The organism is Agrobacterium sp. S7/73 (assembly GCF_019355535.1).
GTDB classification, from domain to species: Bacteria; Pseudomonadota; Alphaproteobacteria; order Rhizobiales; family Rhizobiaceae; genus Agrobacterium; species Agrobacterium tumefaciens.
In genome coordinates this window covers 493,015-722,247 of record NZ_CP072136.1, presented here as the reverse complement: position 1 = coordinate 722,247, position 229,233 = coordinate 493,015, and the positions used below count along the sequence as shown (strand labels likewise).

Sequence of the window (229,233 nt, the reverse complement as noted above, 5' to 3'; positions counted from 1 at the left end):
CCTTCACCTTCCCGCACATCGGCAATGTCGGCACCAATGAGGAAGACATCGAAGACCTGACGCCAGCCGCCCGCCGGGGCGCAGTCGGCGTCATCTTCAAGGCCGACATCACCGACCCTTCGAACTTCCGCGCCGCCAAGCATCTGGATGCCTGGCTGAAAGCCCGCGGCGTCATCGGCCTTTGCGGCATCGACACGCGCGCGCTGACGGCATGGATACGCGAAAACGGTGCACCGAACGCGGTGATCGCCCATGATCCCAACGGCGTGTTCGACATCGAGGCGCTGAAGGCGGAAGCCAAGGCATGGAGCGGTCTCGTCGGCCTCGACCTCGCCATCGAAGCCACATCCGGCCAATCCTCCACCTGGACGGAAACGCCTTGGGTTTGGAACGAGGGTTACGGCACGCTGAGTGAAGCCGATGCGAAGTACCATGTCGTCTGCGTGGATTTCGGCGTCAAGCGCAACATCCTGCGCCTCTTCGCCGGTCTCGATTGCAAGGTCACGGTGGTTCCGGCCCAGACATCCGCCGAAGACATTCTGGCATTGAAGCCGGATGGCGTTTTCCTTTCCAACGGTCCGGGAGATCCGGCCGCGACAGGCGAATATGCCGTACCGGTCATTCAGAACCTCATCAACAGCGACCTGCCGATCTTCGGCATCTGCCTCGGCCACCAGATGCTTGGCCTGGCCGTCGGCGCCAAGACTGAAAAGATGCACCAGGGCCACCACGGCGCCAACCATCCGGTCAAGGACTTCACCACCGGCAAGGTGGAAATCGTTTCCATGAACCATGGTTTTGCGGTTGACGCCAAGTCGCTGCCTGATGGCGTCGAAGAAACCCACACGTCGCTGTTCGACGGCACCAATTGCGGCCTGCGCATCGTCGGCAAGCCGGTCTTCTCCGTCCAGCACCATCCGGAAGCATCGCCCGGCCCGCAGGACAGCCACTATCTCTTCCGCCGCTTCGTCAACCTGCTGCGCGAGAGACAAGGTGAGGCAGCGCTCGCCGAGCGCTGAGACATCTTCGGAAAATCAGGAAAAATATACGGCCCGCTTTCAGCGGGCCGTTTTCATTTCACGCTTCACCAGAATGACGAAACGTATAGTCAGGAGAACGGCCGCCGTCGAAAGGCCGATCACGAAACCGAACCAGACGCCGCGTCCGCCAAAGCCGAGCGGAAAGGCCATGGTCCAGGCCAGCGCCAGCCCGATCGGCCAATAGGAAATCAGCGCCAGCATCGCCGGAATGCGCGCATCCTTCAATCCGCGCAGCAAACCTGCTGTCACGGCCTGGATACCATCGACCAGCTGGAAGATGCCGGCGATCACCACGAGGCTGCTTGCGTAGGCAAGCACTTCCGCCGCTTCCGGCAACTTCGCGTCAAGAAACCACTTCGCCAGAAATTCCGGAACAGCCGCAAACAGGATGCCGCCGCAAACGGCAATGCCGCAGGCAATCGCGTAGACCATGATGGCGGCGCGCACGAGGTTCCTGAAATCACCCTGACCGAACGCGACACCGACCCTCACGGTCGCCGCCTGCGACAGGCCGAGCGGGATCATGAAAGCGATGGAGGCAAGCTGCAGAGCGATGCCATGCGCCGCAAGCTGCACGGTGCCAATCTGTCCCATCAGGATCGAAGCCGCCGCAAACAGCGTCACTTCGGCAAGGATGGTGATGCTGATCGGCAGGCCAAGGCGCAGCACTTCGAACAGCGCATGCCAGTCCGGCCGCCAGAAGCGCACGAACAGCTCGTATTTCCTGGTTTCCTCACGCGTCTGCACATAAGCGACGATGAAGATGAAGCTGAAGGCATTGACGATGACGGCAACGACAGCCGCGCCGTTCATGCCCATCACCGGCAATCCGAAATGGCCGAAGACCAGCGCATAGGCCATCAAACCGTTCATCACCAACATGATGATGGTGACATACAGAATGATACCAGCACGGCCGATGGCACTGACAAGCCCGCGCAGCACGTAAAAAAGCAGCGCCGGCAAAAGGCCGAACTTGGCGATGGCGAGATAATGGCCGGTCAACGCCGCAACTTCGGGGTTTTGCCCGAGATAGACCAGAATGCGCTCGGCGTTGAAGAATATCGGCAAGGCCAGAATCCAGTAGGCGATTGCCACCCACATGCCCATGCGCAGCGAGCGGCGGGCAGCCGTCGCATCGCCCTGCCCGTAAGCCTGCGCTACCATTGGCACCACGGCCACGGAAAATCCCGAGCCGAAAATGAAGACAACGAAGAAGAACTGCCCGGCCAGCACCATGGCCGCCAGCTTCTCAGCTCCGAGCTGACCGACGATGACCATATCTGTAGTGTGGATGCCAAGCTGCGCGAGCTGCGCACCGACAAGCGGGATTCCAAGCGCAAGCGTAGCCTTGAAATGCGAAAGCCACGACCCCGATCCAGAGGGAACGGTTTCTGCAACAACCGACGAAGACATTGTAATTCACCTGAATTTTGGCCATTGCCCGCGAATTGCGCAATGGCAGCAGGTGATGAATAAAATATTCCCTTCCTGCACGCAACCTTTGCGGATCAATGATCAAAATTTACGCAGAACGGCAATTTTACGTCCACTTGGGCCGAAACGGCCTGACATATAACAAATTTAGCCGAATTTTACCATTTCGCTTTACGCATTAGAATATCGCGAAGTTCTTTCAAACCATAAGCTGCATGACGCAGAATATTCCCGCCATTGAGGCATGTCTTTCCATTATTTTCCGAGATGAGCCGAATGGGCACATCTGGTTCCAAGGACGTGTAGCTTGCCCAAAAAAACCAATCTCATGACGCGCATTCTGTTTGCGGCGTCATCGCTTGTCGTCGCCGCTTTTGCCGGCTTTTCCTTCTATATAGACAGTCTTCAACACCAGGTGACAACGCAAGCCGTGGCGGAAAATATCGATTCGTCCGGCAAGCAGGCAGCGCAAAGCATCGCCAACTGGCTGAACGGCCGCATCATGCTGACCGAAACGGTTGCGAAGACGCTCGCCAAGCTCCCAGATGACGACGCCAAGCTGCAGTTCCTCCAGAACGACGTGCTGACGGCTCAGTTCATGTCCACCTATTTCGGCAATGCTGAAAGCGGCAGTTTCACGACTTTCCCGAAATTGCCATTGCCGGAAGGCTACGACCCGCGCAAGCGTCCCTGGTATCTGGACGCCGTCAAGGCCGGCAAGCCAGTACTGACCGAGCCCTATAGCGATGCGTCGACCGGCGGCCTTATCATCACTGCCGCCATTCCCGTGTCCATCGACGGCAAGCTGGCCGGCGTGACGGGTAGCGACTTCTCGCTGGATTCGCTTGTATCGATGATCAAGTCGGTGGATGCCGGCAAGGATGGATACGCCTTCCTCGTCAGCAAGGACGGCAAGATCCTCATGCATCCCGATGCGAAATTCGTCGACAAGCCGCTGACCGATCTCTTCAAGGTTGATACACCGGCAATTTCTTCCGCGATTTCGCAAACCGAGATCGACGGCAAGGGCAAGATCACCAGCTTCATTCCCGTCGCCGGTCTGCCCTCGGTCGATTGGTATCTCGGTTTCGTTGTCGATTCCGACGTCGCCTACAGCGCGATCGGCCAATTTCGCCTCGCGGCAACCATCGCCACGATCCTTGCCGCCGCGATCATGATCGCCCTGCTGGCAACCGTTCTCAGCCGTTTCATTGTTCGCCCCGTCACGCAGATGACTGCTGCCATGGAAAGGCTTGCCGCCGGCAATCTCGATGTCGCCATTCCCGGCCAGGAGCGCAGTGACCAGATCGGCTCGATGGCTGCGGCGGTTGCCGTATTCAAATCGAACGCCACGGAACGTCTGCGTCTTGAAGGCGACGCCGAACAGAACCGCACGCTTTCCGAACAGGAGCGCAACGACCGCGAACGACTGGCGGCGAAAGACGCGGCCGACATCCAGTTCGCAGTCGATTCGCTGGCAAAGGGACTGACGCACCTTTCGAACGGCGACCTCAACTACCGGATCGAGACACCTTTCGTGACCCGCATCGACCGCTTGCGCGACGACTTCAACAACTCCGTCGCCAAGCTGAACGTTGCCTTGAGCACAGTCGGCCAGAATGCACGCGCAATCGATGCCGGTGCTGGAGAAATCCGCCAGTCTGCCGACGACCTGGCCAAGCGCACCGAGCAGCAGGCCGCCTCTGTCGAGGAGACTGCGGCCGCGCTTGAGGAAATAACCACGACGGTCAAGGATTCCGCCCGCCGTGCCGAAGAGGTAGGCCGTCTGGTCGACCGCACGCGCAACAACGCCGAGCAGTCCGGCATCATCGTCGAGGACGCTGTTCGTGCCATGGAAGGCATCGAAAAATCGTCGTCGGAGATCAGCAACATCATTGGCGTGATCGACGAAATCGCCTTCCAGACGAACCTGCTTGCGCTGAATGCCGGCGTGGAAGCCGCCCGCGCCGGTGAGGCAGGCAAGGGTTTTGCCGTCGTCGCACAGGAAGTGCGCGAGCTTGCCCAGCGCTCTGCAAATGCCGCGAAGGAGATCAAGACGCTGATCAACGCCTCAACATCGCAGGTGCAATCCGGTGTCGATCTCGTCGGCAATGCCGGCAAGGCGCTGGAAACCATCGTGCGCGAAGTCCAGGAGATCAACCGCCACATCGACGCCATCGTAACGTCGTCGCGCGAACAGTCCACCGGACTTCAGGAAATCAACACCGCCATCAACACCATCGATCAGGGCACCCAGCAGAATGCCGCCATGGTCGAAGAACAGACTGCGGCAAGCCACGGCCTCGCCTCGGAAGCGGCGGCGCTCAACGAATTGCTTGCGCAGTTCCAGCTCGCCACGGCAACACGGCGGCAGGCTGAATATGGGCGTGCCGCGTAGAGCGAAAATAGCTCACTGGTGAGACAATCGCACCGTTACCCCGGATCCAGTCCGGCATGACGGAGGAGACGTTTCAGTCTTCATTATGGCCGGAGCGATCCGGCCATTTTTCTTGTCCGCCCTCAGCACGCGAAAAACCCTGTTCCCGCCACTCACACGATCAGCTAGAGCTTGGTCGATCATGATTTGCGGAGGGATCTATGCTGGATTTGATTTGGCGCGGTATTGCCATGGGGGTGGGTGGCACCGTGTTTATGGATATATGGGCGATTGTGCTGCACCGGTTTTTCGGCCAGTCCGCCCCGAACTGGGCACCGGTCGGCCGCTGGTTCTGGCATGTGCCGAAAGGCAGGATATTCCACGATACTATCGCGACGGCCGCACCTTACGAGCATGAACTGGCGCTTGGCTGGGTCTCGCATTATGCCGTCGGCATTCTCTACGGCATCATTCTCGCCCTGATAGTGCCGACCTCGTGGTTTTCAGAGCCGTCCTTCATTCAGCCTTGGATCGTGGGCATCGTCACGGTCGGCGCGGGCTGGTTCCTGCTACAACCTGGCCTCGGCATCGGCTGGGCGGCATCGAAGACGCCGAACCCGAACAAGGTTCGCTTTCTCAACCTCGTTGCCCATACGATCTTCGCGCTTGGCATGTATGCCGTGGCGCTGTTGATGCGCTGAATAAAAAGGGGGCTGAAAAGCCCCCTCGCTCATTTGGTTCTCAGATATTCGCCGAGAAGGTGTCGCAGTCCTCGACGCGTCCGTTCTGGAAGCCGCGCTTGAACCATTCCATGCGCTGCGCCGACGTACCGTGGTTGAAACTGTCAGGCACCACATATCCTTGCGTCTGCTTCTGCAGGGTGTCGTCGCCGATCTGGTGGGCAGCGTTGAGTGCTTCCTCAAGGTCACCAGTTTCCAGAATGCCCTTCTGTTCGGTGAACTTGCCCCAGATCCCGGCATAACAATCGGCCTGAAGCTCCACACGCACCGACATCTTGTTGGCGTCCACCTGGCTCATGGACTGGCGGCGGCGGTTGAACTCCGGCAGGACACCGGTCAGGTTCTGGACGTGGTGGCCCACCTCATGCGCAATAACGTAAGCCTGCGCGAAATCGCCAGACGCGCCGAAACGCTTATCCAGTTCACTGAAAAAACTGGTGTCGAGATAGACCTTTCGGTCACCAGGGCAATAGAACGGGCCGCTGGCCGCAGAGGCAGAACCGCAGGCAGACGCAACCTGCCCGGAAAACAGCACAAGGGTCGGTTTCTGATAGGTCTCGCCGGCGGACTGGAAAATGCCGCTCCAGGTATCTTCCGTCTCAGCCAGCACGGTGCGCACGAAAGCCGTCGTCTCGTCGGACGATTGGCCCTGCGGCCGAGTGCCCGCCTGCTGGCCGGATTGCTGCGTGGTACCGCCCCCATCCAGTGAAATGTCTCCGCCCGAAAGCAGCGTCAGCGGATTGATGCCAAGCACCCAGCTGATCAGCAGGATCAGCAGAAGACCGCCAATGCCGATGCCGCCGCCGCGGCGCCCGATCGGCACGCGCATTCCGCCACGCGAAAAAGGATCGTTGCCGGATGGCCCCGATCCCGCCGACATGCCGCGCCGATCCTCGATATTGTCCGACTGGCGGCGCCCTCTCCATTCCATGCTTTTCTCTCCGCAAACGTCGCCTCAACAGGCAACCTTATAACGGCACTATAATACATCTTGTTCCGGAAGAAAGCGGAGGTGGGTGCATTCGTTCAGGAGGCTCGCCGCCTTTGCGTGAAGACGGTCAGAGACAGCAGGGCAAACACGAACACGCCCGCGAAAAGCACCACAAGACCCGGCTGACCGTCACCGAAAGCAACCTCGTGAATGATCCGCCCCGGAACAAAGGTGAAACCGCCTGCGATGACGATACCACCGAGATAAACACTCTGCATGATCCTCATATGGCGCCTGATTTCGCCCCTGCGTGCGAAAAGGACCGATTGCAGACAGCCATATATGGTGAGAACCGATAAAAGATGGATCGGGCTGAAACCGTAAAACACCCTCAATTCATGAATGAAGAAGGTCGAAACGGACGTCATGACCATCAGCGTCACCCAGATCCTGCCGAGTAGCCGGTGGATGGCGGTTCCTTTGGGGCGAAGGAAAATGAAGGCACCGAGAATCGCGGCCGGAACAACGGTGGCGACATGGAATTGCACGGCAAGCGGTGCGTCTAGCAAAGGCTGGAGTGACATGGTGAAGCGTTTTGACCCGGTTGAAATTATCGCTAACTTCGGCAAAACATGCGCGAAAGAAAAACGCATTGGCGTCAACCGCAGGAAAACTTCGTGGATCACCTCTCTTTGCAGTCCACGCTTCGTGAAATGCACGCCATCCTGCAATCGCGCAGACTGTGGCTGACCTTCCTTGCCATATTGGCGATCTTCATTCTGACCGGCCCTTTCGGGACAAGTGAGACCATGAGTTTCGCCGACCGGCTGCTTTACTGGACAATCGTTCAGGCTGGCGCATGGACGTTCGCAATATCCTTTTCCATCCTCGCCAACACCATCCTTGCCAGCAGCATTGAAAATATGCTGACACGCATGATGATCGGCTCGCTGACGGCAGCCCTGCCCATCGGGCTGCTGCTTTCCATCATGAACCAAATCTTTTCCGGCAGGGAAATGGGTTTCGCTGCCTTTCTGAAAAGCAGCCTGTCGGCCCTGCCGCTCTGCGCCATCTTTTGCCTGCTGAGCTACCTCACGGCCTGCCAGTCACGCGCAACGGCAACGGATGCCGTTGCGGACCCGAATGGAGATGCCAAAGGTGAGGTGAAAAGCATCGCGCCGCTGCTGGAGCGGCTGCCGCCGCAAAAGCGCGGAGAATTGCTGCGGCTGTCGGTGCAGGACCACTATACCGAAATCGTCACCACGCGCGGCCATCAGCTCGTTCTGCTGCGTTTTGCCGATGCGCTGAAAGAAATAGGCCTCACGGAAGGCTTGCAGGTGCACCGTTCCCACTGGATTGCCATTTCCGACGTCGTCTCGTTGCGTAAACAGGCTGGCCGTCTGCACGTCATTACAAGAGACGGCTCGGAAATACCCGTCAGCCGCTCCCATAGCGCGGCCGTGCAGGCCCGTTTCGCCGCGCATACACCGGCGGGTTAAGAGTTTCTGTCGATTCCGGAATTTATGGGGTTCCGTTCTCAAAAACATTTGCCTATAAGCCGCTTCTAGCCTGAAAACTTTGAATTGCGCGCCCCGGCCGGTGATCTTTCACCCTGGCTGGTGTTTTGCGCAACCAAAACGCGGAACGAGAGAGCCATGCCGAAGCGCCAAGATATCAAGTCCATCCTCATCATTGGCGCAGGACCGATCGTCATCGGCCAAGCATGTGAATTCGACTATTCCGGCACCCAGGCCTGCAAGGCGCTGAAGGAAGAGGGTTACCGGGTCATTCTGGTCAACTCCAACCCGGCCACCATCATGACCGATCCGGGCCTCGCCGACGCAACCTATGTCGAGCCGATCACCCCGGAAGTCGTCGCCAAGATCATCGCCAAGGAACGTCCGGACGCGCTGCTTCCCACCATGGGCGGCCAGACCGCGCTCAACACCGCGCTGTCCCTGAAGCGCATGGGCGTTCTCGACCGCTACAATGTGGAAATGATCGGCGCCAAGCCCGAAGCCATCGACATGGCCGAAGACCGCGCCCTCTTCCGCGAGGCCATGGCTCGCATCGGCCTCGAAACGCCGAAGTCCATGCTGGCCAACGCCACTGAAATCAAGGACGCCGACCGCAAGAAGCACGAAGCTGCCCGCGCCGAACTCAAGGCGAAGCTTTCCGGTGCGGAACTGGACAAGGCGCTGGACGATCTGGAAAACCAGTGGAACCTTGGCGAGACCGACCGCAAGCAGCGTTACATGGCGCATGCGATTGCAATCGCCGCCCAGGCGATCGACCATGTCGGCCTGCCAGCCATCATCCGCCCGTCCTTCACGCTCGGCGGCACCGGCGGCGGCATTGCCTATAATCGCTCCGAATTCTTCGACATCGTCTCGGGCGGCCTCGACGCTTCGCCGACCACCGAGGTGCTGGTCGAAGAATCGGTTCTCGGCTGGAAGGAATATGAGATGGAAGTGGTCCGCGACACCGCGGACAATTGCATCATCATCTGCTCCATCGAAAACATCGATCCGATGGGCGTCCACACCGGCGATTCCATCACCGTTGCGCCAGCGCTGACGCTGACCGACAAGGAATACCAGATCATGCGCAACGCCTCGATTGCGGTGCTGCGTGAGATCGGCGTGGAAACCGGCGGCTCGAACGTGCAGTTCGCCGTCAACCCGAAAGACGGCCGCCTCGTCGTCATCGAAATGAACCCGCGCGTTTCGCGCTCGTCTGCTCTCGCCTCCAAGGCGACCGGCTTCCCGATCGCCAAGATCGCCGCCAAGCTCGCCATCGGCTATACGCTCGACGAGCTGGAAAACGATATCACCGGCGGCGCGACGCCTGCCTCGTTCGAACCGTCGATCGACTACGTCGTCACCAAGATCCCGCGTTTCGCCTTCGAGAAGTTCCCGGGCGCCTCGCCGATCCTCACAACGGCCATGAAGTCCGTCGGTGAAGTCATGGCCATCGGCCGCACCTTCGCAGAATCGCTGCAGAAGGCGCTGCGCGGCATGGAAACCGGCCTCACCGGTCTCGATGAAATCGAAATCCCCGGCTTTGAAGAGGGCGAAGGCTCCAAGAACGCCATCCGCGCCGCCATCGGCACGCCGACGCCGGATCGCCTGCGCATGGTCGCCCAGGCGCTGCGTATGGGAATGACGGAAGAGGAAGTCCACGAAAACTCGAAGATCGACCCCTGGTTCATCGCCCAGTTCAAGGCAATTGTGGACATGGAAGCCCGTGTCCGTGAGCAAGGCCTGCCGCAGGACGCAGAGAACCTGCGCATGCTCAAAGCCATGGGCTTTTCCGACGCCCGCCTGGCAATTCTGACGGGCAAGCGCCCGAAGGAAGTGGCCGAACTGCGCAACAGCCTCAATGTTCGCCCGGTCTTCAAGCGCATCGATACCTGCGCGGCAGAATTCGCCTCGCCCACCGCCTACATGTATTCGACCTATGAAATCCCCTTCGTCGGCGCCGCCCGCTCTGAAGCGCAGGTTTCCGACCGCAAGAAGGTCGTCATCCTCGGCGGCGGTCCGAACCGTATCGGCCAGGGCATCGAGTTCGACTATTGCTGCTGCCATGCTGCCTTCGCGCTGAAGGATGCAGGCTTCGAAGCGATCATGATCAACTGCAACCCGGAAACGGTTTCGACCGACTACGACACCTCCGACCGCCTCTATTTCGAACCGCTGACGGCCGAAGACGTGATCGAGATCATGCGCGCCGAACAGGAAAAGGGCGAACTGGTCGGCGTCATCGTGCAGTTCGGCGGCCAGACGCCGCTGAAGCTGGCCGAAGCGCTGGAAAAGAACGGTATCCCGATCCTCGGCACCGCGCCTGACATGATCGACCTTGCCGAAGACCGCGACCGTTTCCAGAAGCTGCTGATGAAGCTCGACCTCGCCCAGCCGAACAACGGCATCGCCTATTCGGTTGAACAGGCGCGCCTCGTCGCTTCGGAAATCGGCTTCCCGCTGGTCGTCCGTCCTTCCTATGTTCTGGGTGGCCGCGCCATGCAGATCATCCATTCGGAAGGCCAGCTCCAGACCTATCTGCTCGACACGGTTCCGGGCCTCGTGCCAGAGGACATCAAGCAGCGTTACCCGAACGACAAGACCGGCCAGATCAACACCCTGCTCGGCAAGAACCCGCTTCTGTTCGACAGCTACCTGACCAACGCCGTCGAAGTCGACGTCGATGCACTGTGCGACGGCGAAAACGTCTTCGTGTCGGGCATCATGGAGCACATCGAAGAAGCCGGTATCCACTCGGGCGACTCGGCCTGCTCGCTGCCGTCCCGTTCGCTGAGCAAGGAAACCCTCGACGAGCTGGAACGCCAGACGACGGCGCTTGCAAAGGCGCTCAACGTCGGTGGCCTGATGAACGTTCAGTACGCGATCAAGGACGGCACGATCTACGTTCTCGAAGTCAACCCGCGCGCCTCGCGCACGGTGCCCTTCGTTGCAAAAACCATCGGTGCGCCGATCGCCAAGATCGCTGCCCGCGTCATGGCCGGCGAAAAGCTTGATGCGGCGATTGCCGCTTACGGCAAGAAACCCGACCCGCGCAACCTGAAGCACATCGCCGTCAAGGAAGCCGTTTTCCCGTTCGCCCGCTTCCCCGGCGTCGACATTCTGCTCGGACCGGAAATGCGCTCGACCGGCGAAGTTATCGGCCTCGACACCGATTTCGCACTCGCCTTCGCCAAGAGCCAGCTCGGCGCCGGCGTCGACCTGCCGCGCTCCGGCACCGTCTTCGTCTCGGTGCGCGACGACGACAAGGACCGCGTGTTGCCCGCAATCCGTATTCTGGTCGAGAGCGGCTTCAGGGTACTGGCAACCGGCGGCACCCAGCGTTTCCTTGCTGAACAGGGCATCAACGCCGAGAAGATCAACAAGGTGCAGGAAGGTCGTCCGCATATCGAAGACGCCATCCGCAACCGGCAGGTCCAGCTGGTCATCAACACCACCGACAGCAACAAGGCGATTTCCGACTCGAAGTCGCTGCGCCGCGCAACGCTGATGCAGAAGGTGCCCTACTACACGACGATGGCCGGTGCGGAAGCAGCAGCCCTTGCCATCAAGGCGCTTAAGGCCGGCAATCTGGAAGTGAAGCCCTTGCAGAGCTACTTCCTGTAAAATCAGCCGCCAACGAAGATCATGGAAACGCCGCGGGTCATGCCTGCGGCGTTTTGCATTGTCTCACAAAAAGCTCAAAAGCCTCACGCCGCCAGGGCTTCGCGCACGCAATTGCGCCCATCCGTCTTGGCGCGGTAAAGGGCGCGGTCCGCCATTTCCGCCAGGGTCTGAAGATCGCAGCGTGCATCTCCGCTGGTTGCGACGCCGATGCTGATCGTCACACCGACACGCAAACCGCCGCAATCGACTTCGGTTATCGCAATCGCATCGCGAATGCGTTCTCCGATCATGCAAGCCTTTTGAACACCGGCACCCGGCAGGAAGATGATAAACTCCTCGCCACCGTAACGCGCCAGCACGTCACCACCGCGTATGCTGCCGCCGATACGCTTCGCGACTTCCTGAAGAACGCTGTCGCCGACGGCGTGGCCGAAGCGGTCGTTGATTGATTTGAAGTGGTCGATATCGAGCAGCATCGCCGCATCGTTGGGACCCGGCACCGCCGGCATGGCCTGGAAGAAAAAACGACGGTTCTTGACGCCCGTCAAAGGATCGGTGTTGGCGAGAACCAGCAATTTGCGCTCTGACCGCTCGGCTACCAGCATCATCACGAACAGCGCAATGGCGAAGTTCAACATGATGATCAAGAAAAACGCATTGACCAGATCGATGGCGGCGTATTGGGGCAAAAGCACGCTCTTTGCCACCGACAACGAAATCAGGCCGGAAATACCCGCAATCGCGCCCAACGCGAAGCGGGACAGGAGTGGCTCCTTGCGCCATCGCGCGAAAAGCCCGCCCGCTCCCGCAAGATAGGCCACAGCCGCACAACCGTTGAACAGGGCCGCACGATAAGCGTTATTGTCAGCCACCTGCTGTGCAAGGACAATTGCCAGCAAGGCAATCAAACAGACAGCTGATACTGTCCCCCTGCTGGCAGCACGTCCATCGCTCACGATTTTCAGGCCAAGCCAGATCAGCGCATAACCCACGATACCGAACACGATGCTGCCGAATTGCCACAAGGCCGGAGACATTATTCCCCATTCGCCGTACCCAGCGAGCGTGGAGCCGGCAGCCATGGCTGCGAAGCCTGCTGCAAGAGCTGTCGGGCCGTGCAAACCACGATTTGTGAGCTTCAGATATATAAAACTCAGCATTCCAACAATGTAAGAACACTTTTGCATCAGTATCACTGTTGCAAGATCTAGTTCGCCGAGCATCATACATCCACGCAATGAATAAATATAAATATCTGAATTATGGTATCAAGTATAAAATTTCAATAAAAATAACCAATAAACAAAAATTTAATCATATCGATGAAGACATCGATGTTTATCCAATATAGCATAGCAACACACAAAACAGTCTATTAGAATAATCTTATAAAATCAATTTCATTCCTGAAATTCTGCATTTCCGCCTCCTTCTGCTGCGAGTCGGGAAGGCGAAGAAGATAGGAAGGGTGCACCGTGACAAAAAGCGTCCGCTCCTCTTGCATCGGTATCGGGCGACCCCGAACCTCGGAGACCTTTTCCTTTCCGCCTGTCAGCGCATAAAGCGCAGTTGCACCCATGGCGACGATAAGCTTCGGCCGTACCAGCTCGATTTCCTTGTTAAGCCACCAGCGGCATTGCTGCACCTCGCCCGCATCCGGCCGCTGGTGAATGCGCCGCTTGCCGCGGGCCTCGTATTTGAAGTGTTTGACGGCGTTGGTGACATAAAGCTTTTTGCGGTCAATACCGGCTTCAACCAACGTACGGTCGAACAGCTGACCAGCGGGACCGACGAAAGGTTTTCCGGCAAGATCCTCGTGATCTCCCGGCTGTTCGCCGACGATCATTACTTTCGCATCTTCAGGTCCCATGCCGAACACCGTCTGCGTTGCCTTGCAATGCAGGGCGCAGCGCGTGCATTGGCCAGCCTCCCGCGCCAATGAAGCGAGCGTACCGTCCGGCGCCGGTGGCGGCTCTTCACGCGCCGAGGCCGCGGCCTGCAGGCGGTGATGGAATGGTTGCGGCTGGCTAGCAGCCTTTGCCGCCATCTCCAGCACCCGCGCCTCGGCGCCGAGAACGAGACCTGGAATAAGCTCGGCTTCCGGCAAATTTTTCCAGTATTTCTTTGGCATCTCTGCCGTCATCGCTTTTATCTTCAGACGCGCCGGATTGAATATGTTGGCATAATAGGTTCGCCACAGCTCGTCCGTTTCATCCGTCAGCTCAGGCTTGGACGCGGCCTGCCGCGATGTCTCCAGCACGTTTCCGTCCCAACGCGCGGAGCCGTTCGGTGTCGCGATCAGCCAGTCCATATCCGTGAACCGCCGCTGGAAAAACGGGGCCGTGCGCTCGACGATGAAGTGATCCGGCTCGAACCATGCGACGAAGCGCCGCCGCCCGCCCTGCCCCTGCGGCAAGGATAATTCCTTGAAGCGAACAAAGGCCGTCATCTTGTGACAATCGCGGCGGACCGATTTTTCAAGCTGCCGGGCTTCGGAAACATCCGCATCGGACTTGAACTGCAACAGGGCGCGATCCCGCTTCAGCCGCCACAGCAACCGGTAAAGCAGTGCGAAACGACCCGGATCGCTATGACAGATAATCGCTTGCGCCAACGTCACGAAGGAGGCTGGAACGGACACCTGCACGTCATCCGCACGGGCCGCCGGCAAAGGCTCTCCGGCAAAATCAAGAAGCCCGCCTTGCTCATCCCGCAACCGCCAGTCAATCGCCTCCGGCGGCACATTGGCGGCGAGAGCCGCGCGCGCCGCATCACGCCACTCGCCGAAATCGCCCCGCCCTTCCAGAACCGGGCCGTACATCACAGCAGCGATAATTGTTCGGGCTGCGGAGCAAACATCGCTCGCAAATCCGGCCGTTCAGTCAGCTTGCCCGGCGTCCAGCCGTCGGCAACGATGAAGGCCTTCACCTTTTTCAGGGAAACGCCGAAGCGGGCAATATCCTCCAGCCGCAACCGGCGAAACCGGCGTGAAGACAGGATCGAGGCGACAGTCTTGGTACCGAAGCCGGGCACGCGCAGCAGTATTTCGCGATCCGCCACGTTCACGTCCACTGGAAAACGGTCGCGATTTTTCAGCGCCCAGGCAAGCTTCGGATCTATATCGAGATCGAGCATGCCATTACCACCGATCGCGGTTATTTCACCAATGTCGAACCCATAAAAGCGATAAAGCCAGTCGGCCTGATAAAGCCTGTGTTCCCGCATCAAAGGCGGCTTGATGAGCGGCAGGTTCTTCGACGAATCCGGAATGGGGCTGAAAGCCGAATAATAGACGCGCCGCAAACCATAGCTGCCATAAAGCCGGGCGCTGGTGGACAGAATGGTGCTGTCATCAGCCCCATCCGCCCCAACAATCATCTGCGTGCTCTGTCCGGCAGGCGCAAAACGTTTGGTCTTTCGCGTCCTGACAGTCGGCTCCCCCGCCTCCTCGATCTTCAGGCGGATATCAGCCATCGAGCGGCGAATATTGGCGGGCTGCTTTTCCGGCGCAAAACGGCTGACGCCGCTATCAGTCGGCAATTCGATGTTGATCGACAGCCGGTCGGCGTAAAGCCCCGCTTCCTCAATAAGCTTTGGCGATGCTTCGGGAATGGATTTCAGATGGATGTAGCCGCGAAAGCCATGCGTGACGCGCAGTTCCCGCGCCACCCGCACCATCTCTTCCATCGTATGATCGGAAGAGCGGATAATGCCGGAAGAGAGAAACAGCCCCTCGATATAGTTGCGCCGATAGAACTCCAGCGTCAGCCACACCACCTCCTCGGCAGTAAACCGCGCCCGCTCGACATTGCTCGAAGAACGATTGATGCAATAGGCGCAATCATAGATACAGAAATTGGTGAGCAGTATCTTCAGGAGCGAAATGCAGCGCCCGTCCGGCGCATAGGCATGGCATATGCCCGACCCCTCCGTGGAGCCAAGTCCGCCGGATGCAGCAGAGCTGCGTTTCGTCGTGCCGCTGGAGGCACAGGACGCATCGTATTTGGCCGCATCGGAAAGAATGGCCAGCCGTTGCCTGATTGACTTCTTCATGGTTATGTTCACTATATGTTCTATTGAAAAATGTCAATCTCATCTGTTAAAGCCCTGAACGAATGCAAGAAAATGCCCGTCTCAAATTTGCTGGCATTTCGTTGTCGTCTTCTGATATAGTCGGCTTAGTTATGATTTTGGCATGGTTCCGGAGTTCCCCTCCGGAACCTGTTTCTTTTTGTGTCTGCAAGTAAAGCGACAGGACTGCGAAGGATAAAAAAATGGTAGAAAAAGTACCGATGACGCACGGTGGATTCATCAAACTGCAGGAGGAGCTGCGCTTTCGCCAGCAGGAGGAGCGTCCCCGTATCATCGAGGCAATTGCGGAGGCGCGCGCCCATGGCGACCTTTCGGAAAATGCCGAATACCACGCTGCCAAGGAAGCCCAGAGCCATAACGAAGGCCGCATCACTGAACTCGAAGACTTGACCGCACGCGCGGAAGTCATCGACCTTTCCAAGATGTCCGGTTCCAAGATCAAGTTCGGCGCCACCGTCAAGCTGATCGACGAGGATAGCGACGAGGAAAGAATCTATCAGATCGTTGGCGACCAGGAAGCCGATGTGAAGGCTGGACGCATTTCCATTTCCTCGCCCATCGCCCGCGCCCTCATCGGCAAGGAAGTCGGTGACAGCATCGAAGTCAACGCACCGGGCGGCGCCAAGGGTTACGAGATTCTCGCCGTACAGTGGGGCTGATCTGCCCTTTCATGCAATGCGCCCTTCGGGCGCATTGCATTGATATCCTGAACTGAAAATCCTGCCTTAGCCGCAAAGACGGAAGCCCATCTTGTCCCACGCCAGTCTGAAAGATGTGCAGGTGCTTGCGCCGAACTTCAAGCGCAGGCTCTCCGGCGTTACCTCCACCATCGTTCAGCTTATTCCGGTACAAAACCGGCTGGGTCAGAAAGTGGCCGTCATCGGCCCGGGCCTGCCGCAGCATCTGCCACATGTGCGCTTCCGTGATCTGTGGCGGCTCTGGCAAAACGGCCCGCTCAGCGGTCCGCGCATCTGGCACGCCCGCCGCAATCTCGAAATGTTGCCTGGCATTCTCATGCGTGACGTGCTGCGCATGAAGGTAAGGCTGATGTTCACCTCGGCGGCGCAAAGGCGACATTCCGCCTATACCCGCTTTCTGATTTCAAAAATGGATGCGGTCGTCGCGACAAGCGGCCGCTCAGGCTCGTTTCTGGAAGTACCACACAGCGTCGTCATGCATGGCGTCGATACCGAGCTGTTTCATCCCGCAACCGGCCCGGAGGATACGATCGCTTCGACCGGCCTGCCGGGACAATTTCTCATCGGATGTTTCGGACGGGTGCGCCACCAGAAGGGAACAGACCTTTTCGTGCGCGCCATGATCGAACTTCTGCCCGACTATCCCGAATGGACGGCCGTCATCTCCGGCCGCGTGACCGCAGAGCACAAGGCCTTCGCCGACAAGCTCGTGGCCGATGTCGCAGCAGCCGGTCTTGCGGACCGCATCGCGTTTCAGGGCGAGGTGGACGACATCAAGCCCTGGTATCGGCGGCTAACCCTCTATGTCGCACCGTCACGCAACGAGGGCTTTGGCCTGACGCCACTGGAAGCCATGGCGTCCGAGACGGCTGTCGTTGCCAGCAATGCCGGCGCCTATGAGGAAATGATCGTCAAGGGCGAGACCGGCATGGTCGTTGAGGCCGGCGACTACGCGTCCCTGCGGGATGCCATTAAAACCTATCTTGCCGATCCCGCACTCGCCAGGGACCATGCCCGTGCCGGACTTTCGCATGTGCGCACTGCATTTCCGCTGGAAAAAGAGGCGACGAGCCTCGGCACGATCTACGACGCGTTGCGGCGCGGGTAAGCGCCGGCGCAATCACTCAAAGGTCCGCCGATCAGATTTCCACCAGACCGACGCGCTTGACCTGACGGATGGTGAGCATGGTGCGCACGGTGTCGACGTTTTCGTCCGCTGTCAGAACCTCGATGACGAAATCCTGAAACTCGGTCAGGTTTCTGGCGATGCAATGCAGAAGGAAATCGCTTTCGCCGGATACCATCCAGGCCTGGCGCACCAGCGACCATCCGGCCGTCGCCGCTGCAAAGGCTTTCAGATTGCTGTCCGACTGGCGCTTGAGGCCGACCATGCAGAAGGCAACGAGATCGAAACCGAGCTTCGGCGCGTTCAACATGGCGTGATAACCCTCGATCACGTCGGCTTCTTCCAGCTTGCGGACGCGCCTGAGGCACGGCGGCGCGGAAATACCGACCCGTTCGGCCAGTTCCACGTTGGTCATGCGCCCGTCGCGCTGCAATTCGCGCAGGATTTTCAGATCGATGGCATCGAGTTCGACGCTGGTCACGGAGAGGTTCCTCGTTAAGCCGGAGAACTTCCTTGTACTACCAGGCGCAGGATTCGCAACAATATGCCGCCGGCCGGTCACAAAATTGCGCGCGCATCCACAACTGCCTTGTTGGTAACGCAAGGCTGCCCTTGAATAAAGGCACTAGACAACCTTAAATACCGGGCAACGAAGGGGTTGCGGCCTGTCCACCGTGCTTCGGCTGGAATGTTCTGCTGCCGAAAGGCCCCGCTACTTTAAAAAGGATTGTTTCCATGTCTGCCCGCCATACCAAGGTATTGATCATTGGCTCTGGTCCCGCCGGTTATACCGCGGCGATCTACGCGGCCCGCGCAATGCTGAAACCCGTGCTGATTGCCGGCATGGAACAGGGTGGCCAGCTGATGATCACCACCGATGTCGAAAACTATCCGGGCTTTGCCGATCCGATCCAGGGCCCCTGGCTGATGGACCAGATGCTGAAGCAGGCGACGCATGTGGGTGCGGAAATCGTCAGCGACCTCGTGACCGAAGTCGAAACCAACACGCGCCCCTTCGTGGTCAAGACCGATTCCGGTCAGGTCTGGACCGCCGACACGCTGATCATCGCAACAGGCGCAAAGGCCAAGTGGCTCGGCATCGAGAGTGAGCAGCACTTTCAGGGCTTCGGCGTTTCCGCCTGCGCCACCTGCGACGGTTTCTTCTATCGCAACAAGGATGTGATCGTGGTCGGCGGCGGCAACTCTGCCGTGGAGGAAGCGCTCTATCTCGCCCATATCGCCAAGTCCGTAACCGTCGTGCACCGCCGCGACAGTTTCCGCTCGGAGAAAATCCTTCAGGAACGGCTCTTCGCCAAGGAAAACGTCAAGATCCTGTGGAACACGGAAATCGCCGAAATCACCGGCGCTCCCGCCAAGCCACCAATGCCACCCTCTGTTTCGGGTGTGCGACTGCGTGACACCAAGACCGGTGTGATCAGCGATACGCCCATCGACGGCGTCTTCGTCGCCATCGGCCACGCGCCGGCCGTCGAACTGTTCAAGGGCAAGGTGAAGCTCAAGGACAATGGCTACATGTGGACCGCGCCCGATTCCACCGCTACCGACGTGGAAGGTATTTTCGCCGCCGGCGACGTTACCGACGACATATACCGTCAGGCCATCACCGCCGCCGGTATGGGCTGTATGGCCGCCCTTGAAGCAGAACGGTACCTCGCCGCGCAGCAGCCGCTTGCGGTAGCAGCCGAATAACCGAAAGGCAGGATAGGCATGGCAATGCCATTGGACTGGGATAAACTGCGCATTTTTCATGCCGCAGCCGAAGCGGGGTCTTTCACCCACGCTGCCGACAAGCTGCATTTGTCCCAGTCGGCCATCAGCCGCCAGGTCAGCGCGCTGGAACAGGATGTTGGCGTGAAGCTGTTTCACCGCCACGCCAGAGGTCTTATCCTCACCGAGCAGGGCGAACTGCTGTATCGCACCGCCCACGACGTGTTGCTGAAGCTCGAAACCGTCAAGATGCAACTTACCGAAACGACGGAGAAGCCGAGCGGCAAGCTGCGCGTGACGACGACTGTTGGTCTCGGCCAGGGCTGGCTGACGGACAAGGTGCAGGAATTCCTGCAGCTCTATCCGGAAATGTCGATCCAGCTCATCCTCGACAATGAGGAGCTGGATGTGAACATGCGCCACGCCGATTGTGCCATCCGCCTGCGCCAGCCGCAACAGTCCGACCTTATCCAGCGCAAGCTGTTCACGGTGCACATGCACGTCTATGCGGCGCCGTCCTACATCAACCGCCACGGCGAGCCGCAGTCGATCGAGGATCTAGACAACCACCGCATCATCTCCTTCGGCGAACCGGCACCCAACTATCTGCTTGATGTCAACTGGCTGGAAAATGCGGGACGCTCGTCGGACAACACCCGCATTCCGCATCTTCAGATCAACAGCCAGACCTCGATCAAGCGCGCCTGCCTGCTGGGAATAGGTATCGCCTGTTTGCCGGATTACATCGTCGGGCGCGATCCGGGATTGATTCAGTTGTCGCTTGCCGCCGATATTCCCTCGTTCGACACCTACTTCTGTTACCCGGACGAGATGAAAAACGCTGCAAAACTGAAAGCCTTCCGCGACTTCGTCGTTGCCAAGGCACGGAACTGGAACTTCTGACGTTTAAATAGGCCAGCGCCACAAAATATCATACTAATTCATGGAGTTGGCCTTCCCAAGATGGCGGCGCGCCAGACGCGCCGCGCTTCAGCTTTGCACATAAATTATACCGGAAATATCCAGACCTGCATCGCACGCATGCCTGACCTGCACAAAAAAGAGTTGTTTCGTGCACAAAAAAGCACCATATCGCTCTCAGTTGATGCACACGGTGGCTTTTCCTCCCAGTTCCACCGCATCAGCTGTTCCCCTCTGGAGGTTTTTGACCTTCACACTTAAAGGGCCCTGGATTTATCCGGCGGCCCTCTTTTTTTACCCGCAAGAATTTTCTCCAATTTGGCGAAATATCGCATGATGCAACCTTGTTTTGCATTCTTGCCACTCCCATATTTCAATCAGCTGTCACGCCTGCCTATGCACGCGACAGCTGTTCCCCTCTGGAGGTTTTAACCTTCAAACTCATTGGCCGCGGAGAAATCCGGCGGCCATTTTTTTGCGCGCCGTTCTCGGCCCGGGTGACTACCTCACAGAGACGTGAATTGTATATCGGAAAATATCGATATAAATATCGAACATGTCAGATATTAGAGAAACGCAGATGAACCCGGAGGAAATCCTCAAAGCCCTTTCACACCCCGCAAGGCTGAAGTTCCTCGAGTGGCTGAAGAGCCCTGAAAGTCACTTCTGTCAGGACCATCCGCTCAGCATGGGCGTATGCGCCAATCAGTTCCAGATCAGCGGCCTGTCGCAATCGACGGTCTCCTCACATCTGGCGGTTTTGCAGGCAGCTGGCCTGATAAGGTCAAAGAAAGTTGGGCAATGGGTGTTTTTCGAACGCAACGAGGAAACCATCGACGCCTTCCGCAATTATCTGCAAGCCAATCTTTGAGCCTCCCAAGCTTATAAGACCGGGGCGTCGGACCGGAAACTGCAAGGCGGTTTTCTCTCCTATGCCCATACATTAGGAAAGCGCGCCAGCCGCGCAATTTCGCCAACCGACCAGAAAGTGAAGTCGCATGACAAGTCTTTTCGAACCGGCACAGGCCGGCGATATCGCTCTCGCCAACCGTATCGTCATGGCTCCCCTCACCCGCAACCGCTCGCCGGGGGCAATTCCCAATAATCTCAACGCCACCTATTACGAGCAGCGCGCAACAGCCGGGCTGATCGTGACCGAAGGCACGCCGATTTCCCAGCAAGGCCAGGGTTACGCGGATGTTCCGGGCCTCTACAAGAAGGAAGCGGTTGAGGGCTGGAAAAAGATCACGGATGGCGTGCATGTCGCCGGCGGCAAGATCGTCGCGCAGATTTGGCACGTGGGACGCATTTCCCACACCTCGCTCCAGCCGCATGGCGGACAGCCGGTCGCCCCTTCCGCGATTATCGCCAAGTCCAAGACCTATATCATCAATGATGACGGCACCGGCGCGTTTGCGGAAACCTCCGAGCCCCGCGCACTGACCATCGACGATATCGGTCTTATCCTTGAAGATTACCGGACCGGCGCGCGCGCCGCACTTGAGGCCGGTTTCGACGGTGTCGAAATCCATGCCGCCAACGGTTATCTGATCGAGCAGTTCCTGAAATCCAGCACCAACCAGCGCACCGACGAATATGGCGGCTCGATCGAAAACCGCGCCCGCTTCCTTCTCGAAGTCGTCGATGCGGTTGCGGAAGAGATTGGCGCAGGCCGCACCGGCATTCGCCTGTCACCCGTCACACCCGCCAACGACATTTTCGAGGCCGACCCGCAGCCACTCTATAATTACGTTGCGGAAGAACTCGGCAAACGCAATCTGGCCTTCATCCATGTTGTTGAAGGTGCGACCGGTGGTCCGCGCGACTTCAAGCAGGGCGACAAGCCCTTCGATTACGCAGCCTTCAAGGCCGCCTATCGCAATGCGGGCGGCAAGGGCCTGTGGATCGCCAACAATGGCTACGACCGTGAGAGCGCCATCGAGGCGGTGGAAAGCGGCAGGGTTGATGCCGTGGCCTTCGGCAAGGCCTTCATCGCCAACCCGGATCTGGTGCGCCGTCTCAAGGACAACGCGCCGCTGAACGAGCCGAACCAGCCGACCTTCTATGGTGGCGGGGCTGAAGGCTATACCGACTACCCGGCTCTTGGCTGATCAGTGCTAAACTTGAAACGCCGCACCGCTCCACAGCGGTGCGGCGTTTTGCCGTTTCAGGACAGGCCTCGCGCCTGCCGCGCAGCAAAGTCTGAAAATGCGCCCATTACGAAGGCGTTGGCCACATGCAGCGCCTGCAGAAAGCCACTGCCCGTTTCCCGACCGATGCTCATCAACGCCACCTGAAGGCAGTAGAGAGCGAGGAGCACGAGCGCGCGCCCAAGGTTTGGCCGGAGGTCATCATGACGAAGGGCGAGCACGACTAGAGATACAATGGGAACGGCGATCAGCATGCCAAGCCCTTTGTGAACCACAAGCAGCGATCCGTCATAATAGATCGACAGCCCGGCCAGCAGCACCTGCGCGAAAATCAACACCGGCACGCCTGCCGAAATCACGGCGAACATACGGCGCCGCCGGGAAAATCCATTAGCCACTGTGACCATCACACCCTACCCCCGGCATCGGTCGCATGATGAAGGCCCGCCGGTTGCTGCACCTCGGCGAGACACCCAAGGCTCGCCAATGTTGCCGATACCGCCGCATCGATCGGCGTTCGCGGTTCCGCCCCGAGGAATTCGACAAGCTTGCGGTTGCTCATCCGGATCGGCATCTGCCAGAGATATTTCATTTCCATGACTTCGCGGAACAGGGGAACGAACGGTGCAGCCAGCCCGACGGCTAACCACGAAAGCCGCCGCATCTTGACCGGATGGCCGACGGCCCGCTCGATTGCCCCAACCAGTTGCAGCCCGTCGAAATCCCAGACACCCTCCATGTGGTAGACGGCAAACGTCTGAAGCTCGTCCGAGCGATCGAGCAGCCGCCCGATTATCTCCGCAACATCCGGCAGATAGGCCCATTGATGCCCGGCATTCGGTACTGCTGGATTCTGAACACTGCGAACCGGCTTGCCCGGTCGCACCAGCATCTGCGAAAACCAGTTGTTCTTCGCGTCAGGACCAAAGAAATCACCGGTGCGGACGATCAGGACCGGCACGCCGCGCATCGACGCCATTTTCAAACGCCGCTCCATTTCAACGCGCAAGCCGCCCTTGCGGGTGAAAGGCTTTTGCGGACTGTCCTCCGTCAGAAGCGGAAAGGCATCCGGGCCAAAATTATAGATGCTGCCTGGAAACACGATCCTTGCCCCGCAGGCCTCGGCAGCGGCTATGGTATTTTCGAGCATCGGCAGCACTTGGCTGTTCCAGTTGCGATATCCCGGAGGATTGACTGCATGGACGATGAGCCCGGCGCCTTTTGCCGCCTTCACCACATCCTCCCGGTTCATGGCATCGCCAGTCACGCGCTCGACGCCATCGACGGCATCAACTGGTGCCGATCGGCGAGTCATCGCCCGCACCCGCCAGCCGCGCTGCAATAACATCTTTGAGACATGGCTGCCGACGCCACCATTCGCCCCAACAATCAGCGCCAGAGGCCGGTTATTCTCTGCTGTATTTGCGTGGATTTCATATATCATTGCCATTACTCCTTCTTCTGGGCTGGAGTATCGGGCTATCAGGCGATATACGAAATTGTCCAAATGAGTGGAGCCGCTATACAAAATCTTATAATCAGAAGCCGCGATGTCAGCTGGGATTTTTACCGCACCTTCCTCAGCGTGCTGCGCGACGGCTCGCTTTCCGCCGCCGCCCGCGAACTCGGCATTACCCAACCGACAGCTGGGCGCCATATCGGAGCGCTGGAAGAGGCCATCGGCTTTCCGCTGTTCATCCGCTCGCCGCACGGGCTGATGCCGACGGAAGCGGCGCTGGCGCTCCGGCCCTATGCGGAAAATCTGGCGGCGACGGCCGCAGCCCTTATGCGGGCGGCCTCCGGCGAGGTCGGCAAGATCGAAGGAACCGTTCGTATCAGCGCATCGGATATCATCGGCGTTGAAATGCTGCCGCCGATCATCGCTGCCATGCAGGAGATTCATCCCCGGCTTGAAATAGAACTTTCACTCTCCGACACGTTGGAAGACCTTTTGCGGCGCGAGGCTGATATCGCCATCCGCATGACCGAACCGCAGCAGGATGCCATCGTCATGCGCTATATCGGCAATTTCCGTCTGGGATTTCATGCCACACGCGACTATCTGGCAAGAGCCGGCACCCCGAAAAACATGGAAGAACTGAACAACCACCGTATGATCGGTTTCGACCGCAAGACGCCTTTCATCAGGGCGGCGATCCAGCGCATGCGCTCGCTCGATCCGGAAATACCCGATATCGAAGAAATTTCCTTCGAAATTCGCGCCGACAGCAACCTCGCCCAGCTTGCCATGATCCGCGCCAGCGCAGGCATCGGCGTCTGTCAGATCGGCCTGGCGCGCAAGGATCCGCGGCTTGTCCAGGTCCTTCCGAAAACCGACATCCCGCTGCACGCATGGGTCGCGATGCATGAAAATCTCAAGACCTCGCCGCGATGCCGTGCCGTGTTCAGCGCCCTTGTCGACGGCCTGAAGGCCCACCTGAAGGAAACCGATCCGGGCGCCCCGCCGCAACGACGCTAGCGCCATTACAGCATCGATGACGCGCGGCCTTGCGCCCGCAAATCCGCAAGACATACCGGCGAAGCATGGAGCGTGATGCTGTTCTCACCGGAAATGTTGACGCACTCCATCAAAACGGTCTGGCCGGCGGTGAAATCTTGTCGACCACTTCCGCCTCCGGCCGGTCGCCGCCCTGGCTATATTCCTCATGCCACTGGCCGCGTTCGTCCTGATAGCTGATTTCCTCATCATCGCCGCCCACCTGCTGTTCGGCAGCAACGATGCGCGCGGCCTCGACCGCATCGGCATAGGTAGGAAATGTTTCGGAATAAGCGCCGTTCATGCGGTAGGCGAAGCCACCGTCATGTTCCACGACTTCATATACCACTTTTGTCATGCATGTTCCTCCTGTTTCAGTAGGCGACATCGCAACCACAACCGCGCTTCAAGCATTGCACCCAACGGGGGACAACACGGCATGAGCAGCATGTCCTTGACCGTACTACTATCCTACCAAAAGCACTCAAGCGCAAATCCTGCTTGATCTTAACGACGATACGTCACAGCCTCACACTCTCAGGGGAAGGGAAATCGATGGCGGGTTCTATTTTAAAGCAGGAGCGCATGTTGCTGCTGGCAATACCGGTGGCAGCCGTCGCCTATATGGCCGAACATGCGATATTCGAGGCCGGCAAAACGGCGTCGCTGATTGCCGCGATCGCCCTGATCGGGATGATCGTTCTGGTGTCGATGCGGGTTGCCCACCACGCCGAAATCCTCGCCGCCAAGGTCGGCGACCCCTATGGCACGATGATACTGACGCTGTCTGCCGTGGCGGTGGAAGTGTTGATCCTTGCCATCATCATGAGCGAATCCAACTCGCCGACGCTCGTGCGTGACACGATCTATTCCGCCGTGATGATCGACATCAACGGCATTCTGGGACTGGCCGCCCTGCTGGGAGGCCTTCGCCACGGCGAGCAGCCTTACAATGACGATTCCGGCAAGACCTACGGCGTCATGATCCTGACTGCCATGGGCATCTCGATGATCGTGCCGGAATTCATCCCAAAGGAAAGCTGGCACGTCTATTCCGCCTTCACCATCGTTGCAATGATCGCGCTTTATGCGCTGTTCCTGAAAATGCAGGTTGGTCCGCACAGCTATTTCTTCAGCTACGCCTATCCCCGCAAGGCTCATCCCAGCGGTCATCCATCCGGCGATCACACGGAGGACGAGGATGAGGGCAGCGTGTCCCTCTCCATCGGTCTCATCATCGCGGGCGTCGTGCTGATCGGCGTGCTGGCGGAATTCATGGCGGCCTTCCTAAGCCAGAGCCTCGAGGGCGCAAGCGCGCCACCGGCACTGATGGCAGTCGTGGTCGCGACGATCTCCGCATCACCGGAAATCCTGACCGCGCTCAGGTCCGCATTGCGCAACCGCATGCAGGCCGTGGTCAATATCGCCATGGGCGCATCGCTTTCGACGGTCATCCTCACCGTCCCTGTGATGGAGGGCATCGCACTCTACACCGGTCAGCCGTTCATCATGGCGATGACGCCGGTCCAGACGGTCATGGTCTTCATCACCCTCATCGCCGCCGCCATCAACCTCAATGACGGTGAAACCAACGCGATCGAGGGAATGACGCATTTCATCCTCTTCGCCACCTTCATCATGCTGCTGTTTCTCGGGCTTTAGCCGCAACAAAAAAAGCCCGGCATCGCTGCCGGGCTTCTTCGTTCAAGATCGCAAACCGATCAGCGGCAATCGGCGCAGAAGCGCTGGATGCGCTTGCAGGCCTCTTCCAGCAGTGCTTCCGACGTGGCGTAGGAAATGCGGAAGTTCGGGCCGAGGCCGAACGCCGATCCCTGCACGACGGCAACACCTTCGGCTTCCAGAAGCTCGGAGACGAAATCCACATCCGATTCGATGACCTTGCCGGACGGCGCGGTCTTGCCGATCATGCCGGCGCAGGACGGATAGACGTAGAATGCGCCTTCCGGAGCCGGGCAATTGATGCCTTTCGCCTGGTTGAGCATGGAGACGACGAGATCACGGCGGCCTTCAAAAATCTTCTTGTTGGCCGGAATGAAATCCTGCGTGCCGTTCAGCGCTTCGACAGCCGCCCACTGAGCAATCGAGCTGGCGCCCGAGGTCTGCTGGCCCTGGATCATATCCATGGCCTTGATGAGCGGAAGCGGGCCGGCTGCATAGCCGATACGCCAGCCGGTCATGGCGTAGGCCTTGGAGACGCCGTTCATCGTAAGCGTGCGGTCATAGAGCGAAGGCTCCACCTCAACCGGCGTGACGAATTTGAAGTCGCCATAGGTCAGGTGTTCGTACATGTCATCAGTCAGCACCCAGACGTGCGGATGCTTGACCAGCACGTCCGTCAATGCCTTCAGCTCGTCATGCGAATAGGCAGCGCCCGAAGGGTTGGACGGCGAGTTGAAAACGAACCACTTGGTCTTCGGCGTGATCGCCTTTTCCAGCGCTTCCGGCTTCAGCTTGAAATTGTCTTCGAGCGTCGTGTCGACGAAGACAGGCGTACCGCCGCAGATCGCCACCATTTCCGGATAGCTGACCCAGTAAGGTGCAGGAATGACGACTTCGTCACCCGGGTTGAGGGTGGCCATGAAGGCGTTGAAAAGGATCTGCTTGCCACCGGTGCCGACGATGGTCTGCTCCGGCTTGTAGTCCAGACCGTTTTCGCGCTTGAACTTGTCGGCGATCGCCTTGCGCAGTTCAGGAATACCTGAAACGGGCGTGTATTTCGTTTCGCCGCGCTTGATGGCGTCAATGGCGGCTTCCTTGATGTTTTCGGGCGTATCGAAATCCGGCTCGCCGGCGCCAAGGCTGATCACATCGCGGCCCTTCGCTTTAAGCTCACGGGCTTTCTGGGTAACAGCGATGGTGGCGGATGGCTTTACGCGGGAGAGAATGTCGGCAAGGAAGGCCATTTTTAATCGGTCCTGTTGTGGTTGACATCGGCAGAGGCGGAAAATCCTGTCTTCTGCGGCATTTTCTATGTCGAAAGACAGGCGCTCTTTCAAGGTCAAAAGCAGCATATGTGACACGGGGAAGAATTTAAACCTTCCTTAACCCGGAAGTAACGCTTGATGCGCTACATTCTCCGGCTAGAGGTCGTGTCTCTGTAGCTGGTTGAAAAATGGCGCCCAAAAGCATCTTTTCCAGTCTTGTCCGCGAGGTCGATGGCACATGGTCCACGGCCTATGGCACCTTCAACTTGAAATCCGCCCTGCAGCCCATCTTTCGCCGAACGATGAACGGCGCTCTCGACATCGATTCCTTCGAGGGTCTGGTGCGCCCCCATCGCAACGGCGAACCTGTGACACCGGGTGAATTCTTCTCGCTGGTGGCGCCTGAAGATATAGAGAATATCGACAGTATTCTGCGCACGATCCACATTCTCAATACCGGCAGGCTCAATCGTTCGCGCGCCCGCGTCTTCGTCAACTTCCATCCGGGCCTGTTCCAGACCCCGGCCAAGATGCGTCAGGAAGTGGAGCGCATGCGCCTTACCGCCCACGAGGCCGGCATGACGGCAGACCGCATCGTCTGCGAAATCTCCGAGAAAAAAGTCTCCGATACGCAGATGGTCGCCGACTTCGCCTATCATATGCATGACATCGGTTTTCGCGTGGCGCTGGACGATTATGGCGCGGGCGATTCCGACATTGACCGGGTGAAACTCATCAAGCCGGACTATGTGAAATTCGAGGCAGGCTGGGTGCGTGATTTCATGCAGAATTCGGCAGGCGCCGCCCTTCTGCGCGTCATCGTCAGCCAGTTTCGCGACGATGGGATAGAGCCGGTGTTCGAAGGACTGGAAACCGGCAGGCAGGTGGATATCTGCGAGGACCTCGGCGTCCTGCTGATGCAGGGATACGTGTTGGCAAAACCCGAACTAGCGCCGACGAGTTTCGACGCTCGCTTTCCCGAACTCGGCAGCGGATATTTTTCACCCTCGCCAAGGTCGGACAGAAGTACTGCGACACCGGCATTCCCGCGTGAAGACCGCCTCGCCGAGCCGCATACCCTGCGCCAGACCCGAACCTTCGGAAAACGCGGCCTTTGAGGCCGTTGACAGCGAAATTGTCTCGAAATCGGCTTTGCCACGATATTGCCACAATAAATACTGCGGAACGCCTGAATTCGGTCTCCAAGCCGTCCATTTCGAAGCCTCTTTTATCCTTTGAGAACAGGGACAAGAGGCGATCGCCATGTTTACCAACGACAGGACATCAGTTGAACGGTTAAGGGCGCAGAGAACGCTGTTTTCCCTCTGGATGGCCATTGCCGCCTTTCTTGTCGTCGTCACCATGGCCGCCGGGATCGCAACCTCGGCCAATGCAGCCTCTCAGGCAATCGACACCCTGCAGACATCCTCTATTCCGCAGGTGACGGCAACCGCGCGGGCGGGCGGCCACCTGTTGCTGGTTATCTTCTCCGCCGCAGCCTTCATAAGCCTCGGCATAGGCGGCCTCGCGCTCACCCGGCGAAGCCTGAAGGACGAGGCCCGCCGCCACAAGTAAGCCGCCCTCTCCTCGACTTGCGGCATCGGCGTGTTGCTGCTAAAGCACAGGGGAAGTCGTCAGAACGACGTTTCAAAAATCCCCGAAATGCCAAGGCCGCGACGGAATGATCTTCGGGCCCCTGCTGTGCTGGTGCCATCAATGACGCGTATTCAGGCCAACATGCTGCTTCTGCTCGCCGCGGCGATCTGGGGAGGCGGTTTCGTCGCACAATCATCCGCCATGACCTCGATCGGGCCATTTTGGTTCGTCGGTTTACGCTTCGCCATTGCCGCCATCGCCGTGATGCCATTCGCCCTGATGGAAAACCGCTCGAAAAAATCGTCGCCACGTCGCAGGGAAATCGGCGGCTTCATCCTTGTGGGCCTCGCCCTGTTCGGCGGCGCGACGACGCAGCAGGTCGGGCTTTTGACTACAACCGTCACCAATTCCAGCTTCCTGACGGGACTTTACGTCATCTTCGTGCCCGTGATCGCCGTCGTTCTTTACCGGCGCCATCCCCACTGGATCGTCTGGCCCGGCGCCCTGATGATGCTGGGCGGAATATTCCTGCTCTCGGGCGGCGCATTCGAGGCGCTGACGCAGGGCGATATTCTCAGCATCATCTGCGCCTTCTTCTGGGCAATCCAGATTACGCTCGCAGGTCGTTTCGTTTCCGAAAGCGGACGGCCGCTTGCGCTCTCATGCACTCAGTTTGCGATTTGCTCTCTCTTGAGTTGCATGATCGGCCTTGCGGTAGAACCCATCAGCATGGCGTCCATACAGGGGTCGCTGGCGGAAATTCTATACGTCGGCCTCGTATCCTCCGGCCTCGCCTTCGTTTTGCAGGTCGTCGCCCAGCGGTATACGACCGCGCCGCAGGCTGCGATATTTCTGTCTTCAGAGGCGCTTTTCGGTGCCTTGCTTGCGTCGATTTTCCTGAAGGAAACCATTTCCAACGCCGGTTATATCGGCTGCGTGATCATTTTCGCCGCTATATTGATCGTCGAACTGGTGCCGGAACTGACGCGTAAACGGCAAAAAACCGCTGTTGGAACGGCCTGACGCAGAAAGAACTGATTTTTCTGTTTCGAGGAAAAATCGTACCGCCGCATTCAAAATTTTGCCCGGAAACCGAAGGCAACCGGCAATTATTTCATCAATTATCAAATATGCGGAAAAAATGTGCGACTACGCGCAGGAATTCTACCGCAGGTTTTTATCCGACAAAAAGCCCGTGAAAACTTTTGCTTGCCAATTTTCCATAAACGCAGCAATCTACTGCGGTTCGGGCAATTTGCGAGCATGGGAAGGCCTATAAATTTGCGCACTGGGGACGCTATAAACCTCGGGCGGTGGGACGAAAAACGTTGGATGAGAACGCCATTACTTCCCGCTGTGAAGGTCCTTTTTCTCAATAGTCAAGAGCTGCCTGCCAACGCCCTCGCGGGGCAAAACTGTAATGCTGCCTGTAGCTGAACGCGGGCAGAGCGAAAAGGACCTGATGCATGGCCGAAACTGGCACCGTAAAATTCTTCAACACAGACAAAGGCTTCGGCTTCATCAAGCCAGACAATGGTGGCGCTGATATCTTTGTTCATATCTCTGCCGTACAGGCTTCCGGCCTGTCCGGACTTTCAGAAAATCAGAAAGTGAGCTTCGACACGGAACCGGATCGTCGCGGCAAGGGCCCGAAGGCAGTCAATCTGCAGATTGCTGGCTAACCCTAAAACGGCTTTCATTTCTAGTTGAAGCCCGGCAGGAATGCCGGGTTTTTTTATGCCCAATCCGGAGGCGCCAATACGCGCCCGGAAACTCAGATCCCCTTGAGATAGGGGTTGGTGCGCCGCTCCTCGCCAAGCCGCCCGCCGGGGCCATGGCCGCAGATAAATCCGACATCATCACCCAGCGGCAGCAGCTTGTCGCGAATGGACGCCATCAGTTGCTCGTGGTTCCCGCCCGGCAGGTCGGTACGCCCCACCGACCCCGCAAACAGCACGTCGCCGACATGGGCGAATTGCTGGTCGCGATTATAATAGATGACGTGACCTGGAGCGTGACCCGGGCAATGGTAGACTTCAAAGACATGACCCCCGAACGATACCGTGTCGCCCTCATTCAGCCACCTGTCCGGCAAAACGTTCTGAAGACCGCTGATGCCGTATTTCTCAGCCTGGGTCTCGATCCTCTCGAGCAGCGGTCGATCGTCCTCATGCGGGCCGATCACCGGCAGGGAAAGCTTCTCGCGCAGTTCCTTGGCGCCGCCGGCATGGTCGAGATGGCCGTGCGTCAGCCAGATTTCCTTGAGCGCGATGCCGTTTTCGGAAACCACCTGAAGAATGACATCCACATCCCCACCGGGATCGACGACAACGCCTTCCTTCGTATCCTCATCGAAGAGAATGGTGCAGTTCTGCTCGAACGGCGTGACCGGAATAATGCCCGCCTGCAACTTTCCCATATCCCGTGTCTCCCTGTCTGACAAATCCCGCCTCCTATAGCCTGCGGCCGGTTCCGGCACAATGGCGGAGGAAAAAGCAACGGTTTCCGGTGACCTTGCCACTTTCAAAACCATGAGTTAATTCAATCAGATATCGGATATTTTCCCGCTCGAGACGGGAGGTATCTGTGAAAAATGTGGAACGCCCTGAAGGCTGCGACGTTGTAGGTCCAGTCTTAAAAGGAGTGAGACACATGGACAAGACGCTTAAAATGCTCATGGCTGGCGGCGCTTTCGCCCTCATGGCCGGTTACGCAAACGCCGCCATGGTCGCCACAACAGCATCGGACGTTTCCGTTCGTTCGGGCCCAGGCGAGGATTATCCCGAGCTTGGCCTTGCCACCCGTGGCAGCAACGCGGTTCTGGATGGCTGCATGGACGGCAGCAGCTGGTGCCGCATCGAAGTCAACGGCCTGCGCGGCTGGGCACATGCGGATTATCTGAATGTTATGTATGAGGGCTCTCCCGTCATTCTCGAACAGCGCCGCTCCGATATCAGCGTGCCGGTCGTGACTTACGAGAAGACCTCGAGCGTACAGGCAGAACCCAACCCCGGCGATCCGAACCTTGGCCGCGTCGGTGAAGTCAATCCGCCCGAAACAGTCATCTCCTATATTGACGAGCACCCTGCGGACACTGTCACCTTTGATGGCGAGGTAGCGGTCGGCAGCACCCTGCCCTCCGATACCCGGCTCGTGGAAATCCCTGATTACCAGTATCGCTACGTTCAGGTGAACGACGTGCCTGTTCTGGTGGAGCCATCGACGCGCCGGATTGTCTACGTCTACCAGTAGACGCGAACTCGATACCGGCAGCATGAAACCAATGAAGAGCGCGGGCTTTCCGCGCTCTTTTCTATTTCCGGTAAAGGCCAGTCAGGATTCCAGTTGCACCGGCACCCGCAGCATATTATCCACCGCAACAGAAAATGATCGCGGCATCCTCCCGAGCGGACGCATTTTCGGCTATGTTTACAGAATATTGGCGCATCGACGCATGTCAGCCGCAGAATATGAAGGAACCGCAGTGCCACCGCAATCGCTCAAAACCGCAGCCGCCAGGCAGACACCGGCACTCCCGAAGGTTGACGACGGCAAGATCGACTTCGATACGATAGAGGCCCTGTTCTTCGCGTATCGCGATTTCGTCTCCGATCCAGATGTCATTCTTTCGAAACTGGAATATGGGCGCGCGCATCACCGGGTGGTCTATTTCGTCAGCCGGCAGCCCGGCATGACGGTGGCGGATCTGCTCGACACCCTGCAGATCACCAAGCAGAGCCTTGCCCGCGTGCTCAAGCAATTGATCGACGACGGTTATATCCGCCAGATGGCTGGCCCGGAAGACCGCCGCCAGCGCAGGCTCTATCCAACGCTGACAGGGCGCGAACTGGCGCTGGCGCTGAGCGAGCCGCAGTCGCGGCGGATCGACCGTGCGCTGGAAGGGCTTGGACCCGACGCCCGCGCCTGCGTTCGCAAGTTTCTGGCGCAGATGCGCAGCCCGACACCGGGGGAAGGCGACTGACGATGGCCACGGCAACGACAAAACTCCCTCCCGCTGATGACGATGCGGCCCACCTTCTGATCGTCGATGACGACGCCCGCATTCGCAATCTTCTGCAACGTTTCCTCGGCGACAAGGGATACCGCATCTCCGTCGCAGCAGATGCGGCAGAAGCCCGGCGCAAGATGGTCGGTATCCGTTTCGACCTTCTCATTCTCGACGTGATGATGCCGGGGGAAAACGGGCTTTCGCTCACCCGGTCGCTGAATGAGAACAAATCCGTGCCGGTCATTCTCCTGACCGCCCGCTCGGAGGCGGATTCCCGAATCGCTGGGCTGGAAGCCGGCGCGGATGATTATCTCGCGAAGCCTTTCGATCCGCGCGAACTTGTCCTTCGTATCAACAACATCCTGCGGCGCAACACTTCGCCGGATACGCCCAAGATCGAACAGATCATGTTCGGCCCCTACAGCTTCTCTATCCCCAGGAAGGAATTGCGGCGCGGCGCTGAAACGATCCGCCTGACGGATCGCGAACAGGAGATCATGCTGCTCTTTGCGCTTCGCGCCGGCGATACCATTCCACGGCACGAGCTGGTCGAGGCGGAATCCGAAGTGGGCGAAAGAACTATCGACGTGCAGATCAACCGCCTTCGCCGCAAGATCGAGGACGACCCTGCCAACCCGGTCTACCTGCAAACGGTGCGTGGCATCGGCTACCGCCTGAGCGTGGATTGACAAGGACAAACGAAAGGCGGGCGCACAGCCATGGCGAGCCTCGATTTTCTAATCACTGTCAGGAATAGCGGCGTAGCGAAGACCTGGCGCGCATTTACCAGATGGCTTCGCCACTGGCTGCCCACCGGGCTTTATACGCGCTCGCTGCTGATCATCATCCTGCCGATGATCCTGCTTCAGGGCGTTGTCGCGGCCGTTTTCATGGAGCGTCACTGGCAGCTGGTTACCGAGCGCCTTTCCTCAGCCGTAACGCGCGATATCGCAGCGATCATCGAGCTTCTGCAAACTGATGAGGAAGAAGACGACTATCAGCGCGTCATCCGCATCGCTCGCGAGAAGCTGGGTCTCAGCATCTACATCGAGCCGAAGGCCGATTTGCCGGCCCCGAGACCAGAACCGTTGTTTTCCATTCTGGATACGATCCTCGCCAATCAGCTGACCCAGCAAATCGGCCGGCCATTCTGGATCGATACTTATGGCAACGGTTCCCTGGTTGAAATACGTGTCCAGCTCGAAGACAAGACGCTCCGCGTCTTTACCAGTCGCAGCGCCGCCTATGCCTCCAACACGCATATCTTCCTTGTCTGGATGGTCGGTGCATCGCTGGTTCTGATCGCCATTTCCATCCTGTTCCTGCGCGGGCAGATCAAGCCTATCGAAGCGCTTGCCAAGGCGGCCGAAAATTTCGGCAGGGGCCAGAAGATCAGCGCCTATTCCCCACGCGGCGCAGACGAGGTGCGGCGGGCGGGACTTGCCTTCATATTGATGCGCGAACGCATCGAGCGGCAGATGGAACAGCGCACTGCCATGCTGAACGGTGTCAGCCACGACCTGCGCACCATCCTCACCCGTTTCAAGCTGCAACTCGCGCTTGCCGGCGACAATCCTGATCTGGAAGGGTTGGACAAGGATGTCGAGGATATGCAGTCGATGCTGGAGGCCTACCTCACCTTTGCCCGCACCGATGTCGAGGAGGATGTCGGCACGCTGGAGCTTCCGGCACTTCTGGAAAAAATCGACTATGATTTCGAGCTGCACGGCAAGAAATTCAGCTACGAGCTTTATAATATCGACCAGATCATCGCGCGCCCGAATGCCCTCTCCCGCCTCGTCGCCAATCTCGCGGAGAATGCCCGGCGCTATGCCAGCAAGCTCCATATCGACATCCGCAAGGCGCCACGCTCCATCATCATGACGTTTGATGATGACGGGCCGGGTATTCCGGAAGCGTCAAGGGAGGATGTCTTCAAGCCGTTCTTCCGGCTGGACGAGGCACGCAACCTCAACGCCTCTGGCACCGGGCTCGGCCTCTCCATCGTCCGCGACATCGCCCGCAGCCATGGCGGTGACGTATCGCTGGACGACAGCCCGATGGGCGGATTGCGGGTGATCGTCAAAATTCCGGCGTAGAGCAGCGGAGAGAAAAATGTGATGCGGCTCGCCCGCTTCCGTCATTCCAGCCTTGAACCGGAATGACGGAGAAAGAATGTTCAGCCTGCGCAATCTTTGGGTTGCGTGTTGTTGTGCGTTCTCAGCACATTTTCTCGCCGTTCGGCACCGGCCGCTCCACCCCGGCAAGCACGATGTCGCCGTTTCCATCGGCAAACCCCAATGTCAGAACTTCGGAGCGGAACGGGCCAATCTGGCGCGGTGGAAAATTCACCACACCCAGCACCTGCCGGCCGATCAGACTTTCCGGGGTATAATGCACCGTGATTTGCGCCGAGGATTTCTTGATGCCGATCTCGGGGCCGAAATCGATCTTCACCTTGATCGCCGGCTTGCGTGCTTCCGGAAAAGGCTCTGCCTCAACGATCGTGCCGACACGGATATCGACCTTCTCGAAATCGGCATAGGAAATTTCACTGCTCATGCCATGCTCCCGCCAGCCTGCTCGTCTTCAACCAGCCAGTTCTTCGGCGCGATTTTTCGCCGCAGCGATCGCCTTGTCAAACAGGGGCTGCATGCCGTCTTCGGCCATCAGCACCGAAAGTGCGGCGGCCGTTGTACCGCCCGGCGAGGTAACGTTCTGGCGCAGGCGCGCCGCCTCGTCAGAAGACTGATGCAGGAGTTCGCCAGCACCGGCCACGGTTTCACGCGCCAGCCGCATGGCTATATCCGCCGGCAGACCGGCCTTGCGACCGGCTTCCGCCATGCATTCAACCAGATAGAAGACATAGGCCGGACCGCTTCCCGAAACCGCGGTAACCGCGTCGATATCGCTTTCGGTTTCCACCCATTCGACCGGACCGCTGACCTTCAGCAATCCATCCACCACGGCTTTAAGTGCCGGCGTCACCAATTCGTTGGCATAGGCGCCCGTCACGCCACGGCCAACCATGGCCGGCGTGTTCGGCATGGCCCGCACGGCGGCGACCGAGCCGAAATGCGAAACGAAAGTGCCGACGGTGGTGCCGGCCGCAATCGAAACCACCACGGTCTCGGGTCCGAGCAAGGGCTTGAGGGAGGGTAGCACTGCTTCCATCATCTGCGGTTTTACCGCGACAAACAGAATGCCCGCCTTCACGCCGTCAGGCACGCTTTCGCTATGCGTGGCGCCCGCTTCCGCAATTGTCGTGCGCATGGCGTCGGAGGGGCGCGGATCGATGACGATAACCTGCGAACCCGGCACGCCCTTTTTCAGCCAGCCCGAAAGCAAAGCGCCGCCCATATTGCCCGCCCCAACGAGGACGAGAGGACCGGAAGCCCTGTAGACCATTTTCAAGCTTCTCCGACGGTCTCGAACATGACCGCTTCAATTGCACTTTTCGCATCCAGCCCCGACCATACGACGAACTGGAATGCCTGATAATATTGTTCGCATGCCTCAAGCGCGCTGGAAAGCAGCACTTCCACCTGCTGGTTGTTAGGCTCCGCACCGCCAGCCAGAAGCAGCGACTGGCGGAAGATCACAACATCTTCCTGCCGCCACAGATCGAAATGACCCATCAGTACCTGGCCGTTGACCTGAGACAACAGGCGAATGACTTCGTTGACGCGCTGATCGGGCACCTTGATGTCGAAGGCGCAGGCCAGATGCAGTGCCTCGAAATCTTCCATCCAGGAAAAGGAAACGTGATAATCGGCCCAGTGGCCCGCCACCGTCATGGCGATCTCATCTTCGCCGGAACGTTCGAACGACCAGTCGTTCGAGGCGGCGACAATCTCGATCATGTCCACGGGATTGGACTGGCGCTCAATTTCAAATTCTATCAGGCTCATGCGGCACCTTCTCATCCGGTATGGATGTTCTGTTTTGAACGCCGGGCACAAAACGCACACACAAACCGGATTCAACACTTGAGACGATTGCCCGACACCAACAGAGTTACACATTCACCCTGTGTGGAGCTTACCAGGTTCGTTTCGAATCATCATTTAAAATCAGTGTATAATGGCCGAGTCCTGCTGCCACCCCTCGGGCAGCATTTTTACTTTTTGAACAGTGGATATCTTCTCCCCCATCACCTCAGGCGAGATACATAAGCGACTCTGGCAATTGCGTTTTTTGGAAGTGTCCACAGGCCTCAAAAAATTAACGATGGAGGCAGGTCCGGATCGACAGGGAATAATTTCGGGTTGCATGGCCCGCAAACAAAAAGTCCCGGAATCGCAGGCGATCCGGGACCTATTGATGAAAAAGCGCGAAAAGAATCAATCCTTGGCAGCAGAAAGCTTTGCTTCCAGAGCCTCGATGCGAGCGCGCAACGCATCGTTTTCATCGCGCGCCTTGATCGCCATCTCGCGCACCGCGTCGAATTCCTCGCGCTTGACCACGTCGAGGCTGTTCAGCCAGCGATCCGCCTGTGCGTGCAAGGCAGCCTCGGCCTCCTTGCGCATTCCCTGCGCAGCGCCCGCCGCATCGGTCATCAGCTTGGCGACTTCATCCAGAAAACGATTGGTGCCTGTCGTGGTCATGGCCCTGTTCCTTCGTCGGTTCAGGGAGCGTTCCGTTCCCTGCTGTTGATGCCTTTCAGGTAGGCACTCGACAGCCGCCTTGCAAGCAAAATCGAAAAATCCGCATGGCTTGCAATGGCCTTCGGCATCGCAAAGCGTCCCTTGAAGAATAATCTTGACCGGCGCTGCGGCAATCGCCATTTTCCTCGCGTAAAGAGACCGGAGAGCATCATCGCCCGGCTCCTTGAGGCAATGGGTTATTCTGTTGTCCGCCCAGCAACGATGACGGAATATACGGATTGTTAGCCGCTCCCACCCAACTTGCCATCATGCCATTTCCGAATATCGATCCGGTTGCCCTGTCTCTCGGGCCTCTGGCGATCCATTGGTACGGCATTGCCTATGTCGCCGGCATCATGCTCGGCTGGTTTTATGCCCGCCGCCTTGCGCTTACGCCTCGCCTGTGGCCAAACGATACATCGCCAATCTCGGCGCAGCATCTTGACGACTTCATCCTGTGGGCAGCCGGCGGCATCGTGCTTGGCGGGCGCATCGGCTACATCCTGTTTTACGATCTTGGCGCCGTCGCCGCAAACCCTATAAGAGCACTTGAGATATGGAACGGCGGCATGTCGTTCCATGGCGGCCTGATCGGCACGACCATCGCCATGATCCTCTTCGCCCGCAAGAACGGCATCCCTGTCTGGAGCATGTTCGATATCATCGCAGCCGTCGCACCTGTCGGCCTACTGTTCGGACGCATCGCCAATTTCATCAATGGCGAATTGTGGGGACGTATCGCCGACGTTCCCTGGGCCGTCGTGTTCCCCAGCGGCGGGCCGTTTGCGCGTCACCCCAGCCAGCTTTACGAAGCGGGACTTGAAGGCCTCGTTCTCCTCGTCATTCTGGCGGTCACCATCTACGTTTTCAGGGCGCTCAAGACACCTGGCATCGTAACCGGCATCTTCGTTTGCGGTTACGCGCTGTCGCGCATCTTCGTGGAATTCTTCCGCGAGCCGGACGCCCAGATCGGTTATCTCGCGGGCAACTGGCTGACCATGGGCATGGTACTCTCCACGCCGATGTTCCTTCTTGGCCTCTGGGCCGTCTTGCGTGCGCGACGCGCTAAAATACGCGCTTAAGCGGAATGGCCTGCCATGACGACACCGCTTGCGCAACGCATCAAATCCCTCATCCGCCTGAACGGCCCGCTCAGCGTCACCGATTTCTTCTCGCTTTGCCTTGCCGATCCTGAACACGGTTATTACCGGAGCCGCGAACCTTTTGGCCGATCGGGCGATTTCATCACCGCTCCGGAAGTCAGTCAGCTTTTCGGCGAAATGCTCGGCGTTTTCGTGGTTCACGCCTGGCAGCGCCATGGCGCACCCGCAGATATTCGTCTGGTGGAAATCGGCCCCGGCCGCGGCACCATGATGTCTGACATGCTGCGCGTCATCCGCCGCATCGCCCCACCGCTTTACGAGACGATGCGGGTGCATCTGGTGGAGACCAGCCCTCGCCTTTGCGCCATCCAGAAAGAGACGCTCGCTGCGCATGCCGAACGGCTGACATGGCATGACAGTTTCGATGCGGTGCCGGAAGGTTTCCTGCTCCTCGTCGCCAACGAGCTTTTCGACGCCATCCCAATCCGGCAATTCGTGAAGACGCCGCAGGGTTTCCGCGAACGGGTGGTCAGTCTTGGTACCGATGGTGAACTGGTCTTCTCGACTGGGCTTGCCGGCATCGACCCGGCGCTGCTGCCGCCCGGCCCGGAACGGCAGCCGATTGGCAGCATATTCGAGATCTCACCCGCCCGCGAAGCCGTAATGACCGCAATCTGCCAGCGCCTGTCCGCATATGGCGGCACCGCACTCGCGATAGACTACGGCCATCTGGTCGCCGGGTATGGCGACACATTGCAGGCCATGCGCAACCATGCCTTCGACCCGCCGCTTTCTCATCCCGGGCAAGCCGATCTGACCAGCCATGTCGATTTCGAAAGCCTTATCAGGACGGCTGAAGCAAACGGCGTTCATGTCAACGGCGGCATCAGGCAGGGCGACTTTCTTTATGGTCTTGGCCTGAAGGAACGGGCAACCGCCCTTGCCGCGAAAGCTACACCCGACCAGACGCTTGAAATCGCCGAAGCGGTCAACCGTCTCGCTGGCGAAGGGGCTGGAAGGATGGGGGAACTTTTCAAGGTCATCGCCGTTTCAAGTCCCGCGCTCCATCTCATGCCGTTTCGCGCGGTGGATTGACAGTGCAATCACCTCTGGGCCAACATCGGCTCAGAACGAAGCAAGCGAACGCAGACACACTGCACCAGACAAACGCCGCGCAACGCCGTGGCAACAGGAAACATCTCGCTTAACGCATCCCACTGGCCAACAGCGACATTCTCCAAGGAACTCCCGCACCATGCAGAACGAAACGCTGCCGCTCCCCATCCAGAGCCCCCTGCTTGCCGCCTTGAGTGAAAACCGTGTCCGTCACGGTTTCTTCACCCGGCAAGGCGGCGTCTCCGAGGGGCTTTATCAGGGCCTCAATGTCGGCCTCGGTTCGAATGACGAGCCGGAACTGGTGCAGGAAAACCGCCGGCGCGTCACGCAATGGTTCGGCTTGTCTCCGGAACGTCTCGCTACCGTGCATCAGGTCCATTCTCCTGATGTCCTTGTGGTCGATGAAAGCTATGACGGCAGCCGCCCGCAGGCCGATGCGATGGTAACGGCGACACCGGGTTTCGTGCTCGGCGTTCTGAGCGCCGATTGCGGCCCGATCCTTTTTGCGGACGCTGAAGCGGGCGTTGTGGGTGCCGCCCATGCCGGCTGGAAGGGTGCATTGTTCGGCGTGCTCGAAAACACGATCGAGACCATGAGGAAGCTGGGCGCCAGCCGCGAGCGCATCTCTGCCTCTCTCGGCCCCTCCATCAGCCAGGCCAATTATGAGGTCGGGCCTGAATATGTGGCGCGCTTCACCGATTTCGATCCCGCCTATGCGGCCTATTTCACCGCTTCGGACAAAGGCGGCCATGCGCTATTCGACCTCAAGCAATTTACAGTAGACCGGCTGGTCAATGCGGGCGTGAGAGCGGAAAACCTCGGCCTATGCACCTATCCTGATGAAGAACGCTTCTATTCCTACCGACGCACGACCCACCGTGCCGAGCCCGACTACGGGCGGCAGATTTCCGCAATCGCAATTCTGGAGGACTAAATGGCCCTGCACTTCGAGCTCTCGGAATTCGATGCCCGCCGCGAACGGCTGATTGCGAAGATGGCGGAAGAGAAGCTAGACGCCATTCTGCTTTTCGCCCAGGAAAGCATGTACTGGCTTACCGGCTATGACACCTTCGGCTACTGCTTCTTCCAGACGCTGGTGGTCAAGTCGGACGGCTCCATGATGCTTCTGACCCGTTCGGCGGATATGCGGCAGGCCCGGAATACTTCGACGATCGAAAATATTCTCGTCTGGGTCGACCGGCCCAATGCCGACCCGACGCTCGATCTTAAGAACCTCCTCAGCGATCTCGATCTCCTTGGCGCCAAGATCGGCGTGGAATACGACACCCACGGCATGACCGGGCGCGTCGCCCGCCTGCTGGACAACCAGCTTGCCAGCTTCTGCCAGATGATCGACGCCTCCTATCTGGTCAGCAGCTTGCGGCTCATCAAGAGCCCAGCCGAGATCGCCTATGCGAGGAAGGCCGGCAGACTTGCGGACGAGGCTCTGGACGCTGCACTGGAACTCATCAAGCCCGGTGCGGACGAAGCCGCGATCCTCTCGGCAATGCAGGGAGCGGTTCTGGCCGGCGGCGGTGACTATCCCGCCAATGAATTCATCATCGGCTCCGGCGCGGACGCGCTGCTGTGCCGTTACAAGGCCGGCCGACGCAGGCTCGATGACAAGGATCAGCTGACGTTGGAATGGGCGGGTGTCAGCGCCCACTACCACGCCGCCATGATGCGCACGGTGGTGATCGGCGAACAGGACTTCCGCCAGAAGGAGCTTTACAGCGCCTGCCTGCAAAACCTCACCGACATCGAAGAGGTGCTGCGGCCCGGCAAGACCTTCGGCGATGTCTTCGACGTGCACGCCCGCGTCATGGACGAGCGTGGACTGACCCGCCATCGTTTGAACTCCTGCGGTTATTCGCTGGGCGCGCGTTTCTCACCGTCATGGATGGAGCATCAGATGTTCCATGCCGGCAACTCGCAGGAAATCGCCAGCGATATGACCCTGTTCGTGCACATGATCGTGATGGATTCCGATTCCGGCACCGCCATGACCCTCGGCCAGACCTACCTCACCACGGAAGGCGCGCCGGAACCGCTCTCGCGCCATAGCCTCGATCTTCTCACAGCTTAAATCTGCACCGGGTTTGACAGAGCGGGAAAACCGGCCCTACATTGCCGCCACCTTGGGCAAGAAGGAGCGGAACATGAGAGGAAACGTCGCATGAGCCGGACGGGGTTTACCCGCCCTTTCCAGACGTTTGTCGTTTCGGTCCTCGTCATTCCGGCGCTGGCGTTGACCCTGTCGGCCTGCAACACCACGGAGGCGCTGACGCCGCAGGTGAATGTCGGCCACAATAGCTCGCAATCGACACCGGTGACGCAGGGCGATCTCGACCAGATGGCTGCCGCTGCCGACCGCGCGCCCGAAGGCGCACCGGCAACCGCCTCTTCCGTGCCCGCTTACGCACCGCAGAACTCCCTGCAGGCGCAGACACAGGCGCTTTCCAACGGCAATGAGTACGGCGAACCTCTTGGTCAGACCCAGTCTACCGGACAATCTGCAGGCCAGTCACCCGCCAGCACCCAGCCGCCGCCTCCACAGCAGACGGCCGCACTTGCCCCCGCTGCTTCCGGCAACACCATCCGCTTCCTGCCGATCATCGGCGCGCCCGTTCAGGCCGTCACGCCGCTTTCGCGGCAACTGGGCGCCGAGGCGCGGGCAAAGGGGCTGACAATCCGCGCCTCCAACGACAATTCGGCAGAGAACATCCTCAAGGGATATTTCTCCGCCTTCGCCGATGGCAGCAAGGTCAACATCATCTACGTCTGGGACGTTCTGGATGCCAATGGTGTCAGGCTCCATCGCCTGCAGGGGCAGGAAACGGTGGCAGCCAAGGGCAGCGATCCCTGGGCCGCCGCGACCGACAGGGTCATGCAGGATATCGCCGCAAAAACGCTCAACGAGTATTCGTCATGGAAGCAGTCTCAAAGGGGATGAGATGAAACGGCGGGAGAAGTCACAGAGATTTCATGAAAATCATTGCGAAAGCACGGAGTCCTCTTGCAATCGGAAGCAACAACGCTATTAAGGCGCGCATGGCAACAAGGCGTATCCGGCAAAGGCTTTTCAGCCGGATGTTCCTCCCCTTGAACGACGCTTGGTTACGGCAGACACTTTCCCGTGGCGCAAGGCGATTGCATGGAAACAGGCGGGCGCAATGAAGGTTTTCGCAGGCAATTCGAACCGGCACCTTGCCGAAGCGATCTGCAAGTATCTCAACGTTCCCTTGGGAAATGCCACCGTAAAGCGGTTTGCTGACCAGGAAATTTTCGTAGAAATCAGTGAAAACGTACGCGGGGAGGACGTTTTTCTCGTCCAGTCCACTTCGTTTCCGGCAAACGATCATCTGATGGAACTGCTCATCATGATCGATGCCATGCGCCGCTCCTCGGCAAAACGCATCACGGCAGTACTTCCCTATTTCGGTTACGCCCGCCAGGATCGCAAAGCCGGCCCCCGCACACCGATTTCCGCCAAGCTCGTCGCCAACCTGATCACCGAAGCCGGCGCCGACCGCGTTCTGACGCTCGATCTTCACGCCGGCCAGATCCAGGGCTTTTTCGATATTCCGACCGACAACCTCTTCGCAGCGCCCATTCTGGCCCGCGATATCAAGGACCACTACGACACCAACAACGTCATGGTCGTTTCGCCTGACGTTGGCGGTGTGGTGCGTGCCCGTGCCCTTTCGAAGCGTCTGGACTGTCTGCTGGCCATCGTCGACAAACGCCGTGACCGTCCGGGTGAATCCGAAGTCATGAACGTCATCGGCGACGTATCCGGCAAGGACTGCATCCTGATCGACGATATCATCGATTCCGGCGGCACGCTCTGCAATGCTGCCGAAGCGCTGTTGAAAAAGGGCGCAACCAGCGTCACCGCCTATATCACGCACGGCGTGCTTTCCGGCGGCGCCGTTGCCCGCGTGGCCTCATCGAAGCTGCGCGAACTCGTCATCACCGACAGCATCCAGCCGACCACCAGCGTCCAGTCCGCGCACAATATCCGCGTGATCAGCACTGCAGGCCTTCTGGGCGAAGCGATCAACCGCACCGCGCAGGAACAGTCGGTTTCCGGCCTGTTCGACTGAAGCAGTCTTTTCTCTCGCACATCTGCAAAATCACTGCATCCGCATACCGTCACCCCGGATTTAGTCCGGGGTCCAGTGCGATCAAGTATTTGATCGCGTAAGATCCTTTCTTACGGCGCGTCCGCGCGGTTGCTGGATGCTGGTTAAAGATTGGCATGATGAGAAGAAAGCTTATCAATTTTGCCAGCTATCTCAGCATCCGCAGAGATCGCAGCACTCCATCTGCACCACTCAGGAAGATGCCGTGCCCGCATCCGGCGGTCGTTGCAGCCGTGTGGCGGTGGCCTTGATTTTCGGCCACCAGCGCCGAGCGCGGGTGCGAACAGCATGGCTGCCATTGCGCCAAAGGCTGATGGCATCGGCCGTAACGGCATCGCCGGTAAATAGATGACGATGACGGGCAATTGCCAGCGCCCGGTAAAGGAACAGCGTCGTCAGTGCGGAAAACAGCACGGACATCACCACATCGCTGAGAAAATGCCCGCCAGCTGCAATACGCAGACCGGACATGAGGATGATGGCGCCGGCGGCAGTGCTGCCCATGAAAAGACGCCCGCCCCATTGCAGGCGGTTCCAGACAAGCGCGCAGAGCGGCAGGAAAAAGCTCGCTATGAGCGCCGTTTCCCCGGAGGAAAACGAACAGTTTGAATAACATTGCGTGCTGAACTGGAAAGGCGGCGTAAAAAGCTGATGTCCACCGAAATCGCTGACGCTGAACGGGCGGGCGCGGCCGATATTGGCCTTCAGCACCCCGTTTACCAGAAGCCCGGCGCAGAGCACCACAGGCCCGCAGAGAAAGGCCCAGACGCGCCAGCCGGTGCGCTGCAGCGCGCCCAGCCTGATGTTGCCGACCAGAACGATGAAGGCCAGAAGTGCGGCCAGTTCCGTTAACTCCCGCAACGTATCGCGAAACCATTCCGGAACCGGCAGGCTTCCAGCCCACAGGCGCGCTTCGGGCAAGAAAAACAGGGAAGAAAACTCGAGGTCGATGGACGGGAAGGTCGCGAACAGGATGACGAGCGCCAATGTGGCGAACGTAACCCAGATCGTGATCCGCATATGCGAAAGATCATTGTCCATCGGCAACCCTCGGGATGCATTGTGGCGGCAGACGCCAGAGACCGATTTCCTTACCCTCGAACGAGCCCGGCCCGGCAACCCATGTCGACAGCGGCGCCTCGCCATTGAGACAGCCCGGCAGGCTGTCCGCCCTCGCAAGATAGACGGGATTTGTCGCCTCTCCGGCTTTCAGCGGGTAAAGAAGCGCGTAGTGGCTGGAAGGAACGCCGGTTTCAGGCAGAGCGCGCGGCATGAGCAGCTTTTCGTCCCGCAGCTGATAAAAGAGCTCGGCCAGAATGGAGCGATCTGCAGCGACGATTGCATCCGCCCCCGCCTCTCGCGCCCTTGAAAGGCCGGTCGACACAAGCTCCGAGCTGCCGAGATAACGCTTCATCGCCAGGTCGCCCTTCGGCAAGCGCAATTCCGTTCCGGCAATCGTCATCAGCGGCAGTGCGATGGCAACGATGCCGCCGAGCAGAAGGCTGGAAACGGTTAGCCAACGCCGGGATGCCAGGACAGGCACCGCCAGAAGCACGCCCGCGGCATAAGCCCCCACCGCCCAGTTGGCGAGCGCCCGCGACATCAGCCCCTGTGCCGTGATCAGAAGCACGATCGGTATCGAAAGGGCAACAAGCGCCCGGGTTTCAGCGGTTTTCGCCCTGAACGTCGCGACGATCATGCCGATGAAGACGAACGGCCCGACAACACCCGCCTGCGAGAAGAAGAACTCGAGCGCCGGACCAATTTTCAGCTTAACGCCATGCCAGTTGGCATTGTCCGCCGTGTGGCGCGCGGTCATGAAATCATGCGCAGCATTCCACCAAAGATTGGGAGCGATGACGGCGGCGCAGACAACTACAGCAATACCGGCGTCACGCCAACGGATGCGCCAGCCCACGCACAGCCAGCCGGCAGCGATGAAGCAGGGCAGAAAATAGATCATCGCATATTTAGACATCAGCCCGAGGCCGAAGCTTAGACCGAGCGCAATGCTCCAGAGCATCGCGGACACACCGGCAGCGCGTGCTTCCGCAAGCTTGCGCACGCAGATCATCGACAGCACGATGAACAGCATCATCGGCGTATCGGTCGAGATCAGAAGACTGCCGAGCGTCACGGCGGGCAGCGTCAGATAGATGACGGCAGCCAGCGAGGCGAGCTTCGCATCATAGATCATGCGCCCGAGCACAAGGATCGCCGCGGCCGCTATGCCATGGATGACCGGCGCGGCGAGCCGCACGTCGAAGGTGCTCTCGCCGCCGCTCAGAGTGGTGGCGGCGCGAATGATCCAGCCGATCAGCGGTGGCTTGGAATAGGCGCCGAACGCCATCTCCCGGCCCCACAGCCAATATTGCGCCTCATCAACGAAAAGATCGGTGCGGTTGAAAGCAAGCCCGACGACGCGCAGCACGGTGACGAGCACGATTGCCGCAAGCGCAAACGTCATCCATTGGCGCTGCTCATTCGCCTGCGCGTAAGGCAGAGCTGCGGCCTCATGCATGCTGGCGGCGTTCTGCATGGATCAACCAGAGATTTCGGGCATAAATGAACAGGCCGGAGGCCTGTCCCAGAATGAAAACCGGATCGCGACGCCAGATCGCGTATAATAGCAGCACAAGGCCGCCGACGATGGAGAAATACCAGAAGGCTACCGGAATGACCGAGCGGTTCGCCCGTTCCGACGAAATCCATTGAACCAGAAAACGCATGGTAAACAGCATCTGGCCCATAAAGCCGGTGCAGACCCAGAGAAATTCCTTCCAGCTGTTCACATGCAGCATGGACCATAAGGCCGGTGCGTTCACGGCGATGTCTCCGTTTTGAAGGTTTCGGCCCAACTTGCCCGCTTGCGCCGCCGCAACAGCCAGGCAACGCCGATCAGGTCGTGGATGCCGACAAGCGCGCGGCCGATATTGGTATAATGGGAATTGCCATGCAGGCGCGCCCGGTGCGTGACGTCTACATGGGCAACCTGCCAGCCGTCGCGATTGAAGAGCGCCGGAAAATAGCGGTGGTGGTGATCGAAATAGGGCAAGGCGAGATAGGCGTCGCGACGGAAAGCCTTGAGGCCGCAGCCGGTATCCCGCGTGCCGTCCTTCAATATCCGCGCCCGCAAGCCATTGGCGAAGCGGGAGGAAAGACGTTTTGCAAGCGTATCGCGCCGGCCGACGCGCTGGCCGGCCACAAGCGCAAGCCGGCTCGGCGCGTTCGTGGCAAGAAGCGGCGCAAGAAGCGCCGGCAGATTGTCCGGCGGGTTCTGCCCGTCTCCGTCAAGCATACAGACAACCGGCGCGCGCGCTGCCTGCACACCGCTGTGGATCGCAGCCGATTGCCCGCCCTGCCGGTCATGCCGCACCAGCCGCAGCATCGGATAACGCCCGGCAAGCGAAAGCGCCAAATCCGCCGTGCGATCGGAAGATGCGTCGTCCACCACGATAATCTCGAACGGACCGACCGGCTGGCAGGCAGCAACGATCTCAGCGACAAGCGTTTCAACGCTCGCTTCCTCATTGTGCATGGGTACGATAACCGCGAAATCCGGGATCGATCTCAAAGGGGCTCCGTCATATCCAGCCGCGGGTGTTCCGCAAACATCGTCGATAGTGGCAAGAGCAGGAGCGCGAAAAGCTTGCATGAATATGAACAGCCGTTGAACTTCGCACGGTATGCGCCCGTTCCATTGCAGTTTTATTACGGAGAATGGCCGGCCAGGGCCTTGGATTTTTTCACGGTATGCGGGAAATAATCATACAATTCCCCGCCAAGCTTAACGCGACCGTAAACAATTGTTGCGACGGTACCGCAACGTTCTTTTGGGGGGAGGAAACAGGATGCCGGGTGCAAATCCGACTGCTGTCAAAGCTAAATCATTGTCAATCAAGGCCAAATTCGCAGCGCTCGTCACGGGCGCGACGCTGGTTTCGTGCCTGGCCGTTGGGCTGCTGTCATACGAAATGGGCAAGTCCGGCCTGATCGACGCCAGCAAGATCAGGCTCGAGACGGTTGCGGGAAACCAGTCCAAACAGCTTGATGCCTATACGCTGCGCGTCGAACAAAGCATTTCCGAGCTGTCGCAGAACGCTGCGATCGCTCAGGCGCTGGAAACCATGACCACGGTCGTACCGACGGAAAAGGATGCGATCATTCAGGCATTCCGCCGCGAGGGCGTATCCGAGGAGGAGCGCGCCTCCTTCAACGGTGAAGGCTTGCGGCTGCTCTATGCCATTCGCCACGCCACGATCAACGCGGCCATTGCCAGCGTCTGGCGCAACACCCGGGTCAGCGACATCTACGTCATCGACAAGGCAGGCCTCATTATCTATTCCGTGACCAAGGGCAAGAACTTCCTGACCAATGTGACGGAACCGCAAAACAGCACGATCAAGGAATTGTTCGACCGCATCGAGGCCGGCAAGGACGGTGTCATCAGCACAACTGGTTTCAACGATGACAGCACCAATGACTCGGCCCTGATCGGCATGCCGCTTGCGGTCTCGAACTGGGGCCAGTTGCAGCGCAAGGGCGCCGTCATCATGCGCATTTCCGCAGACCGTATCGGTGCGGTGGTAACACCTGAGGAAACCGGCAAGTCCATCGACGACGCCGTTCTTCTGAGCGCTGAAGGCAAACTTCGCGCGGGCGTGCTCTCCGGTGGGGCTGGAGTCGCCGTTTCCGAAAGTCTCGCAGCACTTACAGGTGCCAGCGAAGCCGGAACGGTCATGGCGAAGACCCCTGCGGGCAGCATCTTCTACGCCTATCGTCCGGTCTCCGTTTTCGGACAGAAGCATCTTCTGGCCATCGGCCAGCAGGAGAGCAAGGTGCTGGCGGCGGCCAATGATCTCGCCTTCTGGGCAACGCTTGCGACACTTGCGGTGCTTGCCGTCATGACACTCATCGGCATTTTCGTTTCCGCCAGCTTGACCAAGCCACTGACCGGCCTTGCCGGGTTGATGGAACGTCTGAATGGTGGTGACCATAATATTGAGATCAAGGCCGTTTCCCGTGGCGACGAAATCGGCACCATGGCGCGCGCACTGGAATCCTTCCGCCAGGGCATTCTCGACAAGCAGCGCATGGAAACCGAGTCCCATCGCAAAAGCGAGGAACTGGACGAGGAACGTGCCCAGCGTGAGATGGAAAAGGCAAGAAGTGCAAAGGAACTGGAAGAAGCAGTCGATGCGCTTGCGACCGGCCTTGCCAATCTTGCTGCGGGCAGGCTCGATCTTCGCATTGAAAAACCTTTCGTGCCGTCCCTCGACCATCTGCGCGTCGATTTCAACAACTCCATAGCGGGGCTGGATGCGACGATCTCAAGCATCGGCGAAAGCGCCAATGCCATCCGCTCCGGCTCCGGCGAGCTGAAAAGCGCATCGGAAGATCTGTCGCGGCGCACGGAACGCCAGGCGGCCGCCCTCGAAGAAGCAGCCGCCGCACTTGGAGACATGACGCAGGCCGTCAACGTTTCCCTCTCCCGCTGCGACGTCGCAGTCGGAACGACGGCGGAAACCATGCAGGATGCCCATAAATCAACCGCTGTCGTCAAAGAAGCAATCGTCGCCATGGAGCGTATCGAGACGTCGTCGTCCAAGATCCGCCAGATCATCGACGTCATCGACCAGATTGCCTTCCAGACCAATCTTCTGGCGCTGAACGCCGGGGTTGAGGCCGCCCGCGCCGGTGAGGCCGGAAAGGGCTTTGCGGTCGTGGCACAGGAAGTGCGGGAACTCGCGCAGAAATCGGCGGCTGCCGCACGGGATATCACGACGCTCATCGCCACCTCTGCGGGCGATGTGGAAAGCGGCGTGGCACTGGTGCTGAAAACCGGAGAAAGCCTCGAGCAGATCCAGAAACGCATCCAGTCGGTCAACGATCAGATCGGTGAAATCGCCACAGCATCGCGCGAACAATCCGGTCGCCTCGGCGAAATCAACGCCTCCGTCAACGAACTCGACCATGTGACGCAGCAGAACGCGGCGATGGTGGAGGAAACGACAGCTGCGGCCTTCTCGCTCGCAAGCGAAGCTGATGGCCTGACCGAACAGGTGGGCCAGTTCTCCGTAGGCGCCACCCGAAACCGCGACCAGCGTTACGCGGCATAGTCCGCAGTAAAAAAAGGCCGGAGGCAAAACCTCCGGCCTTTTATTTTGCTGAACTTCATCCGGGTTCCCAGGGACCGAAGCCCCTGGGAACTCGCCGGCGGCCGGAAATCAGGACGATCCGTCGCCGGCTTCCGGGGAGGAACTCAGAAGAAGCCAACCTTGTTCGGGCTGTAGGATACGAGCAGGTTCTTGGTCTGCTGATAGTGATCGAGCATCATCTTGTGGGTCTCGCGACCAATGCCCGACTGCTTGTAACCGCCAAAGGCGGCACCGGCCGGATAGACGTGGTAGCAATTGGTCCACACGCGGCCCGCTTCGATGCCACGGCCAGCGCGATAGGCGATATTGGTATCGCGGCTCCAGACGCCAGCGCCAAGACCGTAAACCGTGTCATTGGCGATTTCGAGCGCTTCTTCCACCGTCTTGAAGGTGGTGACCGAAACAACAGGACCGAAGATTTCCTCCTGGAAAACCCGCATCTTGTTGTTGCCTTCGAAGACCGTCGGCTGAATGTAATAACCGTCCTTAAGATCGCCCGTGAGCGTCTTGCGGTCACCGCCGGTCAGAACCTTTGCGCCTTCCTTCTTGCCGATATCCAGATAGCGCATGATCTTGTCGAACTGTTCCTGCGAGGCCTGCGCACCCAGCATGGTCGACGGATTGAGCGGGTCGTCCTGGCTGATGGCCTGAACGCGCTTGATCGCCTTTTCCATAAAGCGGTCGTAGATCGATTCATGCACCAGCGCACGCGACGGGCATGTGCAGACTTCGCCCTGGTTGAGAGCGAAGAAGGCGAAGCCTTCAAGCGCCTTGTCAAGGAAGGCGTCGTCTTCATTCATCACATCGGCAAAGAAGATGTTCGGCGACTTGCCGCCCAGCTCCAGCGTGATGTTTGTGACATTGTCGGCCGCATAACGCATGATTTCCTTGCCAACCGGGGTGGAGCCGGTGAAGGCGATCTTGGCGATGCGCTTGCTCTGCGCCAGCGGCTTGCCCGCTTCAACACCAGTGCCGTTGACGATGTTGAGCACGCCCGGCGGCAGCAGGTCTTCGATAAGCTCCATCACCACCAGAATAGAAGCAGGCGTCTGTTCCGCCGGCTTCAGTACCACGCAGTTGCCCGCGGCGAGTGCCGGTGCAAGTTTCCATGCGGCCATAAGGATCGGGAAGTTCCACGGAATAATCTGGCCGACGACACCGAGAGGCTCATGGAAATGATAAGCGACCGTGTCATTGTCGATTTCACCGATCGTGCCTTCCTGCGCGCGGATGCAGCCCGCGAAATAGCGGAAATGGTCGATCGTCAGCGGAATATCCGCATTGGTGGTCTCGCGTAGCGGCTTGCCGTTATCCCAGGTTTCGGCCCGTGCGATGATATCCAGATTGTCCTCGATGCGCTGGGCAATCTTGAGCAGGATGTTGGAACGTTCGGTAACGCTCGTCTTGCCCCACTTCTCCCGCGCCTGGTGGGCGGCATCCAGTGCGAGTTCGATATCGGCCGCATCGGAGCGCGGAACCTCACAAATCTTGTGACCCGTTACCGGCGACAGATTGTCCATGTAGCGGCCGGATTTCGGCTCCACCCATTTGCCGCCGATGAAATTTCCGTATTTCAGCTTGAAGGGCGCTTCGCCAGCTTTGTGCTGAACCTGAATATTCATGATTTCATCCTCCCTGATGAAAACGATCCGCGACGGACCGCATGACAGGAAGGTGGGCCTAGATGATCGTGGCGGGTAGTGGCACCGCGCGGTTCCGCAGCGCACATTGTCTCACATCTGCGACAAACCCGCTCCGATCCCGCTGAATTGAGCGGGTATCGTCTCGGGTAGCCTCAATGCACGTCGAATTTCTTCATCTTGCGATGAAGCGTGGCGCGGCTGATGCCGAGCAGGGACGCGGCCTGCGTGACATTGCCATTGGTGCGCGACAGAACCCGGCGCAAAGCCGAACGTTCCGCCTCCTCAAGATCGGAACCGCCGTCGTGACGCTGTTCCTGCAAGACATCGGCGGCGGGCAGCCCCTGCGCAATGCGATGGTCATCGAGCTTCAGCGCAAGCCGCGCCGCGCGCGTCGCCCCAAGCACGAGATCGTCCTGATCGACGGCAAGCAAGGAAAGTGCCGGACTGAAACCCGTAGGCACCACAACGATGCGCGCGCCGGGAAAGGCCCGGCGGAAGAGATTGCCCTCGATACGCTGCGCCGCATCCCGCACCGCCTGCGTGACGAAAGAAAACGTCATTTCGTTGATGTCGTCGCGGCACGTGGAAATATCGAGAGCGCCCGTCACCCGGCCGGTATGGTCGCGGATCGGGGCCGTGGTGCAGCACAGTTCCGTGTTCGATGTGAAGAAATGCTGATCGCGATAGACCACCACCGAACGTTCGTCGGCAAGTGCCGTTCCAATACCGTTGGTTCCGACGCTCGCTTCGCTCCAGACAGCGCCGGACCAGAGACCGAGCGCCCGGAAATCACGATCGTCGCCGGCAGCACCCCGGCGCTCCAGCGCGACGCCCTGGGCGTCGGTCAAAAGCAGGCAGCAGCCGGATTTGCCGACACTGTGAAAAATGCGGTCGAGTTCATCGGTGCTTTCGGCAATCAGGCCCGCCGCACTTTCGCGTGCGCGGCGGAATTCGACGTCGGTAAGAAAGATCGGCTTGCGGTTTTCCTCCGGCGCAAGACGGTGCGTGACCATGCAACGGCGCCATGAGGCGATAATCGGAGAACTTGCGGCTGCGGAACGTTGGCGCGCTGTTTCATACACGCGGTCCGCATGGGCGATGTCTGTCGGCATTCGCTCCTCCCAAAGCTTTTCGGCAATGGTGCGCTGGAAGCGTTCACGTTTCAACTAAAAACTTTGCGACCTGCATCCGTCAGCGCAACCGCGGGCTGCGCCTGATATCATACCGCCTTGAAATAGCGTTGGCCGGTGGTGGTGACCTCCGGCTCGTCCTCCGTCGAGAGGAACGTGTCGTCGACGAGATTGGCGATGGAGGTCAAGGGACCGGGCCTGCCGAAGAAGAAGCCCTGCACCTGCAGGCAGCCTTCGCGGCGAAGGAACTCGATATGGGCCTTCGTCTCGACACCTTCCGCAAGCACCGGAATATTGAGGCTATGCGCCAGAATGAGCGTGGAGCGAACGATCGCCTCCGACTGCACATTGGTCGACAGGCCATCGATAAAGGCCCGGTCGATCTTGATCTTGTCGAAGGGAAAGCTCTGCAGGGTCGACAGGGAGGAATAGCCCGTGCCGTAATCGTCCATGGCGATCTTGACGCCGAGCGCCTTGAGTTTGCGGATCGTGATCAGCGCGTGGCGGTGGTCGGCGATGATGCTGCCTTCGGTGATTTCAAGCTCAAGCCTCTCAGGCGCAAGCGCCGTCTCCCGAAGAATCTTCTCGACCTTCTCGGGGAAATCATTGTCCGCAAGCTGCTGCGGGGCGACATTGACGGCGATGGAAAGCGATTTTTTCCAGAGAGCCGCCTGCGCGCAGGCTTCGCGCAGAACCCATTCGCCCAATTCGACGATAAAGCCGGTCTGCTCCGCGATCGGAATGAATTCGACGGGCGAGATCATACCGCGTTCCGGATGTTTCCAGCGCAACAGCGCCTCGAAACCGACGATGCTGCCGCTCTTGGTATCATTCTGCTGCTGGTAATAAAGCTCGAACTCGCTGTTGGCGAGACCGCTGCGCATGGCCACGGCAAGCGCGTTGCGTTCGCGTGCGGCTTCATCCATGGACTTGTCGTAAAAGCAGATCGTGTCGGAAGTCCCGCCTTTTGCCCGATACATGGCGACATCGGCCTGCGCCATCAGCGTGTCCGCGTCAATGGCGCCGGTATTGCGCACCGATATGCCCACACTCGCGCCGACCGAAAACGTCTGCCCGTTCCATTCGACCGGCCTGCTGATCTGCTCGATCAGCCGCTGGGCGAATTCCGCACCATCGGCGCGGGTATAATAGGAATGGGTCATCGCCACGAATTCATCCCCGCCCATACGCGCCAGAAACTCCCCGGCTTTCAGAACGGAACTTGCGCGGTCGGCAATGGCGCGCAGCACAGCATCGCCCGCCGCATGGCCGTGAACGTCGTTGATTTCCTTGAAGCGGTTGAGATCGATGGACAAAAGCGCCGTGTGCGCGCCCATGGAGAGATGGCGCGTGCGGCGGTTGAGATGTTCGATAAATGCCGCGCGGTTCGGAATGCCCGTCAGCGGATCGTGCAGCGAAAGATGACGATAGCGGGCGACCGCCTGCTGGGTGGACTGGGCGTCGATGACATAGGTGGAAAGCCCGAGCGCCAGCAGAAGAAGCGTCACGGCGATGGCGCCCCCACCCATGATGGCTGGCGGCAGCAGACTTTCCGAAATGACGATGCGCGGATCGAACTCGAACAACATCGAGGCCATGCCGGTGTAATGCATGGAGGCGATGGCCAGGATGAGAAACGCAACCGAGCTATATTGGCAAAACCGGTTGACTGGGCGCGCGATGCGATTGACCGCGAGCGCGCCGAATACAGCCCCGAGCACCAGCGAAGCGATGACGTAGGTCTGCTTCCAGAAAATCATGCCCTGGATCTGATAGGCAGCCATGCCGGTATAATGCATGGCCGCAATACCGAGACCGACTGTCGCACCACCCGCTTCCACCAGCGCTGTGCGTCCGCCATAGGCGGAAATGGCAAAGCCGCTTGTCGTTGTGGCAATGGCGATAAGAAGCGAAAGCCCGGTCAGATAGGGATCGTAACCCACCTCCCCGGCAGCGACATAACCCAGCATCGCCACGAAATGGGTGGTCCATATCGCCGACCCACCATTGACACCAGCCAGAAACAGCCAGTTGACCTTTTGCCAACCCCTCGCCTGACGCGCCCTCGAGAAAAGACGCATCGTGACGAAGCTCCCCAGCATGCAGACGAGGACCGCTGCTGTGGTGTATCGGAAGTCATGATCGACGGTAAGGCACTGGAGAACTTTAAGCATTGTCATCTACGCAATTGGAATTCCAGGCAGCCTTATCACTTGCCAAGTTTGCAGCCGGTTTATATGAATGGATAAGCATATATTAAAAGTTGCAATGCACGAGTGAATTAGACAAGTCTAATAAAATCACAGCTTAGCATCCGTGGAAAACGGCCGCTCTTGTCTTTGTCTTCCGTTTGTATTATAGCGCCCGCACCCGTGTAGACACCCTTGGAGGCAACGCGGGCGAGATGGCTTTTAGCCTCTCCAGTTCAGCGCCCGCGGGCATGAACTCTCCATATAACCTCGAAAGGAATTGCCATGAGCAAAGAATCGTATGAGCTCAAGGCCGAGGCGCGCGAACGAGTTGGTAAGGGGTCCTCTCGTGAACTTCGCCGCAACGGTTTGATTCCCGCTGTCATCTATGGTGACAAGCAGGCCCCCATTTCCATCGCTCTGTCGACCAACGAAGTAACCAAGCGTATCCACGCTGGCGGCTTCATGACGACTGTGGCGGTAATCGACGTCGACGGCAAGAAGATCAAGGTCCTGCCGAAGGACTACCAGCTTGATCCGGTCCGCGACTTCACCATGCACGTCGACTTCCTGCGCGTTTCGGGCAACACGCTCGTCAACGTTGAAGTTCCGGTTCACTTCGAAAACGAAGAAAAGTCGGAAATCAAGATCGGCGGCGTTCTGAACATCGTTCGCCACACGGTGGAATTCCACTGCCCGGCCAACGACATTCCGGAATTCATCACGGTTGATCTCTCCGGCCTGAAGATCGGCGACAGCGTTCACATTTCGAATGTGAAGCTGCCGAAGAACATCACGCCTGTAATCGCCGACCGTGACTTCACGATCGCAACGATCGTTGCTCCGGCTGGCGGCGTTGCTGAAGAAGAAGAAGAAGCCGGCGAAGCTTCTGAATAATAATCTGCGGCCGTAAGGCCAGATAGATTTGAGCTAAAAGGCCCGTTCCGTTTTTCGGAACGGGCCTTTTAGTTTTTATGAACTTTAAAAGCAAAAACCTCTCGCCGCGTGCAGGATGCCGGTCCCGTTTCAGCGTGAATTAACAATTCCATGAAACGATGCCCATTGCGTTATCGTGAAAACACCGGACGGGTTGAAGAAATACAGTGAGGATACAAGGCCGTTGCCGAAAACCTCAAGGATGTCTCTCCGGGCGGGGCGGAAACGGGGCGCAGTTATCTGGGGTAGAGGGTACTGCAATAGAACATGGCTCATTCCGTCGAAAGTCGCTTTATCGCGATTGTTTCCGGTGCACTTCTCACAGTGGTCGCCCCGCTTTTCACCCTTTTGCTGACCCTCTCCTATCACGAGGCTATCCGTAGCCAGCGCAATCACCTTGAGATTCTGCTGTCAACCAATGCGCAGGCGCTTGCCCGCCCGCTATGGGATCTCGACGACGACACCATAAATCAGATTACCGGCACCCTCGTCTCCGACCCCGTGATCCGCATGGTCGAGGTCAAGGATACCTCTGGCCAGCTGAACATCATCCAGACGGCCGGCAGCGACATCATTCAGGATGCAGCCTCCACGACCCGCGAAGTGACCTACAAAACCACAAACGGTGTTGTCACCGTCGGGCAACTGACAGTCTATTACGACGATATCGGTCTTCTGACCTCTCTCAGCCGCACCGAACTGGCGTTCATCACAATTTTCATTCTCGCCATTCTCACCACCGTTCTTGCGGCCATCGCCGGCAACCGCTTCATGGTCATCCGTCCGCTGATGCGGCTGGCGGCAGCGATAGAAGCGACACGCCGCGTCGGCTCCCGCCACCATGTCGACTGGCGCTCGAAGGACGAGATCGGCAGGCTGGCAAAAAGCTTCAACGAAATGCAGACCCAGCTTGAAAAGGAAGAGCTGGAAATCAAGCATGCCCATGAGCGGAAGACGGAAATCTACAATCGCACACCCGCCATGTTGTTCTCGCTTGACAGATACGACCGGATTGCCGCGGTCAGCGACTATTGGGTGCAGGCGACCGGTTATGATCGGGCCAGAATACTCGGCCTGAATTTCGCCGACCTCATCCACCCGGATGACCGGTCCCTTTTCCTGCAGCGCAAGGCGGCGCAACATTCGCACGACGCCGCACAGGCGGGTATCACGGTGCGTTTTCATTGCATGGATGGCAGCGTTATGGACGCCCTCATCCTTGAAAAAGCCCTTGATTCCGGCAACGCACATCAGGGCACATATCTCTGCGTCATGACTGACGTGACAGAGTTGCGCCAGTCGGAAAAGCGCAACCGCCAGCAGGCTATTTCCGACCATTTGACCGGCCTCTTCAATCGCCAGGGTTTCGAGGCTATTCTCGACGTGCAGATCCGTGACGCCGACAGGAACGGCAGCGAACTGGCATGCCTTTTCATAGACCTCGACCGGTTCAAGGCCATCAACGACAATCTCGGCCATGCGGCGGGCGATGCGGTTCTGCGGGAATTCACGCTGAAAATCGAACCACTGCTGACACCGCTGGACAGCGCGTCGCGTCTGGGCGGCGACGAATTCGCCATTCTGCTTGCCGGCGACAAGGTGGAGGAGCGCGCCCAGCTGTTCTGCGAGCGGATTTGCACCATGCTGGACACGCCCTTCGAGATCGAAGGCAACAGCATCCGTCTCAGCGCCAGCATCGGCATGGCGATCTACCCGCTGCATGCCGTAAGCGCATCCGAACTTTTGCAGAATGCCGACATGGCCATGTATACCCGCAAGAGAACGGGCAAGAATGGCTCGCAGATCTTCGACAGCTCGATCATGGACCGGGCGCGCGAACATGCGGAACTGGAACGGGATATCGCGCAGGCGCTTTCGGACAATTGGTTCGAGGCTTATTTCCAGCCGATTCAAGATCTTGCAACGGGCCAGACGGCGGGTTTCGAGGCACTGTTGCGTCTCAACCATCCGGACAAGGGATTGCTTTCTCCCGCCACGATCATCAGCCTTGCGGAAGAAAACGGCACCATCCATCGCATCGGCAATGTCATCCTCGACCAGTCAATCGCCAATCTGGCCAGACTGTCGCACCTGCCCGGCATGGAGCAATCCTATGTGGCGGTGAATTTTTCGCCGCTGCAGTTCGAACCGGGATTGCCGACCCGTATCGCCGGCGTCCTTCACCGCTACGGCATTCTCCCCAAACGGCTGATTATCGAGATAACCGAGGCGGTCATCATGAAGGACGATCCGCAAATCCGGGCGATCCTCAATGCCATTCACCAGCTGGGCTGCCGCATCGCGCTGGACGATTTTGGCACGGGTTATTCGTCGCTAAGCTATCTCAGCCGCTTTCCGGTCGACATCGTCAAGATCGATCAGTCCTTCACGCGCTCGATCTGCGACGACACGGTGGAGATAAGGCAGCGCAGCCGCATGCTGGTCGAGGGTATCGCCGCAATCTCACACAAGATGAATTGCTCCGTCATCGCCGAAGGCGTCGAGACGGAAGAGCAGAAGGAGCTTCTGACAGTGATAGGCGCGGATTACGGACAGGGCTATTATTTTGCGCGACCGCAGCCCATCGAACGGCTGATCGCTGCATTGAATGCGGATAACGGCGCAGACCGCGCCGCGGCGCGACAGGCGTAAACGGGTGGGAGCAACCATGGGATTGATCCGCTTTTGTCTGATCTTTCTTGCTCTTGCCGGCCCGGCCAGCGCAGCCAAGCTTTTCCTGACCACCGAGGTTTACCCACCTTATAATCTGCAAAACGACGACGGCAGCGTGGCGGGCGTTTATATCGACCAGCTCAGGATCGTACTTGAGGATACCGGCACCGATTACGAGGTTGCCGTCATGCCCTGGGCGCGGGCGATCGCATTGGCCACAACGAAGGCCATGCATTGCGTCTTTGCCACGGCGAGAACGCCCGAACGCGAAAAGCTTTTCAAATGGGTCTCACCGATCCATAGCGACCGCAACATCCTCGTGGCGCGCCAGAATGCGGATATCAACGTCTCCAGTCTGGAAGACGCGAGAAAATACCGGGTCGGCACCCAGCGTGGCGACTACACCGAGGTCCTTCTTGGCAACCTCGGTTTCGAGCATGTGGATGTCGGTGCTGATTTCCAGATCACGCTTCACAAGCTGAACGCAGGCCGCATCGACCTGATGCCCATGTCGGAAAGCACTTTCAAAAGCCAACCCCCAGGCAAGTTCAGGGAAGTGATAACGCTGGCGCGGCAACAGCTGGGTCTTGCCTGCAACAAAAGCGTTCCAGACGAGGTCATTGCAAAATTGCAGGCGCGCCTGGACAGACTGATCGCCGATGGAACGCAACAGAGCATATTCGACCGCTACAAACTCGTCAGCCCTTGAGCGCCCGCTCGCGACATCAAAAAATCCATAAAAAGATTGACAGCCGGAACATTTCGGGGTGGTGACAACAGCATCGTCAGGCAAAAAAGCGGACATGCCCCATGAAGATCATCGCAGGCCTTGGTAACCCCGGCGCCCAATATGCGGGAAACCGTCACAACATCGGCTTCATGGCCGTGGATGCGCTGCAGCGCCTGCCTTCCTTCTCGCCCTGGGCGCGGAAATTCAAGGCGGAGATTTCCGAAGGCGAAATAGGCGGTGAGAAGGTTCTGCTGATGAAGCCCCTCACCTACATGAACCTGTCGGGTGAATCCGTCGGCGAGGCCATGCGTTTCTTCAAGCTTGCACCGGCAGACATTATCGTCATCCATGATGAACTCGATTTGCTTGCAGGCCGCGCGCGCATCAAGACCGGCGGCGGCCATGGCGGCCATAATGGCCTGAAATCGATCGACGCCCATTGCGGCAAGGAATACCGCCGCCTGCGTCTCGGCATCGGCCATCCCGGCGACAAGGAGCGGGTGCATGGCCACGTTCTCGGTGATTTCGCCAAGACCGACCGGGTCTGGCTCGATCCGCTGCTGGACGCCATTGCCGACAATGCCGCGATGCTGGTGAAATCAGAGGATTCGCAGCTGATGAACAAGCTGGCGCTTGCCACCGGCAGCAAGCCGGAAACGGAAAAACCGGCCAAGGCGGCCAAGCCCGCCGCGCAATCCCACATCCATCAGGCGCGCAACAACGCCCAACCGAAAAAACTGCCGGAAACCGGGCCGATGGCGGAGATGCTGAAGCGGATGTTCGGCAAGAAGGATTGAGCGCAGATGTCTTCAGAGACCATGAGCCTTCGCAAAGCTGGCCCGGACGATCTGCCGAAACTGCTCGAACTTTACCAGGCGCTGAACCCTTCGGACCCGCAACTGACGACGCAAGAGGCAAGCACGGTTTTCGCCGCCATGCTCGGCCAACCCGGCCTCACCGTGTTCTTTGCCATGGAAGACCAGGAACCCGTTGCAACCGCCACGCTTCTCGTCATCCCGAACCTGACGCGCGCTGCCCGTCCCTATGCCTTCATCGAAAATGTGGTGACGCTGGAAAGCCGTCGCGGCCGGGGATATGGCCGCGCAGTCGTGCGCCAAGCCATCGAGACCGCCTTTGCCGCAAATTGCTACAAGGTGATGCTGCTGACCGGCCGGCAGCGTCCTGAGGTGCATGCCTTCTACGAAAACTGCGGTTTCATTCAGAACAAGACGGGTTTTCAGATCCGGCGGGATTGAGCATAAAACCGTCACTCCTCCGGCTCGGTGGTGAACATCAGCGGAAACCCGGCCTCCTTGCCAAGATCGTTCGCCTCCTTGGCCTTGGTCTCGGCAATGTCGCGCTCGCAGACAACGACGACCGCGCTCCCGAAGCGATGCGCCGTCATCATCACCCGGTGGCCGGTGTCCTCGCCCATGTGGAAGACGACCTTCAATACCAGGGTGACGAAGTCGCGCGGCGTATAGTCGTCATTCAGCAGAATGACCTTGTAGAGCTTAGGCCGCTCCAGCTTCGGTTTGACTTTCGGTTTCGGTTTGAGATCAACAGGACTGTCACTCATCATTGTCGCCCGTGATTGTCACTCAATTGTAGCCCATGGGGAAAATCCCCGTTGATGACGAAAGATCGGTTGCTCGACCGGCGCATATTGCGCCGCAACCGCAGCATCGACAACCCCGGCCCCGCACTCGCGCAAAATTCCGCTCCATTCGCGGGGCTTTGCCCGCCCAAATCGGCCCCCGGGCTTGACCTTGCCCTGCCCTTTCCGCAAAAGGCTCCTCAACGAATTCTTTCAAACGGACAGGTTTCAAGCCATGGGCTTCAAATGCGGTATCGTCGGGCTGCCGAATGTCGGCAAGTCCACCCTCTTCAACGCGCTGACGAAAACGGCGGCCGCGCAGGCCGCCAACTATCCCTTCTGCACCATCGAGCCCAACACCGGCGAAGTTGCCGTGCCGGACCCCCGCATGCAGCAGCTCGCGGCCATTGCCGGATCGAAGGAAATCATTCCGACCCGCATTTCCTTCGTGGACATTGCCGGCCTGGTGCGCGGCGCATCGAAGGGTGAAGGTCTCGGCAACAAGTTCCTCGCTAATATCCGCGAAGTCGATGCCGTCGTGCATGTGCTTCGCTGCTTCGAGGACGACGACATCACCCATGTGGAAGGCCGCATCAATCCGGTTGGCGATGCCGACACGATCGAGACGGAATTGATGCTCGCCGACCTCGAAAGCCTGGAACGCCGTGTCGAGCAGACGCGCAAGCGCGCCACCAGCAAGGACAAGGAATCCTTGGCCCAACTGCCGGTGATGGAAGCCGTAATTGCTCTGCTAAACGACGGAAAACCGGCACGTCTGCTTTTGAAGACACTGGCGGACGAGGAAATCGAAATCCTCAAGGGCCTCAATCTCCTGACGTCGCACCCGGTGCTTTATGTCTGCAACGTCTCTGAAGCCGACGCATCCACCGGCAACGAGCACACCGCGGCTGTCGCGGAGATGGCAAAGCAACAGGGCGCCGAATGCGTGATCATCTCGGCGGCGATCGAGGCCGAAGTCGCGCAGCTTCCGGCCGATGAAGCCGAAGAATTCCTCTCGGCCCTCGGGCTCACCGAAGCCGGTCTCGACCGGTTGATCCGCGCCGGCTATCACCTGCTCGACCTCATCACCTATTTCACCGTCGGCCCGAAGGAAACGCGCGCCTGGACGATCGTGCGCGGCACCAAAGCGCCCGCTGCCGCCGGCGTCATCCATACCGATTTCGAACGCGGCTTCATCCGCGCCTTTACCATCGCCTATGACGACTACATCGCCTACAAGGGCGAAGTTGGTGCCAAGGAAGCCGGCAAGGGACGCGACGAAGGCAAGGAATATGTCGTCCAGGACGGCGACGTCATCCACTTCCGCTTTAATACCTGATCTGGTCTTAAGCGCGGCGGCGGTCACATCGCGTCTTTTGACGCGCTGACCGAAGTGACACAGACCTGTGGCTTGTTTCTTCTCCCGGCGGGGGAAGATAGCCCGGAGGATCGGATGAGGAGGCAACGCTGGCGAATCTCACGACCCTTGCCCCTCATTCCGCTATCGCGGCCTTCTCCTCCACTGGGAGAAGGCAGCATGACGCACTCGCTCTCTCAACAGCATCTCCCTATGCCGCAAACGCACTCTCGATTTGACCTTTACGTAAAGGGAAAAATCATTTTAGATGCCGGTGACATCGACTAGGCAAGGGAGGAAGCCATGGCGCCGGTCGCGACATATGCCTATGAGGATTTTTCCGTTGGACGGGAATTTCCCCTGGGACCGCAATCGATTTCTGCAGCACAAATCATCGAATTCGCCAGCGAGTTCGATCCTCAGCCCATGCATCTGTCCGAAGAGGCTGGCCGCCAGAGCATTCTCGGCGGGCTGGCGGCATCCGGCTGGCACACCTGCGCCCTGCTGATGCGAATGATGGCGGAGAGCTATATCAGCAATTCGACATCGCAAGGCAGCCCCGGCATCGATTATGTCGACTGGAAAAAGCCGGTTCTGGCTGGCGATACGCTTTCGGGAAAATCCATTGTTCTGGAACAGCGCACCTCCAGCTCACGCCCCGGCATCGGCCTCGTGAAGTTTCGCCATGAGCTTTATAACCAGCGCGGCGTTCTGGTATCGCACGGCGAAAACACCGTGATGTTCCTGATGCGTGCGGACGGAGGCCTTGCGGCATGAGACTGGCAGAACTTTCCCCGATCGGCGAACGCGTCACCCTCGACACATTGCATTTTTCCGCCGAAGACATTGTTCGTTTCGCCCGCGATTTCGATCCGCAGCCCTTTCATCTCGATGCCGAAGCGGCGAAAAACAGCGTCTTCGGAGCGCTCTGCGCTTCCGGTTGGCACACCGGCGCTGGCTGGATGAAATGTTTCCTTTCCCATTGGGGCAAGGAAGTGAAGAGGCTGAAACAACTTGGCCTTGAACCGCCGAAACTTGGCCCCTCCCCCGGCTTTCGTGAACTCAAATGGAAAAAGCCGGTTTTCGCCGGAGACGACGTGACCTATTTCGTCACCTTGCTCGATGCCCGACCGCTGGAATCAAGAGCCGGGGTTTGGCTGAACACCACCTTCAACGAGGGCGTGAACCAGTCCGGAGAAACCGTGATGACCTTCCAGAGCGGGGTTCTGGAGTTCGAATAGCGGCTGGCCGAGACAGCCCGCGCGCGATACCCTCGGAATCGGCGTCGCGGCGGGAAGGCAAGAATGAACGATATCCTACAGGGTTATGCTGAAGCGGCAACGCCGGACCTGATTGCCAGGTTCGACGGACTGGATTGCCGGGAAATCTACGCACCGGTCATCGATCTGTTGCCGGTCACACCGGCCCGCGTCGCGGATATTGGCAGCGGCACCGGTCGCGATGCCGCTTGGTTTGCCGAATGCGGCCATGATGTTCTGGCGATAGAGCCGGTCAAGGAACTGCGTGAACCCGGAAAGAGATTGCACCTCTCGCACAAGATAACCTGGCTTGACGACTGTTTGCCCGATCTGATGAAAGCGCGCCGTCACGGCCCGTTCGATCTGGTTACGCTGTGCGGCGTCTGGCACCATATCGATGACGAGGCACGGCAGACCGCCATGGAAAGCCTCTCGGAGATGACGGCAGAGGGCGGATTGCTGATCATGTCCCTGCGTCACGGCCCCGCACCCGAAGGCCGCCGTGCTTTTCCCATTTCACCAGCGGAAACGACGGGTAATGCAGCCCGTCTGGGGTTCACGTTGATACGACAGGTAGAAGTTGCTTCCATTCAGGCGGGTAATCGCGCCATGGGCGTCCACTGGACATGGATCGCACTACGAAAGACCGGACAAAACACCGGCCTGTCGCAACAATCCTAGCCGGAAACCGGCCTCAATGGCCTGAAAACTCCACCAGTGTCCGCACTTCCACACCGAGGTCTTCCAGCTTCCTGCGGCCGCCGAGATCGGGCAGATCGATGACGAAGCAGGCCGAAACGATTTCCGCGCCCATCTGCCGCAAGAGTTTCACCGCACCTTCGGCGGTGCCGCCAGTCGCGATCAGGTCGTCGACCAGAATGACTTTTTCGCCCGGCTGCACGGCATCCACATGCATTTCCATTTCGTCGACACCATATTCAAGGCTGTAGGCCACGCGCACGGTGGTGTGCGGCAGCTTGCCTTTCTTGCGGATAGGCACGAAACCGGCGGAAAGCTGGTGCGCCACCGCTCCGCCCAGAATGAAGCCACGCGCTTCCATGCCGGCGATCTTGTCGATCTTCGTTCCCGCATAGGGCTGCACAAGCTCGTCCACGGCACGGCGGAAAGCGCGCGGATTGCCAAGCAGAGTCGTAATGTCCCTGAAGATGATGCCCGGCTTCGGATAGTCGGGAATGGAACGGATGGCAGCGGAAAGCTCCGAAGCGATAACGGTCATGGTATTTCCAGTTAGATTGGGAAATGGATCAGAAGGTTCGGGCCACCCTATCAACTTGGTGGCTGCGGACCAACTAAAAAGGACCGCCGCTCATTCCTGCCCCGACATTCCCTCGATCCGCGCCCAGACCGGGCATACATCCGCGAAGGAATGCGACAGAGGCCGTAGCGCCTCGTCATTTCTGTCGTCAAAAGAGCCGGAAACGAGGGCGACAGTCGGTACATCGTCGATGGCGCCGAGCGTGCTGCCGCAGACCGCGCAAAACGCGCGGCTGGAATAATCGGAAGACCGGAAAACCATGGGCGCACCGCCCTCTCCCGTCCAGACCACTGCATCGCTCGCAAACTCCACCCAGGCAAGGCTGGAAGCGCCGGAATGCCGCTGGCAGATATCGCAGGAGCAGCTGTGCGGATTGTCGGGTTCACCCGTGGCCTCGAAACGGACGGAACCGCACAGGCAGCCACCGCTCCGGACTTTCGCCATTTCTCATCCTCCTTCGACACATGAAAAGGCCCCCAGGGCAAGACCATGGGGGCCAATGATTGCGGGCATTTGGAGCCGGTCAATGTTCCTTGTTGGCGTAGACCGATTTCTTGGTGAGATAGATCAGCGCCGTGAAGATGAACAGGAACACCATGACCATGAAGCCGGTGCGCTTGCGTGCTTCCAGATGCGGTTCTGCGGCCCACATCAGGAAAGCGGACACGTCCTTGGAATATTGATCCACCGTCTGCGGCGCACCGTCGTCGTAAGTCACCTGATCGGCGCTGATCGGCGGCGCCATCTTCAGCGCCACGGCGCTGGCGAAATACGGGTTGAAATGCGTGCCTTCCGACACTTCAACGCCGGCGGGCGCGTCCTGGTATCCGGTCAGCAGCGCATGGATGTAGTCCGGGCCGCCTTCCTGATAACCGCCGATGATCGGAATCATGTCGATGACGAATTGCGGGAAGCCACGCTCCACGCCGCGCGCCTTGGCAAGCAGCGACATGTCCGGTGGTGCAGCTCCACCATTGGCAGCAGCAGCCGCTTCGTGGTTCGGGAATGGCGAGGGGAAATGGTCGGAAGGCACAGCCTTGCGATTATACATTTCGCCGTCGGCGTTCGGCCCGTCCTGCACTTCATATTCCGCAGCAAAGGCCTTCACCTGCTCTTCCGAATAACCGAGATCGCCCAGCGTGCGGAAGGAAACGAGGCTCATCGAATGGCAGGCAGAGCAGACTTCCTTGTAGACCTTCAGGCCGCGCTGCAGCTGGCCCTTGTCGTATTTGCCGAAGGGTCCAGCAAAAGACCAGCTCTGCTCCTCGGGCTTGATGACCGGGAAGTGACCGCCGGCGATCGCATGCTCGGTCTTGGTGGCGAGATCGTGGCTCTCCTCCGCCGCAAAAGCGGCGGCGGAACAGCCGATGGCAGCGATAAGCGCGATGCTCGTTACAAGCTTCTTCATTGTCGTCATCCTTCCTTCGCGCTCAGACTTGGGCGGCCGCTGGCGCGGCAGTCTTCTTGGCGGCGTTCTTTTCCAGAACGGCCTCGGTAATCGAATTCGGAATACGCCGCGGCGTTTCGACCAGACCGAGGATCGGCATGATGACGAGGAAGAAACCGAAGTAATAAAGCGTGCCGATCTGCGACATGATGACATAAAGGCCTTCCGCCGGACGCGAACCCAGCCAGCCGAGCAGGATGGCGTTGACCACGAACAGCCAGAAGAACAGCTTGTACCAGGGACGATAGACGGCGGAGCGAACCTTCGACGTATCGAGCCAGGGCAGGAAGAACAGCACGATGATTGCGCCGAACATGACGAGAACGCCACCGAGCTTGGAATCGATCGGCCCGATATTGAAGGTGATGGCGCGCAGCATCGCGTAGAACGGCAGATAGTACCATTCGGGCACGATATGCGCCGGTGTCTTCAACGGATCCGCCATGATGTAGTTATCAGGGTGTCCGAGGAAGTTCGGCATGTAGAAGACGAACCACGCATAAGCGATGAGGAACACCGAAACGCCGAGTGCATCCTTCAACGTCGCATATGGCGTGAAGGGTACCGTATCGGTCTTGCTCTTCACTTCCACACCGGTCGGATTGGTCTGGCCGGTCACATGCAGCGCCCAGATATGCAGGATGACGACACCCGCTATCATGAACGGCAGCAGGTAGTGGAGCGCGAAGAAGCGGTTGAGCGTCGGATTGTCCACCGCAAAGCCGCCGAGCAGGAACTGCTGAATCCACTCACCTATGCCCGGGAAAGCCGAGAAGAAGCCGGTGATAACAGTTGCACCCCAGAAGGACATCTGGCCCCACGGCAGCACGTAGCCCATGAAGCCCGTCGCCATCATCAGGAGGTAGATCACGCAGCCGAGAATCCAGAGGATTTCGCGTGGCGCCTTATAGGAGCCGTAATAAAGTCCACGGGCGATGTGCAGGTAAACCGCGATGAAGAAGAACGACGCACCGTTGGCGTGCATGTAGCGCAACAGCCAGCCGTGGTTGACGTCGCGCATGATCTTTTCGACGGAATTGAAGGCAACCGTCGTTTCAGCGGCGTAATGCATGGCAAGCACGACGCCGGTGAGGATCTGCACGATCAGCATGACAGCCAGCATCGCGCCGAATGTGTAGGCGTAGTTCAGATTACGCGGGACAGGATAGGCAACGAAGCTGTCATAGATCATGCGCGGCAAGGGAAGCCGCGAATCGATCCACCTCTCGATGCCGGTGGACGGCTGATAACTGGAATGACCACTCATAAATATCTGTCCCCTTATCCGATCTTGATCACGGTATCGGATGTGAATGCAAATGTCGGGATGGCGAGGTTCTGCGGCGCCGGACCCTTACGTATGCGGCCCGCCGTATCGTAATGCGAGCCATGGCAGGGACAGAACCAACCGCCGAAATCGCCGGCCTGGCCGAGCGGAACGCAACCGAGATGGGTGCAGGAACCGATCATGACGATCCAGTTTTCTTTGCCCTGACCGGCGGAACGGTCAATGTCCGTCGCCTGCGCGTCGGGGGCAATGTTGGCGTTGCGCGCCACCGGATCCTTGAGATCGGCAAGAGCGACCGCATTGGCTTCGCCGATTTCCTTTTCCGTGCGGTTACGGATGAAAATCGGCTTGCCGCGCCACTTCACGGTCAGCGACATGCCCGGCTCGACCGCCGCGACGTTCACCTCGATGGAGGCAAGCGCCAGCGTCGATGCGTCTGGACGCATCTGGTCGATAAAAGGCCATGCCACTGCGGCGGCACCAACGGCGCCCGTCATTCCGGTTACTAGATAAAGAAAATCGCGACGGGTCGGTTCACCCGAGGCGTCGTGATTGGTTACGTGCTCGCTCACCGCTACACCATCCTCTGCGCTGTTTTTGCCGTAAATCGCATGAGTCCTCCCGCTATGATTTGATCCAAGACAATCTCCGTCCCACCGTCTCGGTCATCCTCGCGGCGTTTGAGAAACCGCGTCATTCTGTTTGATCGCAAAATATTGACTGACTTGGCAAGAGCAAAGCACACAAAGCTGCCGTAATTCTGCCAGAAGGGGCGGATTTGTTTCTCATTTTTTCCTAAGCCCCGGCAAGCGGGCAACATTGTGCCCACCCTTGCGGCATGTTACGAGACATCAAGGGAGAGCTTGGAAAGCAGGGATTCGGATGACGGCGAAGCTCTCGTGCATGGTCTCCACGGTCGTGGCTGCCGTACTTTTCATCGCCAGCCTGCGTTATGTGACGGATTTCTGGCTTTTAGCCTTCGTCACAAGTTTCCAGCTTAACATCGCCTTCGTCTGTATCCTGGTGTCATGCCTGGTATTTTGGCTGACGCGTGACGCGATTTCCGCTTTCCTCATCATCTGGTCGCTTGCACTCGCCATCCACGCCGTCGCCATGCTCGTGGAATTCTCGACAAGCGCCAATGCGGCACCTGGCGCCAGACCCTTCCGGCTATTGTCCTTCAACGTATTGATGGATAACGCCGCCAATGCGGATGCGATTGCCGACAGGATTCTCGAATCAGACGCGGATGCTGTCTATCTGTTCGAGGCGGCTGCGCTGGAATCGGTTCTGCCGCGTCTGCAGCAAACCTACCCCCACAGGCTCGGTTGTTATGCCGGAACACCGACCTGTGATCTTTTGATCCTGTCGAAGCGGCCGCTGCTGGAGGGCCGTTTCCATAGCCTCAGCGATCTGCGCCGCGACCGTTTCGCCATCGCCAGCATCGAGTTCGACGGCACGAAGCTGACGCTCGCTGCAGGTCACATCACCAAACCCTATTTCGACGACTATCACCGGGACGAGCTGGACGAAGTCAGCGAAATTCTCTTTCGTGTCACCGGGCCGCTCATTCTGGCCGGAGATTTCAATTCGGCCAGCATCGCTCCCGACATGCGCGACTTCCTCGCCGCCAACGACCTGAAGAAAGCGCCATGGGAACCCGCCACATGGCCGACGAAGGCAGGTCGCTTCGGCATCGCCATCGACCATATCTTCGCCCGCGAACCGGCCACGCTCTTGAAAACCACCCGTCTGCCCGACAGCCTCGGTTCCAATCATTTCGGCCTGATGGCGGATTTCATGATCGGGAAATAGCTGGCGACAGGCCCTATTGGGCCGCCTCGTCCACAGCAAGGAAGCCGCCCGACTGTCGCGCCCAGAGTTCCGAATAAAGTCTGCCCTGCGAGACGAGATCTGAATGGCTGCCCTGCTCGACGATGCGGCCCTGATCCATGACGATCAGCCGGTCGAGAGCAGCAATTGTTGAAAGACGGTGGGCGATGGCCAGCACTGTCTTGCCCTGCATCAACTCATCCAGATTGCTCTGGATCGCCGCTTCTACTTCCGAATCAAGCGCAGACGTCGCCTCGTCGAGGACGAGGATCGGCGCATCCTTCAGCATCACGCGGGCAATGGCGATGCGCTGGCGCTGGCCTCCGGACAATTTCACGCCACGTTCGCCGACATGCGCGTCGAAACCCGTTCGGCCGCGCTGGTCTTCCAGCCGTGCAATGAACTCATCCGCCTTGGCCCGGCGCGTCGCCTCCAGCAATTGCGCTTCGGTGGCATCCGTGCGCCCGAACATGATGTTGTCTCTGATAGAACGGTGCAGCAGCGACGTATCCTGCGTGACCATGCCGATATGGGCGCGCAGTGATTCCTGGGTGACCTTGGCTATATCCTGCCCATCAATGAGGATGCGGCCTTTCTCGACACCGTAAAACCGCAGCAGCAGATTGACGAGGGTGGATTTGCCCGCGCCGGAGCGTCCGACGATGCCGACCTTCTCCCCCGCCTTGATATCGAGATTAAGATTGTCGATGACCCCGTTCGCCCGCCCATAATGGAAGCTGACGTTTTCGAAGCGGATACTTGGACTTTTCACGTCCAGCACTGTCGCATCCGGCGCGTCCACAAGGCCGATCGGCTGCGAAATCAGTTCCGCCGCATTCTGCACCGTGCCGAAATTGCGCATGATGCCGTTGAACTGCGTCATCAATCGCCCGAGCAGGAAGTTGAGGCGCAGAACCAGTGCCAGCGTGAAGGCGACAGCGCCGGAACTGATCTTGCCGGACAGCCAAAGGTCGATACACAGCGCCGCCATCGACGTGATCATCACACCAGACAGCAGCGCCATCGAGGCGCGCACACCGGTGATGAACCGCGTGAACGTCATCGTTGCGTTCTGGAAGATATCGAAGCCCTGCCGCATGTAGCGGTCATTGGCATCGTCGCGCCCGAACAGCCTGAGCGTCTGGATATTGCTGTATGCATCCACCATCCGGCCGGAAAGCATGGAGGCTGCCTCCGCCGTTTCTTTCGAATGGGAGCGGATGCGCGGCACGAAATAACGCGCCAGCAGCGAGAAGATCAGCACCCAGACGAGGACGACGACGGCAAGCCGCCAGTCCAGTCCGCCGATCAGCAGCAGCATCGAGACGGAGTAGATGCCGACGAACCAGACGCTTTCCATCAGCGAGGTGACAAGATCGCCTGCCGCCTGCCCGCCCGACCAGACCTTGGTAACGATGCGGCCGGAAAAATCGTTCTGGAAAAAAGTCAGCGATTGCCGCGCCACATGCATATAGGATTGCCAGCGCACCAAATTGTAAAAGCCGGGCGTGATGATCTGTTGGTCCACCAGCGCGGTTACCATGGTGACGATAAAACGCACGATGCCGATCAACACCAGCATGCCGACGAGTTCGCCGCCATGGGCTGCCAGCAGTCCAGCCCAGCCCTCTTCCGGCTTGACGGTTGAGAGAATGTCGACCAGCCGCCCGACGAACCAGAAAAGCGCAGCCTCAATGGCAGCCGTCAACCCGCCCAGCACCAGCATGGCAAGAAACGGCGCCTTGGCCTGCGAGATATAGAACCAGATGAAACCGGACGTCTTTTCCGGCGGCCGCAAATCGTCCTTGCGGGCGAAGGGCTTTATCCAGTTCTCGAAAAACTCGAAGATGCGGGTAATGACCATGATCCGGATATAGGCGGATTCCCGGAGCGGGAACAGCCGCAGAGCGTTCGGGAAGAGATTATATTTAGGTAACGTTCGGGAAATGAAAAAGGGCGAAGAATGTTCCACCGGGCTCTGGATAGATCCACCTGGATTTTGCGCACTCGCAGCATCCTCACTCCGTCACCAAGGACTAGATCCGGGGTCAAGCGCGATTCCAGTCTTTGATCGCGGGAGACTCCATTCACGGCGCAGACGCGCCGTGAATGGAAACCGGCTCAAGGCCGGCATGACGGATGAGAGGTTTAACTCGCCTACATAGATAAACGCGAACCGCAAACGAAAGGGCGGGAAACCATGCTTCCCGCCCGTCGAGCTCTCCTTACTCGGCAGCCACTTCCGCCTCGTGGTCGGCGATGAAGCCGCCGGACTGGCGCCGCCATAGATCGGCATAGATACCGCCCATCGCCGCCAGTTCAGCATGGCTGCCCGATTCCACGATCTGGCCCTTGTCGAGGATGATGAGCCGGTCCATTTCGGTCAGCGTCGACAGACGGTGGGCGATCGCGATAACCGTCTTGCCTTCCATCAGCGAGAACAGATTTTCCTGAATCGCCGCCTCGACTTCCGAGTCGAGCGCCGAGGTCGCCTCATCAAGTACCAGGATCGGCGCGTTCTTGAGGAACACGCGGGCAATGGCGATACGCTGACGCTGGCCACCGGACAGCTTTACACCGCGTTCGCCCACCTGGGCATCAAGGCCCTGGCGGCCATGCATATCGACAAGCGTTTCCACAAAGTCCCAGGCATTCGCCCGCTTTGCCGCCGCGATCACCTGCTCGTCGGTGGCCTCGGGATGGCCATAGGCGATGTTGTCGCGGATCGAACGGTGCAGCAGCGAAGTATCCTGCGTCACCACACCAATCAACTCGCGCAGGCTGTCCTGCGACACCTTGGAGATGTCCTGCCCGTCGATGGTGATCTTGCCCGCTTCCAGATCGTAGAAACGCAGAAGCAGGTTCATCAGGGTCGTCTTGCCCGCACCGGAACGCCCGACCAAACCGACCTTCTCGCCCGACTTGATATCCAGCGTCAGCCCGTCGATCACGCCCTTGTTCTTGCCGTAGTGGAAGCGGACGTTATCATAACGGATCGCGCCCTGCGGTGCCGCAAGCTGCGGCGCCTTCGGAGCATCGACGATATCGTGCGGCTTCGTCATCATCGACATGCCGTCATAGACGGTGCCGATGTTTTCGAACAGCGAGGTGACTTCCCACATGATCCATTGCGACATGCCGTTGACGCGCATGGCAAGGCTTATGGCAATGGCAACCGAGCCGGCCGTGACCGAACCCTGCATCCAGAAATAAAGACCGAGCGAGGCCGTGGAAAACAGCACAACCGCATTGTTGAGGTCGATCAGGATGTTGAAGCCGGAAATCTTGCGCATCTGGCGGTGAACGGTTCCGAGAAACACGTTCATGCCCTCACGCGCATATCTTTCCTCGCGGCCCGCATGCGAAAACAGCTTGATCGTCGAGATATTTGTATAGCTGTCGACGATACGCCCCGTCATCATCGAGCGCGCATCGGCCTGCTCCTGTGCGAGCCGGCCGAGCTTCGGCACGAAATAGGTGAGGATACCCATGTAGATGCCGAGCCACACCAGCAGCGGAATGACCAGCCGCCAGTCTGCGGCCGCAACCATGAACAGCATCGAGACGACGAAGCTGATAGCGTAGACGAACACGTCGATCACCTTCAGCGCCACTTCGCGGATCGCCAGCGCCGTCTGCATCACCTTGGTCGAAACCCGGCCTGCAAATTCGTTGGCGAAAAAGTTCATGGAGTGGCGCAGCAGGAAACGATGCATCTTCCAGCGCGCGATCATGCCGAAATTGCCGGCAAGCGTCTGGTGCATCGTCATGGTGTGGATAGCGCCCATCAGTGGCAGCAGGAAGAGCACCAGCCCAGCCATGACCATCAGATGCCAGCCCTCATCGGCAAAAAACGTCTCGCGATTGGCCGTGGAAAGCCAGTCAACGATACTGCCGAGGAATTTGTAGAGCATGGCCTCCGCAACGGCGATGCCCATGGACATCAGGCCGAGCAGCAGGAGCCACGGCCATGCGGGCTGCACATAATGCCACACGAACGGCAAAAGCTTCTTCGGCGGCACAGACGGCGCCGAAGAGGGAAAAGGATCAAGGCGTTTTTCAAACCAGCCAAACATAGGCCAAGCTCCGGCAAGCAATCGCCCCATCGTGAAACGTGAGCAAGCGCAAATATGGCTCACGACGGAACAGAAAAGTATTGGATATGGCCGCAACAGCCACATGACGAATCAAACTATGGGAAACGCGGTCGAACCGCGGGGGTAACACCTAGGCCAGCAGCAGCACTACTGGGGCCGGGAGGCGAATACGAATGTCATTTTGCATCAGAACCTCCCTAGCTGGTGTTGAAGATGTCGCCTTGTAGCGCAAAAATTAATCGTTGACCAGCCGCAAAGATGCCGAACGCGTCAGAAAAGCTCTCGATTGCGACCGATTCTGCCGAACGGGCGGAGAAGACCCGGCAAAGGTCTCCGCCCGTTGTAAGGCCTGGATACGCAGCTTACTCGGCGGCGTCCTGCGCCTGCCCGAGCGCCTTGATCTGCGCCAGAGTATCGGCAAGCGTGGCCGAGGTGTCGGAATAAAGATCATCGTCCTGCACCTGCAGATTGCCGACATGCAGGTCGGTCAAATGGACGAAATTCGCCCGTTCGGACATGATATCTTCCTGTTTTTGCTGCGCGGAACCCGGATCGAAACAACGCCGATCCGACGCAACCGGATATGCCGGATCGGCCTGACGGCACGATGGTTAATGGGTAGCCCGACTGTGTGTCACGCGAATGAATACGGCACTCTTCGAAACGGTCCTCTCGGGCTGCATCTGTCACAAACCCGCCGCCCGTGATAAGCGCTCCGGCATTCCAAACGCGGTGAGAAGACCATGAGCGATATCAGACCCGAAATCAGGATTGCCCTCTACCAGCCGGATATTCCCGGCAATACCGGCACGATCCTGCGGCTGGCGGCCTGTCTCGGCCTCGGCGTCGATATCATCGAGCCGGCCGGTTTCGATATTTCCGACCGCAACCTGAAAAGGGCAGGCATGGATTATATCGCAGCGGCGGCGCTGACGCGCCACGTCAGCTGGGACCGGTTTGAGGAGTGGCGCGCAACCACCGGCCGCCGCCTCGTTCTCGCCTCCACCAAGGCCGCCCTGCCCTATACGAAAATCGCCTATCGCCACGACGATATCCTGCTTTTCGGCCGTGAAAGTGCTGGTGTGCCGGACCACGTGCATGAGAAGGCGCAGGAGCGAATCATCATCCCGATGGTCGAGGGGCAGCGCTCCATCAACGTCGCAATGTCCGCCGCGATGATCACCGGCGAGGCTTTGCGCCAGACTGCATGGTCTTAAGCGCCTTTTTTAGCGCCATTTTTTCGTGCAAATACAAAAATTGACCGTTTTTGCTTCAAAACTGTCGCAACCCGGCCTGTACCGAAGGCGTTCAGGCTCCTATACTTATTAGCCGGACAACAAAAATCGCCCTCGCCGCAGCCATCCGCCGGCGGGTGTGAGGAGACGTCGCATGCAATCCACCATTGTCATCGTCAACCTTCTCGGCGCAGTCGCGCTGCTGCTCTTTGGTCTTGCCCAGGTCAAGGATGGGGTTACCCGTGCCTTCGGCATGAAACTGCGAAGTGTATTGGCGACGGGCACCCAGAGCGGCCCGCGTTCCTTCTTTTCCGGCTTTTTCGCCACTGTCGCGCTGCAAAGCTCGACGGCAACCGCGCTTACCGTCGCCTCCTTCGCAGAACGCGATCTCATCAAGCCGCGCATGGCGCAGGTCGTGCTGCTCGGCGCCAATGTCGGCACCGCCGTCACCGCCTGGATTGTCGCGGCCGGTGTGGAGTGGCTGTCGCCGCTGCTGATCCTCTCCGGTATCGTTCTCAAAAAGGGTAGCTCAAACGCCCGACAAGGTGGCGGAACCGCGGTCATCGGCATCGGCCTGATGCTTCTGTCATTGCATCTGTTGAGCGGCGCGACCGAACCGATGCGTGCCTCGCCAGCCCTTGGCGTCTTCATCGGTCTGCTTGATGGCGCATGGCCCGTCGCGCTGATCTTCTCCGCCGTGCTGGCCTTCGTCTCCTCCTCCAGCCTCGCTGTCGTGGTGCTTATCCTGTCGCTTGCTGCTACTGGCACGCTGTCCGCCGGTCTCATCATCGTTCTCATTCTCGGCGCCAATCTCGGCGGCGCCATTCCGCCGGTCATCGCCACGCTCTCCGGCCCGGCCTCGGCGCGGCGCATCACTATCGGCAACCTTGTGGTGCGCACCATCGGCTGCCTCATCGCCATGCCACTCGCATCCTATGGCGCAACGCTTTTGCAGCAATTGCCGCTTTCGCCCGCCAAATTGCCTGTTGATGCGCATCTCATCTTCAATGTCATTCTGGCAGCGGTTGCCTGGCCGTTCTCAGCCCTCATATCCGACCTGATGGCAAAGCTGGTGCCGGGCGATCCGAAAGCCGAAGATGGCCCGAATTTCCTCGATCAGCAGGCGCTGGATACGCCTGTTGTGGCGCTCGCCAATGCCACGCGTGAGGTCTTGAGCGTCGGCGATGCTATCGAGCGCATGCTGATCCGCGCCGAAAACGCCTTCAAGCATAATGATCTGGCACCCCTTCAGGAAGTGTCCCTGCTCGAAAAGAAGGTCGATCGCCGTCAGCAGGAGGTGAAGGTCTATCTTTCCCAACTGGGGCGCAAAGGGCTTGCAGACGACGAAGCGCGCCGTTCGATCGCCATCATCGATTACGCGATCAATCTCGAACATATCGGCGACATCATCGAAAAAGGCATTTGCGAGCAGATCCGCAAGAAGGTGCTGAACAGCTTCAAATTTTCCGACGACGGTTATGAGGAGCTGAAGACGCTGTTCGACATGACAATCGAAAATCTGCGGGCCGCCCAGAGCATTCTGGTGACCGGCGATTTCGATCTCGCCCGCCGGCTGATGGAAAGCAAGGTGGATATACGCCGCCTCGAAAAACAGTCGTCCAACCGCCATCTGGAGCGGCTGCGCGATGGGCTGACGGAAAGCATGCAGACGAGTTCACTGCATCTCGACATGCTGCGCGATCTGAAGCGCATAAACGCCCATATCGTCTCTGTTGCCCATCCCATTCTGGATGAAAGCGGCGTTTTGATCGAAAGCCGCCTGCGTTACGCCGAACCGCGTGCTTAAAGCTTAGTCTGCCGAAGGAAGCCGCCGCATGGTGAATTCGATGCGGTCGCCTTCCAGCTGCCGCCAGCTTTCCACTTCGGTCCAATAGGCGGCCTTCGGAAAACTGTCGAACCACTCGCGCGCCTTGGCACGGGCTTCTTCACGGTCGAGACAAAAGGTCTGCCGCACGAACATGCCGTTGCGCATCGGATCGCCGCCGTCACTTTCACGCGCCTTGCGGTGATTGGCGATCCTGCGCTTCAGCCCGTCCAGGGGCGGCGGTCCGGCAAATTTCGTCATGATATTCACCTCTGGCACCTACATCGCTAAAGATAGTGCCCGCATGTGAACTTGGCGAGTCGAATTTGTGCGCAAGGCCAGCACCTGCTAGATGCGACAGGGAATCGACTTCACCAAAGGAGAACATGCATGGAACGGCCATCTTTGCCGAAGGGCTTGCCCGAGGACATAGAAGACAAGAAGGCCGCCGCCCAGGCCTGGTTCCAGCATCTGCGCGACACCATCGTTGCCTCCTTCGAAACCCTTGAAGACGAGCTGAGCGGCCCGCTCGCCGATCAGGAACCGGGACGCTTCGTGCAGAAGGACTGGCTGCGCGACAATGGCGCGGGCGGCGGCGGCAAGATGTCGATGATGGAGGGCCGCGTCTTCGAAAAGGTCGGCGTCCACACCTCCACCGTCTATGGTGAGTTTTCGCCGGAATTCCGCCAGCAGATACCGGGTGCGGAAGAAGACCCCAGCTTCTGGGCCTCGGGCATTTCGCTGATCGCCCATCCGGTCAATCCCAATGTGCCGGCTGTTCATATGAATACCCGCATGGTCGTCACCACCAGCCACTGGTTCGGCGGCGGCGCGGACCTGACGCCCGTGCTTGGACGCCGGCGGACGGAACAGGACCCGGACACCCAGCTTTTCCACCGCGGCTTCGAGATCACCTGTAACCGCCATCCCGTGGCCGACTATCCGCGCTACAAGTCGTGGTGCGACGAGTACTTCTTCCTCAAGCACCGCAACGAGCCGCGCGGCACCGGCGGCATCTTTTTCGACTGGCTGCACCCGGAAGAGGAAAAGGGCGGCTGGGACGCCAATTTCGCCTTCGTGCAGGATGTCGGCCGCGCCTTCAACCTGGTCTACCCAAAAATCGTGCGATCCAATTTCAACCAGCCCTGGACGGAAGAGGACCGCGACGAGCAGCTCATTCGCCGTGGCCGCTATGTGGAATTCAACCTGCTTTACGACCGCGGCACGATCTTCGGCCTCAAGACCGGCGGCAATGTCGAATCGATTCTGTCTTCCCTGCCGCCCGTGGTCCGCTGGCCCTGAAATACTCACGTAAATTTGACGCCCGTCAGGAATTTGGGCGCAAATCGCGCAAATTAGGACTTATGGAAAAATAAAGGCAATGATAATCTCCTGCGTGCAGACGTACTGGAGGAGCTATCGTCATGATTACTTCGAACAGCATGCCTATATCTGCTTCCGCTGAGGGAGCCTCGCATTCCATCGATACCCCTGATTTGATCGACCGCATGGCAGCGGAAATGCGTGCCACCGGCGATCGCGAACTGCCGCATTCCTTTTATGTCGAACAGGTAAAACGCACGCTTGCCGGAAAAGCGGTGACGCGGGCCGACAATGACGAAATGCCTCGTACAAAAATCCCGGCAGCCGGCACATCCTCTGTTTTCCAGTGCTGGGCGATGCCCGAATAGGGCCTGAACAGGGTCAGCGGAACGCCGCTCTGGAACATTAGCGGCGACCGTTCGTTTCTTGTCAGAGGGACAGCAGGCATTTGCAGGCTGTCCCTCTGTCTAAAACAGGGAGGCAAGACCATGAGACTGTTTGAATGTGGAACGCTCGTGCCCGGCTGTGCCTGGCACACCCGCGCGGATGACGACGCGGAAGTCGTGCGCCGCACCGTGGAACATATGCGATCGGCCCACGGCGAAACCATCATCCGCGAAAACATGATCGAAAACATCAAATCCCGCATCCGCGACGAGGCAAATGCGGCCTGAGCCGCAACGCCTCCGGCACTGCGATCTCAATTCTCCAGCATATCCTTCAGCCGGGCGGTCAGCGCTGCCCGGTCTAGCGAGAAATTGACGTCGATCCACTTTTCTTCGAGGCTTTTCAGCACCTCGCCTACCTTCGGACCGGACTCCACGCCCGCGGCCATCACATCAGCGCCGCTCAGCGGAAAGCCGGGCTTGTGGAACTTGTTCGCTCTCGTCAGCAGCGTCGAAAGTCGCGCGACTTTCTGCATCGCCGCCTCACCGCCCGAAAGGTCGGCGCGGGCCGAGGCAAGCGCCAGTTTCAGGCGCGTCTTCACACCGTCAACGCCCTGCCGGTAAAGCAGCCGGTCTAGCGCCGTCTCCTTCATCTCCGGATCGATCACCGGCGCGGAAGCCCAGTGGGCGAGATATGCAGCTTCAGCCTTCGACAGCCGCAGCCGCGCAGCAAGCGCCGTTAGCCTCTCCCTGTCGGGCGGCACTATGGCAGCAAGCCGCAGCATCGGGTCAACTGTCCAGCCAAGCGCCTGTTCGGTTGCCACCAGCCCGTGAATGGCGTCGATACCCCATTTTTCCGTTTCGGGAAGAATTTCCGCCAACACGCCGGATTGCCGCATCCACAGCAAGGCGCGGGAGGGATCGCGCGCGGAAAGCAGCTTTTTCAGCTCGCTCCACACCCGCTCGGCCGAGAGCGTCCCAAGCTTGTCCTTGGCCCGCGCACTGGCGCGCAAGCCATCGGCATCAGGACGACCGGAACCATAATGGGCAAAAAAGCGGAAGAACCTAAGAATCCGCAGATAATCTTCCGAAATCCGCATTGCCGCATCGCCGATGAAACGCACCGTGCCGGTTTCAATGTCGAGAAGGCCATCGATGAGGTCGATGATCTCGCCCTTCTCGTCAGCGTAAAGTGCGTTGATGGTGAGATCGCGCCGCTCGGCATCGATCTGCCAGTCTGTGCCAAAAGCGACCTGCGCATGGCGGCCATTGGTCTCGACATCGCGGCGCAGCGTCGTCACCTCGAAACCTTCGCCGTCGATCACCAGCGTCACCGTACCGTGTTCTATGCCGGTCGGTACCGCCTTGATGCCCACCGCCTTGGCGCGCTCAACCACCACATCGGGGGTAAGCGTCGTCGCCATATCCACATCGACGACCGGTTGTTCCATCAGCGCATTGCGCACGGCGCCGCCGACGATCCGCACCTCGCCGCCATCGGCGTTCAACAGCGCGAAGATGCGCTTCAGCGCCGGCTTTTCAAACCAGTCCCGCCCGGCAAGGCTGCTCATGAATAAAACCTCTCGTAAATCGTCCGTACGATGCCCGCCGTAATGCCCCAAATGTAGCGCTCGCCATAGGGCATTTCGTAGAAAAACCGCTCCTTCCCCTGAAAGATGCGGCTGCCGCGCCCGTGATTGGCTGGGTCCATCAGGAAAGACAGCGGCACCTCGAAAACCTCATCCACTTCCGTGGGATTGAGCGTCAGGTCAAAGCCGGGACGAACGACCGACAGCACCGGCTTGATGCGAAAACCGGTACCGGAAATATAATCCGGCAGACGCCCGACTGTTTCCACGAAAGATCGCGAGAGGCCGATCTCCTCTTCCGTCTCGCGCAGGGCCGCCTCTTCCGGTGTGCGGTCTCCAGCATCGATGCCACCGCCCGGAAAGGAAATCTGGCCGGAATGTTTGCGCAGGGTTGCGGTGCGCTGGGTGAAGATCACCCGCGCTTCGTTGCCGTCGTCGATGACAGGCACCAGCACGGCGGCGTCCTTCAGCCTTATGCCGTTTCCCGAAAGCACCACGCCCGGATTGAGCAGATGATCGCCATTCTCGCGTTCCGCCACGCCCTCGCCTTCCTCCAGCACCCGGCGGCGGAAATCGGCGGCGGTAAAAGTTTCAAGGCGGGTTGTCGTCATTGTCATTGCGAAAGCCGTTCCAGTTCATTGGCGGGCATCACGGGAAAGACAACCCCGCCCGAGCGCACGGCAAACATCTCGACACCGTCCACATCGATCACCTCGCCGAGTGCCACGAGATCATACATCACCGCCCGCGAGACGAGCGCCTCCAGCCTGCCGCGCACCAGAATATAGGGTTTCAATTCGCGGTTTTCTCCGAAAATCATAAAGCGTAGCGGATGCTCCGGCCCGGCCTCCACCACATCGCCGACATTGGTGCGGAAGGTCAGCAGCGGCCCGCCATCCTTCTCGCCCGCCGTCACCTTCATCTCGACGGCCACGAAAGGAGCATCCACCACGCGGATGCCGACTTTTTCCACAGGAGTTACAAGATAGGTCTTGCCGTCGTCATCCTTGCGCAGGACCGTGGAAAACAGCCGCACCAGCGGCGCCCGGCCAATGGGCGTACCCATATAGAACCAGGTGCCGTCTGCGCGGATTTCCATGTCGAGATCGCCGCAAAAGGGGGGATTCCAGCGCTCCACCGGGGCAGGTCCACGTTTGGCGTCGCCGGTCTGCTCGGCGGCGCGGGAAATCATCGCCGCCAGCCCTGCTGCATCGCTTGCCGAATTTATCGTCTCCGCTGCCATATTCGAGTCTCGCTTTGCCGATAAGGAAATACTAAGTCACGACATAGTCATTCGAATGGCGCTTGTCAGCGGCCAAGAGAGCAATAAGCTAGTTGCAGCGCGAAATCCGCTCCGGCCATTGGCCATCAAGATCGGGGCAGGAATGGGTCGGCGGCAAAGGTATGAGGAGAGCGACATGGGCGTGATGAATACCGGCGAAACCCTCGACGAAAAAGCCATCGTCGCCTCGGCCGAAAAGGCGCTTTCGGATATTGCCGCGATCCGCGCGGAGGTATCCAAGGTCATCTTCGGCCAGGAAAAAGTGGTGCAGAACACGCTTCTCGCCATACTCTCGGGCGGCCACGCGTTGCTCGTCGGCGTTCCCGGGCTTGCCAAGACCAAGCTCGTCACCACGCTCGGAACGGTTCTCGGGCTCGATGCCAACCGCATCCAGTTCACACCGGACCTCATGCCATCGGATATTCTCGGCTCCGAAGTCATGGATCAGGATGAAAACGGGCGGCGCTCCTTCCGCTTCATTAAAGGTCCGGTGTTTGCGCAATTGCTGATGGCGGATGAAATCAACCGCGCCAGCCCGCGCACGCAGTCCGCACTGCTGCAGGCCATGCAGGAATATCACATCACCATGGCCGGCCAGCGTTACGACCTGCCGAAACCGTTCCACGTTCTCGCAACCCAGAACCCGCTGGAACAGGAAGGCACCTATCCACTGCCTGAAGCGCAGCTCGACCGCTTCCTGCTGCAGGTGGATGTCGGCTATCCCGAGCTTGCCGCCGAACGCCAGATATTGCTCGACACGACAGGCACCGCATCGGGCGAGGCACGCAAGGTAATCGACGCCGAACGCATGATGGAAATCCAGGCGCTCATCCGCCAGATGCCGGTCAGCGACAAGGTGGTGGACGCGATTCTTTCGCTTGTCCGCTCCGCCCGCCCCGGCCACGGCAACAAATTGACCGACAAACACGTTGTCTGGGGCCCGGGTCCCCGCGCCGGCCAGTCCCTGATGCTGACGGCACGCGCCCGTGCGCTTTACGAAGGCAGGCTCGCGCCGTCGCTGGACGATGTCTATGCGTTGGCCGAACCGGTGCTGGAGCACCGCATGGCGCTGACATTCGCCGCCCGCGCCGAAGGCATGTCAGTGCGCGATGTCATCGCAGCCCTTGTGGAGCAGGCGAAGAACTAAGGCATCGGACCGAAAAGTGTGACGCTGTTTTCGGAAAATCCGATCCTCGACAAAAAACTCGGAGCGGCCCGCCGCTCTGACATCTGCCTAAGCTTTCTCGAAAGGAGTGCCTGTGGCATCCATCGGCCAGATCGTAGATAAGACACCGGGTAGCGAAGTCCTGGCGCGCGCGCGCCAGCGTGCCGCACTGGTGCCGGACTGCATGGTCGAAGCCAAGCGCATCGCCAACACCGTCACCGCCGGCTGGCACGGCCGCCGCAAGCGCGGCATCGGCGAGAATTTCTGGCAGTTCCGCCCCTATGCCGAAGGCGAGAGCCTGTCGCGCATCGACTGGCGACGCTCGGCCCGCGACGACCACACCTATGTGCGCGATCGGGAATGGGAAGCTGCCCACACTATCTGGCTGTGGGCCGACATGTCGCCGTCGATGATGTTCAAATCCACCCTCGGCTCCGTTTCCAAGGAAAGCCGCGCATTGGTGCTGATGCTGGCGCTGGCGGAAATCCTTGCGCGCTCGGGCGAGCGCATAGGTTGTCCCGGTATCATGGAGCCCATCTCAGCCAGAAACGCCGCCGAACGTCTGGCTGCCGCCATCATGCACGCGCCGCTCACCACAGGCATGCCGGAAACGGGTATGATCCGCGGTGCAAGCGACATCGTCCTCATAGGCGATTTTCTCGACGATGCGAAAAATGTGATGGAGCGGATTTCGCCACTCGCGCGGCGCGGCTTGCGCGGCCATGTGGTGGAAATCGCCGATCCGGCCGAAGAAACCTTCCCCTATTCGGGCCGCACCGAATTTACCGACCCGGAAACCGGTGAAAAACTCGTCTCCGGCCGCGCGGAAACCATTCGCGAGGATTATACCCGCGCCTATCTCGCCCGCCGCGAAGCGCTGTCTTCTTCGCTGCGCCGTCTAGGCTGGAATTTCGTGTTTCACCGCACCGACCATCTCGCCTCCGAGGCGCTTGTGGCTGTTCACATGTATTTGTCCGGTGCGCCCGCGCAAGGCGGTGGCAACCGATGAGCGCATTGCCCTTCGTCTTCACCAGCCCCTATATTCTCTTCGGCCTTCTGGCGCTTCCAGCCATCTGGTGGCTGCTGCGGCTCACCCCGCCGCGCCCCAAGGCAGAGGTTTTTCCGCCGCTGAAAATTCTTGCCACCGTGCTGAAGCGCGAGGAAACGCCCTCGAAAAGCCCGTGGTGGCTGACATTGCTGCGCATGGCGCTCGCCGCCGCCGTGATTTTCGCGCTGGCCGATCCGGTGGTGAACCCCCGCAACAACAGCATTGCCGGCACTGGTCCCCTGGTGCTTGTGGTCGATAATAGCTGGGCCTCCGCAACTGATTGGCAGAGACGCGTCGAAACCGCTCAGGCCCTGATCGGCGACGCGGAAAGGGCTGATCGCCCCGTTTCCATCAGCTTCACCGCAGATGCCGAACACGACGCCGTGCCAGCCACCACGGCGGTGGCGCTGGACAAGCTCGCCGCCGCCAAGCCGAAGCCTCTTGCGCCGGACCGCGTGCGCACGGCGGAAGCCATTACCGAGGCGCTCAACGGCACCTCCCCCGGCACGCCCGCCTATATTGCCGACGGCGTTGCCACCGCGCAGGATGAAAGCGCACTCAAAACGCTGGCCAGCCTCTCAGCTGACGAGTTCCGCATCGTCACGGGTGATGGGAAATCCATCGCCGCCATTACCGGCGCCGCCAACAATGCCGATGCGATGAGCGTCACGCTATCGCGGCTCGACACGGCCTCCCCCAGCCGGTTGACCGTCAATGCGCAGGACAGCCAGGGCCGCATCCTTGCCACTGGCACCGCCAGTTTCGCCCCCGGCGAAGCGGAAACGACGGCGACGGTGGAAGCGCCTTTCGAATTGCGCAACGACTTCGCCCGCCTCTCCATTGAGGCAGTTTCGACGGCGGGCGCGGTGCATCTTCTGGATGACGGTTTCCGCCGCCGCCGCGTGGCGCTGCTGGCCGGTGAAACCGGCAATGATTTCCAGCCGCTTCTGCAGCCGCTTTATTACATCAGCCGCGCCCTTCAGCCTTTTGTCGATCTCATCCCGCAACGACAGGCAGATCTTGCGCAGGCGATCCCGGAAATCCTGCAATCCAATCCTTCCGTCATCGTCATGGCCGATATCGGACGTCTGCCGCAGGAGACCTATGAGCCGATGCAGCGCTGGCTTGCCGCCGGCGGCACGCTGATCCGTTTTGCTGGACCGCGCCTTGCCGCAGCCCCCGCCGACGATCCGCTGGTGCCGGTGACCTTGCGGCAGGGTGAACGCGCACTTGGCGGCGCGCTCTCATGGGCCGAGCCACAGCCGCTTGCCGATTTCCCGAATTTCGGCGCCTTTGCCGGAATGCCGAAGGCCGATGGCGTGCTCGTAAAACGGCAGGTTCTGGCCGAACCGACACCGGACCTCGCCGAGCGCACCTGGGCGAGCCTTGCCGACGGCACGCCACTCGTCACCACCCGCAATGTCGAGGCGGGCCGCATCGTGCTGTTCCATGTCAGCGCCGAGGCAAGCTGGTCCGATCTGCCGATATCAGGCCACTTCGTCGATATGTTGCGCCGTATCGTGCAATTGTCCAAGGCAGGCGGTGCTTCCACCTCCGCGAATGCCCCGGCCGCAGCATTACCGCCCTTCCGGCTACTGACGGCCGAAGGTGCTTTGTCAGCCGATGTCGGCTCCGCCCGGCCGTTGGAAATGCGCCCCGGTCAGGCTCCCCGCACCGGTTTCGACAATCCCCCCGGCCTTTACGGCACAGAGGATGGTTTCGTGGCTCTCAATCTTCTACCGGCTGGCGCCACGCTTCGCCCGCTCGATACCTCGCTCGCCGGTGTCAACACCACCAGCGAAGCACTGATCGGCGAAACGGCGAAATCGCTGCGCCCGGCCTTGTTCATCGCCGCCTTCCTGATGTTGATTGCCGACAGTCTCATCGTGCTCTTTATGAACGGCGCCTTCGCACGCTTGCCGAAAGCCCGCAGCGCCACAGCTGCCACCGTGCTGCTGGCCATTGGCGCCTTCGCCGCGATGTCCCCGAGCGATGCGCGCGCCGACGACCCTAAACCCGGTGACGAGCAGATTTTCGAGCGGCTGGACACGACGCATCTCGCCTATGTCCGCACCGGCGAGGACGATGTCGACCGCATTTCCGAACAGGGTTTGCAGGGATTGAGCGAATTCCTGACCTGGCGCACGACGCTGGAGCCCGGCCAGCCGGTCGGCCTCGATATATCCAAGGATGAATTATCCTTTTACCCGATCATCTACTGGCCGGTGTCGGCCTCCGCCCCCATGCCGTCGAGCGCTGCCATATCGCGTATCGATGCCTATATGCGCGCCGGTGGCACCGTTCTGTTCGACACGCGCGATCAGTTTTCGTCGCTCGACACTGGCGCGACCAGCCCCAATGGCGAACGTTTGCAGGCGATCCTCGCCAATATCGATATTCCGCCGCTGGAGCCCGTGCCGGAAGACCACGTCCTGACGCGGTCTTTCTACCTTCTCACCAATTTCCCCGGCCGTTACAACGGCTCGCCGCTCTGGGTGGAATCGCGCCAGGGGGCGGCAAAGACGACATCCGGCCTCTCTTCCTCCGGCGATGGCGTGACGCCGATCATGATAACAGGCAATGATTTTGCCGGCGCATGGGCCGTCGATGCGCAGGGCGCACCGGTGCTGCCCACTGTGCCGCCGGACGAGTTGCAGCGCGAACATGCGTTTCGCTCTGGCGTCAACATCATGATGTATATGCTGACCGGCAACTACAAGGCCGATCAGGTACACGTTCCCGCACTTCTCGAACGGTTGGGGCAGTGACATGACATTGACATTCGCCCCCTTCCTGCCGTGGATCGTGATTGCCGTTCTGGCCGTCGCCGCCCTTCTTCTCTCCTTCATCGGCCTGTGGCGCGGCGTGCGCGGCGCATGGCTGCGCGGGCTGGCGCTTGTCACCCTGCTTGCCGCCATCGCCAATCCGCTTTTGACGCAGGAGGAACGCGAGCCTCTCTCCACAATCGTCCCCGTTATCGTCGATCGATCGCAGAGCCAGGACGTGCAGGACCGACCGCAGATGACGGATACGGCGCTTGTCGCGCTGAAAGACCGGCTGTCGCGCTTCCCGCGCATCGAACCGCGCATCGTGGAAGTGCGTGATGATGGTGAGAGCGATTCACCTTCGACGCAGCTTTTCTCGGCCCTCTCCTCCGCCGTCTCGGATGTTTCGCCCTCCCGCGTCGGCGGTGCGATTTTCCTGAGCGATGGCCAGATCCATGATATTCCGAATGCTCTGCCCAATGCCGAACAGGCGCTTGGTTTCCGCGCTCCCCTCCACGGGCTGATCACCGGCAAGGCCGATGAATTCGACCGTCGTATCGAGATCGTCCGCGCGCCGCGCTTTGGCATCGTCAACGAGGAACAGCAACTGACGCTGCGCGTCTTCGATGATGGCCGTGCAGCCGCAGGCGGTGGTTCGGCGGAAGTAACCGTGAAGATGAACGGCGAAGAAATCGCCACCTTGCAGGCCACACCCGGCCAGCCGACCCCCTTTACTTTCAAGGTTCCGCGCGGCGGCAACAATGTCATGGAATTTTCCGTCGCCGAGCTTCCCGGCGAAGTGACGGCCGCGAACAACCGTGCGGTTCACCTGATAGAAGGCATCCGCCAGAACCTTCGCGTGCTGCTGGTCTCCGGCGAGCCGCATGCGGGCGAGCGCGCCTGGCGCAACCTCCTGAAATCCGACGCCTCGGTTGATCTGGTACATTTCACCATTCTGCGCCCGCCGGAAAAACAGGACGGTACGCCGATCAACGAGCTGTCGCTGATCGCCTTCCCCACACGCGAATTGTTCGTCGAGAAGATCGAGGATTTCGACCTCATCATCTTCGACCGCTACCAGCATCGCGGCGTGCTGCCGATCCTCTATTACGATTACATCGCGCAATATGTCGAAAAGGGCGGCGCGCTCTTGATCGCAGCCGGTCCGGAACACGCCGGTCAGGATTCGATCGCCATGACGCCGCTTGCATCCGTGCTGCCGGCCCAGCCGACAGGCCAGGTGCATCAGTCCGCCTTTTATCCCCGCCTCTCGGAAGCGGGCAAGAAACACCCCGTTACCCGTGGGCTGGAAGGGTCGGGCGATGAGCCGCCGCATTGGGGCCGCTGGTTCCGCACCGTCAGCGTCGAGCCGCCGCAGGGCCAGACCGTGATGCTGGGTGACGGGCAGGACCCGCTGCTGGTGCTGAACCGCCAGGGTGAAGGCCGTGTCGCCATGCTGCTTTCCGATCAGGGCTGGCTTTGGGCGCGTGGCTACGAAGGCGGCGGCCCGCATGTGGCACTTTACCGGCGCATCGCCCACTGGCTGATGAAGGAACCGGAGCTTGAGGAAGAGGCGCTGACGGCGCGCGCCAACGGCCGCACATTGCAAATTACCCGCCAGACCATCGGCGACGACCCCGGTCAGGCAAGCGTGCATTTCCCCTCTGGCAAAACCGAAAACATGGCCTTCAACAATACCGAGCCCGGTCTTTACAAGATCGAGCGTCGCATGGACGAGACCGGTCTGTTCGAAATCAAGAACGGCGATTTCACTACGCTCGTCCATGTCGGCGCGGTGGATGCGCCGGAATTCAAGGCAATGATTTCGACAACCGAAACGCTGAAGCCGCTTGCCGACGCCGCCAAGGGCAGCGTGCACCGTGTCGCCGACAATTCGGGCCGCGTGGCACTGCCCGATATCCTGCCTGTCAGAGGCGATATCAGGGTTGCCGATGAGGATCGCATGCTGATACGCATGACCGACGAGACGGTGCTGAAAGGTGTCAACACCCTACCGCTGTTTGCCGGTTTTGCCGGGCTTGCCGCCCTGCTCCTTGCTTTCTCCGCGCTCTGGTGGCGTGAGGGCCGGTAGGAACTTTCCGGTGGAAGCTCAGGCGCTTTCACGTCTCGCAGTGGAAACGAGAAACGGCCGCCGCTCGGCGACCTGGGAAAGATAATCATGAATTTCGTTTTGAGCGACATCGCGGATGCAGAAGCTGAGAAGGCCATCCGCGATCCCCTGGTGGCCTATAATCTCGCCCGTTTTGGCGAAAGCGACAAACGCGAACTCATCATCACCATCCGCGACGATGAGAACACCGTCACCGGCGGTCTTGTCAGCTATACCGGCCGCGGCTGGCTTTATGTGCAGCTTCTCTTCATCCCCGAGACCTTACGCGGTCAAGGCACGGGCGCGAAGCTTCTCGGCATGGCGGAAGAGGAAGCGAAAAAGCGCGGCTGCATGGGCGCTTATATCGACACGATGAACCCGGATGCGCTGAGGCTTTATGAGCGCTGCGGTTTCACCAAGATCGGCTCGCTTGCCCCCCTCTCCAGTGGCCAGGCGATCACATGGCTTGAAAAGCGTTTCTAATCCGTTCGAAAGAAAGCGGTTGGCGCAGCAGTGTCAGGAGAGCGCCACCCGCCGCGTTTCCGCGTTGATCATCGTTGCGGCAATCGCAGCCAGCACCAGCAGCCCGGCGAAAATGCCGATGGCGAAACCGAAGCCCTGCGCGATGGCATAACCCAGCAACGACGGCGCCAGAAGGCCGCCCAGCCTTGCCATGGCGCCCGCAGCCCCCATGCCGGTCGCACGCGATTCCGTCGGGTACAATTCGGGCGTGAAGGCGTAAAGCGCACCCCAGGTGCCAAGCAGCGCAAAGCTCATGATCAGAAGCGACGTGGCGATCATCGCGCCGCCTGTAGCGAGCGTGAAGAGCAGGCAACCGAGGGCGGACAGCAGGCAGAAACCGATCAGCGTCGGCTTGCGGCCCCATTTTTCAACGCCATAGGCGGCAAGCGCATAACCGGGGATTTGCGCCAGTGCCACCAGCACGAGGAAACCATAACCGCGCACGAAGCCGAAACCGTCTCCCGCCAGTTTTGCCGGCATCCAGGTGAAGACGCCATAATAGGAAACGGAGACAAGGAACCAGATGGCAAGGATCATGATGCTGCGCTGTCTGAGCGCCGGCGAAAATATCCCCTGCCCTTTTGAAACCTCCGGCTGAAAAAGCCCTGTCCCGGCATCAAGTGGCGCGCGGCCGTTTACCACCAGCATACGGTTGACGATGACCTTGGCTTCGTTCGATCGGCCTCTCCGCACGAGGTAAAGCGGCGATTCGGGCACCATGAACCGTAAACCCAGACCCACAACGGCTGGGAAAGCCGTAACCGCGAAAATATAACGCCAGGCATCGGCAACACCGGCAAGGCTGGCGCCCCACGCTGCAAGCGCCACGATCAGGGTTCCGATGGCCCAGAAGCCTTCCAGCATGACCAGCCAGCGGCCCCGGTTCTTTGCGGGCAGGAATTCCGCCATCATCGCATAATCCACCGGCAAGGTGCCGCCGACAGCCGCACCCGTCAGAAAGCGTAGGACAAGAAGAATGGCAAAGTTCGGCGCAAAGACGGAAAGCACACCGAACACGGCATCGCAGGCCACGGTGACGATCAACACACGGCGGCGACCGTACCGGTCCGCCAGACGCCCGAAACCGGCAGCACCTAAAAGCATGCCAAAGAAGAAGGCCGTTCCGGTTTGAAGGGCCTGCGGAACAGTCAGGCCAAACGTTAGGGCAATCGAGGCGGCGGTGAAGCCGACCGCCAGCACCTGCATGGCATCCGCTGCCCATACGAGGCCGAAAATACCCATCAACCGCCGCTGATAGGCGCCCGCACCTGCGCGTTCCAGCGCATCGTTCATGGTGATTGCCGTCATATGCTCGCCCCCGTGCCGAAATCGACTATCGAGTGCTATCGCATAGGGGAACGAAACGGAATTGAATTTTGCGAAGTACGATGCATGGTTTCAAGGCAGAACACCATCACGTCATCTTTAGCGAAATAACCGGCCAGTATATGGGCGACTCAACGCTCCGTCCCTCATTTCTGTGCCTGTCACAGGAATGAGGGAAAAGTGCGCACTGGTGAAGGGCGGGAAATCCGACGTAAAGAAATCCGTCAGCCGTAAACCCGAAGAGGCTCTTCGAAGCCGTCGTCTTCCGCCTGGGCTGCAGGCATGGCGGCCTCGCATTTGCGCCAGCCGATCTTGCCCTTCAGCCGCTGGTGCACGTCCTCACCAACAGGCACGACCAGCACCCGGTTCGGATCCACCGGGCCTGGAAAATCAAGCGCGGCGTAGGCGACCTTTTCGAAACCAAGCGGCATGTAATAGGGCGGATCGCCGATCAGAATGACGGCCTCCGAACCCTTCCGCCGGGCGGCAGCGATGGCAATCCGGACGAGTTCACGACCGATGCCCATGTTCTTGTGCGAAGGCCGCACGGCAAGCGGGCCGAGCATATGGCCTTTCACCCCACCGGCCAGAACCGGCGTCATGCGCACCGAAGCGATCGTCTCGCCATCATCGGCGCAGACGAAGGACAGCGACCGGTCATGCGGACCCTGCTCGCGAATGCGCGCGGCGGCACGGGTGTGCCGACCGGGGCCGAATGCTTCTTCGTTGATTATTTCGATGATGGCGTCGTGCGACGCGTCCTCGGTAAGGTAGACAAGATCGTGCTTGGACATGAAGAGACCGAAACTTCCAAAATGCGGATGCGACAATAGATGACGGCTGCGCCGGTAAAGGCGTTCAGGAGCGTCAGCGTCGTCGGAGCATCCGTGTTTCGATCATAATCTACGATTTCCTCAGATTTGTGAAAATCGCAATTATCAGGAAAATTCCCACCCGTCCAGAACAAATCTCGGCACTATCCCATTCAGCCCATGCGAGACCGGAAACGCATTGTTCAATGCGTCACGGGTTCGCGGCACCGCGCTAAACGGTTAGGATTGCGGTCAAGGAAACAATCAAGGAGATCGTCATGGGCATGCTGGTGGAAGGCGTATGGAAAGACGTCTGGTACGACACCAAGGAAACCAAGGGGCACTTCAAGCGCAGCGCCTCGCAATTTCGCAACTGGGTAACGGTGGATGGCGCGCCCGGGCCTTCCGGCGAAGGTGGCTTCAAGGCCGAGAAGGATCGCTACCACCTCTATGTGTCGCTCGCCTGCCCCTGGGCGCATCGCACCCTGATTTTCCGTAAACTGAAAAAGCTGGAAGACCTGATTTCCGTTTCCGTCGTCGATCCGCTGATGCTGGAAAACGGCTGGGAGTTCAGACCGCAAGGCGAACGCACTCCGGGTGCGACCGAGGACCACCTCTTCGGCTTCTCCACACTGTGGCAGGTCTATACCAAAGCGGATGCCAACTATTCGGGACGGGTGACCGTGCCGGTACTGTGGGACAAAGAACGCAGCACCATCGTCTCCAATGAATCGGCCGAAATCATCCGCATGTTCAACGTGGCCTTCAACGACCTCACCGGATCGGCGGCGGATTATTATCCCGAAGCACTGCGCGCCGACATCGATGCGCTGAACGACGTCATCTACGACACCGTCAACAACGGCGTCTACAAGGCCGGTTTCGCCACCACCCAGGATGCTTATCAGCAAAATGCCGTGAAGGTGTTTGAAACGCTTGATATGCTGGAAGACCGGCTGGAGGACAGCCGTTTCCTGTTCGGTGCAGAACAGACGGAAGCAGACTGGCGTCTCTTCACCACGCTGGTGCGATTCGACCCTGTTTATGTCGGCCACTTCAAGTGCAACATCCGCCGCATTCACGATTACCCGCATCTCACGGGTTACCTCCGCGACCTCTACCAGACACCAGGCGTGCCGGACACAGTCGACATCCGCCACATCAAGGAACATTATTACCGCAGCCACCTCACCATCAACCCGACAGGTATCGTGCCCGTTGGCCCTGAACTGGACCTTACCATGGCCCATGGCCGTGAGACGCTTGCCTGACGGCAGAGACGCCGCCGCTACCAGTAGTCGGCAATCGCCGCTTTGCCGGAAAGTTCGGCAAGGCGGCGGCGGGTGGCGGGCGTCACATTTTCCGGCAGGTCCGAGAGATCGAAAAAACCGCTTTCGGTGATTTCATGATCCGGTTTTTTCGGCGTGGTCTGGGTGACCTGAAGCCGGTAGAGCGCCACATGATCGCGGTTGCTGCCCTCCAGATTGAGGTAGACATGGACAAGCTCGGGTGTCGACGCAGCCTCGAGATTGCCTTCCTCGCGGATTTCCTTGTTGAGCGCCATCAGCAGCGTTTCGCCGCGTTCCACCCCGCCGCCGGGCAGATACCAGCCGGGCAGATAGGTATGCCGCACCAGAAAAATCCGTCCCGCATCATCGAAGCAGAGCGCACGCACACCGAGGGTGGCACCACGTGTGAACAGAAAAACGAAATGAAGCAGGCGGATAAGGATACGCGTGTGGAACGGACGGGCCTGCCGCTCGGTTCTCTCGTCATTCACCCTGGTTTCTCCTTGCCGGCAGGCTTTTATTGGACGTGCCGCATATCATAGGTTATCTCTGCCGCCATGTTCAAACTTGCGCATATTTCAGACGTCCATCTCGGGCCATTGCCAAAACTTACTTTCCGGGAACTTGCATCCAAGCGTATCACCGGTTTCGTCAACTGGCACCGCAACCGCCGCAAGCACCTTTTCACCGACACGCTGGAAAAGCTGCTCGATGATCTCGAAGCCAAATCGCCGGATCATTTGGCTATTACCGGCGATCTCGTCAATCTTGCGACAGGCATTGAAATTCGCGCCGCCGCCGACTGGCTGGAAGAAGTCGGCGACCCTGAAAAGATTTCGGTCGTTCCCGGCAATCATGACGCCTATGTTTCCGGCGCGCACGACAAGGCCATGCGCGCCTGGTATCCTTATGTGCGGGGCGATGGCGACCCGGCGGAATGGGACGATGACCGCAAGATTTTCCCCTACATGCGCGTGCGCGGTCCCGTCGCACTGATCGGCTGCTCCACCTCGATTGCAACGCCACCCTTCTCGGCCACCGGCTATTTCGGCAACCGTCAAGCACGCGCAACCGCGGAACTCTTAAAAAAAGCCGGTGAACAGGGGCTGTTCCGCGTGGTGATGATCCATCACCCACCGATCCGCGGTGCGGCGGCTGCGCACAAGCGCATGTTCGGCATTCGCCGTTTCGCGGCAGCGCTTGGCGTTGGCGGCGCCGAGCTCGTGCTGCATGGCCACACCCATTTGAACACCGTATACTGGCTGAACACTCACCACGGGCAAGAGCACATCCCGGTCGTCGGCATCGCCTCCGCCAGCCAGGGACCGGGCGGCGAAAAACCGCGCGCGGCCTATAATCTCTTCCATATTTCCGGTGGCCCCGGCACCTGGAACGTCGCCTGCGAACGCCACAGTCTCAACGACACCGGAACGGGTATCGGGCTTGAAGATATCAGGGTATTTTATGAGAATGGTAGGCCGTTGGGGTTTTCGCGGCTGGGGGGATAAACTCCGGAGTGTTGAGGTTAGAGTCTTTGGCTCACCCCCCTCCGCCCTGCCGGGCATCTCCCCCACAAGGGGGAGATCGGCAAGACGCTCTTTCGTCAATTCATTCTGAACGTTGAGATGGGCGAGACCGTGCCTCAGGTCGATCTCCCCCATTGTGGGGGAGATGTCCGGCAGGACAGAGGGGGGTAAACCCACCCTCAAACCCCCACTTACCTAGCTCGCTCTTCCAGCACCCGATTGGCCGCCGAAACAATCGCCTCCAGCGAAGCGCCAACAATATTCGTATTCACCCCGGCGCCGAACAATTTTCCGCCCGGATGCTCCATCTCGACATAGGCAATGGCGGAAGCATTGGACCCATGTTGCAGCGAATGCTCGGAATAGTCATTCACCGACAGATCGATGCCGAGATAGACCGACAGCGCATTGATGAACCCGTCGATAGGACCGGTGCCCTTGCCCTCGATGCGCTTCACCTCACCGTTATCGGTGATTTCGGCGGCGACAATGCGCACGCCCTTGAAATCGCCCGCCGGATAGGTGTGGTGATCGACGAACTTGATGCGCGCATTCGGCTGCGTCACGTAACGCTCCATGAAGCGCTCGTAGATGCGCTTGGCCGGCAGTTCCACGCCCTCTTCATCGGTGATGCGCTGGATGTCTTCGCGGAACTCCACCTGCAGGTTGCGCGGCAGGTTGATGCCGTAATCCTGCTGGAGAATATAGGCGATTCCGCCCTTGCCGGACTGCGAATTGATGCGGATGATCGCTTCGTAGGAGCGGCCGACGTCCTTCGGATCGATCGGCAGATAGGGCACTTCCCATACCGGGTGATTGGCAACCTTGATCGCCTTCATACCCTTGTTGATCGCATCCTGATGCGAGCCGGAAAACGCCGTATAGACCAGTTCGCCGACATAAGGGTGGCGCTCGGGGATCGTCATCTCGTTCGAATATTCGTAGACCGCCTTGATGCGCTCAATATCGCGGCAATCCAGCTCAGGATCGACGCCCTGCGTATACATGTTCAGCGCCAGCGTCACGACGTCGACATTGCCGGTGCGCTCGCCATTACCGAACAGCGTGCCCTCGACGCGGTCCGCACCGGCCATCAGAGCGAGCTCCGTCGCAGCGATGCCAGTGCCGCGGTCGTTGTGCGGATGCAGCGAAATGATGACGTTTTCGCGATTGTCGATATTGCGGCACATCCATTCGATCTGGTCGGCATAGATGTTCGGTGTCGCCATTTCGACAGTGGAAGGCAGGTTCAGGATCAGCTTGTTATCCGCCGTCGGCTTCACCACATCGACCACGGCATTGCAGATTTCCAGCGCCACTTCCAGCTCGGTGCCGGTAAAGCTTTCCGGAGAATATTCGAAGCGGAAACCGCCCCCGGCCTTGGCCGCCATGTCGGTGATCATCTTGGCGGCATCGACGGCAATCTGCTTGATCCCGTGCACGTCCTTGCCGAATACCACGCGGCGCTGCAATTCCGAGGTGGAGTTGTAGAAGTGGATGATCGGCTTGTTGGCGCCTTCCAGCGCTTCGAAGGTACGGGTGATCAGTTCCGGACGGCACTGCACCAGCACCTGCAGGGAAACATCCTCAGGCACATTGCCCTGCTCCACGCACCAGCGGGCAAAATCGAAGTCCGTCTGCGAAGCGGAGGGGAAACCGATCTCGATTTCCTTGAAGCCCATTTCGAGCAGCAGCTTGAACATGCGGGCCTTGCGGTCGTGGCCCATGGGGTTGACCAGCGACTGGTTGCCGTCACGCAGGTCCACCGAACACCAGATCGGCGCCTTGGTGATGGTCTTGCCCGGCCACGTGCGGTCAGGAATATTGATGGTCGGGTAAGGGCGATACTTGACGTTCGCGTCCGACATGCCTTTGGAAATATTGGTGATCTTTCCGTCCATTTCGCTTCCTCCTTGCGCATTCCGCGGGCTTCTCGAGCCATCGGCGGATGCGCGGCCCTCAAGGGCCTAAATCCAGTATAAAATGAGATTTCGAGATGAGGAGCGTTTGCGCCAGCGGGCTTTCGGCCGCCGGGCGCTCCTCACTGGACCCGGCAACCGCGTGTAAGGTCGAGGCTAAGAAGCGAGAGTGCACCGCACGGAGAGGCAATCGCAGAAATCTGCGCGCTCATGCCGGAAATGGTTGCGATGCTGTTGCTCATGGGCAAGCTTATAATCGGCGAAATATTTGGATGCAAGGGCTATTGTCTCTTCAATCCTTTTACGAAACCAGTCAAAGCCATCATCAACCCGCCACCGATCAGCCCCCAGAAGGCACCGGAGACACCGGCGAAGGAAAGGCCGGAGGCGGTGATGAGGAAGGTGATCGCCGCTGCCTCGCGTGTTTCCGGATCCTTGAAAGCCGCAACGGCAGAGCCGGAAAAGGCGCCCACCAGTGCAAGCCCCGCCACCGCCTGAATGAGGACAGGCGGCGCCAGTGCCACGAAAGCCGTGACCGCGCCCGCCAGCAGGCCGAAGACGATGTAGCCGACACCGCCGATGATCGCCGCCCAATAGCGCCGTTTCGGATCAGGATGGGCGTCCTCGCCAGCGCACATCGCCGCCGTAATCGCGGCAAGATTGACCGCATGGCCGCCGAAGGGTGCGGAAAGCAGTGAGAAGAACCCGGTCGCCGCGAAAAGCGGTCCGGGCTGCGGATCGTAGTGATTGACCTTCAGCACTGCGATACCGGGAATATTCTGCGACGCCATGGTGACTATGAAAAGCGGCAGCGCGATGGAAATGACGGCGTGCAGGCTAAAGACGGGCGTCACCCACTCCATCGGAGGCGTCAGAGATTGCGCCACACGGTCAAGCGCCCCCGACGGAATATCGACACCGAAGATCATCACCAGCACGAAAGCGGCAAGTGCCGCAGGCACGGCGAAAAGTCGTTTAAAGGCTCCCACCACGATCCAGGCAAGAATGATCGGCAATCCGAGCGCCGGGTTAAAGCCGATCGCCTTGATCGGCGCAAAACACAGGCCGATGATGACCCCGGAAAGCATGGCGTTGGCAAGTGGCGCTGGAATGGAGGCCACCGCTTTTCCGAGCGGCCGGAACAGGCCGGCAATGATGATCAATATGGCGCAGATGATGAACCCGCCCACGGCGGCCGGAAAACCGCCCTCGATCACGCCCGTGGTCGCCAGCAAGGCTGCACCGGGTGTCGACCATGCGATGCTGACGGGCATCCGCGTCGCGACTGAAAGCGCTATCGCGCAAACCCCCATCGCAACCGAAAGCGCCATCAGCCCAGACGCCGCCTCGAAATCCGTAGCACCGACAGCCTTCAGGCCCTGCAACACCACGGCGAAAGAACTGGCAAAGCCGACAAAGGCGGTCAGGCACCCCATGAACAGGCTCTGTACGGAAAAATCTTTCATCAACATGGCGGTTCCCGGATCTTCTGTTTCCCTTGAAGATCAAAAAACCCAACCGCTGGCAAGATGCCCGCAGGCTGAACAGGTACGCCTTTTACCAGCGCAGAAAACGCGAACCGGCAAAAGCGCCGATCAGGCCGGTGATGAAAATGCCAAGTGAATACCAGATCAGCACGAAAGCCATGCCGTTTTCGGTGCAGAACCAGGAATAAACCCAGGCTCCGGCTGCACCCGCCGCAATGCCCGCCACAAAACCTGCCAAGGCTGGATCAGCCGGGGCTGAGCGTTTGAGAACTGAAAAATTCGCCACGAATACCGGAAGCGCGAAAGCGACGATCAAAAACGGGCAATGCAGCGCGGACGACCCCAGAACAAGCGTCCTGTAATTGTCCGGAAAGGCAAACCCCAGCTGTACGAGCGCTATCGCCGCCATCACAACGAAAATTAGCGCAAGCCAAACGAAAAGGCAGCCGCTGTTCCCCTCGGGGCGGGTAACGCGGCCGACCGCGAAAAACGCAGTCAGGGCCAGCAGGGCGTTATAGGCGGACTTGATCCAGAAACCCAGCTCGGTCAAGGCGTCGTGCATGTCGACCCGCGGCCCGAGAATTGCAAGCATCAGCAACAGCGAAACGCCAAGCCCGGGCAGGACGGCCAGCGCCAGCCGGCGCTCCAGTGACAAGGCAGGCACGGGCTTGAGACCGCGTGCCAGTTGTTCAATGATGTCTTCCGTCTTCCTCACGTTTCGCCTCGCAACTTTGCCGCCAGCATTTTAAGCGTCCTGTGAATGCCGACCCTCGCCGCAAGCTCGGTCTGGCCGGATTTTTGGGCCGCTTCGGCGATTGACTGACCCTCGAGTTTTACCCTGCGAATGAGGTCGCGTTGCCGCTGCGGCAACTCGTCGAGCAACCGTTCCACATCCATACGTGCCGTGACCTGATCGACGGACGATCCCGCTTCCAGTGTCTCATCAAGTTCCACTTCCGAAAGCTGGCGCGCACCCCTGCCCCTGTAGTGATCGATGAGTTTGTAGCGCGCTATCGAGAAGAACCAGGCGGTAAACGGCCTTGCTCGATCATAGGTCTCGCGTTTGGCGTGAAGCGACAACAGGGTTTCCTGAACGAGATCTTCCACATCCCCCCGTGAAGCGGCCCTCATGCGCCGGTCGAAATAGGCTGTCAGCAGCCTGCGTAGGGCATGGAGCAAATGCCTGTAAGCGCCCTCGTCCCCATCGAGGGAACGCAGCATCAGCATTTTTAATGTCTCTTCCGAAAGGCTGCCTGTCATCGTCACTATCGGGTTATTCGCAATCGGCGGGATATTGTTACATAATGGCGTGAAAAGAATCTCGCCCGAATATGATGTCACAAACGCGTGAGCGTGTAACGACACACGGATCCCCACCGAATGGACAATCGTGAGCCCCGGTGCAACGCCGGCGGACATTTAATGACGTCCAGAGGAGATCTTTCATGACCCGCATTTTCACCGCCATCGCCACCGCTTCCATGCTGTCTGTTCTTTCTTTCGCAGGCATCGCCCATGCCGACGGCATGAAGACCGATATGACGAAAATGCACAACGACACCATGAAGACGCAGACGATGAAAAAAGGCGACATGTCCATGGCATCCAAAAAGGACTGCATGCACAAGGCTGACATGGAAATGAACAAGATGAAAAAAGCCGACATGATGAAGGCCTGCAACACGATGAAGTGATGCTGGCCGAACATTCAATGCACATGACCGGGAGCGGCACGTATCATCCGGCCTGAATGAAAAAAGCCCGTGCCGGTTTCCACCGGCACGGGCTCTCTCAACTAAAAATCAAAACCTTAAACTTCCGACTGGCTCTCGACGATCTTGCCGACGAGGCCGTAGCCCTTGGCTTCTTCAGCGCCGAGCCAGTAATCGCGATCGATGTCCTTGGCGATCTTTTCTTCGCTCTGGCCGGTGGCCTTGGCGAAGATCTTGATCAGGCGCTGGTTCATCTTGATGATTTCGCGGGCCTGGATTTCGATGTCGGATGCCATGCCGCGCGTGCCGCCGGAGGGCTGGTGCAGCAGGAAGCGGGTGTTCGGCAGGCAAAGACGACGTTCCTTCGGCACCGAAACATAGATCAGCGCGCCAGCGGAAGCGACCCAGCCCGTACCGATGATATAAACCTTCGGCTTGATGAACTTGATCATGTCATGGATCGAATCACCCGATTCGACATGGCCGCCCGGCGAATTGACGTAAACGCGAATGTCGTCGTCGCTGGCGGCGGCAAGTGCCACGAGCTGCGTGCAGACCTTCTGCGCCAGTTCCTGCGTGATGCCACCATAGATGAAGATCGAACGCGACTTGAAAAGATTCGCTTCCGTTTCCTTGCCGATCGGCAGTTCCTTGCTCTTGTCGTCTTCGTCTTCGTTCATCAGCGGCTCTCCAGCGTAATTCATGCATGCCCTTCGGACATAGTGCGACTTGTTACGTAAGGCAATGAGCAAAAAAGGCAAGGTTTGCGCCCCAACAATAAACATCGCCCCCGGCAGATGACGCATGGACAGCCTCTCAGGGTTCGCGGTATCGTCAGGTCCTCATTGCAGTGCCGCCGATTGCGGGAACCCCAAGATCCCCTTGCTGGCGGCGATAATCAAAAGAGGGAATCATGCTGAAAAGACTAAGCCTTGCTGCCGCAGCGCTCGGCGCCACCGCCCTGCCCGCTTTCGCCCATTTGAACCCGGAAGAACACGGCTCCTTCATGGCTGGCGTCTCCCACCCCTTCTTCGGTGCGGATCATATTCTGGCAATGGTTGCCGTCGGTCTCTGGGCATCGCAGATCGCCATGGCGCAGAATGACCGCAAGGCCCTGTGGATCGTGCCTGCCGCCTTCGTCGGCACCATGGCCATTGGTTTCCTGATGGCCGTTTATGGCATCGGCCTTCCGTTTGTCGAACCGGCCATCCTGGCCTCCGTCATCGGCCTCGGCCTGCTGGTCACGATTGCGGCAAAGCTGCCGACGGCAGCCGCTGCGGCCGTGGTCGGCGCTTTTGCCCTTTTCCACGGCCATGCCCATGGCGGTGAACTCGGCAGCGCCGGCGCCCTGCAATTCGGCATCGGTTTCATGATAGCAACCGCGATCCTGCATCTCGCAGGCATCGTGCTTGGCCTGCGCATTGCCCGTTTCGGCTCGGCCGCAAGCCGTACCGCCGGCGCGCTGACGGCAATAGCGGGCCTTTCGCTTGCCTTCGGCGGGTGACGATCATTACCGAAATTTAAAGTTTCGGCCGCTTTGAAAAGCCTGAATTTGGACCTACCTCCTTATCGTTGATTTCCGCTTCACGGTAAGGAGGCATCATATGTCACCGGAAGAAAGCCAACTTCTCAAGGCCCTGTTCGACAGGACAAAAGCCGCATCCGCCACCCCGCGCGACCGCGAGGCGGAAATATTGATCGCAGATGCCGTGCGCGATCAGCCCGCAGCCCCCTATTATCTCGCCCAGGCTGTGATCGTTCAGGAAAAGGGTCTGGAAGCGGCAGCAGCACACATCCAACAGCTCGAAGACCGCATCCATGCGCTGGAAAGCGGTAATGCGGCCCCGCAAGCAGCCGCACAGGGTGGTTTTCTGAGTTCGATCTTCGGCACCGGCCAACAGCAATCAACTGCTCCGGCGCCCGTCTCGCCACCGCCCCAGACATCATGGCGCAACGATACCGCAGGCCAGACAGCCGGTCCCTGGGGCTCACCAGCCGGCCGCGCACCTGATCAGCAGCCCGGTGGTCTCTGGAGCCAGCAACCCGCAGCAGCCGGACGCTCCGGCGGCGGTTTCCTGCAAGGCGCGCTCGGCGCTGCTGCAGGTGTTGCCGGCGGCATGCTGCTCGCCAATTCGCTGAGCGGTATTTTCGGCAACCACGCATCGTCGCTCGGCATTGGCTCGCCATTCGGCGGCGGCAATCCGCTGGGCAACAATGCACCGGTCGAAGAAACCGTCATCAACAACTACTACGGCGACAGTTCCTCCCAGCCGGACAATAGTAACGATGTCCAGCAGGCCGACTACGACGACAGCGCCGATGACGATTTCGATCAAGGCGACGACGGGTCGTTCGCCTGAACGTTTTCAACAGTGAAAAGCCGGATCAGCCGCGGCCGCGATAGGTCGGCACACCCTGATCCGGCAACCACACGCCCTCAGGCACCGGTCCGGTCTGCCAGAAAACGTCAATCGGAATACCGCCGCGCGGATACCAGTAAGCGCCGATGCGCAGCCATTTCGGCTGCAACAGCTCCACCAGCCGCCTGGCGATATAGACCGAGCAATCCTCGTGAAATGCGCCGTGGTTGCGGAAGGATTGCAGGAACAGCTTCAGCGACTTCGATTCCACCAGAAAATCACCGGCAATATAGTCGATGACGATATGGGCGAAATCTGGCTGTCCGGTCATAGGGCAAAGCGAGGTGAATTCGGGTGCTGTGAACCGCACCACATAATCGGTACCGGCATTGCCGTTCGGCACCTTTTCGAGAATTGCCTTTTCCGGGCTCTCGGGCGTATCGACCTTCGCGCCCAGCTGCGACAGGCTGGAAACATCCGTCACGGACATGGAAAACTCCTGCTTATTCAAACAATCACTTTGACGCCATGCGCCTTTTCGCCTTCCGGCTCGACGTGAATGGCAAGGCTGGCACCCGGTATGACTTCCCTTATGGCATCTTCAAGGCGGTCGCAAATATCATGCGCCTCCCGCACCGTCATCGGGGCGGGAACAACGACGTGGAAATCGATGAAGGCGGCCGAACCGGCGCGGCGGGTTCTAAGATCATGCACGCCGATGATGCCGACGGAATTTTCGGCGATCGCCTTCTTGATCGCCTCGTCTTCTTCCGGTTCCACCGCCCGGTCCATCAACCCGCCGAGCGAATGCAAAATGACCTTCGATCCCTGGAACAGGATGTTGATGGCCACCAGAATGGCGAGCAGCGGATCGAGAATGGCGTAACCCGTCAGAAGCGCCAGAACCAGACCGACCAGAACCCCTGCGGACGTTATGACATCCGACATGATATGATGACCATCCGCCTTGAGGGCTGGTGAAGCGTATTTCCGGCCGACGCGGATGAGGATTGTCGCCCAGACGGCGTTGATGACGCCCGCTGACGCGTTGATGGCAAGACCGAGAACCGGCGCTTCCGGCAGCTTCGGGTTGAAGAGACCACCCCAGGCTTCCTGCACGATCAGAAGTGCGGCGACGACGATCAGCACGCCCTCGACGACAGCCGAGATATATTCCGCCTTGTGATGGCCGAACTGGTGATCGTCATCTGCGGGCTTCTGCGCATAACGGATGACGAAATAGGCAATGAAGGCCGCAACAACGTTGACGGTCGATTCCAGACCGTCCGACAGCAGCGCTACCGACCCTGTGACCCACCACGCCACGAGCTTGAGGCCAAGCACGCCGAAAGAAAGTGGAATGCCCCAGAATGCGAGCTTCCTTACCAGTGCATTGCCTTCAGTGTTCATTTTTTGCCCCCGTGCGGATGCGAACGAATTGCAGAACTGACCGCCAAAACGCACGAACCGCGCGCACGGGGTCTCCGTGCACGCGGCTCGCTATTTGCGCTTCCTATCGTTCAAACCGCAGCCGAGGTCAAGACCCATGAGGTCACGTCGAAGACGTCACCCCTCGCTTTTCTGCTCACAGAAACGGATACGGTTGCCGAATGGATCGATGACTTCCATGACATCGCCCCAGGGCAATTCTTCGACACCAGGCTTCAGGAAGCGGTAGTCTTTGCCGACCAGCTCTTTTTGGAAGGCATGCACGCCGTGCATGGTGGCGAAGATATTGGAGCCCGGCGTCGCGTCGCCATGATGGCCGCTGAGGTGAAGCCCCATTCCGGCCCGCGAAACCTGCATGTAGAGCGGGAAGTTTTCGCCGAAGCGGTGTTCCCAGTCGACCTTGAAACCGAGAAAATCAACATAGAATTCCCGCGCCTTGGCCTCATCGAAAATTCTGAGAATCGGGAATATCCGCGCAAAGCCAATGTGAGGAAGGTTTTCCCCACCCGCCGCGCTTGCATCCCGGGCGTCCACGTCACTGCCCATTCTGCTTGCCCCTTGTCAGGCGACGGAGATGGTACCGGCCGCAACGGATGCGGCCGGTACGCCTTATCCTTATTCGGCTGCGACGATCTTGCCGTCCTGCCACTTGTAGAGCGAGAAAGCCTGCGACGACAGGTCGCCACTCTCGCCATAGGTGACCTTGCCGATCGCCGTGGCAAAAGCGTCACCGCTCTTCAGAGCCGTGATGACCGCTTCGGAATCCTTTGCGCTTCCAGCCTTCTCGATGCCGGCCTTCAGCACTTCGACGGCAGCGTAAGCGTTAAGGGTGAAGGCTTCCGCAGGAATGTTGGCGGCCTTTAGAGCTTCGGCAGCAGCCTTGGAATCTTCGTTCTTCAGGGCGTCGGAGGCGTTGGTGAAGATCGTGCCTTCACCAGCCTTGGCACCGATGTTCCAGAACTCGCTGTTCGACAGGCCGTCACCGCCGATAACGGCAGCCTTGGCGCCGATATCGTTCAACTGGCGCACCAGAAGACCGGCTTCAGGATGGTAACCGCCGAAATAGACGATATCGACATTTTCAGACTTCAGGCGGGCCGTCAGCGCGCCGAGATCCTTTTCGCCTGGTGTCAGCGCGTCATAGAGAACTTCGGTAACGCCACCGGCATTCAGCGTGGTCTTGAAGGCATCCGCCAGACCCTTACCGTAAGCGCCCTTGTCGTGAATGATGGCGACCTTCTTGTCCTTAAGCTTGGCAAGAACGTATTTCGCCGCAACTTCTGCCTGCTGGTCGTCCCGACCGCAAGTGCGGAAAACATTGGTAAGGCCACGGTTCGTCAGGCCCGGCGAGGTCGCCGTGGGGGTGATCATCAGGACACCGTTTTCAGCAAACACGTCCGATGCCGGAATGGCAACGCCTGACGTGACCGGACCGACGACGAAATGGATGCCTTCGGCAACCAGCTGGTTTGCGGCCGACACACCCTGCTTCGGCTCGCCGCCATCGTCTGCAAGCTTCAGAACGACCTGCTCTCCGAGAATGCCGCCCTTCTTGTTGATTTCATTGACTGCCGTCTGGGCGCCGTTCTTGACCTGGTCGCCATAGGCGGCGACGGGACCGGTAAGCGGCGCAATCAGGCCGATGACGATTTCGGCATGGGCAAGCGGTGCGAATGCGAAGGACGCTGCAAGCGTCACGCTGGTCAATGTCTTCAGTTTCATCCTGGTGTCTCCTTGGAAATGGGGTCTCAGCCCCGATGAGCGCCTTGGGCGCCGACCGAATGAAACTTCGCGGACGCCTCCCGGCGAAAACCCGTTCCATTTTTGAATTCCGAGCCTTCATTTCAACTCATACGGAAGGTTTGATGGCTTATGCAAGTCACCTTTGCTGGATAAGGTCTATTCGCGGTAAATCTATCGTCAGGCCAGCCTCGATCGTGTCATCGAAACGGGCGAGCGCAACGGCGTAAACGCTTGGCGTTTGGTCGCCGCAGGAGGATAATGGCGGCATGATAACAGCAGATGACGAATTTCTGACGGGTCTGCCCGTCTTCCGACATTTCGAGGACGTGGCCGACCCGGCGCTTTATCGCGCCCTGCCGCCGGGATGGGCGCTGGCCATTGCCGATATCATCGATTCGACAGGGGCGATCGGCACCGGCAGATATAAGTCCGTCAACATGGCGGGCGCTGCGGTCATCTCAGGCATATCGAACAGCCTCGGGCGTCACGACCTGCCCTTCGTGTTCGGTGGCGATGGAGCCGCCGTTGCGGTGCCACCGAACGGGATATCCCTTGCGCGCACCGCCCTTTCGAACGTGCAGCGCTGGGTGAAGGACGATCTCGATCTTTCGATGCGTGTGGCGCTTGTTCCGGTGGAGGACATACGCAACAACGGCTTCGATGTGCGCGTCGCGCGCTTTCAGGCAAGCGAGGATGTTTCCTACGCCATGTTTTCGGGCGGCGGCAACAGCTGGGCCGAGGCGCGGATGAAGGAGGGGCAATATGCCCTGCCTACGGTTGCGACAGGCGGTCGGCCGGACCTGACCGGCCTTTCATGCCGCTGGAACCCCATTCCGGCGACCCATGGCAAGGTAGTGTCGATCATCGCCATGCCGGGACCCTCACTGGATATGCCGGCATTCCGCCAGCTGGTCATCGATCTCGTCGATCTGGCCACGCAGGACGCAAGACAAGGCCACCCCGTACCGGAGGATGGGCCGAAACTGGGCTTCGTGCGGGAAGGCCTCGGTCTGGAAGCCAGGGCAGGTGCGGCCTATCACGATAGCTGGGGCAAGGTGCGCCGTTCGCTGCGCATTCTCGGCGAGAGCTTCCTCGTGAATTTCCTCGGCATGACGGGATTGTCGCTCGGACGGTTTAATGCGGATCGCTATCGTCGCTCGGTTGCCAGCAACACCGATTTCCGGAAATTCGACGATGGCCTGAAAATGACGGTTGATATCGACGCCGAGAGGCTCGAAAAGATCCGTGCGCGGCTGGAGCTGGGGCGCCTTTCCGGCACCTGCTATTTCGGCCTGCACGAGCAGGACGCCGCATTGATGACCTGTATCGTGCCCTCCCCGCTTTCGAAGGACCATATGCATTTCGTCGATGGTGCCGACGGTGGATATGCGGCTGCGGCAAGCCGCCTAAAGCAACAGATACAGGCTGCGTCTTCGCCCTGAGTGGCGCGGGCGACTTTTCACCGCATTACATGCGAGCCACACGCCAAAAAAAGAAAAAACCGGCGTCATGCGCCGGTTTCAACGGAATGGCACCGCCGGGCCGTGGGATGGCCGTTAGATCAAGCGGCAGCAGTCTTGCTGCTCTTCTGCACCTGGCAATAAATCTCCTCGAGGGAAGCGAGGATTTTTTTGACGGATTCGGAATTGCTGGAATAATAGATGGTCTGAGCATCCCGTCTTGTTTTCACCAGCCGCTGGGCGCGCAATTTCGAAAGATGTTGCGAGAGCGCGGACTGGCTGAGACCAACTTGGGAGGCGAGAACACCGACCGGCACTTCCGTATCCACCAGCGTGCACAAGATCATCAGGCGCTTGGGATTTGCCATCGCTGAGAGCAAGTCTGCAGCGGCGATGCTATGTTCCGACAGAGATTGGTTATCCATACGCTCAAGTCTCCTGATGACAGTCGGAAAGACCGTCATGGTGGCTATTATAGGTGGTCCAAAAGGTGTTTTTTATAATTCAGTCGATACGTTGTATATACCTAAATCTTGCTTATATCGTGTCCCCCTCCAAGACTATTCTTCATTGATCATTTACCTGGACATCTTGATCAAATTTTCAGACTTTCGCCTGTTTTTCGTCATTTTAGCAACAAACTGCTACATTCTCAGTAGTATTTGGAGCAAAAAACAATCAAAAATTGAGCACACAAATCTTGTCTTCCAATGTCTGGCTTCGTGACCACTACCTTACACCACCTTAAATTTAGCAAGGAGGTACAGAATCTAGTTTTACTTTGCGCAATTTTCTCAAAGTTTGCAATATGCTTTTTATTCGTAATTATTTTAATGCATAACTTATAATGTCTTGGGTATTCTTTTTCTTTATACCAGCATTAGGTAATACAAAAAGGCCTTCCGGGGAGGAAGGCCTTTCGTTTTCTCGACCAATGCGAGTGTTTCTCATTTCTTGCGGTGGCGAGTGAGGCCTGTCACAATTTCGTCTGCGGAAATCGTGCCTATAATTGCGCCATTATCGACAACACCGATCGCGCCGGAATGTTTCGAGAGCGCATCGAGGATATCGATAAGCGGCGATGTCGGACGGGCGGTGGCGGCCACATTCAACCGGCCGTTTTGTTCGTCCACGCCTGGCTTCATCACGTCCGCGGCGGTCAACATGGAAATCGGGTTCATGTTCTGCACGAAATCCGCGACATATTGCGTAGCCGGTTGCTTGACGATCTGCTGCGGCGTGCCGCACTGGATGATACGCCCGCCCTCCATCATGGCGATGCGGTTGCCGATGCGGAATGCCTCGTCCAGATCGTGACTGACGAAGAGGATGGTTTTCTTCAACCGGCTCTGGAACTCCAGAAGTTCGTCCTGAAGGCGGCTTCTTATGAGCGGGTCGAGCGCCGAGAACGGCTCGTCCATCAAGAGAATGGGCGCTCCGGTTGCGAAGGCGCGCGCCAGCCCCACGCGCTGCTGCATGCCGCCGGAAAGCTCCCCCACCTTGCGGTCAGCCCAGGCGGACAGGTTCACCAGCTCAAGCTGCTCGGCCACCATGCGCTTGCGCTCGGCTTCCGGCGTCCCGGAAAGCTCCAGCCCGAAACCGACATTGTCGGCAACGTTTCGCCAGGGCAGCAGGCCGAATTGCTGGAAGACCATCGAAACCGTATGCATGCGCAGATCGCGCAGCGCCTTCGCCGTCGCCCGATAGGGATCGACAAAACCGGACGCCGTCTTCACGCTGACATTGCCGCGCACCACAGGCGCAAGGCCGTTAACGGCCCTGAGCAGCGTCGATTTACCGGAGCCCGAAAGCCCCATGAGCACGAGTATCTCGCCCTCATTTACCGAAAGCGAGGCATTCGCAACGCCGAGGACCAGTCCGGTCTGCTCGTTGATCTCGTCACGCGTGCTGCCCTTGTCGATCAGCGCCAGCGCCGCCTCGGGCCGGTCGCCGAAGACGATATCGACATTTCCGAAGATGATTGCATCACTCATAGATCATGCTCCGTGCCGGGAAGGCGGAAAAGTCGGTCGAGAACGATCGCCAATATGACGATGCACAACCCAGCTTCGAAGCCCATGGCGATGTTGACGGTGTTCAATGCGCGTACCACCGGCACCCCTAGGCCGTTGGCGCCGACGAGGGCGGAGATGACCACCATCGAAAGCGAAAGCATGATCGTCTGGGTAAGACCTGCCATGATCTGCGGCGCAGCGAAGGGAAGCTCCACCTTGCGCAGAACCTGCGACGGCGTGGCACCGAAGGCGATGGCCGCTTCTACCAGCGCCGGCGGCGTCGAAACGATGCCGAGACGGGTCAGGCGCACGGGCGCGGGAATTGCGAAGATGACGGTGGCGATAAGCCCGGGAACCATGCCGAGGCCGAACAGCACTAGCGCCGGAATGAGATAGACGAAGGTCGGAATGGTCTGCATCAAATCCAGCACCGGGCGCATGCCGGCATAGATCCATTTGCGCCGCGCCGCCAGTATTCCAAGCGGTATGCCGATGATCATGCAGACCGCGCTGGAGGCGAGAACGAGCGCCAGCGTTTCCGTCGTCGCCTTCCAGTACCCCAGATTGATGATGAACAGCAGACCAAGCGCCGTAAAGACCGGCATGCCGACCGACCGCCTTGTCCAGGCTGAAAGAGCCGTCACAATCGCGACGATGACCAGCGGATGCGGCGCCTGCAAAACGTAAAGCAGGGCGTTAATGACGCTTTGGAAAATGAAAGAAAGCCAATCGAAGAAAAAAGCGAGATTGCCGGTCAGCCAGTCAATGGCCTCCTTGGCATATCGGCCGACGGGCAGGCGGTTTTCAGGAGCGCTGAGCCATTCCACGGTAAGACAAGACCTTTCGTGAACCAGAGCAATTCCAGTAAAAATGCGTAACGGTTTTGGGCCCGGAATTGCAAAAAAATAAGAAGAACAGGCATTGAAGGTGATCCCGTTTCACCGGAAATGCCGCTAATGCAGAAACGACGGCCGGCAACAGCATTGCCGGACACCGGGATCGCGCGTGACCCCGGATGCGAGAAAAATTCGCGGACCGAGATCATGCAAAGGACATCGTAATTTCCTGCAGTATCCGGCCTGTTTAAAAGGTTAGGCCGGATACATGCGTTGTCTGCAACCTAGAGGCCCAAGGCCTTCTTGACGGCGGGCAAGGCGTCAGCGCTGCCATCCTTGGTCTTGACGTTGGCAAGCCAGGGTTCGATCGCGGCCGGGTTGGCCTTCAGCCAGGCAGTCGCCGCCGCTTCGCCCTCGAGGCCATCATTCAGGATCTTGCCCATGATCTCGTTTTCCATGGGCAGGGAGAATTCCAGGTTCTTGAGAAAGACGCCAACATTCGGGCATTCCTCGGTGTAACCCTTGCGGACATTGGTGTAGATCGTCGCACCGCCGAGATTGGGGCCGAAAACCTCGTCACCGCCGGTCAGATAGGTCAGCTTGAAATTCGTATTCATGGGATGCGGTTCCCAGCCGAGGAACACGATCGGTTCGCCGGATTTCCCCGCGCGGGCAACCTGCGACAGCATGCCCTGTTCGGAGGATTCTACCACCTCGAAACTCTTCAGCCCGAAGGTGTCCTTGGCGACCATGTCGAGGATCAGGCGGTTGCCGTCATTGCCGGGCTCGATGCCGTAGATCTTGCCGCCGAGATCGCCGCTATGGGCCGCGATATCCTTGAAATCCTTGATGCCGAGTTCAGCACCCTTGGCATTGGTCGCCAGCGTGTATTTGGCACCGGTCAGGTTTTCACGCAGCGTTTCAACCGACTTGTCATCGCGGTAAGGCGCGATATCGCCTTCCATGGTCGGCATCCAGTTGCCGAGGAAGACGTCGATGTCCTTGTTTTTCAGGGATGTATAGGTAACGGGCACCGAGAGAAGCTTGACGTCGGTTTCATAACCGAGGCTCTTCAGCAGCACCGTGGCAGTCGCTGTGGTGGCAGTGATGTCGGTCCAGCCCACATCGGAAAAACGAACCTTGCCACAACTTGCCGGCTCCGCAGCGCCGGCTGCATTGAACGTCATGACGGAGATTGCTGCGGCCAAAGCCAGACAGCGACTTCTATTTGCAAACATCGCTTGCTCCCTTTTTTTCGTTCCCTTGCCATTATCAATATCTGCCGGATACAATCAACTCGCGTGCATTTGCGTGCTTTGGCCCGCCGTTTGCGACACGACGATGAAAATCTCCGGCCTTTTAGTCCGCGATACGGACAGCTGCGGCATGCGGAAATCTGTGTTTTTCCCGTTGCGGCACTTTTCAACCCGACCCTTCGCCGTCAAAAGACGCGAAGGTGTACAGGGAGTGGACGATGGCAAAACTCTATTTCAATTATGCGGCGATGAACGCCGGCAAGTCGACCATGTTGTTACAGGCATCCTATAATTATCACGAGCGCGGCATGCGCACGTTGATTTTCACGGCCGCCTTTGACAACCGGGCCGGCTTCGGCCGGGTCGCGTCGCGCATCGGCCTGTCGTCCGACGCACGGACCTTCGACGCAAACACCGATATCTTCTCCGAAGTGGAGGCCCTGCATGCCGAAGCGCCCGTTGCCTGCGTTTTCATCGATGAAGCCAACTTCCTGTCCGAACACCATGTCTGGCAGCTTGCCGGTATTGCCGACCGGTTGAACATTCCGGTGATGGCCTACGGCCTGCGCACGGATTTTCAGGGCAAGCTTTTCCCGGCCTCCAGGGAACTGCTCGCCATTGCCGACGAGCTTCGCGAAATCCGCACCATCTGCCATTGCGGCCGCAAGGCGACGATGGTCGCCCGTTTCGACAATGAAGGAAATGTGGTCAAGGAAGGCGCGCAGATCGATGTCGGCGGCAACGAAAAATACGTCTCCTTCTGCCGCCGCCACTGGGTCGAAACGGTCAAGGGCGACTGACCGTCTGCGGCCGGTTGCCGCATTTGATTTTTCGCAAGGATGGCTCCCCTGCTCCTGCGCTAAGACCATGCGGACACATTCGCGTGGATGTGCTTTCTCTCAGGAGCAAAAGATATGCACAACAAAACTGCCACCGTCGCCAGCCTTGCCATCGCTGCTGCCCTCCTTGCCTTTCCCGCCCTGTCGGCCGAAATCGAGGTGAAGATGCTCAACAAGGGCAGCGATGGCCAGGCGATGGTCTTTGAACCGGCAACCGTCAAGGCAGCTGTCGGCGACGTCATTTCCTTCGTGCCCGTCGACAAGGGTCATGATGCGGCTGCCGTCAAGGAAATGCTTCCCGAGGGCGTTGCGGACTTCAAGGGCAAGATGAACGAGACGGTGAAACTGACCGTCGAGAAGGACGGTGCATACGTCGTCAAATGCACGCCGCATCTCGGCATGGGCATGGTCGCCCTCGTTGTGGTCGGCGATGCCGCACCGGCCAATCTCGATGCCATAAAGACCGGCAAGCTGCCGAAAAAGGCGCGGGAGCGGCTGGACGCCGAAATTGCCAAACTCGGTCTGTAACCGCCTGTCACCTTGTCCAGGCGATACATGCTCCACGCGTAGTTCCGGAACACGGGAACGACCCGCGCGGACCGCAGGTTGAGAAAAGTTTCGCAATCATGTTGTATCCCCGTGGGTAGGGACATATCTGGAAGACAGTAAACGACCGCGGTTGTTGCGAAGCGCCAAAAGGCGCATGGCCGAACCGCGGTTGTTCCTTCCGGCGTTCAGCCCCACGGGCAGAGGAGACTATGACGACATGATCGACCGGATAACCGCTTTGATTCAGGCAGCCTTCAACGCCATCGGCAAGGCCGCCGGTCTCGTCGTCGCCTGGCTTCTGTGGCCTTTCATGGCCGCCCACGGCTGGTATCGCGACCGCAACTGGATCATCAAGGGTCCGATCGCTCTGGTGCTCATCCTTCTGGCCGGCTTTTACGGATACTTCTTCTGGCAAACGCAGGTCTGGACGAATTTCGACCCGGATTATATTTCCCGTTACAAGCTTGCCGAACGCACGGTGCCGCCCGGGCAGGAATTGCCGGCCGCAACACCCACGGCCGCCGCCGGCGCCACCGGTGCTGCGGCAAACACCTCCGCACCGGTATGCCAGCGCTCGGCTATCGTCGATGCTGCCGCCGATCTCACCGATTTCAACGTCAATCAGAATGCATGGATTTCCTCCATGCTGCTCTATCGTCTCGGCCTTTTCGGCATGGACTGGGACAGCACGCCATTTCTGGACAACAAGGCGTCCTTCCAGCGCGGCGTGAACCAGGCGGTGCGCCGCACCGCGGTGGAACTGGTGGATACGCTCGGTCGCGTTCGCGGAACCTCCGGTATCAACAACAATCTCCAGGAAGCGCGCGGGAACATGCAGTTCAGCGAATATTCCTGGTATTTCGGCCTCGATCCGTTTGGCCCCAAAACACCGACACCGAGCTACTATCGCGCCGCCATCCGCAGCTTCCAGGCATTTAACGGTGAACTCACCGCCTGCAAGGCCGTCTTCGATACCCGCGCCGATAACCTCATCCAGTTCATCGACCGCATTGCCGGCGATATCGGCTCGACATCGGCCATTCTGCGCGAGCGTTCGGAAAACTATAATGGCGGCTGGTTCGACACTCGCGCCGACGACCGTTTCTGGTTCGCCTATGGCCAGCTCTATGGTTATTACGGCGTGCTGTCGGCAGCCGGATCGGACTTCGCGCAGGTTATTCGCGAACGCAATCTGACCAATCTGTGGAATGACACCCTGGGGCAGACCCGTGCGGCGCTACGCATCCAGCCGGCAATCATTTCCAACGGCGACGAAAGCGGTTGGATCATGCCCTCGCACCTTGCCACCATGGGATTTTACGTTCTGCGCGTTCGCTCCAACCTCGTCGAGCTCCGCTCCGTTCTCGACAGGTAAGTCAACGGCTTGGACCGGCATGAAAATCAGCTTATCAGGCCAAGGCGTATTGTCTTGGCCACCAGCTGCGCGCGGTTGACGCAATCCAGCTTGCGAATGGCGTTGTTCATATAGGTATTGACGGTGTGCTCCGAGATGGACAGAAGCTCGGCAATCTCCACGGAGGTCTTGCCCTGCGCAGTCCAGCGAACCACGTCGAGTTCCCGCTTCGTCAGTGGTGAGGGGAGTTTTGAGCCTGCACGACAAAGCCGGTCATAGGCCTCCAGGGCGTGAAGGGCGATCATGCACAGCTCGTTCAGCGAACCCTGCGACAGGACATCGCAATCGCCCGCGAAATTCATCAGATGCCGGTTTCCGTCCATGCCGTTCACCGGCACCAGAAGACCGGAAGTGATTCCCATGCCTCGCAGCAGGGTTGAGACTTCCAGCAGCGAGCCGCAGTTGATGTCCTTATCGTCAAGAGACCAGTATTGCGGCATCATCGATGAAGCGCCGCGCTTTATGACGGGACAATCTGCAAGTTCACCGTCCCGGGTCATCGCATTCACCACCCACACCGGCAGGCTGCTTTCCACCACTATCGGCAGGGCATAGGCATTGCGAATGCTCGGCAGCTTCAGCAAGGTCACGTAGGAATAACTGAACGCCTGCATCACCTGCTGTAGCGCCGCCAGCCATTGGGGTCTGTCAATGGCAGCCGAAAGGTCGCGGCAAAGTCTGGCCTGGCGTTCCGTCTTTGGCATTCAAGCGCCACCCGGCGGTGGGCGCAGGACACCCAGAAGCGACGACCAGGCGGCATGGGCAAACAGTGTTGCAACCTTCATATCGGACGGACCACCTTGACTAAAGTGCCGGTTTTTCGGGTTTATCCTTCGGCTTGGCCATCAGTTTCTCCAGGAAACCGAGCATGACCGCCGAGACGACAAAGGCCAGATGGATGATGGTGAACCACATCAACTGGCTATCCGTATACTGACTGGCGTTGAGGAATATCTGTAGCAGGTGGATCGACGAAATCGCCACAATCGACGATGCGACCTTGATTTTCAGGCTGCCGGCATCAAGCTTGCCCAGAAACGAAACCTCGTCATCCGCCTCATCGAAACGGCTGACGAAATTCTCATAGCCGGAGATCATCACCATGACGATAAGGCTCGCGACCAGTGCCGCATCGATCAGCCCGAGCATGGCGAGGATCATGTCCGATTCGTCGTAAGTGAAAACGTTTTTGGCGACCTTCAGGAACTTCAGCACGAAGGAAAATGCATAAACCGCCAGCGCCGCAACGAGCCCGAGATAAAACACGACAAGCAGCCAGCGGCTGGAGAGAATGATCCGCTCGACGAGCAGTTCAAGTGACTTCATTTCCGTATCCGATTACTTTTTTGTATATTGTTGGAGCATGCATTCTTCCGCCATCTAAACTGGCTGCGAATATCCTAGCAAGCGTCAATGTCGGGACTTTGGCCGGAACCCGGCATTTTCGCGCCTCTCCACCGGTCCGGATGCAGTCTCACGGGGCGTCACATTTTTGCCACGCACCGTTATGCTTTAAAACATGATGATAAAAGTCATATATAATATGTTGACAGTTATGATCATGTTTTTTAGTCCTCAGCAATCGGCTTGCCCGTAACAAATCAAAACAGTTTCAGCCGCGACAGCAAGCGCGGCGCGTTTTTGCGCGCCATAGCTTCTGCGCGCGCCTTATCCGGGGGTATTTAATGTCCATCTCGCGCACACATTCGGCGCTGTTTTTGTGCACTGCCATGTCTCTTCTGCCCTTTGCCGGACCTGCGCAATCGCAGGATGCCGCGTCGCAGACGAACGACACCACCACGCTGGAGAAGATCGTGGTCAAGGGCAAGCGCGTCAAAAGCGCGAATGCAGCCGCCGACACACCGCTTGCAAGCCAGACGACGGCGGAAGACATCAGGAAGAAAGACATCGGCAGCATCAAGGACCTCGGAAACTCCACCGAGCCGGGTGTCGATTATGTGGATGCCAAGCCCGGCAGGCCCGGCGGCCTGTTCATTCGTGGTCTGGGCGGAGCGCGTGTCGTGACCCTGATCGACAATATTCCCGTTCCCTTCTTCAACAATTTCGCCCGTCAGGGACAGGCCACGACGACCCTGAGTGATACCAGTTCGAGCTTTGATTTTTCATCGCTTTCCACGGTTGACGTTGTACGCGGCGCCGATTCCAGCCGCATCGGTTCCGGCGCCCTTGGCGGCGCACTCGTTCTGCGCACGCTTGAGCCGGAAGACCTGATCGGTGAAGGCAAGGACTGGGGCGGTGTTGCCAAGACCACCTATGACAGCGAGGACAGAAGCGTCGGCGGATCGCTCGCCGTTGCAAAGAAGATCGAAAATACCTCGGTTCTGTTCCAGGGCTCCTACAAGCGCGGCAACGAAACGGACAATAAGGGCTTCGCCGATATCTACGGAACCCGCCGCACCAAGCCCAACCCGGCAGATACCTACGAAAGCAACCTGATGTTCAAGATCCGCCAGGATCTGGAAGGCGGCCACCGCATCGGACTTACGGCCGAGCGTTATTCATTGAGAGATCGCAGCGACATGCGAACCCTGCAAGGCGTCAGCGTATCGGGATCGACTTACCGTATTGGCGACTACAGCGGCTACGAGGATACGGAGCGCGACCGCGTATCGCTTGATTACGAATATGAAGCGCCGTCGACAGACAGCCTGATCGATGCAGCCAATCTCTCGCTCTACTGGACGCGCCTCTCCAAGGAATCCGGCGCTGGCAACCGGCTGACCAACAACTCGCTCTATATCCGCGAAGACAGCATGCGCAACAGCGCTTTCGGCATCGTCGGCGGCCTTGAATCCGGTTTCGAACTCGGCGGCGTGCAGCACACCGTGCGCTTCGGCGGCAACGCCATGACAACCGATTTCAGCCAGGCACTTTATGCCAACACAGGCGGAGTGACCTCATCGTCACAGTCGGACATGCCTGACGTGAGCGGCAAGAGCCTTGGCCTCTATCTCGATGACGAAATCGCGTTTGGAAACGGTTTCCGGCTCACCCCCGGCCTGCGCTTCGATTCCTACGATTACGATCCGGATGGCTCGGTATCCAGCAACAGCGGTTACAACACCTTCGGCCTGCCAAGCGGCAATAGCGGTTCGCGCTTCTCGCCGAAGCTGCTCGCGACATACGACGTGACACCGGAATTGCAGCTCTTCGCACAATGGTCGATGGCCTATCGCGCTCCGACCATCAACGAGCTTTATCTGAACTTCTCGAATATCAGCTCCGGTTATGCCGTGGTCGGCAACTCCGCACTCAACCCCGAAACCAGCAACGGCTTTGAAATCGGCGCCAATTACGCATCCGGCGATCTGACGGGGAGCCTGACGCTGTTCCACAACAAGTACAAGAACTTCATCGAGCAATACACGACCTCGACGACGCTGTTCCCCGGCTTCGGCGGCAGGGGCAACGGATCGCTCTTTACCTATCGCAACCGCAACAATGTTGAAATCTCCGGCGTGGAAGCCAAGGTCCGCAAGGAACTCGCAAACGGCTTCTTCGCCCATGCGTCGCTTGCTTATGCTTATGGCAAAGACACAGACAGCAACGAATTCATCCGCACGGTGGCGCCGTTCAAGTCCGTCCTCGGCGTCGGCTACGCACAGGAGACATGGGGCACGGAATTCACCGGCATCTTCTCCTCGCATATGCGTGACGACAAGGTGGCCACAACCCACGACGCACCCGGTTACGGCATCTTCAACCTGACCGGCTGGTGGGAACCGGAACAGACCAAGGGCCTGCGTATTCAGGCCGGCGTCTACAACCTGTTCGACAAGCAATACTGGAACGCCGTCGGCGTTCGTGACGTCAACCCCAATGCCGTCAGCACCGTCAACCAGCCTGTCGACTTCTATACGGAAGCGGGACGCACCTTCAAAATCTCTCTGACCCAGAAATTCTAAACCCGGTCGGAACATCATCTCCAGTCGGGGCGGCCTTCGGGTCGCCCCTTTTTTATCAGCGGCAGTAGAGATAACCTCCCTTTCGCTCCAGCACGTCGAGATGCAGGTGATCCTGATGGGTCGCGTCGCTGCCGGGGGAAAGAACGGTTCGGAAGAACAGGCAGGCGGCGGCTGTAATCGTCCGCTGGAAGGCACCTTCCACCGTTCCATCCTCGCCGCGCGGCTTCATCACCAGCGGATCGCCCTTGTCAAAGGCGATGGTGGAAATATCGACAGCATTGCCCTTGGCATGTTCGGAAATCTTGCCGGTTTCGGCACTGTTGCGGTTGCGGCAAATATAGGTCGAGGCATTGGCAATCGCCGTTACCTTTTTGTCCGGCAGGGCGAGAGCCGCAGCCGGCAGCATCATCTCCTTTGTCCAGCGCGATAGCGCAAGGGCGGTTTCGCAGCGCATGGTGCCAGATGGTTCAAGCTTGATGCCCGGCAGCACCACGGAAAGCTCGATCGGCGCTTCGATACCGCACCCCTGCTCTTCGTCGCGGATCGGCTCGAGCTCTTTGAATTCCGCGCCGATTTCCTTCAACGCGCCAAGGCAGGCCTGAAGCTCTGCCGGGTCTTCCGGCTTCACAGGCTCCGGCGGTTTTTCCTCGGGTTTCGTTGCTTCGACAGCCGGAGCTACCGTCTCACCGCCGTTTTGCCCCTTGTCGTCTTTCTTCTTGTCCTCGGCACCCTTCACTTCCGCGCCGGATTTTCCTTCTTCAGGCGTTTGCGGCTTGGGGGTCGGTTTCGGTGTGTCTTCGGGCGTTTGCGCGCCCTTATCGGCCGGCTTTTCCGTTGTGGCAGGTGCTTGCTGTTCGCCAGGCTTCGGCTGTGGCACCGGCACCTGTGGCGGCGGTTCGGAAGCGGAAATAAGGGCGAGACTCGTCATCAGAAGACACAGGCGATGAAGCATTTTCCGGGGCACTCCTGACTGTTTCGGCAGGACAGGAACGCAACTCGCGCCGGTAAGGTTCATTCCGTCGCCGGAATCCGCTTGCCAAGGCGAATTGTGCAGGCTAACAATTTTCCCATGAACATCGTGTCTATGAACATTGCTAACTGGTGGTGGAGCAGCTTTACGCGGCCTTGACCAGTCATGTCTTCAGACAAAGTCCAAGCCGCCCGAATTTTCAGGCGGCTTTTTTGTTATTCTGCCGCCTGTCATCGGGCCTGAAAAACGGGAAGTGCGAAAGAAATGGTAACGATCATTCAGGATGACGGAGCGGAAACCTATGAGACGAAAGGCGGCATAAAGGTCAGCCGAAAGCGTCGCGCCGCCGAATATGCCAGCGCCATCGACAACTACATCGAAAAGCTCGATGCCCATCGCGGCGCGGTTTTCTCGTCCAACTACGAATATCCGGGCCGCTACACGCGCTGGGATACGGCCATCATCGATCCGCCGCTCGGCATTTCTTGCTTCGGTCGCCAGATGTGGATCGAAGCCTATAACGGTCGCGGCGAAGTGCTGCTCGACTTCATCACCGAAAAGCTGAAGGCGACACCCGATCTGACGCTGGGCGCATCCTCCGTCCGCCGTCTCGACCTCACGGTCAACGAGCCGGACCGCGTCTTTACAGAAGAAGAACGCTCGAAAATCCCGACCGTCTTCACGGCGCTGCGCGCCATCGTCGACCTGTTCTATTCGAATGCGGATTCGGCCATCGGCCTGTTCGGCGCCTTCGGTTACGATCTCGCTTTCCAGTTCGACGCGATCAAGCTTTCGCTCGCGCGCCCGGAAGACCAGCGCGACATGGTGCTGTATCTGCCCGACGAAATTCTCGTCGTGGACCATTATTCCGCCAAGGCCTGGATCGACCGTTACGATTTCGAGAAGGACGGTGTAACGACGGACGGCAAGTCCTCAGAGATCGCGCCCGATCCCTTCAAGACCACCGACACGATCCCGCCCAAGGGCGATCACCGTCCCGGCGAATATTCCGAGCTGGTGGTGAAGGCCAAGGAAAGCTTCCGACGCGGCGATCTGTTCGAGGTCGTTCCCGGCCAGAAGTTCATGGAGCGCTGCGAAAGCAATCCATCGGCGATCTCCCGCCGCCTGAAGGCGATCAATCCTTCGCCCTATTCCTTCTTCATCAATCTCGGTCATCAGGAATATCTGGTCGGTGCTTCGCCGGAAATGTTCGTGCGCGTCTCCGGCCGTCGCATTGAGACCTGCCCGATTTCAGGCACCATCAAGCGTGGCGACGACCCGATTGCCGACAGCGAGCAGATCCTGAAGCTGCTGAATTCGAAGAAGGACGAGTCCGAACTGACCATGTGCTCGGATGTGGACCGCAACGACAAGAGCCGCGTCTGCGAGCCGGGTTCGGTGAAGGTCATCGGCCGCCGCCAGATCGAGATGTATTCGCGCCTCATCCACACGGTCGACCACATCGAGGGCCGTCTGCGCGACGACATGGATGCCTTCGATGGCTTCCTCAGCCACGCCTGGGCCGTCACCGTCACCGGCGCACCGAAGCTCTGGGCCATGCGCTTCATTGAAAGCCATGAAAAGAGCCCGCGCGCCTGGTATGGCGGTGCAATCGGCATGGTCGGTTTCAACGGCGACATGAATACCGGGCTTACGCTGCGCACCATCCGTATCAAGGATGGCATCGCGGAAGTCCGCGCCGGTGCGACGCTTCTCAATGATTCCAATCCGCAGGAAGAAGAAGCCGAAACCGAACTGAAGGCATCCGCCATGATCGCGGCCATTCGCGATGCAAAAGCCACAAACTCGGCCGCCACCAAGCGCGATGCCGCCAAGGTAGGCACCGGCGTCAAGATCCTGCTGGTCGATCACGAAGACAGTTTCGTGCACACGCTGGCGAATTATTTCCGTCAAACGGGTGCCACGGTTTCCACCGTCAGAACGCCGGTCGCAGCGGAGGTCTTCGACCGCTTCCAGCCCGATCTCGTCGTGCTTTCGCCCGGACCGGGCAGCCCGACGGATTTCGACTGCAAGGCGACGATCAAGGCCGCCCGCGCCCGCGAGCTGCCGATCTTCGGCGTGTGCCTCGGTCTTCAGGCGCTGGCGGAAGCCTATGGCGGCGAACTTCGCCAACTTGCGGTACCAATGCACGGCAAGCCCTCACGCATCCGCGTGCTGGAGCCAGGCCTGGTCTTCTCCGGTCTCGGCAAGGAAGTGACCGTGGGTCGCTACCACTCGATCTTCGCCGACCCTTCCACCCTTCCGCGTGATTTCATCATCACCGCGGAAAGTGAAGACGGCACGATCATGGGCATAGAACACGCCAAGGAACCGGTAGCCGCCGTTCAGTTCCACCCGGAATCGATCATGACTCTCGGCCAGGATGCCGGCATGCGCATGATCGAGAACGTCGTGGTGCATCTGACCCGCAAGGCGAAAACCAAGGCAGCGTAAACATCCTGCATCGGCGGCGTCACTTCGGCGCCGCCGGGCAAGCCTCAAACAGCGCGACTTCGAGATCGCCTGCTGCCTAGCTACGCGGCAGCGATGTGGAAATGCACAGCGCGAATTTCTTCAAAAGTTGCATGTCGAAGTGGCCTTCCCGGCGCAACATCCACGTCAGCGCTTCGTTTGCCGTCCACGGCTTCTTGTAGGGCCGAACCGAGGTTACGGCGTCATAGACATCGCAGATCGCCGCAATGCGCGCGTGAAGACTGATCTCGTTTCCGGCGCAGCCGCTGGGATAACCGCCGCCATCAATGCGCTCGTGATGATTGAAGCAGACATCCAGAACCATGGCCGGCATCTGCTCGTTGCGAGACAAGATATCCCGGCCAAACGTTGGATGAAGATTGATGATTTCCCGCTCGGTGGCGCTTAAACCTTCCGCCTTGTTGAGGATCGATGAAGGAATTTCCACCTTGCCGATATCGTGCAGCAGGCCGCTGATGCCGAGCAGATCGACCGTTTCCTTGTCCAGCCCGAGATAATTGCCAAAATGGATCATCAACCCGCTGACGGAAACCGAATGCACGAAGGTCGTCTCGTCCTTCGACTTCAACCGGGTAACCCCGATGAAAATCGCCGGGTTCGACTGGACCGCATCGGAAATCTTGCCGGCCGCCGCTGTCATGCCCTTGAGGGACACGCAGCCACCGGCTTCGGCAACGGCAAATGTCTCGGCAATGGCATCGGCGGCAGAGCGCACGGCATGGGTAATGGCAGCCATGGTTTCGGGGCCATTGTTTAATCGCGGCGGGACGGTTCCAGAGTACGGCCTACCCTCGATATCGTTTCCCTTGGCCGTATTGATGATGATGCTTTCAGCGCCGCTCAATTTCAATTGACGCATCAACTCTTCATGGCGCAGAAGAAATCGATATCGCTGCAAAAATCCGCTGTTCGAAAGCGCTCCCTCGACCGCTTCGATAAACATGCCAACCGTCAATTGCTGGGTAGAAATTCGTTTGAGCATCAGACGCTTTTATTTTCCTTCCCGGGAATGGTAACCTGCACTGGCAATTGCTGAAAAGACCGGAACCAACCGGTATCCCTCCAAGCGTAAGTTACGCATTCCTAACATTGTTCAATTTTGGAACTTAAACATAAGATAGCACGAATATGAAAATTTTTTACTCTGGATATATTTAAAACGCAAAGAATCAATTCGATTAAGCCAAGAAACAACCTAAGAATGTAAATACTGAAAATTCTCGCGAACGACGTAAACCAGGAGCCGAAGAAAAGCCGCATGAATTCGAAACTTGAAACGCGCATCGATCAGGGTACGGGCCGTGAACCGGCAGATATAGTTCTCAAGGGCGGACGATTCTTCGACCTCGTAACTGGAGAACTTGTTGCCTCCGACATCGCCATATGCGGCGATACCATCGTTGGAACTTGCGAAAGCTACAAGGGTCGCCGGGAAATCGACATTTCGGGGAAAATCGTCGTTCCAGGTTTCATCGATACCCATCTCCACATCGAATCATCGCTGGTGACGCCGCACGAATTCGACCGCTGCGTTCTGCCCTACGGCGTTACCACCGCCATCTGCGACCCGCATGAGATCGCCAATGTTCTGGGCGCGGAGGGGCTTCGGTTCTTCCTGGACAGTTCCATGGAAACCATCATGGACATCCGCGTGCAGCTCTCGTCCTGCGTGCCCGCAACCCATCTGGAAACCTCGGGCGCCGATCTGCCGATCGAAAAACTGCTGCCGTTCCGTGATCATCCGAAGGTTATCGGCCTTGCCGAATTCATGAATTTTCCGGGTGTCATCCACAAAGACCCGGTATGCATGGCAAAACTCGAAGCCTTTCAGGGACAGCATATCGACGGACACGCGCCGCTTCTGTCGGGAACGGCGCTGAACGGATATCTGGCAGCCGGCATCCGCACCGAACATGAGTGCACCAGTGCTGCCGAGGCTTTGGAAAAGATCCGCAAGGGCATGCATATTCTCGTGCGCGAAGGCTCGGTCTCAAAAGACCTGCACGCCCTGATGCCTGTTATCACCGAGCGTCTGTCGCCTTATCTTGCGCTTTGCACCGATGACCGCAACCCACTCGACATCGCCGAACAGGGTCATCTCGATTATATGATCCGCACTGCAATCGCCAACGGCGTGGAACCGCTCGCCATCTACCGCGCCGCCTCGATTTCCGCCGCAAAGGCCTTCGGCCTGCGCGATCGCGGTCTTATCGCACCGGGCTGGCGTGCCGACCTCGTGGTGATCGACACCTTGCAGAACTGCAAGGCCGGCATGGTCTTCTCCGGCGGCCGTATCGTCGATGACGCGCTGTTTGCCACCCGCAAGCCGGTCGCGCCCGTCGGTCTTGACAGCGTCAAGGCAAGACCCGTGCTCGCCGCCCATTTCGGCGTGCCGGTCGCGCAAGGCGAGACCCCGGTGATGGGCGTGCTCCCCGGCAAGATCATCACCGAACATCGCCGCTACACGCTGCCGACGGACGGCAACCAGACGACTGTCGATCTCGCAAACGACATCATCAAGGTCGCCGTCATCGAGCGCCATGGCAAGAACGGCAACCACGCAAACGGCTTCGTGCAGGGCTTCGGGCTGAAGAAGGGCGCCATCGCCTCCACTGTCGGTCATGACAGCCACAACATCTGCGTTGTCGGCGTTAACGAGGACGACATGGCGCTGGCCGCCAACCGGCTCGGCGAAATCAAGGGCGGTTTCGTGGTAGTCGAAGACGGCAAGGTGACGGGCGAGATTGCGCTCCCGGTTGCCGGGTTGATGAGCCTCGAACCTTACGAAACGGTGCGAGACACGCTCCACACCCTGCGAAAGGCAGCCTATGCGCTCGGCACGACGCTCGAGGAGCCCTTCCTGCAGGTGGCTTTCCTGCCGCTACCCGTCATCCCGCACCTGAAGATTTCCGACATGGGCATGGTGGATGTGGATCGGTTTGCACTGATCTGACGATGGAGTTTATCGGCCGGAAACAGCGTAATCTGCTTATGCCGCGTTTCTGAGACGGCGCGAGCCGTCTCAGGTTTTCGTTTCTGCAGGCCAGGTCACGTAGTAATATTTGCCCGCGACCCTGCCAAAATAGGCGTGGCGCAAGTTCCCGGAATAAGCAGAAAAGAGCCGAGCGACGTCCACATGAAAATGCCGGTTCAGACAAGGCGAAACGGACGGATTGCTAAATCGGCTGACTTACAGCATCGGCAAGTCATGAATGCGATGGCAGCAGCTTGCGGAAATAAACCACCCGTTCGGTCTCCTCAAACCCCAGCGCCGCATGCATGCGGTGTGAATCGACATTGGCAATATCGGCATCGGAGGCAAGCTCGCTCACGCCCCTGCTGATCGCCCAGCGGGTGACCTCGGCGATCAATGCCGCGGCAACGCCCTGACCGCGGAATTCTTCTTCCACATAAACGCCTTCGAGAAACGCAACAGGCGAGGTATCGCATCCGTTGACATAATCCCGCCGGAGGCTGACGTCGGCGAAACCGATGGCCATTCCGACCAGATCATAGGCAATGAAACCGGCGTCGTTGTCGGAGAGGTTCTGCAATTCAGCCCTATGTTCGGCAACAGAGGCATCGGGCCATAAACGGTGGCGCAAAAGGGACCAGTCGTCCAGAGATGCTGCGGCGTCCCTGATGGAAAATTGGAGGCTCAAGCGACGACCCCGCAAAACACGTCCAACCCCTCAAGCTTCACGATCCCGGCGTCAAACAGCGGCTCAAAACCCGGCATCGGCAGGATATCCGTGACCTCCATACCCTTCGGGACAGGAAATTCCACCGCCTCACGGGTCAGGTTGAAAACGAACAGCAGTTTTTCGTCACCCTTGTGGCGCGTGAAGGCCAGCAGATCGAGATTGGTCTTGATGAAGTCCATATCGCCGTCGCGCAATGCTCCATGGGTTTTGCGGAAGGACAATACCGCGCGGTAGTGGTTAAGAACCGAGTCCGGCTTGCGCTCCTGCGCATCCGCCGCCTGCATGGCGTGGGCATAGGGCACCGGCAGCCACGGCTTTTCCGCGCTTGAAAAACCCGCATTCGGCTTGCCGGTTTCCCACACCATCGGCGTGCGGCACCCGTCACGCCCCTTGAAGGCGGGCCAGAAGCGAATGCCGTAGGGGTCACGCAAATCCTCGAAGGCCAGTTCGGCCTCGGTCAGGCCCAGCTCCTCACCCTGATACAGACATATCGAGCCCCGTAGGCTGGCGAGAACGCAGATGGCGAGCTTCGCAACCCGCGTCTGCTCCTCGGAGCCTTCGGAAAACCGGCTCAGATGGCGCACCACATCGTGGTTGGAAAAGGCCCAGCACACCCAACCATCCGTCACCACCTTGCCAAAGGTCTCGACCGAGCCCCGCAGGTGTTTTGCGCTGAAATCCGGGCCGAGCAGATCGAAGGTATAGCACATGTTGAGTTTGTCGTTGCCGGATGTGTAGGCCGCGACCGTCTTCAGCGAGCGTGCGCCGTCCCCCACCTCGCCCACGGTGGCGCGGCCCTCATATTCATCGAGAAGCGCGCGGAAGCGCTGGAGGAAGGCCACGTTTTCCGGCCGCGTCTTGTCGTAGAGATGATCCTGCATGCCGTAAGGATTGACGTCGGACGCATCGAGACCAAAGCTTTCGTCGTCCAAAAGCGGCGGGTTGTCGCGCAACAGCTTGTCGTGGAAATAGTGATTGACGGTATCGAGACGAAAACCGTCCACGCCGCGATCGAGCCAGAACCGTACGGTTTCCAGAAGCGCATCCTGAACATCCGGATTGTGAAAATTGAGATCCGGCTGCGAGGCGAGAAAGCTGTGCATGTAATATTGCTTGCGCACGCCATCCCATTCCCATGCCGGCCCGCCGAACACGGAAAGCCAGTTGGTGGGCGCCGTGCCATCCGGTTTGGGATTGGCCCAGACATACCAGTCCGCCTTGCTGTTGATGCGGCTTGCACGGCTGTCCACGAACCAGGGGTGCTTATCGGATGTATGCGAAATCACCTGGTCGATGATGACTTTCAGCCCCAGCCGGTGCGCCTCGGCCATCAATGCATCGAAATCGGCAAGCGTGCCGAACATCGGATCGACATTGCAATAATCGGAAACGTCATAGCCCATATCGGCCATGGGGGAGGTGAAGAAAGGCGAGAGCCAGATGGCATCGACGCCGAGCGAGGCGATGTAGGACAGCCGCTTCGTCACCCCGGCAAGATCGCCGTAACCGTCACCGGTCGTGTCCTGAAAGGATCGCGGATATACCTGATAGATCACCGCCCCCTTCCACCAGTCCGATTGCGCTTGGGATTTGTGGACCGGGGCATGGGTTGTCGGCATGAGCGATCTCCTGATGAGGGTTGGTCCGAGAATATAAAGCAGCTGTCCCTGCGTAAACCGGAACTTCGCAAATGCCCAAAATCACCTCGAAGCGGGCTTGTCAGGCACCTCCTGTCGTCGTAATCCCGAAGGTAAAGCAAGTGGAGGATGACGGCGTGGGCGGACGGTTTCTGTCGATTGGCGAATGTATGGTGGAACTGTCGCAGGCCGGAAACGGGCTGCTGCGCAAGGGTTTTGCCGGTGATACCTTCAATACGGCATGGTATGCACGTGCCTGCCTGCCAGAAGACTGGTCCGTCGATTATTTCACGGCACTCGGCGACGATCCTCTTTCGCAGGACATGTTGGCCTTCATTGCAGATGCCGGTATCGGCACGGAAAAAATCCGCCGCATCAAGGGCGGCACACCCGGCCTTTACCTCATCAACCTCAAGGATGGTGAGCGCACCTTCAGCTATTGGCGCAACGCCGCCGCAGCAAGGCAACTCGCAGCAGATGCGGACCACCTGCGCAAGACGGTGGAAAGCGCCGACGTCATCTATTTTTCTGGCATCACGCTCGCCATTCTCGCCTCGCCGCACGATGTCGATACTTTCCTTGCGGAACTGCGCCGCGCCAAGGCAGCGGGCAAGCCCGTGGTCTTCGACCCGAACATCCGCCCGCGCCTCTGGTCCGACAAGGACACGATGCTGGAGACGATTACCAACGGGGCACGCGCCGCAACGCTGGTAATGCCTAGCTTCGATGACGAAGCCAGCCATTTCGGTGACACATCTGTCGAGGCCACAATCGAGCGTTACCGTGCGCTCGGCGTCGCCAACATCGTCGTCAAGGATGGCGCAAAGGGTGCGACACTCGATTTCAGCGGCGCACGCAGCCACGCTCCGGCGGTAGAAGCCGTGGATGTGGTGGATACGACAAGTGCAGGCGACAGTTTCAACGGCGCGTTTCTCGCCCGATATGTAACCGGCAGTTCGCCGCATGACGCCGCCGTCTTTGCCGCACGGGCAGCGGCAACCGTCATCGGCCATCACGGCGCGCTGATCAGCCCCGAGCTTCTTCCGTTGGTCGGATGATGCAAGACGGAACCGGCTTCCTGATACCTGTGCTTGTCACAGGGATGACCAGGAGCGCGCATTACGGACAAGAGCAAGCTTGTGTGTGCAAAGGACACTTCTCTACCCTCATCCGCCCTGACATGATCCTGTAACACGCACGCCGCATATACGGGCGGAAGCCGGGTGGTGGGGAATCGCCCGCGCGCAGTCGAGCAGGATCGGTGTTTCATGACGAGAATCACGATTGTCACAGATGCCTGGCACCCGCAGGTCAACGGCGTGGTTCGTTCCATCGAAAATACCAATACGGAACTCGCGCGGCTGGGCGTGGATGTGCACATGGTGACACCGCAGAGTTTCTACAGCATCCCCTGCCCGACCTATCCGGAAATCCGCCTGTCAGTCGCCGGCTATCGCCGTGTCGCGGCGGAGATTGAAAAAAGCCAGCCCTCCTTCGTCCACATCGCCACCGAGGGTCCGCTGGGTTTCATGGCGCGGCGCTGGTGCGTGAAGAACAGGATGCGTTTTTCCACCAGCTATCACACCCGCTTTCCCGAATATGTCGCGGCGCGCTTCCCGATCCCAGAAAGCTGGCTTTACGCTTTCGTGCGCTGGTTTCACAACGGTGGCAACACCTGCATGGTGGCGACGCCAAGCCTCGAGACCGAGCTTGAGGCCCGCGGGGTTCGCAACTTGAAGCGCTGGAGCCGCGGCATCGATGCCGAACTGTTCCATCCACGTCCGAAAACGTCGCTGCCTTTCGATCTGCCAAGACCGATCTTCATGACGGTCGGTCGTGTGGCGGTGGAAAAGAACCTGCCTGAATTCCTCGACCTCGAGCTGCCCGGATCGAAGGTCGTGATCGGCGACGGCCCGGCCCGCCATGAATTGCAGGAAAAATATCCGGACGTGCTGTTTACCGGCATCAAGACCGGGGAAGAACTCGCGGCTGCCTATGCGCAGGCCGATGTCTTCGTTTTCCCGTCCAAGACCGACACATTCGGCAACACCATTCTGGAAGCGCTGGCGAGCGGTGTGCCGGTGGCCGCCTTCCCCGTTACCGGGCCGATCGATATTCTCGGCGGCAATCCCGGGGCAGGCGCGCTGAATGACAATCTTCGCGACGCGTGTCTTGCAGCGCTCCATTGTTCATCGCAGGAGGCCCTGGCGCTTTCCAAAAGCTACAGCTGGGAAAAGGCATCGCGGCAATTCCTCGACAACGTCATTCACGCCGCCGGAAAATCCCTGCCGCTTTTGTCCCGCTCACGACTTGCCTGACGTGGAGACACATTGATCCCCGACATTTTATCGGGGAACGGTGGACGAAACAAAGCAGGAGTGTCACAAGACGATCTGGACGCGACCGCCGTTATCTTTAGAACGGGGTCGGGCTGCTGATTGACGTCAGGCGGCTGCCGCGAGATCACGCTGGCCGTCCTAATTTCACAAAGACTTATCCCGTCTCAGATCACCACGCGCCGACGAGCGCCTGGCCGGAAAGCGGCACCGTCCGCGCCTTGCCGTTCCGCTCCGTGACCGAAAGCGACGGGGACATCTGTTTCGGCGACTTGCGGAACCAGTTCGCGGCGACGCTCGCCAGATCGCCAATCATCGCCTGCTTATGCCAGTCGGCAAAACGCCGCGCGGTGGCTTCCGGCTCGGAGCGGTAGAAGAAATCGCCGGAATGATCGAGATCGTTGATAGAAGCCGCCATGGCCGATAGCGGACGCTGAAACATCTTCGGGGGCACGGAAAGTTCGCGTGCGCTCTGCGAAAAAGCGGGCGCCATGAAATCGATCGCCCATCCCTCCGCTTCGACCCAGCAATGGAAATTATCGCCAGCGCCCGTTACGTAACCATCGTCACGATGGTCCGCAAAAAGCATGACCGTTCCACCAAGATTATAAGCGGCAAGCCCGCCCTTCGGCACAGCTTTCACCTTGTAATGCTGCTGAAGGATGAAGGCGCCGAAGGTGCTGAAATACATGCAGGCCGTAGCCGGGTCGGCATTGTCGTTGACGAGCAGGCTGTTGATGACGCGGTAAATCCGGTGATAGTCGGTCTGCTTGATCAACATGGTTTTTTACTCGCCGGTTTTATGATTATCGGAAGGCAACGGGAGAGACCGGTTCACCGTCGATCTCGATATTGGTGAGACCTCGGCCCCACGCGACGTCATCCTCGGGCTTGTCCCGAGGATCTACCTCCCGAGTCGCAAAATCGAAAGTTTGCAGATTCTCGGGACTAGCGCGAGAATAACGGAGGAGAGGTTTTCAGCAGCCGATTACCGCCTCTTCTTCGCCTTGCTGTCGAACGGATTATCGGAGCCACGATAATGCACACGGATCGGCACGCCCGGCATGTCGAAATCCTTGCGCAGACCGTTCACGAGGTAGCGCGTGTAGCTCTCCGGAATGGCTTCCGGTCGGGTGCAGGAAATCATGAAGGCCGGAGGGCGCGCCTTTACCTGCGTCATGTATTTCAGCTTGAGGCGGCGGCCGGAAACGGCCGGCGGCGGATGCTGCGTGGTCTGCGCATCGAGCCAGCGGTTGAGCTTGGCGGTCGAGATGCGGCGGTTCCAGATCTTGTCGGTATCGATGATGTTCTGCATCAACCGGTCAAGGCCATAGCCCGTCTGGCCGGACATAGGCACGGCGCGAATGCCGCGGGCCTGCGGCAGAAGCCGCTCGGTCTTTTCACGCAGATCGGCCAGAAACGCCTGCGGATCTTCAACCAGATCCCATTTGTTGAAGGCAAGCACGGCGGCGCGGCCTTCGCGGATAACGAGATCGACCAGCTGCAGGTCCTGCTTTTCGAACGGAATGGTGCTGTCGAACACGATCACCACCGTTTCGGCGAAACGAATGGAGCGCAGGGAATCCGCGACCGAGAGCTTCTCCAGCTTTTCCGTCACCCTGGCCTTGCGGCGCATGCCGGCCGTGTCGAACATCTTGATGGTGCGGCCGCGCCAATCCCACTCGACGGAAATACTGTCGCGGGTAATGCCCGCTTCCGGGCCGGTTAGCAGGCGGTCTTCACCAAGGAAACGGTTGATGAGGGTGGACTTGCCCGCATTCGGTCGGCCGATGATGGCGACGCGCAGCGGCTTGGTCTCGTCATAAACAGGCTCTTCTTCTTCCTCTTCCTCGCTACCGGGCTCAGTGCGCGGAAGAACGATATCGGTCTCCGCCTCATCCACTTCAGGCGGGAAGGCGACGTCTTCGCCGATCGCCTCGACGATGGCGTCGCGCAGATCGATCATGCCCTGGCCATGTTCGGCCGAGATGGCGCACGGGTCGCCAAGACCAAGCGTAAAGGCATCGTAGAAGCCCGCATCGGAACCGCGCGCCTCGGACTTGTTGGCCACCAGAACCACCGGCTTGCCACGACGGCGCAGCATTTCGGCCAGCGTTTCATCGGCGGGCGTCAGGCCTGCCTTGGCGTCAACGACAAAAAGCGTCACATCGGCTTCGTCGATCGCCGCTTCGGTCTGCGCCCACATGCGGCCCTGAAGCGTCTCCGGCCCGGATTGCTCCAGACCGGCGGTATCGATGATGGTGAAACGAAGGTCGACAAGCTTCGCGTCGCCCGGGCGGCGGTCACGGGTCACGCCCGGCGTATCGTCGACAAGCGCCAGCTTCTTTCCGACCAGACGGTTGAAAAGCGTGGACTTGCCGACATTGGGGCGCCCGACTATGGCGACGGTGAAGCTCATTGATCGTTAATCCTTGGAGGTGGGAAAGCCGTGTTAGACAGCTTTGCCCGAAGCAGTGATATTGTCGAGCATGATCTGCGCGCGGTTCGTCACATTGCGTGGCGCCTGCGCGTCGCTGACGATCTGCTCGAACCATTGTTTGGCCTTGGCGAAATCGCCAGCCTTGTATGCGGCAAGACCAAGGGCTTCGCGAGCCGATGCACGCATGGTCTGGCCTTCGCCGCTCAACGGCTCCGCAAGTGCAACGACCTGATCATACGTACCGTTGTCAACCAGCAGCCAAGCCGCGCGCACCTTCGCCGTATCGCGGAAGACCTGCGGGGCAGACGTGTCGTTGCCGATCGCGGTGAAGGCAGCGATGGCGCCGGCCGCATCGCCCTTCTGCGAAAGCAGCGTCGCAGAACGGAACTTCGCCAGCACCGGATAATTGCCATGACCGGAGGTTTCAAGATCGGCAAAGGCCTTCAGCGCTTCGTCCGTCTTGTTGTCGGAAGCAAGCTTCAGCGCCGCAATGAACTGGTCGCCGGAATTGGAAGCGCGGCTGGTGTTCCAGTATTCGTAGATGCCGGCACCGGCGGCGCCCACAACCACGAGAACGGCGGCGCCAACGACCACGATACCGTAGCGGCCCCAGAAACGGGAAAGCTGCTCGGAACGGATCTGCTCGTTCACTTCGCGGATAAAGGTATCATTTTCGTTTGCCATCAAATTCTCCGTTACCCGCGCGGAGATCGTCGCCGATCCATCCGTTCGCAGACATACCAAGCCGCTTACCCGGGTCAGCAAAAGTCCGGCCGACGGGTCATGGTCGGCCTTCTAGCCTATTTTGCCTGATATGTAAGGGGGAAACGTTGATTTCCTACATGGCGATGGGCTGAACGCCGATCAACCATTCGTGCAGTTTCAGGATGAAAGCGCCCCAGAGAACGATGCCGCCGACGATGGCCACCAGATCGTAACGGCCCGAGACGAAGGGACGGACCACTTTTTCACCCGCTCTTTCCCGGCGCTTCAGCGAAATCCGCATCACCACACCCCAGGCGAGGAACGATGCAAAGAGAAGAATCGAAGAGGTCTCTCCATTCGCCAGAAGATGGGCGAGCGCCCAGATCTTGACCGCCAGAATGAGCGGATGTTTGGTTCTGGTTGCGATGTGGCCAGCCGGGATGAGGCTGGCGATAAGACAGATCATCGCGGGCAGCATCAGGGTCACGGCGAGGTGGCTCGTCCAGACCGGCGGGTTCCACAGAACGCCGGTTTCCTGGCGCGCCTCGCCAAACGCATAGATGACGAGACCGAGCGTTACGAGGCTTGCGAGAGAATAGACGCCCTTGAACGGTCCTTCTCCCATCTTCGCGATCATCTGCGCGCGAAATTGCGGCGCAAACACCTTCAAAAGATGCGTCAGGAAAAACAAGGCAAGACAGAGTACGAGAAAAAGCATGGAACACGGTCCCCCGGTGGAACGGAATGCGGCCTCATTACCGCGACGCAGAAAAGGAATTAGGCTGAAAGACGTAAAAAAGCCAGTTTATTCAAAGCTTCGCCTTATTCCACACGCAAAAGGCAGCGGTGTTTCACATGACGGATGCCTGATGTTTCGCCCATTGACTGCTTTTTCCCTGTCGCTCTGCCTTATCCTTCCCGCTTTTGCCGAAAATGCGGAGAAGCCGAAGCAGCTCGTCATCGTTTCTTTCGACGGTGCGGGCGACAATTCGCTGTGGGAAAGAAGTCGCGCGACGGCGAAGGAGGTCGGCGCGCATTTCACCTATTTCCTTGCCTGCACACTGGTGATGGACCGAAAGACCAGCGCCAAGACCTATCAGGGCCCCGGCCAGAAGGCCGGTCGGTCCAATGTCGGCTTTGGCCAGTCGCCGGAAGAGGTGGAGACGCGGCTGCGCAACATCTGGTCGGCCTATCGCGAAGGTCACGAAATCGGCAATCACACCTGCGGGCATTTCGATGGCGGCCAATGGACCGCCGAGCAATGGGACGGCGAGTTCACCACCTTCACCAGCACGCTGGAAAATGCCTGGCAGATGATTGGCAAGAAGGGTGAGGAACCCGAAGGCTGGCGCGACATGGTGAAAAACATCAACGGTTTCCGCGCGCCCTATCTTTCGCAGGGGCCGGCGCTGACCGCAGCCCAGAAGAAACACGGCTTCGTTTATGACGCCACCAGCATCACCAAGGGACCGGAATGGCCGGTGGAGCGCGACGGCATCGAACATTTCGGCCTGCCGCTGGTTCCGGAAGGCCCCGGCAATCGCCCGATCATCGCCATGGACTACAATCTCTTCATCCGCCACTCCATCGGCATCGAGACGCCGGACCGCGCGCAGGAATTCGAGGACCGCGCCTATGCGGCGTTCCGCACCGCGTTCGACAAGCAGTATAATGGCGAACGCATCCCTATGCAGATGGGCTTCCATTTCGTGAAGATGAATGGCGGCGCCTATTGGAACGCCTACGAGCGGCTGCTGCGCGAAGTCTGCCGCAGGGACGATGTCGCCTGCGTGAGTTACGCCGAGGCCATGCCGATCATCAAGGCGCGCAGGAAGCAGAAGACCGAGGGCTAAGGTCCCCGGATACAATGCAAAAGGGCGGCCAGTCGGCCGCCCTTTTTGTTTTCCGTCAGGGCTTGTTGGCCGCCAGCTCTCCGGCTTCCGCTTCCCGCTGAAGATAACGCTCGTCGATTTCAGGCAGTGGCTTGTCATCGATCGCGGCCTCGAAAGCCACAAGACGTTTGTGGATGGACAGCAGCTCGATGATCGTGGTCCAGGAATTGACCAGATACTGGAACGAATTACTGACCTGACCGAAGGCCGTGGCGATCTGCTGGTAGATACCATAGGTGATCTTGCCCGCCACGATGGTGGGAACAAGCATCAGGAGCAAGAACACGGCATCGGCCTGAATGTAGAAATACCGCGCGACGTTGAAGTAGAGGTAGTGCCAATACATGCGGAAATAGTTTTTCCGCACATTGGAGTAAAGCTCCTTGACAGTCGGCGGCTGGGCGCGGTCGGCGTGATCCTCACCGTAGACCAGTTCCTTGCGATAGGCCGCTTCCACACGCTGGTTGCGGAAATTCAGGCCGGGCAGCTTGATGCCGACCGTCGCCAGAAGCACGGTGCCGAACACGGACCAGACAATCGCCAGCCAGAACAGCGCGTGCGGCACTTCGCCAAGGATCGGCAATTCGGAGACGTACGACGACAGCGCAAACAGGATCGGCAGAAACACAACAAGCGTCATGACCGAATTGATCAGGGTAATACCCAATCCCTCCAGCGTGGAGGAGAACCGCATCGTATCTTCCTGAACGCGCTGCGAGGCACCTTCGATGTGGCGCAGCTTTTCCCATTTTGACATGTAGAAGTCGTTCATCGCGGTGCGCCAGCGGAAGATATAATGGCTGGTGAAGAAATCCGTGAGGATCGACACAGCCATGCTGAGAAAGGCGATCTTGGCGAAGACAATCTGAAGACTGTAAAAATCCCAGACTTCGATACCCGGCTGTTTTGACAGCGCATTTTGCAGGAGATCGCCGAAAGGCCGCCGGAAATTGTTGATGACGACGGAAATCTGAACGCCGAAATAGGTCACCGCGATAATCAGCAGCGATCCCCATATGGACCAGAACTTCCAGGGGTGATCCTTGGCGAGAACGGTCCAGACAGCCCCGAACAACACCAGGCACAATGCCAGATAGGCGTAGAAGAACAGATTGGCGGGAACCAGAAAATAGCTGAGATCGTAAGGTTCTTGCTCGGGCATCACGTAGCCCCAAGACCTGCCTAGCCCTTCAACGATGAAGTACCATCCAAGAATGGCGACAAAGGCCCAGACGATGGCGGAGGTGAAGAACAATTTCGGTTTGGGAAAGAAAGAATGAAACACGTTTAGAACTCACGCGCGTTTGAAGTCAGCCATTATTGGCGAAGCACTAGATGGCCCGAACCTAGGGCAGAAATTTGTGCACAGCAACGAAGAAGCGACGACCTTAACAAGATGTAAGGCGCAAAAGGCGGATCGATCCCGCAAGGAACCCCTGAAATCGCCCCTTGGAGGCGCAATATGCCCGGGCGAATTTAGCGCCGCCGCTCCGTGGCGAGAACCGGTAGCATCAAGAGAATGCTGGCGACAAGCACGCCAGAGGCGAGAATACTTGGTGCAGTAAAACTTCCCGTCACCTCGGCAATCCAGCCGGCGGCGAGTGGTCCGACGATCTGTCCAGTACCGAAGGCTGCCGTCATCAGGGCAAAGGCGCGGCGTGGGCTTGGGCCTGCGAATTCCCGGCCGAGCTGAAGGCCATAGGCGGTGATGACCATGAAGGTCAGCCCCAGAAGCAGACCGCCGGCAAGCACGCCCGGAACGGGTGGCAGCATGACGGAAGCGAAGACGCCGACGGCTTCCACGGCAAGCACGATCACGAAAGCGCGCTTCAGCCCTTGCGATTTCAAGACCGGCTTCCAGAGGAAAAGCGAAATGGCGGCGGCACATCCCGTCACGAACCAGGCCAGAAACTCCACGAAAGCGCCGGCAGCAGCCATGCGGGCAATCGCAACAATGAAGGTGGCGGTGATGACGTAACCGAAGCCGAACAGCCCATAGGCGAGCGTCGTCAGAAAAAGCGGCTTCGTCCATTTGAGCGGCGGCTCCGACAGCGCAGAGGCATGCCGGGGTGGCCCGGCGGGCAGCACCCGCCAGACGAGAAGAAACGTAGCGAAGGAAAAGACGGCACCGGCAATCCACTCCTCCCGCCAGGAGGCACCGCCGCCATCAAAAACGACGCCGATGAGATAGACCACAAGCGAGGAAATCGCGATGCCGGCACCGACGCCGCCATAATGCAGCGCCTGAATATGGTCCTTGCCGGCTTTCATGGCGTGGCCGATGACGATCTGCGACGTGAAGATCATGGTCATCGCACTGGCAACGCCGGCGAAAAACCGGATCAGGGTGAAGGCCGCAACGGAGTTGAATGCGGCCATGGCGAGCAGCAACGCGCCCGTGGAAAACAAGCCGCAAAGGGCGACCAGCCGTTCCCGTCCCGAGCCCCATGAATAGGCGGCGAGAACCGCCCCCGCGAGATAACCGGCGAAATTTCCAGCCGCGACGATACCCGCATCCCCCGCCGATAGCGGAACATCAGCCATCATGCCGGGAAGAATGGGGGTGAAGGAAAAACGGCCGAAGCCCATGGCGGACGCCATCATCAAGGCGCCGGCGAAACCGAGTGCAGTCAGATGTTTGGGGGAAAGTGGCTTGTCGATGCTCATGTACGGCTTATCGCAACCGCACTGCCACGGAACAAGCGAGTTATTTTGATCGGCAGCATAAGCCGTCTTTGTTGGTACGAGATGCAAGGACCTTGTTGTCTGCGCATCCTTATCCACCCTCATTCCTGTGCTTGTCACAGGAATCCAACCGACGCGCGTCCGCGCGGCGAGAGAAGTCCTTTCAGCCCAAGGACTTGGGCTGGCTGGATCCCTGTGACAGGCACAGGGATGAGGGAGGAGAAAGGTCAACGAATGCGGCAAACGTCGTAATTGGCGCACTCAGCTACGAAACTTGGTGTCTCGTAAAGTGGCGGTCTTCACCACTCACTCAACCAGCGTCAGCACCAGCGGGCCGTTCTTCGTAGCAACCACGGTATGTTCATACTGCACGGTCGGCGCGCTCGGATCGCTATAGAGCGTCCACGGATCGTCGTCGCCATCTTCGGCCCAATAGGCACCCGTCGACAGGAAGGGTTCAACGGTGAAGACCATGCCCTCCTGCATGATGCGCCGCTCACCCTTGTCCGGCCAGGTCGCCAGTTCCTTCGGCTCCTCATGCAGGGAGCGGCCGATGCCGTGGCTCGCCAGATTGGTGATCAGCGTGTAGCGGTTCTTTTTTGCAAAGGAGCCGATGGCATTGCCGATATCGGCAAAGGGCCGACCGGTTTTCACCTGCTGCAAGCCCGTCCACATGGCGCGCTTGCCATCGCGGCACAGCCGCTCGATCTCCTTTTTCACCGGCGGCACGGCGAAAGACGAACCCGTATCGCCGAAGAAACCGCTCTTCACCGCCGAGACATCGATATTGACGAGATCGCCCGCCTTGATGATGCGCGGGCCGGGAATGCCATGCGCAACCTCTTCGTTGACGCTGATGCAGGTCGCGCCGGGAAACTGGTAGCAGAACTCCGGCGCCGATTGCGCGTCGTTATCCTCCAGTACCTTTCGGCCGATCGCATCCAGTTCGGCCGTGGTGATACCGGGTTCCAGCGCATCCGCCATGGTCTGCATGGCCACGGCGCAGATGCGACCGATATCCTTTAGCAAAACCAGTTCTTCGTCGGTGGAGATGACCATGTTTTTGTCCGTCGTTCTAAATGGCGGGTCTGAAGACGCCCGCCTTGGTAATAATCAGGCCGTGGCTTTCACCGGATCGGCACTCCCCGTCAATTCTTTTCTGACAACAGGCGCGACTTTCGTACCATAAAGCTCGATGCCGCGCATGATCTGGTCATGCGGCATCAGGCCGATTGCCATCTGCAACAGGAAACGGTCGTTCTTGAAAACGCCATGCGCCTTGATGATCTTTTCCGCCACCAGCTCAGGTTCTCCAAGGAAGAGGTTGCCCTCCGGCCCACGCGCCGCATCGAAATGCGCGCGGTTTGTCGGACCCCAGCCGCGCTCGCGGCCGATGCGGTTCATCACCTCCGCCTGCGGTCCGTAAAACTGGTCCGCTGCCTTGTCGGTGGTGTCGGCAATGAAGCCGTGCACGTTGATGCTGGTGCGCAGCCTGGTCTTTTCCTGCCCCGCCCGGCGTGCAGCTTCGTGATAGAGATCGAACAGCGGCGCGAAGCGGCGATATTCGCCGCCGATGATGGCGAGCGCCACCGGCAGCCCCATGGCGCCGGCCCGCGCCACCGATTGCGGCGTGCCGCCAACCGCGATCCAGACCGGCAGACGCTCCTGAAGAGGACGCGGATAGACCCCGCGCCCATTGATGGCCGGATGTTTGGTGCCGGACCAGGTGACGATTTCGTTCTCGCGCAGCGCCAAGAGCAGGTCGAGCTTTTCCGCAAACAGCACGTCATAGTCTTCGAGGTCGTAACCGAACAGGGGGTAAGATTCGATGAAGGAACCGCGCCCGGCCATGATTTCGGCACGGCCGTTCGACAGGAGATCGACGGTGGAGAATTGCTGGAAGACCCGGACCGGATCATCCGAACTCAGAACCGAGACAGCGCTCGTCAGGCGGATATTCTTCGTCTTCACCGCCGCCGCCGCAAGCACGGTGGAGGGTGAGGACGCGACATAGTCCGGGCGGTGATGTTCACCCAGCCCAAACACATCCAGTCCAACCTGATCGGCGAGTTCGATTTCCTCAAGCAGTTCGCGCAGCCGGCGCGCACCTTCCGGCCCACGGCCATCGGCGGGGTTGGGATTGACATCCGCAAAAGTGTAAAGACCGAGTTCCATAGACGATACCTCTGTTTGATTGTCTGAGAGATAGGCACGGACGGCCCTTCAGACAAATGCAAAATCTGGCGTAAAATCTGGATGCTTAGCTTCGAAAAAGTGGATGGACGCCGGCGCATTATGCCCCATGCCGGCCTCCCCTGAAATCGCGCCCGAAATCGCGATTGCCAGCCCGCCCCCTTTGGGCATAACCTGCTTAAATATGTGCGAAGTAATGCAAAAAGGGGAAAGCATGCATCGGACAGTTATCGTAACAGGCTCCACAAGTGGCATCGGCCTTGGCATCGCACAGAGATTTGCGAGGGAGGGCGCGAATATCGTGCTGAATGGCTTCGGCGACGAAGACGAAATTGAAAAACTCCGCCTCTTGCTGGAAGCCGAAAGTGGCGGGCGTGTGCTCTACCACCCGGCAGATATGACGAAACCGGACGAGATTGCCGATCTCATCAATTCCGCGCATGAAAAGCTTGGTTCGGTCGATGTGCTCGTCAACAATGCCGGCATTCAGCACATCGCTCCGATCGAGGAGTTTCCGACGGAAAAGTGGGATTGGATCATCGCCATCAATCTGACCAGTTCCTTCCATACGATGCGCGTTGCGATACCCCTGATGAAGAAGGCCGGCAAAGGCCGTATCATCAACATTGCCTCTGCCCACGGTCTCGTCGCCTCGCCGTTCAAATCGGCCTATGTGGCAGCCAAGCACGGCATCATGGGCCTGACGAAGACGGCGGCGCTCGAGCTTGCGCAGACGGGCGTCACCGTCAACGCCATCTGTCCCGGTTATGTGCTGACGCCGCTCGTCGAAAAGCAGATACCGGAAATGGCCAAGGTGCGCGGCATCAGCGAAGAGGCGGTGAAGAACGACGTGATGCTGGAATTGCAGGCGACAAAGCAATTCGTCACCATCGATGACGTGGCGGCAGCGGCGGTCTTTCTGGCAAGCGATGCCGCCAGCAACATTACCGGCACGCATATTTCCGTCGATGGCGGCTGGACAGCGCAATAATCGACGACATCTCTTTCCGTTTTGGAAACAATGAATTGCCAAAACGGAAATCGATATGCGCGCGCGGGCGTGCATAGATAGCAGATTGGGAACCGGCTCAACCGGACAAAAAGCAAGGCAGTGCATGAACGACGCGATCAGCTTCATCCTCAACAGCGAAACCATTTCGCTTAAGGGTTTCGGACCAACAGACACGCTTCTCGATTATCTCCGCCTTCAAAGACGGCTGACCGGGACGAAAGAAGGCTGTGCTGAAGGTGACTGCGGCGCCTGCACGGTGTTGGTCGGGCGGCTTGTTGATGGCTCGCTGCGTTATGAAGGCGTCAATGCCTGCATCCGCTTTTTGGGCTCGCTGCATGCAACCCATATCGTGACGGTGGAGCATCTGGCCGGCCGCGATGGCACGCTTCACCCCGTGCAGCAGGCAATGGTGGATTTCCACGGTTCCCAATGCGGTTTCTGCACGCCGGGCTTCATCATGTCGCTTTACGGCCTGTGGCTTGCCAGCGAAAACCCGTCCCGCGCCGATATTGAAAAGGCACTGCAAGGCAATCTCTGTCGATGCACGGGTTACGAGCCGATTGTGCGGGCTGCCGAAAAGATTGCAGCCGCCCGCCCGAGTGCGCTGTTCGACCCGCTGCAACGCGACCGCACCGATATCATGGCAAGGCTCTGGGCGATCCGCGCCAATGAGACCATTACGGTCACCCGCGGCGAGGATCGGACCATCATCCCGGCAACGCTTGCTGAATTGACCGATATCTATGCCGCCGAGCCGAAGGCTACCATCGTTGCCGGTTCCACCGATGTCGGCCTGTGGGTGACAAAGCAGATGCGGGCGCTTAACCCTGTCATCTTCATCAACAACCTCGGCGATCTGCAGGGTATTGCCGTGGATGAGAACGGCGTGACGCTCGGTGCCGGTGTCACCTACAGCCAGGCCTTCAAGACCATTGCAGAACATTTCCCGCCGCTTGCCCGGCTGTTCGATCGTCTTGGCGGCGAACAGGTGCGCAATATGGGAACCATCGGCGGCAACATCGCCAACGGTTCGCCAATCGGCGACACGCCCCCGGCCCTGATCGCGCTCGGCGCTACGCTCACCTTGCGCTCGTCTTCCGGCAGCCGCACCTTGCCGCTGGAAAGCTACTTCATCGATTATGGCAAGCAGGACCGGCTGAGCGGCGAATTCGTCGAAAAGCTCTTCATTCCGTTCCAGAAACCCGAAAGCCACTATGCCGTCTACAAGATTTCAAAGCGGCGCGACGAGGATATCTCCGCTCTCTGCGCCGCCTTCCATCTGACGCTCGAGGCCGATGGCACGGTCGAAGACATCCGCGTCGCCTTCGGCGGCATGGCCGGCACGCCGAAACGCGCTGCACATCTGGAGGCAGCGCTTCTCGGTAAGGCGTGGTCGCAGGAGACCATCGACGCGGCGCGCGATGTGCTGGACGAGGATTTCACACCGCTGACCGACTGGCGCGCGACCGCCGAATATCGGCAACTCACAGCCAAGAATTTGCTGACACGGTTTTTCCTCGAGACATCAGGGGAAAAGCAGGAACTTGCCCGCTTCTCGCTGGAGGAGGCTTGAACCATGGACACGACAAGCTTCGATAAGACCAAGACCGAAATCGACGGCCCTGTACACGCCTCGCTCAGGCACGATTCTGCCCATAAACATGTGACGGGCAGCGCCGAATATATCGACGATATTCCCGAACCCGCCGGCCTCGTTCACGGCGCGCTTGGCCTTTCCGACCGGGCCCATGCCGAAATCGTCTCGATGGACCTTTCGGAAGTGGAAGCTGCGCCGGGCGTGTTATGGGTGATGACAGGCAAAGACGTGCCCGGCGAAAACGACGTTTCCTCCGGCGGGCGTCATGACGAGCCGCTGCTGGCCGAAACGAAGGTTGAATTTCACGGCCAGCCGATCTTCGCGGTCTTCGCTGAAAGCCGCGATATTGCCCGCAAGGCCGCCCGCAGGGCGAAAATCGTCTACAAGGACCTGCCGCATTTCACCGATATCGACACGGCGATTGAAAATGGCGGTGCGCTCGTCATCGATCCGATGACGCTGAAGCGTGGCGATGCGAAGCTCGAAATGGACGTGGCACCCCGCCGCCTGACCGGCACGATGCGGATCGGCGGGCAGGAGCATTTTTATCTTGAAAGCCACATCGCCATGGCCGTGCCGGGCGAGGACGATGAGGTGACGCTGTGGAGCTCCACCCAGCATCCGAGCGAAATCCAGCACATTGTCAGCCACATCCTTCAGGTGCCATCCAATGCCGTCACGGTGCAGGTGCGGCGCATGGGCGGCGGTTTCGGCGGCAAGGAAACCCAGGGAAACCAGTTCGCAGCCCTTTGCGCCATTGCCGCCAAGAAGCTGAACCGGGCCGTGAAAATCCGCCCCGACCGCGACGAAGACATGACCGCCACCGGCAAACGCCACGATTTCCGCGTCGATTACGAGCTAGGCTTCGATGAGGAAGGCCGCATCCACGCCGTCGACGCCACCTATGCGGCCCGCTGCGGTTTTTCCTCTGACCTTTCTGGCCCGGTCACCGACCGCGCGCTCTTCCATGCGGATTCCAGCTATTTCTACCCGCATGTGCACCTCACCTCGCGGCCGTTGAAAACCCACACCGTCTCCAACACCGCTTTTCGCGGTTTCGGCGGCCCGCAGGGCATGCTCGGGGCTGAGCGTTTCATCGAGGAAATCGCCTATGCCGTCGGCAAGGACCCGCTCGATGTCCGCAAGCTCAATTTCTACGGCGAAACCGGTTCGGGCCGCACCACAACCCCCTACCATCAGGAAGTCGAGGACAACATCATTGCCCGCATCGTTGAGGAACTGGAAGCATCCAGTGAATACCGCGCGCGCAGGCAGGCAATTGTCGAGTTCAACAAGACCAGCCCGATCATCCGCAAGGGCATTGCGCTCACCCCGGTAAAATTCGGCATCTCCTTCACCATGACCGCCTTCAATCAGGCGGGCGCGCTGGTGCATATCTATAATGACGGTTCGATCCACCTGAACCATGGCGGCACCGAAATGGGCCAGGGCCTCTACACCAAGGTGGCGCAGGTGGTGGCCGATGCCTTCCAGGTGGATATTGGCCGGGTGAAAATCACCGCCACGACCACGGGCAAGGTGCCCAATACGTCGGCCACGGCCGCCTCGTCCGGTACGGACCTCAACGGCATGGCGGCCTATGACGCTGCCCGCCAGATCCGTGAAAGGCTCATCAAATTCGCCGCCGAGAACTGGAACGTGCCGGAAGAAGAGGTTGTCTTCCTGCCAAACCGGGTGCGCATCGGGCTTGAGGAAGTCGCCTTCAACGATTTCATCAAACGAGCCTATTTCGCCCGCGTCCAGCTTTCCGCCGCCGGTTTTTACAAGACGCCGAAAATCCATTGGGATCGCGCCGCCGGCCGCGGCACGCCGTTTTATTATTTCGCCTATGGCGCGGCCTGTTCGGAAGTGTCGATCGATACACTGACCGGCGAATACATGATGGAGCGCACCGATATTCTCCACGATGTCGGCAAGTCGCTAAACCCGGCCATCGATATCGGCCAGGTGGAAGGCGCCTTCGTGCAGGGCATGGGCTGGCTGACGACGGAGGAATTATGGTGGGACGGCAAGGGGCGGCTGCGCACCCACGCTCCCTCCACCTACAAGATCCCGCTTGCCTCCGACCGGCCGAAGATTTTCAACGTTCAACTGGCGGAATGGTCGGAAAACGCCGAGCCCACCATCGGCCGCTCCAAGGCCGTGGGCGAACCGCCTTTCATGCTGGCGATCTCGGTTCTCGAAGCACTCTCCATGGCCGTCGCGTCCATCGCCGACTACAAGGTCTGCCCACGCCTCGATGCGCCGGCAACGCCCGAGCGGGTGCTGATGGCGGTGGAACGGTTGAAGAAGGTGTGAGGGGAGACATGATGACGTCCCTCTCCCGCTTCCTCGCCAGCTCCGGACCTGCAATCCTCGTGGAAATCGAGGCCGTGAAAGGGTCATCGCCGCGCGAGGCGGGAACCTTCATGCTGGTAAGCCGGAAGGCGCTGTGGGAGACCATCGGCGGCGGGCAGTTCGAATATATGGCGATAGACCATGCCCGTGCCATGTTGAAGAACGGTACGACCGAAGACGGCATGGATATTCCGCTCGGCCCCGAAATCGGCCAATGCTGCGGCGGCCGCACCCTGCTCCGCTTCCGGCTGGTAACGCCGGACATCGCGGCAGCACTCGAGGCAAGGCTTAAGGCTGAAACCGAGCAGCAGCAGGCCGTTTTCATTTTCGGGGCGGGCCATGTCGGCAAGGCGCTGACAGATGCTCTGTCGCTTCTGCCTTTGACACTGACCGTGGTGGAAACCCGTGAAAACGAGTTGCGCGATCTTTCAGCCGGTGTCGTATCCGTGCTGACCCCCATGCCGGAAGCGCTGATCGCGAAAATTCCCGCAAACGGCGCTGCGATCATCGTCACCCACGATCACGCACTCGATTTCCTGATTGCAAAGGAAGCGCTTGCCCGCGACGATCTCGCTTATGTCGGCATGATCGGCTCGAAAACCAAACGCGCCACCTTCGCCCATTGGCTGGAGCGAGAGGGAGAACCCCCTTCCCGCCTTCAAAAACTCATTCTGCCGATCGGTGGAAGTAGCGTCAAGGACAAGCGCCCCGCCGTCATAGCGGCCCTTGTGGCAGCCGAGTTGCTGCAAGCATTTTCCGCTGCCGAAACCCGTCGCACCGAAAATCAGCGCGGCCATCCTCAAGACCAAGGTCACGCCTGATCCCGTCGGGCAGGCTTTCATCTACCAGATTATCCGGTCGAAGGCTCTCAAGGGAAAACCGTTCCGCGGTCCGCAGACCCGCGCGCAGGCGGGACCACGCGCGCAAGAGTGCTGTGCGCATGTTCGTCTCCATTTAAAAAATGTCAGAAGCTCAGTTGATGAATTGAGCTAAAAATGCTCTGTTTTCCGGATAAAAACCAATGAAACCTTTGGCAGTTGGCATAAAGAGAACTTATCCATGAAAATGTCCCGCCAGTTCCCCCTGAATGCCCTGCGCGTGTTCGAAGCCGCCGCCCGGCATCTCAGCTTCACCAAGGCCGGTGAGGAACTGGGCATGACGCAGACGGCGGTCAGCTATCAGGTGAAACTGCTGGAAGAGAATGTTGGCGAGCCGCTCTTCATCAGAAAGGCGCGGCAGGTTGTGCTGACCGAGGCCGGGCAGAAACTGGCGCCGAAAGTTGCGGAAGCCTTCAACACTTTACGGGAGGCCGTCGACAATGTCCGTGACACCTCTGACACCACCCTGACCATTCACTCCACCGCGACTTTCGCATCGCGCTGGCTTTCGCGGCATCTGGGAGCTTTCCAGCTTGAACATCCCTCGATCGCCGTGCGGCTCGACACATCAAGCGCATTGATCGATTTTACGCAGTCCGATTGCGATGTCGCCATCCGCTGGAGCAGCGACGATGGCAAAGGACTGATCTATCATCAGTTGCTGCGGGGCGTTTACACGCCGATGCTGCATCCGAACCTTGCCGAAAGCATCGGCGGATTGAAAAAGCCGGAGGATCTTCTGCGCCTGCGTATCATCGATCCGGGTGACATCTGGTGGAGCCAATGGTTCCGGGAAGTCGGCATCGAAAATCCGGGCCTCGACCGTTATCCGCGCAGCCGCCTCAGCGTGCAGGCTTTCGAAGCCGCAGCGGCAATTGCCAGCCAGGGGGTAGCCATGCTCACCCCTGAACTTTATGCGGACGAAATTGCCCTCGGCCGCCTTTATCAGCCCTTCGAGCACCTCAGCAACGAAGGTAAGAACTATTGGCTCGTCTACCCTGAAAACCGCAGGAACATTCGCAAGATAAGGCTGTTTCGCGACTGGATACTGAAGCGGATCGATGAAAACCGGCCGCAAACATCTCAATACCCCATATCAGGCGCATAAAAGCAGCGCGGCGTGTCCTCGTCCGGGAACAGACAGAGATGATATTCTCCATCCTCGGATCGTCTTGCCTCACGCTGCGACCAGCTGAAGACATGGCGCCGCGTCACCAGACGATGATCGCCGGGCGCAAGCGAGACCTCGTAACCATCCTGCGTGACACGAACACTTCGCGTAGGGATCATCTGGCAATCGCCGGTTTCGGCGTCGCCATTGCAGCAGTAGCTTTCATATTTGAACCCCTTGTGGGATTCATGCGCAAGCGCCGTGGCGTTGAACGCCATCAGCAGGAAAAGAACTGTCAGAACAAGGCGCATCGGCACGGTCTCCGTTGAAAACAACGGCGGCTGCCGGAAGGTCATTGCGTCACTTCATTCAAAATCCAAGCATCAACGCATACCCGGACGCAACGGCACCGGGAACTGCAACACCTGCCCCTGATCTGCCCCGCCCCCAGGGTTCGCAGCACCCGCTTTCGGAATGAACCGCCAGCGAAAACATGTCATTGAAGCCTTGCGCCTCTGACCGAAAACCGGAAAGAACATGCGCAACATGAATGTGTCAGAGTGCCCTTCGAAGCGTCCTTTCGGACGCAGGTCGCTCCAAGGCCCCGCAGCCCAATAGTTTTGCACATCAGCAGACTGCTCAACGGATAATAGCTGAGTCGCGTTAGCCAGCTAAGCACAAACTCAGCGGCAGGACGGCTCCTTTACGATTGGGCGGGGCCGGAAGCGGGGCGTCGCCGCGCCTGCGCCAAAGTTGTGGACACGAGCGTACGGGATTGTGAACAATCATCGTGCGGTGTTTGCTTTTCCCTTTCCTAACGGTCAAATTTCTCGCAAGGTGCGCTGCACAAGGATCAGGGGAACCGAATGTACGAATATGCCATTGCGTGGGAATGGATGGCCTTTGCCGTCCGCTGGCTCCACGTCATCACCGCCATCGCCTGGATCGGCTCGTCCTTCTATTTCATCGCGCTCGATCTTGGGCTGGTCAAACGGCCGCATCTGCCGCCGGGGGCCTATGGCGAGGAGTGGCAGGTGCATGGCGGCGGCTTTTACCACATCCAGAAATATCTGGTCGCCCCGGCCCAGATGCCCGAACACCTGACATGGTTCAAATGGGAAAGCTACGTCACCTGGCTGTCCGGCTTCGCCATGCTGTGCATCGTTTATTACGGCGGCGCCGACCTTTTCCTCATCGACCATTCGGTGCTGGCGCTCACTCAGTTCCAGGCCATCTGTCTGTCGCTGGCATCGCTTGCCGTCGGCTGGCTGTTTTACGATTTCCTCTGCAAATCGCCGCTTGGCAACAACACCTGGGGCCTGATGGTGGTGCTTTACGTCGCGCTGGTGGCGATGGCGTGGGGCTATACGCAGGTCTTCACCGGCCGCGCCGCCTTCCTGCATCTCGGCGCTTTTACCGCCACCATCATGTCGGCGAATGTGTTCTTCATCATCATTCCCAATCAGAAGATCGTCGTTGCCGACCTGATCGCCGGGCGCACGCCGAACCCGAAATATGGCCGCATCGCCAAACAGCGCTCGTTGCACAACAACTACCTGACGCTGCCCGTCATCTTCTTCATGCTGTCGAACCACTATCCGCTGGCCTTTGCGACCGAGTTCAACTGGATCATCGCAGCACTTGTCTTCCTGATGGGCGTCACCATCCGCCACTGGTTCAACACCACCCATGCCCGCAAGGGCAAGCCGACATGGACCTGGCTGCTGACCGCGCTCATCTTCATCGTCATCATGTGGCTTTCCACCGTGCCGAAGGTGCTGACCGGCGAAGAAGAACAGAAGGCGGCAACGCTTTCGCCGATGCAGCAGCAATTCGTCAGCGACGCCCATTTCGCGAGCGCCCGCGATGTCGTTCAGGGTCGCTGTTCCATGTGCCACGCCGCCGAGCCGGTGTGGGAAGGCGTGCCCTTCACGCCGAAATCTGTGAAGCTCGAAACCGACGCGCAGATCGCCGCACACGCCCGCGAAATCTATTTGCAAGCCGGCCGCAGCCATGCCATGCCTCCCGGCAACATCACCGCCATCACCCCGCAGGAGCGCAAAGTGCTGACCGCATGGTATGAAAGCGCCGTTTCCGCGGGCAAAGACGCCAAGGAAAAAACCGAATGAGCATGGTTCTGCTGCGTGGCCGCCTGTTAAGCTTCCGCCGCGCGCCGCTCGCAATCGACGATACGCAAAGCTATCTCTACATCGAGGATGGCGGCCTGCTTATCGAAAACGGCAAGATCGCCGCCATTGGCGACTATGCCGATATTCGCAAGCAGGCACCTGATGACATTGAGGAGAAGGACCACCGCCCTCATCTCATCGTGCCGGGCTTGATCGACATGCACCTGCATTTCCCGCAGATGCAGGTCATCGGCTCCTATGCCGCCAACCTTCTGGAATGGCTGAATACCTATACTTTCCCGGAAGAATGCCGTTTCGTCGAAAGCGCGCATGCCCAGCGCATCGCCACACATTTTTACGATGAGCTTCTGCGCCACGGCACCACCACGGCTGTCGTCTATTGCTCCGTGCACAAGACCTCAGCCGATGCGTTTTTCACTGAGGCCCTGAAGCGCGGCATGCTGATGGTGGGCGGCAAGGTGATGATGGACCGCAACGCCCCGCAGGGCTTGCTGGACACGCCGGAAACCTCCTATGACGAGACCCGGGCCGTGATCGCCGACTGGCACGGCAAGGGCCGCAACCACGTCGCCATCACGCCTCGCTTCGCCATCACCTCTACGCCGAAACAGATGGAAGCAGCCCAGGCGCTGGCGCAGGAATTTCCCGATCTCTTCATCCAGACGCATCTTTCCGAAAATCTGGACGAGATCAAATATACCTGCGAGCTCTACCCGGAAGCGACCGATTACACCGACATCTATGTGCGTTACGGCCTGATGGGCAACAAGACCCTGCTCGGCCACGCCATCCACCTCTCGGAACGTGAGGCGGACGTGCTGTCGGAAACCGGTGCAGTCGCCGTGCATTGCCCCACATCGAACCTCTTCATCGGTTCCGGCCTCTTCCCGATGAAAAAGCTGCAACGGCGCGAAAAGCCGGTGCGCATCGCAGTCGCGACCGATATCGGCGGCGGATCGAGCTATTCCATGCTGCGCACCATGGACGAGGCGTACAAGATCCAGCAATTGCTGGGCGAACGACTGAACCCGCTGGAAAGCTGGTATCTGATGACGCGCGGCAACGCCGAAGCGCTTTCCATGGTCGACCGCATCGGCACGCTGGACGCCGGCACGGATGCCGACATCACGGTTCTCAACGCCTCTTCCACGCCCGCCATGGCGCTGAAGATGGAAGTGGTGAAAAGCCTGACCGAAGAACTGTTCCTGATGCTGACCATGGGCGACGACCGCACCGTCGTCGAAACCTACGTGGCCGGCAAGGCGATGAAAAGCGCGCTTGCATAGTTCGGTTTAGGCCGAAACATCAGGTCGTGGCCTCATCTATATCAGTACATATTGAAACGAGCGGGCGTCGCCTGTTTTTCTCTCCACGCCGGGGAGAAGAAACAGGCCGCACTCGCCCGTTTCATATGATTGCCTGACAGCCCAAGTCAGCCGAAATGCGAATGACCTCTGGAGTGCGCCGTGCCGGATTTTGAGACAACCACAACGCTCATGATTGTCGCGACATTCATCGTCGCGGGCGTCGTCAAGGGCGTCACCGGCATGGGCCTGCCGACCGTTGCCATGGGCGTTCTCGGCCTTTTCATGCCGCCGGTCGTTGCAGCTGGCCTGCTCATTCTACCCTCCTTCATCACCAATATCTGGCAATTGCTGGCCGGACCCGATTTCAAGGCGATTGTCTCGCGACTATGGCCGATGATGATCGCCATTGCCGTCGGCACGCTTCTCGGCATCCGGCTGATGACATCAGGCACCGGCGTCTGGACCACCTCGGCGCTCGGATTGTGCCTCGCGGCCTACGCAGCCTACAGCCTTCTTGCAAAACCCTTCGCCGTTCCCGCAAGGCTGGAACCGAAACTCTCCCCGGCCGTCGGGCTGGCGACCGGCCTTCTGACCGGCGGCACCGGAATTTTCGTGGTCCCCGCCGTGCCCTATATACAGTCGCTTGGCTTCAGCCGCGACGATCTCGTGCAGGCGCTTGGCCTGTCCTTCACCGTTTCCACCGTTGCGCTTGCCGCCGGCCTTGCCTCTCAGGACGCCTTCCGCGTCGAGCACATGTCGCTTTCCGCACTCGCCGTCCTGCCAGCGCTTCTCGGCATGTGGCTTGGTCAGAATATCCGCCGCATCGTCACTCCCGCGACATTCAGGCGCTGGTTCCTAATCTGCCTGCTATTGCTTGGGGCTGAGCTGTTTTTGCGAGCATTCTGGAGCTGATTCAAGCGCAGTCGAACCGTCACCGCTTCAGAGGCGCAATCAAATTATAGGCGACAATTTCTTCGTCTTCCGTCCCCTCATCGTAAATCTTCGCCACCGTGGCGCGCAGATCCGGCGAATAAACCGCTGTCCATCGTTCTTCCTCTTTGCCGTTTTTACGAATGTCGTAGGTCACATAAAACACCTCGTAATTGCAGAATTTAATCGGAAAGGCGCGCCGCTTCGTAACTGCAAGGGTCAGTGACCACTTATCCTCGATTTTGGTAGTTTCGAGCGGCAGAAATTCAAAAGTGCGTCGAGCGCCAACTTTCAGAGGCCAGAATGCTTCCAGATTTGACGTAAAGTGCTGGCTGTAATTGCCGTCATCGCCCGAACGCGCCAGCTCGATTAACCCCCGAAAGAGAAAAAGCCTCTGTTTGCCTGCGCCTTGAAAATCATTCTCCACCAAGACGATCGGTCCGGATCGCCTGAATTCGCTGCGCACCTGACCGTGGGCAAGAACAAACTCATCCATCATTTTTACCGGAGGGGCACTCGGCGGCGAAAACAATCGCGGGCGAAATAAGAACTGCGATAAGTAATCTGAGCAAATAATTTAACATATTAAAATACGCTATTATTTGAGAAACCATCTGAATTATTATCGAAATACAGTATATTTCAAGCATAATTCCTAGCCATTTGCGAGTGCAAAAAGCACTGCTGCAAAGACGATTGCCATCGCGTAAACGCGATTACCATGTTATGTGAAGCCATCATTCAAATGTGAAGGCTTTATCCATGGGCAAAATCCTCACCATAGCGGACCTGAAGAAACAGGCTCAGCGCCGTGTGCCGAAGATGTTTTTCGACTATGCCGATAGCGGCGCCTGGACGGAAGGCACCTACCGGGCCAATGAGGAGGATTTTTCGAAGATAAAGCTGCGCCAGCGTGTGCTGGTGGATATGACCGACCGGTCGCTCGCCACCGAAATGATCGGACAGAAGGTTTCGATGCCGGTGGCGCTCTCCCCCACTGGACTAACCGGCATGCAGCATGCCGATGGCGAGATGCTGGCGGCAAAAGCGGCGGAAGAATTCGGCGTGCCTTTCACGCTTTCCACCATGAGCATATGCTCCATCGAGGATGTCGCCTCCGTCACCTCCAAACCTTTCTGGTTCCAGCTTTACGTGATGAAGGACCGCGACTTCGTCAATAATCTCATCGATCGCGCCAAAGCCGCCGGATGCTCGGCGCTGGTGCTGACGCTCGACCTGCAAATTCTCGGCCAGCGCCACAAGGACCTGCGCAACGGCCTCTCCGCCCCGCCGAAATTCACCCCGAAACACATCTGGCAGATGGCCACACGGCCGAAATGGTGCCTCGACATGCTGCGCACCCAGCGCCGCAGCTTCGGCAATATCGTCGGCCACGCCAAGAACGTCTCCGACCTCTCGTCGCTCTCCTCCTGGACGGCCGAGCAATTCGATCCGCGCCTGTCGTGGAAGGATGTCGAATGGATCAAGGAGCGTTGGGGCGGCAAGCTCATACTCAAGGGTATCCTTGACGAGGAAGATGCGCGCGCCTCGCTCGATACCGGCGCGGACGCCATCATCGTCTCCAACCACGGCGGTCGCCAGCTCGACGGCGCGCATTCCTCGATCGCCATGCTGCCGAGGATCGTCGATGCCGTTGGCGACAGGGTGGAGGTACATATGGACGGCGGCATTCGCTCCGGCCAGGACGTGCTGAAGGCGGTAGCACTTGGCGCCAAGGGCACCTACATCGGCCGCCCGTTCCTCTACGGCCTCGGCGCGGATGGCAAGCAGGGCGTGACGACGGCGCTCGAGATCATCCGCAAGGAAATGGATATCAGCATGGCGCTTTGCGGGAAGCGGCTGATTACGGACGTCGACCGCAGCATTCTGGCGTGATGGTGACGACACGGCATACAACGTAAAGATCGAAGCCGATGCTTCGGTAAGAATATCGCCTTTACGTCGCCTCCCTCATTTCTGTGCTTGTCACAGGGATCCAGCGAGCCCAAGCCCTTGGGCTGAAAGGACTATTCTCGTCGCGCAGACGCGCGCCGGCTGGATTCCTGTGACAAGAACAGGAATGAGGTGGAGAAGTCCGCTCAATGCCCAATCGTCTTCGAAAACACATTGACGATCACCACCCCGGTCACGATGAACCCAAGACCAACCACCGCAGCAATATCGAGCGTCTGGCGGAACACGAAATAGCCAATGCCGGAAATGAGCACGATGCCAAGCCCGCTCCAGATCGCATAGGCAACGCCGACCGGCAGCGCCCGGAGCGTGAACGACAGGAGATAAAAGGCCGCACCGTAAAACAGAGCCATCAGCACCGTCGGCAACAGCTTGGTGAATTGCTGCGATTGCTGCAGAAAGGAAGTTGCGATGACCTCGCAGACGATAGCCGCGACAAGCGCCCCATAAGTCAAAACAGCCGCGTTCATCGTTCCACTTCCTTTTTCGTCTGGGCGATCATCCGGGCCCTCAGAGCCGCCCTGTCGCCACCCGCTTTACCGTCGTCGGCCAGTAGATCGGCAAACCAGATGCCGTCAGCCGCAAGCCGCACCATCTCCAGGACCACCCCGTCATCCGTTTCTTTATGCCGGGCAAGGCGCCCCTCAATCCAGCTGTTCCACATGCGCCGAAGCGACGGTTCACCGACCATGGAAACCGAGATCGCTGCCCATTGCCTGCCCGAATCCCTGCCCCGATCCGAGAAAACCGCGTTCACATAGGCCCTTGTGAAGCTCCCAAAAGCTTCACAATCCTGTGAGATGAGGTCGTCGATCTCAGTGTCCAGAGCCGCCAGAAGGTCAGTCATCACCGCTTCCAGCAGCACCTGCTTGGAGGGAAAATGATGAAACAACCCACCCTTCGTCACCCCGGCGGCATCGGCCACTGCCTGCACGGAAAGCGCCGCAACCCCCTGCTCGGCAGCGAGTTTCGCCGCGCAATCGAGAAGATTGCGGCGCACGATCTCAGGCTGCTTTTTGCGTTCATGTGCATTTGTCATGGTCGAAAACATACCGGATGGTTGGTTTCTTTGCAAGGAAATTGTGAGGGCGACGGCCGACTTGAATTTCATACTTAATTAAGCATGAAAGCGATCTCTAAAGTTTTAGCGGTTTTGTTGCCGGAAAGTGTCAGTAAAACTTCGCCCATCGCGGCGATCGAACATAAAGGGGTGGACCATGTCGGGAACGATCAAACGGGGAATGGCGGGCGCATGGGTATTCGCACTCGCCTTCTTTTGCGCGATCCTCTCATTGCAGGCATCGCCTGCGCAGGCCGGTTATGCCCATTTCATCATGGATGCCAATACCGGCAAGGTCCTCGCCGCGCAGAACGCCGATGTGCTGAACCACCCGGCATCGCTGACCAAGATGATGACGCTCTATATGACCTTCGAGGCGTTGCACGCCGGCCGAATTCGCTGGGACCAGAAGATAAGGATGTCCAGGAACGGCGCAGCCGTCATCCCCTCGAAGCTTTATGTGCGTGAGGGCCAGACGTTTACGGTGCGCGAAGCCGTCTACGGCATGATCGTCAAGTCCGCCAATGACATGGCGGAAGGCATGGGTGACCATCTCGGTGGGTCCGAGGCACAATTTGCGCAGATGATGACCCGTAAGGCCCGCCAGCTTGGCATGACCAAGACGGTTTTCCGCAACGCCTCCGGCCTGCCCAGCAAATCGCAGGTGACGACGGCGCGCGACATGGCGAAACTCGGCCTTGCGTTGCAGCGCGACTTTCCGAAAGAATACGGCCTCTTTGCCATGGAATCCTTCAGCTTCCGGGGCAAGCGCATCCGTGGCCACAATAATCTGATGTATCGCTATCAGGGCATGGACGGCATCAAGACCGGTTACACCAATGCGTCGGGCTTTAACCTCGTCAGCGCCATCAATCACAATGGCCGCCGTGTCGTTGGCGTCGTGCTGGGCGGCAAGACCGCGCGCAGCCGCGATGCGCAGATGGCTGCTCTGCTGGACAAGGCGATGCCGCAGGCCTCGAGAAACCGTAATACCGAACAGCTGGTGGCAAGCGCCAATGTCAGCCGCACTTTCGATGTGCCGCCCGCAGCCGTCCCTCCGGCAACCGTACCATTGCCTATGTTTGCCGAGCGTCGCGCCGATCCGATCGCCATGCAGATCGCCACGGCGAACAGCCAGATGGCGGATATGATCCAGGTCTCTGCCATTCCGAAACCCGCACCCGCTGCACAAATGACCGGCCAACGCAGCCGCTGGGAAGTGCAGATCGCCGCCACCGACAGCGAAGCTGCCGCCCGCTCGCTGCTCGCCAATGCGCGCTCCAACATCGCCGGCAGCTACTCCGGCATCGCGCCCTATACCGAAGCGGTGCAAAGCGGATCGGCAACGCTCTACCGCGCCCGCTTTACCGGCTTTGAAGACCAGTCCTCGGCGGTTTCCGCCTGTAAGGAGTTGAAGGCGCAGTCTTATGCCTGCGTTGTCATGAACAGCGAAGGGTGAGTTCTACCGCTTGAGCCAACCGTTTTCCAACGCATCGGCCAGATACGGAATGCCGTTGACCTTCGCCATCTCGGCCATGGCAAGATTATCGTAGCGTATCTGCCGGAAATAGACCTGCCAGCCGCGTGCGGTTTCTTCGAGCACGGCATAACTGGCAAGCGGATGACCGACTTCGACATGATGGTCGAACGGCGTGCCATCCTTCCAGCCGGGGCAGCCGACGCTGCCGGGATTGACGATCAGGCGGCCATCGGAGAGCTGCACGGTGCGGGCGATATGTGTGTGGCCGCACAACATCAGCGGTTGGGTGATGCCATCAGCCATGGCCTCGATTTCGGAAAGCGGTCGCAATTTCAGCACCCCTTCCGTCGAAAGCGTTTCCAGCCAGTATTCCAGATCACCGCGCGGCGAGCCGTGGCAGCAATAGGCGACGTCCTTGAAAACCATGCTGAACGGCAGGGTGTGCAGCCAGTCCAGATGCGCGGCGGTCAGCTGCGCATGCGCCGGCCTCTCCCAGCTGCCCATCTCTTCCGGCGCGCGCTCGATCAATTCGCGATCATGATTGCCAAGAACGCTGGGTATCCAGTTGCCAACCAGCACATCGCCCGTAAAACCCGCTTCCAGCGGACCACTGAAGCAATCACCGAGATTGACGATGTCCTTGATGCCAAGCCTCGCGATATCCTCAAGCACGGCCTCCAGTGCGGCGCAGTTTCCATGAATATCGGCAATGGCGGCAAAGATCATGGCGGTCAGCTTCCTCGATAGGTGGAGTAACTATAGGGCGAAAGCAGAAGCGGCACATGGTAATGGCCGCTCTCGTCGGCAATGCCGAAACGGATGGGGATGATGTCGAGAAAGGCGGGTTCCGCCAGGGTGACGCCCTTGCCACGCAGATAATCGCCCGCATGGAAAACCAGCTCGTATTCCCCGGCCTTGAAACTGTCGCCCACAAGTAGCGGCCCGCCATCAACGCGGCCATCGCTATTGGTCTTAACCGTCTTAATCTTCTCGCGACGATCACCCGAGAGCCGGTAAAGCTCGATCGTCAGCCCCTCGGCGGGCGTGCCATGGGCGGCATCGAGGACGTGAGTGGTCAAACCGGTCATAGGCTGGGCTCCGCGATCATATAGGGCGCATCGAAAAAATGCTCTTCCAGATTGTTGCCCGGCCCATCGCGATCGGCAACCAGAAAATCCGAAATCGCCTGCAACGGCATCAACGGGTAATGCCATACGTTGCGGCGGTAGTTCACGCCCTGATCCCCGCACGCCAGAAAAACCTGCGGCCGACCAGGCTTGCCGCCCTCGTCCTCGGCAACGACGACAAGGAAAGGCCTGCCGGACAGCGGCGAGAAACTCTGGCTGCCGAGCGGATGCCGCTCCATCATCTCGATTGTATGGGGAAAGGTACGCGGCTGTCCGCGGAAAATATTGAGGATGATGCGCGCACCCTCGCCCGCTGCCTCGGGTGCAGCAAGCGCATGATGCCGCTCGGTCTGGCCGCCATTGATGTGGCGCATGGAAGAGGGTGTAATTTCGATCACATCACCGAAGGATGCGAACGCCTCTTTGGTGAGAGGCTTAATCTCGAGAAAATCAGTCAAATGTCATTCACCTTGGGCATGCCAGTTTCGGAGGAGTGAGAGACGCGCCTGCAAATCCGGAATGCTCTGCGTTATCGTTTTCCAGACCACCGAGAGTTCCGCCCGGAAATAATCATGCACGATCAGATTGCGCATACCCTTCATCTTTATCCAGGGGATTTCCGGGTGCTGCTGTAAAAACGCGGGGTAATACTTGTCCAGTTTTGCGACCGCCTCGCCAATCAGGGCAAGGCACATCATCACCGCCATCTGGGTTCGCGTATCGGAAGAAAAAGTGGCCTCATCCATATCCTGAATGAAATCCCGTATTCGGGAGGCGGCAACATCCATCTCCTTCAGGTAGAGCAGAAGTCGATCCGTACTCATACTGCCTTGGCTTCCATCAGAACACGCGCCCGGATATCCGAGTGCAGGCCGCCTGAGGTGACGACGTCAACCTCGACACCGAGGATAGTCTTCAGTTCCTCCAGCAATCCGCCAAGATCGAACAGAGTGGTCCCCGGCAACGCATCCACCAGAATATCCAGATCGCTGTCCGGCCTGTCTTCGCCACGGGCGACGGAACCGAACACGCGCGGGTTTGCCGCGTTGAAGCGCTTCGTCGCTTCGCGGATCGCTTCCCTGTTCTTTTCCAGCACCTCGGAGGGTCTCATGGCCTCAATCTCCAGATAGCACGAGTATAGCGGAACGACCGCCGCTCGCCAATTCAGCCCTCGGGCAGCATCGAGGAAAGGCGCAGCCAGGCGATCTTTTCCACCTGCGCCGTCGCCGTCGCAAATTCTGTCGCCGCATCATTGCCGATACGCGTCTCGAAGGCGGAGAGAATATCGTGCCTGTTCAGCCCCTTGACCGCAATGATGAACGGAAAGCCGAATTTTTGCGTATAGGCGGAGTTCAGCTCGGTGAAGCGCGCATGCTCCTCGGGCGAAAGCCGGTCAAGCCCTGCGCCCGCCTGTTCATTGCGGCTATCGGCGGTCAACTCACCTGCTATTGCGAGCTTGCCGGCAAGATCAGGATGCGCGCGCAAAACACCCAGCCGTTCCGCTTCGGAGGCGGCACGAAACTGCGCGCATAATGCGCCATGAACCGCCTTCGCCGTTAACTCCAGACCTGCGCCTCCGACATCATAGGCCCGTTCGGCGATAAAAGGCGAATGTTCGAACACACCGCCGAAACGGCTGACAAATTCATCCCGCGTCAGCATCAGAGCGTTCCCGGCTTGTGGTTTTCATGCCAGTGACGAGCGATCTCGATACGCTGCGGGATCCACACCTTTTCATGGCCCAGCACATATTCGATGAAACGGCGAAGGGCTGCGGCGCGGCCGGGACGGCCGACGAGACGGCAATGCAGGCCGACGCTCATCATCTTCGGCGCGCCTTCAAGCCCTTCCTGATAAAGAACGTCGAAAGCGTCTTTCAGATAGGCGAAGAACTGGTCGCCGGAATTGAAACCCTGCGGCGTGGCGAAACGCATATCATTGGTGTCGAGCGTGTAGGGAATGATCAGGAACGGTTCATCCTGCAATCCCTTCACCCAATAGGGCAGATCGTCGGCATAGGAATCGGACGAATAGAGAAAACCACCCTCTTCCATGACGAGACGCAACGTATTGTCGGAAGGCTTGCCCTGATACATGCCAAAGGGGCGCTCGCCCGTCAGCTCCGTATGCAGGCGCACGGCTTCGGCAATATGCTTTCGCTCTTCCTCCTCGGAAAAATCCTTGTATTCCAGCCAGCGATAACCGTGGCTGGCGATTTCCCAACCCGCTTCCTTCATTGCCGCAACGGCTTGCGGGTTGCGCGCCATGGCAGCGGTCACGCCATAAACAGTTGTGGTGACGCCGAGATCGGTGAACATGCGCCACAGCCGCCAGAAACCGGCGCGTGAACCATATTCGTAGATCGATTCCATGTTCAGGTTGCGCTGGCCCGGCCACGGCTGCGCGCCGACGATTTCCGACAGCAGCGATTCCGACGCCTTGTCGTTGTCGAGAATGCAGCTTTCGCCGCCCTCTTCGTAATTGATGACGAATTGCACGGCGATGCGTGCGCCGCCCGGCCATTTCGGATCGGGACTGTTGCGGCCGTAGCCCACCAGATTGCGGGAGTAATTCTCGGAAATCATTCAGCCACCCAAAACACCTCTCCCGACGCGGAACCCGCTTCTGGAAGACATGAGCAAAACAACCATCCGAAGGTGTCTGCCCGGAACGGGTAAACACGACACGCTTCAGACATGCGATGCACGGACGGTAGCATCCGCATTCGGAATGTCGAGAGCAATTTTGCCGACATTCCGATGCTTTTTTGTGTACGATTTCTGCGGGGCGTTTCTCAGGCGATCTTTCGGGCGGAAACACGACCCATGGGATGCAGCGAGTGCACCCGGAAAGGCGCGCCGGGTTCATCCTCGATGAATAGCGCAAGGCTGGAAAATGACAGAGGCCGGGTGAGCAGCGGCTCGAAAACCTTGCGCACGGCACGCTCGATCCTCTGGCTGCTGGAAGGCTCGACACCGCCCGTCAGCGACATCTGAAAACGGAACTCGTCCATCACATGCGGACTGCCCCAGCGGTGCAGATTGGTCAGCTGCGAAGCCGAAAGCCGGTCAGGATCCGCCCGCTCGATTTCCGCCTCGGAGAGCGGCGCGCGGTAGCGGTCGAATTCCTGCACCACACGGGCTGCGAAAAAATTCAGCACTTCGCAGGGGCGCTCGGGAACGAGGCTGAAGACATTGTCATGCCGCGCCACTATAAGTTGTGGCAGCGTGAAGGGATCCTGCCTGCCGGAAAAATACATCAGGTCGCGCAACAAGGCGGCCTCGGAATGACCTTCGGCAAGACGGAACGGGGCCTTTATGGTGCCGTGGAAACCATAACGGCGCGGCAGGGCGGTATGGTAGGAAATCTCCTGCATGCCGAGATCGATCATGCCCGGCGGCTCCACCGCATGGCCTGAATAGGCATCGCGTCCCAGCCACGCGGCAGCCGCCTGCGTCAGCGGGTCGTTGGGGGAAGGCGTGAAATGGATGGCGTATCGCATGCGCTATCACCTCGCCGCAAATGCGGCCAAACGGGGCTCTTTGCAGGCCAGCAAGTAAGCGATTTGCGTGACAGATTAACGACGTGGACCAAACTAATCAGAAGTTTCTAAAGTCCGGACGGCAATACTCACGTGTTCTTGAAGGCGAAAACCGGAAGGCACGTCCGGCGTGTGGCCACATACGGCCTGCAACGCAGCATCGGCAAGATAGTGGGCAAGGCCGAAGCTGACCTTGAAGCCGCCCGATAACGCCACGAGCCGCGGATATTCGGAAAGTGTACCCACCATCGGGTCCCGTCCAACCGCCTTCGGCCGCAACCCGGCCCAGCGTTCGATCACCGGCGCACGGCCAAGCGACGGCACCACGGCGCATGCATCCGCGAGCAATTTTTCCAGCTTTTCGTCGGTGCTGAATGGATCGGAAAAACAATCTTCGCTGGTACTGCCGATGGCGACGGTGCCATCCTCATGCGGCACGATGTAGAGGCCGTTCAGAAACACGACCGGCATGGCCGGATCGGCCGCAGCATCAAGAAGGGCGGCCTGCCCCTTCACCGCCTGTCCAAGCACAATGCCGGGTTCCAGACCGATGGCATCGCGGATCAGCGCGAAGGAACCATGGCCGTTCGCGACGATGACATGATCGAAGGCGACCTCGTCGCCCGACGACAGCACCGCCCGCCCTTTATCCGGATCGAGCGAGACGACGCGGCACTGTTCCGCCACCCGCACATGCCGGGCGTTGCGGAGGAAAGCCGACAGAAGGGTTAGCATCGCCCGGGGAGAAACCCTTGCAGCCAGCGTATCCAGCACGAAGCCCGCTTGTCCCGCCGCATCGTCCACCCATCCGGCAACCGAAGGGCTGTCACCGACATGCCAGTGGAACCGGCGCCCGTCTGAAACCCAGTTTTCCCCGGCATCCCGCTCGTGCCGTTCGGCAATGCTGCGCAAATGTGGTTTCGGCAGGGGAATGATCCGGCCGCAGCGCCGGTAACCGGCGGAAAGCCCGGTCTCGGCTTCCAACTCGGCGATCTGTTTTTCCAGCGCTACGAGAGCGTCGAACTGGAATTGCTTCTTGTCCGACCAGCGGTCCGGCATATGCGGCATCAGTGCGCCCAACAGCCCGCCGCTTGCACCATCTCCAAGACGGCCCGCTTCCAGCAGCAGGGCGTTTATGCCCATCCTCTCTGCCTTGACGGCAGCCCACAGCCCCATAATGCCGCCACCGACGATGAGGAGCGGCACCGAGCCAGGCAATCTTGGTGCCCGCAATCTTGGTGATTGACCAGATTCGAAAGCGGGACTATCGGCATTAGTCATGACACATTCCAAGGAAAACACCGCAGATATCGGTTCGGCGGCCGACAATCCGCCCGCCGCGCTCGACTGGCGTGAGGGGGATATGCCCTATTCGCTAGCCTTTGACGATCATTTTTATTGCCAGACGGATGGCAGGCTGGAATGCGGCCATGTCTTTCTGTCCGGAAACGGCCTGCCGCAGCGTTGGCTTGAGCGAGAGAACATCTTCCGCATCGGCGAACTTGGCTTCGGCACCGGTCTCAATCTCTGCGAGACCTGGCGTCAATGGAAAGAGGTGCGCAACGGTCACTCCAAGCTGCATTTCATGTCCTTCGAACTCTACCCCATGAAGGCGGACGAGATTGACCGGGCGCTTTCCCGCTGGCCGGAAGTTGATACCGAACGCAAGGCACTGGTCGCCCGCTGGCCGGCGGACCCGAAAGGCGAGGTCGATATCGAACTGGACGACCAGACGCGCCTGACAGTGGTGTGCGGCGAAGCGCTCACCGGCATTTCCGGCAGAAGCGAAGGCTTCGACGCCTGGTTTCTGGACGGTTTCGCCCCTGCCCGCAATCCCGAAATGTGGTCGCTGGAAATCATGCAGACGCTGTTCGGCAAAACGGTACCAGGGGGCACATTCGCCACCTATGCCGCCGCTGGCTTCGTCCGCCGCAACCTCATCGCCGCCGGTTTTGAACTGGAGCGCCGCAAAGGGTTTGCCGGAAAGCGTGAGATGCTGTGCGGCACCAAGCCATCCCACTGAGACGGCTCCCACAGCAGCAACCGGCCTTCACTGTCAGGCGGTCGGCACGTCGCGGCGTGGCATCGCGTCTCCCAGCCATTGCGCGATCTTGTCCTCGAGAATTTCGGGGCTGATGGGCTTCGACAGATAATCATCCATGCCTGCTGCGATGCAAAGCTCGCGGTCCGCGTCCTGTGTATGCGCGGTAACGCCGATGATCGGAACATGCCGGCCGTCGGCAGCCGCCTGTTCGGCAGCGCGGATGGCCAGTGTCGCCTGATGCCCGTTCATCACCGGCATCGACACATCCATAAGGATGACGGCGGGATTGTGCTCCTCCCACGCCTGAACGGCCTTCTTGCCATTGCCGACGATCAGGAACCGCAAACCCGCTTGCTGCAATATCTGGGTGAAGACGATCTGGTTGACGTCGTTGTCCTCGGCCACCAGCACATCCACAAGGCAGGGTCGGCGCCGGTCTGGAACCGTCGTCGGAGGTGACACAACCCGCCGCTTCTTGTCCGTGGGGCCATTGTCTGGCCGCACCGGCGCATCGCTGCCGCCTGAGCCCAGCCCCTGCGGATCCTGCCGGGCGCGTTTCTGCCGCACATCCCGCACCACATCGAACAGGGTGGAACGCAACAGACGCGCCCGCGCCGGCTTCATCAGATGCGCCTGCACGCTGAGATCGGTGAAAAGGCTCTCGTCACCCACGACATCCATAGACGTCAGGAACACGATGGCGATATCGTCGAAACGGCTATCCGCCCTGATCCGCTCGACCACATCCAGCCCGTTCATAACAGGCATGTGATAATCGAGAATGATGGCGTCGATGGCAAAACCGAGGGACGCAGCCTCCTGCAGCACGGCAATGCCTGATGGCCCGTCCTGCACAGCATGGCCGTCGATACCCCAAGTCTTCAGTTGCTCCGTCAATATGCGGCGATTGACGTCGTTATCGTCGATGACGAGTACGCGTATATCCTCGATCGCCATGGCAAGAAGCGGAGCGTCGCGCCGTTTTTCCGTAACGTGAAACGGAATATTGACCTCGAAGGTCGATCCCTTGCCGACTTCGCTCACCACATTGATCGTACCGTCGAAAAGACCGACAAGACCGACCGTGATCGCCAGTCCCAATCCCGTTCCCTCGTGCCGCCGCGTCGCTGAGCCGTCGACCTGGCTGAATTTGTCGAAGATGGTTTCGAGCTTGTCTGCGGGAATGCCGATGCCGCTATCTTCGACGCGCAGCGACAGAATGGTCTCCGAAGCTTCCGCCGACTGCGCCGAAAGTTCGATCAGCACATGCCCCATTTCCGTGAACTTGACGGCGTTTCCAACAAGATTGGTGACGACCTGGCGGAACCGCCCGGCGTCCCCCATGACGTTGCCGAAAACCGACGGATCGATCCGGACGACCAGTTCTATGTTCTTTTCCAGCGCCGCTGAGGACAGGAGGGAAACCACATCCTCCACCGCTTCCGCCGGATCGAAAGGCACGCTGCGCAGCTTCATCTGCCCGGCCTCGATCTTGGAGAAGTCGAGAATGTCGTTGATGATCGTCAGGAGCGCATTGCCGGATTTGACGATGATATCGGTGAAGGTTTTCTGCCGCGTATCCAGATTGGATTTGGCCAGAAGTTCCGCCATGCCGAGCACGCCATTCATCGGCGTGCGGATTTCATGGCTCATATTGGCAAGGAATTCAGATTTGGCGCGATCTGCCGCTTCCGCGCGGGAAAGCAGCCGCTGCAACTCCTCCTCGCGCATCTTCATCTCGGTGACGTCGGTGACGATGATGAGCCAGTAATTGCCGGAACTGTTGGTCGCTTCCAGATTGAGCCACGTCTTTCCGGCAATATGGATCAGCCAGGAGAACGGCCTGTTGGCGGCTATGTGCTCTCTCCAGGCGGTCAGCGTCGCGGCCGCCTCCTCTTTGGTGCCAAAATCTCCGCGCCCGGCGCAATGGGCAAAGAACCCCGACCAGTTGCAGCCCTTTTCCAGCAGCTGCGGCGGCACATCGAACATTCGCGCCACAGCCTCGTTGGACATGATGATGGTTCCCTGCTCGACCAGCACCAGCCCCTGCGCCATGGCGCGCGTGGCGCCCTGCATATATTCGCCGACACGCTCAAGTTCGGCCTTTGCCTCACTGATCTCGGCGTCGCGCATGCGCACGTCGGTCACATCGGCATAGGTGCTGAGGATTTTTCCGCCGTCGAGGCGGGTCTTGGAAATGACGGTGACCTTGCCGCTTTTGCTGCGCACCTCGCGCGGCGTGAAGACCTTGTCGTTGAGCAGCCGTTCTGCGCGCTGGTTGTAGAGCTCCTCGAAGGGTATATCGCCATAGTCATAAAGGCCGCTTTCGAAATTCGCCTCCATGAATTCGCGATAGCTTTTACCGACAAGCGACTTCTCGCCGCCGATTTCGCCCCATAACGTGTCGAAGCACGGATTGACATATTCGATGACGAGATCCGCGTTGAGGAGTAGTACGCCAACCGGCAGGGCATGAAGAACCGTTTCGAACTGGCGATGCAGCGCTTCGGCCTGCGCCTGCGCCGCGATCAGCGCATTTTCCCGCTCCTTCAGCAGGCTGACATCGGTGACTGAACCCACCAGATAATATTCGTCATCGGGCGTCGTGACCCGGCCGAGCCGGGTTATGACCGGAACGGCGCCGCCATCCGAAAGCGGAATGGTTCCCGTCTTTTCAATCGCCTCTCCGGTTTGCAGGATATGCTCGTTTTCCCGCTGGAACTCTGCGCCCTCCTCCGGAAACATCTCGCATTCGGTCTTGCCCAAATAGTCGGCGAGGCTGCCGCCCCGGAATTTCTCAAAGGCCGCATTGGCAAAGGTCAGCCGCCTGTCCTGGTCCCGCAGGAACACGCCCACGGGCAATTGCTCAAGCGCGGCGCGCAGCAGCCAGGTCTCGCGGATTTGCTTGCTAAGCAGGGTCTCATGCGCCTTGAACTCCGTCACATCGACGCGAAGCCCCACCAGCATGCCGTTTTCCAGCCGCTTGTTGACCATACGCACCCAGCGGCCATCGGCAAACTGCTCCACCCTTTCGAGATAGGGCAGGGAAAAATCCCGCAACTGCTTCTGCAGCCATGCCTGATAATCCGGATCGTCCGATTTCACGCTGCGGTAGCCGCTCGAGAAATAGACCGCCTCCATCAGCGTCTCAAGCCGGGTGCCGGGCTTTAGCTGGAGGTTGAAATCACTGTAGAATTCCACGAAACGCGCATTGCAATAGACGAGCCGGTTTTCACGGTCATAAATTACGATGCCGGCATCGATGAGGTCGATAACGCCGCTGTCGAACAGCAGGTCGGCGCTGCCGCCGTCCGAAACACCCTTCACGACAGAGGGCATTTCTTCGAACACCTCAAACAGGAACAGACTGCCGTCATCGCCGGTGAAACGTTCGCAACGCAGCTTGTAAGGCCCTGAAGATGCTGCACCATGGCATGAAATCACTTCGTCCGTGGCAAAGACCAGCGAGCGGCGCTCCTTGTCCTCGCGCTCGGCATCGCGAATATCGGCGGAAAGAGCAAGGCTCGTGTAGCCCGTGAACGCGGCGGGCGGACGCCCCATGACCCGGCCATAGGCTGCATTGACCATGAGGTAGCGAAGCTCGCTGTCCTTGATGCACGCGGGCAAATCCAGGGCGGCGATTGCCCCGTAAGCTTTTTCCAGCAACCCGCATCCTTGGGTCAAGCGATACTCCACACCGTGCAGTTCCATCCTTGTCGAATCAAATATTTCCAGACGTCGTTGCAAAAACGTTATGTGAGAAAACCGCTATTTGCTATGTGCGGAATGGTCGCTTTACCCTTTTTTAACCATAATTATTCGCAAGCTTCCGCGCCTCGCCGGCAATCGCCAGCCTGCCTTCTGCATGGCAGCCATGCGCCGCGGGACGGCAGCGTTACAAAACTATTGCTTGACTTTACGCCATAAAACGCCCACATGCCGGTCAAGCTTTCACCTTCGGCAGCCGCGTGAGCTGCAGCACATGACCAAGATGACTTGGCCCGCATGAAGGAAAAGCGCAACGAATACAGAAGACGGCGTTTTGCCGCACTGATGCGCAGAAAGTTATTCCAACCCACAAGTTCCCAATTCACGCGGGGTTCTTGACGCCGAAACCGCCGGACAGCAGCAACTGCTCCGGACGATTGGTTTTTGGCGCCCCGAAAGGCATTACTATTGACCAGTTTTAGCGAACTCGGCCTCTCTGAAAAGATTGTGGCCAGCGTTACCCAGCTCGGCTACACAACCCCCACCCCCATTCAGGCAAAGGCCATTCCGCTGCTGCTTGAAGGCCGTGATCTCATCGGCCTCGCACAGACCGGCACGGGCAAGACGGCAGCATTCGGCCTGCCCATCATCGAAATGCTGATGAAGCAAGCCGACCGCCCGGCAAACCGCACCACCCGCACCCTTATCCTTGCACCGACCCGCGAACTGGTGAACCAGATCGGCGAAAACCTGCGCTCCTTCGTGAAGAAGACGCCGCTGCGCATCAACCAGGTTGTCGGCGGCGCGTCGATCAACAAGCAGCAGCTTCAGCTCGAAAAAGGCACGGACGTCCTGGTGGCGACACCCGGCCGCCTGCTGGACCTCATCGCCCGCAACGCGATCTCGCTTTCCAAGGTCACCTATCTGGTGCTTGATGAAGCCGACCAGATGCTCGATCTGGGCTTCATTCACGATCTGCGCAAGATTTCCAAGATGGTTCCGGCCAAGCGCCAGACCCTGCTGTTTTCGGCAACGATGCCGAAGGCGATTTCCGAGCTTGCCAGCAACTTCCTGACGGACCCGATCAAGGTCGAGGTAACACCTCCGGGCAAGGCCGCCGACAAGGTCGAGCAATACGTGCATTTCGTCGCCGGCAAGAACGACAAGACCGACCTTCTGAAGAAGTCGCTCAACGAAAACCCGGATGGCCGCTCGATCGTTTTCCTGCGCACCAAGCACGGCGCGGAAAAACTCTACAAGCATCTGGAACATATCGGCTTCAAGGTCGCTTCCATCCACGGCAACAAGAGCCAGGGCCAGCGCGAGCGGGCACTGAAGGGCTTCAAAGACGGTGAGATCAAGGTTCTGGTCGCAACCGACGTCGCTGCCCGCGGCATCGATATTCCGGCCGTGACGCACGTCTTCAACTACGACCTGCCGGAAGTGCCCGACGCCTATGTCCACCGCATCGGCCGTACCGCCCGTGCCGGCCGCGACGGCATTGCCATCGCGTTCTGCGCACCGGACGAAACGCGTTTGCTGCACGATATCGAAAAGCTGATGAAGATCGATATCCCGGTTGCATCCGGTGAACGTCCGGCCGGTCTTGCCAGCCCGACGCGCCCGAACAACAACAACCGTGGTCGCAACAACAATGGCGGCCAGCCGCGTGGACCCCGCGAAGGCGGACGCCACAATGGCGAGCCCCGTCCCTCGCGTCACCACGCCCCGCGGGATGCGGACAACGATCTGGAAGTCACGTCAGACTTCAAGCGCGTGAAGACGGCGGAAGGTGACGCAGGTCGCCCGGCCGGCCCTCGCAAGCAGCGCCGCCCTGCCCGCAAGCCCGGCGGCAGCGGTGGCAACCGTCACGCACCTGCTGGCGGCAACGGCCAGGAAAAGCGCGCTTCCGGCAACGGAAACGGCAATCGCGGCCGTAACCGCTAAGTAACTCTGCGCGAGCCGATTACTCGGTATCGCGTGTCTACCTTCAAACCCCGCAAGCGCAGGCTTGCGGGGTTTTCTTTTTGCTCTCAACCGCCCTACGCCAAAGACCGGCGCCGCGACGGCAGGGTCATGGCCAGCACCCCGGCAATCACGCAGACAAGCCCCACCCACATGGCAGGCGTCGGCACTTCTCCAAGAAACACCATGCCAATGGCGACACCGATCGGAACCCGCAGATACGCCTGCGACGTGGTACCGACCGAACCGAGCGTCTGCATCAGCCGGAAATAGACCATGAAGGCGAGCGCGGTTGAAAAGACGCTGAGGCACACAAGTGCGGTGAGCGACGCCGAAGATGGCGACAATGTCCAGGGCCGGTCAACGATCACGCTCACCGGCAGCAGAAGCACGGCGCCGCAGATCAGCGAGCCGGCGGCAGGCATAACGGGATCGAGACCCCTGAAGTTTTTGCTGAAGATGGCGGCACAGGCGTAGGAAAAGGCCGCAGTCAGCACGGCAATCTGGCTCCACAGCGCCTCACCCGCCCCGTTCAACGCATCCAGACCGATGATGAGACAGACACCTGTCATGCCCGCAACAGTGCCGAACAGCTTGCGCCCGCTGACCTGCTCATGCCGGATGATCAGCGCGGTGAGAAGAAAGGTGAAGATCGGCGTCGTCGCATTGAGGATGACGGCGAGACCGGCATCGATGCTCTGCTCCGCCCACGCGATCAGCGTGAAAGGCAATACGCTGTTGATGCAGGCCTGAACGAAGAAGAGCCGCCATGTCGCGAAATCCCGCGGTAACCGCAGCCCGCGCAGGCGAATGACCGCCAGCAGCAACAGACCGGCAATCAGGGTTCTTGCGGCAATGAAGGTCAGCGGTGGTATGGTTTCCACCCCGATCTTGATGAAAGTGTAGGATGCGGCCCACAGAGTGGACAACAGGGCAAGCAGCAGCAATTCGCGGGCGATAGGGTTTTGACTGGTCACGGATCAATTTTCCAACTGCGTTCAGGATGAACCGTTCCTAACCCGAAAACAAGCATCTATGCTTCGGTGACGGCCGAAGTTTCCACCGCTTCCAAAGCATGAAGCCCCGCACGGTACCAGCCATGCGGGGCTTCAATGACAGACCGGTGATTGCAGCGGCCGATCAGGCCCGGCGTTCATCCACCGAGAAAGCGCCCGGACCGGCAAACACGAGATAAAGGAAGATGAAGCAGAACAGGATCGCGGCGTCGCCCCCATTGAGAGCGGGGAAGAAGCTCTTAGGCCCGTGCGCAATGAAATAGGCAACAGCCATCTGGCCGGACAGGATGAAGGCAACCGGACGCGTGAAAAGGCCGACCAGCACGAGAATGCCGCCAACGGCTTCCAGAAGCGCCGCCACCAGCAGCATCGTCGGCAGGGAGCCGTCCATCTGCGATGCCGGGAAACCGAACAGCTTCTGCGTTCCATGCGAAATGAAAAGCAGCGCCGTCATGATGCGCAGCGCCCCGAGTGCCTGCGGGCGATAGCGGGAGAGATTGTCTAAAATTGCCATGTTCATGTGTCCCCGTTGAAGTGGTGCGACGCTCGATACAGCGCAATCATGCCTTTATGGATACACGTCTCGAACACCGAAAATCACATTTCCGATATAGCAGAACTCCCTTAAATACATAAAGGGAGTCATTCTACACATGGTTGATTTTCCACCATAAAACTGCGCTCATGTGGAAAAAATCAACCCAAGGATACAGGCATTTTTTCGAGTGGCAAAGGCGGAAAAATCCGCCTCTACGTCAGGCCTGTAGCACCACGACCCTGGAGCCAACCGGCACGCGGCTGTAAAGATCGATGATGTCGTGGTTCAGCATCCGGATACAGCCGCTTGACATGGCGTGGCCGATGGATTGCGGCTGGTTGGTGCCGTGCAGACGGAACATGGTGTCGTTGCCGCCGCGATAGAGGTAGAGCGCCCGTGCGCCGAGCGGGTTGTTCGGGCCCCCCTCCATGCCGCCGGCGTATTTCAGATTGCGCGGATCACGGCGCATCATGTTTGCGGTCGGCGTCCAGGAAGGCCATTCCGACTTCCGGCCGATATAGGCGTCGCCCTTCAGCGCAAGCCCCTGGCGACCGACGCCGACGCCGTAACGCATTGCCCGTCCATCGCCCAGTACGTAGTAAAGACGCCGCGCGGGCGTATCCACAATCACCGTTCCAGCCGGATGCGCGGTATCGTATGCCACTTCCTGCCGGCGCAGCTCGGGCTTCACCTTGTCGAGATGCATTTCCGGAAGCGGAAACTTCTCGTCCGGCTTCGCCGCATAATTAAGCCTTTGCTGCCCGATGCCGGAACTTGCGCAGCCGGCCAGCAACAGCGGCAATCCGAACAGAACACCACGACGTGAAATAGACATGTAACCCCCGCCAAATCTCTAGATTAACGAGAGGTATAATTTTATGGTTAACAAATCTCTAATATGAGGTTGTAGGAATTAACGTGCCTCAACCGTCGCTGCGGGCCGGCGGTTGGCCAGATACACACCCGTTACCGCCAGGACCGTGCCGGCAATCATGGCCGGCGTCAGCGTTTCCCCGAAAAGCAGGGCCGCTTCCACGGCGGCAAGCGGCGGCACGAGATAGATCAGCGAGGCAGCGCGCGAGACCTGCCCGCGCCGGATAAGATAGAGCAGCAGGGCCACCGCACCGATGGAGATCGCGCCCACCGACCAGACGAGCGTGGCGGCAAGCCCGAGGCTCCAGTCCACATGACCATCCTCCAGCAACAGCGCGAAGGGAACGGTGACGATGAGGGCGCCGACATATTGCAGCGTGGCGACCGCCATGATGTTTCCGCCATGGACGTATTTCTTCTGGTAAAGGGTGCCATAGGTCACCGACGTCATGCCCAGCACATTCACCGCCACGGCATAAAGCGGCACAGAAAGGCCGAGCGCGCCTGACGCCATGACCTTCGGCAGCACGGCGATGGCAATGCCGACAAAGCCGAGAAGCAAGCCGGCACGCTGCACCGGAGAGATCTTTTCGCCGATCATGTAACGGGCGGCAACCGCCGTCATCAACGGCTGCAAACCGGCAATAATGCCGCCGATCGCCGCCGGCACGCCCTGCCCTATCGCCCACCAGATCATGCCAAGGTAAAGGCCGTGCAGGAACACGCCGGACAAGATTGCCCGGAAAACAACGATGCGCCGTTCAGGCCATTGAATGGAGGAAAACCGGCAGATCGCCCACAATATCGCACCCGCCAACAGGTAACGCAGACAGAGGAAGGTCAGCGGACCAGTATAATAAACGGCATATTTCGCGGTGACCCAGCCGGTCGACCAGAGAAAGACGAAGATGGCCGGAGCCAGACGGTCGAGCGACATGGGAACTTCCCCTGTGCCGCGTGATGCCCCGTAACCGGACATGGGCCCGGGACATAAGGCATGCGGCGAATTGACATTTTTACGACTTGAAGCAACCGGTCAATGACCCGGCCGGATCTCGGCGCGCACCCCTTGGCGAAACACAGCCGTCCAAGCTAGCCGGTATCCCCATCCCCGCAAAAGGTCAAAAGTGTTTTGGTGATCGCATCTTTCAGATTTTCTGATGCCACGCCCAAAACCCATCAACCGAAAGCGAACGAACAAAATTTGTGCATTCGCCCACGGCGCACACAGTGCCGCCACCCCGTTCAGCCCCACCTTGCCCTGCAACCAATTTGCCAATGCCGCATTTATAGGCTGAAAGCAAAAAAACGCTTCTTTTTTAAAACTCTAGGGCGGTAAAAAATCTTCACGGAGGCCTCCGCATAGTTCTTGCATTGCATTTGTCGTTGTATTCATATGGCAAAAAAGGGGACATCGAAGTTGGCATTTGACGAAATGATAAATGCGGACAACGCGCCGCGAAGCCCATATGAAAACTATAACGAGTGGTACAGCCGGCAGGACAGGGCACACCTGATCCAGAAGTCTAAAGACGCGGAAAACATCTTTCGAAAAACCGGCATTACTTTCGCAGTCTACGGCCACGCCGACAGTTCAGAAAAACTGATCCCCTTCGATATCATTCCGCGCATCATTTCCGGGCGCGAGTGGCGCAAACTGGCCCAGGGTATCGAACAGCGCGTTCTCGCTCTCAACGCTTTCCTCGACGATATCTACCACAAGCAGGAAATCATTCGCGCCGGGCGAATTCCACGCGAAATCATTGAGAAGAACGTCGCATTCCTCCCGGAAATGATCGGTTTCACGCCACCCGGCGGCGTTTATACCCACATTGTCGGCACGGATATCGTCCGCACCGGCGAAGACCAGTTCTATGTTCTGGAAGACAACGCCCGCACGCCTTCAGGTGTCAGCTACATGCTGGAAAACCGTGAAACGATGATGCAGATGTTCCCGGAACTCTTCCATGAAAACCGGGTACAGCGGGTGGAGGACTACCCCTATCAGCTGCGCCAATCGCTCGCCTCGCTTGCACCCCCCGGCTGCACCGGCAAGCCGCGCGTCGCGGTGCTGACCCCTGGCATCTACAATTCCGCCTATTACGAACATTCCTTCCTGGCCGACATGATGGGCGTGGAGCTGGTGGAAGGGTCCGACCTGCGCGTCATGGACGGCAAGGTCAAGATGCGCACTACCCGTGGCTACGAGGCCATCGACGTGCTTTACCGCCGCGTCGACGACGACTTCCTTGATCCGCTCACCTTCCGGCCGGATTCGGCGCTCGGCGTACCCGGCATCATGGATGTCTACCGCGCCGGCAACATCACCATCGCCAATGCGCCGGGCACCGGCATTTCCGACGACAAGGCAATCTATTCCTACATGCCCGAGATCGTCGAGTTCTACACCGGCCGCAAGCCGCTTCTTGAAAACGTGCCGACATGGCGCTGTTCGGAGCCGGACAGCCTGAAATACGTTCTCGACAACCTTGCCGAACTGGTCGTCAAGGAAGTTCACGGTTCGGGCGGTTACGGCATGCTGGTCGGTCCCACCGCGTCGAAAAAGGAACGGGCGCTTTTTGCCGAAAAGCTGAAAGCCCGCCCCTCCAATTACATCGCGCAGCCCACGCTGTCGCTTTCCACCGTGCCGATCATGGTGAAAAACGGCATAGCGCCGCGCCATGTCGATCTGCGTCCTTATGTACTGGTTTCAGACAAGGTGAAGATCATTCCCGGCGGACTGACCCGTGTTGCCCTCAAGCAGGGCTCGCTGGTGGTGAATTCCAGCCAGGGCGGCGGCACCAAGGATACATGGGTACTGGAGGACTAAGCCATGCTGGGCAGAACGGCAAACGGGCTCTACTGGATGTTCCGGTATATTGAGCGCGCTGAAAACATCGCCCGGCTTATCGATGCTGGCCTGCGCGTTTCCCTGACGCGCAGCGGCAGCGGCGATGAGGACTGGGACGGCGTGTTGCAGAGTGCCGGCGTGCACGAAGCCTTTCTCGAAACGCGCGAGAAGGTGACGGCGGCCAATGCGATCGATTATCTCCTGCGGGACAAGGCAAACCCTTCCAGCGTCATGTCCTGCATCGAGGCAGGCCGCAACAATGCCCGCATGGTGCGCACCGCGCTGACGCGCGAGACATGGGAAGCCACCAACGAATTCTGGATCGAGCTGAAGAACATCCTCGGCCGCAAGCTCAGCCATGCCGAACTGCCGCAGACCATCGATGTCATCAAGCATCGCGCCGGTCTGGTGCGCGGCGCCTTCCACGGCTCGATGCTGCGCAACGATCTCTATAATTTCTCCCGCATCGGCACCTTCATCGAGCGCGCCGACAACACCGCCCGCATTCTCGACGTAAAATATTACGTGCTGCTGCCGGCCGTGGCGCATGTCGGCTCCTCGCTCGACAATGCCCAATGGGAATCCATCCTGCGCTCGGTCTCGGCGCACCGCTCCTATGGCTGGGTCTACGATGCGGAATACAAGCCCGCCAACATCGCCGACTTCCTCATTCTCAACGGCCGCATGCCGCGCTCGCTCGCCTATTGCTATGAGAAGATCACCAGCAACCTCAATTACATAGCTGAGGATTACGGTGAAAAGCACAAGGCGCATGAAACGGCGGAAAGCATTCGCGACAGTCTGCGCAAGACGACGATCGATCGCGTCATGGATGAAGGCCTGCACGAGTTTCTGGAGAGATTTGTCAACCGGAACGGGCAGCTGGGGCAGGAAATCATGGAAGGCTACCGCTTTTATTTGTAAGCGCGTGGACGGGGACAGCTTATGCGTCTGAAAATCACCCATACGACCGAATATGTCTATGACGAGCCGATGCCCTATGCATTGCAGCGGCTGCGCCTGACGCCACAGACCGGCCCGTGCCAGACGGTGGAGGACTGGGATGTATCGGTCGACGGCGCCACCGTCGAAGTGAGCTATGACGACCATTTCGGCAACCGTGTCGCACTGGTCGAGACCGAAGGCCCGCAACGCAGGGTCAAGGTCGTGGCTGGTGGCCTCGTCATAACCGAAGACAGGGCCGGCGTGGTCGGCCCCCACACCGGCAGTGCGCCGCTATGGCTCTTCCTGCGCGAGACGCCGCTGACGAAGCCCGGCAAACTCGTGCGCGAACTGGCGAAGGCCAGCACCGGCAACAGCGAGCTAGAGCGCCTGCACGACCTGATGGAGAAGATCAACAGCAAGGTGGAATATGTGCCGGGTTCGACCGACACCGAAACCACCGCCGAACTCGCACTCGAAGCCGGCAAGGGCGTCTGCCAGGACCATGCCCATATCCTCATTTCCGCCGCCCGGCTGATGGGCCTGCCCGCCCGCTATGTTTCCGGTTATCTGATGATGGAAGACGTGGCGGAGCAGACGGCAACCCATGCCTGGGCAGAGGTGCATCTGCAGGGCCTCGGCTGGGTTGGCTTCGACGCCGCCAACAATATCTGCCCTGACGATCGCTACGTGCGCATTGCCCTTGGCCTCTGCTACCGCGACTGCGCGCCGATATCGGGCATGCGGATCGGCCCGGCCGGCGAAACGCTGAACGTTTCGGTGACCGTGCAGCAATCGCAGAGCCAATCGCAAAGCTGAGACAATGGCCGGCAGAGACGACGAAACGATCGGCTTTTATACGGATAATGCCGGAGCCTATACGTCGAGAGGGCAAACGGCGGACCTTCCCCATCTGGAAAAATTCCTGACGCGCCTGCCCAAAGGCGCGACCATCCTCGAACTGGGGTGCGGTGGCGGGCAGGACAGTGAATTCATGCTCGCTGCAGGCTTCGACGTGCGCCCGACGGACGGCACACCCGAAATCGCCAAGGCGGCCGAAACTCGGCTCGGCATTCCCGTCGCAACATTGCTGTTCGAAGATATCGGCGACGTGGAGACCTATGGCGGCGTGTGGGCCAATGCCTGCCTGTTGCATGTGCCGCGCCCTGCCCTTTCCGGCATCATCCGCCGCATCCATACGGCGCTGAAACATGCCGGTGTTTTTTACGCCAGCTTCAAGGCCGGGGAAGCGGAAGGCCGCGACACGTTCGGCCGCTATTACAACTATCCTTCGAAAACCTGGCTTGAGGACCTGTACGGGCATTTCGCCTGGGCAGGGGTGGAAATAGAAGCACGGCACGGCAGCGGTTACGACAAGCTGCCAACCGACTGGCTGCATGTGATGGCAACGAAACCCTGATCCGCTTTCAACAACCTGTGGGTTGCGAAAGCCCGCCGTGACCGGTTAAATCGCCGCAGCAACCGATCAGGGAGAGGGCTTTTTGTACAGTATTTCCGACTATCGCGACTGCCAGTCCCATGGACCCATCATTGCGGAACGGGTCTGGACGGCATGGTGGCAGGATAGTGGCCTCCAGGTCGGCGATGTGGCTGAACATCTGAAGGATATGGTGAACCCCCATGCCCTGCCGACCGGCTTCGTCGCCCATGACGACAAGGGTTACGTCGGCTCCGCCTTTCTTATCCATTGCGATCTGGAGGAGCGGCCACAATATCTGCCATGGGTTGCCGCACTCTGGGTGGAGGAAAACAGCAGACGCTCAGGTGTCGCCCGGGCGCTGATGCAGGCCGCAACACAACGGGCCGCCGAACTTGGTCACGACATCAGCTACCTGTGCTGCCAGCGCCGTCTCGAAACCTATTATACGAACTGCGGCTGGACCGTTCTGGAACGTGGTGTTGGCAAGCACGACCTGACGGTGCTGACCTACAGCACGAAAACATAGACTGTCCGCTATATCCGTTGCCGGACATCGGGGAGGAACCATGAAACCGCCAGCCGCCCTTATGGAAACGGCGATCTACGCCGACGATCTCGACGCCGCCGAGGCCTTTTATCGCGATGTCTTCGGGCTGGAGGTGGTGCGCAGGCTGCCGGGCCAGTTCGTGTTCTTCAAATGTGGCCGGCAGATGCTGCTGGTCTTCGATCCGCAACAATCGCGCACGGCCACCCCCGACAATCCGATCCCGCGCCACGGCGCCACCGGACAAGGCCATTTCTGTTTTTATGCGAAAGACAAGTCGGAAGTGGACGACTGGAAAGCCCGCTTCGAGGAGCTTGGAATTCTCATCGAACACTATCACCGCTGGCCGAATGACAGCTATTCCGTCTACATCCGCGACCCGGCCGGCAATTCCGTGGAGGTGGGCGAAGGCAGGCTGTGGGGGTTCGAGTGAGCCCCAGATACCCGGAAGAAAACTATGAAGAACATTTTTGTCGTCACGCACACCCAGTCCGTCCATCATGTCGAGAACAAGGTTGGTGGCTGGTATGATACCGAACTGACACCCAAGGGAAAAGCCGATGCGCAGGCGACGGCCGAGAAACTTGTGGCCTTGATCGGCAACGCATCAGTCGAAATCTTCAGTTCCGATCTTCTGCGGGCCTCCCAGACTGCGGCAATCATTGCTGAACACCTCAAGTCCCCTTTTGAAACCACGGATGGCCTGCGGGAAATCAGCTACGGTTCGGCGGGTGGTATGCCGCAGGAATGGCTCGACGCTCGTCAGATACCGGCCCCCCATCACGACCGGATGGATCATCGTGGCGGAATTGCTGATGGCGAAACGAGACGAGAGTTGGCCGAAAGAGTGTACCGCGCCGTGGACACGATTATATCGCGTCCTTGCCCCACGCAGATCATCGTTACCCATGGCTTCGCTCTTACCTTCGTCATCGCGGCATGGATCAAAATGCCGATCGATAGCGTCGGTTATGTCAGCTTTCCGGCGCCTTCCGGAAGCATTACGCACCTAAGACAAGACGATTACTGGCAAAACCGCGGCGTTATCGCTTTGGCGGATGTGTCCCACCTGAAGACAAGCCGGGGATGACGTCGAGAGGGGGACGCTGAGCGACCCCCTCCCTCAACCGTTTAACGTGCAGCCCCGGTAGATCAGATCTGCCGAACCGTGATTTCTTCTTCCGCATTAACCGCAAGCGGGTTCCTCAGCGGCAGGCCGAAACCAGCGGCCTCGATCTCGAACACGTCACCCGCTTCCGGCTTGATGCCCTCCGCAAAAGAGAGCGTCGCGGTACCGAACATGTGCACATGGACGTCACCAGGTGCGCGGAACAGGCCGTATTTGAAGTGGTGATATTCGAGGTTCGCGAAGGTGTGGGACATGTTGTCCTCACCCGAAACAAACGGCTTTTCGAAAATGACCTTGTCGCCACGACGGATGCGCGAGGTGCCGCGAATATCCGACGGCGCAACGCCGACGCGGATTTCCGGGCCGAAGCTTGCCGGGCGCAACTTGGAATGGGCGAGGTAGAGATAGTTGATCCGCTCGGTGACGTGATCGGAAAATTCGTTCGACACGGCAAAGCCGATGCGCACGGGTTCGCCCTTGTCGGAGATCACGTAGATGCCGGCCATTTCCGGCTCTTCGCCGCCATCAAGCGCGAAGGACGGAGAGGTGAGAGCAGCACCGGGTGCCGCTGCGACATAGCCGTTGCCCTTGTAGAACCACTCGGGTTGAACGCCCTTTTCGCCAGCCTTCGGCTTGCCATTTTCCAGACCCATGCGGAACATCTTCATGGAATCCGTCAGGCTTTCCTCGGCGGCTTCCGTGGTCTTCTTGTGCATGCTGTCGCGGGTAGCAGCAGAGCCGAGATGGGTCAGGCCCGTGCCTGTCAGATGCAGATGCGCCGGATCGGGATGGGTGATCGGTGGCAGAAAGCGACCTTCAGCGTAAGCCTTTTCAAGATCGACGGCATCGCCGAGACCATGGGCGGACACAACATCGGCAAGGCTCTTGCCACCATTGGCAGCTTCCATGGCCAGCGCGTAAACCGATTGAGCGCCGTTGACGGCGTGCGCCTGTCCGCCTTCTTCGCGAACGGCGACGGTGATTTTGCCACTGGCATCCTTGATCTGTGAAATGAGCACGGGATTTCCTTCCTGCGGCGCAACGCGCCTTATCTTCTTCGGCGCGCTGCGCCTTCACCTTATGAAAGTGGCCGGAAACCGGCCACTTTTTTGACTTGCTATATTGGCTGGGCAATCAGCCCTTGTTCTTGTTGTAGACGTCGAAGAATACGGCAGCGAGCAGCACGAGGCCCTTGACCATCTGCTGGAAGTCGATGCCGAGGCCGACGATCGACATGCCGTTGTTCATGACGCCCATGATGAAGGCACCGATAACAGCACCGGTGATCTTGCCAACGCCGCCGGAGGCCGAAGCACCGCCAATGAAGCAGGCCGCGATCACATCAAGCTCGAAGCCAACGCCTGCCTTCGGCGTTGCCGAGTTGAGGCGTGTCGCGATGATCATGCCGGCCAGACCGGCCAGTACACCCATGTTGACGAAGGTTAGGAAGCTCAGGCGTTCGGTGTTGATACCGGAAAGCTTGGTCGCCTTCTCGTTGCCGCCCATGGCGTAAACGCGGCGGCCGATGGTCGTGCGGCGCGTCACGAAGCTGTAAAGCGCAATCAGAACCAGCATCACGATCAGGACGTTCGGCAGGCCACGATAGGTGGACAGCTGGTAGCCAAGGAACAGAATAGCGCCTGAGATGAGCAGGTTCTGCACAATGAAGAAACCGAACGGCTCCACGTCGATGCCGTGCTTCACGTTCACCACGCGACGGCGCCACGCCAGATAGAACAGCACGACCGTAATCACCAATGTCAGGATCATCGACGTCGTGTTCAGACCTTCGATGCCACCGATATCAGGCAGGAAGCCGGTGCTGATGATCTGGAAATCCGTCGGGAACGGGCCGATGTTCTTGCCGCCGAGCACAAAAAGCGTGAGGCCGCGGAACACAAGCATGCCCGCCAGCGTCACGATGAACGACGGGATGCGATGATAGGCGATCCAGTAACCCTGGGCAGCACCGATGATGCCGCCGATGACAAGACAAATCAGCGCCGCGAGAAACGGGTTCATGCCCCACTGCACGGTCAATATGGCCGCAATCGCGCCGACGAAGGCGACGATGGAACCGACCGAAAGGTCGATATGTCCGGCCACGATGACCAGCAGCATGCCCAGCGCCATGATGACGATGAACGAGTTCTGCAGGATGAGGTTGGTCAGGTTCACGGGCCGGAACAGAATGCCGCCGGTATAGAACTGGAAGAAAACCATGATAGCGACGAGCGCGATCAGCATGCCGTATTCGCGGATATTGGAGCGAATATACGACCCGACCGAGATGACGTTGCTTTCTTCGTTTGTGGTGTTTGCCGAACTCATGAGTTCTTCTCCCCTGAGCGCATGATAGCGCGCATGATGCTTTCCTGGCTCGCCTCTCCCTTCGGCAATTCAGCGACGATGCGGCCTTCGTTCATGACGTAGATGCGGTCGCAATTGCCGAGCAATTCAGGCATTTCCGATGAGATCATCAGAACGCCTTTGCCGTCGGCAGCGAGCTGGTTGATGATGGTGTAGATTTCGTATTTCGCGCCAACGTCGATACCGCGTGTCGGCTCGTCGAGGATCAGGACATCAGGATTGGAGAAGAGCCACTTGGAAAGCACGACCTTCTGCTGGTTGCCGCCCGAAAGATTGACCGTTTCCTGAAAGATGCCTGAAGAGCGGATGCGAAGGCGTGTGCGGAAATCGCTCGCCACCTTCATTTCCTTGATGTCGTCGATGACGCTGGCCTTCGACACGCCGGCCAGATTGGCAAGCGTGGTGTTGTGCAGAATGTTGTCGTTGAGCACCAGACCGAGATGTTTGCGGTCTTCGGTCACATAGGCAAGACCGGCATCGATTGCCTTGCGAACGGTGCTGACATCCACGGGCTTGCCGTCGATCAGAACGTCGCCGGTGATCTTGTGACCGTAGGACTTGCCGAACACGCTCATGGCGAATTCCGTGCGCCCTGCCCCCATCAGCCCGGCAATGCCGACGACTTCGCCCTTGCGCACAGTGACGTTGATGTCGTGCAGGACCTTCCGGTCGCGGTGCTGCTGGTGATAGGCGTTCCAGTTCTTCACTTCGAGAATGGTCTCGCCGATCGGCACGTCGCGCGGCGGATAACGATCTTCTAGATCGCGTCCCACCATGTTGCGGATGATGACGTCCTCGCTGATTTCTTCCTGATGACAGTCGAGCGTCTTCACCGTCATGCCGTCGCGCAGCACGGTGATCTGGTCGGCCACCTTCCGCACTTCGTTGAGCTTGTGGGTGATGATGATCGACGTCATGCCCTGCTTGCGGAACTCGATCAAAAGGTTGAGCAGAGCCTCGGAATCGCTCTCGTTGAGCGAGGCGGTCGGCTCATCAAGGATGAGAAGCTTCACGCTCTTCGACAACGCCTTGGCGATTTCGACCAGCTGCTGCTTGCCGACGCCGATATCCGTAATCAGCGTCTCCGGCGATTCCTTCAGGCCCACCTTCTTCAGAAGTTCGCGGGTACGGTTGAAGGTCTGCTGCCAGTTGATCACGCCGCCCGAAGCGACCTCGTTGCCAAGGAAAATATTTTCGGCAATCGACAGGAGCGGCACAAGCGCAAGCTCCTGGTGAATGATGATGATACCAATATCTTCGCTGTCGTTGATGGCGCGAAAATTTCGCACAGCACCTTCATAGTGGATCTCGCCCTCATAGGTACCAGCGGGATAAACACCGGAAAGGACCTTCATCAAGGTCGACTTTCCAGCGCCGTTCTCGCCAACGAGCGCGTGGATCTCACCTTCCTTTACCTTAAGGTTGACGTTCTCAAGCGCTTTTACGCCCGGAAACGTCTTGGTGATGTTCCGCATTTCGAGAATGGTATTGGCCATATCGCAATCCAGCGCCCGATTAATTCAGGCGTTTTTATTTTTATGGAAAAACGGGGACGGCGCCAAGCCATCCCCGCATGTGTTGCAGGCTTATTTCAGCTGATCTGCGGTATAGTAACCACCGTCGACGAGAACCTGCTTGTAGTTGTCTTTGGTCACGGCAACCGGCTTGAGCAGGTAGGACGGAACAACCTTGACGCCATTTTCATAGGTCTTGGTGTCGTTCACCTCAGGCTCTTTGCCCTGCAGAACGGCGTTGACCATGCCAACAGTAACCTTCGCGAGTTCGCGAGTGTCCTTGAAGATGGTCGAATACTGTTCGCCAGCAATGATCGACTTGACCGACGGAACTTCAGCGTCCTGACCGGAAACGACCGGCAGCGGCTGGTCCTTCGTGCCATAACCAACGCCCTTCAGCGAGGAGATGATGCCGATGGACAGACCGTCATAGGGCGACAGAACAGCGTCAACCTTCGCGTCCGTGTAATAAGCCGACAGGAGGTTATCCATGCGAGCCTGGGCCGTTGCCGGATCCCAACGCAGCGTACCGACCTTGTCCATGCCCATCTGGCCCGACTTTACGACCAGCTTGCCGCTGTCGATGTAAGGCTTCAGAACCGACATCGCGCCATCGTAGAAGAAGAAGGCGTTGTTGTCGTCAGGAGAACCGCCGAACAGCTCGATGTTGAACGGACCCTTGCCGTCCTTCAGGCCAAGCTTGTCGACGATCGAAGTTGCCTGCAGAACGCCAACCTGGAAGTTGTCGAAAGTGGCGTAGTAGCTGACGTCGCCGCTATTGCGGATGAGACGGTCATAAGCGATGACCTTGATGCCCTGCTGACCAGCCTGCTTCAGAACGTCCGACAGGGTCGTGCCGTCGATCGAAGCAATCACGAGGACCTTAACGCCCTTGGTGACCATGTTTTCGATCTGGGAAAGCTGATTCGGAATATCGTCGTCGGCGTATTGCAGATCGGTCGTGTAACCGGCTTCCTGCAGCTGCTTGACGATATTGTTGCCGTCATCGATCCAGCGCGCGGAAGACTTTGTCGGCATGGCGATACCGACAGAACCCTTGTCCTGCGCAAAAGCCGGCGCTGCAAAGGAAGCAGCACCGATGGCACAAGCCGCCATCAGCGAAATAATGGACTTCATTAACTCTCTCCCTTGAACCCTCTTTGGTACCCGCTTGTTGCGTTGCACCATAAAATTCATGCCATCAGAGGAAGAAGCCGCATTGCGCCCGTTCCGATCTCGCAACTGCGAAATGGAACAGATGCCGCTCCTCCCCGGCATTCCGCAAATTGTTCTGAATCCATATAACTGTCAAATAGAATAAATCAGTTTACGTATATCAATTATGATATATTAAATCGATACAATAACCATTGAGGGGTATAAACCGGCGAATGAGCAACCAAAAAGTGTATGAGCAGACGCAAACAGCGGATGCGCTCTTCGTCTTCGAAGACAACCCTTTGCTGCGCGCCGGCTTGAAGATGAGCCACCTGCGCATGCTGGTCATGATCGAGGAGCACGGGCAGGTCAGCGCTGCCGCCGCCGCCATGAACATGACGCAGCCGGCGGCATCGCGCATGCTCTCGGAAATGGAAGCAATCGTCAAAAGCCCGCTCTGTCAGAGAGCGTCGCGTGGTGTGGTGCTGACCAAGTTCGGCGAGGCGCTGGCGCGGCGCGCCCGCACCATATTGCTGGAGCTGCGTGAGGCGAGCCGCGAACTCAACCAGATGAAATCCGGCAGCGGCGGATCGGTTTATATCGGCGCCGTCACCGCGCCGGCAATCAGCCTGGTCGTGCCCGCCATAAGACGGGCGATGGACACCTATCCCGGTATCGAGATCAACGTGCAGGTGGAAAGTAGCAACGTGCTGGCGCGGGAACTTCTGGCCGCACGTCACGATTTCATCATCGGCCGCATCCCCGATGATTTCGACCCCGGCCTGTTCTCCATCCATGAAATTGGCATCGAGCGCGCCTGCCTGGTGGTTCGCGAGGGCCACCCCCTGCTCCACGGCGAGCCCGTGACATTGCAGGATCTGTCCGGTTACGACTGGGTCTTCCAGCCGCCCGGCGCGCTTTTGCGTAGAACGATGGAAGACGTATTCCTTACTCACGGCGTCGCCATGCCGCGCAACGTCATCAACACGCCATCCGTGGTGCTGACGCTTGCCCTTATCTGCAACACGGATGCAATTGCGCCAATCGCGCAGGACATGGCCGAGTTCGTGGCCGGCCAGCAGGCCGATATCGGCCGCACCCGCATCCTGCCGACGGATTTCGAGCTGGTCGTCAAGCCCTACAGCATCATCACCACCAAAGGCCGCGTTTTGCCGCCCAGCGCCCGGCTTCTCTACGATCTGGTTCTGGATGAAAGCCGCAAACTGACGGGCGTTTGAGGAAGGCAAGCCAGACGCCAACTTCATTGTATATAGAGGCCGGATTTATCGGGACTTGCCCAGGGAGTAGCCGCATGCTTTTCGGACAATCCGTCTTCGAGTCGGTCGTTGAAAGACTGAGACAGGAAAAAGAAGACGAAAGCGCGGAGCCGACGCCGCCCGCCGGTCATCGTATTGTGGGTTTCAGCTCTGGCTTCGTCATGGATACCTATCCGGATGCACCGCAACCGGGAAACGCCAGTCTCGACGCCTATCTGGCCTTTCTGCCGGAGCCCGTTGCGCTTGCCGAGCCCCAGCCGGAACCCCAACCCGAACCTATGCCGGCCCATCTCGAAAAGACCTCGCTCGCGGATGTTTCAGCAGAACTGGCCATCCATGAAACCGACACCGCCGCAACTCTTGCGGAAAAGCGCCGCGCCTTCGCAAGGCTCAATCATCCCGACGGAGTGAGACCGGAATTCCGGCACAATGCGACGCTGCGCATGACAGCGGCAAATCTCCTGATTGACCAGGCGATACGGATGCTGCGAACTCGTGAACATTTCCAATAGAGGCAGGTAGCGGTTTTACACCAGGAAAGCTCGCCTCAGCCGGCGTCGTTTCTATCCGTGGGTGCGCTTTCCACTGGCTCGTCTGAATCGTCCCTGGCCGCGTCAGCCTTGCCTCCAGCGTTCTCCTCGCTGGCGGGCTTGAACTTCAGCAACAACTCATAGGCCGCATAGACCGCCACGCCGCCGACAACCGTTCCCCAGAAAAATTCGCGATTGACGAATTCGATGACGGACCAGGCGGCGCAAAAGCCGACGATGAGCAATCTGACCCACAAGCGGCGATAAAGCGGATGGCTCGTGTCGATAATCAGCATGGCGTTCCCGTTTCGGGCCTCTCCAGAACATTGCGCAGTTGCGGCATGACGCGCGCGAAAGGCGTTGGCACGTCCAAGGCGTCTTGGCCGTTTCGCAGGAAAATTGCAACGCAAATCGACCCGCTAACAATCAGACCCTTGTGAAAGGGAGAGGCAGGGGGATTGCCGACCGGCTTGACCGATACCGCTCAGTCCCGCAGGCGTCCAAGCAGGGCCAGCAGCTGGTCACGGGCTTTTTTGCCGCCGATCCGGTCGATCAGCTTTTCCTCGCGGTCACGCCATGCATCGGAAAGGCGCTCAAGAAGGCTGCTGCCCTCATCCGTCATGTCGAGGAAATGAACGCGCCTGTCCTCTTCCGACCTGCGGCGGACAAGCAATCCCTTGCTTTCCATGCTATCGACGATCGCGACGAAATTGGCACGCTGTATGCCAAGTGCCTCGGCCACATCGCTCTGCTTGAGGCCCGGATTGCCGCCGACTATGACGAGAACGGAAAAATCGGCCGGCCGCAATCCCATCTCCGCCAGCACGTCGGAAAAGCCGTTTGCCACGGCAAGTTGCGAGTGCCTCAAATGATAACCGATCGCGGTCGTCAACAATCCATAGTCGATAGCGTTTAAATGTTCCGCCTGCGTGCCGCCGCTTTCGGCCTTTTCCGCCCGTGGCCCGTTGCTATGTGCCAATTGCAAAGCCATCCGATCCCCCGCCTGATTCGTTCCTTAACCCTGCCGGAATGATAACCGACAACAGGACTAAACTGTATCCCAAATAAATGTAGATGATACTAATATTGTATAATAATTTGACAGTTAATACCCATTGCGACAACCCCTGTCTCGTAATCACCATCGGGCGCAAAAGAAAAGTATGATTATTTACCCACCGATTTTTAGGGTCAGAAACCGCCTCCCCCGCCTAGTTTGAAAGGCAATACGACAATCAACCCGCCTGTGTACAAAAGTGCCAGGACAGCCGCTGGATGCAGACGTAAAATACTACTTAAAAGGGAAACGTCTTATCAGGAAGAAACGCAATACCGCTAACAACACACCGCCCTGCTATCGCAAACATGCAGACAGCAGCCCTCGCAGCAACCCACGCTCTCCCCCACACCGGAAAACAGGCCCCATTTCGTAAATCTTTGATTTTTAGACATTGATGCGGAAAGAAAGCTGGGGTATGAACCAACCGCTGCACGCGATTCAAGCGTGACCGCTGCACCCGTAGCTCAGCTGGATAGAGTGTTGGATTCCGATTCCAAAGGTCACAGGTTCGAATCCTGTCGGGTGCGCCATTTTATTGCAGAGTACGGAATAAAGAACGACCTCGAAAACACTGAGCCGAATATAACGGACGCTCAGCGTTAGAAAATGTTGAGTTCGTAAGCATGTAATTGGGAAGCTCGGCCCATCGTAACGACTTCAACCTGTTACGTGTAAAACTCTCCCGTTCGCGTCGAAATTCACCCAATGCTTCCAATAGTACTGTAGAACTTTGGCGGCCCCAAAAACGGGGCGTAACACCATGTTGAATCTCTTATATAACTAGAACATTTAAAGAACAAACGAGAGTGCACGAGATATGTCAGACGCTGAAAAGATTATTGTAGTGCAGTTCAAAAAGGGACGCGGGGGCATTGTGCCGGGCGAAATGCGGCAGGCTTCCAATGCGGCGTCCGCCGAAAAGATAGCGAGCGCCATGGCATCGCGCCACATCGGCGTTGCGGCTTATGCTGTTACCGTCGACGAGGAAAGCGGCAGCATGACAAACCCGCGCCTGCTGGTCTCACATGGGCAGATTTCCGATTTGATGCCAGACTGATTTACCGACGCGGCGGCACGCGCCTCCTTCAGCCATGCCGCGCAAGCAATCGGACCCTGCGCGGCATGTTTTTAAATCACGGCCCGGATGTCAGGCCCGCAAGCCTTGCGTCATCTCCGGGCGTGGATCGGCATGATGCCAATCGTATGGCGATCAAAACTCCTGCCAGTCGTCCTTTGACGTATCGACAGCAGCGTTACCAGAGAATGCGGATGCAATCTTGCGGCCAAGCGCGCGTACGGGGGATGCCACGTATCTGTCGTTGCCGCCGGCATTGCGAACCGGAGCGGGCTGGCTCTTCTGCTGATAGGCGGTACCGGCGAGCTTGAACTGCGCGAGAAGCTGGTTGAGCGAAGCGACCTCCTTGGCCAGATTGTGGCTGGCAGCGTTGGTCTCTTCCACCATGGCAGCATTTTTCTGCGTGTCCTGGTCCATCTGGTTGACCGCGGTATTGATCTGCTGGAGGCCGGAGGATTGCTCCTGCGCGGATTCCACGATGGAGACGACGTGCCGGTTGATTTCCTGCACTTCCGATACGATCGTCGCCAGCGCCTTGCCGGTGTCGCCCACCAGCTGAACGCCCTGCTGCACCTGATCGTTCGAGGTGGTGATCAGCGCCTTGATTTCCTTGGCCGCATTGGCGGAGCGTTGCGCCAGTTCGCGCACTTCCTGCGCGACAACGGCAAAGCCCTTGCCCGCCTCGCCCGCACGCGCAGCTTCCACGCCGGCATTGAGCGCCAGAAGGTTGGTCTGGAAGGCGATTTCGTCGATCACGCCGATGATGTTGCTGATCTCGTTGGCGGATTTGGAGATCTGCTCCATGGCGACCACGGCGCGACGTACCACCTCGCCGGATTGTTCGGCACCTGCCTTGGCGCGGCTGACGATCAGGCCGGCCTCCTGCGCTCGCTTGGTGGAATCCTTCACTGTCGTGGTGATCTCTTCCAGAGCGGCAGCGGTTTCTTCCACGGCTGCTGCCTGCTGTTCGGTACGCTTGGCCAGATCGTCGGCGGCCGATTTGATCTCGTTTGCGCCCGCGCCGATGCCACCGGCATTCTGCGCAACCCGGGTCAATGCCGATTGCAGCTTTTCGGCGGACATGTTGAAGTCGTTACGAACGCCGTCGAGTGTCGCCGTGAACGGCTGGCCGATGCGGTAGGACACATCGCCATCCGAAAGCTTCGAAAGACCGGTTGCAAGATTGTCGACGGCAAATTTGACGTCGGCAGCTTCCTTGGCCTTCTGCTGCTCGCGCGCGATGCGTTCCTTTTCCGAAAGGCTGCGATTGGCTTCGGTTTCCTGTTCGAGACGAATGCGCTCTATCGCACTTTCGCGGAACACCTGAACGGCAATCGCCATCTGGCCGACTTCGTCCTTGCGGTCCATGCCATCGATCTCGGCTGCCGTATCGCCGCCTGCCAGCGACACCATACGCTCCCGCAGGCGGGCGATCGGCGTTGTGATGCCACGCGAGGCCACGAACAGCGCGAGAATGATGCCGGCTGCAAAGCTGATGCCAACCACAACAAGCGAGGTCAGGATCGTGGAATTCGTCTGATCCGTCAGATCGTCGCTGCCTGTCGCAACACCCTTGGCAAGCTTGTCCAGCAATGCCGTTATGATGGCTGACGTTCGTTGGATGGAGACGTCTGCGTGGGCGAGTTGCACGGCGGATTCCGCATTTCTGTTCGCCATTCCAAACTCGACAGCCTTGTCGGTAATTTGCGCGATGGACTGGGATTGCGCGATCAAGGTATCGACAGCAGCGCTCTCTTCCGGAAACACTGTCTTGACATTGCCCAGCCGCTCCAGAAGCTCGCGTTTGCTGTCAATATAAGCCTGCTTGGCAACGTTGATTTCCGCAGCATTCGCATCGTAAGCCATGACCTGATAGGCGCCATATGCCAGGGCGACGAGATTACGGTTTGCCCGCGCAAGCTCCACCAGCGCAGCATTATCGCTGGCGATGAATTCGGAATAAAGCGTGTCGGCTTCCTTGTAACGCGTTGCCATGAACGCGGTGGCCCCGAGACCGACGATGCAGAGTGGCAAAATGAGTGACAGGATTTTGGTGCGGATACGGGCATTTTGAAGAAAGGACACGGGAAGCTCCTGAAATGGATGCCGCTCCTTTCCCGTGCCGGAGGTGTTCGGCAAAAATGACATTGCACGTCTAAAGCCTTGATCATCAAGGCCCCATCAGCCGGATCATCGGCCCTTGTCGCAAACTGCATCATGCATCTGGCCCGCAGGGGGATGCCTGCCCTGAAATTTATGCAAGCACCTGTTCCGGGAATCCGGCGGCTACGCGACAGACGGAAAAGACTGGCCGCAACAGGAAGAAGATCAAGGGACAGTACTTTATAATATTCTTTTATTTACTTACAAATACAACAATTATACTTTAAAACTTTAAAATTCCTTTATGCCGCATGATCTGCTTCGAATTTGCACGGGACAAAAAAACGGCAGGCCTTTCAGCCTGCCGCATGCATTCCCGATAGTGGCGTTGGGAGCGCTCGCGGTAGCGTCAGGCGGCCGCGCGCCGCAATGCCGTTGCAACCGTGTGGATATGGGCAGCGCCAATGCCGCAGCAGCCGCCGATCATGGTTGCGCCGGCATCCGCCCAGGAGCAGGCGAACCGCGAATAGACATCGTCGGTCAGGTCGGTGCGCGTGCCGTGCAGACCTTCATTGGCGGCGGAATCGCCCTGTTCACCTTCGAAGGCATTGGCATAAACGCCGATCTCAAGCGAAACGCCCTTTTCCGCAAAGACAGCGGATGCCGTTTCCACGGCGGCTTTCATGATTTCCGGCTTGCTGCAATTGAACAGAAGGGCGGCAGCACCAGATTGCGCCGCCCATTCGGCCGCCGCCTTTACCGTTTCACCAGAGCGCAGCGCAGGCTCGCCGCCGCCTGTCGCAGCCGCATCGTCGTTCAACGTGAAGGAAATCCAGAACGGTTTGCCGGTTGCGGCCACGGCTTCCCGCACCGCTTCGCCTTCGGAGATCAGGCTCAGCGTCTCACCCAGCCAGACATCGACGAAGGGCCCGAGATTGTCGACCAGTACCTTCAGATAGTCCTGCACCCGGGTTTCATCGAAATTCTGCGGCTCATAGGAGCCGAAGATCGGCGGCAGCGAACCGGCCACCAGCACGTCGCGGCCGGAGGCATCCGCAGCCTCACGTGCCAGCCTGCCGGAAAGGGCGATCAGCGATGCGCCATCCTTCTGGAAACGCTCCTCGCCGATATGGAACGGCACCAGCGCATAGGAATTGGTGGTGACGACATCGGCACCGGCCTCGATGAATTCCTGATGCACCTGCCGCACGATATCAGGTGAATTGATGAGCGCCAGCGCCGACCATTCCGGCTGTTTCAGCTCGGCGCCGAGCCGCTGCAATTCGCGGCTCATGCCGCCGTCGAGAATACGGATAGTGCCCATGTTCATGCTCCTTGAACGGTTTACCGCCGGACCGGCACCTGCTGTTCGATGAGACCGAAACAGCGGGCGATGATGGCGGTGAGAATGAGATAGAAGACGGTGACGACGATCAGCGGCTCATAAACGAGCAGCGTGTCCTGCCTCACCTTGTAGGCCACGGCATAGAGGTCCATCACCGTCACGGTAAAGGCAAGCGGCGTGGCTTTGAGCTGCATCACCACCTCGCCCGCAATTGTCGGCAGCGCGATGCGGATGGCGCGCGGCAGCCAGATGCGGCGAATAAGGGTGAAACGGCCCATGCCGAAAGCCCGGCCCGCCTCCAGCTCACCCTTTGGCACAGCCAGCAACGCGCCGCGCAGAACCTCGGCCTCATAGGCCGCGTAATTCAGTGTGAAGCTGACGGCGGCGAAAAAGAAGCCCTCGCGCAGCACCGGCCACATGAAACTCTGACGTAAGCCGGGGATCATCGGCAGAAACGAGCCGACGCCATAATAGAGCAGCCAGAGCTGGATCAGAAGCGGTGTGCCGCGAAAGAAGGTGCAATAGGCGCGCGCCAGAATTTTTGTCACCCGCCCGCCGCTGACCTGCGCGAAGGCAAGCCCGATAGCGAGAAGAAAACCAATGCTGACGGAGATCACGAGCAGCGCCAGCGTTTGCCAGGCACCGGACAGAAGCAGCGGCCAATATTTGGCGATCCATGAAAAATCCATGCCGCTTCCCCTTTATGCCAACGCCGGCTGGCCGCGCCGCACACGGCGCTCCAGGAGCGAAAAGACGAGGTTGGAAACCAGCGTAATGGCAAGGTAAAGCAGGGCTGCGGCAAGAAAGAACAGGAAATATTGCTTGGTGCTGGCGCCCGCCAGCCGTGTCGCAAGCGCCAGCTCCTGATAACCGACAACCGCCACCAGCGCGCTATCCTTCGTTACCGCAAGCCAGAGATTGGCAAGGCCCGGCAGGGCGTTCGGCAACAGTGCCGGCAAGACCACACGGCGGAAACGCAAGGCCGGCGACATGCCGAAGGCGCGCGCCGCCTCGATCTGCCCGTTCGGAATGGCAAGGATCGCACCGCGCAGCACCTCGGTCATATAGGCACCCTGCACGAAACCCAGAACCGCAACAGCGGCAACGAAACCGTTCACTTCCAAAGGCGGCAGGCCTGCCAGTTGTAGCAGCCGGTTCAGGCCATCAGTGCCGGCGTAATAAAGCCCGACGATGAGGATCAGTTCGGGAACGGCGCGGATTGCCGTCGTGTAGATATTGAGCAGAAGGCCAAGCGGCCTGTTGCCGGAGAGCTTGCCAAGTGCACCGGCAAGCCCGATGACGATGCCGATCAGATAGGCACCGGCGGAAATGGCAAGCGTCGACGCCGCACCCTTCAAAAGGGTGCCGCCCCATCCCGGAGGATAGGGTGACAGCAGTTGCAGCGTGGTTTCAAGGCTTGCCATTTATCTGACCGGTCAGGAGAAATTACTTACCGTAGATATCGAAGCTGAAGTATTTCTTGGTGATCTCGTCATACTTCCCGCTGGCGCGAACGGCAGCGAGAGCAGCGTTCAGCTTGTTCTTGAGTTCGGTGTCGTCCTTGCGCAGGCCGCCGGAAACGCCAAGGCCGAGGATTTCCTTGTCATCCGCAACGTTGCCCATGTCGGCGCAGCAATCCTTGCCGGCATCGCTCTTCACGAAGGCATCGAGAACGAGCGAGTCGCCGAACACATAGTCGATACGGCCGGCTGCGAGATCCTGAAACGCCTCGTCCAGCGTCTGATAGGTCTTTTCGTCTGCGACAGCAGCGAAATATTTCTTGTAATATTCGGACTGGATGGTCGCGACCTGAATACCGATGGTCTTGCCCTTGACGTCTTCCGGCGCCGCACCCGGCTTGCCATCCTTGGCGCCGATCAGCTTGCTCGGCGTGTTGTAATATTTGTTGGTGAAATCGATGACCTTCTCGCGTTCTTCCGTGTTGGACATGGACGACCAGATAACATCGAACTTCTTCGTCTGCAGAGCCGGGATGAGGCCATCCCAGGAAAGCTCGACGATCGAGCATTTTTCCTTCATTTCCGCGCAGACGGCGTCCATGAGATCGATTTCCCAGCCCTGCCACTTTCCGCTGGCATCCTTGGCGAAGAAGGGTGGGTAGGATTCGTTCATGATGCCGAAGCGGACATCGGCGCTGGCGGTGAAGGCGGAAACCGCAAATGCCGTTCCGGCAAGCAGCGTGGCGAAGAATTTCATTTAAAGTCTCTCCTGTTAAAACAAACGGCGAAGCGAAACGGCCATCACGCCAGCGCGCCCGTAAATTCCCTGCAACGGGCGCTTGCGGGATTGCCGAACACCTGCGCCGGTGGCCCCGCTTCCTCCACCCGGCCCTGATGCAGAAACATCACCTCGGTGGAAACATCGCGCGCAAAGCGCATCTCGTGAGTAACGAGCAGCATGGTGCGGCCTTCCTCGGCCAGATCGCGGATGACCTTCAGCACCTCGCCCACAAGTTCCGGATCGAGCGCCGAGGTGGGTTCGTCGAACAGCATCACCGCCGGCTCCACGCAGAGCGCGCGCGCAATCGCGGCGCGCTGCTGCTGCCCGCCGGAGAGGAACGCCGGATAGGCATTTTTCTTGTCGTAAAGGCCAACCTTGTTCAGCAGGGCTTCGGCCTTTTCCACCGCCTCCTGCCGCTTGACGCCGAGAACGTGAACAGGCGCTTCGATGACATTTTCCAGAACGGTGCGGTGGGTCCAGAGATTGAAATTCTGGAACACCATGCCAAGCCCTGTACGCAGCTTTTCCACTTGCCGCCAGCTTTTCGGCACAGCCTTGCCGTCCCTGCCAATCTTCATGGCGATCTCCTCGCCATTGACGATGACCCGGCCGCGATCCGGCGTTTCGAGAAAGTTGATGCAGCGCAGGAAGGTACTCTTGCCGGAACCGGACGAGCCGATGATCGATATCACATCGCCTTTGTGGGCCTTCAGCGAAACGCCCTTCAAAACTTCGTGTGTACCGAAGCTCTTGTGGATGTCATCCGCTTCGAGCGCACAGGCGCCTGTATCTGCCATTTATTGACCTTGCCGATCCGGTTCATTGCGTGTCGAGCAAAATGCGGAGCGGTTTTGCGACAGGACATGCATAACAACAAAGACTTAAGCCACGCATGTTTAGCGAAACCCGCTGCAAACGCGCGCAATATCAGGCTCTTTTACACATTTGAAACGAAAAATCATTTCAAAATATCATCCGCAAGCAACGATCTGCGCGATTTGCCCCTGATGCGCCTCGCCACGCTGGCCGCGTTACTGCCAGTCAGGGCCAATTGCGGTTCCGCCTGCGCCTCATCCTCGACAAGGCTGGCATTCGCCTGCAAACGCAGGCCCATCACGGCAACGACGAGGAAAAACCAGACGAAACCGGTACTGAGGAAGAACATCGTTTCCAGAAAGCCGTAGAGCAGGACATAAAGCCAGACGCCGACATACAACTTCGTCAGCGGGCTTTTGCGCGTGGCCTCATCCATCTTGCCGAGATCGCGAAGCGGCATCAGACAAATCCACGTCAGCACCAGAATAAGACCTGGCACGCCGCCGCCAAGCACAAGGTCGAAATAGCCATTGTGGGAATCCGGCGCCGTCGTTGCCCAGGTATTGTTCTCGGTGAAGCTCGTCATCAGGGTGTCGCTGCGCCAGAAGGCCTGGTAGCCGTATCCGACGATCGGGCTTTGGCGGATATAATCTATCGAGACGGTCCAGATATCGGTTCTGCCGGTGAAACTGGCGTCGATCCCCAGTTTCGTCAGCATCTGTGAAAAGACCGGATCAACGGTCGTGCCGACGATCACCACGGCGAAGGTTCCCAGAAGCACGGTCACAACAGCGTAACGCCATCTGGGCCAGCCCACGATGAACCAGCCCGTGGCGATGATGATCGGCATCAGGCCGAGCGCGGTCTTGCCACCCGACTTGACGAGAAAGATCAACGACAGCAACAGAACCGCCAGGCCGCCGATAAGGGACCAGCGCTTGCACAAATAAATCCCGACGATCATCAGCACCGCCATGATCGAGGCTGCCTCGTTCTTGTGGCGGAAGACCCCGCGCCAGTTGCCTGCAAGGAGCGGCTCCAGCGCATCGCTTGCCTGATGGATCGACCGCGACGGCAGGACAGCAACGCCGAAATAACAGAGGAACAGGATGATCAGCACGCATGTGGCAAGCAGCGTGGTGAAATGCCGCTCGGTGCGCGGCAATTGCAGGAAGCAGCTGGCAAGCACGCAGATGATGGCGCACATGGCAAGCCGCCGCAGCGAAAACACCGGCGCGCCGCCCACCACCGAGGTAAAAATATACCAGCCGAAGATCGCGAGCATCAGCAAACGCGGCGTAAAGACAATGGAAGACGACCGCTCCTTTGCCATGAACGCCACGAAACTGATGAGCAGGATGATCGCGGTGAGCTGGTTGAGGAGGTTGGACCCGGCCGCCATGGCGGACCCCAGATAGGTCGAGGAAAGCGAGATATAGGGCGAGAAGCCGACCGTGAAATAAAAGAATGTCACATAAAACAGTGCATTCCGCCAGGCAACACTCGCCTGCTCATCATGCGCTGCATCCATCAGGTAATTTTCTCTACCTTTTTCCATACGTTCTCACATCGTACCCGATGCTTCGTCTCGGTAACATGAATATCCCGTCAAAACCCTATTTTTTAGTTATCCATAATACACGGAGGAATAGTAATTCCATCATATAGGAATGAAACCCGGAAAAATGAAACGGAACCTGATTTTCGAAGTCAACATATGGATAAGGGTAGAATCTTGACCATATCAAACTTCATCTGTCAAATTTAAGTTGCTGATTTCCCTATTATTGGCTAGACATACGCCCTTGTTAAGGTTCCTTATATCTATTTTAAGACAGAGATATTTCGCTACGTTAAGAATATACTGGGGTGATGATCCGAAATTCTGTTTAACGTATATTAACAACTCTGGATATATCTTTGGCTTGTTGATTTCATAAACGCGTAAATAGCTGGAAACCGACGGTGGACGTTCCGATACACACCAATATGGACGATAGCAACAACGAAGGGGCGACACAACGCCCGGTTCAGCCAGCTGCGCCCGGCGTTCGACCCATGCGCAGGGACGATCTTCCGGCTGTCGAGGTTGTGCTCAACAGCGCGTTCAAAAAGACCGGGCTTGATAGAAACTTCGACTTCGGCGCTTACGTCGAAACATTGTTTTTCAGCAGTCCTGTGTTTGATCCCGAATATGGCAGCGTTGTCTACGATGCTGGAGAGAGCGGCGTTACAAGCGTTATCCTTGCCGTCCCCATGCGGTTTGTCGCGAACGGAAAACCCATTACCGCAAGGTTGTTATGTGCTTTCGCGTCGAAAGGAAAACTCGGCGCACTCGGCGCCGCGCGCCTGTCCCGCGGCATGCGCGCGACGAAACACGATATGCTGTTTTCCGACACGGCCTCCCCCGTCAGCGCCGATCATTGGCTTGCGATCGGCGGCAGCATGTTGCCGATGGAAAGCCTGCAATGGCACAAGGCGCTCAAGCCTTTCAGCGCGATTGCCCTGCGCATGCCGCGCCGTTCGCAAGTAGTCAAATCCAGGCCCGGACTTATGGCGCTTGGATTTGTGGACCGTATCCTGCGATCGTGGAAAAAGGGCATAAGGCCTAATGAAGTTGCCGGCACCACGGTCAGACCGGTGGATTTCGAGACGTTCCGACGCAACGCGCTGAAAATGATCGAGCGTTTTTCCGTCCGCCCGGAATGGTCCCACGAGGAATTCCACTGGCTGATCGAAATGAGTAAAACCAACGGCACCCTTGGTGAATTGAGCAGCCTGGCGATCGAAAATGTCGAAGGCCGCATCATCGGCGCTGCCTTGTATTTCGGACAGGCGGGACGGACCGCCTATGTGCTGAACCTCGTCTGCGATGCCGGTCGCGAAAACGACGTGCTCGGTGCGCTGTTCCGCCATTTCGATGATGAGAACTATGCCCATGTCACCGGCATGTCGCAACCGTTTCTCATGAACGCGCTCTACCGTCAGAACCACGTGACCTTCCATCATCGCGGTTATTTCTGCATGGCCACCCGGGATGAAGCCCTCCGGGATCGGGCGCTTGCCGGCGACATCTATATTGGCGGGCTAAGCTCGGAAAGCTGGAGCAAGCTCATCACAGATTTCTAAGGCACTTGCGCCGGTTGTGAAGAAAATGCCGAGCCTTCTATGCCCCAGTGAAGCGCTGGACATTCGCTGAAATCAGGTGACGCAGCGCCTTCGCGTAACGTTTGGAGCGCGTCTTGGCCGCAAGGGCGCTCGACCAGTCCACCATCGATCCGTTGATATCGAAATCTCCGAGCTGGCCCTCGGGAACGTCACCCTTTTCGATGCGCTCGACGATGGAGCCCAGCGCCGCGTAAAACTCGGGCGAGCGATAGGGCGGATGCAGCGAATACATGCCCTTGCCCGTGCCGAGAAAATCAAGCCGGTATACGCCGATGCGCATCATATTGTCGCTCAGCACCTCTTCGGCAGGCATTGAGACCGGTTGCTGATTATAGGCATAGGAGCGGATGCGCCGTTTGACGTCGGGTCTCAGCAGTTCGAGCGAGCCGATACGCTTGGCGAAACGGTCCATGTCGATCATGAACAGGCGGGTGGAAACGGTCGCGAACCGCCATGTGGGAACGCGGCTCGGCAGCTTGCGCGGTTCGGGAATGTTTTTCACCCCCGGCATGCCGACATGGCGGGAGATATCGAGATCGCCGCGCACGGTGGGCGGCCCGGAAAACGGCGTGATGCAGAGCGCGTCCGGGTTGGCCTTCTGCAGCGCAATGGCTTCGTTGAACCAGCTCTGGCTGCCGCCGCCAAACATCATGTCGCTGTCCATATGCAGCACATAACGGGCGTTGGCACGTTTCAACCCGTGGAAATAAACATGGAAAGGCCCGCCGTCGAAAGCCTTGGCGGGATAAGGAACCGGCGAGCGCGAAAAGAACGTCTCCGCCACCGCACTGCGCGCCGCATCGCTATAGTCGGCAATATCCACATGCAGATGCGGATAGTTGGCCTGCATTTCCTCCAGCATGTCAAACAGGCGTTTGCTGGCGGCCTCGAAACCGTTGCCCTTGTAGCGGCCGGCTCCAACCTGGCCGGTATCCACCGTCAGGAGAATGCGGTCCACCTGCCCGCCCCAGACCCGCAGCTGATGCGGAACGGTCAGGGCCGCATGCGGTGCGTCGAAGGGATGCAGATTGATTTGCAGCGCCTTATGTACGGGAGGAAGCGGCATTTCAGCAGTCATAATTACGCACCACGGTTCCGGAATTCATTGATGACGGCCATCATGGGTTTTTCGTTGAAGCTCCAGTCGAGCGGCAGCGGCCGGTTCGCGGTGCCATCCCGGCGGGGATAGGCCCAGCGAATCCAGGTATATTGGTCCGAAATGCCCCATGTGGTGATGGAGGAAAGCGGGCCGCCTTCGCACGCCGCTTCGAGAAAATCGCGGACCTGACCGTTTATCAGCATGTCGCGCTCGGCTTCCGGCGCGGGAAGCGTCTGGTCCATCGCATCCAGTTCCGTCACCAGAACGGCAAGACCATAACTGCGCATTTCCTTGGTAAAGGCGGCAAGCTCGTCTTTCGCAATGGGCCAGCCACCGCGCAGATGCCCCTGCAGGCCGATAGCGTTGATCGGAGCGCCTTTCTCTAGCAGCTCGAGAATGAGATTGCGGAAGGCCGCGCGCTTGGCCGGCGATTTCTCGACCGCAAATTCCACATCATATTCGTTGAGGACGAGCTGGGCCTTCGGATCGACGGAATGGGCGATGTCAAAGGCCTTTTTGATGGCGTCCGGGCCTGCGCCATAATACCAGGCGTCGCGGCGCGAGCGCACATTGCCGGGCACGTCGGGGATAGGCTCATTGACCACATCCCAGCTGTGTATCACGTCCTTGTACCGTTCCATCACCTTGACGATGTGGGTTTCCATCAACTTCTCGACCTTCGCGCCGCTGCCGATGCTGGCAAGCCAGGGCGCGTTGGAAGCGTACCAGATAAGCGGATGACCATGCATGGTGAGTTTGTTCTGGCGCGCGAAGTTCGCAAGCGCATCGGCAGCGGCAAAATCGAACACCTCTGCCGAAGGCCGCATCACCTCCCATTTCATTTCAGTAACGGGTGTGATGCGAGAGCAATATTTGACCACCGCTTCGCCGATGCGGCTATCGGCGGTAAGGTCCGGCAGATAGATGGCCGCACCGTAAGGGGCAATCTTTGTCGACGTTTTCCTGGTCGCGGCAACGCCTTGCCCGGCCATGGCATGCAACAGGCCCGCGCTTGCAGCACCACCCAGAAAATTCCGCCGCCCGATCTGCATTCGCCCGCCTCCACAACCCCGGCGCATCGGCCTGAAAATCGAAAGCGATTTTCGAAAGGGACGATGCGCATATCACAACTGTCAGAACGTCGCTGATGCGTCCCAATGGCCGCACGGCGCTCTAATTCTCAAAACATAACATCTTGATCATGCCAAAAGGATATTAAAGATTTGCAAGGTTAACTGACGCTATACCACGTCACAATTGGCGCAAGCCGGCTTAATCCGGTAGTAACTTCAGTGTGAGAATTATTGACCCGCCCCTGATGGAGTAAAAATATTGGTTTCCGTTTCGATTGTCATTCCCGTTCGCAACGGCGAGCGTTACATCGTGGAAGCGATCGAAAGCGTGTTGTCTCAGGGGAAAACCGTTTGCGAAGTGCTCGTCGTCGATGACGGCTCCACCGACACAACGGCGCAAAAGGTGCAAAGTTTCGCCGATCCCCGCGTAAAACTGCTGGCCCGGCCGCAGGGACGGCAGGGCGTTTCCGCCGTGCGCAATTTCGGCCTGTCGCAGGCGCGCGGTGAATGGACGATGTTTCTCGATGCCGACGACCGCGTGAAGCCGGGCGCGATCGCCGCCCTATGCGCCGGCATCTCCGGACCGGATGTCGTTGCTGTCTACGGCGATTATGAGCGCATTGACGAGAATGGCGCCAAGATCGGACGGCGCAACCTCATCAGACGGCGGGAAAAACCTGATGGTTTCATCCTCCAGCCGCTTTTGGGCGGAAACTTCATCGTCAATGGCGGCATCATGCTGGTTAAAACCCGCATCTTTCAGGATTTTGGCGGTTTCGACGAGACATTGCGTTATGCGGAAGACTGGTATGGCTGGTGCCGGCTGGCTGCCTCCGGCCGTTTCGCCTATCTGCCCGGCCGCCACGTGCTGGATTACCGTGTGCACCGGACAAGCGTGATGATGAACCGCCTTCTGACCTTCCGGGATTGCGAACCGGCGATCGAAGCGGTGTTTTCCGATCCCGCCATCGTCGCCGCCATTGCGCCGCAGGAATTGCGCCGGCTTCGCCGAAAATCCGAAAATCACATGAATGCCTATACCGTGGCGCAGGCCTTTCGCGCCCGGCGCTATCGCGAGGCCTTTTCGGCGCTTGCCGATACATTTGTCAATCGCCCGCGCCAAAGCCTGCGCGCCGTCGTGTTTTCCGCCGCAGCCCTTGCCGGAATTTAGGAGTGTCCATGTCCGAAATCATGCCGGAAGCGGTGGTGTGCATTCCGAGTTTCCGCAGGCCGGAAGGTTTGCAGAAAACGCTGAACTCGCTGGCAGCCCAGAAGGTCGATTTCCCCTTCGCCATCGTCGTCGTCGATAATGACGGGGTGGGCCAGGCGGGGCTGGCCGTCGCGCGTGCGTTTTTCTCCGAGAGCGGAATGATGGGCCAGACGCTGGTCGAGCCGACGCAGGGCAATTGTTACGCCATCAACACGGCATTCCGCACGGCGCGGCAGAGCTATCCATCCGCGCAGTGGTTTCTGATGATCGATGACGACGAAGCGGCCTCGCCCGTCTGGCTCGCTGAAATGGTCTCTGCCGCAAAATCCTTCGGCGTCGACATTGTCGGCGGGCCGGTCGATCGCGAATTCGATGCCCCCGCACCCAAGGCGGTTCTGGCACACCCGCTGTTCGGCTCCATCGAGGCGCCGACCGGCGTAGTCGATCAAATCCATGGGTCCGGCAATTGCCTGATCTCAAGGCGGGTTTTCGAAACGCTGGAAAAGCCGGAATTCGATGTACGGTTCAATTTCCTTGGCGGCGGCGACATGGATTTCTTCACCCGTTGCCGAAAGGCGGGTTTCAAATTCGCCTGGAACGCTCAAGCCCTCATCATCGAATATGTGCCGGAAAACCGCATGGCGCCGCGCTGGATCATGGAGCGCTCGCTCCGAACCGGCATCATCAATTACAGCATCGACCGCGCCCGACGCCCCGGCCTGAAGGGCGGGCTGCTGCTTGCCGCCAAAAACGTCGTCAGCCTGTGCCTGTCACTGGTCCGCGCCGTTTCCGCATTCCTGAAAACCGGTGCGCTGCTGCCCGCCACGCATCCACCGCTTATGTCCATCGGCCGCGTCATGGCGAGCCTCGGTATTACGCTCACGCCCTATAAGGCGCCGGCGAAAAAGGCCTGAACACGGGCTCGTTCCGGCAGTTAATATCAGCTTTTCAGCTCAGGGTTTTTTCCCTGCGCAAAGAGATCCCATTCACATGCCGTTTCTGGGAAGCGAATGACGAAAAAACGGCTGCAAGAATGAGAAGCGGCACAAGAACCGGCCAGAAGAAACAAAGGATGATACCGGTCACCCGGTAAAAGTCCCAATCCTTGTCGCGGCGGGCGCCTTCTATATAGGTCATGGCAAGAGAAGTAACGGTGCCAATCCCATATACGAAAAGAGAAATGGACGTAATTACCATCGCTGTCCCCAATATATTTCTGATTCGAATAAATATGTAATATCCGCTCAGTGTACCGCCGTTACGCCCACTTGCAACGATTTTCCGCGGAAAGACACCTCCACCCCGATACGTTAGAGCGACCTCATATAGCGCGACTCCATATGATGATTGCATGCGCCGGCAGATGCCGCTCACATGATATCGATCCTGAACCGGTCAGACGGTCAGGGGAAATTCGGTAAAAAATTAACGAGAATGCGCAGATTTCAGACCTTACCGGCCCCGAACCCGTAGCGGTGCTTCAGCAGCGAATATATGGCGATGGGATTGGTCAGCAGGTAGCGCTTGCCGAGACGCCTCGGCTCAAGCATGGCCCTGTAGAGCCATTCGAGCCCCATATCCTGCATCCATTGTGGCGCCCTGCTGTTCTTGCCCGCGAGAAAATCGAACAGACCGCCGCAGGTCTTGATAACCGCAATGTCGGAAAGCCTGTCGAGATTGCGCGCGACGAAACGTTGCTCCAGCGGTATGCCGAAGCCCACCCAGAGAATATCGGTCTGCGATGCGACGATATCGGCAAGGATCGCCTCCTCGTCTCCGGGTCTGAAATAACCATTGCGCCGACCGGCAAAAACAAGCCGTGGATAGAGCTTTTGCATTTCCTCGACTGCCGCGCGGTTCACCTCTTCGGAACCGCCGAGGAAATAGAACCGCGTGCCGGTCGCCTCAGCCCTCCGGGCCACCGCATGAACGAGGTCCGTCGTCGCCACACGTTCCCGCAGCGCCCTTACGCAGAACTGGCGGGAAAAGATTACCAGCGACATGCCGTCGGCATGAATCTGGTCCGCCTGCAGCAGCAGGGCTTCGAATTCCTTGTCTTGGTGACAGAGTGCGATGACCTGACCGTTCGCCGATGTCGAATAGAACGGCTTTGCGCCGGCCGCGCGTTCACGTTCCGCCCGCAGGATAAAATCCTGCGCCGTCTCTTCGATGGTCGCATCGGTGATGGGCAAAGCCGCAAGCGGAACAACCGGCCAGTGTGTGCCAGGCCCTTCCGCATGCGGGACATCTCTCCCTGTCATATTCTGTCCGGTGTCCAAGATAGGCATCGTTTCACTGTTATATTCACGCATAGGATTAAGGTATAAGACTTCAAACACTACGAATAACTATCATTAATATTCTTATAAATCTGACGCTTGAATCAAACAATTATACGCCCGGGGGTTGAGTGACCACCCCAACCTCTCCTCCCCTATTCCGGTTTTGCGGCTGATGGGTTAAGGGACGACGAAACCACACCATAGAAAAGGTCCCGGCCATGGAAACCATATCGATCGACAACCGCGGCGATTTCGGCCTTTGGGCCATCGAACGGGCAAAAGAAATCGTCGCCAATGAGGCGTCCGATCTTGCCGTTTCGGTCCGTGACGGCGACGAGACAGGCATTCGCGATGCGGGTAATGCGCTGGGTGCCGCCATCGCCGCCGCCCTGCTCGAAGTCTATGACGGCCTGATGTCCGAGGAGTAATCGGCGGTCGCAGCCCTCAGGCGTAGCGTTCCGCGTGATCTGTCCGGCGCAGAAAACCCAAAAGCCCAAGTGCGATGGCAATTCCGAGACCAAGGAACAGACCGCCCACGCCACCGGCGATCAGGAAGATCAGCTTGCCGGGCGGCCAGCTTCTGGAATTGGGCGCTACCGGCTGCGAAATCACCCGCACATTGGTGGAATCGATTGTCTGCTGCTGGGCGATCTGGCGTGATCGGTTGAGATAGGTCTCGTAGATCGCGGCAGCTGAGTTGGCGTCTCGCTCCAGATCGCGCAGCCGCACCTGCGCCTCATTGTCGGTGAAGACGTTGGCGCGTTCCGCAACCGCCTTCAGCCGCAGGGCATCAAGCGAGGAGCGGGCCTCGGCGACATTGGTCTTGGCCGCCAGCAAAATCCGCTGCGCCTCATCCGCAATGCCGCGTTCCAGCATGTCGCGTTCCGCCCCCGCCGTCGCCAGACGCGGATGGCGGGCGCCATAGGTCAGCGTCATCGCCCCGATCTGCTGCTGCAAGGTGCTGTATTGCGCACGGATGGTGTTCATGGTCTGGCTGTCGAAGATCGCGTCGCTCTGGGTGCGGTTCTGGGCAATCGCCGCCTGCATCTGCTTGAGGCGCGACTCCTCCTGAATGACGCGCTGCTGCGCGGCAAGAACCTGCGCATTCAGCTCTCCTGATGCCAGATTGCTGACCAGCTGGCCGTTATTCTCCTGCAGGCCGTTTTCGCGGCGGAAATCGGCGACGCGCTTTTCGGCAACCGTCACGTTCTGGCGCATTTCCTCAAGCCGCTTCTTGAGATCATCGACGATACGCAGGCTGCTGTCGGAGGTCGTCTGGAACAACTCGCTTTCGAAAGCCTTCACCATCGCCTTCGAGACTGTCACGGATTTGTCCGGATCATTGGTCCAGACCGCAAGCGTCACCACGAAGGAACGCGGATCCCGTTCCGCCGCAACCCGTTCGCCCAGCGAACGAAGCGCGCCGACCTTGTTGTCACCATCTTCCGGCTTGGGTGAAAAAAATGCTTTCAGCCGCGCAAGAGGCGGTGGGGATATGAATTCCGGGTCCTCATCCAGTTTCAGCTCGTCCACCACCCGCGCCAGCACGTTGCGCGAGGTAACGGTGCGCAGCTTGCTCTCCACTTCGAGAATCTGGGTGTCGCGCTGCTGGTTGGGCGAAAACACCCCGTCATTGACGACATTCAGGTTGGAGGGATTGACGACGATATCCGTATAGGCGGTGTAACGCGGCGGCGTCATATAGGCATAGGAAAGTGCAGCGGCGACGCAGAGAATGATCGCAAGCACAATCCAGACGATCCCGGCACGCAGCCAGCCGAGCACCTCGTCGACACCGATCCGGTCAATATATTTCAGGCCCGGCAGCGTGGCCGCGAAACTGTTGCTTGGCGATGTCGGCCTTGTGGGCTTTTCAGCCGGAGCGGGTTCAGCAACGGCAGCCGCCGGCTTCGGCTCAAGATGCTCTTTCAGCACCGTGCGCTCGAAAACCTCATCCTCATCCACCAGATCGTCCAGCAGGGAACCGTGGGGTCTGGCGGCGGGCGCCGCTTTTTCATCCAGCGGACGTGCCTGCTTATGTCCCGCCTTTTGAAGCCTGTACATCAGCCAATCCAACTTGAACGAACCACAAAAAAGGCCTGCAACAGATGGTTTTCATCGTCGCCAGAACCACTATTAACCGGCAAGTCTAGATATAACGGGTGAATTTTAGGTTACCCGCATCATCCCCGCCATCATCACCTATTCGCCGCGTCCATGAAAGAGATGATTGACTTGAATGGATCGATAAGGTTCTTTCTGGCGTTATATTTTTGTATTATCCATTTGAACCTCAAAGATTTTATCGAAACGGAGTTTGGCATGAGCCTGAAATTTGGAACGAGCGGCCTTCGCGGCCTGTCTGTCGATCTGAAAGGAAAGGCCTCGGCCGTCTACGCAACGGCATTTGCAAGGCACCTTCTCACATCGGGTCAGGCAAAGGCGGGCGACCCCATTCTCGTGGCCCGCGATTTCCGCGATTCGAGCCCGGATGTTTCCGCAACCTGTATCGCCGCGCTGAAAAAAGCCGGCCTCACACCGCTCGATTGCGGCACCGTGCCGACACCGGCACTGGCGCTTTACGGACTTTCCCTCAAGGCGGGCGCGCTGATGATAACGGGTTCGCATATTCCGGCCGACCGCAACGGCATCAAATTCTACCGCCCGGACGGCGAAATCGACAAACAGGACGAAACGGCGATCGCCGCACTCGCAGCCGAAGTCGAGGCTGAAGGGATTAACGACGAGGCCGCAACGGCGGACGACCATTCCGCAATTGCAGCCGAGCTCTTTTATGAGCGCAATGCCGCACTCCTGCCGGCAAAGGCGCTGTCGGGCCTGAAGATCGGCGTTTACCAGCACAGCACGGTGGCGCGCGATCTCTTCGTTGACGTTCTCGCCCACTATGGCGCCGAAGTTGTGTCGCTCGGCCGTTCCGAGACCTTCATTCCGGTCGATACCGAGGCGGTCTCCCCTGAAACGCTGGAGCTTCTCAAAAAATGGGCACCGGAACACGGCCTCGATGCCATCGTTTCCGCCGATGGTGACGGCGACCGGCCCCTGCTTGCCGATGAAAACGGCGTGCCGCTGCGCGGCGACCTGATCGGATTGATCACAGCGAATTTTCTCGATGCCGGCGTGGTCGTCACCCCCGTCACCTCCAATTCCGGCATTGAGGCGAGCGGTTCGTTCAAGGTCATCCGCACCAGGGTCGGTTCGCCTTTCGTGATCGCCGGCATGGCGCAGGCCCTTGCCGAAGGAAACAACGGCGTCATGGGTTTCGAGGCCAATGGCGGCCTTCTGACAGCCTCCACCTTCACATTGAACGGCAAACCGCTATCGCCCCTGCCGACGCGGGACAGCTTCCTGCCCATCCTCGCCGTATTGCTTCTCTCCGCCGAGCAGAAAAAGCCGCTATCGCAGATTGCCGCCGCCTACAACCTGCCGGTCGCGGCTGCGGATCGTCTGGAAAACTTCGCACAGGAAAAGAGCGCTGCCCTGATGACGCATCTGCGCGCCTCGCGGAATAATCTCGAAACCTTCCTCGCCCCCGTGGGCACGGTCAAGGCGCTGAGCGACATTGACGGCCTGCGCGTGGCGCTGACAGACGGCAGCACCATCCATTTCCGCCCTTCCGGCAATGCTCCGGAAATGCGCTGCTACGTCGAGGCCGCCAATCAGGACGACGCCGAAACGCTGCTGAGCAGGGGCCTCGATCTCATCCGCAACTTTGGATGAGTGGATGGCGCCGAACGCTTGAAGCGGACGGCCACCATGGATGTCCCAGTGTCGCAAATGTCGCATCCCGTCTTTGCCTGTTGCTCTTCCCGCTCCGGAAAGCGATAAGGGCCGCAGGGTTCAAGGAGGCGGGATGTGAGCGGCGAGACCATTACCCTTTATGAAGCGATCGGCGGCGATGCCACAGTCAGAGCACTGACCCGGCGCTTCTACGAATTGATGGACACCCTGCCGGAGGCGGCGCATTGCCGCGCCATCCATCCAGCCGATCTTTCCGGCAGCGAAAGCAAGTTCTACGATTATCTGACCGGATATCTTGGCGGACCGCCGGTCTATGTCGAAAAACACGGCCACCCGATGTTGCGCAGGCGTCATTTCGTGGCCCCTATCGGACCCGCCGAGCGGGACGAATGGCTGCTCTGCTTTCGCCGCGCGATGGATGAGACCATCGAGAACACAAAGCTCCGGGACATCATCTGGGGACCCGTGGAGCGGCTGGCCTTTCACATGCAAAATCAGGAAGCGAATAACCCATGACGACGGAAAGATTGCGCGCCTTGATTTTGCTGCTGGGCAGCCTTTTGGGTGCTGCCGGCGTCATGCTTGCCGCCGCCGCCACCCATACCGGCGAAACCTATATGCTTGGCAACGCCTCGACCATGGCGCTCGCCCATGCGCCAGTGCTTGTGGCACTGCATATCGGCGCGGACCGCATCAGAACCGCCATTCCGGCAGGGCTGATTCTTGGCTTCGGCACGGCGGTTTTTGTTGGTGATCTCGTCACCAGACATTTTTCCGGTCACAGCCTGTTTCCCTACGCGGCCCCCTTGGGTGGCCTCGGCATGATCGCGGGATGGCTGGTGCTCTGCGCCGGTGCATTTTTGAAGCCGAGGGGCTAAATCGGCATCAACGCCGTTTCCAGCGAAACGACAGGATGTTGCCGCCACGTTGAGCCGCGTCACCGATTTCGAAGAACGGCTTTTCGCCCGGCTGGCGGGTGCGCAGATAGGGAAAAGCGAGCACATTGCCGCCGTCAGCTGCGGCGCGGTTGCGCCGCTCGCGTTCGCCGACGACTTCATACATCTCCGTCAGGGCCGGATCGGCGCCCTGATCGGCCATCTTGTGCAGCTCCACGCGGCAGGCCTCAGCCACCGCCTGCTCTGCATCCTTGAAATTATTGCGCTCGTCGCTCATCGTTTAAGGTCCGTTCATTCATCGTCTGCAGCGCCCGCTCCAGACTGGATTTGCTGCCATTGCGCAGCGGAATGAACGTCTTGCCGAATTTCTTGCAACCGGACTTCACCCGCAGACACGCATCGTGGCTGATACAGTCGATCGGGCAGAAAACGCAGTCGACGGAGGGAAGAACAGTGTCGATACGCGAGACCGCCTCACGCAATCCGCCATCGTGATGGATAAGCTCGGCGCCGAAATTGCTGGCGATCTGGCGAAGATGGGCAACCTGACAGTCACGGCCGCCAACATAAAGAAAGCTCTTCGGACCGGAAAGCTGCTGTTCGGCCACATCCTTTTCAGGTTGAGGCGCGCCCTTGCCCTGCTTGCCGCCGCGTTCGGCTTTCTTCTTTTCCTTGCGTGCCATTCCCTCACCTGCCGGTTGATTTTTTCATGCCCCGACGTTCGGGATGCCGGCACCATAATAAAGATGAGTTTTGGAGTAAAGTATAAAGGTGATGATTTTCCTCATGTTTTGACATAAAGAATCGATCACATATTCGCGATAACCTCACCAGATCAGTTGTTGATCTTCAATCCGCCCATGAAAAGCTGCTCCAGGTGCCGGGCTGCATCCTCAAACCGGCCTTCGCCACCGTTCTTGTCGCCCAGCACGGCCCGCACCTGCACGTCGAAATCCGCATAGTGCTGCGTGGTCGACCAGATCGAGAAAATCAGGTGATAGGGATCGCATTTCGCCATCCTTCCGGCCTTGATCCAGACGCGGATTACCTCCGCCTTTTCATCCACCAGTTGCTTCAGCGGACCCTTCAGCTCATCCTCGATATGGGGCGCGCCCTGCAGAATTTCATTGGCAAACAGGCGGCTCTCGCGCGGAAAATCGCGCGACATTTCCAGTTTGCGGCGAATATAGGAGCGGATTTCGCTTTCAGGATTGCCCTCGGCATCGAAAGCCCTGAGCGGATCCAGCCAGGTATCCAGCACCCGCTCGATCAACGCGCGATGCATCGCCTCCTTGGTGCGGAAATAATAAAGTACGTTCGGTTTCGACATGCCGGCCGCCTCGGCAATCTGGTCGATGGTTGAACCGCGAAAGCCGTTGGTGGAAAACACACTCAGCGCGGCCTCAAGAATCGCTTCCTGCTTTTCTTCCTGAATGCGGGTCCGCTTCTGTGTTTTCGCTGCGCGCGGTATGGCCATACTCTGCTCTCTGTGTTTCTTTTCGGTGCAATTGCCGCTACAGTATGCTTAAAAAATAATCGCCGCGTACAGTTTAGGCAAAATTAGTGCGATTCGTCACGAAAATCCCTTGCTGACGTCATGGCGAATTTGCAATGTTTACCAGCCGGTCAATTTATCCACCATCGCCATCACAAGGCAATGGCTGTTATCTTAACCGGCAAAAACGGGAACGGCACAAGCTTTGCTTCGATAAAAACAAAACAGGTGAGGACGACACTTCATGGCAGCGGGTAAGAACTTGACGGTCAATGGCGACCGTCTGTGGGACAGTCTGATGGACATGGCGAAAATCGGCCCCGGCATTGCCGGCGGCAATAATCGCCGCACGCTGACGGATGAAGATGCTGAAGGCCGCAGCCTGTTCAAGCGCTGGTGCGAGGCGGCCGGCCTCACGATGGGCGTCGACAAGATGGGCACGATGTTCGCCACCCGCCCCGGCGAGGACCCGGATGCACTGCCGGTCTATATCGGCAGCCATCTCGACACCCAGCCAACCGGCGGCAAGTTCGATGGCGTTCTGGGTGTGCTGGCTGGACTGGAAGTCGTGCGAAGCCTGAACGATCTCAACATAAAGACGAAACACCCTGTTGTCGTTACCAACTGGTCCAATGAGGAAGGCGCGCGCTTTGCCCCGGCCATGCTGGCTTCCGGCGTCTTCGCTGGCATTCACGATCTCGATTACGCCTATAGCCGCACCGATACCGACGGCAAGACCTATGGCGACGAGCTGAAGCGCATCGGCTGGCTGGGTGAGGAAGAGGTGGGCGCCCGCAAGATGCACGCCTATTTCGAATATCATATCGAACAGGGACCGATCCTCGAGGCGGAAGGCAAGCAGATCGGCGTCGTTACCCATGGTCAGGGCCTGTGGTGGCTGGAAGTGACGCTGACAGGCAAGGAAGCGCATACCGGCTCGACGCCGATGGCCATGCGCGTCAATGCTGGCCTCGCCGCCGCCCGCATCCTCGAAAAGGTGCAGGAAGTGGCGATGGCCCACCAGCCGGGCGCCGTCGCCGGCGTCGGCCAGATGATCTTCACGCCCAATTCCCGCAATGTGCTGCCCGGCAAGGTGGTTTTCACCATCGACCTCAGAACCCCCTCGCAGGCAAAACTCGACAACATGCGCGCCATTTTCGAACGCGAGGTGCCCGTTATCGCCGAAGAACTCGGCGTCGGCTGCTCAATCGAGGCCATCGGCCATTTCGATCCCGTCACCTTCGATCCGGTGCTGGTGGGCCGCGTGCGCGCTGCTGCCGAGAAGCTGGGCTACAGCCATATGGACATCATTTCCGGCGCGGGCCATGATGCTTGCTGGACGGCAAGGGTTGCACCCTCCACCATGATCTTCTGCCCCTGCGTGGACGGTCTTTCCCACAATGAAGCCGAAGACATCTCCTCCGAATGGGCCGCCGCGGGTTGCGACGTGCTGCTGCATGCAGTGCTGGAAACTGCGGAGATCGTGCAATGACCGCCACCATTATCAAGAACGGCACCATCGTCACCGCCGACCTGACCTACAAGGCCGATGTTAAAATCGAAGGCGGCAAGATCACAGAGATCGGACCCGATCTGACCGGCGGCACAGTGCTCGATGCCACGGGATGTTACGTCATGCCCGGCGGCATCGATCCGCATGTGCATCTGGAAATGCCCTTCATGGGCACATATTCCGCCGATGATTTCGAGAGTGGCACGCGTGCCGCCCTTGCCGGCGGCACGACCATGGTGGTGGATTTTTGTCTGCCCGATCCCGGCCAGTCGCTGCTCGATGCCCTGCAAAGATGGGACAACAAGGCAACGCGAGCCAACTGCGATTATTCCTTCCACATGGCCGTTACCTGGTGGGGCGAGCAGGTCTTCAACGAGATGAAGACTGTGGTTCAGGAAAAGGGCATCAATTCGTTCAAGCACTTCATGGCCTACAAGGGCGCGTTGATGGTGAATGACGACGAGATGTTCGCCTCCTTCTCGCGCTGCGCCGAGCTTGGCGCCATTCCCTTCGTTCATGCGGAAAACGGCGATATCGTCGCGCAGATGCAGGAAAAGCTGATGGCGGAAGGCAATGTCGGTCCGGAAGCGCATGCCTATTCCCGGCCGCCCTCCGTCGAAGGCGAAGCGACCAACCGCGCCATCATCATCGCCGATATGGCCGGTGCGCCGCTTTATGTCGTTCATACATCCTGCGAGCAGGCACATGAAGCCATCCGCCGTGCGCGTCAGAACGGCATGCGCGTTTATGGCGAACCGCTGATCCAGCACCTGATCCTCGATGAAAGCGAATACGCCAATGCCGACTGGGACCATGCTGCCCGCCGGGTCATGTCGCCACCCTTCCGCAACCGCCAGCATCAGGATAGCCTCTGGGCGGGTCTCGCCTCCGGCTCGCTGCAATGCGTGGCGACCGACCATTGCGCCTTCACCACCGACCAGAAACGCTTCGGCCTCGGTGATTTCCGCAAGATCCCCAATGGCACCGGCGGGCTGGAAGATCGCATGCCGCTGCTCTGGACCCATGGCGTGGCGACCGGCCGGCTGACGATGAACGAATTCGTCGCCGTCACCTCCACCAACATTGCGAAAATCCTCAACATCTATCCGAAAAAGGGCGCGATCCTCGTCGGCAGCGATGCCGATCTCGTCGTCTGGGACCCGGTGCGGGAAAAGACCATCCGCGCGGAAAACCAGCAATCGGCCATAGATTACAACGTGTTCGAAGGACAGAAGGTCAAGGGCCTGCCGCGCTTCACCCTGTCGCGCGGCATCGTCAGCATCGAGGAAAGCACTGTCAAGACGCAGGAAGGTCACGGCACGTTCGTCGCCCGTGATCCCTATCCCGCCGTCAGCAAGGCGCTGTCCACATGGAAAGAGCTCGTCGCGCCACGCAAGGTGGAACGCAGCGGCATTCCGGCATCGGGTGTATGACCTTGAGCACCGATCCGAAACGCGAAATCGTCATCGCTGCCGCCGTTCTCCTGAATGCGCGGCGGCAAATGCTTGTCGTGCGCAAGCGCGGCACCACGCAATTCATGCAGCCGGGCGGCAAGATCGATCCGGGTGAAACGCCTGAGCAGGCGCTTCACCGTGAACTTGCCGAGGAAATCGGCCTCACGCTTCCTGAAAATGCCGCGCGATACGAGGGCATCTTTCGGGAGGAGGCCGCCAATGAGACAGGGGCGGAGGTCGTGGCCCATGCCTTCGTCGCCCAACTGAATATCGAAGTTACCCCACAGGCCGAGATAGAGGAGGTGCGCTGGCTCGATCTGGATGCGGCCTCCAATCTGCCGATCGCCAAACTCACGGAAACACGTATGCTGCCGCTGGCACGCGCAGCCCTGACGGAAAGTGGAAACAAGCCACGATGAACCAAGCCTCGTCCTATTCCGTCGTTTCCGCCAGAAATCTCGGCCTCACCTTCGAAACCGGCGATGGCCCGGTGCACGCGCTTTCCAATGTCGATCTGGAAGTGGGCAAGGGCGAGTTCGTCTCCTTCATCGGCCCTTCCGGCTGCGGTAAGACCACGTTCCTGCGGGTGATTGCCGATCTAGAAAAGCACACATCCGGCGATATCACCGTCAATGGCACCACGCCGGAAAACGCCCGCAAGGACCGGTCGTACGGCTATGTCTTTCAGGCCGCCGCACTCTATCCGTGGCGGACCATCGAAAAGAACATTGCACTGCCGCTCGAAATCATGGGCTATACGAAGGCCGAACAGAGGGAGCGCATCGACCGCACGCTCGATCTCGTCAATCTCAGCGGTTTCAGCAAGAAATACCCATGGCAGCTTTCCGGCGGCATGCAGCAGCGCGCCTCCATCGCCCGCGCGCTGGCCTTCGATGCCGACCTGCTGTTGATGGACGAACCCTTCGGCGCGCTGGACGAGATCGTCCGCGACCATCTGAACGAACAGCTGCTGAAACTGTGGGATACGACCGGCAAGACCATCTGCTTCGTCACCCACTCCATCCCGGAAGCCGTTTATCTCTCGACCAAGATCGTCGTGATGTCACCACGGCCCGGCCGCGTGACGGATATCATCGAATCCACGCTGCCAAGGGAAAGGCCGCTTGAGATCAGGGAGACGCCGGAATTTCTGGCAATTGCGCATCGCGTGCGTGAGGGATTGAAGGCGGGGCATAGCTATGAGGGGTGATTTTCGGCGCAAACTCATTGCGGGAGGCTCTACCCCCCTCTGCCCTGCCGGGCATCTCCCCCTCAAGGGGGGAGATCGGCAGGAGGCGCTACCATTGTTTCATTCTCAACCTCTGAGATGGGCGATACCCAACCACGAGTCGATCTCCCCCCTTGAGGGGGAGATGTCCGGCAGGACAGAGGGGGGTAAGCCCCACCCACGGATTGGCAATACCCCCCACCCACCGAGGGCGCCGCAATGACCCTCCTCCGCCACCGCGTCCTCCCCATCCTCACCGTCCTCCTCGCCATCCTCATCGTCTGGCACCTTTGCGTCATCTACCTCAACATGCCCTTCGTCCGCGATCAGGCAAACCGCGCCGGCCAGACGCCGAGCTTCATGGAGCTTCTGCCGCAAACCTTCGCACAGGAGCGCCCGGTTCTCCCCGCCCCGCACCAGATCATCGCGGAACTGTGGGACACCACCGTCAACAAGGCGATCACCTCGAAGCGCAGCCTCGTTTATCACGCGGGCGTCACGCTTTCGGCCACGCTCCTCGGTTTCGCCATCGGCGCGGTGCTCGGCATCCTGCTTGCCGTCGCCATCATCCACAATCGCGCCATGGACCGCTCGGTCATGCCGTGGATCATCGCCAGCCAGACCATCCCCATCCTTGCTGTCGCGCCGATGATCATCGTCGTCCTGAATTCCATCGGCATTTCCGGGCTGTTGCCCAAGGCGCTGATTTCCACCTATCTCTCGTTCTTCCCGATTGTCGTCGGCATGGTGAAGGGCCTCAGAAGCCCCGAAACCATCCAGCTGGACCTGATGCACACCTATAATGCCTCGCCCGCACAAATCTTCTGGAAGCTGCGCTGGCCGTCTGCCCTGCCCTATCTCTTCACCTCGCTGAAGATCGCCATCGCGATTGCGCTGGTCGGGGCCATCGTCGGCGAATTGCCGACGGGCGCCGTCGCAGGCCTCGGCGCGCGTCTGCTCTCCGGCTCCTATTACGGCCAGACGGTGCAGATATGGGCAGCGCTGTTCATGGCCGCCGGTGTGGCCGCCATTCTGGTCTCGATCATCGGCATCGCTCACGCAGCCGTCCTCAAGAGAATGGGAGCGCGGCCATGACAAATCCCGTCTGGTTTATTGGCGCAATCCTGTTCTGGCTTGCCGCCTGGGCCTGCAACGAATGGCTGGTGCGCCACACCTTCGCATCACAGTCGGCAAAGCGAATGAGCCGCATGGCCATACCGCTTCTCTTCGGGCTGGCCATTCTCGCGCTTTGGGAAGGTGTGGTGCGCGGCTTCTCCGTCCCGCCCATCCTGCTGCCTGCCCCGAGCGCCATCCTCGCCCGCCTTCTCGGCTCGCTACCGATCCTCTGGGCGGATTTCCGCCAGACCTTCCTCAAATCGGTGCTGACAGGTTATGTGCTCGGCTGCGGCCTCGGTTTCATCGTCGCCATCCTCATCGACCGCTCGCCTTTCCTGCAACGCGGGCTTCTGCCCATCGGCAATTTCGTCTCCGCTTTGCCGGTCGTCGGCATCGCTCCCATCATGGTCATGTGGTTCGGTTTCGACTGGCAGTCGAAAGTAGCTGTCGTCGTCATCATGACGTTTTTCCCGATGCTGGTGAATACGGTTCAAGGGCTTGCCGCCTCCAGCCACATGGAACGCGACCTGATGCGCACCTATGCCGCAGGCTGGGGGCAGACATTGCTGAAACTGCGCCTGCCCGCCGCCTGGCCCTTCATCTTCAATGCCCTGAAGATCAATTCCACACTGGCGCTGATCGGCGCCATCGTCGCGGAATTCTTCGGCACGCCCATCGTCGGCATGGGTTTTCGCATCTCGGCGGAAATGGGCCGCAGCAATGTCGATATGGTCTGGGCAGAAATCGCCGTGGCGGCGCTCGCAGGCTCAGGATTTTACGGTCTGGTGGCGCTCATCGAGCGCGCCGTCACCTTCTGGCATCCGTCCGTCCGTGGGGGACGAACGTAAATAACGAAAAAGGGAACAGCGATGAAAATGAAACTTGCCTCCATGCTTCTTGCCGGCGCGTCACTTCTGAGCGCATTTGAGGCTCAGGCGGCCGACAAGATCACCCTGCAGCTGAAATGGGTCACCCAGGCGCAGTTCGCCGGTTATTACGTCGCCAAGGACAAGGGCTTTTATGAAGCCGAAGGCCTCGATGTCGATATCAAGCCGGGCGGACCGGATATTGCGCCTGCGCAGGTTCTGGCAGGCGGTGGCGCGGATGTGATCGTCGACTGGATGCCATCGGCACTCGCCACCCGCGAAAAGGGCGTGCCGCTCGTCAACATCGCCCAGCCGTTCAAAACGTCAGGCATGATGCTGACCTGCCTCAAGGAAACCGGCATTACCAAGCCGGAAGATTTCAAGGGCAAGACGCTCGGCGTCTGGTTCTTCGGCAATGAATATCCGTTCCTGTCGTGGATGGCGCACCTGAAAATCCCGACCACCGGCGGCGCGGATGGCGTCACCGTCCTCAAGCAGGGTTTCAACGTCGATCCGCTGCTGCAAAAGCAGGCCGCCTGCATTTCCACCATGACCTATAATGAATACTGGCAGGTCATTGACGCCGGCATCAAGCCGGAGGAACTCGTCACCTTCAAATATGAGGACGAAGGCGTGGCAACGCTGGAGGACGGGCTCTACGTTCTCGAAGACAAGCTGAAGGACGCCAAGTTCAAGCAAGACATGGTCAAATTCGTCCGCGCTTCCATGAAGGGCTGGAAGTGGGCGGAAGAACACCCTGACGATGCAGCAGGTATCGTTCTTGAAAATGACGCCTCCGGCGCCCAGACCGAAAAGCACCAGAAGCGCATGATGGGCGAAGTCGCCAAGCTGACCGCCGGCTCGAAGGGCGCGCTGGACAAGGCGGATTACGAGCGCACCGTCAAGACGCTGCTCGGCGGCGGTTCCGATCCCGTCATCACCAAGGAGCCGACAGGCGCCTACACCACTGAAATCACCGATGCGGCGCTGAAATAGTCACGTCTAAGCCGAAAACATGGAAACGCGCGGCCATCGCCGCGCGTTTTTTTGCGCGTTGGTGACCCGTTTGATGAATTACAACACTCGGCCATATACAAAAATGTATATCAACCCTCGAGGCTATGCGGATTGATTTGTATAGCAACAACAATTAGAGTCCCCGCCAACAAGACTGCCGAATTTGATCTTGTAAAAAAGCACGAGGCAAAGGTGCTTAAGATTCGCGTTGAGGGGCGTTTGAATCGGGAGGATCGAGAAGGAAGTATTGTGATCCCTTGTTTCACATTCGTTGCCGCATGACCTTTTAAAACACGCCTTTAGGCTGAAGGACATGCGATCGAATATTGCGCGAGCCAAGACACATGCAGCATAAAGTCACGTTTAACCGCTTTGTTTTCCTTTTTCTTTCCGCAACGGCCCTGCCATTTTCGGCTGTGGCCGAGGGAGAATTGCCGGAACCGGTCAAACAGCAGAACCTGCCTTCCATCATCGTCGCACACGCCGCAACACGCGATCTCGTGGACCGCATCATCGCCACCGGCACCATCAGGCCCGTGGACGAAATTTATGTACAGCCGCTGGTCGACGGACTGTCGATCGACGAACTGAACGTCGATATCGGCGACAGGGTCGAGGCGAATGCGGTTCTGGCCGTGCTTTCCTCGGACAGTCTTCTCCTGCAAAAAAGCCAGCTTGAGGCCAACAGGGCCAAGGCGCAGGCCGCCGTTGCGCAATCCAAGGCGCAGGTTCTGGAGGCTGAGGCCAACAAGGCCGATGCCCTTCGCCAGCGCGACCGCGCCGCCAAGCTCGGCCAGAGCGGTTCCGGTTCCGTCTCCGAGACGGAAAAGACCGAGGCCGCTGCCCAGGTTGCGCAGGCACGCCTTGATGCCGCCAAACAGACCGTTTCCGCCGGAGAGGCAGACATCAAGGTCGTGGACGCGCAGATTGACGACATCAATCTGAAACTGACGCGCACGGGTGTGAAAACCCCCGTCACCGGCATCGTTTCCGCCAAGAATGCCAAGGTCGGCGCCATCGCCAGCGGCGCCGGAAACCCGCTTTTCACGATCATCAAGGACGGCGCGATCGAGCTTGTCGCCGATCTTTCCGAGACTGACATCCAGCGGGTGAAGGCCGGCCAGAAAGCTTTCTTGACGGTTGCCGGCGGAGCCAAAAAAATTGAGGGCAAGGTGCGTCTCGTTTCGCCGACCGTCGATCCGGCCACGCGCCTTGGTTCCGTGCATGTTGTGCTGCCGACGGACAGCCCGGCACGGTCGGGCATGTATGCCAGCGCGGAGATCATCGTAAAAGAGACGAACGCGCTTGCCCTGCCGCTTTCGGCCGTCACCTCCGGGCGTGAAGGCTCGACCACCCGCAAGGTGGAAGGCGACATCGTCAAGCAGGTGAAGATCGAGACCGGCATTGAAGACAGCGGTTTCATCGAGATTGTCAGCGGACTTGCCGCTGGTGACAAGGTTGTCGAGAAAGCTGGAGCATTCGTGCGTGATGGTGACCGGATAAGACCGGTGGAAGCCCAGACGGCTGCGTCCAACTGACTGAGGGAATGAAATGAACTTCTCCGCATGGTCAATCCGTAACCCGATTGCGCCGCTTCTCGGCTTCGCGCTTTTGATGTTCCTCGGCATCCAGGCCTTCAACGCCCTGCCGATCACCCGTTTTCCGAATATCGACGTTCCCGTCGTTGCCGTCACCGTGACCCAGAGCGGCGCTTCGCCGTCCGAGCTGGAAATGCAGGTGACGAAGGAGATCGAAGACGCTGTCGCCGCCATTAGCGGCGTCGACGAAATCCAGTCGACCGTCACCGACGGACAATCCCTGACAACCGTCGTCTTCCGCATCGAAAAGCCGACGGAAGAGGCGGTTCAGGACGTCAAGGACGCTATCGACAAGATCCGCAGCGATCTGCCGTCCGATATCGAAGTACCTGTTGTCAGCAAGATCGACGTGGAAGGCCAGGCAATCCAGACCTTTGCCGTCTCCTCGCCGAACATGACGCTGGAAGAACTGTCCTGGTTCGTGGATGACACCATCAAGCGTTCGCTGCAGGGCAAGTCCGGCATCGGCAAGGTCGACCGTTACGGCGGCGCCGACCGCGAAGTGCGCGTTTCGCTCAGCCCCGAAAAGCTCGACGCCTACGGAATCACCGCAAGCGAAGTGAACGGCCAGCTGCGCGGCACCAATATCGACCTCGGCTCCGGCCGCGGCCAGGTTGGCGGCAACGAACAGACGATCCGCACGCTCGGCGACACACGCGACGTCACCCAGCTTGCCAACACCACCATCGCGCTCTCCAATGGCCGTTTCGTAAAGCTCGCCGAACTCGGCACCGTCACGGACACCTATGAGGAGCAGAAGTCCTTCTCGCGCTTCAACGGCAACCCCGCCGTTACCTTTGCGGTGTTCCGCTCCAAGGGCGCCAGCGAGGTTTCGGTCGCCAAAACCGTGGCCGAAAGCCTCGATCAGGTCCGCAAGGACCATCCCGACGTCGCGATCCAGATGGTCGATGACGCCGTCTACTTCACCTACGGCAACTATACGGCAGCGCTCGATACGCTGATCGAAGGCGCGGTCCTCGCCGTCATCGTGGTTCTGCTGTTCCTCAGGAACTGGCGCGCTACCCTGATTGCCGCCGTGGCCCTGCCGCTCTCCGCGATCCCGACATTCTGGATCATGGACATCATGGGCTTCTCGCTCAACCTCGTCAGCTTCCTCGCATTGACGCTCGCCACGGGAATTCTCGTGGACGACGCCATCGTGGAAATCGAGAACATCGCCCGCCACATCAAGATGGGCAAGACGCCGTATCGCGCCTCGCTGGAAGCCGCAGACGAAATCGGCCTTGCCGTCATCGCCACCAGCTTCACCATCATCGCCGTCTTCGTACCCGTGTCGTTCATGCCCGGCATTCCCGGCCAGTACTTCATCCAGTTCGGTCTGACGGTCGCCTTCTCGGTGTTCTTCTCGCTGGCGGTCGCCCGTCTCATCACGCCCTTGATGGCCGCCTATCTCATGCGCGCCGAAGACGCGATGGATGACCATGCCGACAATGACGGCTGGCTGATGAAAGCCTATACGCGCATGGTTTCCGCCACCACCTCCAAATGGTGGGCGCGTTACCTGACGCTGGTCGGCGCCATCGGCTTCCTCATTGCTTCCGTCATGCTTCTAAGCCAGGTGCCGGGCAGCTTCCTGCCGCCGGACGACGCCTCGCGCGTAACGCTTTCGGTGGAACTGCCGCCGAATGCGACGCTGGACGAGACAGACCGGACGACGACCGAAATCTTCCACGCCATCCGCGATATCAACGGTGTGGAAAGCGTCTTCATCCTCGGCGGCGCCTCGCCCAAGGGCGATCTGGAGCTTCGCCGCGCCACCGTCAACGTCATTCTCCAGCATATCGACCATTCGCTGCTGAAAACCCTTGTCAACAAGGGTCTCGGCTCGCTTCCGCTTGTCGGCCAATATCTTCCGAAGATCGAGGAAAAGGGCCGTGTCCGTCCGCAGTGGGATGTGGAGCGGGATATCTTCGCCAAGGTCCACAGCATTCCGGATGTGCGCATCATCAAGCTGAACGACCGCGCGGAACGCGAACTGAGCTTCAACTTCCTCTCGTCCAACGAGAAGGATCTGAACGACGCCGTCGGCATTCTCGAAAGCCGCCTGCGCGCCTCGCCCATCCTTGCCAATGTCAGCTCGGAGGGAGCGCTTCCCCGTCCTGAACTGCAAATCCGCCCGCGCAAGGACGAGATCGCCCGCCTCGGAATCACGCCGCAGCAGATTTCGCAGACGGTGCGTGTCGCCACCATCGGTGACATCGACGCACAGTTGACGAAAATCTCGCTGGACGACCGGCAGATCCCGATCCGCGTGCAGGCATCTATCGATACCCGCCGTGACCTCGCCACCATCCGCGCGCTGAAGGTCAAGACCGCATCCGGTTCGCTGGTGCCGCTCTACAGTGTTGCCGATATCGACTATTCGGAAGGTCCAAGCTCGATCAAGCGCAACGACCGCAACCGCGTCGTCTCCATCGGCTCCGATGTACCGTTCGGCACAGCGCTCGATACATCGACGGCGGAGTTCAAGCGGATCGTTTCGGAAACCGAACTGCCGGCAAGCGTTCGCCTTGCCGAAAGCGGCGATGCCAAGGTGCAGGGCGAAATGCAGCAGGGCTTCGTCAACGCCATGCTGCTCGGCCTGCTGCTGGTGCTTGTGGTGCTTATTCTTCTGTTCAAGGATATCATCCAGCCCTTCACCATCCTGTTCTCACTGCCGCTCGCCATTGGCGGCGTGGCCGTGGCGCTCATCATCACGCAGAACGCGCTTTCCATGCCCGTTCTCATCGGCATTCTGATGCTGATGGGTATCGTGACGAAAAACGCCATCCTTCTGGTGGACTTCGCCATTGAAATGCGCCGGCACGGCATGGAACGCGTGCATGCCATGGTCGAGGCCGGCCGCAAGCGCGCCCGCCCGATCATCATGACCTCCATCGCCATGTCGGCGGGCATGTTGCCCTCGGCACTTGGCGTCGGCGAAGGCGGCTCCTTCCGCGCGCCGATGGCGATTGCAGTGATCGGTGGCATCATCGTCTCCACGGTGCTGTCCCTGATCGTGGTCCCCGCCTTCTTCCTGATCATGGATGACCTGTCGCGCCTGCTCGCCCACCTCTTCGGCCGCTTCGTCGGCAAGAAGGAAGAGGAGGAAGAGTCGCTCTCCAACGAAAAACTCTCGGAGATCGCCCGCGAAAACAGCCTGGCGCTCTCCTCGCTGGAAGCGCGCGTCGCCGGCATGGAAAAAGGCTCCGGTGAAAAATCCGGTGACAAGGGCAGCAATATATTGCGGTTGCCGCCGCTCGCTGCCGAGTGAAAGTTGAAACGCCGGGTCCAGTACCCGGCGTTTCCTTTTGTGGTGAGTTTGCTTGGTCGCGACTGTGTTGCGGCTGGCTTCTTCTCCACGCCGGGGAGAAGAGATAGGCCGCACCCACTCGCTCCACATTTCCCTGCTCCCCGCACAACAACGCCAAACCCATTTGATCGAAATCAATTCGCTTTTCAGGTGAACTGCTAATCTCCCTCGCATCGGGAATTGCCGGTCGAAGGATAATGCGATGAGCTCTTTTCAGATAGGCGTGAGGGAAAAGGAACATCCCCGGTTTCGTATCGCTTCGGACAACCCGGCAAAAGGTTTGAGCGGGAGCCGGATGGACGTGAACAAGACCGTAAAGCTGAGCAACAGGGACAGGAACATTCTGCTGCGCGTGCCCCTGATAGGGATTGCGGATGAAGCGGCGGCGTTGAAATTGATGGAGGCGGCAACCGTCACCAATCTCAATGCCCGCCATGTACTCTTCAAGGAAGGCGAGGCAGCGCAATATTTCTACTGTGTGCTGTCGGGCTATGTCCGCCTTTACCGGCTGGACAGGCACGGGCGCGAGGCGGATGTGCGTGTCAGCGGTCCGGGCGATACCTTCAACGAATGCCTGATCTTCGGCAGCGACAGCTATCGTTACAGCGCGCAGGCGGCGGAAAGCTGCACCGTGGCGCGTTTCGAACTGGCAAGAATCCGCAGCCTTGTAGATCAGGAACCGGCAATCGCCAAGGCCGTGATGCGCTGCCTCTCTAACAGCCTGCTCGGCACCATGGATTGCATTGCCAACGACCGGCTGCAAACCGCGCCTCAACGCGTTGCCCATTACCTGATCAATCAGGGGCCGCGCGACGCTACGTCCTTTTCGCTGCGTCTGCCGTTCCAGAAAAGCCTGCTCGCCGGCAAGCTCGGCCTTGCGCCGGAAGCGCTGTCGCGCGCTTTCTCCGCACTGAAAAAGGCGGGCGTCACCGTTCGAGGCCGCATCGTGCAGGTCAATGATGTCGCGGCGCTGAAGCAGATTTGAAGAAGTACCGGGGAGAGGAAGAGGACGGGACGCCTACGGGTATCCCGTCCTCTAATTTTTTGTCGAGCAGGATATCAGACCGGCTGCGGCACGAAGCGGAAGCGATCGCCCTCTCGCTCGACGCGGAAAAACCCACCAAGATGGCCGCCGGAAACCAGCCAGCCGTGATCGGCAACCTGGGTCAGCGCATCGAGACGTGTCGAATAGGCAGTTTCGGAATCGATATCATAGACGAAACCGATACCCGGATCGTCCGCCTGCAACGCGCTCACATGCAGCACATCGCCCCACAATAACAGCCGGTCATCGCCGTTACCGATGAGATAGCCGGTATGGCCAGGCGTATGGCCGGGCATGGCGATGGCTTCCATACCCTCGGCAATCCTGCCAGTTGGGATTGGCCGCAGCATGGCCCCACAAATGTCGAGCAGCCGGGCGGCAATATCGAAAGCGCCCTGCCGCGCAGGCGGCAATGTCTTGCGCGCATCCTCGCTGGTGAAAAAGGCAAGATCGGCCTCGGGCACCCATATGTCCGCATTGGGAAAATAAGGCCGGTCGCCTTCGATAAGTCCCAGCGCATGGTCGCCGTGAATATGGGTGAGGATAACTCGGCTGACATCATCAGGCTGGATCCCAGCAGCAATCATCCCCGCACGGGCATGGCCGTAGGTCGGCCCCCAGGCCGTGCCGCAACCGGTGTCTATCAGCGAAATACCATCAGGCCCTGACAGCACAAAACAGTTGACGTCCATATCCACCTTTTCGCCCTCATGCCCGGCAAGCGCCGCCGCCAGCGCATCCGCGCCCTGCCGGTGGATGAGGTGGCCGACAGGCGCCTTGTAGACACCATCGACAAAACGGGAAACGTCATAGGGACCAAAACGGAGGGGCGTGGTCATGTCTCAGAGACCGCCCTGCTCTTTCAGGAAACCGACGATGCGGTCAACACCCTCGCCGCGCTTCATGTCGGTAAAGACGAAAGGCATGGCATTGCGCATGCGGGTGGCATCACTGTCCATCACCGTCAGATCAGCGCCGACGTAAGGGGCAAGGTCTTTCTTGTTGATGACCAGCAGGTCCGAGCGGGTGATGCCCGGCCCGCCCTTGCGCGGAATTTCCTCGCCCTGACAGACGGAGATCACATAGATGGTGATATCGGCAAGATCGGGCGAGAAAGTCGCCGCAAGATTGTCGCCACCGGATTCGATGAAGACAACATCGAGATCGGGAAAGCGCGCATTGAGACCGGCAATCGCCTGCAGATTGATCGTCGCATCCTCACGGATGGCGGTATGCGGACATCCGCCCGTCTCCACTCCAACGATACGCTCGGACGGCAGCGCCTGCATGCGCACCAGCGCTTCCGCATCCTCCTTGGTGTAGATATCATTGGTAACGACGGCGACGGAGTAATCGGCGCTCATCGCCTTGCAAAGCTTTTCCGTCAGCGCGGTCTTGCCGGAACCGACCGGTCCGCCAATGCCGACGCGCAGCGGACCGTTGCCCGATTTCATGCCCGATGTCACAACCATGTTCCCTTCAATATGCTTTGATGTTGTCCCACCATAACGCTTCGCACGACCGCTTCAAGGGCGGCAATGCTGCATTGCGGCGAGATATTCAGGAGCGGAAAAGCCGCGTTCCCTGCATCTCGTGCCGCATGGTCGCGGTGTCGGCGATAACAGTGGCACTGCCGAGATCGTCGAGCGTGGATTGCACGGCCCGTGCTGCCATTTCGCCGATCGACGCCTCGCTTTCGGCGAGAATGGCAACGCCATCCTTCTGCCCCGCGACGCCGAGGCGGATACCGGCGGAGACGATCTGCGAGACACCGGCATGCAGGAATGCGGCAACCGTTTCCCGAAGCGGCACGCCATGCCCTGCCGCCACCGCACCTATGGCAACAGGATAAGGAACCTCTTTCGGCAACAGCTCAAGAACCGCGTGCGGCCAGGCGCCGGCGGCGGCAACGAAGGCATCGCCGAGGAGCACCGTCTCGCGGTAGCGCTCCGCAGAACCGGCGAGCGCGCGAGCCAGATCCGCCGCTTCACTCAGGGCGACGGCGTCCGTTCCATTACGCCAGGCATCAGCCAGAAATACCGCATCGTTCCACAGACTGCCGGAACGCAGAAGCACCTCCACCCAGCCGTAAAGACCGGCGGCATCACTGACGCGCCGGTCCTCGACCGCCTTTTCAAGGCCGCCAGAGTAGGAAAAGCCGCCGACAGGAAAGGCCGGCGACATCCAGGCCATGAGCCGCAGCAGCGCGGCAACGCCGCGATCTTCGCTCATGCCTCAGCCATGGTCGTGATGGTGACCATGGTCATGCCCGTGCCCGTGACCGTGGGAATGGCCGCCATGGGCGTGGTAAGCACCGCGCGCCGGCTGGAAAGGTTCTTCCACATCACGCACTGTTGCGCCAAGGCCTTCCAGCATCGCGCGGATCACGTGGTCACGCAGGATGAGAATACGCTCCTCCTCGATCTGCGCCGAAAGGTGCCGGTTGCCCAGATGCCAGGCAAGCTCGATCAGGTGAAGACGGTCCTTCGCCTTGATTTCGAACAGCTTTTCGTCCGCAGCGCGAACCTCCACCAGATCACCGTTCTCCACCACCAGCAGGTCGCCATGGGCAAACAGTACAGCTTCCTTCAAATCCAACATCACCATCTCGTCATTCTGCAAATGCAGAAGTTTGCGGCGCAGATGTCGCTGGTCATGCGCGAGAGTGACATAACCGGAAGGTTCGTCGGCTGGAGTTCCGGCGGGGTGATAGGACGTGACGCGCAGCATGGGATGATCCATTTCAGAAACAGTCTTGGGGTTCCGATTGTTGACGGATAGACCGGCCGATTTCAAGGCGTGTTTTCAGGTCGAACGCATCTCGGAAAACGAAAAAGCCCGGCATCGCTGCCGGGCCTTGTCAAAAAAAGCAAACCGCAATCAGGCCGCAGCGCGGCTCTTCAGGTTTTCCAGAATGTTCTGCGGCGAGGAAACGCCGTAAGGGTCGGTATCGCTATTGTCGCAATAGCCCTCTTCCTCAAACCACTGCTCCACCAGACCGTCGTTGATGACGGCGGCGTAACGCCAGGAGCGCATGCCGAAACCGAGATTGTCCTTGGCGACCAGCATGCCCATCTTGCGGGTGAACTCGCCCGAACCGTCAGGAATGACCTTGACGTTTTCGAGGTTCTGGCCCTTTGCCCAGGCATTCATCACGAAGGCGTCGTTGACCGACAGGCAATAGATTTCATCGACGCCGAGCGCGCGGAATTCGCCCGCGAGCTTTTCGAAATCGGGAAGCTGGTAGGTCGAGCAAGTCGGCGTGAAAGCGCCGGGCAGCGAGAAAAGAACGACCTTTTTGCCCTTGAAGTAGTCGTCGGAGGTCATGTCCTGCCAACGGAAAGGGTTGGGGCCACCAACGGCCTCGTCGCGAACACGCGTGCGGAAGATAACGGCGGGCACTTTTTTGCCGAGCATGTCTTGTCTCCTGATCTGTCTTCAATTTTCTGGCGTTTTGCACGGATCGCTTGGGACCGATCCGCACGGAATTCTTTTGCCGTTTCTTTAGCGCAAGATGCGCTGCGGTGCAGCATAAAAATCGGATTACCAGACGTCAAATCAACGAAACGTCGCACCGCGGGAAGATCAATTGTGCAGCGCTACCGACCAGCGCAACAGTGGCGGCAACGGTGTCCACCAGCCGGTGCGAATGCCGGCTTGCCGCAGCATGGCGGCAGACCACGTGTTGCAGCCGGCCAGCGCATTGAACCAGCCATTCGCCTCGAAAAATCCATCCGTCAGGCTGTAGGAAGCACCGGGTATAAGCTGAACTTTGTCATTGTCCCGCAGGAAGCTCGCACGAATGCCCGCCACAAGTCGCTGATATCCCGCTTCGGAAATGCGAAGGCGCTTCACCCCGGCAAGGTCGGCGGGAAAATCCCCAGTCACATCCACATGCATCACAGACTGGTCGAGTGTCAGAGAGCGCACGACTGGCATCGGCTTCAGGTCGGCCCATGTCGGCGTCTGTATGTAAAACGACCGGCCACCCCAGCCGAACACCAGATAGGCAGCAGCCGGATGGTTGACCGCGATACCGCCCTCCTGCAATTCGGAAAAGACCCGACGCAGATCGTCATCAACAGGCAGGGCGATATCGGTATGGATCGGATTGGATAACAGCAATATCTCGCGATCCCTCACGCCGCTTGTTTCATCGGCAAAAAAGGGTCGCGGCACGACGTTGCCGAGCACAAGAAGCAGGATGATCAGCAGCAGGCCACCGCCGATCCACCTTGTGATAAATCTCACCACGAAACGCCGTCAGAACAGGAAATAACGCTGCGCCATCGGCAGCACCGTCGCCGGTTCACAGGTCAGAAGCTCGCCATCGGCGCGCACCTCATACGTTTCCGGGTCAACCTCGATATGCGGGGTCAGCGAATTGTGGATCATCGAGGCCTTGGAAATACCGCCGCGCACGTTCTTCACCGCCATCAGCTTCTTGGCAACACCAAGACGCCCTGCAAGGCCGGCATCCAGCGACGCCTGACTGACAAATGTAACCGAGGAATTGGTGCGCAGCTTGCCATAGGCGGCAAACATCGGGCGGTAATGCATCGGCTGCGGCGTGGGAATGGAGGCATTCGGATCGCCCATCGGTGCCGCGGCGATGGAACCGCCGAGCAACACCATTTCCGGCTTCACGCCGAAGAATGCCGGGTTCCACAACACCAGATCGGCACGCTTGCCGACTTCGATGGAGCCGATCTCATGGCTGACGCCCTGCGCGATGGCCGGGTTGATGGTATATTTGGCGATGTAACGGCGGACGCGGAAATTGTCGTTTTCGCCGGTCTCTTCCTTCAGGCGGCCGCGCTGGCGCTTCATCTTGTCAGCCGTCTGCCAGGTGCGGATCGCCACTTCACCGACACGGCCCATGGCCTGGCTGTCGGAGGAAATGATCGAGAACGCGCCGATATCGTGGAGAATATCCTCCGCCGCGATGGTTTCCTTGCGGATGCGGCTTTCGGCGAACGCGATATCCTCAGGGATGGACGACGACAGGTGGTGGCACACCATCAGCATATCCAGATGTTCGGCCAGCGTATTGATGGTGTAGGGCCGCGTCGGGTTGGTGGAAGACGGGATGACGTTCGGATTACCGCAGACCTTGATGATATCAGGCGCATGGCCGCCGCCTGCCCCTTCGGTGTGGAAGGCATGGATGGTACGGCCCTTGATGGCGGCAACCGTGTCTTCCACGAAACCGCTCTCGTTCAGCGTATCGGTGTGGATCATCACCTGCACGTCATATTCGTCAGCCACCGTCAGGCAATTGTCGATGGCGGCGGGCGTCGTGCCCCAGTCTTCGTGCAACTTCAGCGATGAGGCACCGGCAAGGATCATCTCTTCCAGCGGCGCGGGCAACGAAGCATTGCCCTTGCCCGCCAATGCGAGGTTCATCGGGAAAGCATCGAAGCTCTCGATCATCCGCTCGATGTGCCACGCGCCGGTGCAAGTGGTGGCAAGCGTGCCATGCGCGGGGCCGGAACCGCCGCCCAGCATGCAGGTAACTCCGCTCATCAGCGCTTCTTCGATCTGCTGCGGGCAGATGAAATGGATATGTGCATCCATGCCGCCGGCAGTCAGAATCTTGCCTTCGCCGGCAATCGCCTCTGTCGAAGGGCCGACAATGATCGTCACGCCCGGCTGCGTATCGGGGTTGCCCGCCTTGCCGATGGCGTGGATGCGCCCGTTCTTCAGGCCCACATCCGCTTTGTAGATGCCGCTATGGTCGACGATGACGACGTTGGTGATGACGGTATCGACAGCGCCCTCGGCCCGCGTCGCCTGGCTCTGGCCCATGCCGTCGCGAATGACCTTGCCACCGCCGAATTTCACTTCCTCGCCATAGGTCGTGTAGTCCTTCTCGATCTCGATGAAGAGTTCGGTATCGGCAAGACGCACCTTGTCGCCGACGGTCGGGCCGAACATGCCGGCATAGGCGGCGCGGGAAATCTTGTAAGGCATGGTTTCAGGCTCCTTCGGACGCGGAGAAAATCGATATGGGAGAAATTCGTGTCAGCCGGCCCTCGTGTGTGAGGGCCTCTACAAGCTGTTTTTCGGCGGCAAACGGATGCCCGTTCCAGCCTTGATGACCAAAGCCCGCAATCGCCACCTCGTCATCGCCGCCGCTCACGGTCTCCAGAACATGGGCAATGGCCAAAAGCCCGGTGCTCGGGCAGACGTAAGGGGCCGGCGCATAGACCTGCAATGCGTGATCAAGCCGCTCATGCACCCCCCGCGGAATGACGAGGTGGCTCTTGCCGGTATCTTCGGCTAATGCTGCGAAACCGGCGGTATAATCGGCACAAAAATCGGTCAGTTCGGGCCAGCGAGCGCGGATATCCGGCTCCATCTGCGAAAATTTCGCGGGATCGCGCACCGACCAGATGGCGGAAGCCTGCTGCACCCCCTCATTGTCGCGCCACGCGGCCCCTTCGCTCATCTCGCGGCCGGGCCGGCCGGTGTTGCAAACGGCCACCACATCCGTGCGGGTGCCGCCAGCGCCCAGCGAACGGCAATCGTTGAAGCGGATGACAATGTCGGAAAGGTCGATGAGATCAGCCAGGCCCTGCGGCATTTCTCCGTTTCCGACAATCATGATCCGCCGCCCCATACCGTTCAGAAACCTTCGGACAACTGGCGCAATTCATCAGCGCGCTTGTTGCTCATATCGGCCAGGCATGAGGAAACCAGCATCGGCTCCATCGTGCCGCCACGCGCCTGAAACCCGAAGGCATCACAATTGGCATCGCGAAACGCCACCCACGCACGCTGGGCGGCAACCAATGCATCCACGGCACCCTTGCCGCTTTCGTCTGCCGTCTTGTCACGCTCGGCAAGCTGCTTGCGAACCTTCTGGTAGGCGGCGTTCAACTGCTTGTCAGCCTTTTCGTAATCCTTGCCGGCGCAGATTGTCATATCGGCCTGCGTTTGCGGCGAGGTGCAATCGGGCGCGTCATCGGCAAATGCGGAAGACGCCGCAAGAGACAGCAGGACAGCCGCACCGAAACAGAATTTTTTCAAAGTCATGGCCATCACTCAGGCAGCCGCGCCATCGAAAGCCTGCGGCTTCAGCGCACGCGGATCGACACCATCAAGGCAATTAGTATTCACCGCCACCATCGGCGTCCCATCCGGCCCATCGGCATAGGCAAAACTCTCAATGCCGCAGGTGGCGCAGAACAGATGATGGATCTTGTGCTTGTTGAAGAGATATTCCGTCAGCTTGTCTTCGCCGGAAAGCAGGGTGAATTTTTCGCGCGGCGCAAAGGCAAGCGTCGAGCCCAAGCGCTTGCAGCGCGAGCAATTGCACACGACCGTGTGGTCGAGATCGGCATCGACCTCGAAGCTCACGTCGCCGCATTGGCAACTTCCGTGATAATGTGCCGTCGCCATCTCATAACCTCCCCATGATCTGTTGACGAAACCCGTAAACCTCACGCTTGCCGGAAAGCGGCACCAGCGTCACTTCCCGCTTCTGGCCGGGTTCAAAACGAACCGCAGTACCAGCCGGAATGTCGAGACGCATGCCGCGCACCTTATCGCGGTCGAAGACAAGACCCGCATTGGTCTCGAAGAAATGGTAATGGCTGCCCACCTGAACCGGCCGGTCACCGGTATTGGCCACCTCGATCGTCACCGTCGGCTGGCCGGCATTGAGTTCGATGGTGCCCTCTGCGGCAATGATTTCGCCTGGTTTCATGGTGCTCCCCTTTGTCTCTCTCAAGCAGCGGTGGCTGCCGCGCAGCCTTCAGCCTTCAGCACCCGTGTCTTCGATGCCGGATTGTTGACGAGTTTGGCCGCCGGGCGGATGGGCCTGCGAACCAGCTCGCCGCCGCAATTCGGGCAGGCGCCTTTGAGCACATCGGTCGCGCAATCGGCGCAAAAGGTGCATTCGAACGAGCAGATCATCGCATCCCGACTGTCGGGGGCAAGATCACGGTCGCAGCATTCGCAATTGGGCCGAAGCTCCAGCGCCATATCGTCCCCCTCAGCGTATCGGTTCGTGAACGGTCACAAGCTTGGTGCCGTCGGGAAATGTTGCTTCCACCTGCACATCATGGATCATGTCGGCGATGCCTTCCATAACCTGATCGCGGGAAATGACATGCGCGCCGGCTTCCATCAGGTCGGCCACCGCGCGACCATCGCGGGCGCCCTCGACAACGAAATCGGTAATCAGCGCAATCGCTTCCGGGTAATTCAGCTTCACGCCACGCTCCAGCCGGCGGCGCGCCACCATGGCGGCCATGGAAATCAGCAGCTTGTCTTTTTCTCTCGGAGTAAGGTTCATCGTCGTCCCGCAGCTTTCGCACCTGCCTCGCAAAACACAGTGTTTCGGGGGCCGATCCGACTTGTTTGACAGACCCCGGAAGGTCGCCTGTCGCGGGCGATCCGGAGCTTTACAGATTCCAGACTTTCGGCACTGGCGCGCCGTTTCGCAAGAGCGAAATGATCGGAAAAAGTATTTTTCTAAGGGAGAAGCCGTCCGCGGCGGACACGCGCACGACAAGCTTGCCCTGCCATTCGCTGGCGCCGCCGCTTTCCCCGGCAATAGCCCGGATTTTAGGCAAAAGCGCCTCGGCCAGAGGCCCGATATAAAGAAGCGTGGCAAAGGCCACCTGCCCGGCAAGCACCGCAGGTTTTGCAGTCAGCTCCGCCACTTCTCCCGCAAGCAGCAGCTCTTCGGCATGTACCAGCCGGCCGCCATGGCGAATGCGCCAACGATCCCGGAACAGGCCATGCTGCATCGCTTCGCCCATGGCCTGACGCCCGAGCAGCACGGCTTCGACGGCAATGAATTCGGAGGTTGCGTCGAGATCGGCTTCCAGCCTGCGGGTCAGCGACGCCCGGTCGAAAAGAATGGTTTCCTGCGGCAGCCAGTGCAACCGGGCGCCCGGCCCTGCGGAAACGCGGGCGGTGACGGTGGCGGTTCCGGAGGATGCCTTGTAGACCTTCTCGCAGGCCTGCGTCGTCACCACCAGCGAGGTGCCGGCTCCGGCAACAGCCTGCCATTCCATTTCATCTCCGCCGGTCAATCCGCCGGAGGAGTTGATGAGGATGGCCTCGATCTCGTTGGAAAACGTATCCGGCAGGCGGATCTTGGCGCAACCTTCCTGGAACAATTGGTCCAGCCGGCTGCGCCCTTCGACAGCCTTGGTTACAATGCGTCCTCTGCCACGGGCGCGCTGCTGCCGGGCAGGTTCGCCGTCTTCGAGACCGGAAGGGCGGATGGCTTGCTGTTCTGGCTGCACGCGGTCTCCGAAACGGTTGCGGAAGCGGACCCGGCCTTGGCGCCGCAATCTTTTTTGACGACGGCATCCACCACCATCTGTCCTTCCGTGTTGCGGAAGAAATCCCACATTCTTTCCGCCGCATCAACCGTGCGCGTCACTTCGCCTGTGGGCATCTTGCGCTCCACGGCGGGTTCCGCCTTCGGCGTCTGCTCGCCACCCGGCTTGCGGGTAAGGACCGCCGACGCTGCCAGCACTTCCGCCTTCATGGTGGCGCGCGGCCAGGCATGGTCCCAATTGTCGATGACATAGGACTGGATACGTGCCCCGCCCTTGCAGACGTCATAGGAATTGACGGTGAAGCTCTCGCCTGGTCTGGTTTTCGCGCCGCCCTTGCAGCCGTCCATTTCCGCCCAGCGTTTCAGCGCCGTCTCGCCGCCATATTGCCAGTAGGACTTGCCACCACCCTGATAGGGATTGGCCGGATCCTTCAGACCCGCAAAGGCGATGATCGACA

The 229,233-nt window shown here is 59.0% G+C and carries 221 protein-coding genes, 1 tRNA gene and 1 pseudogene (2 of these 223 cut by a window edge); 103 read left to right on the top strand and 120 right to left on the bottom strand.

The annotated features are described in order from the left end of the window. On the top strand, positions 1-1,019 hold the 3' portion of the coding sequence (gene carA / locus J5276_RS03305) for a glutamine-hydrolyzing carbamoyl-phosphate synthase small subunit (RefSeq protein WP_035198637.1). 187 nt of this gene lie to the left of the window's left edge; 1,019 of the gene's 1,206 nt are visible here — the last part of the coding sequence; the start codon falls outside the window, past its left edge; it ends in the stop codon at positions 1,017-1,019. Positions 1,020-1,058: 39 nt separating this feature from the next. On the opposite strand, the gene J5276_RS03300 is transcribed toward carA, so the two are convergent. Continuing rightward, on the bottom strand, positions 1,059-2,456 hold the full coding sequence (locus tag J5276_RS03300; protein WP_013636556.1) for an MATE family efflux transporter: 1,398 nt from the start codon (positions 2,454-2,456) through the stop codon (positions 1,059-1,061). A gap of 328 nt (positions 2,457-2,784) precedes the next feature. Between J5276_RS03300 and J5276_RS03295 the strand changes: the two genes are divergently transcribed. Together J5276_RS03295 and J5276_RS03290 are read left to right on the top strand one after the other, a co-directional pair. Further along, positions 2,785-4,875 (top strand): methyl-accepting chemotaxis protein, encoded by a 2,091-nt coding sequence (locus tag J5276_RS03295; RefSeq protein ID WP_065687158.1) that lies wholly within the window; start codon positions 2,785-2,787, stop codon positions 4,873-4,875. 200 nt (positions 4,876-5,075) lie between these two features. Then, positions 5,076-5,555, top strand: a complete 480-nt coding sequence (locus J5276_RS03290) for a DUF2938 domain-containing protein (protein WP_111803765.1) — start codon at positions 5,076-5,078, stop codon at positions 5,553-5,555. Positions 5,556-5,595: 40 nt separating this feature from the next. Here J5276_RS03290 and J5276_RS03285 read toward each other — a convergent pair whose 3' ends face one another. Together J5276_RS03285 and J5276_RS03280 are read right to left on the bottom strand one after the other, a co-directional pair. After that, positions 5,596-6,525, bottom strand: a complete 930-nt coding sequence (locus J5276_RS03285) for a neutral zinc metallopeptidase (protein WP_003513383.1) — start codon at positions 6,523-6,525, stop codon at positions 5,596-5,598. A 95-nt stretch (positions 6,526-6,620) separates the two neighbouring features. Next, positions 6,621-7,109: a DUF2306 domain-containing protein gene (locus tag J5276_RS03280; protein WP_003513390.1), complete on the bottom strand. Its 489-nt coding sequence runs from the start codon at positions 7,107-7,109 to the stop codon at positions 6,621-6,623. A 48-nt stretch (positions 7,110-7,157) separates the two neighbouring features. On the opposite strand from J5276_RS03280, the gene J5276_RS03275 reads away from it, so the two are divergent. Both J5276_RS03275 and carB read left to right on the top strand, forming a co-directional pair. Next, positions 7,158-8,024 carry a LytTR family DNA-binding domain-containing protein gene (locus J5276_RS03275; RefSeq protein ID WP_065687156.1) on the top strand — a complete coding sequence of 289 codons (867 nt, stop codon included), beginning with the start codon at positions 7,158-7,160 and terminating at the stop codon, positions 8,022-8,024. Between the two features lie 156 nt (positions 8,025-8,180). Beyond that, positions 8,181-11,669 (top strand): carbamoyl-phosphate synthase large subunit, encoded by a 3,489-nt coding sequence (gene carB / locus J5276_RS03270; protein WP_003513392.1) that lies wholly within the window; start codon positions 8,181-8,183, stop codon positions 11,667-11,669. 83 nt (positions 11,670-11,752) lie between these two features. Here carB and J5276_RS03265 read toward each other — a convergent pair whose 3' ends face one another. The 3 genes from J5276_RS03265 to J5276_RS03255 all read right to left on the bottom strand — a co-directional run bounded on the left by J5276_RS03265 (position 11,753) and on the right by J5276_RS03255 (position 15,722). After that, the gene (locus tag J5276_RS03265; RefSeq protein ID WP_026330772.1) at positions 11,753-12,892 is read right to left on the bottom strand and encodes a GGDEF domain-containing protein; all 1,140 of its coding nucleotides are present in this window, start codon (positions 12,890-12,892) and stop codon (positions 11,753-11,755) included. Between the two features lie 152 nt (positions 12,893-13,044). Then, positions 13,045-14,490 (bottom strand): UdgX family uracil-DNA binding protein, encoded by a 1,446-nt coding sequence (locus J5276_RS03260; protein WP_112154047.1) that lies wholly within the window; start codon positions 14,488-14,490, stop codon positions 13,045-13,047. Then, positions 14,490-15,722: a putative DNA modification/repair radical SAM protein gene (locus tag J5276_RS03255; protein ID WP_065702322.1), complete on the bottom strand. Its 1,233-nt coding sequence runs from the start codon at positions 15,720-15,722 to the stop codon at positions 14,490-14,492. Before J5276_RS03255 ends, J5276_RS03260 begins: the two co-directional genes overlap by 1 nt. Positions 15,723-15,943: 221 nt before the next feature. Between J5276_RS03255 and greA the strand changes: the two genes are divergently transcribed. Continuing rightward, positions 15,944-16,420, top strand: coding sequence for a transcription elongation factor GreA (gene greA, locus J5276_RS03250; RefSeq protein ID WP_003513396.1), 477 nt, complete (start codon positions 15,944-15,946; stop codon positions 16,418-16,420). A 91-nt stretch (positions 16,421-16,511) separates the two neighbouring features. Next, positions 16,512-17,567 (top strand): glycosyltransferase family 4 protein, encoded by a 1,056-nt coding sequence (locus J5276_RS03245; RefSeq protein ID WP_111783580.1) that lies wholly within the window; start codon positions 16,512-16,514, stop codon positions 17,565-17,567. 31 nt (positions 17,568-17,598) lie between these two features. Here the strand turns inward: J5276_RS03245 and J5276_RS03240 are convergent, their stop codons facing one another. Then, entirely contained in the window at positions 17,599-18,066 is a 468-nt protein-coding gene (locus J5276_RS03240; protein ID WP_003513401.1) for an Lrp/AsnC family transcriptional regulator, read from the bottom strand. 254 nt (positions 18,067-18,320) lie between these two features. Here J5276_RS03240 and trxB point away from each other — a divergent pair, with 254 nt between their 5' ends. From trxB to J5276_RS03220, 4 genes are all read left to right on the top strand, one after another. Next, a complete protein-coding gene (gene trxB, locus J5276_RS03235) occupies positions 18,321-19,295 on the top strand; it encodes a thioredoxin-disulfide reductase (RefSeq protein ID WP_112154048.1) in 975 nt (324 codons plus the stop codon). 24 nt (positions 19,296-19,319) lie between these two features. Next, positions 19,320-20,216, top strand: a complete 897-nt coding sequence (locus J5276_RS03230; protein ID WP_003513405.1) for a LysR family transcriptional regulator VtlR — start codon at positions 19,320-19,322, stop codon at positions 20,214-20,216. A 598-nt stretch (positions 20,217-20,814) separates the two neighbouring features. Beyond that, a complete protein-coding gene (locus tag J5276_RS03225) occupies positions 20,815-21,105 on the top strand; it encodes a helix-turn-helix transcriptional regulator (RefSeq protein WP_003513408.1) in 291 nt (96 codons plus the stop codon). Positions 21,106-21,232: 127 nt separating this feature from the next. Then, a complete protein-coding gene (locus tag J5276_RS03220) occupies positions 21,233-22,345 on the top strand; it encodes an alkene reductase (RefSeq protein ID WP_065702320.1) in 1,113 nt (370 codons plus the stop codon). Between the two features lie 56 nt (positions 22,346-22,401). On the opposite strand, the gene J5276_RS03215 is transcribed toward J5276_RS03220, so the two are convergent. Continuing rightward, entirely contained in the window at positions 22,402-22,791 is a 390-nt protein-coding gene (locus tag J5276_RS03215) for a DUF6220 domain-containing protein (RefSeq protein WP_025594112.1), read from the bottom strand. Then, entirely contained in the window at positions 22,791-23,828 is a 1,038-nt protein-coding gene (locus J5276_RS03210) for an NAD-dependent epimerase/dehydratase family protein (RefSeq protein WP_065702319.1), read from the bottom strand. The genes J5276_RS03215 and J5276_RS03210 overlap by 1 nt, the downstream gene beginning before the upstream one ends. A 63-nt stretch (positions 23,829-23,891) precedes the next feature. On the opposite strand from J5276_RS03210, the gene J5276_RS03205 reads away from it, so the two are divergent. Further along, positions 23,892-24,863, top strand: coding sequence for a LysR family transcriptional regulator (locus J5276_RS03205; protein ID WP_003513416.1), 972 nt, complete (start codon positions 23,892-23,894; stop codon positions 24,861-24,863). Between the two features lie 109 nt (positions 24,864-24,972). Here J5276_RS03205 and J5276_RS03200 read toward each other — a convergent pair whose 3' ends face one another. Next, a complete protein-coding gene (locus tag J5276_RS03200; protein ID WP_003513427.1) occupies positions 24,973-25,239 on the bottom strand; it encodes a DUF2188 domain-containing protein in 267 nt (88 codons plus the stop codon). Positions 25,240-25,436: 197 nt separating this feature from the next. On the opposite strand from J5276_RS03200, the gene J5276_RS03195 reads away from it, so the two are divergent. Next, complete coding sequence (locus J5276_RS03195; protein WP_112154049.1) at positions 25,437-26,543, top strand: calcium:proton antiporter; 1,107 nt, start codon at positions 25,437-25,439, stop codon at positions 26,541-26,543. A gap of 59 nt (positions 26,544-26,602) precedes the next feature. Here J5276_RS03195 and J5276_RS03190 read toward each other — a convergent pair whose 3' ends face one another. Further along, positions 26,603-27,805, bottom strand: coding sequence for a pyridoxal phosphate-dependent aminotransferase (locus J5276_RS03190; protein ID WP_003513431.1), 1,203 nt, complete (start codon positions 27,803-27,805; stop codon positions 26,603-26,605). Positions 27,806-28,014: 209 nt separating this feature from the next. On the opposite strand from J5276_RS03190, the gene J5276_RS03185 reads away from it, so the two are divergent. The 4 genes from J5276_RS03185 (at position 28,015) to J5276_RS03170 (ending at position 31,104) form a co-directional block, all read left to right on the top strand. Next, positions 28,015-28,944: an EAL domain-containing protein gene (locus J5276_RS03185; protein WP_035198647.1), complete on the top strand. Its 930-nt coding sequence runs from the start codon at positions 28,015-28,017 to the stop codon at positions 28,942-28,944. Between the two features lie 145 nt (positions 28,945-29,089). Continuing rightward, a complete protein-coding gene (locus J5276_RS03180) occupies positions 29,090-29,401 on the top strand; it encodes a hypothetical protein (protein ID WP_083211489.1) in 312 nt (103 codons plus the stop codon). Between the two features lie 141 nt (positions 29,402-29,542). After that, positions 29,543-30,445 carry a DMT family transporter gene (locus J5276_RS03175; RefSeq protein ID WP_112154051.1) on the top strand — a complete coding sequence of 301 codons (903 nt, stop codon included), beginning with the start codon at positions 29,543-29,545 and terminating at the stop codon, positions 30,443-30,445. 443 nt (positions 30,446-30,888) lie between these two features. Continuing rightward, positions 30,889-31,104 (top strand): cold-shock protein, encoded by a 216-nt coding sequence (locus tag J5276_RS03170; RefSeq protein WP_003494703.1) that lies wholly within the window; start codon positions 30,889-30,891, stop codon positions 31,102-31,104. A gap of 92 nt (positions 31,105-31,196) precedes the next feature. Here the strand turns inward: J5276_RS03170 and J5276_RS03165 are convergent, their stop codons facing one another. Next, positions 31,197-31,841: an MBL fold metallo-hydrolase gene (locus J5276_RS03165; RefSeq protein WP_112154105.1), complete on the bottom strand. Its 645-nt coding sequence runs from the start codon at positions 31,839-31,841 to the stop codon at positions 31,197-31,199. 233 nt (positions 31,842-32,074) lie between these two features. Between J5276_RS03165 and J5276_RS03160 the strand changes: the two genes are divergently transcribed. The 4 genes from J5276_RS03160 to J5276_RS03145 all read left to right on the top strand — a co-directional run bounded on the left by J5276_RS03160 (position 32,075) and on the right by J5276_RS03145 (position 35,530). Next, positions 32,075-32,674, top strand: coding sequence for a DUF1236 domain-containing protein (locus J5276_RS03160; protein ID WP_003513439.1), 600 nt, complete (start codon positions 32,075-32,077; stop codon positions 32,672-32,674). A 202-nt stretch (positions 32,675-32,876) separates the two neighbouring features. Beyond that, a complete protein-coding gene (locus J5276_RS03155) occupies positions 32,877-33,404 on the top strand; it encodes a MarR family winged helix-turn-helix transcriptional regulator (RefSeq protein ID WP_003513440.1) in 528 nt (175 codons plus the stop codon). A 2-nt stretch (positions 33,405-33,406) separates the two neighbouring features. After that, positions 33,407-34,120, top strand: coding sequence for a response regulator (locus J5276_RS03150; RefSeq protein WP_003513441.1), 714 nt, complete (start codon positions 33,407-33,409; stop codon positions 34,118-34,120). 30 nt (positions 34,121-34,150) lie between these two features. Further along, entirely contained in the window at positions 34,151-35,530 is a 1,380-nt protein-coding gene (locus tag J5276_RS03145; protein ID WP_003513442.1) for an ATP-binding protein, read from the top strand. A 121-nt stretch (positions 35,531-35,651) separates the two neighbouring features. Here J5276_RS03145 and J5276_RS03140 read toward each other — a convergent pair whose 3' ends face one another. The 4 genes from J5276_RS03140 to J5276_RS03125 all read right to left on the bottom strand — a co-directional run bounded on the left by J5276_RS03140 (position 35,652) and on the right by J5276_RS03125 (position 38,038). Next, entirely contained in the window at positions 35,652-35,993 is a 342-nt protein-coding gene (locus J5276_RS03140) for a tRNA-binding protein (protein ID WP_013636580.1), read from the bottom strand. A gap of 27 nt (positions 35,994-36,020) precedes the next feature. Next, positions 36,021-36,839 carry a pyrroline-5-carboxylate reductase gene (proC, locus tag J5276_RS03135; protein ID WP_112154052.1) on the bottom strand — a complete coding sequence of 273 codons (819 nt, stop codon included), beginning with the start codon at positions 36,837-36,839 and terminating at the stop codon, positions 36,021-36,023. A 2-nt stretch (positions 36,840-36,841) separates the two neighbouring features. Then, the gene (locus tag J5276_RS03130) at positions 36,842-37,342 is read right to left on the bottom strand and encodes a YbjN domain-containing protein (RefSeq protein ID WP_006311131.1); all 501 of its coding nucleotides are present in this window, start codon (positions 37,340-37,342) and stop codon (positions 36,842-36,844) included. 432 nt (positions 37,343-37,774) lie between these two features. Then, positions 37,775-38,038 carry an accessory factor UbiK family protein gene (locus J5276_RS03125; protein ID WP_112154053.1) on the bottom strand — a complete coding sequence of 88 codons (264 nt, stop codon included), beginning with the start codon at positions 38,036-38,038 and terminating at the stop codon, positions 37,775-37,777. 308 nt (positions 38,039-38,346) lie between these two features. Here J5276_RS03125 and lgt point away from each other — a divergent pair, with 308 nt between their 5' ends. From lgt to J5276_RS03095, 6 genes are all read left to right on the top strand, one after another. Then, positions 38,347-39,159, top strand: a complete 813-nt coding sequence (gene lgt, locus J5276_RS03120) for a prolipoprotein diacylglyceryl transferase (RefSeq protein ID WP_162632973.1) — start codon at positions 38,347-38,349, stop codon at positions 39,157-39,159. 15 nt (positions 39,160-39,174) lie between these two features. Beyond that, a complete protein-coding gene (locus J5276_RS03115; RefSeq protein ID WP_025594131.1) occupies positions 39,175-40,275 on the top strand; it encodes a class I SAM-dependent methyltransferase in 1,101 nt (366 codons plus the stop codon). 160 nt (positions 40,276-40,435) lie between these two features. Continuing rightward, positions 40,436-41,230: a peptidoglycan editing factor PgeF gene (gene pgeF, locus J5276_RS03110; protein WP_019565220.1), complete on the top strand. Its 795-nt coding sequence runs from the start codon at positions 40,436-40,438 to the stop codon at positions 41,228-41,230. Next, positions 41,231-42,382, top strand: coding sequence for a Xaa-Pro peptidase family protein (locus tag J5276_RS03105; RefSeq protein WP_025594132.1), 1,152 nt, complete (start codon positions 41,231-41,233; stop codon positions 42,380-42,382). A gap of 90 nt (positions 42,383-42,472) precedes the next feature. Further along, a complete protein-coding gene (locus J5276_RS03100) occupies positions 42,473-43,249 on the top strand; it encodes a hypothetical protein (RefSeq protein WP_112154055.1) in 777 nt (258 codons plus the stop codon). Positions 43,250-43,469: 220 nt separating this feature from the next. Beyond that, positions 43,470-44,402 (top strand): ribose-phosphate pyrophosphokinase, encoded by a 933-nt coding sequence (locus tag J5276_RS03095; protein WP_003513466.1) that lies wholly within the window; start codon positions 43,470-43,472, stop codon positions 44,400-44,402. A gap of 231 nt (positions 44,403-44,633) precedes the next feature. Here the strand turns inward: J5276_RS03095 and J5276_RS03090 are convergent, their stop codons facing one another. From J5276_RS03090 to J5276_RS03075, 4 genes are read right to left on the bottom strand one after another with little or no spacing between them, the layout of a single operon-like run. Next, positions 44,634-45,482, bottom strand: coding sequence for a phosphatase PAP2 family protein (locus J5276_RS03090; protein ID WP_112154056.1), 849 nt, complete (start codon positions 45,480-45,482; stop codon positions 44,634-44,636). Continuing rightward, entirely contained in the window at positions 45,472-46,980 is a 1,509-nt protein-coding gene (locus J5276_RS03085) for a glycosyltransferase family 39 protein (protein WP_162632970.1), read from the bottom strand. The genes J5276_RS03090 and J5276_RS03085 overlap by 11 nt, the downstream gene beginning before the upstream one ends. Beyond that, positions 46,955-47,242 carry a lipid-A-disaccharide synthase N-terminal domain-containing protein gene (locus J5276_RS03080; RefSeq protein ID WP_019565216.1) on the bottom strand — a complete coding sequence of 96 codons (288 nt, stop codon included), beginning with the start codon at positions 47,240-47,242 and terminating at the stop codon, positions 46,955-46,957. The genes J5276_RS03085 and J5276_RS03080 overlap by 26 nt, the downstream gene beginning before the upstream one ends. 20 nt (positions 47,243-47,262) lie before the next feature. After that, complete coding sequence (locus tag J5276_RS03075; protein ID WP_112154058.1) at positions 47,263-48,102, bottom strand: glycosyltransferase family 2 protein; 840 nt, start codon at positions 48,100-48,102, stop codon at positions 47,263-47,265. 190 nt (positions 48,103-48,292) lie between these two features. On the opposite strand from J5276_RS03075, the gene J5276_RS03070 reads away from it, so the two are divergent. After that, entirely contained in the window at positions 48,293-50,560 is a 2,268-nt protein-coding gene (locus J5276_RS03070; protein WP_112154059.1) for a methyl-accepting chemotaxis protein, read from the top strand. A gap of 143 nt (positions 50,561-50,703) precedes the next feature. Here J5276_RS03070 and adh read toward each other — a convergent pair whose 3' ends face one another. The 3 genes from adh to J5276_RS03055 all read right to left on the bottom strand — a co-directional run bounded on the left by adh (position 50,704) and on the right by J5276_RS03055 (position 55,546). Continuing rightward, positions 50,704-52,221: an aldehyde dehydrogenase gene (adh, locus tag J5276_RS03065; RefSeq protein ID WP_112154060.1), complete on the bottom strand. Its 1,518-nt coding sequence runs from the start codon at positions 52,219-52,221 to the stop codon at positions 50,704-50,706. A gap of 173 nt (positions 52,222-52,394) precedes the next feature. Then, entirely contained in the window at positions 52,395-53,354 is a 960-nt protein-coding gene (locus J5276_RS03060; protein WP_013636592.1) for a helix-turn-helix domain-containing protein, read from the bottom strand. Positions 53,355-53,461: 107 nt separating this feature from the next. Then, positions 53,462-55,546 carry a bifunctional diguanylate cyclase/phosphodiesterase gene (locus J5276_RS03055; RefSeq protein ID WP_112178856.1) on the bottom strand — a complete coding sequence of 695 codons (2,085 nt, stop codon included), beginning with the start codon at positions 55,544-55,546 and terminating at the stop codon, positions 53,462-53,464. A 300-nt stretch (positions 55,547-55,846) separates the two neighbouring features. On the opposite strand from J5276_RS03055, the gene J5276_RS03050 reads away from it, so the two are divergent. The 5 genes from J5276_RS03050 to J5276_RS03030 all read left to right on the top strand — a co-directional run bounded on the left by J5276_RS03050 (position 55,847) and on the right by J5276_RS03030 (position 61,156). Continuing rightward, on the top strand, positions 55,847-56,458 hold the full coding sequence (locus J5276_RS03050) for a 50S ribosomal protein L25/general stress protein Ctc (protein WP_003513485.1): 612 nt from the start codon (positions 55,847-55,849) through the stop codon (positions 56,456-56,458). Between the two features lie 306 nt (positions 56,459-56,764). Next, positions 56,765-59,149: an EAL domain-containing protein gene (locus tag J5276_RS03045; protein ID WP_112154061.1), complete on the top strand. Its 2,385-nt coding sequence runs from the start codon at positions 56,765-56,767 to the stop codon at positions 59,147-59,149. 16 nt (positions 59,150-59,165) lie between these two features. Beyond that, positions 59,166-59,879: an ABC transporter substrate-binding protein gene (locus J5276_RS03040; protein WP_013636596.1), complete on the top strand. Its 714-nt coding sequence runs from the start codon at positions 59,166-59,168 to the stop codon at positions 59,877-59,879. A 101-nt stretch (positions 59,880-59,980) separates the two neighbouring features. Beyond that, complete coding sequence (gene pth, locus J5276_RS03035) at positions 59,981-60,697, top strand: aminoacyl-tRNA hydrolase (RefSeq protein ID WP_003513491.1); 717 nt, start codon at positions 59,981-59,983, stop codon at positions 60,695-60,697. Positions 60,698-60,703: 6 nt separating this feature from the next. Beyond that, complete coding sequence (locus J5276_RS03030; RefSeq protein WP_065702310.1) at positions 60,704-61,156, top strand: GNAT family N-acetyltransferase; 453 nt, start codon at positions 60,704-60,706, stop codon at positions 61,154-61,156. Positions 61,157-61,167: 11 nt separating this feature from the next. Here J5276_RS03030 and clpS read toward each other — a convergent pair whose 3' ends face one another. Further along, positions 61,168-61,479: an ATP-dependent Clp protease adapter ClpS gene (clpS, locus tag J5276_RS03025; protein WP_003513495.1), complete on the bottom strand. Its 312-nt coding sequence runs from the start codon at positions 61,477-61,479 to the stop codon at positions 61,168-61,170. Between the two features lie 253 nt (positions 61,480-61,732). On the opposite strand from clpS, the gene ychF reads away from it, so the two are divergent. The 4 genes from ychF to J5276_RS03005 all read left to right on the top strand — a co-directional run bounded on the left by ychF (position 61,733) and on the right by J5276_RS03005 (position 64,794). Next, complete coding sequence (ychF, locus tag J5276_RS03020) at positions 61,733-62,836, top strand: redox-regulated ATPase YchF (protein WP_003513497.1); 1,104 nt, start codon at positions 61,733-61,735, stop codon at positions 62,834-62,836. A 321-nt stretch (positions 62,837-63,157) separates the two neighbouring features. Further along, positions 63,158-63,631 carry a MaoC family dehydratase gene (locus J5276_RS03015; protein WP_025594153.1) on the top strand — a complete coding sequence of 158 codons (474 nt, stop codon included), beginning with the start codon at positions 63,158-63,160 and terminating at the stop codon, positions 63,629-63,631. Beyond that, positions 63,628-64,095: a MaoC family dehydratase gene (locus J5276_RS03010; protein WP_003513502.1), complete on the top strand. Its 468-nt coding sequence runs from the start codon at positions 63,628-63,630 to the stop codon at positions 64,093-64,095. The genes J5276_RS03015 and J5276_RS03010 overlap by 4 nt, the downstream gene beginning before the upstream one ends. Positions 64,096-64,158: 63 nt before the next feature. Beyond that, the gene (locus J5276_RS03005; RefSeq protein ID WP_112178845.1) at positions 64,159-64,794 is read left to right on the top strand and encodes a bifunctional 2-polyprenyl-6-hydroxyphenol methylase/3-demethylubiquinol 3-O-methyltransferase UbiG; all 636 of its coding nucleotides are present in this window, start codon (positions 64,159-64,161) and stop codon (positions 64,792-64,794) included. A 13-nt stretch (positions 64,795-64,807) separates the two neighbouring features. Here J5276_RS03005 and J5276_RS03000 read toward each other — a convergent pair whose 3' ends face one another. The 5 genes from J5276_RS03000 to petA all read right to left on the bottom strand — a co-directional run bounded on the left by J5276_RS03000 (position 64,808) and on the right by petA (position 68,696). Beyond that, on the bottom strand, positions 64,808-65,350 hold the full coding sequence (locus tag J5276_RS03000; RefSeq protein ID WP_019565208.1) for an adenine phosphoribosyltransferase: 543 nt from the start codon (positions 65,348-65,350) through the stop codon (positions 64,808-64,810). Positions 65,351-65,440: 90 nt separating this feature from the next. Next, entirely contained in the window at positions 65,441-65,833 is a 393-nt protein-coding gene (locus J5276_RS02995; RefSeq protein WP_065662222.1) for a GFA family protein, read from the bottom strand. Positions 65,834-65,912: 79 nt separating this feature from the next. Next, positions 65,913-66,797: a cytochrome c1 gene (locus tag J5276_RS02990; protein ID WP_003513510.1), complete on the bottom strand. Its 885-nt coding sequence runs from the start codon at positions 66,795-66,797 to the stop codon at positions 65,913-65,915. Between the two features lie 22 nt (positions 66,798-66,819). After that, positions 66,820-68,103 carry a cytochrome b N-terminal domain-containing protein gene (locus J5276_RS02985; RefSeq protein ID WP_019565206.1) on the bottom strand — a complete coding sequence of 428 codons (1,284 nt, stop codon included), beginning with the start codon at positions 68,101-68,103 and terminating at the stop codon, positions 66,820-66,822. Between the two features lie 14 nt (positions 68,104-68,117). Next, a complete protein-coding gene (petA, locus tag J5276_RS02980) occupies positions 68,118-68,696 on the bottom strand; it encodes a ubiquinol-cytochrome c reductase iron-sulfur subunit (protein ID WP_003513514.1) in 579 nt (192 codons plus the stop codon). 310 nt (positions 68,697-69,006) lie between these two features. Here petA and J5276_RS02975 point away from each other — a divergent pair, with 310 nt between their 5' ends. Beyond that, positions 69,007-69,939: an endonuclease/exonuclease/phosphatase family protein gene (locus tag J5276_RS02975; protein WP_174005742.1), complete on the top strand. Its 933-nt coding sequence runs from the start codon at positions 69,007-69,009 to the stop codon at positions 69,937-69,939. 13 nt (positions 69,940-69,952) lie between these two features. Here J5276_RS02975 and J5276_RS02970 read toward each other — a convergent pair whose 3' ends face one another. The 3 genes from J5276_RS02970 to J5276_RS02960 form a co-directional block, all read right to left on the bottom strand. Beyond that, complete coding sequence (locus tag J5276_RS02970; protein ID WP_162647807.1) at positions 69,953-71,929, bottom strand: ABC transporter ATP-binding protein; 1,977 nt, start codon at positions 71,927-71,929, stop codon at positions 69,953-69,955. Between the two features lie 253 nt (positions 71,930-72,182). Further along, on the bottom strand, positions 72,183-74,033 hold the full coding sequence (locus J5276_RS02965; protein WP_003513520.1) for an ABC transporter ATP-binding protein: 1,851 nt from the start codon (positions 74,031-74,033) through the stop codon (positions 72,183-72,185). 383 nt (positions 74,034-74,416) lie between these two features. Beyond that, positions 74,417-74,572 (bottom strand): hypothetical protein, encoded by a 156-nt coding sequence (locus J5276_RS02960; protein WP_162995199.1) that lies wholly within the window; start codon positions 74,570-74,572, stop codon positions 74,417-74,419. A gap of 225 nt (positions 74,573-74,797) precedes the next feature. Between J5276_RS02960 and J5276_RS02955 the strand changes: the two genes are divergently transcribed. Continuing rightward, positions 74,798-75,271, top strand: coding sequence for a tRNA (cytidine(34)-2'-O)-methyltransferase (locus J5276_RS02955; protein ID WP_003513525.1), 474 nt, complete (start codon positions 74,798-74,800; stop codon positions 75,269-75,271). 172 nt (positions 75,272-75,443) lie between these two features. Continuing rightward, positions 75,444-77,096 (top strand): Na/Pi cotransporter family protein, encoded by a 1,653-nt coding sequence (locus J5276_RS02950; RefSeq protein WP_065662220.1) that lies wholly within the window; start codon positions 75,444-75,446, stop codon positions 77,094-77,096. A 3-nt stretch (positions 77,097-77,099) separates the two neighbouring features. On the opposite strand, the gene J5276_RS02945 is transcribed toward J5276_RS02950, so the two are convergent. Further along, complete coding sequence (locus J5276_RS02945) at positions 77,100-77,375, bottom strand: hypothetical protein (protein WP_013636608.1); 276 nt, start codon at positions 77,373-77,375, stop codon at positions 77,100-77,102. A 129-nt stretch (positions 77,376-77,504) separates the two neighbouring features. Between J5276_RS02945 and hemF the strand changes: the two genes are divergently transcribed. The 3 genes from hemF (at position 77,505) to J5276_RS02930 (ending at position 79,111) form a co-directional block, all read left to right on the top strand. Beyond that, a complete protein-coding gene (hemF, locus tag J5276_RS02940; RefSeq protein WP_111803779.1) occupies positions 77,505-78,416 on the top strand; it encodes an oxygen-dependent coproporphyrinogen oxidase in 912 nt (303 codons plus the stop codon). A 122-nt stretch (positions 78,417-78,538) separates the two neighbouring features. Further along, the gene (locus J5276_RS02935; RefSeq protein ID WP_003513532.1) at positions 78,539-78,805 is read left to right on the top strand and encodes a hypothetical protein; all 267 of its coding nucleotides are present in this window, start codon (positions 78,539-78,541) and stop codon (positions 78,803-78,805) included. A 120-nt stretch (positions 78,806-78,925) separates the two neighbouring features. Further along, the gene (locus J5276_RS02930; protein ID WP_003513537.1) at positions 78,926-79,111 is read left to right on the top strand and encodes a DUF1059 domain-containing protein; all 186 of its coding nucleotides are present in this window, start codon (positions 78,926-78,928) and stop codon (positions 79,109-79,111) included. A gap of 26 nt (positions 79,112-79,137) precedes the next feature. On the opposite strand, the gene J5276_RS02925 is transcribed toward J5276_RS02930, so the two are convergent. The 3 genes from J5276_RS02925 to J5276_RS02915 are packed head-to-tail and all read right to left on the bottom strand — an operon-like array spanning position 79,138 to position 81,655. Further along, positions 79,138-80,394, bottom strand: a complete 1,257-nt coding sequence (locus tag J5276_RS02925; RefSeq protein ID WP_112154064.1) for a CCA tRNA nucleotidyltransferase — start codon at positions 80,392-80,394, stop codon at positions 79,138-79,140. Then, positions 80,391-81,029, bottom strand: a complete 639-nt coding sequence (locus J5276_RS02920) for a CoA pyrophosphatase (protein WP_003513539.1) — start codon at positions 81,027-81,029, stop codon at positions 80,391-80,393. Before J5276_RS02920 ends, J5276_RS02925 begins: the two co-directional genes overlap by 4 nt. Next, positions 81,026-81,655, bottom strand: coding sequence for a DUF1285 domain-containing protein (locus tag J5276_RS02915; RefSeq protein ID WP_080797998.1), 630 nt, complete (start codon positions 81,653-81,655; stop codon positions 81,026-81,028). Before J5276_RS02915 ends, J5276_RS02920 begins: the two co-directional genes overlap by 4 nt. A 175-nt stretch (positions 81,656-81,830) precedes the next feature. Between J5276_RS02915 and J5276_RS02910 the strand changes: the two genes are divergently transcribed. From J5276_RS02910 to J5276_RS02890, 5 genes are all read left to right on the top strand, one after another. After that, positions 81,831-82,841, top strand: a complete 1,011-nt coding sequence (locus J5276_RS02910; RefSeq protein ID WP_003513541.1) for a MoxR family ATPase — start codon at positions 81,831-81,833, stop codon at positions 82,839-82,841. A gap of 112 nt (positions 82,842-82,953) precedes the next feature. Then, entirely contained in the window at positions 82,954-83,868 is a 915-nt protein-coding gene (locus J5276_RS02905; RefSeq protein WP_003513542.1) for a DUF58 domain-containing protein, read from the top strand. Beyond that, positions 83,865-86,675 (top strand): DUF4159 domain-containing protein, encoded by a 2,811-nt coding sequence (locus J5276_RS02900; RefSeq protein WP_174011694.1) that lies wholly within the window; start codon positions 83,865-83,867, stop codon positions 86,673-86,675. The genes J5276_RS02905 and J5276_RS02900 overlap by 4 nt, the downstream gene beginning before the upstream one ends. 1 nt (position 86,676) lies before the next feature. Next, complete coding sequence (locus J5276_RS02895; RefSeq protein ID WP_112154066.1) at positions 86,677-88,764, top strand: hypothetical protein; 2,088 nt, start codon at positions 86,677-86,679, stop codon at positions 88,762-88,764. 87 nt (positions 88,765-88,851) lie between these two features. After that, positions 88,852-89,265: a GNAT family N-acetyltransferase gene (locus J5276_RS02890; RefSeq protein ID WP_112154067.1), complete on the top strand. Its 414-nt coding sequence runs from the start codon at positions 88,852-88,854 to the stop codon at positions 89,263-89,265. A 33-nt stretch (positions 89,266-89,298) separates the two neighbouring features. Here the strand turns inward: J5276_RS02890 and J5276_RS02885 are convergent, their stop codons facing one another. Together J5276_RS02885 and J5276_RS02880 are read right to left on the bottom strand one after the other, a co-directional pair. After that, on the bottom strand, positions 89,299-90,612 hold the full coding sequence (locus tag J5276_RS02885) for an MFS transporter (protein WP_112154068.1): 1,314 nt from the start codon (positions 90,610-90,612) through the stop codon (positions 89,299-89,301). Between the two features lie 242 nt (positions 90,613-90,854). Next, complete coding sequence (locus J5276_RS02880) at positions 90,855-91,424, bottom strand: GNAT family N-acetyltransferase (protein ID WP_112154069.1); 570 nt, start codon at positions 91,422-91,424, stop codon at positions 90,855-90,857. Positions 91,425-91,720: 296 nt separating this feature from the next. Here J5276_RS02880 and J5276_RS02875 point away from each other — a divergent pair, with 296 nt between their 5' ends. After that, entirely contained in the window at positions 91,721-92,713 is a 993-nt protein-coding gene (locus J5276_RS02875; RefSeq protein WP_112154070.1) for a glutathione S-transferase family protein, read from the top strand. 17 nt (positions 92,714-92,730) lie between these two features. Here the strand turns inward: J5276_RS02875 and J5276_RS02870 are convergent, their stop codons facing one another. Next, positions 92,731-93,222: an NUDIX domain-containing protein gene (locus J5276_RS02870; RefSeq protein WP_003513554.1), complete on the bottom strand. Its 492-nt coding sequence runs from the start codon at positions 93,220-93,222 to the stop codon at positions 92,731-92,733. 66 nt (positions 93,223-93,288) lie between these two features. Between J5276_RS02870 and J5276_RS02865 the strand changes: the two genes are divergently transcribed. Beyond that, complete coding sequence (locus tag J5276_RS02865) at positions 93,289-94,239, top strand: metallophosphoesterase (protein WP_003513555.1); 951 nt, start codon at positions 93,289-93,291, stop codon at positions 94,237-94,239. A gap of 209 nt (positions 94,240-94,448) precedes the next feature. Here J5276_RS02865 and leuA read toward each other — a convergent pair whose 3' ends face one another. The 4 genes from leuA to J5276_RS02845 form a co-directional block, all read right to left on the bottom strand. After that, positions 94,449-96,158, bottom strand: a complete 1,710-nt coding sequence (gene leuA, locus J5276_RS02860; RefSeq protein WP_111790662.1) for a 2-isopropylmalate synthase — start codon at positions 96,156-96,158, stop codon at positions 94,449-94,451. Between the two features lie 299 nt (positions 96,159-96,457). After that, a complete protein-coding gene (locus J5276_RS02855) occupies positions 96,458-97,645 on the bottom strand; it encodes a benzoate/H(+) symporter BenE family transporter (RefSeq protein ID WP_112154108.1) in 1,188 nt (395 codons plus the stop codon). Between the two features lie 88 nt (positions 97,646-97,733). Beyond that, entirely contained in the window at positions 97,734-98,378 is a 645-nt protein-coding gene (locus J5276_RS02850) for an NrsF family protein (RefSeq protein WP_112154071.1), read from the bottom strand. After that, complete coding sequence (locus J5276_RS02845; protein WP_003513560.1) at positions 98,375-98,890, bottom strand: sigma-70 family RNA polymerase sigma factor; 516 nt, start codon at positions 98,888-98,890, stop codon at positions 98,375-98,377. Before J5276_RS02845 ends, J5276_RS02850 begins: the two co-directional genes overlap by 4 nt. A gap of 218 nt (positions 98,891-99,108) precedes the next feature. Between J5276_RS02845 and J5276_RS02840 the strand changes: the two genes are divergently transcribed. Then, entirely contained in the window at positions 99,109-99,357 is a 249-nt protein-coding gene (locus tag J5276_RS02840) for a pentapeptide MXKDX repeat protein (protein WP_065659139.1), read from the top strand. 116 nt (positions 99,358-99,473) lie between these two features. Here J5276_RS02840 and J5276_RS02835 read toward each other — a convergent pair whose 3' ends face one another. Further along, entirely contained in the window at positions 99,474-100,055 is a 582-nt protein-coding gene (locus J5276_RS02835; protein WP_003513567.1) for an ATP-dependent Clp protease proteolytic subunit, read from the bottom strand. 233 nt (positions 100,056-100,288) lie between these two features. On the opposite strand from J5276_RS02835, the gene J5276_RS02830 reads away from it, so the two are divergent. Both J5276_RS02830 and J5276_RS02825 read left to right on the top strand, forming a co-directional pair. Then, entirely contained in the window at positions 100,289-100,879 is a 591-nt protein-coding gene (locus J5276_RS02830) for a HupE/UreJ family protein (protein WP_003513569.1), read from the top strand. Positions 100,880-100,979: 100 nt separating this feature from the next. Beyond that, complete coding sequence (locus J5276_RS02825; protein WP_038491837.1) at positions 100,980-101,735, top strand: DUF2076 domain-containing protein; 756 nt, start codon at positions 100,980-100,982, stop codon at positions 101,733-101,735. Positions 101,736-101,760: 25 nt separating this feature from the next. Here the strand turns inward: J5276_RS02825 and queF are convergent, their stop codons facing one another. The 4 genes from queF to J5276_RS02805 form a co-directional block, all read right to left on the bottom strand. Continuing rightward, a complete protein-coding gene (gene queF, locus J5276_RS02820) occupies positions 101,761-102,225 on the bottom strand; it encodes a preQ(1) synthase (protein ID WP_013636627.1) in 465 nt (154 codons plus the stop codon). A gap of 17 nt (positions 102,226-102,242) precedes the next feature. After that, positions 102,243-103,145 (bottom strand): cation diffusion facilitator family transporter, encoded by a 903-nt coding sequence (locus J5276_RS02815; protein ID WP_065702295.1) that lies wholly within the window; start codon positions 103,143-103,145, stop codon positions 102,243-102,245. 156 nt (positions 103,146-103,301) lie between these two features. Further along, positions 103,302-103,730, bottom strand: coding sequence for a glyoxalase superfamily protein (locus J5276_RS02810; RefSeq protein WP_065659137.1), 429 nt, complete (start codon positions 103,728-103,730; stop codon positions 103,302-103,304). Positions 103,731-103,799: 69 nt separating this feature from the next. Next, a complete protein-coding gene (locus J5276_RS02805) occupies positions 103,800-104,906 on the bottom strand; it encodes a branched-chain amino acid ABC transporter substrate-binding protein (protein ID WP_003513582.1) in 1,107 nt (368 codons plus the stop codon). Between the two features lie 287 nt (positions 104,907-105,193). Here J5276_RS02805 and J5276_RS02800 point away from each other — a divergent pair, with 287 nt between their 5' ends. Then, complete coding sequence (locus J5276_RS02800; RefSeq protein WP_003513584.1) at positions 105,194-106,369, top strand: DUF3095 domain-containing protein; 1,176 nt, start codon at positions 105,194-105,196, stop codon at positions 106,367-106,369. A gap of 119 nt (positions 106,370-106,488) precedes the next feature. On the opposite strand, the gene J5276_RS02795 is transcribed toward J5276_RS02800, so the two are convergent. The 4 genes from J5276_RS02795 to J5276_RS02780 all read right to left on the bottom strand — a co-directional run bounded on the left by J5276_RS02795 (position 106,489) and on the right by J5276_RS02780 (position 110,425). Continuing rightward, positions 106,489-106,812, bottom strand: coding sequence for a helix-turn-helix transcriptional regulator (locus J5276_RS02795; protein WP_003513586.1), 324 nt, complete (start codon positions 106,810-106,812; stop codon positions 106,489-106,491). A gap of 522 nt (positions 106,813-107,334) precedes the next feature. Beyond that, on the bottom strand, positions 107,335-108,381 hold the full coding sequence (choV, locus tag J5276_RS02790; RefSeq protein WP_003513591.1) for a choline ABC transporter ATP-binding protein: 1,047 nt from the start codon (positions 108,379-108,381) through the stop codon (positions 107,335-107,337). Beyond that, positions 108,378-109,229: a choline ABC transporter permease subunit gene (gene choW, locus J5276_RS02785; protein WP_003513593.1), complete on the bottom strand. Its 852-nt coding sequence runs from the start codon at positions 109,227-109,229 to the stop codon at positions 108,378-108,380. Before choW ends, choV begins: the two co-directional genes overlap by 4 nt. A 293-nt stretch (positions 109,230-109,522) precedes the next feature. Then, positions 109,523-110,425 carry a choline ABC transporter substrate-binding protein gene (locus J5276_RS02780; RefSeq protein WP_233283658.1) on the bottom strand — a complete coding sequence of 301 codons (903 nt, stop codon included), beginning with the start codon at positions 110,423-110,425 and terminating at the stop codon, positions 109,523-109,525. A 287-nt stretch (positions 110,426-110,712) separates the two neighbouring features. Between J5276_RS02780 and J5276_RS02775 the strand changes: the two genes are divergently transcribed. The 3 genes from J5276_RS02775 (at position 110,713) to J5276_RS02765 (ending at position 113,257) form a co-directional block, all read left to right on the top strand. Then, positions 110,713-111,294 (top strand): thymidine kinase, encoded by a 582-nt coding sequence (locus tag J5276_RS02775; protein WP_111798790.1) that lies wholly within the window; start codon positions 110,713-110,715, stop codon positions 111,292-111,294. Positions 111,295-111,408: 114 nt separating this feature from the next. After that, positions 111,409-111,861 carry a pseudoazurin gene (locus J5276_RS02770; RefSeq protein ID WP_003513601.1) on the top strand — a complete coding sequence of 151 codons (453 nt, stop codon included), beginning with the start codon at positions 111,409-111,411 and terminating at the stop codon, positions 111,859-111,861. Positions 111,862-112,099: 238 nt separating this feature from the next. Then, positions 112,100-113,257, top strand: coding sequence for a DUF2333 family protein (locus tag J5276_RS02765; protein ID WP_013636632.1), 1,158 nt, complete (start codon positions 112,100-112,102; stop codon positions 113,255-113,257). Between the two features lie 26 nt (positions 113,258-113,283). Here the strand turns inward: J5276_RS02765 and J5276_RS02760 are convergent, their stop codons facing one another. Then, a complete protein-coding gene (locus tag J5276_RS02760) occupies positions 113,284-114,000 on the bottom strand; it encodes a helix-turn-helix transcriptional regulator (protein WP_013636633.1) in 717 nt (238 codons plus the stop codon). A 100-nt stretch (positions 114,001-114,100) separates the two neighbouring features. Further along, positions 114,101-114,622: a TIGR00645 family protein gene (locus tag J5276_RS02755; protein WP_013636634.1), complete on the bottom strand. Its 522-nt coding sequence runs from the start codon at positions 114,620-114,622 to the stop codon at positions 114,101-114,103. A gap of 359 nt (positions 114,623-114,981) precedes the next feature. Between J5276_RS02755 and J5276_RS02750 the strand changes: the two genes are divergently transcribed. Further along, positions 114,982-117,222: a TonB-dependent hemoglobin/transferrin/lactoferrin family receptor gene (locus tag J5276_RS02750; RefSeq protein ID WP_174011697.1), complete on the top strand. Its 2,241-nt coding sequence runs from the start codon at positions 114,982-114,984 to the stop codon at positions 117,220-117,222. A gap of 55 nt (positions 117,223-117,277) precedes the next feature. Here J5276_RS02750 and J5276_RS02745 read toward each other — a convergent pair whose 3' ends face one another. Continuing rightward, entirely contained in the window at positions 117,278-118,174 is an 897-nt protein-coding gene (locus tag J5276_RS02745) for an extensin family protein (protein ID WP_065702291.1), read from the bottom strand. A 282-nt stretch (positions 118,175-118,456) separates the two neighbouring features. On the opposite strand from J5276_RS02745, the gene J5276_RS02740 reads away from it, so the two are divergent. Then, positions 118,457-120,646, top strand: coding sequence for an anthranilate synthase (locus J5276_RS02740; protein ID WP_003513614.1), 2,190 nt, complete (start codon positions 118,457-118,459; stop codon positions 120,644-120,646). Between the two features lie 76 nt (positions 120,647-120,722). Here J5276_RS02740 and J5276_RS02735 read toward each other — a convergent pair whose 3' ends face one another. Further along, a complete protein-coding gene (locus J5276_RS02735) occupies positions 120,723-121,667 on the bottom strand; it encodes an HD-GYP domain-containing protein (protein WP_065659135.1) in 945 nt (314 codons plus the stop codon). A gap of 276 nt (positions 121,668-121,943) precedes the next feature. Here J5276_RS02735 and ade point away from each other — a divergent pair, with 276 nt between their 5' ends. Next, complete coding sequence (ade, locus tag J5276_RS02730) at positions 121,944-123,638, top strand: adenine deaminase (RefSeq protein WP_019565181.1); 1,695 nt, start codon at positions 121,944-121,946, stop codon at positions 123,636-123,638. Between the two features lie 253 nt (positions 123,639-123,891). Here ade and aac(6') read toward each other — a convergent pair whose 3' ends face one another. Together aac(6') and J5276_RS02720 are read right to left on the bottom strand one after the other, a co-directional pair. Next, positions 123,892-124,347: an aminoglycoside 6'-N-acetyltransferase gene (aac(6'), locus tag J5276_RS02725; protein ID WP_112154074.1), complete on the bottom strand. Its 456-nt coding sequence runs from the start codon at positions 124,345-124,347 to the stop codon at positions 123,892-123,894. Beyond that, positions 124,344-126,008 carry an alpha-glucosidase family protein gene (locus J5276_RS02720; protein WP_025594206.1) on the bottom strand — a complete coding sequence of 555 codons (1,665 nt, stop codon included), beginning with the start codon at positions 126,006-126,008 and terminating at the stop codon, positions 124,344-124,346. The genes aac(6') and J5276_RS02720 overlap by 4 nt, the downstream gene beginning before the upstream one ends. 155 nt (positions 126,009-126,163) lie before the next feature. Between J5276_RS02720 and J5276_RS02715 the strand changes: the two genes are divergently transcribed. Together J5276_RS02715 and J5276_RS02710 are read left to right on the top strand one after the other, a co-directional pair. Next, a complete protein-coding gene (locus J5276_RS02715; protein ID WP_003513625.1) occupies positions 126,164-127,084 on the top strand; it encodes a sugar kinase in 921 nt (306 codons plus the stop codon). Between the two features lie 210 nt (positions 127,085-127,294). Further along, positions 127,295-128,344 (top strand): bifunctional monoglucosyl/glucuronosyl diacylglycerol synthase, encoded by a 1,050-nt coding sequence (locus tag J5276_RS02710; RefSeq protein ID WP_013636642.1) that lies wholly within the window; start codon positions 127,295-127,297, stop codon positions 128,342-128,344. 190 nt (positions 128,345-128,534) lie between these two features. Here J5276_RS02710 and J5276_RS02705 read toward each other — a convergent pair whose 3' ends face one another. The 4 genes from J5276_RS02705 to J5276_RS02690 form a co-directional block, all read right to left on the bottom strand. Further along, complete coding sequence (locus tag J5276_RS02705) at positions 128,535-129,143, bottom strand: DUF2026 family protein (protein ID WP_111783611.1); 609 nt, start codon at positions 129,141-129,143, stop codon at positions 128,535-128,537. Positions 129,144-129,350: 207 nt separating this feature from the next. Then, positions 129,351-130,781, bottom strand: a complete 1,431-nt coding sequence (gene der, locus J5276_RS02700) for a ribosome biogenesis GTPase Der (protein WP_112154075.1) — start codon at positions 130,779-130,781, stop codon at positions 129,351-129,353. Between the two features lie 33 nt (positions 130,782-130,814). Beyond that, the gene (locus J5276_RS02695) at positions 130,815-131,486 is read right to left on the bottom strand and encodes a tetratricopeptide repeat protein (protein ID WP_003513632.1); all 672 of its coding nucleotides are present in this window, start codon (positions 131,484-131,486) and stop codon (positions 130,815-130,817) included. 154 nt (positions 131,487-131,640) lie between these two features. Next, entirely contained in the window at positions 131,641-132,225 is a 585-nt protein-coding gene (locus J5276_RS02690; protein ID WP_065659129.1) for an NnrU family protein, read from the bottom strand. Between the two features lie 151 nt (positions 132,226-132,376). On the opposite strand from J5276_RS02690, the gene J5276_RS02685 reads away from it, so the two are divergent. After that, positions 132,377-133,360 carry a polysaccharide deacetylase family protein gene (locus J5276_RS02685; protein WP_112154076.1) on the top strand — a complete coding sequence of 328 codons (984 nt, stop codon included), beginning with the start codon at positions 132,377-132,379 and terminating at the stop codon, positions 133,358-133,360. Positions 133,361-133,415: 55 nt separating this feature from the next. On the opposite strand, the gene sbmA is transcribed toward J5276_RS02685, so the two are convergent. The 4 genes from sbmA to J5276_RS02665 form a co-directional block, all read right to left on the bottom strand. Then, entirely contained in the window at positions 133,416-134,684 is a 1,269-nt protein-coding gene (gene sbmA / locus J5276_RS02680; RefSeq protein ID WP_003513636.1) for a peptide antibiotic transporter SbmA, read from the bottom strand. Positions 134,685-134,875: 191 nt separating this feature from the next. Further along, positions 134,876-136,066: an MFS transporter gene (locus tag J5276_RS02675; protein WP_111796039.1), complete on the bottom strand. Its 1,191-nt coding sequence runs from the start codon at positions 136,064-136,066 to the stop codon at positions 134,876-134,878. 324 nt (positions 136,067-136,390) lie between these two features. Beyond that, on the bottom strand, positions 136,391-137,143 hold the full coding sequence (gene map / locus J5276_RS02670) for a type I methionyl aminopeptidase (protein WP_003513640.1): 753 nt from the start codon (positions 137,141-137,143) through the stop codon (positions 136,391-136,393). A gap of 54 nt (positions 137,144-137,197) precedes the next feature. Then, on the bottom strand, positions 137,198-138,259 hold the full coding sequence (locus J5276_RS02665) for an LLM class flavin-dependent oxidoreductase (protein ID WP_003513642.1): 1,062 nt from the start codon (positions 138,257-138,259) through the stop codon (positions 137,198-137,200). A 232-nt stretch (positions 138,260-138,491) separates the two neighbouring features. On the opposite strand from J5276_RS02665, the gene J5276_RS02660 reads away from it, so the two are divergent. The 5 genes from J5276_RS02660 (at position 138,492) to J5276_RS02640 (ending at position 145,230) form a co-directional block, all read left to right on the top strand. Then, a complete protein-coding gene (locus J5276_RS02660; protein ID WP_112154077.1) occupies positions 138,492-139,268 on the top strand; it encodes a 3-hydroxybutyrate dehydrogenase in 777 nt (258 codons plus the stop codon). A 124-nt stretch (positions 139,269-139,392) separates the two neighbouring features. Next, a complete protein-coding gene (xdhA, locus tag J5276_RS02655; protein WP_112154078.1) occupies positions 139,393-140,862 on the top strand; it encodes a xanthine dehydrogenase small subunit in 1,470 nt (489 codons plus the stop codon). A gap of 3 nt (positions 140,863-140,865) precedes the next feature. Continuing rightward, positions 140,866-143,205, top strand: coding sequence for a xanthine dehydrogenase molybdopterin binding subunit (gene xdhB / locus J5276_RS02650; protein WP_162632971.1), 2,340 nt, complete (start codon positions 140,866-140,868; stop codon positions 143,203-143,205). Between the two features lie 11 nt (positions 143,206-143,216). Continuing rightward, positions 143,217-144,065 carry a xanthine dehydrogenase accessory protein XdhC gene (xdhC, locus tag J5276_RS02645; protein WP_112154110.1) on the top strand — a complete coding sequence of 283 codons (849 nt, stop codon included), beginning with the start codon at positions 143,217-143,219 and terminating at the stop codon, positions 144,063-144,065. A 238-nt stretch (positions 144,066-144,303) separates the two neighbouring features. Beyond that, the gene (locus tag J5276_RS02640) at positions 144,304-145,230 is read left to right on the top strand and encodes a LysR substrate-binding domain-containing protein (protein ID WP_003513655.1); all 927 of its coding nucleotides are present in this window, start codon (positions 144,304-144,306) and stop codon (positions 145,228-145,230) included. Here the strand turns inward: J5276_RS02640 and J5276_RS02635 are convergent. Continuing rightward, complete coding sequence (locus J5276_RS02635; RefSeq protein WP_003513656.1) at positions 145,206-145,544, bottom strand: hypothetical protein; 339 nt, start codon at positions 145,542-145,544, stop codon at positions 145,206-145,208. The genes J5276_RS02640 and J5276_RS02635 overlap by 25 nt on opposite strands. 555 nt (positions 145,545-146,099) lie before the next feature. Between J5276_RS02635 and puuD the strand changes: the two genes are divergently transcribed. From puuD to J5276_RS02620, 3 genes are all read left to right on the top strand, one after another. After that, positions 146,100-147,362 (top strand): urate hydroxylase PuuD, encoded by a 1,263-nt coding sequence (puuD, locus tag J5276_RS02630; protein ID WP_112154079.1) that lies wholly within the window; start codon positions 146,100-146,102, stop codon positions 147,360-147,362. After that, positions 147,359-148,669, top strand: coding sequence for a guanine deaminase (gene guaD / locus J5276_RS02625; protein WP_209159549.1), 1,311 nt, complete (start codon positions 147,359-147,361; stop codon positions 148,667-148,669). Before puuD ends, guaD begins: the two co-directional genes overlap by 4 nt. Before the next feature lie 210 nt (positions 148,670-148,879). Next, positions 148,880-149,602: a sulfite exporter TauE/SafE family protein gene (locus tag J5276_RS02620; protein WP_080580902.1), complete on the top strand. Its 723-nt coding sequence runs from the start codon at positions 148,880-148,882 to the stop codon at positions 149,600-149,602. Between the two features lie 19 nt (positions 149,603-149,621). Here the strand turns inward: J5276_RS02620 and J5276_RS02615 are convergent, their stop codons facing one another. Further along, positions 149,622-150,116 carry a hypothetical protein gene (locus tag J5276_RS02615; protein WP_236761514.1) on the bottom strand — a complete coding sequence of 165 codons (495 nt, stop codon included), beginning with the start codon at positions 150,114-150,116 and terminating at the stop codon, positions 149,622-149,624. Positions 150,117-150,382: 266 nt separating this feature from the next. On the opposite strand from J5276_RS02615, the gene J5276_RS02610 reads away from it, so the two are divergent. Further along, positions 150,383-151,516, top strand: a complete 1,134-nt coding sequence (locus tag J5276_RS02610) for an alpha-hydroxy acid oxidase (RefSeq protein ID WP_065659120.1) — start codon at positions 150,383-150,385, stop codon at positions 151,514-151,516. A 203-nt stretch (positions 151,517-151,719) separates the two neighbouring features. On the opposite strand, the gene J5276_RS02605 is transcribed toward J5276_RS02610, so the two are convergent. Together J5276_RS02605 and J5276_RS02600 are read right to left on the bottom strand one after the other, a co-directional pair. Further along, the gene (locus J5276_RS02605; protein WP_038491907.1) at positions 151,720-152,064 is read right to left on the bottom strand and encodes a multidrug efflux SMR transporter; all 345 of its coding nucleotides are present in this window, start codon (positions 152,062-152,064) and stop codon (positions 151,720-151,722) included. Next, positions 152,061-152,645: a TetR/AcrR family transcriptional regulator gene (locus tag J5276_RS02600; RefSeq protein WP_112154080.1), complete on the bottom strand. Its 585-nt coding sequence runs from the start codon at positions 152,643-152,645 to the stop codon at positions 152,061-152,063. Before J5276_RS02600 ends, J5276_RS02605 begins: the two co-directional genes overlap by 4 nt. Before the next feature lie 190 nt (positions 152,646-152,835). Between J5276_RS02600 and J5276_RS02595 the strand changes: the two genes are divergently transcribed. Further along, positions 152,836-154,113: a D-alanyl-D-alanine carboxypeptidase gene (locus J5276_RS02595; protein ID WP_019565159.1), complete on the top strand. Its 1,278-nt coding sequence runs from the start codon at positions 152,836-152,838 to the stop codon at positions 154,111-154,113. Between the two features lie 3 nt (positions 154,114-154,116). Here the strand turns inward: J5276_RS02595 and J5276_RS02590 are convergent, their stop codons facing one another. The 9 genes from J5276_RS02590 to J5276_RS02550 form a co-directional block, all read right to left on the bottom strand. Further along, positions 154,117-154,860 carry a metallophosphoesterase gene (locus J5276_RS02590; protein ID WP_003513672.1) on the bottom strand — a complete coding sequence of 248 codons (744 nt, stop codon included), beginning with the start codon at positions 154,858-154,860 and terminating at the stop codon, positions 154,117-154,119. A gap of 5 nt (positions 154,861-154,865) precedes the next feature. Next, positions 154,866-155,222 (bottom strand): hydroxyisourate hydrolase, encoded by a 357-nt coding sequence (gene uraH / locus J5276_RS02585; protein WP_003513673.1) that lies wholly within the window; start codon positions 155,220-155,222, stop codon positions 154,866-154,868. Next, positions 155,219-155,719, bottom strand: coding sequence for an ureidoglycolate lyase (locus J5276_RS02580; protein WP_112154081.1), 501 nt, complete (start codon positions 155,717-155,719; stop codon positions 155,219-155,221). Before J5276_RS02580 ends, uraH begins: the two co-directional genes overlap by 4 nt. A 3-nt stretch (positions 155,720-155,722) precedes the next feature. After that, the gene (locus J5276_RS02575) at positions 155,723-156,085 is read right to left on the bottom strand and encodes a DUF86 domain-containing protein (RefSeq protein ID WP_019565156.1); all 363 of its coding nucleotides are present in this window, start codon (positions 156,083-156,085) and stop codon (positions 155,723-155,725) included. After that, entirely contained in the window at positions 156,082-156,372 is a 291-nt protein-coding gene (locus J5276_RS02570; protein ID WP_003513679.1) for a nucleotidyltransferase family protein, read from the bottom strand. Before J5276_RS02570 ends, J5276_RS02575 begins: the two co-directional genes overlap by 4 nt. A gap of 53 nt (positions 156,373-156,425) precedes the next feature. Next, on the bottom strand, positions 156,426-156,923 hold the full coding sequence (uraD, locus tag J5276_RS02565) for a 2-oxo-4-hydroxy-4-carboxy-5-ureidoimidazoline decarboxylase (RefSeq protein ID WP_097100723.1): 498 nt from the start codon (positions 156,921-156,923) through the stop codon (positions 156,426-156,428). Continuing rightward, the gene (gene puuE, locus J5276_RS02560) at positions 156,923-157,846 is read right to left on the bottom strand and encodes an allantoinase PuuE (RefSeq protein WP_003513682.1); all 924 of its coding nucleotides are present in this window, start codon (positions 157,844-157,846) and stop codon (positions 156,923-156,925) included. The genes uraD and puuE overlap by 1 nt, the downstream gene beginning before the upstream one ends. Before the next feature lie 209 nt (positions 157,847-158,055). Beyond that, positions 158,056-158,763 carry a DUF1045 domain-containing protein gene (locus J5276_RS02555; RefSeq protein ID WP_019565154.1) on the bottom strand — a complete coding sequence of 236 codons (708 nt, stop codon included), beginning with the start codon at positions 158,761-158,763 and terminating at the stop codon, positions 158,056-158,058. Between the two features lie 93 nt (positions 158,764-158,856). Further along, complete coding sequence (locus tag J5276_RS02550) at positions 158,857-160,083, bottom strand: FAD-binding oxidoreductase (RefSeq protein ID WP_209159550.1); 1,227 nt, start codon at positions 160,081-160,083, stop codon at positions 158,857-158,859. Here J5276_RS02550 and mnmD point away from each other — a divergent pair. Beyond that, positions 160,082-160,825: a tRNA (5-methylaminomethyl-2-thiouridine)(34)-methyltransferase MnmD gene (mnmD, locus tag J5276_RS02545; protein WP_112154083.1), complete on the top strand. Its 744-nt coding sequence runs from the start codon at positions 160,082-160,084 to the stop codon at positions 160,823-160,825. The two genes, J5276_RS02550 and mnmD, sit on opposite strands and share 2 nt — an antisense overlap. Before the next feature lie 33 nt (positions 160,826-160,858). On the opposite strand, the gene J5276_RS02540 is transcribed toward mnmD, so the two are convergent. After that, the gene (locus J5276_RS02540; protein ID WP_112154084.1) at positions 160,859-164,557 is read right to left on the bottom strand and encodes a response regulator; all 3,699 of its coding nucleotides are present in this window, start codon (positions 164,555-164,557) and stop codon (positions 160,859-160,861) included. A gap of 465 nt (positions 164,558-165,022) precedes the next feature. On the opposite strand from J5276_RS02540, the gene J5276_RS02535 reads away from it, so the two are divergent. Further along, positions 165,023-166,501 (top strand): DEAD/DEAH box helicase, encoded by a 1,479-nt coding sequence (locus tag J5276_RS02535; RefSeq protein WP_003513690.1) that lies wholly within the window; start codon positions 165,023-165,025, stop codon positions 166,499-166,501. A gap of 95 nt (positions 166,502-166,596) precedes the next feature. Here the strand turns inward: J5276_RS02535 and J5276_RS02530 are convergent, their stop codons facing one another. The 4 genes from J5276_RS02530 to J5276_RS02515 all read right to left on the bottom strand — a co-directional run bounded on the left by J5276_RS02530 (position 166,597) and on the right by J5276_RS02515 (position 169,883). Next, positions 166,597-167,496, bottom strand: a complete 900-nt coding sequence (locus J5276_RS02530) for a DMT family transporter (protein WP_112154085.1) — start codon at positions 167,494-167,496, stop codon at positions 166,597-166,599. A gap of 163 nt (positions 167,497-167,659) precedes the next feature. Then, positions 167,660-168,055, bottom strand: coding sequence for a DoxX family protein (locus J5276_RS02525; protein ID WP_019565150.1), 396 nt, complete (start codon positions 168,053-168,055; stop codon positions 167,660-167,662). Between the two features lie 235 nt (positions 168,056-168,290). Beyond that, positions 168,291-168,908 carry a L,D-transpeptidase gene (locus J5276_RS02520; protein ID WP_003513696.1) on the bottom strand — a complete coding sequence of 206 codons (618 nt, stop codon included), beginning with the start codon at positions 168,906-168,908 and terminating at the stop codon, positions 168,291-168,293. A 78-nt stretch (positions 168,909-168,986) separates the two neighbouring features. Beyond that, entirely contained in the window at positions 168,987-169,883 is an 897-nt protein-coding gene (locus J5276_RS02515; RefSeq protein ID WP_112178854.1) for a DMT family transporter, read from the bottom strand. Between the two features lie 483 nt (positions 169,884-170,366). Here J5276_RS02515 and J5276_RS02510 point away from each other — a divergent pair, with 483 nt between their 5' ends. The 7 genes from J5276_RS02510 to J5276_RS02480 all read left to right on the top strand — a co-directional run bounded on the left by J5276_RS02510 (position 170,367) and on the right by J5276_RS02480 (position 175,814). After that, positions 170,367-171,776 carry a circularly permuted type 2 ATP-grasp protein gene (locus tag J5276_RS02510; RefSeq protein WP_003513699.1) on the top strand — a complete coding sequence of 470 codons (1,410 nt, stop codon included), beginning with the start codon at positions 170,367-170,369 and terminating at the stop codon, positions 171,774-171,776. Between the two features lie 3 nt (positions 171,777-171,779). Beyond that, a complete protein-coding gene (locus J5276_RS02505; RefSeq protein ID WP_003513700.1) occupies positions 171,780-172,721 on the top strand; it encodes an alpha-E domain-containing protein in 942 nt (313 codons plus the stop codon). 21 nt (positions 172,722-172,742) lie between these two features. After that, positions 172,743-173,558: a transglutaminase family protein gene (locus J5276_RS02500; RefSeq protein WP_111790642.1), complete on the top strand. Its 816-nt coding sequence runs from the start codon at positions 172,743-172,745 to the stop codon at positions 173,556-173,558. Positions 173,559-173,562: 4 nt separating this feature from the next. Next, positions 173,563-174,159, top strand: coding sequence for a bifunctional 2-polyprenyl-6-hydroxyphenol methylase/3-demethylubiquinol 3-O-methyltransferase UbiG (locus J5276_RS02495; protein WP_111790641.1), 597 nt, complete (start codon positions 173,563-173,565; stop codon positions 174,157-174,159). Between the two features lie 82 nt (positions 174,160-174,241). Further along, positions 174,242-174,706, top strand: a complete 465-nt coding sequence (locus J5276_RS02490) for a GNAT family N-acetyltransferase (protein WP_065702270.1) — start codon at positions 174,242-174,244, stop codon at positions 174,704-174,706. A 40-nt stretch (positions 174,707-174,746) separates the two neighbouring features. Next, positions 174,747-175,157, top strand: a complete 411-nt coding sequence (locus tag J5276_RS02485) for a VOC family protein (RefSeq protein WP_112154087.1) — start codon at positions 174,747-174,749, stop codon at positions 175,155-175,157. Positions 175,158-175,181: 24 nt separating this feature from the next. Continuing rightward, a complete protein-coding gene (locus tag J5276_RS02480; RefSeq protein ID WP_112154088.1) occupies positions 175,182-175,814 on the top strand; it encodes a histidine phosphatase family protein in 633 nt (210 codons plus the stop codon). 62 nt (positions 175,815-175,876) lie between these two features. On the opposite strand, the gene araD1 is transcribed toward J5276_RS02480, so the two are convergent. The 4 genes from araD1 to chvE form a co-directional block, all read right to left on the bottom strand. Further along, on the bottom strand, positions 175,877-176,872 hold the full coding sequence (gene araD1 / locus J5276_RS02475) for a 2-keto-3-deoxy-L-arabinonate dehydratase AraD1 (RefSeq protein WP_013636674.1): 996 nt from the start codon (positions 176,870-176,872) through the stop codon (positions 175,877-175,879). Positions 176,873-176,987: 115 nt separating this feature from the next. Continuing rightward, positions 176,988-178,184, bottom strand: coding sequence for a sugar ABC transporter permease GguB (gene gguB, locus J5276_RS02470; RefSeq protein WP_003513714.1), 1,197 nt, complete (start codon positions 178,182-178,184; stop codon positions 176,988-176,990). Further along, positions 178,181-179,719, bottom strand: a complete 1,539-nt coding sequence (gene gguA / locus J5276_RS02465) for a sugar ABC transporter ATP-binding protein GguA (RefSeq protein WP_003513716.1) — start codon at positions 179,717-179,719, stop codon at positions 178,181-178,183. Before gguA ends, gguB begins: the two co-directional genes overlap by 4 nt. Positions 179,720-179,809: 90 nt before the next feature. Next, positions 179,810-180,874: a sugar ABC transporter substrate-binding protein ChvE gene (chvE, locus tag J5276_RS02460; protein ID WP_003513717.1), complete on the bottom strand. Its 1,065-nt coding sequence runs from the start codon at positions 180,872-180,874 to the stop codon at positions 179,810-179,812. Positions 180,875-181,128: 254 nt separating this feature from the next. Here chvE and J5276_RS02455 point away from each other — a divergent pair, with 254 nt between their 5' ends. Next, entirely contained in the window at positions 181,129-182,133 is a 1,005-nt protein-coding gene (locus tag J5276_RS02455; protein ID WP_112154089.1) for a LysR family transcriptional regulator, read from the top strand. Positions 182,134-182,207: 74 nt separating this feature from the next. Continuing rightward, positions 182,208-182,684: a hypothetical protein gene (locus J5276_RS02450; RefSeq protein WP_112154090.1), complete on the top strand. Its 477-nt coding sequence runs from the start codon at positions 182,208-182,210 to the stop codon at positions 182,682-182,684. Between the two features lie 35 nt (positions 182,685-182,719). On the opposite strand, the gene J5276_RS02445 is transcribed toward J5276_RS02450, so the two are convergent. After that, on the bottom strand, positions 182,720-182,998 hold the full coding sequence (locus J5276_RS02445; protein ID WP_019565143.1) for a hypothetical protein: 279 nt from the start codon (positions 182,996-182,998) through the stop codon (positions 182,720-182,722). 188 nt (positions 182,999-183,186) lie between these two features. Continuing rightward, positions 183,187-183,693 carry a MarR family winged helix-turn-helix transcriptional regulator gene (locus J5276_RS02440; protein ID WP_003513721.1) on the bottom strand — a complete coding sequence of 169 codons (507 nt, stop codon included), beginning with the start codon at positions 183,691-183,693 and terminating at the stop codon, positions 183,187-183,189. Between the two features lie 522 nt (positions 183,694-184,215). Here J5276_RS02440 and J5276_RS02435 point away from each other — a divergent pair. Together J5276_RS02435 and J5276_RS02430 are read left to right on the top strand one after the other, a co-directional pair. Next, positions 184,216-184,292, top strand: a tRNA-Arg gene (locus tag J5276_RS02435). A 287-nt stretch (positions 184,293-184,579) separates the two neighbouring features. Further along, positions 184,580-184,819: a hypothetical protein gene (locus J5276_RS02430; protein ID WP_025594288.1), complete on the top strand. Its 240-nt coding sequence runs from the start codon at positions 184,580-184,582 to the stop codon at positions 184,817-184,819. A gap of 153 nt (positions 184,820-184,972) precedes the next feature. Here J5276_RS02430 and J5276_RS02425 read toward each other — a convergent pair whose 3' ends face one another. From J5276_RS02425 to uppW, 7 genes are all read right to left on the bottom strand, one after another. Then, positions 184,973-186,922: a methyl-accepting chemotaxis protein gene (locus J5276_RS02425; RefSeq protein WP_174005746.1), complete on the bottom strand. Its 1,950-nt coding sequence runs from the start codon at positions 186,920-186,922 to the stop codon at positions 184,973-184,975. A 427-nt stretch (positions 186,923-187,349) separates the two neighbouring features. Further along, the gene (locus tag J5276_RS02420) at positions 187,350-188,264 is read right to left on the bottom strand and encodes a homocysteine S-methyltransferase family protein (RefSeq protein WP_065702630.1); all 915 of its coding nucleotides are present in this window, start codon (positions 188,262-188,264) and stop codon (positions 187,350-187,352) included. 20 nt (positions 188,265-188,284) lie between these two features. Beyond that, positions 188,285-188,974, bottom strand: a complete 690-nt coding sequence (locus tag J5276_RS02415; protein ID WP_013636681.1) for an ABC transporter permease — start codon at positions 188,972-188,974, stop codon at positions 188,285-188,287. Positions 188,975-188,986: 12 nt separating this feature from the next. Then, positions 188,987-189,709, bottom strand: a complete 723-nt coding sequence (locus J5276_RS02410) for an ABC transporter permease (RefSeq protein ID WP_003513832.1) — start codon at positions 189,707-189,709, stop codon at positions 188,987-188,989. A 22-nt stretch (positions 189,710-189,731) separates the two neighbouring features. After that, entirely contained in the window at positions 189,732-190,502 is a 771-nt protein-coding gene (locus tag J5276_RS02405; protein WP_003513835.1) for a transporter substrate-binding domain-containing protein, read from the bottom strand. A 44-nt stretch (positions 190,503-190,546) separates the two neighbouring features. Next, positions 190,547-191,323 (bottom strand): ABC transporter ATP-binding protein, encoded by a 777-nt coding sequence (locus J5276_RS02400; protein WP_112155656.1) that lies wholly within the window; start codon positions 191,321-191,323, stop codon positions 190,547-190,549. 161 nt (positions 191,324-191,484) lie between these two features. Beyond that, on the bottom strand, positions 191,485-192,900 hold the full coding sequence (uppW, locus tag J5276_RS02395; RefSeq protein ID WP_019565136.1) for a Wzy-type polysaccharide biosynthesis protein UppW: 1,416 nt from the start codon (positions 192,898-192,900) through the stop codon (positions 191,485-191,487). A gap of 500 nt (positions 192,901-193,400) precedes the next feature. Here uppW and J5276_RS02390 point away from each other — a divergent pair, with 500 nt between their 5' ends. Further along, positions 193,401-194,471: a hypothetical protein gene (locus tag J5276_RS02390; protein WP_065702638.1), complete on the top strand. Its 1,071-nt coding sequence runs from the start codon at positions 193,401-193,403 to the stop codon at positions 194,469-194,471. 37 nt (positions 194,472-194,508) lie between these two features. Here the strand turns inward: J5276_RS02390 and uppG are convergent, their stop codons facing one another. Together uppG and uppI are read right to left on the bottom strand one after the other, a co-directional pair. Further along, on the bottom strand, positions 194,509-195,588 hold the full coding sequence (gene uppG, locus J5276_RS02385; protein ID WP_112155657.1) for a polysaccharide biosynthesis glycosyltransferase UppG: 1,080 nt from the start codon (positions 195,586-195,588) through the stop codon (positions 194,509-194,511). Between the two features lie 2 nt (positions 195,589-195,590). After that, positions 195,591-196,661, bottom strand: a complete 1,071-nt coding sequence (uppI, locus tag J5276_RS02380) for a polysaccharide biosynthesis UDP-hexose transferase UppI (protein WP_065702627.1) — start codon at positions 196,659-196,661, stop codon at positions 195,591-195,593. Positions 196,662-196,941: 280 nt separating this feature from the next. On the opposite strand from uppI, the gene uppH reads away from it, so the two are divergent. Together uppH and uppJ are read left to right on the top strand one after the other, a co-directional pair. After that, positions 196,942-197,853 (top strand): polysaccharide biosynthesis endo-1,4-beta-xylanase UppH, encoded by a 912-nt coding sequence (uppH, locus tag J5276_RS02375; protein WP_013636689.1) that lies wholly within the window; start codon positions 196,942-196,944, stop codon positions 197,851-197,853. Positions 197,854-197,861: 8 nt separating this feature from the next. Beyond that, the gene (gene uppJ / locus J5276_RS02370) at positions 197,862-198,806 is read left to right on the top strand and encodes a polysaccharide biosynthesis UDP-hexose transferase UppJ (protein WP_065702626.1); all 945 of its coding nucleotides are present in this window, start codon (positions 197,862-197,864) and stop codon (positions 198,804-198,806) included. 34 nt (positions 198,807-198,840) lie between these two features. Here the strand turns inward: uppJ and J5276_RS30300 are convergent, their stop codons facing one another. Both J5276_RS30300 and uppL read right to left on the bottom strand, forming a co-directional pair. After that, positions 198,841-199,266 carry a hypothetical protein gene (locus J5276_RS30300; RefSeq protein WP_255609776.1) on the bottom strand — a complete coding sequence of 142 codons (426 nt, stop codon included), beginning with the start codon at positions 199,264-199,266 and terminating at the stop codon, positions 198,841-198,843. 71 nt (positions 199,267-199,337) lie between these two features. After that, a complete protein-coding gene (uppL, locus tag J5276_RS02360) occupies positions 199,338-200,153 on the bottom strand; it encodes a polysaccharide biosynthesis UDP-hexose transferase UppL (protein ID WP_080800307.1) in 816 nt (271 codons plus the stop codon). Between the two features lie 239 nt (positions 200,154-200,392). Between uppL and J5276_RS02355 the strand changes: the two genes are divergently transcribed. Continuing rightward, positions 200,393-200,602, top strand: coding sequence for a hypothetical protein (locus J5276_RS02355; protein WP_003513853.1), 210 nt, complete (start codon positions 200,393-200,395; stop codon positions 200,600-200,602). A 16-nt stretch (positions 200,603-200,618) separates the two neighbouring features. Here J5276_RS02355 and uppM read toward each other — a convergent pair whose 3' ends face one another. Further along, the gene (gene uppM, locus J5276_RS02350) at positions 200,619-202,238 is read right to left on the bottom strand and encodes a polysaccharide biosynthesis protein UppM (protein WP_162632994.1); all 1,620 of its coding nucleotides are present in this window, start codon (positions 202,236-202,238) and stop codon (positions 200,619-200,621) included. Between the two features lie 258 nt (positions 202,239-202,496). Here uppM and uppO point away from each other — a divergent pair, with 258 nt between their 5' ends. The 3 genes from uppO (at position 202,497) to J5276_RS02335 (ending at position 204,811) form a co-directional block, all read left to right on the top strand. Beyond that, positions 202,497-203,912 carry a polysaccharide biosynthesis phosphomannomutase UppO gene (uppO, locus tag J5276_RS02345; protein WP_112155661.1) on the top strand — a complete coding sequence of 472 codons (1,416 nt, stop codon included), beginning with the start codon at positions 202,497-202,499 and terminating at the stop codon, positions 203,910-203,912. A gap of 135 nt (positions 203,913-204,047) precedes the next feature. Beyond that, positions 204,048-204,449, top strand: a complete 402-nt coding sequence (locus J5276_RS02340; RefSeq protein ID WP_111796817.1) for a group II truncated hemoglobin — start codon at positions 204,048-204,050, stop codon at positions 204,447-204,449. Then, positions 204,446-204,811 carry a DUF423 domain-containing protein gene (locus tag J5276_RS02335; RefSeq protein WP_019565130.1) on the top strand — a complete coding sequence of 122 codons (366 nt, stop codon included), beginning with the start codon at positions 204,446-204,448 and terminating at the stop codon, positions 204,809-204,811. The genes J5276_RS02340 and J5276_RS02335 overlap by 4 nt, the downstream gene beginning before the upstream one ends. Positions 204,812-204,818: 7 nt before the next feature. On the opposite strand, the gene J5276_RS02330 is transcribed toward J5276_RS02335, so the two are convergent. The 3 genes and pseudogenes from J5276_RS02330 to J5276_RS02320 form a co-directional block, all read right to left on the bottom strand. After that, complete coding sequence (locus tag J5276_RS02330) at positions 204,819-205,106, bottom strand: hypothetical protein (protein ID WP_003513867.1); 288 nt, start codon at positions 205,104-205,106, stop codon at positions 204,819-204,821. Further along, a pseudogene (locus J5276_RS02325) lies at positions 205,087-205,410 on the bottom strand (DUF2325 domain-containing protein); the annotation flags it as partial. The gene J5276_RS02330 and the pseudogene J5276_RS02325, both read right to left, overlap by 20 nt. Positions 205,411-205,664: 254 nt before the next feature. Further along, positions 205,665-206,306 (bottom strand): TetR family transcriptional regulator C-terminal domain-containing protein, encoded by a 642-nt coding sequence (locus tag J5276_RS02320; RefSeq protein WP_003513869.1) that lies wholly within the window; start codon positions 206,304-206,306, stop codon positions 205,665-205,667. A 262-nt stretch (positions 206,307-206,568) separates the two neighbouring features. On the opposite strand from J5276_RS02320, the gene J5276_RS02315 reads away from it, so the two are divergent. The 10 genes from J5276_RS02315 to J5276_RS02270 all read left to right on the top strand — a co-directional run bounded on the left by J5276_RS02315 (position 206,569) and on the right by J5276_RS02270 (position 219,414). Further along, positions 206,569-207,816 carry a Zn-dependent hydrolase gene (locus J5276_RS02315; protein ID WP_111784093.1) on the top strand — a complete coding sequence of 416 codons (1,248 nt, stop codon included), beginning with the start codon at positions 206,569-206,571 and terminating at the stop codon, positions 207,814-207,816. Further along, positions 207,813-209,270: a dihydropyrimidinase gene (gene hydA, locus J5276_RS02310; protein WP_112155658.1), complete on the top strand. Its 1,458-nt coding sequence runs from the start codon at positions 207,813-207,815 to the stop codon at positions 209,268-209,270. Before J5276_RS02315 ends, hydA begins: the two co-directional genes overlap by 4 nt. Then, the gene (locus tag J5276_RS02305; protein ID WP_162632995.1) at positions 209,267-209,710 is read left to right on the top strand and encodes an NUDIX domain-containing protein; all 444 of its coding nucleotides are present in this window, start codon (positions 209,267-209,269) and stop codon (positions 209,708-209,710) included. The genes hydA and J5276_RS02305 overlap by 4 nt, the downstream gene beginning before the upstream one ends. Continuing rightward, positions 209,707-210,501: an ABC transporter ATP-binding protein gene (locus J5276_RS02300; protein WP_003513873.1), complete on the top strand. Its 795-nt coding sequence runs from the start codon at positions 209,707-209,709 to the stop codon at positions 210,499-210,501. Before J5276_RS02305 ends, J5276_RS02300 begins: the two co-directional genes overlap by 4 nt. Before the next feature lie 237 nt (positions 210,502-210,738). Continuing rightward, positions 210,739-211,614 carry an ABC transporter permease gene (locus tag J5276_RS02295; RefSeq protein ID WP_003513875.1) on the top strand — a complete coding sequence of 292 codons (876 nt, stop codon included), beginning with the start codon at positions 210,739-210,741 and terminating at the stop codon, positions 211,612-211,614. Next, positions 211,611-212,483, top strand: a complete 873-nt coding sequence (locus tag J5276_RS02290) for an ABC transporter permease (protein ID WP_112154302.1) — start codon at positions 211,611-211,613, stop codon at positions 212,481-212,483. The genes J5276_RS02295 and J5276_RS02290 overlap by 4 nt, the downstream gene beginning before the upstream one ends. 21 nt (positions 212,484-212,504) lie before the next feature. Beyond that, the gene (locus J5276_RS02285) at positions 212,505-213,497 is read left to right on the top strand and encodes an ABC transporter substrate-binding protein (RefSeq protein WP_003513879.1); all 993 of its coding nucleotides are present in this window, start codon (positions 212,505-212,507) and stop codon (positions 213,495-213,497) included. 365 nt (positions 213,498-213,862) lie between these two features. After that, positions 213,863-215,056, top strand: coding sequence for an efflux RND transporter periplasmic adaptor subunit (locus tag J5276_RS02280; protein WP_065662167.1), 1,194 nt, complete (start codon positions 213,863-213,865; stop codon positions 215,054-215,056). A gap of 13 nt (positions 215,057-215,069) precedes the next feature. Next, positions 215,070-218,390 (top strand): efflux RND transporter permease subunit, encoded by a 3,321-nt coding sequence (locus J5276_RS02275; RefSeq protein ID WP_038491998.1) that lies wholly within the window; start codon positions 215,070-215,072, stop codon positions 218,388-218,390. Between the two features lie 334 nt (positions 218,391-218,724). Continuing rightward, a complete protein-coding gene (locus J5276_RS02270; protein WP_019565122.1) occupies positions 218,725-219,414 on the top strand; it encodes a Crp/Fnr family transcriptional regulator in 690 nt (229 codons plus the stop codon). Between the two features lie 74 nt (positions 219,415-219,488). Here J5276_RS02270 and J5276_RS02265 read toward each other — a convergent pair whose 3' ends face one another. The 15 genes from J5276_RS02265 to J5276_RS02195 form a co-directional block, all read right to left on the bottom strand. Then, on the bottom strand, positions 219,489-220,313 hold the full coding sequence (locus tag J5276_RS02265) for an MBL fold metallo-hydrolase (protein WP_112154303.1): 825 nt from the start codon (positions 220,311-220,313) through the stop codon (positions 219,489-219,491). Between the two features lie 3 nt (positions 220,314-220,316). Further along, positions 220,317-220,928, bottom strand: coding sequence for an urease accessory protein UreG (gene ureG, locus J5276_RS02260; protein WP_013636707.1), 612 nt, complete (start codon positions 220,926-220,928; stop codon positions 220,317-220,319). A gap of 106 nt (positions 220,929-221,034) precedes the next feature. Beyond that, positions 221,035-221,706, bottom strand: a complete 672-nt coding sequence (locus J5276_RS02255) for an urease accessory protein UreF (RefSeq protein WP_162632867.1) — start codon at positions 221,704-221,706, stop codon at positions 221,035-221,037. Between the two features lie 3 nt (positions 221,707-221,709). After that, positions 221,710-222,204: an urease accessory protein UreE gene (gene ureE, locus J5276_RS02250; protein WP_038492924.1), complete on the bottom strand. Its 495-nt coding sequence runs from the start codon at positions 222,202-222,204 to the stop codon at positions 221,710-221,712. A 150-nt stretch (positions 222,205-222,354) separates the two neighbouring features. Continuing rightward, positions 222,355-222,891, bottom strand: a complete 537-nt coding sequence (locus tag J5276_RS02245) for a peroxiredoxin (protein WP_111790616.1) — start codon at positions 222,889-222,891, stop codon at positions 222,355-222,357. Between the two features lie 168 nt (positions 222,892-223,059). Next, positions 223,060-223,728, bottom strand: coding sequence for a TIGR02117 family protein (locus J5276_RS02240; RefSeq protein ID WP_162632866.1), 669 nt, complete (start codon positions 223,726-223,728; stop codon positions 223,060-223,062). Between the two features lie 9 nt (positions 223,729-223,737). Next, positions 223,738-225,447, bottom strand: coding sequence for an urease subunit alpha (gene ureC / locus J5276_RS02235; RefSeq protein ID WP_013636712.1), 1,710 nt, complete (start codon positions 225,445-225,447; stop codon positions 223,738-223,740). 4 nt (positions 225,448-225,451) lie between these two features. Further along, complete coding sequence (locus tag J5276_RS02230; RefSeq protein ID WP_162632865.1) at positions 225,452-226,096, bottom strand: Urease operon accessory protein; 645 nt, start codon at positions 226,094-226,096, stop codon at positions 225,452-225,454. Positions 226,097-226,101: 5 nt separating this feature from the next. After that, positions 226,102-226,512 carry a lysozyme inhibitor LprI family protein gene (locus tag J5276_RS02225; RefSeq protein ID WP_003513903.1) on the bottom strand — a complete coding sequence of 137 codons (411 nt, stop codon included), beginning with the start codon at positions 226,510-226,512 and terminating at the stop codon, positions 226,102-226,104. 9 nt (positions 226,513-226,521) lie between these two features. Continuing rightward, positions 226,522-226,878 carry a GFA family protein gene (locus J5276_RS02220; protein WP_112154305.1) on the bottom strand — a complete coding sequence of 119 codons (357 nt, stop codon included), beginning with the start codon at positions 226,876-226,878 and terminating at the stop codon, positions 226,522-226,524. A gap of 1 nt (position 226,879) precedes the next feature. After that, the gene (locus tag J5276_RS02215; protein ID WP_003491734.1) at positions 226,880-227,185 is read right to left on the bottom strand and encodes an urease subunit beta; all 306 of its coding nucleotides are present in this window, start codon (positions 227,183-227,185) and stop codon (positions 226,880-226,882) included. 20 nt (positions 227,186-227,205) lie between these two features. Then, positions 227,206-227,463 carry a DUF1272 domain-containing protein gene (locus J5276_RS02210; RefSeq protein WP_112154306.1) on the bottom strand — a complete coding sequence of 86 codons (258 nt, stop codon included), beginning with the start codon at positions 227,461-227,463 and terminating at the stop codon, positions 227,206-227,208. A gap of 10 nt (positions 227,464-227,473) precedes the next feature. Then, the gene (locus J5276_RS02205) at positions 227,474-227,776 is read right to left on the bottom strand and encodes an urease subunit gamma (protein WP_003513909.1); all 303 of its coding nucleotides are present in this window, start codon (positions 227,774-227,776) and stop codon (positions 227,474-227,476) included. 109 nt (positions 227,777-227,885) lie between these two features. Continuing rightward, positions 227,886-228,737 (bottom strand): urease accessory protein UreD, encoded by an 852-nt coding sequence (locus J5276_RS02200; protein WP_003513912.1) that lies wholly within the window; start codon positions 228,735-228,737, stop codon positions 227,886-227,888. After that, positions 228,644-229,233, bottom strand: partial view of a PHB depolymerase family esterase gene (locus J5276_RS02195; protein WP_065702617.1) — the 3' end only. 664 nt of this gene lie beyond the right edge of the window; 590 of the gene's 1,254 nt are visible here — the last part of the coding sequence; its start codon lies off the right edge, out of view; the stop codon is at positions 228,644-228,646. The genes J5276_RS02200 and J5276_RS02195 overlap by 94 nt, the downstream gene beginning before the upstream one ends.

Coding starts and splice junctions, on each gene's coding strand:
- J5276_RS03300 (WP_013636556.1), bottom strand. CDS start 2,456: ATGTCTTCGTCGGTTGTTGCAGAAACCGTTCCCTCTGGATCGGGGTCG.
- J5276_RS03290 (WP_111803765.1), top strand. CDS start 5,076: ATGCTGGATTTGATTTGGCGCGGTATTGCCATGGGGGTGGGTGGCACC.
- J5276_RS03285 (WP_003513383.1), bottom strand. CDS start 6,525: ATGGAATGGAGAGGGCGCCGCCAGTCGGACAATATCGAGGATCGGCGC.
- J5276_RS03280 (WP_003513390.1), bottom strand. CDS start 7,109: ATGTCACTCCAGCCTTTGCTAGACGCACCGCTTGCCGTGCAATTCCAT.
- J5276_RS03275 (WP_065687156.1), top strand. CDS start 7,158: ATGCGCGAAAGAAAAACGCATTGGCGTCAACCGCAGGAAAACTTCGTG.
- carB (WP_003513392.1), top strand. CDS start 8,181: ATGCCGAAGCGCCAAGATATCAAGTCCATCCTCATCATTGGCGCAGGA.
- J5276_RS03265 (WP_026330772.1), bottom strand. CDS start 12,892: ATGCTCGGCGAACTAGATCTTGCAACAGTGATACTGATGCAAAAGTGT.
- J5276_RS03260 (WP_112154047.1), bottom strand. CDS start 14,490: ATGTACGGCCCGGTTCTGGAAGGGCGGGGCGATTTCGGCGAGTGGCGT.
- J5276_RS03255 (WP_065702322.1), bottom strand. CDS start 15,722: ATGAAGAAGTCAATCAGGCAACGGCTGGCCATTCTTTCCGATGCGGCC.
- greA (WP_003513396.1), top strand. CDS start 15,944: ATGGTAGAAAAAGTACCGATGACGCACGGTGGATTCATCAAACTGCAG.
- trxB (WP_112154048.1), top strand. CDS start 18,321: ATGTCTGCCCGCCATACCAAGGTATTGATCATTGGCTCTGGTCCCGCC.
- J5276_RS03230 (WP_003513405.1), top strand. CDS start 19,320: ATGCCATTGGACTGGGATAAACTGCGCATTTTTCATGCCGCAGCCGAA.
- J5276_RS03225 (WP_003513408.1), top strand. CDS start 20,815: ATGAACCCGGAGGAAATCCTCAAAGCCCTTTCACACCCCGCAAGGCTG.
- J5276_RS03220 (WP_065702320.1), top strand. CDS start 21,233: ATGACAAGTCTTTTCGAACCGGCACAGGCCGGCGATATCGCTCTCGCC.
- J5276_RS03215 (WP_025594112.1), bottom strand. CDS start 22,791: ATGGTCACAGTGGCTAATGGATTTTCCCGGCGGCGCCGTATGTTCGCC.
- J5276_RS03210 (WP_065702319.1), bottom strand. CDS start 23,828: ATGATATATGAAATCCACGCAAATACAGCAGAGAATAACCGGCCTCTG.
- J5276_RS03205 (WP_003513416.1), top strand. CDS start 23,892: ATGAGTGGAGCCGCTATACAAAATCTTATAATCAGAAGCCGCGATGTC.
- J5276_RS03200 (WP_003513427.1), bottom strand. CDS start 25,239: ATGACAAAAGTGGTATATGAAGTCGTGGAACATGACGGTGGCTTCGCC.
- J5276_RS03195 (WP_112154049.1), top strand. CDS start 25,437: ATGGCGGGTTCTATTTTAAAGCAGGAGCGCATGTTGCTGCTGGCAATA.
- J5276_RS03190 (WP_003513431.1), bottom strand. CDS start 27,805: ATGGCCTTCCTTGCCGACATTCTCTCCCGCGTAAAGCCATCCGCCACC.
- J5276_RS03185 (WP_035198647.1), top strand. CDS start 28,015: ATGGCGCCCAAAAGCATCTTTTCCAGTCTTGTCCGCGAGGTCGATGGC.
- J5276_RS03180 (WP_083211489.1), top strand. CDS start 29,090: ATGTTTACCAACGACAGGACATCAGTTGAACGGTTAAGGGCGCAGAGA.
- J5276_RS03175 (WP_112154051.1), top strand. CDS start 29,543: ATGACGCGTATTCAGGCCAACATGCTGCTTCTGCTCGCCGCGGCGATC.
- J5276_RS03170 (WP_003494703.1), top strand. CDS start 30,889: ATGGCCGAAACTGGCACCGTAAAATTCTTCAACACAGACAAAGGCTTC.
- J5276_RS03165 (WP_112154105.1), bottom strand. CDS start 31,841: ATGGGAAAGTTGCAGGCGGGCATTATTCCGGTCACGCCGTTCGAGCAG.
- J5276_RS03160 (WP_003513439.1), top strand. CDS start 32,075: ATGGACAAGACGCTTAAAATGCTCATGGCTGGCGGCGCTTTCGCCCTC.
- J5276_RS03155 (WP_003513440.1), top strand. CDS start 32,877: ATGTCAGCCGCAGAATATGAAGGAACCGCAGTGCCACCGCAATCGCTC.
- J5276_RS03150 (WP_003513441.1), top strand. CDS start 33,407: ATGGCCACGGCAACGACAAAACTCCCTCCCGCTGATGACGATGCGGCC.
- J5276_RS03145 (WP_003513442.1), top strand. CDS start 34,151: ATGGCGAGCCTCGATTTTCTAATCACTGTCAGGAATAGCGGCGTAGCG.
- J5276_RS03140 (WP_013636580.1), bottom strand. CDS start 35,993: ATGAGCAGTGAAATTTCCTATGCCGATTTCGAGAAGGTCGATATCCGT.
- proC (WP_112154052.1), bottom strand. CDS start 36,839: ATGGTCTACAGGGCTTCCGGTCCTCTCGTCCTCGTTGGGGCGGGCAAT.
- J5276_RS03130 (WP_006311131.1), bottom strand. CDS start 37,342: ATGAGCCTGATAGAATTTGAAATTGAGCGCCAGTCCAATCCCGTGGAC.
- J5276_RS03125 (WP_112154053.1), bottom strand. CDS start 38,038: ATGACCACGACAGGCACCAATCGTTTTCTGGATGAAGTCGCCAAGCTG.
- lgt (WP_162632973.1), top strand. CDS start 38,347: ATGCCATTTCCGAATATCGATCCGGTTGCCCTGTCTCTCGGGCCTCTG.
- J5276_RS03115 (WP_025594131.1), top strand. CDS start 39,175: ATGACGACACCGCTTGCGCAACGCATCAAATCCCTCATCCGCCTGAAC.
- pgeF (WP_019565220.1), top strand. CDS start 40,436: ATGCAGAACGAAACGCTGCCGCTCCCCATCCAGAGCCCCCTGCTTGCC.
- J5276_RS03105 (WP_025594132.1), top strand. CDS start 41,231: ATGGCCCTGCACTTCGAGCTCTCGGAATTCGATGCCCGCCGCGAACGG.
- J5276_RS03100 (WP_112154055.1), top strand. CDS start 42,473: ATGAGCCGGACGGGGTTTACCCGCCCTTTCCAGACGTTTGTCGTTTCG.
- J5276_RS03095 (WP_003513466.1), top strand. CDS start 43,470: ATGAAGGTTTTCGCAGGCAATTCGAACCGGCACCTTGCCGAAGCGATC.
- J5276_RS03090 (WP_112154056.1), bottom strand. CDS start 45,482: ATGGACAATGATCTTTCGCATATGCGGATCACGATCTGGGTTACGTTC.
- J5276_RS03085 (WP_162632970.1), bottom strand. CDS start 46,980: ATGCAGAACGCCGCCAGCATGCATGAGGCCGCAGCTCTGCCTTACGCG.
- J5276_RS03080 (WP_019565216.1), bottom strand. CDS start 47,242: ATGCTGCATGTGAACAGCTGGAAGGAATTTCTCTGGGTCTGCACCGGC.
- J5276_RS03070 (WP_112154059.1), top strand. CDS start 48,293: ATGCCGGGTGCAAATCCGACTGCTGTCAAAGCTAAATCATTGTCAATC.
- adh (WP_112154060.1), bottom strand. CDS start 52,221: ATGAATATTCAGGTTCAGCACAAAGCTGGCGAAGCGCCCTTCAAGCTG.
- J5276_RS03060 (WP_013636592.1), bottom strand. CDS start 53,354: ATGCCGACAGACATCGCCCATGCGGACCGCGTGTATGAAACAGCGCGC.
- J5276_RS03055 (WP_112178856.1), bottom strand. CDS start 55,546: ATGCTTAAAGTTCTCCAGTGCCTTACCGTCGATCATGACTTCCGATAC.
- J5276_RS03050 (WP_003513485.1), top strand. CDS start 55,847: ATGAGCAAAGAATCGTATGAGCTCAAGGCCGAGGCGCGCGAACGAGTT.
- J5276_RS03045 (WP_112154061.1), top strand. CDS start 56,765: ATGGCTCATTCCGTCGAAAGTCGCTTTATCGCGATTGTTTCCGGTGCA.
- J5276_RS03040 (WP_013636596.1), top strand. CDS start 59,166: ATGGGATTGATCCGCTTTTGTCTGATCTTTCTTGCTCTTGCCGGCCCG.
- pth (WP_003513491.1), top strand. CDS start 59,981: ATGAAGATCATCGCAGGCCTTGGTAACCCCGGCGCCCAATATGCGGGA.
- J5276_RS03030 (WP_065702310.1), top strand. CDS start 60,704: ATGTCTTCAGAGACCATGAGCCTTCGCAAAGCTGGCCCGGACGATCTG.
- clpS (WP_003513495.1), bottom strand. CDS start 61,479: ATGAGTGACAGTCCTGTTGATCTCAAACCGAAACCGAAAGTCAAACCG.
- ychF (WP_003513497.1), top strand. CDS start 61,733: ATGGGCTTCAAATGCGGTATCGTCGGGCTGCCGAATGTCGGCAAGTCC.
- J5276_RS03015 (WP_025594153.1), top strand. CDS start 63,158: ATGGCGCCGGTCGCGACATATGCCTATGAGGATTTTTCCGTTGGACGG.
- J5276_RS03010 (WP_003513502.1), top strand. CDS start 63,628: ATGAGACTGGCAGAACTTTCCCCGATCGGCGAACGCGTCACCCTCGAC.
- J5276_RS03005 (WP_112178845.1), top strand. CDS start 64,159: ATGAACGATATCCTACAGGGTTATGCTGAAGCGGCAACGCCGGACCTG.
- J5276_RS03000 (WP_019565208.1), bottom strand. CDS start 65,350: ATGACCGTTATCGCTTCGGAGCTTTCCGCTGCCATCCGTTCCATTCCC.
- J5276_RS02995 (WP_065662222.1), bottom strand. CDS start 65,833: ATGGCGAAAGTCCGGAGCGGTGGCTGCCTGTGCGGTTCCGTCCGTTTC.
- J5276_RS02990 (WP_003513510.1), bottom strand. CDS start 66,797: ATGAAGAAGCTTGTAACGAGCATCGCGCTTATCGCTGCCATCGGCTGT.
- J5276_RS02985 (WP_019565206.1), bottom strand. CDS start 68,103: ATGAGTGGTCATTCCAGTTATCAGCCGTCCACCGGCATCGAGAGGTGG.
- J5276_RS02975 (WP_174005742.1), top strand. CDS start 69,007: ATGACGGCGAAGCTCTCGTGCATGGTCTCCACGGTCGTGGCTGCCGTA.
- J5276_RS02965 (WP_003513520.1), bottom strand. CDS start 74,033: ATGTTTGGCTGGTTTGAAAAACGCCTTGATCCTTTTCCCTCTTCGGCG.
- J5276_RS02960 (WP_162995199.1), bottom strand. CDS start 74,572: ATGTCCGAACGGGCGAATTTCGTCCATTTGACCGACCTGCATGTCGGC.
- J5276_RS02955 (WP_003513525.1), top strand. CDS start 74,798: ATGAGCGATATCAGACCCGAAATCAGGATTGCCCTCTACCAGCCGGAT.
- J5276_RS02950 (WP_065662220.1), top strand. CDS start 75,444: ATGCAATCCACCATTGTCATCGTCAACCTTCTCGGCGCAGTCGCGCTG.
- J5276_RS02945 (WP_013636608.1), bottom strand. CDS start 77,375: ATGACGAAATTTGCCGGACCGCCGCCCCTGGACGGGCTGAAGCGCAGG.
- hemF (WP_111803779.1), top strand. CDS start 77,505: ATGGAACGGCCATCTTTGCCGAAGGGCTTGCCCGAGGACATAGAAGAC.
- J5276_RS02935 (WP_003513532.1), top strand. CDS start 78,539: ATGATTACTTCGAACAGCATGCCTATATCTGCTTCCGCTGAGGGAGCC.
- J5276_RS02930 (WP_003513537.1), top strand. CDS start 78,926: ATGAGACTGTTTGAATGTGGAACGCTCGTGCCCGGCTGTGCCTGGCAC.
- J5276_RS02925 (WP_112154064.1), bottom strand. CDS start 80,394: ATGAGCAGCCTTGCCGGGCGGGACTGGTTTGAAAAGCCGGCGCTGAAG.
- J5276_RS02920 (WP_003513539.1), bottom strand. CDS start 81,029: ATGACAATGACGACAACCCGCCTTGAAACTTTTACCGCCGCCGATTTC.
- J5276_RS02915 (WP_080797998.1), bottom strand. CDS start 81,655: ATGGCAGCGGAGACGATAAATTCGGCAAGCGATGCAGCAGGGCTGGCG.
- J5276_RS02910 (WP_003513541.1), top strand. CDS start 81,831: ATGGGCGTGATGAATACCGGCGAAACCCTCGACGAAAAAGCCATCGTC.
- J5276_RS02900 (WP_174011694.1), top strand. CDS start 83,865: ATGAGCGCATTGCCCTTCGTCTTCACCAGCCCCTATATTCTCTTCGGC.
- J5276_RS02895 (WP_112154066.1), top strand. CDS start 86,677: ATGACATTGACATTCGCCCCCTTCCTGCCGTGGATCGTGATTGCCGTT.
- J5276_RS02890 (WP_112154067.1), top strand. CDS start 88,852: ATGAATTTCGTTTTGAGCGACATCGCGGATGCAGAAGCTGAGAAGGCC.
- J5276_RS02885 (WP_112154068.1), bottom strand. CDS start 90,612: ATGACGGCAATCACCATGAACGATGCGCTGGAACGCGCAGGTGCGGGC.
- J5276_RS02880 (WP_112154069.1), bottom strand. CDS start 91,424: ATGTCCAAGCACGATCTTGTCTACCTTACCGAGGACGCGTCGCACGAC.
- J5276_RS02875 (WP_112154070.1), top strand. CDS start 91,721: ATGGGCATGCTGGTGGAAGGCGTATGGAAAGACGTCTGGTACGACACC.
- J5276_RS02865 (WP_003513555.1), top strand. CDS start 93,289: ATGTTCAAACTTGCGCATATTTCAGACGTCCATCTCGGGCCATTGCCA.
- leuA (WP_111790662.1), bottom strand. CDS start 96,158: ATGGACGGAAAGATCACCAATATTTCCAAAGGCATGTCGGACGCGAAC.
- J5276_RS02845 (WP_003513560.1), bottom strand. CDS start 98,890: ATGCTGATGCTGCGTTCCCTCGATGGGGACGAGGGCGCTTACAGGCAT.
- J5276_RS02840 (WP_065659139.1), top strand. CDS start 99,109: ATGACCCGCATTTTCACCGCCATCGCCACCGCTTCCATGCTGTCTGTT.
- J5276_RS02835 (WP_003513567.1), bottom strand. CDS start 100,055: ATGAACGAAGACGAAGACGACAAGAGCAAGGAACTGCCGATCGGCAAG.
- J5276_RS02830 (WP_003513569.1), top strand. CDS start 100,289: ATGCTGAAAAGACTAAGCCTTGCTGCCGCAGCGCTCGGCGCCACCGCC.
- J5276_RS02825 (WP_038491837.1), top strand. CDS start 100,980: ATGTCACCGGAAGAAAGCCAACTTCTCAAGGCCCTGTTCGACAGGACA.
- queF (WP_013636627.1), bottom strand. CDS start 102,225: ATGTCCGTGACGGATGTTTCCAGCCTGTCGCAGCTGGGCGCGAAGGTC.
- J5276_RS02815 (WP_065702295.1), bottom strand. CDS start 103,145: ATGAACACTGAAGGCAATGCACTGGTAAGGAAGCTCGCATTCTGGGGC.
- J5276_RS02810 (WP_065659137.1), bottom strand. CDS start 103,730: ATGGGCAGTGACGTGGACGCCCGGGATGCAAGCGCGGCGGGTGGGGAA.
- J5276_RS02805 (WP_003513582.1), bottom strand. CDS start 104,906: ATGAAACTGAAGACATTGACCAGCGTGACGCTTGCAGCGTCCTTCGCA.
- J5276_RS02800 (WP_003513584.1), top strand. CDS start 105,194: ATGATAACAGCAGATGACGAATTTCTGACGGGTCTGCCCGTCTTCCGA.
- J5276_RS02795 (WP_003513586.1), bottom strand. CDS start 106,812: ATGGATAACCAATCTCTGTCGGAACATAGCATCGCCGCTGCAGACTTG.
- choV (WP_003513591.1), bottom strand. CDS start 108,381: ATGAGTGATGCAATCATCTTCGGAAATGTCGATATCGTCTTCGGCGAC.
- J5276_RS02780 (WP_233283658.1), bottom strand. CDS start 110,425: ATGACGTTCAATGCAGCCGGCGCTGCGGAGCCGGCAAGTTGTGGCAAG.
- J5276_RS02775 (WP_111798790.1), top strand. CDS start 110,713: ATGGCAAAACTCTATTTCAATTATGCGGCGATGAACGCCGGCAAGTCG.
- J5276_RS02770 (WP_003513601.1), top strand. CDS start 111,409: ATGCACAACAAAACTGCCACCGTCGCCAGCCTTGCCATCGCTGCTGCC.
- J5276_RS02765 (WP_013636632.1), top strand. CDS start 112,100: ATGATCGACCGGATAACCGCTTTGATTCAGGCAGCCTTCAACGCCATC.
- J5276_RS02760 (WP_013636633.1), bottom strand. CDS start 114,000: ATGCCAAAGACGGAACGCCAGGCCAGACTTTGCCGCGACCTTTCGGCT.
- J5276_RS02755 (WP_013636634.1), bottom strand. CDS start 114,622: ATGAAGTCACTTGAACTGCTCGTCGAGCGGATCATTCTCTCCAGCCGC.
- J5276_RS02750 (WP_174011697.1), top strand. CDS start 114,982: ATGTCCATCTCGCGCACACATTCGGCGCTGTTTTTGTGCACTGCCATG.
- J5276_RS02745 (WP_065702291.1), bottom strand. CDS start 118,174: ATGCTTCATCGCCTGTGTCTTCTGATGACGAGTCTCGCCCTTATTTCC.
- J5276_RS02740 (WP_003513614.1), top strand. CDS start 118,457: ATGGTAACGATCATTCAGGATGACGGAGCGGAAACCTATGAGACGAAA.
- J5276_RS02735 (WP_065659135.1), bottom strand. CDS start 121,667: ATGCTCAAACGAATTTCTACCCAGCAATTGACGGTTGGCATGTTTATC.
- ade (WP_019565181.1), top strand. CDS start 121,944: ATGAATTCGAAACTTGAAACGCGCATCGATCAGGGTACGGGCCGTGAA.
- J5276_RS02720 (WP_025594206.1), bottom strand. CDS start 126,008: ATGCCGACAACCCATGCCCCGGTCCACAAATCCCAAGCGCAATCGGAC.
- J5276_RS02710 (WP_013636642.1), top strand. CDS start 127,295: ATGACGAGAATCACGATTGTCACAGATGCCTGGCACCCGCAGGTCAAC.
- J5276_RS02705 (WP_111783611.1), bottom strand. CDS start 129,143: ATGTTGATCAAGCAGACCGACTATCACCGGATTTACCGCGTCATCAAC.
- der (WP_112154075.1), bottom strand. CDS start 130,781: ATGAGCTTCACCGTCGCCATAGTCGGGCGCCCCAATGTCGGCAAGTCC.
- J5276_RS02695 (WP_003513632.1), bottom strand. CDS start 131,486: ATGGCAAACGAAAATGATACCTTTATCCGCGAAGTGAACGAGCAGATC.
- J5276_RS02690 (WP_065659129.1), bottom strand. CDS start 132,225: ATGCTTTTTCTCGTACTCTGTCTTGCCTTGTTTTTCCTGACGCATCTT.
- J5276_RS02685 (WP_112154076.1), top strand. CDS start 132,377: ATGTTTCGCCCATTGACTGCTTTTTCCCTGTCGCTCTGCCTTATCCTT.
- J5276_RS02675 (WP_111796039.1), bottom strand. CDS start 136,066: ATGAGCATCGACAAGCCACTTTCCCCCAAACATCTGACTGCACTCGGT.
- map (WP_003513640.1), bottom strand. CDS start 137,143: ATGGTCATCTCCACCGACGAAGAACTGGTTTTGCTAAAGGATATCGGT.
- J5276_RS02665 (WP_003513642.1), bottom strand. CDS start 138,259: ATGGAACTCGGTCTTTACACTTTTGCGGATGTCAATCCCAACCCCGCC.
- J5276_RS02660 (WP_112154077.1), top strand. CDS start 138,492: ATGCATCGGACAGTTATCGTAACAGGCTCCACAAGTGGCATCGGCCTT.
- xdhA (WP_112154078.1), top strand. CDS start 139,393: ATGAACGACGCGATCAGCTTCATCCTCAACAGCGAAACCATTTCGCTT.
- xdhB (WP_162632971.1), top strand. CDS start 140,866: ATGGACACGACAAGCTTCGATAAGACCAAGACCGAAATCGACGGCCCT.
- xdhC (WP_112154110.1), top strand. CDS start 143,217: ATGACGTCCCTCTCCCGCTTCCTCGCCAGCTCCGGACCTGCAATCCTC.
- J5276_RS02640 (WP_003513655.1), top strand. CDS start 144,304: ATGAAAATGTCCCGCCAGTTCCCCCTGAATGCCCTGCGCGTGTTCGAA.
- J5276_RS02635 (WP_003513656.1), bottom strand. CDS start 145,544: ATGCGCCTTGTTCTGACAGTTCTTTTCCTGCTGATGGCGTTCAACGCC.
- puuD (WP_112154079.1), top strand. CDS start 146,100: ATGTACGAATATGCCATTGCGTGGGAATGGATGGCCTTTGCCGTCCGC.
- guaD (WP_209159549.1), top strand. CDS start 147,359: ATGAGCATGGTTCTGCTGCGTGGCCGCCTGTTAAGCTTCCGCCGCGCG.
- J5276_RS02620 (WP_080580902.1), top strand. CDS start 148,880: ATGATTGTCGCGACATTCATCGTCGCGGGCGTCGTCAAGGGCGTCACC.
- J5276_RS02615 (WP_236761514.1), bottom strand. CDS start 150,116: ATGGATGAGTTTGTTCTTGCCCACGGTCAGGTGCGCAGCGAATTCAGG.
- J5276_RS02610 (WP_065659120.1), top strand. CDS start 150,383: ATGGGCAAAATCCTCACCATAGCGGACCTGAAGAAACAGGCTCAGCGC.
- J5276_RS02605 (WP_038491907.1), bottom strand. CDS start 152,064: ATGAACGCGGCTGTTTTGACTTATGGGGCGCTTGTCGCGGCTATCGTC.
- J5276_RS02600 (WP_112154080.1), bottom strand. CDS start 152,645: ATGTTTTCGACCATGACAAATGCACATGAACGCAAAAAGCAGCCTGAG.
- J5276_RS02595 (WP_019565159.1), top strand. CDS start 152,836: ATGGCGGGCGCATGGGTATTCGCACTCGCCTTCTTTTGCGCGATCCTC.
- J5276_RS02590 (WP_003513672.1), bottom strand. CDS start 154,860: ATGATCTTTGCCGCCATTGCCGATATTCATGGAAACTGCGCCGCACTG.
- uraH (WP_003513673.1), bottom strand. CDS start 155,222: ATGACCGGTTTGACCACTCACGTCCTCGATGCCGCCCATGGCACGCCC.
- J5276_RS02575 (WP_019565156.1), bottom strand. CDS start 156,085: ATGAGTACGGATCGACTTCTGCTCTACCTGAAGGAGATGGATGTTGCC.
- J5276_RS02570 (WP_003513679.1), bottom strand. CDS start 156,372: ATGAGACCCTCCGAGGTGCTGGAAAAGAACAGGGAAGCGATCCGCGAA.
- uraD (WP_097100723.1), bottom strand. CDS start 156,923: ATGCTGACGCGGGATGAATTTGTCAGCCGTTTCGGCGGTGTGTTCGAA.
- puuE (WP_003513682.1), bottom strand. CDS start 157,846: ATGATTTCCGAGAATTACTCCCGCAATCTGGTGGGCTACGGCCGCAAC.
- J5276_RS02555 (WP_019565154.1), bottom strand. CDS start 158,763: ATGCGATACGCCATCCATTTCACGCCTTCCCCCAACGACCCGCTGACG.
- mnmD (WP_112154083.1), top strand. CDS start 160,082: ATGACACATTCCAAGGAAAACACCGCAGATATCGGTTCGGCGGCCGAC.
- J5276_RS02550 (WP_209159550.1), bottom strand. CDS start 160,083: ATGACTAATGCCGATAGTCCCGCTTTCGAATCTGGTCAATCACCAAGA.
- J5276_RS02540 (WP_112154084.1), bottom strand. CDS start 164,557: ATGGAACTGCACGGTGTGGAGTATCGCTTGACCCAAGGATGCGGGTTG.
- J5276_RS02525 (WP_019565150.1), bottom strand. CDS start 168,055: ATGAACATGGCAATTTTAGACAATCTCTCCCGCTATCGCCCGCAGGCA.
- J5276_RS02520 (WP_003513696.1), bottom strand. CDS start 168,908: ATGTCTATTTCACGTCGTGGTGTTCTGTTCGGATTGCCGCTGTTGCTG.
- J5276_RS02515 (WP_112178854.1), bottom strand. CDS start 169,883: ATGTCGCTCGACCGTCTGGCTCCGGCCATCTTCGTCTTTCTCTGGTCG.
- J5276_RS02505 (WP_003513700.1), top strand. CDS start 171,780: ATGCTGGGCAGAACGGCAAACGGGCTCTACTGGATGTTCCGGTATATT.
- J5276_RS02500 (WP_111790642.1), top strand. CDS start 172,743: ATGCGTCTGAAAATCACCCATACGACCGAATATGTCTATGACGAGCCG.
- J5276_RS02495 (WP_111790641.1), top strand. CDS start 173,563: ATGGCCGGCAGAGACGACGAAACGATCGGCTTTTATACGGATAATGCC.
- J5276_RS02485 (WP_112154087.1), top strand. CDS start 174,747: ATGAAACCGCCAGCCGCCCTTATGGAAACGGCGATCTACGCCGACGAT.
- J5276_RS02480 (WP_112154088.1), top strand. CDS start 175,182: ATGAAGAACATTTTTGTCGTCACGCACACCCAGTCCGTCCATCATGTC.
- gguB (WP_003513714.1), bottom strand. CDS start 178,184: ATGAGTTCGGCAAACACCACAAACGAAGAAAGCAACGTCATCTCGGTC.
- gguA (WP_003513716.1), bottom strand. CDS start 179,719: ATGGCCAATACCATTCTCGAAATGCGGAACATCACCAAGACGTTTCCG.
- chvE (WP_003513717.1), bottom strand. CDS start 180,874: ATGAAGTCCATTATTTCGCTGATGGCGGCTTGTGCCATCGGTGCTGCT.
- J5276_RS02455 (WP_112154089.1), top strand. CDS start 181,129: ATGAGCAACCAAAAAGTGTATGAGCAGACGCAAACAGCGGATGCGCTC.
- J5276_RS02450 (WP_112154090.1), top strand. CDS start 182,208: ATGCTTTTCGGACAATCCGTCTTCGAGTCGGTCGTTGAAAGACTGAGA.
- J5276_RS02445 (WP_019565143.1), bottom strand. CDS start 182,998: ATGCTGATTATCGACACGAGCCATCCGCTTTATCGCCGCTTGTGGGTC.
- J5276_RS02440 (WP_003513721.1), bottom strand. CDS start 183,693: ATGGCTTTGCAATTGGCACATAGCAACGGGCCACGGGCGGAAAAGGCC.
- J5276_RS02430 (WP_025594288.1), top strand. CDS start 184,580: ATGTCAGACGCTGAAAAGATTATTGTAGTGCAGTTCAAAAAGGGACGC.
- J5276_RS02420 (WP_065702630.1), bottom strand. CDS start 188,264: ATGGGCACTATCCGTATTCTCGACGGCGGCATGAGCCGCGAATTGCAG.
- J5276_RS02415 (WP_013636681.1), bottom strand. CDS start 188,974: ATGGATTTTTCATGGATCGCCAAATATTGGCCGCTGCTTCTGTCCGGT.
- J5276_RS02410 (WP_003513832.1), bottom strand. CDS start 189,709: ATGGCAAGCCTTGAAACCACGCTGCAACTGCTGTCACCCTATCCTCCG.
- J5276_RS02405 (WP_003513835.1), bottom strand. CDS start 190,502: ATGAAATTCTTCGCCACGCTGCTTGCCGGAACGGCATTTGCGGTTTCC.
- J5276_RS02400 (WP_112155656.1), bottom strand. CDS start 191,323: ATGGCAGATACAGGCGCCTGTGCGCTCGAAGCGGATGACATCCACAAG.
- uppW (WP_019565136.1), bottom strand. CDS start 192,900: ATGGAAAAAGGTAGAGAAAATTACCTGATGGATGCAGCGCATGATGAG.
- J5276_RS02390 (WP_065702638.1), top strand. CDS start 193,401: ATGCGCAGGGACGATCTTCCGGCTGTCGAGGTTGTGCTCAACAGCGCG.
- uppG (WP_112155657.1), bottom strand. CDS start 195,588: ATGACTGCTGAAATGCCGCTTCCTCCCGTACATAAGGCGCTGCAAATC.
- uppI (WP_065702627.1), bottom strand. CDS start 196,661: ATGCAGATCGGGCGGCGGAATTTTCTGGGTGGTGCTGCAAGCGCGGGC.
- uppJ (WP_065702626.1), top strand. CDS start 197,862: ATGTCCGAAATCATGCCGGAAGCGGTGGTGTGCATTCCGAGTTTCCGC.
- uppL (WP_080800307.1), bottom strand. CDS start 200,153: ATGACAGGGAGAGATGTCCCGCATGCGGAAGGGCCTGGCACACACTGG.
- J5276_RS02355 (WP_003513853.1), top strand. CDS start 200,393: ATGGAAACCATATCGATCGACAACCGCGGCGATTTCGGCCTTTGGGCC.
- uppM (WP_162632994.1), bottom strand. CDS start 202,238: ATGTACAGGCTTCAAAAGGCGGGACATAAGCAGGCACGTCCGCTGGAT.
- uppO (WP_112155661.1), top strand. CDS start 202,497: ATGAGCCTGAAATTTGGAACGAGCGGCCTTCGCGGCCTGTCTGTCGAT.
- J5276_RS02335 (WP_019565130.1), top strand. CDS start 204,446: ATGACGACGGAAAGATTGCGCGCCTTGATTTTGCTGCTGGGCAGCCTT.
- J5276_RS02330 (WP_003513867.1), bottom strand. CDS start 205,106: ATGAGCGACGAGCGCAATAATTTCAAGGATGCAGAGCAGGCGGTGGCT.
- J5276_RS02320 (WP_003513869.1), bottom strand. CDS start 206,306: ATGGCCATACCGCGCGCAGCGAAAACACAGAAGCGGACCCGCATTCAG.
- J5276_RS02315 (WP_111784093.1), top strand. CDS start 206,569: ATGGCAGCGGGTAAGAACTTGACGGTCAATGGCGACCGTCTGTGGGAC.
- hydA (WP_112155658.1), top strand. CDS start 207,813: ATGACCGCCACCATTATCAAGAACGGCACCATCGTCACCGCCGACCTG.
- J5276_RS02305 (WP_162632995.1), top strand. CDS start 209,267: ATGACCTTGAGCACCGATCCGAAACGCGAAATCGTCATCGCTGCCGCC.
- J5276_RS02300 (WP_003513873.1), top strand. CDS start 209,707: ATGAACCAAGCCTCGTCCTATTCCGTCGTTTCCGCCAGAAATCTCGGC.
- J5276_RS02295 (WP_003513875.1), top strand. CDS start 210,739: ATGACCCTCCTCCGCCACCGCGTCCTCCCCATCCTCACCGTCCTCCTC.
- J5276_RS02290 (WP_112154302.1), top strand. CDS start 211,611: ATGACAAATCCCGTCTGGTTTATTGGCGCAATCCTGTTCTGGCTTGCC.
- J5276_RS02285 (WP_003513879.1), top strand. CDS start 212,505: ATGAAAATGAAACTTGCCTCCATGCTTCTTGCCGGCGCGTCACTTCTG.
- J5276_RS02280 (WP_065662167.1), top strand. CDS start 213,863: ATGCAGCATAAAGTCACGTTTAACCGCTTTGTTTTCCTTTTTCTTTCC.
- J5276_RS02275 (WP_038491998.1), top strand. CDS start 215,070: ATGAACTTCTCCGCATGGTCAATCCGTAACCCGATTGCGCCGCTTCTC.
- J5276_RS02270 (WP_019565122.1), top strand. CDS start 218,725: ATGGACGTGAACAAGACCGTAAAGCTGAGCAACAGGGACAGGAACATT.
- J5276_RS02265 (WP_112154303.1), bottom strand. CDS start 220,313: ATGACCACGCCCCTCCGTTTTGGTCCCTATGACGTTTCCCGTTTTGTC.
- ureG (WP_013636707.1), bottom strand. CDS start 220,928: ATGAAATCGGGCAACGGTCCGCTGCGCGTCGGCATTGGCGGACCGGTC.
- J5276_RS02255 (WP_162632867.1), bottom strand. CDS start 221,706: ATGAGCGAAGATCGCGGCGTTGCCGCGCTGCTGCGGCTCATGGCCTGG.
- ureE (WP_038492924.1), bottom strand. CDS start 222,204: ATGCTGCGCGTCACGTCCTATCACCCCGCCGGAACTCCAGCCGACGAA.
- J5276_RS02245 (WP_111790616.1), bottom strand. CDS start 222,891: ATGCTCGGCAAAAAAGTGCCCGCCGTTATCTTCCGCACGCGTGTTCGC.
- ureC (WP_013636712.1), bottom strand. CDS start 225,447: ATGCCTTACAAGATTTCCCGCGCCGCCTATGCCGGCATGTTCGGCCCG.
- J5276_RS02230 (WP_162632865.1), bottom strand. CDS start 226,096: ATGGGGCGGCGGATCATGATTGTCGGAAACGGAGAAATGCCGCAGGGC.
- J5276_RS02225 (WP_003513903.1), bottom strand. CDS start 226,512: ATGACTTTGAAAAAATTCTGTTTCGGTGCGGCTGTCCTGCTGTCTCTT.
- J5276_RS02220 (WP_112154305.1), bottom strand. CDS start 226,878: ATGGCGACGGCACATTATCACGGAAGTTGCCAATGCGGCGACGTGAGC.
- J5276_RS02215 (WP_003491734.1), bottom strand. CDS start 227,185: ATGAAACCAGGCGAAATCATTGCCGCAGAGGGCACCATCGAACTCAAT.
- J5276_RS02210 (WP_112154306.1), bottom strand. CDS start 227,463: ATGGCGCTGGAGCTTCGGCCCAATTGCGAATGCTGCGACCGTGATCTT.
- J5276_RS02205 (WP_003513909.1), bottom strand. CDS start 227,776: ATGAACCTTACTCCGAGAGAAAAAGACAAGCTGCTGATTTCCATGGCC.